This is a genomic window from Streptomyces sp. NBC_01390 (genome assembly GCF_045040105.1).
Taxonomy (GTDB): domain Bacteria; phylum Actinomycetota; class Actinomycetes; order Streptomycetales; family Streptomycetaceae; genus Streptomyces.
Genome location: NZ_CP109551.1, coordinates 2,926,216 through 3,156,901, shown reverse-complemented (window position 1 = coordinate 3,156,901; position 230,686 = coordinate 2,926,216). Strand labels below are relative to the sequence as shown.

Annotated in this window: 209 protein-coding genes, 1 pseudogene and 1 riboswitch (1 of these 211 cut by a window edge); of the genes and pseudogenes, 120 read left to right on the top strand and 90 right to left on the bottom strand. The window is 70.0% G+C overall.

Features of this window, described 5'->3' with window-relative positions:
• Window positions 1-2,207, bottom strand: partial view of an FdhF/YdeP family oxidoreductase gene (locus tag OG241_RS14080; protein WP_405815667.1) — the 5' portion only. 73 nt of this gene lie to the left of the window's left edge; the window shows 2,207 of its 2,280 coding nt (coding positions 1-2,207); its start codon is at window positions 2,205-2,207; its stop codon lies beyond the left edge, outside the window.
• 201 nt (window positions 2,208-2,408) lie between these two features.
• On the opposite strand from OG241_RS14080, the gene polA reads away from it, so the two are divergent.
• Window positions 2,409-5,135, top strand: coding sequence for a DNA polymerase I (gene polA, locus OG241_RS14075; protein WP_405815666.1), 2,727 nt, complete (start codon window positions 2,409-2,411; stop codon window positions 5,133-5,135).
• A gap of 399 nt (window positions 5,136-5,534) precedes the next feature.
• On the top strand, window positions 5,535-5,870 hold the full coding sequence (locus tag OG241_RS14070) for a hypothetical protein (RefSeq protein WP_405815665.1): 336 nt from the start codon (window positions 5,535-5,537) through the stop codon (window positions 5,868-5,870).
• Here the strand turns inward: OG241_RS14070 and OG241_RS14065 are convergent.
• On the bottom strand, window positions 5,828-6,745 hold the full coding sequence (locus OG241_RS14065) for a DUF4184 family protein (protein ID WP_405815664.1): 918 nt from the start codon (window positions 6,743-6,745) through the stop codon (window positions 5,828-5,830). The genes OG241_RS14070 and OG241_RS14065 overlap by 43 nt on opposite strands.
• A 430-nt stretch (window positions 6,746-7,175) precedes the next feature.
• Between OG241_RS14065 and OG241_RS14060 the strand changes: the two genes are divergently transcribed.
• From OG241_RS14060 to OG241_RS14050, 3 genes are all read left to right on the top strand, one after another.
• Window positions 7,176-8,942, top strand: coding sequence for a lytic transglycosylase domain-containing protein (locus OG241_RS14060; protein WP_405815663.1), 1,767 nt, complete (start codon window positions 7,176-7,178; stop codon window positions 8,940-8,942).
• A 173-nt stretch (window positions 8,943-9,115) separates the two neighbouring features.
• Window positions 9,116-9,250 (top strand): SPW_0924 family protein, encoded by a 135-nt coding sequence (locus OG241_RS14055; RefSeq protein ID WP_319093656.1) that lies wholly within the window; start codon window positions 9,116-9,118, stop codon window positions 9,248-9,250.
• 30 nt (window positions 9,251-9,280) lie between these two features.
• Window positions 9,281-10,273, top strand: coding sequence for a DUF3068 domain-containing protein (locus OG241_RS14050; RefSeq protein WP_405815662.1), 993 nt, complete (start codon window positions 9,281-9,283; stop codon window positions 10,271-10,273).
• Here OG241_RS14050 and hrpB read toward each other — a convergent pair.
• Both hrpB and OG241_RS14040 read right to left on the bottom strand, forming a co-directional pair.
• Window positions 10,263-12,788 (bottom strand): ATP-dependent helicase HrpB, encoded by a 2,526-nt coding sequence (hrpB, locus tag OG241_RS14045; protein ID WP_405815661.1) that lies wholly within the window; start codon window positions 12,786-12,788, stop codon window positions 10,263-10,265. The two genes, OG241_RS14050 and hrpB, sit on opposite strands and share 11 nt — an antisense overlap.
• Window positions 12,789-12,861: 73 nt before the next feature.
• Window positions 12,862-13,674, bottom strand: a complete 813-nt coding sequence (locus OG241_RS14040; protein WP_405826201.1) for a class I SAM-dependent methyltransferase — start codon at window positions 13,672-13,674, stop codon at window positions 12,862-12,864.
• A 383-nt stretch (window positions 13,675-14,057) separates the two neighbouring features.
• Here OG241_RS14040 and rpsA point away from each other — a divergent pair, with 383 nt between their 5' ends.
• The 5 genes from rpsA (at window position 14,058) to OG241_RS14015 (ending at window position 19,570) form a co-directional block, all read left to right on the top strand.
• Entirely contained in the window at window positions 14,058-15,563 is a 1,506-nt protein-coding gene (gene rpsA / locus OG241_RS14035) for a 30S ribosomal protein S1 (protein ID WP_006381002.1), read from the top strand.
• A gap of 291 nt (window positions 15,564-15,854) precedes the next feature.
• A complete protein-coding gene (locus OG241_RS14030) occupies window positions 15,855-17,381 on the top strand; it encodes a flavin monoamine oxidase family protein (RefSeq protein ID WP_405826199.1) in 1,527 nt (508 codons plus the stop codon).
• Window positions 17,382-17,495: 114 nt separating this feature from the next.
• Window positions 17,496-18,434 carry a PAC2 family protein gene (locus OG241_RS14025; protein WP_405815660.1) on the top strand — a complete coding sequence of 313 codons (939 nt, stop codon included), beginning with the start codon at window positions 17,496-17,498 and terminating at the stop codon, window positions 18,432-18,434.
• 87 nt (window positions 18,435-18,521) lie between these two features.
• Window positions 18,522-19,130, top strand: a complete 609-nt coding sequence (gene coaE / locus OG241_RS14020) for a dephospho-CoA kinase (RefSeq protein WP_405815658.1) — start codon at window positions 18,522-18,524, stop codon at window positions 19,128-19,130.
• Window positions 19,131-19,180: 50 nt separating this feature from the next.
• Window positions 19,181-19,570 (top strand): tetratricopeptide repeat protein, encoded by a 390-nt coding sequence (locus tag OG241_RS14015; protein WP_405815656.1) that lies wholly within the window; start codon window positions 19,181-19,183, stop codon window positions 19,568-19,570.
• Window positions 19,571-19,621: 51 nt separating this feature from the next.
• Here the strand turns inward: OG241_RS14015 and OG241_RS14010 are convergent, their stop codons facing one another.
• On the bottom strand, window positions 19,622-19,885 hold the full coding sequence (locus tag OG241_RS14010; RefSeq protein WP_405815655.1) for a DUF6343 family protein: 264 nt from the start codon (window positions 19,883-19,885) through the stop codon (window positions 19,622-19,624).
• Between the two features lie 104 nt (window positions 19,886-19,989).
• Here OG241_RS14010 and OG241_RS14005 point away from each other — a divergent pair, with 104 nt between their 5' ends.
• The 3 genes from OG241_RS14005 (at window position 19,990) to OG241_RS13995 (ending at window position 22,310) form a co-directional block, all read left to right on the top strand.
• Complete coding sequence (locus OG241_RS14005) at window positions 19,990-20,940, top strand: acyltransferase domain-containing protein (protein ID WP_405826197.1); 951 nt, start codon at window positions 19,990-19,992, stop codon at window positions 20,938-20,940.
• Window positions 20,941-21,014: 74 nt separating this feature from the next.
• Window positions 21,015-21,692 (top strand): class I SAM-dependent methyltransferase, encoded by a 678-nt coding sequence (locus OG241_RS14000; protein WP_405815654.1) that lies wholly within the window; start codon window positions 21,015-21,017, stop codon window positions 21,690-21,692.
• A 147-nt stretch (window positions 21,693-21,839) separates the two neighbouring features.
• A complete protein-coding gene (locus OG241_RS13995) occupies window positions 21,840-22,310 on the top strand; it encodes a DoxX family protein (protein WP_405815653.1) in 471 nt (156 codons plus the stop codon).
• Between the two features lie 134 nt (window positions 22,311-22,444).
• Here OG241_RS13995 and OG241_RS13990 read toward each other — a convergent pair whose 3' ends face one another.
• Window positions 22,445-22,969 (bottom strand): RNA-binding S4 domain-containing protein, encoded by a 525-nt coding sequence (locus OG241_RS13990; protein ID WP_405815652.1) that lies wholly within the window; start codon window positions 22,967-22,969, stop codon window positions 22,445-22,447.
• Between the two features lie 117 nt (window positions 22,970-23,086).
• Between OG241_RS13990 and OG241_RS13985 the strand changes: the two genes are divergently transcribed.
• Window positions 23,087-23,788, top strand: coding sequence for a uracil-DNA glycosylase (locus OG241_RS13985; RefSeq protein ID WP_405815651.1), 702 nt, complete (start codon window positions 23,087-23,089; stop codon window positions 23,786-23,788).
• Window positions 23,789-23,863: 75 nt separating this feature from the next.
• Complete coding sequence (gene pip / locus OG241_RS13980; protein ID WP_405815649.1) at window positions 23,864-24,835, top strand: prolyl aminopeptidase; 972 nt, start codon at window positions 23,864-23,866, stop codon at window positions 24,833-24,835.
• A 38-nt stretch (window positions 24,836-24,873) separates the two neighbouring features.
• Here the strand turns inward: pip and OG241_RS13975 are convergent, their stop codons facing one another.
• The gene (locus tag OG241_RS13975) at window positions 24,874-25,293 is read right to left on the bottom strand and encodes a (2Fe-2S) ferredoxin domain-containing protein (RefSeq protein WP_405815648.1); all 420 of its coding nucleotides are present in this window, start codon (window positions 25,291-25,293) and stop codon (window positions 24,874-24,876) included.
• Window positions 25,290-25,946, bottom strand: a complete 657-nt coding sequence (locus OG241_RS13970; protein ID WP_405815647.1) for a GntR family transcriptional regulator — start codon at window positions 25,944-25,946, stop codon at window positions 25,290-25,292. Before OG241_RS13970 ends, OG241_RS13975 begins: the two co-directional genes overlap by 4 nt.
• Before the next feature lie 172 nt (window positions 25,947-26,118).
• Here OG241_RS13970 and OG241_RS13965 point away from each other — a divergent pair, with 172 nt between their 5' ends.
• Together OG241_RS13965 and OG241_RS13960 are read left to right on the top strand one after the other, a co-directional pair.
• On the top strand, window positions 26,119-27,609 hold the full coding sequence (locus OG241_RS13965; protein WP_405815646.1) for an NCS1 family nucleobase:cation symporter-1: 1,491 nt from the start codon (window positions 26,119-26,121) through the stop codon (window positions 27,607-27,609).
• A 2-nt stretch (window positions 27,610-27,611) separates the two neighbouring features.
• Window positions 27,612-28,328 (top strand): aspartate/glutamate racemase family protein, encoded by a 717-nt coding sequence (locus tag OG241_RS13960; protein WP_405815645.1) that lies wholly within the window; start codon window positions 27,612-27,614, stop codon window positions 28,326-28,328.
• Between the two features lie 233 nt (window positions 28,329-28,561).
• On the opposite strand, the gene OG241_RS13955 is transcribed toward OG241_RS13960, so the two are convergent.
• From OG241_RS13955 to OG241_RS13940, 4 genes are all read right to left on the bottom strand, one after another.
• Complete coding sequence (locus OG241_RS13955; RefSeq protein ID WP_405815644.1) at window positions 28,562-29,053, bottom strand: GNAT family N-acetyltransferase; 492 nt, start codon at window positions 29,051-29,053, stop codon at window positions 28,562-28,564.
• 44 nt (window positions 29,054-29,097) lie between these two features.
• Complete coding sequence (locus tag OG241_RS13950) at window positions 29,098-29,496, bottom strand: RidA family protein (RefSeq protein ID WP_405815642.1); 399 nt, start codon at window positions 29,494-29,496, stop codon at window positions 29,098-29,100.
• Window positions 29,497-29,704: 208 nt separating this feature from the next.
• Window positions 29,705-30,664, bottom strand: coding sequence for a GNAT family N-acetyltransferase (locus OG241_RS13945; RefSeq protein ID WP_405815641.1), 960 nt, complete (start codon window positions 30,662-30,664; stop codon window positions 29,705-29,707).
• An 85-nt stretch (window positions 30,665-30,749) separates the two neighbouring features.
• The gene (locus OG241_RS13940) at window positions 30,750-31,451 is read right to left on the bottom strand and encodes a hypothetical protein (RefSeq protein WP_405815640.1); all 702 of its coding nucleotides are present in this window, start codon (window positions 31,449-31,451) and stop codon (window positions 30,750-30,752) included.
• Between the two features lie 424 nt (window positions 31,452-31,875).
• On the opposite strand from OG241_RS13940, the gene OG241_RS13935 reads away from it, so the two are divergent.
• From OG241_RS13935 to OG241_RS13920, 4 genes are all read left to right on the top strand, one after another.
• Entirely contained in the window at window positions 31,876-33,741 is a 1,866-nt protein-coding gene (locus OG241_RS13935; RefSeq protein WP_405815639.1) for an FUSC family protein, read from the top strand.
• Window positions 33,742-33,811: 70 nt separating this feature from the next.
• Complete coding sequence (locus OG241_RS13930) at window positions 33,812-35,176, top strand: amidohydrolase (protein WP_405815637.1); 1,365 nt, start codon at window positions 33,812-33,814, stop codon at window positions 35,174-35,176.
• 105 nt (window positions 35,177-35,281) lie between these two features.
• Window positions 35,282-35,923 carry a DUF899 domain-containing protein gene (locus OG241_RS13925; protein ID WP_405815636.1) on the top strand — a complete coding sequence of 214 codons (642 nt, stop codon included), beginning with the start codon at window positions 35,282-35,284 and terminating at the stop codon, window positions 35,921-35,923.
• Between the two features lie 165 nt (window positions 35,924-36,088).
• Window positions 36,089-36,262, top strand: a complete 174-nt coding sequence (locus OG241_RS13920) for a hypothetical protein (protein ID WP_405815635.1) — start codon at window positions 36,089-36,091, stop codon at window positions 36,260-36,262.
• A 46-nt stretch (window positions 36,263-36,308) separates the two neighbouring features.
• Here OG241_RS13920 and OG241_RS13915 read toward each other — a convergent pair whose 3' ends face one another.
• Both OG241_RS13915 and OG241_RS13910 read right to left on the bottom strand, forming a co-directional pair.
• Complete coding sequence (locus OG241_RS13915; RefSeq protein ID WP_405815634.1) at window positions 36,309-36,761, bottom strand: hypothetical protein; 453 nt, start codon at window positions 36,759-36,761, stop codon at window positions 36,309-36,311.
• Window positions 36,752-37,420, bottom strand: a complete 669-nt coding sequence (locus OG241_RS13910) for an ATP-binding protein (RefSeq protein WP_405815632.1) — start codon at window positions 37,418-37,420, stop codon at window positions 36,752-36,754. Before OG241_RS13910 ends, OG241_RS13915 begins: the two co-directional genes overlap by 10 nt.
• A gap of 232 nt (window positions 37,421-37,652) precedes the next feature.
• Here OG241_RS13910 and OG241_RS13905 point away from each other — a divergent pair, with 232 nt between their 5' ends.
• Together OG241_RS13905 and OG241_RS13900 are read left to right on the top strand one after the other, a co-directional pair.
• Window positions 37,653-38,513 carry a helix-turn-helix domain-containing protein gene (locus OG241_RS13905; protein WP_405815630.1) on the top strand — a complete coding sequence of 287 codons (861 nt, stop codon included), beginning with the start codon at window positions 37,653-37,655 and terminating at the stop codon, window positions 38,511-38,513.
• Between the two features lie 110 nt (window positions 38,514-38,623).
• Complete coding sequence (locus tag OG241_RS13900) at window positions 38,624-38,839, top strand: DUF397 domain-containing protein (protein WP_086025877.1); 216 nt, start codon at window positions 38,624-38,626, stop codon at window positions 38,837-38,839.
• A gap of 311 nt (window positions 38,840-39,150) precedes the next feature.
• On the opposite strand, the gene OG241_RS13895 is transcribed toward OG241_RS13900, so the two are convergent.
• The gene (locus OG241_RS13895) at window positions 39,151-40,626 is read right to left on the bottom strand and encodes a PLP-dependent aminotransferase family protein (protein WP_405815628.1); all 1,476 of its coding nucleotides are present in this window, start codon (window positions 40,624-40,626) and stop codon (window positions 39,151-39,153) included.
• Window positions 40,627-40,673: 47 nt separating this feature from the next.
• Between OG241_RS13895 and OG241_RS13890 the strand changes: the two genes are divergently transcribed.
• Window positions 40,674-41,180, top strand: a complete 507-nt coding sequence (locus OG241_RS13890; RefSeq protein ID WP_405815626.1) for a carboxymuconolactone decarboxylase family protein — start codon at window positions 40,674-40,676, stop codon at window positions 41,178-41,180.
• A 52-nt stretch (window positions 41,181-41,232) separates the two neighbouring features.
• On the opposite strand, the gene OG241_RS13885 is transcribed toward OG241_RS13890, so the two are convergent.
• The 3 genes from OG241_RS13885 to OG241_RS13875 form a co-directional block, all read right to left on the bottom strand.
• On the bottom strand, window positions 41,233-42,720 hold the full coding sequence (locus OG241_RS13885) for a glutamate synthase subunit beta (RefSeq protein WP_405826195.1): 1,488 nt from the start codon (window positions 42,718-42,720) through the stop codon (window positions 41,233-41,235).
• A gap of 120 nt (window positions 42,721-42,840) precedes the next feature.
• Window positions 42,841-43,320 carry a DUF1772 domain-containing protein gene (locus OG241_RS13880; RefSeq protein ID WP_405815624.1) on the bottom strand — a complete coding sequence of 160 codons (480 nt, stop codon included), beginning with the start codon at window positions 43,318-43,320 and terminating at the stop codon, window positions 42,841-42,843.
• A 148-nt stretch (window positions 43,321-43,468) separates the two neighbouring features.
• Entirely contained in the window at window positions 43,469-44,203 is a 735-nt protein-coding gene (locus OG241_RS13875) for a DUF2293 domain-containing protein (protein WP_405815622.1), read from the bottom strand.
• A gap of 89 nt (window positions 44,204-44,292) precedes the next feature.
• On the opposite strand from OG241_RS13875, the gene OG241_RS13870 reads away from it, so the two are divergent.
• The 3 genes from OG241_RS13870 (at window position 44,293) to OG241_RS13860 (ending at window position 46,609) form a co-directional block, all read left to right on the top strand.
• A complete protein-coding gene (locus OG241_RS13870; RefSeq protein WP_405815620.1) occupies window positions 44,293-44,934 on the top strand; it encodes a uridine kinase in 642 nt (213 codons plus the stop codon).
• A 158-nt stretch (window positions 44,935-45,092) separates the two neighbouring features.
• Window positions 45,093-45,521, top strand: coding sequence for a CBS domain-containing protein (locus tag OG241_RS13865; RefSeq protein WP_405815618.1), 429 nt, complete (start codon window positions 45,093-45,095; stop codon window positions 45,519-45,521).
• A gap of 293 nt (window positions 45,522-45,814) precedes the next feature.
• Window positions 45,815-46,609 carry a methyltransferase domain-containing protein gene (locus OG241_RS13860; protein WP_405815616.1) on the top strand — a complete coding sequence of 265 codons (795 nt, stop codon included), beginning with the start codon at window positions 45,815-45,817 and terminating at the stop codon, window positions 46,607-46,609.
• 40 nt (window positions 46,610-46,649) lie between these two features.
• On the opposite strand, the gene OG241_RS13855 is transcribed toward OG241_RS13860, so the two are convergent.
• Together OG241_RS13855 and OG241_RS13850 are read right to left on the bottom strand one after the other, a co-directional pair.
• Entirely contained in the window at window positions 46,650-47,561 is a 912-nt protein-coding gene (locus OG241_RS13855) for a carbohydrate kinase family protein (RefSeq protein WP_405815615.1), read from the bottom strand.
• A complete protein-coding gene (locus OG241_RS13850; RefSeq protein ID WP_405815613.1) occupies window positions 47,558-48,466 on the bottom strand; it encodes a pseudouridine-5'-phosphate glycosidase in 909 nt (302 codons plus the stop codon). Before OG241_RS13850 ends, OG241_RS13855 begins: the two co-directional genes overlap by 4 nt.
• A gap of 98 nt (window positions 48,467-48,564) precedes the next feature.
• On the opposite strand from OG241_RS13850, the gene OG241_RS13845 reads away from it, so the two are divergent.
• On the top strand, window positions 48,565-48,993 hold the full coding sequence (locus OG241_RS13845) for a VOC family protein (protein ID WP_405815612.1): 429 nt from the start codon (window positions 48,565-48,567) through the stop codon (window positions 48,991-48,993).
• Between the two features lie 43 nt (window positions 48,994-49,036).
• On the opposite strand, the gene OG241_RS13840 is transcribed toward OG241_RS13845, so the two are convergent.
• Together OG241_RS13840 and OG241_RS13835 are read right to left on the bottom strand one after the other, a co-directional pair.
• A complete protein-coding gene (locus OG241_RS13840) occupies window positions 49,037-50,329 on the bottom strand; it encodes an MFS transporter (protein WP_405815611.1) in 1,293 nt (430 codons plus the stop codon).
• A 163-nt stretch (window positions 50,330-50,492) separates the two neighbouring features.
• Window positions 50,493-51,068: a methylated-DNA--[protein]-cysteine S-methyltransferase gene (locus OG241_RS13835; protein WP_405815610.1), complete on the bottom strand. Its 576-nt coding sequence runs from the start codon at window positions 51,066-51,068 to the stop codon at window positions 50,493-50,495.
• 313 nt (window positions 51,069-51,381) lie between these two features.
• Here OG241_RS13835 and OG241_RS13830 point away from each other — a divergent pair, with 313 nt between their 5' ends.
• From OG241_RS13830 to OG241_RS13800, 7 genes are all read left to right on the top strand, one after another.
• On the top strand, window positions 51,382-52,248 hold the full coding sequence (locus OG241_RS13830) for an MHYT domain-containing protein (protein ID WP_405815609.1): 867 nt from the start codon (window positions 51,382-51,384) through the stop codon (window positions 52,246-52,248).
• Between the two features lie 39 nt (window positions 52,249-52,287).
• On the top strand, window positions 52,288-54,426 hold the full coding sequence (gene uvrB, locus OG241_RS13825; RefSeq protein ID WP_405815608.1) for an excinuclease ABC subunit UvrB: 2,139 nt from the start codon (window positions 52,288-52,290) through the stop codon (window positions 54,424-54,426).
• A gap of 226 nt (window positions 54,427-54,652) precedes the next feature.
• A complete protein-coding gene (locus OG241_RS13820; RefSeq protein WP_405826193.1) occupies window positions 54,653-55,219 on the top strand; it encodes a TerD family protein in 567 nt (188 codons plus the stop codon).
• Between the two features lie 51 nt (window positions 55,220-55,270).
• On the top strand, window positions 55,271-57,295 hold the full coding sequence (locus OG241_RS13815) for a TerD family protein (protein ID WP_405815607.1): 2,025 nt from the start codon (window positions 55,271-55,273) through the stop codon (window positions 57,293-57,295).
• A 285-nt stretch (window positions 57,296-57,580) separates the two neighbouring features.
• The gene (locus tag OG241_RS13810) at window positions 57,581-58,582 is read left to right on the top strand and encodes a TerC family protein (protein WP_405815606.1); all 1,002 of its coding nucleotides are present in this window, start codon (window positions 57,581-57,583) and stop codon (window positions 58,580-58,582) included.
• Window positions 58,583-58,708: 126 nt separating this feature from the next.
• Window positions 58,709-59,023 (top strand): hypothetical protein, encoded by a 315-nt coding sequence (locus OG241_RS13805; RefSeq protein WP_405815605.1) that lies wholly within the window; start codon window positions 58,709-58,711, stop codon window positions 59,021-59,023.
• 262 nt (window positions 59,024-59,285) lie between these two features.
• The gene (locus OG241_RS13800) at window positions 59,286-60,386 is read left to right on the top strand and encodes a calcium:proton antiporter (protein WP_405815604.1); all 1,101 of its coding nucleotides are present in this window, start codon (window positions 59,286-59,288) and stop codon (window positions 60,384-60,386) included.
• 12 nt (window positions 60,387-60,398) lie between these two features.
• Here the strand turns inward: OG241_RS13800 and OG241_RS13795 are convergent, their stop codons facing one another.
• Window positions 60,399-61,670 (bottom strand): MFS transporter, encoded by a 1,272-nt coding sequence (locus OG241_RS13795; protein WP_405815603.1) that lies wholly within the window; start codon window positions 61,668-61,670, stop codon window positions 60,399-60,401.
• Window positions 61,671-61,762: 92 nt separating this feature from the next.
• Window positions 61,763-62,809 (bottom strand): S66 peptidase family protein, encoded by a 1,047-nt coding sequence (locus tag OG241_RS13790; protein ID WP_405815602.1) that lies wholly within the window; start codon window positions 62,807-62,809, stop codon window positions 61,763-61,765.
• A 108-nt stretch (window positions 62,810-62,917) separates the two neighbouring features.
• On the opposite strand from OG241_RS13790, the gene aroQ reads away from it, so the two are divergent.
• Window positions 62,918-63,391, top strand: a complete 474-nt coding sequence (gene aroQ, locus OG241_RS13785) for a type II 3-dehydroquinate dehydratase (protein WP_405815600.1) — start codon at window positions 62,918-62,920, stop codon at window positions 63,389-63,391.
• Window position 63,392: 1 nt separating this feature from the next.
• Here aroQ and OG241_RS13780 read toward each other — a convergent pair whose 3' ends face one another.
• The 5 genes and pseudogenes from OG241_RS13780 to OG241_RS13760 form a co-directional block, all read right to left on the bottom strand.
• Window positions 63,393-64,121 carry an amino acid ABC transporter ATP-binding protein gene (locus OG241_RS13780; RefSeq protein WP_405826191.1) on the bottom strand — a complete coding sequence of 243 codons (729 nt, stop codon included), beginning with the start codon at window positions 64,119-64,121 and terminating at the stop codon, window positions 63,393-63,395.
• A gap of 41 nt (window positions 64,122-64,162) precedes the next feature.
• Entirely contained in the window at window positions 64,163-65,071 is a 909-nt protein-coding gene (locus OG241_RS13775) for an amino acid ABC transporter permease (protein ID WP_405815599.1), read from the bottom strand.
• Window positions 65,068-65,952 (bottom strand): ABC transporter substrate-binding protein, encoded by an 885-nt coding sequence (locus OG241_RS13770; protein WP_405815598.1) that lies wholly within the window; start codon window positions 65,950-65,952, stop codon window positions 65,068-65,070. Before OG241_RS13770 ends, OG241_RS13775 begins: the two co-directional genes overlap by 4 nt.
• Before the next feature lie 318 nt (window positions 65,953-66,270).
• Window positions 66,271-66,459, bottom strand: a pseudogene (locus tag OG241_RS13765) (MBL fold metallo-hydrolase); the annotation flags it as partial.
• Window positions 66,460-66,579: 120 nt separating this feature from the next.
• The gene (locus OG241_RS13760; RefSeq protein ID WP_405815597.1) at window positions 66,580-67,203 is read right to left on the bottom strand and encodes a TetR/AcrR family transcriptional regulator; all 624 of its coding nucleotides are present in this window, start codon (window positions 67,201-67,203) and stop codon (window positions 66,580-66,582) included.
• Between the two features lie 203 nt (window positions 67,204-67,406).
• On the opposite strand from OG241_RS13760, the gene OG241_RS13755 reads away from it, so the two are divergent.
• The 8 genes from OG241_RS13755 to OG241_RS13720 all read left to right on the top strand — a co-directional run bounded on the left by OG241_RS13755 (window position 67,407) and on the right by OG241_RS13720 (window position 76,053).
• A complete protein-coding gene (locus tag OG241_RS13755) occupies window positions 67,407-68,222 on the top strand; it encodes an oxidoreductase (RefSeq protein WP_405815596.1) in 816 nt (271 codons plus the stop codon).
• 108 nt (window positions 68,223-68,330) lie between these two features.
• On the top strand, window positions 68,331-69,272 hold the full coding sequence (locus OG241_RS13750) for an alpha/beta fold hydrolase (protein ID WP_405815595.1): 942 nt from the start codon (window positions 68,331-68,333) through the stop codon (window positions 69,270-69,272).
• Window positions 69,154-70,770 carry an FAD-dependent oxidoreductase gene (locus OG241_RS13745; protein WP_405826189.1) on the top strand — a complete coding sequence of 539 codons (1,617 nt, stop codon included), beginning with the start codon at window positions 69,154-69,156 and terminating at the stop codon, window positions 70,768-70,770. Before OG241_RS13750 ends, OG241_RS13745 begins: the two co-directional genes overlap by 119 nt.
• Window positions 70,767-72,239: an ATP-binding protein gene (locus OG241_RS13740; RefSeq protein ID WP_405815594.1), complete on the top strand. Its 1,473-nt coding sequence runs from the start codon at window positions 70,767-70,769 to the stop codon at window positions 72,237-72,239. The genes OG241_RS13745 and OG241_RS13740 overlap by 4 nt, the downstream gene beginning before the upstream one ends.
• The gene (locus tag OG241_RS13735; protein WP_405815593.1) at window positions 72,236-72,586 is read left to right on the top strand and encodes a UBP-type zinc finger domain-containing protein; all 351 of its coding nucleotides are present in this window, start codon (window positions 72,236-72,238) and stop codon (window positions 72,584-72,586) included. Before OG241_RS13740 ends, OG241_RS13735 begins: the two co-directional genes overlap by 4 nt.
• Before the next feature lie 524 nt (window positions 72,587-73,110).
• Window positions 73,111-73,272, top strand: a complete 162-nt coding sequence (locus OG241_RS13730; protein WP_405815592.1) for a hypothetical protein — start codon at window positions 73,111-73,113, stop codon at window positions 73,270-73,272.
• A gap of 34 nt (window positions 73,273-73,306) precedes the next feature.
• On the top strand, window positions 73,307-74,326 hold the full coding sequence (locus OG241_RS13725) for an NAD(P)/FAD-dependent oxidoreductase (protein WP_405826187.1): 1,020 nt from the start codon (window positions 73,307-73,309) through the stop codon (window positions 74,324-74,326).
• Between the two features lie 95 nt (window positions 74,327-74,421).
• Window positions 74,422-76,053: an MFS transporter gene (locus tag OG241_RS13720; protein WP_405815590.1), complete on the top strand. Its 1,632-nt coding sequence runs from the start codon at window positions 74,422-74,424 to the stop codon at window positions 76,051-76,053.
• Between the two features lie 419 nt (window positions 76,054-76,472).
• Here OG241_RS13720 and OG241_RS13715 read toward each other — a convergent pair whose 3' ends face one another.
• From OG241_RS13715 to OG241_RS13685, 7 genes are all read right to left on the bottom strand, one after another.
• Window positions 76,473-77,129 (bottom strand): glycosyltransferase family 2 protein, encoded by a 657-nt coding sequence (locus OG241_RS13715; protein WP_405815588.1) that lies wholly within the window; start codon window positions 77,127-77,129, stop codon window positions 76,473-76,475.
• Window positions 77,126-78,100, bottom strand: coding sequence for a glycosyltransferase (locus OG241_RS13710; RefSeq protein ID WP_405815587.1), 975 nt, complete (start codon window positions 78,098-78,100; stop codon window positions 77,126-77,128). The genes OG241_RS13715 and OG241_RS13710 overlap by 4 nt, the downstream gene beginning before the upstream one ends.
• A gap of 191 nt (window positions 78,101-78,291) precedes the next feature.
• The gene (locus OG241_RS13705; RefSeq protein WP_405815586.1) at window positions 78,292-79,215 is read right to left on the bottom strand and encodes a hypothetical protein; all 924 of its coding nucleotides are present in this window, start codon (window positions 79,213-79,215) and stop codon (window positions 78,292-78,294) included.
• 70 nt (window positions 79,216-79,285) lie between these two features.
• Entirely contained in the window at window positions 79,286-79,594 is a 309-nt protein-coding gene (locus tag OG241_RS13700; protein ID WP_405815584.1) for a hypothetical protein, read from the bottom strand.
• A gap of 131 nt (window positions 79,595-79,725) precedes the next feature.
• Window positions 79,726-79,917, bottom strand: a complete 192-nt coding sequence (locus OG241_RS13695) for a hypothetical protein (protein WP_405815582.1) — start codon at window positions 79,915-79,917, stop codon at window positions 79,726-79,728.
• Entirely contained in the window at window positions 79,917-80,276 is a 360-nt protein-coding gene (locus OG241_RS13690) for an ATP-binding protein (RefSeq protein WP_405815581.1), read from the bottom strand. Before OG241_RS13690 ends, OG241_RS13695 begins: the two co-directional genes overlap by 1 nt.
• A 211-nt stretch (window positions 80,277-80,487) precedes the next feature.
• A complete protein-coding gene (locus OG241_RS13685) occupies window positions 80,488-80,610 on the bottom strand; it encodes a hypothetical protein (protein ID WP_405815580.1) in 123 nt (40 codons plus the stop codon).
• Window positions 80,611-80,775: 165 nt separating this feature from the next.
• Between OG241_RS13685 and OG241_RS13680 the strand changes: the two genes are divergently transcribed.
• A complete protein-coding gene (locus tag OG241_RS13680) occupies window positions 80,776-81,753 on the top strand; it encodes a hypothetical protein (protein WP_405815579.1) in 978 nt (325 codons plus the stop codon).
• A complete protein-coding gene (locus OG241_RS13675) occupies window positions 81,753-82,277 on the top strand; it encodes a GNAT family N-acetyltransferase (RefSeq protein ID WP_405815578.1) in 525 nt (174 codons plus the stop codon). Before OG241_RS13680 ends, OG241_RS13675 begins: the two co-directional genes overlap by 1 nt.
• A 672-nt stretch (window positions 82,278-82,949) precedes the next feature.
• On the opposite strand, the gene OG241_RS13670 is transcribed toward OG241_RS13675, so the two are convergent.
• The 3 genes from OG241_RS13670 to OG241_RS13660 all read right to left on the bottom strand — a co-directional run bounded on the left by OG241_RS13670 (window position 82,950) and on the right by OG241_RS13660 (window position 84,817).
• A complete protein-coding gene (locus tag OG241_RS13670; protein WP_405815577.1) occupies window positions 82,950-83,099 on the bottom strand; it encodes a hypothetical protein in 150 nt (49 codons plus the stop codon).
• Window positions 83,100-83,447: 348 nt separating this feature from the next.
• Complete coding sequence (locus OG241_RS13665; RefSeq protein ID WP_405815576.1) at window positions 83,448-84,101, bottom strand: MBL fold metallo-hydrolase; 654 nt, start codon at window positions 84,099-84,101, stop codon at window positions 83,448-83,450.
• Between the two features lie 29 nt (window positions 84,102-84,130).
• Complete coding sequence (locus tag OG241_RS13660) at window positions 84,131-84,817, bottom strand: maleylpyruvate isomerase family mycothiol-dependent enzyme (protein WP_405815574.1); 687 nt, start codon at window positions 84,815-84,817, stop codon at window positions 84,131-84,133.
• A 223-nt stretch (window positions 84,818-85,040) separates the two neighbouring features.
• Here OG241_RS13660 and uvrA point away from each other — a divergent pair, with 223 nt between their 5' ends.
• The gene (uvrA, locus tag OG241_RS13655) at window positions 85,041-88,019 is read left to right on the top strand and encodes an excinuclease ABC subunit UvrA (protein WP_405815572.1); all 2,979 of its coding nucleotides are present in this window, start codon (window positions 85,041-85,043) and stop codon (window positions 88,017-88,019) included.
• A 94-nt stretch (window positions 88,020-88,113) separates the two neighbouring features.
• Here the strand turns inward: uvrA and OG241_RS13650 are convergent, their stop codons facing one another.
• From OG241_RS13650 to OG241_RS13640, 3 genes are all read right to left on the bottom strand, one after another.
• The gene (locus OG241_RS13650) at window positions 88,114-89,025 is read right to left on the bottom strand and encodes a carbohydrate kinase (protein WP_405815570.1); all 912 of its coding nucleotides are present in this window, start codon (window positions 89,023-89,025) and stop codon (window positions 88,114-88,116) included.
• Window positions 89,022-90,086, bottom strand: coding sequence for a LacI family DNA-binding transcriptional regulator (locus OG241_RS13645; RefSeq protein WP_405815568.1), 1,065 nt, complete (start codon window positions 90,084-90,086; stop codon window positions 89,022-89,024). Before OG241_RS13645 ends, OG241_RS13650 begins: the two co-directional genes overlap by 4 nt.
• Before the next feature lie 103 nt (window positions 90,087-90,189).
• Complete coding sequence (locus OG241_RS13640) at window positions 90,190-91,152, bottom strand: hypothetical protein (RefSeq protein WP_405815567.1); 963 nt, start codon at window positions 91,150-91,152, stop codon at window positions 90,190-90,192.
• Between the two features lie 303 nt (window positions 91,153-91,455).
• Here OG241_RS13640 and uvrC point away from each other — a divergent pair, with 303 nt between their 5' ends.
• The 12 genes from uvrC to pgi all read left to right on the top strand — a co-directional run bounded on the left by uvrC (window position 91,456) and on the right by pgi (window position 107,131).
• A complete protein-coding gene (gene uvrC, locus OG241_RS13635) occupies window positions 91,456-93,561 on the top strand; it encodes an excinuclease ABC subunit UvrC (protein ID WP_405815565.1) in 2,106 nt (701 codons plus the stop codon).
• Window positions 93,558-94,610, top strand: a complete 1,053-nt coding sequence (gene rapZ / locus OG241_RS13630) for an RNase adapter RapZ (RefSeq protein ID WP_405815564.1) — start codon at window positions 93,558-93,560, stop codon at window positions 94,608-94,610. Before uvrC ends, rapZ begins: the two co-directional genes overlap by 4 nt.
• On the top strand, window positions 94,607-95,680 hold the full coding sequence (gene yvcK / locus OG241_RS13625; protein ID WP_405815563.1) for a uridine diphosphate-N-acetylglucosamine-binding protein YvcK: 1,074 nt from the start codon (window positions 94,607-94,609) through the stop codon (window positions 95,678-95,680). The genes rapZ and yvcK overlap by 4 nt, the downstream gene beginning before the upstream one ends.
• On the top strand, window positions 95,671-96,654 hold the full coding sequence (gene whiA / locus OG241_RS13620; RefSeq protein WP_319093721.1) for a DNA-binding protein WhiA: 984 nt from the start codon (window positions 95,671-95,673) through the stop codon (window positions 96,652-96,654). The genes yvcK and whiA overlap by 10 nt, the downstream gene beginning before the upstream one ends.
• A gap of 167 nt (window positions 96,655-96,821) precedes the next feature.
• On the top strand, window positions 96,822-99,773 hold the full coding sequence (locus OG241_RS13615; RefSeq protein ID WP_405815561.1) for a M14 family zinc carboxypeptidase: 2,952 nt from the start codon (window positions 96,822-96,824) through the stop codon (window positions 99,771-99,773).
• Window positions 99,774-99,997: 224 nt separating this feature from the next.
• The gene (gene gap / locus OG241_RS13610; RefSeq protein WP_405815560.1) at window positions 99,998-101,002 is read left to right on the top strand and encodes a type I glyceraldehyde-3-phosphate dehydrogenase; all 1,005 of its coding nucleotides are present in this window, start codon (window positions 99,998-100,000) and stop codon (window positions 101,000-101,002) included.
• A gap of 132 nt (window positions 101,003-101,134) precedes the next feature.
• Entirely contained in the window at window positions 101,135-102,346 is a 1,212-nt protein-coding gene (locus OG241_RS13605) for a phosphoglycerate kinase (protein WP_405815558.1), read from the top strand.
• A gap of 8 nt (window positions 102,347-102,354) precedes the next feature.
• A complete protein-coding gene (gene tpiA / locus OG241_RS13600; RefSeq protein WP_405815557.1) occupies window positions 102,355-103,131 on the top strand; it encodes a triose-phosphate isomerase in 777 nt (258 codons plus the stop codon).
• A gap of 123 nt (window positions 103,132-103,254) precedes the next feature.
• Window positions 103,255-103,491 (top strand): preprotein translocase subunit SecG, encoded by a 237-nt coding sequence (gene secG / locus OG241_RS13595; protein ID WP_006373292.1) that lies wholly within the window; start codon window positions 103,255-103,257, stop codon window positions 103,489-103,491.
• Window positions 103,492-103,735: 244 nt separating this feature from the next.
• Entirely contained in the window at window positions 103,736-104,071 is a 336-nt protein-coding gene (locus OG241_RS13590) for an RNA polymerase-binding protein RbpA (protein WP_078077905.1), read from the top strand.
• Window positions 104,072-104,205: 134 nt separating this feature from the next.
• The gene (locus OG241_RS13585; RefSeq protein WP_405826186.1) at window positions 104,206-105,435 is read left to right on the top strand and encodes an MFS transporter; all 1,230 of its coding nucleotides are present in this window, start codon (window positions 104,206-104,208) and stop codon (window positions 105,433-105,435) included.
• 43 nt (window positions 105,436-105,478) lie between these two features.
• A complete protein-coding gene (gene pgi, locus OG241_RS13580; protein ID WP_405815556.1) occupies window positions 105,479-107,131 on the top strand; it encodes a glucose-6-phosphate isomerase in 1,653 nt (550 codons plus the stop codon).
• A gap of 290 nt (window positions 107,132-107,421) precedes the next feature.
• On the opposite strand, the gene pgl is transcribed toward pgi, so the two are convergent.
• Genes pgl through tkt form a run of 5 tightly spaced genes read right to left on the bottom strand, consistent with a single transcriptional unit; the run spans window position 107,422 to window position 114,040 of the window.
• Window positions 107,422-108,207, bottom strand: coding sequence for a 6-phosphogluconolactonase (gene pgl, locus OG241_RS13575; protein WP_405815555.1), 786 nt, complete (start codon window positions 108,205-108,207; stop codon window positions 107,422-107,424).
• A complete protein-coding gene (gene opcA, locus OG241_RS13570; protein ID WP_405815553.1) occupies window positions 108,204-109,274 on the bottom strand; it encodes a glucose-6-phosphate dehydrogenase assembly protein OpcA in 1,071 nt (356 codons plus the stop codon). The genes pgl and opcA overlap by 4 nt, the downstream gene beginning before the upstream one ends.
• Window positions 109,271-110,794, bottom strand: a complete 1,524-nt coding sequence (gene zwf / locus OG241_RS13565) for a glucose-6-phosphate dehydrogenase (RefSeq protein WP_405815552.1) — start codon at window positions 110,792-110,794, stop codon at window positions 109,271-109,273. Before zwf ends, opcA begins: the two co-directional genes overlap by 4 nt.
• A gap of 4 nt (window positions 110,795-110,798) precedes the next feature.
• A complete protein-coding gene (gene tal / locus OG241_RS13560; protein WP_405815551.1) occupies window positions 110,799-111,917 on the bottom strand; it encodes a transaldolase in 1,119 nt (372 codons plus the stop codon).
• Window positions 111,918-111,952: 35 nt separating this feature from the next.
• The gene (gene tkt / locus OG241_RS13555; protein WP_405815550.1) at window positions 111,953-114,040 is read right to left on the bottom strand and encodes a transketolase; all 2,088 of its coding nucleotides are present in this window, start codon (window positions 114,038-114,040) and stop codon (window positions 111,953-111,955) included.
• A gap of 394 nt (window positions 114,041-114,434) precedes the next feature.
• On the opposite strand from tkt, the gene OG241_RS13550 reads away from it, so the two are divergent.
• The 4 genes from OG241_RS13550 (at window position 114,435) to OG241_RS13535 (ending at window position 117,859) form a co-directional block, all read left to right on the top strand.
• Entirely contained in the window at window positions 114,435-115,358 is a 924-nt protein-coding gene (locus OG241_RS13550; protein WP_405815548.1) for a heme o synthase, read from the top strand.
• A 163-nt stretch (window positions 115,359-115,521) separates the two neighbouring features.
• Window positions 115,522-115,836 (top strand): hypothetical protein, encoded by a 315-nt coding sequence (locus OG241_RS13545; RefSeq protein WP_405815546.1) that lies wholly within the window; start codon window positions 115,522-115,524, stop codon window positions 115,834-115,836.
• Window positions 115,837-115,954: 118 nt separating this feature from the next.
• A complete protein-coding gene (locus tag OG241_RS13540) occupies window positions 115,955-117,061 on the top strand; it encodes an amidohydrolase family protein (protein WP_405815545.1) in 1,107 nt (368 codons plus the stop codon).
• 60 nt (window positions 117,062-117,121) lie between these two features.
• A complete protein-coding gene (locus tag OG241_RS13535) occupies window positions 117,122-117,859 on the top strand; it encodes a nucleotidyltransferase domain-containing protein (RefSeq protein WP_405815544.1) in 738 nt (245 codons plus the stop codon).
• A 15-nt stretch (window positions 117,860-117,874) separates the two neighbouring features.
• Here the strand turns inward: OG241_RS13535 and OG241_RS13530 are convergent, their stop codons facing one another.
• The 3 genes from OG241_RS13530 to OG241_RS13520 all read right to left on the bottom strand — a co-directional run bounded on the left by OG241_RS13530 (window position 117,875) and on the right by OG241_RS13520 (window position 120,751).
• Window positions 117,875-118,891: a COX15/CtaA family protein gene (locus tag OG241_RS13530; protein WP_405815543.1), complete on the bottom strand. Its 1,017-nt coding sequence runs from the start codon at window positions 118,889-118,891 to the stop codon at window positions 117,875-117,877.
• A 71-nt stretch (window positions 118,892-118,962) separates the two neighbouring features.
• Window positions 118,963-119,679: an ABC transporter permease gene (locus OG241_RS13525; RefSeq protein ID WP_405826184.1), complete on the bottom strand. Its 717-nt coding sequence runs from the start codon at window positions 119,677-119,679 to the stop codon at window positions 118,963-118,965.
• Window positions 119,680-119,827: 148 nt separating this feature from the next.
• Entirely contained in the window at window positions 119,828-120,751 is a 924-nt protein-coding gene (locus OG241_RS13520) for an ABC transporter ATP-binding protein (protein WP_405815542.1), read from the bottom strand.
• Window positions 120,752-120,978: 227 nt separating this feature from the next.
• Here OG241_RS13520 and OG241_RS13515 point away from each other — a divergent pair, with 227 nt between their 5' ends.
• The 8 genes from OG241_RS13515 to OG241_RS13480 are packed head-to-tail and all read left to right on the top strand — an operon-like array spanning window position 120,979 to window position 127,626.
• Window positions 120,979-121,782, top strand: a complete 804-nt coding sequence (locus OG241_RS13515) for a helix-turn-helix transcriptional regulator (RefSeq protein ID WP_405815541.1) — start codon at window positions 120,979-120,981, stop codon at window positions 121,780-121,782.
• The gene (sufB, locus tag OG241_RS13510) at window positions 121,779-123,203 is read left to right on the top strand and encodes a Fe-S cluster assembly protein SufB (RefSeq protein ID WP_405815540.1); all 1,425 of its coding nucleotides are present in this window, start codon (window positions 121,779-121,781) and stop codon (window positions 123,201-123,203) included. The genes OG241_RS13515 and sufB overlap by 4 nt, the downstream gene beginning before the upstream one ends.
• 58 nt (window positions 123,204-123,261) lie before the next feature.
• The gene (gene sufD / locus OG241_RS13505; protein WP_405815539.1) at window positions 123,262-124,449 is read left to right on the top strand and encodes a Fe-S cluster assembly protein SufD; all 1,188 of its coding nucleotides are present in this window, start codon (window positions 123,262-123,264) and stop codon (window positions 124,447-124,449) included.
• Entirely contained in the window at window positions 124,449-124,778 is a 330-nt protein-coding gene (locus OG241_RS13500; RefSeq protein ID WP_405815538.1) for a non-heme iron oxygenase ferredoxin subunit, read from the top strand. The genes sufD and OG241_RS13500 overlap by 1 nt, the downstream gene beginning before the upstream one ends.
• Window positions 124,779-124,785: 7 nt before the next feature.
• The gene (gene sufC, locus OG241_RS13495) at window positions 124,786-125,553 is read left to right on the top strand and encodes a Fe-S cluster assembly ATPase SufC (protein ID WP_405815537.1); all 768 of its coding nucleotides are present in this window, start codon (window positions 124,786-124,788) and stop codon (window positions 125,551-125,553) included.
• Window positions 125,550-126,806, top strand: coding sequence for a cysteine desulfurase (locus OG241_RS13490; protein ID WP_405815535.1), 1,257 nt, complete (start codon window positions 125,550-125,552; stop codon window positions 126,804-126,806). Before sufC ends, OG241_RS13490 begins: the two co-directional genes overlap by 4 nt.
• A gap of 20 nt (window positions 126,807-126,826) precedes the next feature.
• On the top strand, window positions 126,827-127,294 hold the full coding sequence (gene sufU, locus OG241_RS13485) for a Fe-S cluster assembly sulfur transfer protein SufU (RefSeq protein WP_405815534.1): 468 nt from the start codon (window positions 126,827-126,829) through the stop codon (window positions 127,292-127,294).
• The gene (locus tag OG241_RS13480; protein WP_006373967.1) at window positions 127,291-127,626 is read left to right on the top strand and encodes a metal-sulfur cluster assembly factor; all 336 of its coding nucleotides are present in this window, start codon (window positions 127,291-127,293) and stop codon (window positions 127,624-127,626) included. Before sufU ends, OG241_RS13480 begins: the two co-directional genes overlap by 4 nt.
• Window positions 127,627-127,728: 102 nt before the next feature.
• Here OG241_RS13480 and OG241_RS13475 read toward each other — a convergent pair whose 3' ends face one another.
• Complete coding sequence (locus tag OG241_RS13475; protein ID WP_405815533.1) at window positions 127,729-128,595, bottom strand: AbfB domain-containing protein; 867 nt, start codon at window positions 128,593-128,595, stop codon at window positions 127,729-127,731.
• Between the two features lie 225 nt (window positions 128,596-128,820).
• Between OG241_RS13475 and OG241_RS13470 the strand changes: the two genes are divergently transcribed.
• The 3 genes from OG241_RS13470 to dapD all read left to right on the top strand — a co-directional run bounded on the left by OG241_RS13470 (window position 128,821) and on the right by dapD (window position 130,963).
• A complete protein-coding gene (locus OG241_RS13470) occupies window positions 128,821-129,141 on the top strand; it encodes a DMT family transporter (protein WP_405815532.1) in 321 nt (106 codons plus the stop codon).
• Entirely contained in the window at window positions 129,141-129,680 is a 540-nt protein-coding gene (locus OG241_RS13465; RefSeq protein ID WP_405815531.1) for a TetR/AcrR family transcriptional regulator, read from the top strand. Before OG241_RS13470 ends, OG241_RS13465 begins: the two co-directional genes overlap by 1 nt.
• A 293-nt stretch (window positions 129,681-129,973) precedes the next feature.
• On the top strand, window positions 129,974-130,963 hold the full coding sequence (dapD, locus tag OG241_RS13460) for a 2,3,4,5-tetrahydropyridine-2,6-dicarboxylate N-succinyltransferase (RefSeq protein ID WP_405815530.1): 990 nt from the start codon (window positions 129,974-129,976) through the stop codon (window positions 130,961-130,963).
• 150 nt (window positions 130,964-131,113) lie between these two features.
• Here the strand turns inward: dapD and dapA are convergent, their stop codons facing one another.
• Window positions 131,114-132,022, bottom strand: a complete 909-nt coding sequence (gene dapA / locus OG241_RS13455) for a 4-hydroxy-tetrahydrodipicolinate synthase (RefSeq protein ID WP_405815529.1) — start codon at window positions 132,020-132,022, stop codon at window positions 131,114-131,116.
• 141 nt (window positions 132,023-132,163) lie between these two features.
• Here dapA and OG241_RS13450 point away from each other — a divergent pair, with 141 nt between their 5' ends.
• Together OG241_RS13450 and OG241_RS13445 are read left to right on the top strand one after the other, a co-directional pair.
• A complete protein-coding gene (locus OG241_RS13450) occupies window positions 132,164-132,871 on the top strand; it encodes an ArsR/SmtB family transcription factor (protein ID WP_405815528.1) in 708 nt (235 codons plus the stop codon).
• A gap of 5 nt (window positions 132,872-132,876) precedes the next feature.
• Window positions 132,877-133,623: an SRPBCC domain-containing protein gene (locus OG241_RS13445; protein WP_405815527.1), complete on the top strand. Its 747-nt coding sequence runs from the start codon at window positions 132,877-132,879 to the stop codon at window positions 133,621-133,623.
• 48 nt (window positions 133,624-133,671) lie between these two features.
• Here the strand turns inward: OG241_RS13445 and OG241_RS13440 are convergent, their stop codons facing one another.
• Complete coding sequence (locus OG241_RS13440) at window positions 133,672-135,501, bottom strand: endonuclease/exonuclease/phosphatase family protein (protein ID WP_405815526.1); 1,830 nt, start codon at window positions 135,499-135,501, stop codon at window positions 133,672-133,674.
• A 482-nt stretch (window positions 135,502-135,983) separates the two neighbouring features.
• Between OG241_RS13440 and OG241_RS13435 the strand changes: the two genes are divergently transcribed.
• The 5 genes from OG241_RS13435 to OG241_RS13415 all read left to right on the top strand — a co-directional run bounded on the left by OG241_RS13435 (window position 135,984) and on the right by OG241_RS13415 (window position 143,081).
• Window positions 135,984-137,456 (top strand): hypothetical protein, encoded by a 1,473-nt coding sequence (locus OG241_RS13435; RefSeq protein WP_405815525.1) that lies wholly within the window; start codon window positions 135,984-135,986, stop codon window positions 137,454-137,456.
• Between the two features lie 323 nt (window positions 137,457-137,779).
• A complete protein-coding gene (locus OG241_RS13430) occupies window positions 137,780-139,222 on the top strand; it encodes an alkaline phosphatase PhoX (protein ID WP_405815524.1) in 1,443 nt (480 codons plus the stop codon).
• A 471-nt stretch (window positions 139,223-139,693) separates the two neighbouring features.
• Entirely contained in the window at window positions 139,694-141,277 is a 1,584-nt protein-coding gene (locus OG241_RS13425; RefSeq protein WP_405815523.1) for a TROVE domain-containing protein, read from the top strand.
• Window positions 141,278-141,400: 123 nt separating this feature from the next.
• A complete protein-coding gene (locus OG241_RS13420) occupies window positions 141,401-142,048 on the top strand; it encodes a GntR family transcriptional regulator (RefSeq protein ID WP_405815522.1) in 648 nt (215 codons plus the stop codon).
• A 16-nt stretch (window positions 142,049-142,064) separates the two neighbouring features.
• Window positions 142,065-143,081 (top strand): 1-aminocyclopropane-1-carboxylate deaminase, encoded by a 1,017-nt coding sequence (locus OG241_RS13415; RefSeq protein WP_405815521.1) that lies wholly within the window; start codon window positions 142,065-142,067, stop codon window positions 143,079-143,081.
• Here OG241_RS13415 and OG241_RS13410 read toward each other — a convergent pair.
• Complete coding sequence (locus tag OG241_RS13410) at window positions 143,078-144,277, bottom strand: GDSL-type esterase/lipase family protein (RefSeq protein ID WP_405815520.1); 1,200 nt, start codon at window positions 144,275-144,277, stop codon at window positions 143,078-143,080. The two genes, OG241_RS13415 and OG241_RS13410, sit on opposite strands and share 4 nt — an antisense overlap.
• A 96-nt stretch (window positions 144,278-144,373) precedes the next feature.
• Window positions 144,374-144,952, bottom strand: coding sequence for a TetR/AcrR family transcriptional regulator (locus OG241_RS13405; RefSeq protein ID WP_405815518.1), 579 nt, complete (start codon window positions 144,950-144,952; stop codon window positions 144,374-144,376).
• Between the two features lie 105 nt (window positions 144,953-145,057).
• Between OG241_RS13405 and OG241_RS13400 the strand changes: the two genes are divergently transcribed.
• Window positions 145,058-145,549: an FBP domain-containing protein gene (locus OG241_RS13400; RefSeq protein WP_405815517.1), complete on the top strand. Its 492-nt coding sequence runs from the start codon at window positions 145,058-145,060 to the stop codon at window positions 145,547-145,549.
• 86 nt (window positions 145,550-145,635) lie between these two features.
• Here OG241_RS13400 and OG241_RS13395 read toward each other — a convergent pair whose 3' ends face one another.
• The 7 genes from OG241_RS13395 to OG241_RS13365 all read right to left on the bottom strand — a co-directional run bounded on the left by OG241_RS13395 (window position 145,636) and on the right by OG241_RS13365 (window position 153,392).
• Window positions 145,636-146,850 (bottom strand): TerD family protein, encoded by a 1,215-nt coding sequence (locus OG241_RS13395; protein ID WP_405826182.1) that lies wholly within the window; start codon window positions 146,848-146,850, stop codon window positions 145,636-145,638.
• A gap of 386 nt (window positions 146,851-147,236) precedes the next feature.
• Window positions 147,237-148,226 (bottom strand): zinc-dependent alcohol dehydrogenase family protein, encoded by a 990-nt coding sequence (locus tag OG241_RS13390; protein ID WP_405815516.1) that lies wholly within the window; start codon window positions 148,224-148,226, stop codon window positions 147,237-147,239.
• Window positions 148,223-149,077 (bottom strand): carbohydrate ABC transporter permease, encoded by an 855-nt coding sequence (locus OG241_RS13385; protein WP_405815515.1) that lies wholly within the window; start codon window positions 149,075-149,077, stop codon window positions 148,223-148,225. The genes OG241_RS13390 and OG241_RS13385 overlap by 4 nt, the downstream gene beginning before the upstream one ends.
• Window positions 149,074-150,018: a carbohydrate ABC transporter permease gene (locus tag OG241_RS13380; RefSeq protein WP_405815514.1), complete on the bottom strand. Its 945-nt coding sequence runs from the start codon at window positions 150,016-150,018 to the stop codon at window positions 149,074-149,076. Before OG241_RS13380 ends, OG241_RS13385 begins: the two co-directional genes overlap by 4 nt.
• Window positions 150,015-151,385, bottom strand: a complete 1,371-nt coding sequence (locus OG241_RS13375) for an ABC transporter substrate-binding protein (protein WP_405815513.1) — start codon at window positions 151,383-151,385, stop codon at window positions 150,015-150,017. The genes OG241_RS13380 and OG241_RS13375 overlap by 4 nt, the downstream gene beginning before the upstream one ends.
• 103 nt (window positions 151,386-151,488) lie before the next feature.
• Window positions 151,489-152,256 (bottom strand): DeoR/GlpR family DNA-binding transcription regulator, encoded by a 768-nt coding sequence (locus tag OG241_RS13370; protein ID WP_405815512.1) that lies wholly within the window; start codon window positions 152,254-152,256, stop codon window positions 151,489-151,491.
• Window positions 152,257-152,582: 326 nt separating this feature from the next.
• Window positions 152,583-153,392: an NAD-dependent epimerase/dehydratase family protein gene (locus tag OG241_RS13365; protein WP_405815510.1), complete on the bottom strand. Its 810-nt coding sequence runs from the start codon at window positions 153,390-153,392 to the stop codon at window positions 152,583-152,585.
• 226 nt (window positions 153,393-153,618) lie between these two features.
• Between OG241_RS13365 and OG241_RS13360 the strand changes: the two genes are divergently transcribed.
• Together OG241_RS13360 and OG241_RS13355 are read left to right on the top strand one after the other, a co-directional pair.
• Entirely contained in the window at window positions 153,619-154,638 is a 1,020-nt protein-coding gene (locus OG241_RS13360; RefSeq protein ID WP_405815509.1) for a 5-dehydro-4-deoxyglucarate dehydratase, read from the top strand.
• A complete protein-coding gene (locus OG241_RS13355; protein WP_405815508.1) occupies window positions 154,635-155,798 on the top strand; it encodes a hypothetical protein in 1,164 nt (387 codons plus the stop codon). Before OG241_RS13360 ends, OG241_RS13355 begins: the two co-directional genes overlap by 4 nt.
• On the opposite strand, the gene OG241_RS13350 is transcribed toward OG241_RS13355, so the two are convergent.
• Window positions 155,735-156,970 carry an MFS transporter gene (locus OG241_RS13350; protein ID WP_405815507.1) on the bottom strand — a complete coding sequence of 412 codons (1,236 nt, stop codon included), beginning with the start codon at window positions 156,968-156,970 and terminating at the stop codon, window positions 155,735-155,737. The genes OG241_RS13355 and OG241_RS13350 overlap by 64 nt on opposite strands.
• Window positions 156,971-157,140: 170 nt before the next feature.
• On the opposite strand from OG241_RS13350, the gene OG241_RS13345 reads away from it, so the two are divergent.
• The 20 genes from OG241_RS13345 (at window position 157,141) to OG241_RS13250 (ending at window position 180,142) form a co-directional block, all read left to right on the top strand.
• Complete coding sequence (locus OG241_RS13345; protein ID WP_405815506.1) at window positions 157,141-157,743, top strand: TIGR03086 family metal-binding protein; 603 nt, start codon at window positions 157,141-157,143, stop codon at window positions 157,741-157,743.
• 80 nt (window positions 157,744-157,823) lie between these two features.
• On the top strand, window positions 157,824-158,576 hold the full coding sequence (locus tag OG241_RS13340) for an MBL fold metallo-hydrolase (protein ID WP_405815504.1): 753 nt from the start codon (window positions 157,824-157,826) through the stop codon (window positions 158,574-158,576).
• Between the two features lie 201 nt (window positions 158,577-158,777).
• The gene (locus OG241_RS13335; RefSeq protein WP_405815503.1) at window positions 158,778-159,446 is read left to right on the top strand and encodes a GntR family transcriptional regulator; all 669 of its coding nucleotides are present in this window, start codon (window positions 158,778-158,780) and stop codon (window positions 159,444-159,446) included.
• Window positions 159,443-160,354, top strand: a complete 912-nt coding sequence (locus OG241_RS13330; RefSeq protein WP_405815502.1) for a dihydrodipicolinate synthase family protein — start codon at window positions 159,443-159,445, stop codon at window positions 160,352-160,354. The genes OG241_RS13335 and OG241_RS13330 overlap by 4 nt, the downstream gene beginning before the upstream one ends.
• Complete coding sequence (araD, locus tag OG241_RS13325) at window positions 160,351-162,090, top strand: L-arabinonate dehydratase (protein ID WP_405815501.1); 1,740 nt, start codon at window positions 160,351-160,353, stop codon at window positions 162,088-162,090. The genes OG241_RS13330 and araD overlap by 4 nt, the downstream gene beginning before the upstream one ends.
• Window positions 162,091-162,274: 184 nt before the next feature.
• On the top strand, window positions 162,275-163,210 hold the full coding sequence (locus OG241_RS13320) for a carbohydrate ABC transporter permease (protein ID WP_405815499.1): 936 nt from the start codon (window positions 162,275-162,277) through the stop codon (window positions 163,208-163,210).
• A complete protein-coding gene (locus OG241_RS13315; protein ID WP_405815498.1) occupies window positions 163,207-164,106 on the top strand; it encodes a carbohydrate ABC transporter permease in 900 nt (299 codons plus the stop codon). The genes OG241_RS13320 and OG241_RS13315 overlap by 4 nt, the downstream gene beginning before the upstream one ends.
• Complete coding sequence (locus tag OG241_RS13310) at window positions 164,103-165,401, top strand: polysaccharide lyase family 1 protein (protein WP_405815497.1); 1,299 nt, start codon at window positions 164,103-164,105, stop codon at window positions 165,399-165,401. The genes OG241_RS13315 and OG241_RS13310 overlap by 4 nt, the downstream gene beginning before the upstream one ends.
• Window positions 165,398-166,573 carry a Gfo/Idh/MocA family protein gene (locus OG241_RS13305; protein WP_405815496.1) on the top strand — a complete coding sequence of 392 codons (1,176 nt, stop codon included), beginning with the start codon at window positions 165,398-165,400 and terminating at the stop codon, window positions 166,571-166,573. The genes OG241_RS13310 and OG241_RS13305 overlap by 4 nt, the downstream gene beginning before the upstream one ends.
• Entirely contained in the window at window positions 166,573-167,424 is an 852-nt protein-coding gene (locus OG241_RS13300; RefSeq protein WP_405815494.1) for a PmoA family protein, read from the top strand. The genes OG241_RS13305 and OG241_RS13300 overlap by 1 nt, the downstream gene beginning before the upstream one ends.
• A complete protein-coding gene (locus OG241_RS13295; RefSeq protein WP_405815492.1) occupies window positions 167,421-168,953 on the top strand; it encodes a glycoside hydrolase 43 family protein in 1,533 nt (510 codons plus the stop codon). The genes OG241_RS13300 and OG241_RS13295 overlap by 4 nt, the downstream gene beginning before the upstream one ends.
• A 33-nt stretch (window positions 168,954-168,986) precedes the next feature.
• The gene (locus tag OG241_RS13290) at window positions 168,987-171,002 is read left to right on the top strand and encodes a pectinesterase family protein (protein WP_405815491.1); all 2,016 of its coding nucleotides are present in this window, start codon (window positions 168,987-168,989) and stop codon (window positions 171,000-171,002) included.
• A gap of 52 nt (window positions 171,003-171,054) precedes the next feature.
• Complete coding sequence (locus OG241_RS13285; RefSeq protein ID WP_405815490.1) at window positions 171,055-172,395, top strand: ABC transporter substrate-binding protein; 1,341 nt, start codon at window positions 171,055-171,057, stop codon at window positions 172,393-172,395.
• A gap of 102 nt (window positions 172,396-172,497) precedes the next feature.
• Window positions 172,498-173,298: a rhamnogalacturonan acetylesterase gene (locus OG241_RS13280; RefSeq protein ID WP_405815489.1), complete on the top strand. Its 801-nt coding sequence runs from the start codon at window positions 172,498-172,500 to the stop codon at window positions 173,296-173,298.
• Between the two features lie 65 nt (window positions 173,299-173,363).
• Window positions 173,364-174,683, top strand: coding sequence for a polysaccharide lyase family 1 protein (locus OG241_RS13275; RefSeq protein ID WP_405815488.1), 1,320 nt, complete (start codon window positions 173,364-173,366; stop codon window positions 174,681-174,683).
• Between the two features lie 2 nt (window positions 174,684-174,685).
• Complete coding sequence (locus OG241_RS13270; RefSeq protein WP_405815486.1) at window positions 174,686-175,807, top strand: pectinesterase family protein; 1,122 nt, start codon at window positions 174,686-174,688, stop codon at window positions 175,805-175,807.
• A 1-nt stretch (window position 175,808) separates the two neighbouring features.
• Complete coding sequence (locus OG241_RS13265) at window positions 175,809-176,852, top strand: pectinesterase family protein (RefSeq protein WP_405815485.1); 1,044 nt, start codon at window positions 175,809-175,811, stop codon at window positions 176,850-176,852.
• A complete protein-coding gene (locus tag OG241_RS13260) occupies window positions 176,839-178,020 on the top strand; it encodes a dienelactone hydrolase family protein (protein ID WP_405815484.1) in 1,182 nt (393 codons plus the stop codon). The genes OG241_RS13265 and OG241_RS13260 overlap by 14 nt, the downstream gene beginning before the upstream one ends.
• A 102-nt stretch (window positions 178,021-178,122) precedes the next feature.
• Entirely contained in the window at window positions 178,123-179,247 is a 1,125-nt protein-coding gene (locus OG241_RS13255) for a right-handed parallel beta-helix repeat-containing protein (protein WP_405815483.1), read from the top strand.
• 94 nt (window positions 179,248-179,341) lie between these two features.
• The gene (locus tag OG241_RS13250) at window positions 179,342-180,142 is read left to right on the top strand and encodes an HAD family acid phosphatase (RefSeq protein ID WP_405815481.1); all 801 of its coding nucleotides are present in this window, start codon (window positions 179,342-179,344) and stop codon (window positions 180,140-180,142) included.
• Window positions 180,143-180,145: 3 nt separating this feature from the next.
• On the opposite strand, the gene OG241_RS13245 is transcribed toward OG241_RS13250, so the two are convergent.
• Window positions 180,146-182,398 carry a family 43 glycosylhydrolase gene (locus OG241_RS13245; protein ID WP_405815479.1) on the bottom strand — a complete coding sequence of 751 codons (2,253 nt, stop codon included), beginning with the start codon at window positions 182,396-182,398 and terminating at the stop codon, window positions 180,146-180,148.
• Between the two features lie 244 nt (window positions 182,399-182,642).
• Between OG241_RS13245 and OG241_RS13240 the strand changes: the two genes are divergently transcribed.
• Window positions 182,643-183,797 (top strand): right-handed parallel beta-helix repeat-containing protein, encoded by a 1,155-nt coding sequence (locus OG241_RS13240; protein ID WP_405815478.1) that lies wholly within the window; start codon window positions 182,643-182,645, stop codon window positions 183,795-183,797.
• Window positions 183,798-183,878: 81 nt separating this feature from the next.
• Here the strand turns inward: OG241_RS13240 and OG241_RS13235 are convergent, their stop codons facing one another.
• From OG241_RS13235 to OG241_RS13225, 3 genes are all read right to left on the bottom strand, one after another.
• Entirely contained in the window at window positions 183,879-185,564 is a 1,686-nt protein-coding gene (locus OG241_RS13235) for a rhamnogalacturonan lyase B N-terminal domain-containing protein (RefSeq protein ID WP_405815477.1), read from the bottom strand.
• Window positions 185,565-185,745: 181 nt separating this feature from the next.
• On the bottom strand, window positions 185,746-186,615 hold the full coding sequence (locus OG241_RS13230) for a hypothetical protein (protein ID WP_405815476.1): 870 nt from the start codon (window positions 186,613-186,615) through the stop codon (window positions 185,746-185,748).
• Window positions 186,612-187,178: a SigE family RNA polymerase sigma factor gene (locus OG241_RS13225; protein WP_405815475.1), complete on the bottom strand. Its 567-nt coding sequence runs from the start codon at window positions 187,176-187,178 to the stop codon at window positions 186,612-186,614. Before OG241_RS13225 ends, OG241_RS13230 begins: the two co-directional genes overlap by 4 nt.
• Window positions 187,179-187,461: 283 nt before the next feature.
• Between OG241_RS13225 and OG241_RS13220 the strand changes: the two genes are divergently transcribed.
• Window positions 187,462-188,913, top strand: a complete 1,452-nt coding sequence (locus OG241_RS13220; RefSeq protein WP_405815474.1) for an NCS2 family permease — start codon at window positions 187,462-187,464, stop codon at window positions 188,911-188,913.
• A gap of 84 nt (window positions 188,914-188,997) precedes the next feature.
• Here the strand turns inward: OG241_RS13220 and OG241_RS13215 are convergent, their stop codons facing one another.
• The 3 genes from OG241_RS13215 to OG241_RS13205 all read right to left on the bottom strand — a co-directional run bounded on the left by OG241_RS13215 (window position 188,998) and on the right by OG241_RS13205 (window position 191,833).
• Window positions 188,998-190,452 (bottom strand): peptidoglycan D,D-transpeptidase FtsI family protein, encoded by a 1,455-nt coding sequence (locus tag OG241_RS13215; protein ID WP_405815473.1) that lies wholly within the window; start codon window positions 190,450-190,452, stop codon window positions 188,998-189,000.
• Window positions 190,453-190,564: 112 nt separating this feature from the next.
• Window positions 190,565-191,056, bottom strand: coding sequence for a GNAT family N-acetyltransferase (locus OG241_RS13210; RefSeq protein ID WP_405815472.1), 492 nt, complete (start codon window positions 191,054-191,056; stop codon window positions 190,565-190,567).
• Window positions 191,057-191,059: 3 nt separating this feature from the next.
• On the bottom strand, window positions 191,060-191,833 hold the full coding sequence (locus OG241_RS13205) for an IclR family transcriptional regulator (RefSeq protein ID WP_405815471.1): 774 nt from the start codon (window positions 191,831-191,833) through the stop codon (window positions 191,060-191,062).
• Between the two features lie 144 nt (window positions 191,834-191,977).
• On the opposite strand from OG241_RS13205, the gene OG241_RS13200 reads away from it, so the two are divergent.
• The 5 genes from OG241_RS13200 (at window position 191,978) to OG241_RS13180 (ending at window position 196,773) form a co-directional block, all read left to right on the top strand.
• On the top strand, window positions 191,978-193,507 hold the full coding sequence (locus tag OG241_RS13200; protein ID WP_405815470.1) for an aldehyde dehydrogenase (NADP(+)): 1,530 nt from the start codon (window positions 191,978-191,980) through the stop codon (window positions 193,505-193,507).
• Window positions 193,508-193,711: 204 nt separating this feature from the next.
• Window positions 193,712-194,320: a DUF1349 domain-containing protein gene (locus OG241_RS13195; protein ID WP_405815469.1), complete on the top strand. Its 609-nt coding sequence runs from the start codon at window positions 193,712-193,714 to the stop codon at window positions 194,318-194,320.
• Window positions 194,320-194,802, top strand: coding sequence for a GNAT family N-acetyltransferase (locus OG241_RS13190; protein ID WP_405815468.1), 483 nt, complete (start codon window positions 194,320-194,322; stop codon window positions 194,800-194,802). The genes OG241_RS13195 and OG241_RS13190 overlap by 1 nt, the downstream gene beginning before the upstream one ends.
• Before the next feature lie 64 nt (window positions 194,803-194,866).
• On the top strand, window positions 194,867-195,589 hold the full coding sequence (locus tag OG241_RS13185) for a DsbA family oxidoreductase (protein WP_405815467.1): 723 nt from the start codon (window positions 194,867-194,869) through the stop codon (window positions 195,587-195,589).
• A 71-nt stretch (window positions 195,590-195,660) separates the two neighbouring features.
• A complete protein-coding gene (locus OG241_RS13180; protein WP_405826180.1) occupies window positions 195,661-196,773 on the top strand; it encodes an aminotransferase class V-fold PLP-dependent enzyme in 1,113 nt (370 codons plus the stop codon).
• A gap of 68 nt (window positions 196,774-196,841) precedes the next feature.
• Here OG241_RS13180 and thpD read toward each other — a convergent pair whose 3' ends face one another.
• The 5 genes from thpD to OG241_RS13155 all read right to left on the bottom strand — a co-directional run bounded on the left by thpD (window position 196,842) and on the right by OG241_RS13155 (window position 201,499).
• The gene (gene thpD / locus OG241_RS13175; protein WP_405815466.1) at window positions 196,842-197,756 is read right to left on the bottom strand and encodes an ectoine hydroxylase; all 915 of its coding nucleotides are present in this window, start codon (window positions 197,754-197,756) and stop codon (window positions 196,842-196,844) included.
• Window positions 197,757-197,761: 5 nt separating this feature from the next.
• On the bottom strand, window positions 197,762-198,184 hold the full coding sequence (locus OG241_RS13170; protein ID WP_319093905.1) for an ectoine synthase: 423 nt from the start codon (window positions 198,182-198,184) through the stop codon (window positions 197,762-197,764).
• A gap of 77 nt (window positions 198,185-198,261) precedes the next feature.
• Entirely contained in the window at window positions 198,262-199,542 is a 1,281-nt protein-coding gene (gene ectB / locus OG241_RS13165) for a diaminobutyrate--2-oxoglutarate transaminase (RefSeq protein ID WP_405815465.1), read from the bottom strand.
• Between the two features lie 30 nt (window positions 199,543-199,572).
• On the bottom strand, window positions 199,573-200,115 hold the full coding sequence (gene ectA, locus OG241_RS13160) for a diaminobutyrate acetyltransferase (protein ID WP_405815464.1): 543 nt from the start codon (window positions 200,113-200,115) through the stop codon (window positions 199,573-199,575).
• A gap of 283 nt (window positions 200,116-200,398) precedes the next feature.
• Window positions 200,399-201,499: a pyridoxal-phosphate-dependent aminotransferase family protein gene (locus OG241_RS13155; protein WP_405815463.1), complete on the bottom strand. Its 1,101-nt coding sequence runs from the start codon at window positions 201,497-201,499 to the stop codon at window positions 200,399-200,401.
• A 211-nt stretch (window positions 201,500-201,710) separates the two neighbouring features.
• Here OG241_RS13155 and OG241_RS13150 point away from each other — a divergent pair, with 211 nt between their 5' ends.
• From OG241_RS13150 to OG241_RS13130, 5 genes are all read left to right on the top strand, one after another.
• On the top strand, window positions 201,711-202,556 hold the full coding sequence (locus tag OG241_RS13150) for a transporter substrate-binding domain-containing protein (protein WP_405815462.1): 846 nt from the start codon (window positions 201,711-201,713) through the stop codon (window positions 202,554-202,556).
• On the top strand, window positions 202,553-203,389 hold the full coding sequence (locus OG241_RS13145; RefSeq protein WP_405815461.1) for an amino acid ABC transporter permease: 837 nt from the start codon (window positions 202,553-202,555) through the stop codon (window positions 203,387-203,389). Before OG241_RS13150 ends, OG241_RS13145 begins: the two co-directional genes overlap by 4 nt.
• Complete coding sequence (locus OG241_RS13140; protein ID WP_405815459.1) at window positions 203,386-204,225, top strand: amino acid ABC transporter ATP-binding protein; 840 nt, start codon at window positions 203,386-203,388, stop codon at window positions 204,223-204,225. The genes OG241_RS13145 and OG241_RS13140 overlap by 4 nt, the downstream gene beginning before the upstream one ends.
• Window positions 204,226-204,235: 10 nt before the next feature.
• A complete protein-coding gene (locus OG241_RS13135; RefSeq protein WP_405815458.1) occupies window positions 204,236-205,327 on the top strand; it encodes an amidohydrolase family protein in 1,092 nt (363 codons plus the stop codon).
• Between the two features lie 175 nt (window positions 205,328-205,502).
• A complete protein-coding gene (locus OG241_RS13130; RefSeq protein WP_405815457.1) occupies window positions 205,503-206,411 on the top strand; it encodes an SCO1860 family LAETG-anchored protein in 909 nt (302 codons plus the stop codon).
• 228 nt (window positions 206,412-206,639) lie between these two features.
• Here the strand turns inward: OG241_RS13130 and cobC are convergent, their stop codons facing one another.
• From cobC to cobM, 5 genes are all read right to left on the bottom strand, one after another.
• Window positions 206,640-207,746 (bottom strand): Rv2231c family pyridoxal phosphate-dependent protein CobC, encoded by a 1,107-nt coding sequence (gene cobC / locus OG241_RS13125; protein ID WP_405815456.1) that lies wholly within the window; start codon window positions 207,744-207,746, stop codon window positions 206,640-206,642.
• Window positions 207,703-208,641 (bottom strand): sirohydrochlorin chelatase, encoded by a 939-nt coding sequence (locus OG241_RS13120; RefSeq protein WP_405815454.1) that lies wholly within the window; start codon window positions 208,639-208,641, stop codon window positions 207,703-207,705. Before OG241_RS13120 ends, cobC begins: the two co-directional genes overlap by 44 nt.
• Before the next feature lie 106 nt (window positions 208,642-208,747).
• A complete protein-coding gene (gene cobJ, locus OG241_RS13115; protein WP_405815453.1) occupies window positions 208,748-210,454 on the bottom strand; it encodes a precorrin-3B C(17)-methyltransferase in 1,707 nt (568 codons plus the stop codon).
• Window positions 210,451-211,773, bottom strand: coding sequence for a precorrin-6y C5,15-methyltransferase (decarboxylating) subunit CbiE (gene cbiE, locus OG241_RS13110; RefSeq protein ID WP_405815452.1), 1,323 nt, complete (start codon window positions 211,771-211,773; stop codon window positions 210,451-210,453). Before cbiE ends, cobJ begins: the two co-directional genes overlap by 4 nt.
• Entirely contained in the window at window positions 211,770-212,609 is an 840-nt protein-coding gene (gene cobM / locus OG241_RS13105; protein ID WP_405815451.1) for a precorrin-4 C(11)-methyltransferase, read from the bottom strand. Before cobM ends, cbiE begins: the two co-directional genes overlap by 4 nt.
• Window positions 212,610-212,707: 98 nt before the next feature.
• On the opposite strand from cobM, the gene OG241_RS13100 reads away from it, so the two are divergent.
• Window positions 212,708-213,457 (top strand): ZIP family metal transporter, encoded by a 750-nt coding sequence (locus tag OG241_RS13100; RefSeq protein ID WP_405815450.1) that lies wholly within the window; start codon window positions 212,708-212,710, stop codon window positions 213,455-213,457.
• Window positions 213,458-213,465: 8 nt separating this feature from the next.
• On the opposite strand, the gene cobI is transcribed toward OG241_RS13100, so the two are convergent.
• The 9 genes from cobI to OG241_RS13055 all read right to left on the bottom strand — a co-directional run bounded on the left by cobI (window position 213,466) and on the right by OG241_RS13055 (window position 226,332).
• Window positions 213,466-214,215, bottom strand: coding sequence for a precorrin-2 C(20)-methyltransferase (gene cobI / locus OG241_RS13095; protein WP_405815448.1), 750 nt, complete (start codon window positions 214,213-214,215; stop codon window positions 213,466-213,468).
• Window positions 214,200-215,660: a cobyrinate a,c-diamide synthase gene (locus tag OG241_RS13090; protein ID WP_405815447.1), complete on the bottom strand. Its 1,461-nt coding sequence runs from the start codon at window positions 215,658-215,660 to the stop codon at window positions 214,200-214,202. The genes cobI and OG241_RS13090 overlap by 16 nt, the downstream gene beginning before the upstream one ends.
• On the bottom strand, window positions 215,654-216,253 hold the full coding sequence (cobO, locus tag OG241_RS13085) for a cob(I)yrinic acid a,c-diamide adenosyltransferase (RefSeq protein ID WP_334592447.1): 600 nt from the start codon (window positions 216,251-216,253) through the stop codon (window positions 215,654-215,656). The genes OG241_RS13090 and cobO overlap by 7 nt, the downstream gene beginning before the upstream one ends.
• Complete coding sequence (locus OG241_RS13080; protein ID WP_405815446.1) at window positions 216,253-218,304, bottom strand: putative cobaltochelatase; 2,052 nt, start codon at window positions 218,302-218,304, stop codon at window positions 216,253-216,255. Before OG241_RS13080 ends, cobO begins: the two co-directional genes overlap by 1 nt.
• Complete coding sequence (gene cobN, locus OG241_RS13075; RefSeq protein ID WP_405815445.1) at window positions 218,301-221,957, bottom strand: cobaltochelatase subunit CobN; 3,657 nt, start codon at window positions 221,955-221,957, stop codon at window positions 218,301-218,303. The genes OG241_RS13080 and cobN overlap by 4 nt, the downstream gene beginning before the upstream one ends.
• The gene (locus OG241_RS13070; protein ID WP_405815444.1) at window positions 221,954-223,489 is read right to left on the bottom strand and encodes a cobyric acid synthase; all 1,536 of its coding nucleotides are present in this window, start codon (window positions 223,487-223,489) and stop codon (window positions 221,954-221,956) included. Before OG241_RS13070 ends, cobN begins: the two co-directional genes overlap by 4 nt.
• On the bottom strand, window positions 223,486-224,427 hold the full coding sequence (locus tag OG241_RS13065; RefSeq protein ID WP_405815442.1) for a cobalamin biosynthesis protein: 942 nt from the start codon (window positions 224,425-224,427) through the stop codon (window positions 223,486-223,488). The genes OG241_RS13070 and OG241_RS13065 overlap by 4 nt, the downstream gene beginning before the upstream one ends.
• A gap of 103 nt (window positions 224,428-224,530) precedes the next feature.
• Window positions 224,531-224,674, bottom strand: a riboswitch (cobalamin riboswitch).
• Window positions 224,675-224,820: 146 nt separating this feature from the next.
• Window positions 224,821-225,042: a hypothetical protein gene (locus tag OG241_RS13060; RefSeq protein WP_006375076.1), complete on the bottom strand. Its 222-nt coding sequence runs from the start codon at window positions 225,040-225,042 to the stop codon at window positions 224,821-224,823.
• Between the two features lie 18 nt (window positions 225,043-225,060).
• The gene (locus OG241_RS13055) at window positions 225,061-226,332 is read right to left on the bottom strand and encodes an anion permease (RefSeq protein WP_405815441.1); all 1,272 of its coding nucleotides are present in this window, start codon (window positions 226,330-226,332) and stop codon (window positions 225,061-225,063) included.
• 160 nt (window positions 226,333-226,492) lie between these two features.
• Here OG241_RS13055 and OG241_RS13050 point away from each other — a divergent pair, with 160 nt between their 5' ends.
• The 3 genes from OG241_RS13050 (at window position 226,493) to OG241_RS13040 (ending at window position 230,196) form a co-directional block, all read left to right on the top strand.
• Entirely contained in the window at window positions 226,493-227,197 is a 705-nt protein-coding gene (locus OG241_RS13050; RefSeq protein ID WP_405815440.1) for a class II aldolase/adducin family protein, read from the top strand.
• A 101-nt stretch (window positions 227,198-227,298) separates the two neighbouring features.
• Entirely contained in the window at window positions 227,299-228,426 is a 1,128-nt protein-coding gene (locus tag OG241_RS13045) for an alpha/beta hydrolase family protein (RefSeq protein ID WP_405815439.1), read from the top strand.
• Between the two features lie 357 nt (window positions 228,427-228,783).
• Complete coding sequence (locus OG241_RS13040) at window positions 228,784-230,196, top strand: hypothetical protein (protein ID WP_405815438.1); 1,413 nt, start codon at window positions 228,784-228,786, stop codon at window positions 230,194-230,196.
• Window positions 230,197-230,239: 43 nt separating this feature from the next.
• On the opposite strand, the gene OG241_RS13035 is transcribed toward OG241_RS13040, so the two are convergent.
• Complete coding sequence (locus tag OG241_RS13035; protein ID WP_405815437.1) at window positions 230,240-230,653, bottom strand: VOC family protein; 414 nt, start codon at window positions 230,651-230,653, stop codon at window positions 230,240-230,242.
• Between the last annotated feature and the right edge of the window lie 33 nt (window positions 230,654-230,686).

Below are 230,686 nucleotides of genomic sequence, written 5' to 3'. Positions count from 1 at the left end.
GCGTCCAGGGGGACCAGGACGTTGGTCTCCGGGTAGTAGGCCGCCGCGCAGCCCCGCGCTGTCGGGTAGAACACGATCCGGAACCCGGGCGCCCGCCTTTCGACGCCGTCCTTCCACTCGCTCACGAGATCGACGTACGACCCGTCCGCGACGCCCAGAGCCGTCGCGTCCTCGGGGTTGACCAGGACGACCCGGCGGCCGTTCTTGATGCCCCGGTAGCGGTCGTCCAGGCCGTAGATCGTGGTGTTGTACTGGTCGTGCGAGCGCAGGGTCTGCAGCAGCAGACGGCCCTCGGGAAGCCGGGGGAACTCTACGGGCGCGGCGGTGAAGTTGGCCTTGCCGGTGGCCGTCGGGAAGCGGCGTTCGTCGCGCGGGGCGTGCGGGAGCGCGAAGCCTGCCGGGTCGGCGACGCGCGCGTTGAAGTTCTCGAAGCCCGGGATCACGCGCGCTATGCGGTCACGGACCGTGGCGTAGTCCTTCTCGAACTCCTCCCAGGGCGTGCGGGACTCCTCGCCCAGCACCCGCCGGGCCAGCCGGGCGACGATGGCCGGCTCGGAGAGGAGCTGCGTGCTCGCCGGGTCCAGGCGGCCCCTGGAGGCGTGCACCATGCCCATGGAGTCCTCGACCGTCACGAACTGCTCGCCACTGCCCTGGAGGTCGCGCTCGGTGCGGCCGAGGGTCGGCAGGATCAGCGCACGCGCGCCCGTGACGACGTGCGAGCGGTTCAGCTTCGTCGACACGTGCACGGTGAGGCGGGCGCGGCGCATGGCCGCCTCGGTGACCTCCGTGTCGGGGGAGGCGGAGACGAAGTTGCCGCCCATGGCGAAGAAGACCTTCGCGTCGCCGTCGCGCAGGGCGCGGATGGCCCGTACGACGTCGTAGCCGTGTTCGCGGGGCGGGGCGAAGCCGAACTCCTTCTCGAGGGCGTCCAGGAAGGCGGGCGCGGGGCGTTCGAAGATGCCCATGGTGCGGTCGCCCTGCACGTTCGAGTGGCCGCGCACCGGGCACACGCCGGCGCCCGGGCGGCCGATGTTGCCGCGCAGGAGAAGGAAGTTGACCACTTCGCGGATGGTGGGCACGGAGTGCTTGTGCTGGGTCAGGCCCATCGCCCAGCACACGATGGTGCGTTCGGAGGCCAGCACCATGCCGAGGGCTTTCTCGATCTCCGCGCGCGTGAGGCCCGTCGCGGTGAGGGTCTCGTCCCAGTCGGCGGCGCGGGCCGCCTCGACGAACTCCTCGTAGCCGTGGGTGTGTTCACGGACGAAGTCCTCGTCGACCGCGCCCTCGGTGTCCAGGACGAGCTTGTTGAGGAGGCGGAAGAGTGCCTGGTCGCCGCCGATGCGGATCTGCAGGAACAGGTCGGTGAGGGCGGCGCCCTTGAGCATGCCCTGGGGGGTCTGCGGGTTCTTGAAGCGTTCCAGGCCCGCTTCGGGCAACGGGTTGACGCTGATGATCCGCGCGCCGTTCGCCTTCGCCTTCTCCAGGGCGGAGAGCATCCGGGGGTGGTTGGTGCCGGGGTTCTGGCCGGCGACGATGATCAGATCGGCCTTGTAGAGGTCCTCCAGGAGGACGCTTCCCTTGCCGATGCCGATGGTCTCGTTGAGCGCGGAACCCGATGACTCGTGGCACATGTTCGAGCAGTCGGGGAGGTTGTTCGTGCCCAGTTCGCGGGCGAACAGCTGGTAGAGGAAGGCCGCCTCGTTGCTGGTGCGGCCCGAGGTGTAGAAGAGGGCCTCGTCCGGTGAGGCGAGGGCCTTCAGCTCCTCGGCGACGATGTCGAAGGCGCGGTCCCAGGAGACCGGTTCGTAGCGGTCGGCGCCCTCGGGCAGGTACATGGGGTGGGTGAGGCGGCCCTGCTGGCCCAGCCAGTAGCCGCTGCGGCCGGCCAGGTCGGTCACGGTGTGGGCGGCGAAGAACTCCGGGGTGACGCGGCGCAGGGTGGCTTCCTCGGCGACGGCCTTCGCGCCGTTCTCGCAGAACTCCGCGGCGTGCCGGTGCTCGGGCTCGGGCCAGGCGCAGCCCGGGCAGTCGAAGCCGTCCTTCTGGTTGACGCGCAGGAGGGTGAGCGCGGTGCGGCGGACGCCCATCTGCTGCTGGGCGATGCGCAGGGTGTGGCCGATGGCGGGCAGTCCTGCCGCGGCGTGCTTGGGGTCGGTGACCTGCGGCGCGTCCTGGACCGGATCACTCTTGGGCGGCTTGCTGGCCATGGCTGAGCCCCTTCGCTTGCACGTGTGTCTCCGCACGTGGATCTCCGCTTGCGCGTGGTGGCCGTGGGCATTGGTTCGCCTGCGTAAGTGCCACCTGTTCGATCCTCGCACGGGCGTGCCGCAACGGCGTAGAGGGTCCTGGAGCGGCCGGGGCGGCCCGGGCGGCCCGCGTTGTCAGTGGCACGTGGCAGGATCGGGGTCGTGGCAGAAACAGCATCGAAGAAGACCGAGAAGACCTCCGGCCCGGGCCGCCCCCGGCTGATGCTCATGGACGGGCATTCGCTGGCGTACCGCGCGTTCTTCGCGCTGCCCGCGGAGAACTTCACGACCGCGTCGGGCCAGCCGACGAACGCGATCTACGGCTTCGCGTCGATGCTCGCCAACACGCTGCGCGACGAGTCGCCCACGCACTTCGCGGTGGCGTTCGACGTGTCCCGCAAGACCTGGCGCTCCGAGGAGTTCACGGAGTACAAGGCGAACCGGTCGAAGACGCCGGACGAGTTCAAGGGGCAGGTCGAGCTGATCGGCGAGCTGCTCGACGCGATGCACGCGGAGCGGTTCGCCGTCGACGGTTTCGAGGCTGACGACGTCATCGCCACGCTGACCACGCAGGCCGAGGCCGAGGGCTTCGAGGTGCTGATCGTCACCGGCGACCGGGACTCCTTCCAGCTGGTCACCGAGAACACGACGGTGCTGTATCCGACGAAGGGCGTATCCGAGCTGACCCGGTTCACCCCGGAGAAGGTCTTCGAGAAGTACGGGTTGACGCCGGCCCAGTATCCGGACTTCGCGGCGCTGCGCGGCGACCCGTCCGACAACCTGCCGGGCATTCCGGGGGTCGGTGAGAAGACGGCGGCGAAGTGGATCAACCAGTTCGGGTCGTTCGCGGAACTGGTCGAGCGGGTCGACGAGGTCAAGGGCAAGGTCGGGCAGAACCTGCGGGACCACCTGGATGCCGTCAAGCTCAACCGGCGGCTCACGGAGATGGTCCGGGACGTCGAACTCCCGAAGACGGTCACGGACTTGGAGCGTGCGGCGTACGACCGTACGGCGGTGGCCGTGGTCCTCGACACCCTGGAGATCCGGAACCCCTCGCTGCGCGAGCGGCTGCTGGCCGTCGACCCGGGCGCCGAGGAGGCCGAGGCCGGACCGGTGGCCGAGGCCGGCGTCGAGGTCGACGGGACGGTGCTCGGCGCGGGCGAGCTGGCCCCCTGGCTCACCGAGCACGGCACACAGGTGCTCGGCGTCGCCACGGTCGACACCTGGGCGCTGGGCAGTGGCTCGGTCGCCGAGGTCGCGCTCGCCGCGGCCGGGGGAGCGGCGGCCTGGTTCGACCCGGCGGAGCTCGACGAGGCGGACGAGAACGCGTTCGCGGCCTGGTTGGCCGACGCGGACCGGCCCAAGGTGTTCCACAGCGCCAAGGGCGCGATGCGGGTCTTCGCGGAGCACGGCTGGACCGTGGCCGGGGTGAGCATGGACACGGCGCTGGCCGCGTACCTGGTGAAGCCGGGCCGGCGTTCCTTCGACCTGGACGCGCTGTCCCTGGAGTACCTCGGCCGTGAACTGGCGCCCGCCGCGACGGCGGACGGCCAGCTGGCCTTCGGTACGGACGAGGGCGCGGAGGCCGATTCCCTGATGGTGCAGGCCCGCACGATCGTCGACCTGGGCGAGGCGTTCGGTGAGCGCGTCCAGGAGGTCGGCGCGGCGGATCTGCTGGGGGACATGGAGCTGCCGACGTCGGCGCTGCTGGCCCGCATGGAGCGACACGGCATCGCGGCGGACCGGGCCCACCTGGAAGCCATGGAGCAGATGTTCGCGGGCGCGGTGCAGCAGGCGGTGAAGGAGGCGCACGCGGCGGCCGGCCACGAGTTCAACCTCGGCTCGCCCAAGCAGCTCCAGGAGGTCCTCTTCGGCGAGCTGGGCCTGCCGAAGACGAAGAAGACCAAGACGGGCTACACGACGGACGCGGACGCCCTGGCATGGCTCGCGACGCAGACGGACAACGAACTGCCGGTCGTCATGCTCCGCCACCGCGAGCAGGCGAAGCTGCGTGTCACCGTCGAGGGCCTGATCAAGACGATCGCGGCGGACGGCCGTATCCACACGACGTTCAACCAGACGGTGGCGGCGACGGGCCGACTGTCCTCCACGGACCCCAACCTCCAGAACATCCCGGTCCGCACGGACGAGGGCCGGGCCATCCGTCGGGGGTTCGTGGTCGGCGAGGGCTTCGAGTCGCTGATGACGGCGGACTACAGCCAGATCGAACTGAGGGTCATGGCCCACCTCTCGGAGGACGAGGGCCTCCTGGAGGCGTTCACGTCCGGTGAGGACCTGCACACCACGGTCGCCTCCCAGGTGTTCGCGGTGGACCGCTCGGCGGTGGACGCGGAGATGCGCCGCAAGATCAAGGCGATGTCCTACGGTCTGGCGTACGGTCTGTCGGCCTTCGGCCTGTCCGGACAGCTGAACATCGACGCGGGCGAGGCACGCGGCCTGATGGACACGTACTTCGAGCGCTTCGGCGGCGTACGGGACTATCTGCGCCGGGCGGTCGACGAGGCACGGGCGACCGGCTACACGGAGACCCTGTTCGGCCGCCGCCGGTATCTCCCCGACCTGAACAGCGACAACCGCCAGCGCCGCGAGATGGCCGAGCGCATGGCCCTGAACGCCCCGATCCAGGGCACGGCGGCGGACATCGTCAAGATCGCCATGCTGAACGTGGGCCGGGCGCTGGAGGAGACCAAGCTCAAGTCCCGCATGCTGCTCCAGGTCCACGACGAAATCGTCCTGGAGATCGCCCCGGGCGAGCGCGAGGCAACGGAGGAGCTGGTCCGCCGCGAGATGGCGGGCGCGGTGACCCTCCGGGCACCCCTGGACGTTTCGGTGGGCTCGGGACTCGACTGGGAGTCGGCCGCGCACTAGCAGCTCCGCTGGGTTGGCGGTCACACGGGCGGTTCGTTGGCTGCGGGTGCGGGTGCGGGTGCGGGTGCGGGCTGCCGGCGGCCGGGGCGGTCTCGTCGCGCCCGCGCGATCCAGGCCCAAGGGCCCACGCCCCTGACAACAGGTCGGGTGCCGCATCCGGCACCCGACCTGGCCCGGTCCGCCTTGTCGTCAGCCGCGGGTCGGACCGAGCCTGCAGCCGGAAGCGGGCGGGTTGTTTCGGGTGCCCCGGCTCGGCGCCGGTGCGGGGCGGCGGCTTCGGTGGTCGTCCGGGGGCCAGGAACTCGTCCCGGACGACTCTCCCCGACGTCCCGCCGGGTCCGTCACCCGCGTGGCCCCCGCGAAGACGCCTCGCCACGGCCCGCCCGACAGGATGCGGGCATGGGTATACGCACGCTCATCCGCCGAACGGCCCTCATACGGGCCTCCCCGGTACCGGCAGTCGCGGCCGACGCGAGCACCGCCCGCATTCCCGGCAGCAGCCCGGTCACCGACCCCCTCGGACGCCGTGCGGACGCCCTCCGGCGCGCACTCGCGCCGCACCCCCGTACTCGCCGTACCCTCCGTGCCCACCTCGGGCCACGCTCCGGCCCGCCGGTGTCCGGCCGCGCCCGGACCTGGCGCCTCTGGGCCGGCTGGGGGCGAGGCTGGCTGCGCCGCCCGCTCCGCGGCGGTCAGCGGGAACCCGCACGGCCTCCGGCCCGCCCGCCGGCGTGATCCCGCGTCTCCTCCGCCGAGAGATCCGGGTCTTCCGTCCGGAGGCTACGGCCTTCGGCGGCACGAGCCCCCGTCCGCTCCCCGGGACGCCAGGCCCTGACACCCACCGCGTACAGGACCAACCCCGACAGCAGACCCGCCCCCACCCCGAAGCACAGCGTCGGGATCACCTCCCAGAGCTTCGCCTGCGCGCCCCAGTGCGCCCACCAGCGCAGCACCCGCTGTACTGCGCCCACCGCCGCGCAGCCGCCGATCACGGCGCAGGCCAGCCACCGGTCCCGTACCGACAGCACCGGTACGCCGGTCGGTTCGCCCGCGCCGGTCCGCCGTAGCGCGTAGTACACGAACCCCGCGATGACCACCGCGGCCAGCGCCGAACTGCCGTACTGCAGGTACCAGTACAGAGGTGAGCCCCGCAGGTCGCTGTCGAGGAAGGGGAACAGCCGCACCCCCCACCGGTCGTGGTGTGTGAACGCGTCCCAGACGACGTGGGTGAGGGCGCCGAAGGCGGCCGAGGCGTACCACCGGAGTGCCAGGGACGGTGTCACGCGCGCGCGGGGAGTGCCGCAGCGCAGCAGGGCCGCCGTCCGGCTCTGCCCGGCGTGTGGCAGCAGGGCCACCAGCGGTTCGCGCAGGAACAGCCACAGGGCGACCAACGCCCAGGCGACGACCACGTCGATCGTGAAGACGCCCGGGAAGGAGTGGGTGACCTCGCCGAACTCCATGGCCCGGGGAAGGACGCTCGCCGCGAAATAGGTCAGGTCGGGAGAGAAGGAGCCGGCGACCAGTACCGCCGGTATCAGTCGGCCGCGGCCGGTTCCGTCGGCGCGTACGGCGGGCAGTACGGCCGCCGCGTGGCTGAGAGTGAACGGCAAAGGGGCTCCCTGGAGCGGAGGTTGGCGAGGGCGAACCGTCCCGGTGATCACCGGCGTCCAGTATGCGGGACGCCTACAACCTGCGGCGGGGGTTACGAGTCAGTAGGGGAGATGCGGGAACAGCCGCATGCGGGCCACCCGGGTCCGCGGCACGCGAGAGAATCACAGTTGGCCAATCGGTGAATATCGGGCACGAACGGGTGTCCGTGCAACACAAGTTGTCGTAGGGTCGCCTGGGTCGGCCTGCTGGGGAGCATGGACGAACGCGGGCGCGCAATGCAGGCGTAACACACGAACAAGGCGTGGAATCGGGCGAAATGGCCGATTCGCAAGGCTGACCGAGATTGGTCGGGACTGGTCGAGATCGGCCGCGACCGGACGAAAACAGGCGGAACAGGGCGACTTGTCGCCCACGGGAGGGGTTCTCTGTATGGCGGCGTACATCGGCAGGAGGCTCCGCAAGGGGGCGGCGACGACCGCCGTGGCCGCACTCGCGGTCGCGGCTCTGTCCGCGTCCCAGGCGCCGGGGGCGACGGTCGACGACCAGGGCAGACAGACCGCCAGTGACTCCCAGCCCACGTCGGAGGCGACGGCCGACGACAGTGCGAGCGCGACCGGTAACTCGCCGCCGTACTACACGGACCTTCCACCGCTCCGCAGTCCGAACCCCAGTCCGAGCCCGGCGCAGTCGTCGGTCATAGGCACGCCGGTCTCGATCGGCGAGGCCGAGGCCGGCATACCCGCGACCGTCCTCGACGCCTACAAGAAGGCCGAGACGGCACTGGCCACGGCCAAGCCCGGCTGCAACCTTCCCTGGCAGCTGCTCGCGGCCATCGGCAAGGTCGAGTCCGGTCAGGCCCGCGGCGGCCGGGTGGACGCGAACGGCACCACGACCAGCCCGATCCTCGGCCCGCAGCTCGACGGCAACGGCTTCGCGCTCATCAAGGACACCGACAACGGCGCCTACGACGGCAACAGCAGCTACGACAGTGCCGTCGGGCCCATGCAGTTCATCCCGTCCACCTGGGCGTGGGCGGGCCGCGACGGCAACGGCGACGGCAGGAAAGACCCCAACAACGTCTACGACGCGGCGCTCGCCGCCGGCCACTACCTGTGCCGGTTCGGCTGGGACCTGTCGACGCAGGCCGACCTCAACCGGGCGATCCTCAGCTACAACAACTCGACGGAGTATCTGAACCTCGTCCTGTCGTGGCTGGAGTACTACCGCAAGGGCATCCACGAGGTTCCGGACGGCACGGGACCGCTGCCCGCGGGCAGCGGTGGCGGCAACTCCGGGGCGAGCCCCACTCCGTCGCCGGGCGGGACGACGCCGAGCCCCGGCCCCAGCACGCCGGGGACGAGCACCCCGCCCCCGGCGAAGCCGGGCAAGCCCACCGTGCCGACCCCGATCCCGGTGCCCACACCCACGCCCACCGACACGGTGGACCACCTGGAGGACGCCGGGACCGCCAAGCTCACCGCGATGGCGGGGGACGCGTTCACCAAGAGGATCAGCACCCGCGCGGAGACCTCCGCAGGCAAGGCGGTCGGCAAGGTCAGGATCCGCTTCACGATCATCGGCGACACGGACACCACCTTCACCGGCGGTGAGAGCGTGGCCACGGTCGTCACCGGCAGCAATGGAGTCGCCGTCGCGCCCGCGCTCAAGGCGGGCGAGAAGACGGGCGACTTCACGGTCCGCGCGATCGTCGTCGGCCGTACGGTCACCGGCGTCGACTACACGGCCTCCGTCACCGCCCGCGCCGCCGACACACTCGCCCGCACCGGCACCACCGCGCTCACCTGCGTGGCGGGCGGCGAGTTCGCCGACCAGGTCGAGGTCAAGGCGACGTACGACGGCGCCCTCGCGGACAACGTCGCGGCCACCGCGACCCTGGTCACCTCGGCCGACGACGCGACCGTGAACGACAAGGGCCCCTACTTCAAGGACGCGGACGGCAAGACGGTCCGCACCCTCACAGGGCTCAAAACGGACGCGAACGGCCTGCTCAAGCTGCCCAAGCTGTACGCCGACGACACCGCCGGCACCTTCCTGCTCCGCATCACCACCACCGGCGGCGCCACCCTGACCGTCCAACTGACGGTGACGGCGGCACCCACCCCGACGGAATCGGCGGGACCGACGGCTCCGACCGAGTCGGCCGACCCCTCGGCCTCCGCCTCCCCGAGCGCATAGGCCGCCAACTCCGCTCAACCGTCCCACGTTCATATGCAGGAAAGCGGCACCCCGTTCACGGCGAGGGGGGCCGCTTTCCTGCGTACGAGTTGTTCTCATCTCCGCCGACCGTTGCTACGGTGCCCCGACCTGACACCCCGTCAGGCAACCGTCGGCAGCCGGGGAGGCCCCCTATGCGAGCCCTGATCGCCGCAGCGACCGGCCTCGCCCTCGCGTTCGCGCTCGTCCTCACGATCACGGCCCTGGGCACGCCGACGGGCACGACGTCCCCGAAGCCGCTGCTCACGACCGTTCCGCCACATCCGTAGCCGCCGCACCTCTTTGGGAGGGAGGCCGAGATGCGCCGAAAGTCCGGCCTGATCCTGCTCGCCCTCGCCGTGTTCTTCGCGGCGCTGTCCCCTCTGATGCGCTGGTACGCCTTCCCGCGCCTCGCCAAGGTCCCGGCGAACCAGTACACGGACATGGTCCTGGAGGCGAAGGACGCGACCCTTCTCGACTACGACTCGTTCCAGGCCAAGAAGGTCTCCAAGGTCACCATCGTGCAGACCCTCAAGGGCAACGTCGAAGCCTCGGAGAAGATCGAGAAGACGGCGGGGCAGGACGTGGTCGTCTGGGACGGTCTCTCCTACGTCCAGGGACCCGACGGGAAAATGGTCTCGAAGATCCCCGAGCGCTACATCTTCGACGCACACACCCAGGAACCGGTGCACGCCACCGGGGAGATGGTCGACGGCGACCCGGTGAAACGGGAGGGCATCGAGTTCAAGTGGCCCTTCCTGACGGAGAAACGGGACTACGAGTACTTCGACGCGCAGGCCCGGGTGACCGCCCCCATCCACTACAAGGGCACGCAGAAGTTCCGCGGCGTCTCGGTCTACTACTTCGAGCAGACCATCCCGTGGACGAAGGTTCCCTTCCCCAAGGACCTGCCGATCAAGGGCGTCACCGCGGAGACGGTCGCCGCGACGGGTATGACCCGCTGGTACACCACGGTCCGCAAGTTCTGGGTGGAACCGGTCACCGGAGCGCCCGTCTACGGCGAGGAGATCCACCAGGAGGAACTGCGCGGAGGCGCTCTCCTGAGGGGGCGCGACAAGGTGACGGCCTTCTCCGGGCACGTGAAAATGCGCGAGGACTACATCGAGTCGACGGTCGCCCTCGTCAAGTCCCAGCGTGTACTGGTCCTGCTGCTGACGTCGTACCTCCCCTGGGGCTTCCTGGCCCTGGGCGTGCTCCTGCTGGCCCTCGCCCTCTACCTGGAGGCCCGCGGCCGCAGGCCCACCGACCCCGTCCCCACGGAGACCTCCGTCCCCGAGCCGGTCACCGCCTGAGCCGCGCGTTCGTGTGCCGGGTCGGCTCGGCGGTCGCCGGGTCCTCGGGCCACGGATGCTTCGGATACCGGCCGCGCAACTCGGCACGAACGCCCTTGTAGCCGTCCTGCCAGAAGGAGGCCAGGTCGGCGGTGACGGCGGCGGGCCGCCCGGCGGGCGACAGCAGCTGGACGACAATCGGCACACCGGCCACGGCGGGCGACTCCCGCAGGCCGAACATCTCCTGCAACTTCACGGCGAGCACGGGCCGTTCGGGATCGGAGTAGTCGATCCGGATCCTGGACCCACTCGGCACGGTCAGCCGCTCGGGCGCCAGCTCGTCCAGCCGCCCGGCCTCCCCGGAGGCCCACGGCAGAAGCCGGTTGAGTGCCTGCCCCGCCTCGATCCGCCCCAGGTCGGCCCGCCGCCGCGCCCGGCTCAGCTCGGGCTCCAGCCACTCGTCCACGCGTGCGTGGAGGGCGTCTTCGGAGACATCGGGCCATGGATCGCCCAGGCGCAGGTGAAGAAAGGCGAGCCGCTGCCGAAGGGTTCTGGCGTCCGCGGACCACCGCAGCAGCCCGAGCCCGTCCCGCCGCAGGCCCTCAAGAAGCGCGTCGCGTACGAGTACGGGGTCGGGGTCGCGCAGGGGGCGCACCGCCAGCTCCACCGCCCCGAGCCGCTCGACCCGCCGGGCGACGACGTCCCCGTCCGCCCAGTGGACCTCCTCGCCCGTGGCATGCAGGGCGCTGGCCGCCGACCGCGCGGTGTCCTCGTCGACGGTGGCGGCGAGCCGCACGCGCGCGTGCCCGGCCCCGACCGGCCGGTCCGCCACGGCGACCGCGATCCAGGGGGCGCCGCGCAGCGCCGAACCGTCACCGGCCTCGGCCCGGGTACCGGACACCATCAGATACGAACCGCCCTGAGCCCTGGCGACCCGCTCGGGAAAGGCGAGCGCGGCGACGAGCCCGACCGCACGGTCGTCCCCGGCAGCCGCGGCGGAGCCGTCGGCGGATTCAGGACGCTCGGCGGCCGGCGCCGCCGAGCGCAGCCTGCGGGCCTCCGTCCGCCAGCGGGCCGCGTACGCGTCGTTCCCGCGCCGGGCCGCCCGCCAGGCCGCCGCCAGATCGTCGCCGTACTCCCGGGGCGGCTCCTCGCTCAGCAGCGCGACCACCTCGGCGGCCCGGGCCGTGCCCACCGCCGGCGCCGCGTCCAGCAGGGCTCGGGCCAGCCGGGGGTGCAGGCCGAGGCGGGACATTCGCACACCCCGGTCCGTGGGCCGCCCCGCCGCGTCCACCGCGCCGATCGCCGTCAGCACCGCCCGGGCCGCCGCCATCGCACCGCCCGGCGGCGGATCCAGCAACGCCAGCCCGGAGGCCTCGGGATCGCCCCAGCAGGCCGCCTGGAGGGCGAACGCCGTCAGGTCGGCCACCTTGATCTCCGGAGACGGAAAGCGCGTCAGGCGCGCGTCCTCGGCCTCCGCCCAGCAGCGGTACACCGCGCCCGGCGCCTCACGCCCCGCCCGCCCGGCCCGTTGCCGCCCCGCCGCCTGCGAGGCCCGTACCGTCGTCAGCGCGCTCAGCCCGCGCGCGTGGTCCACCCTCGGCTCCCGCGCCAGCCCGGAGTCCACGACCACCCGCACCCCCGGAACCGTCAGCGACGACTCCGCCACGGACGTCGCCAGCACCACCCGGCGGCCCGCTCCGCCCGACAGCACGGCGTCCTGCACCGCGGCCGGTGCCCGCCCGTGCACCTGGAGCACCTCCACCGCGGGCCCGAGGTCCCGCAACTGGCCCGCCACGCGCGCGATCTCCCCCACACCGGGCAGGAAACACAGGACGTCCCCCGCCCGCTCGGCCAGTGCCCTCCGGACAACCGAAGCCACCTGCGTCAGCAACGCCGGGTCGACGCGCATACCGTGCGGCGGCCGTACAGGACGCGCCGGCGGCGCCCACACCACCTCCACCGGATACGACACACCTGCGGCCTCGACCACCGGCGCGCCCCCCAGCAGCCCCGCCCAGCCCTCGGCGTCGGTCGTCGCCGACGCCGCCACCAGCCGCAGTTCCGGGCGCAGCGCCGCCCGTACGTCGACCAGGAACGCCGCCGTCGTGTCGGCGTCCAGATGCCGTTCGTGACACTCGTCGAGCACGACGACATCGACGCCCGGCAACTCCTGGTCCCGCTGCAACCGTTGCAGCAGCACACCGGTCGTGACGACCTCCACGCGCGCGCGTGGCCCCACCACGCGCTCCCCGCGCACGGTGTACCCGACGCTTCCGCCGACCTGTTCGCCCAGCAGCCACGCCATCCGCCGGGCCGCCGCCCGCGCGGCGATCCGCCTCGGCTCCGCGACGACGACCCGCCGCACCGGGCCGCCGGACTCCAGCAGCCCCGCCAGGGCCAGCGGCACCAGCGTCGTCTTGCCGGTCCCGGGCGGCGCCACGAGGACGGCGGCGCCGTGCGCGTCGAGCGCGTCGGTCAGGTCGGGCAGGGCGCCGCGTACGGGCAGGACGTCCAGGGCGTCGTAACGGATCACGCCCCCAGTGTCGTACGTCCGCGCAAAGCGCCCTCCACGCGTGCGTGGAGGGCGCTTTGCGCGGACGGTCTTCTCAGTCGCGCTCGCAGACGAAGATCGCTGTCCCGGGAATGAGGTTGCCGCGCAGAGGGGACCAGCCGCCCCACTCGGAGGTGTTCCAGGCCGGCCACTCCGGCTCGACCAGGTCGACCAGGCGGAAACCGCCCGCGACGACGTCCCGGACGCGGTCGCCGAGCGTCCTGTGGTGCTCGACGTACACCGCGTTGCCGTCGTCGTCCTGCTCGACGTACGGGGTGCGGTCGAAGTACGAACCCGAGACGGACAGGCCCTCGGGGCCGGGCTCGTCGGGGAACGCCCAGCGGACCGGGTGCGTCACCGAGAAGACGAAACGACCACCCGGGCGCAGCACCCGGCGGACGTCGCGCAGCACCAGCACCGGATCGGCGACGAAGGGCATGGCCCCGTATGCCGAGCACACCAGGTCGAAGGAGCTGTCCGCGAAGGGCAGGGCGCCCGCGTCGGCCTCCACCAGAGGGACGCCGCCACCGATCCGCAGGGCGTGCTGGAGCTGGCGGTGGGAGAGGTCCAGGGCCACCGGGCGGGCGCCCTGGGCGGCCAGCCAGCGTGAGCACTGGGCCGCGCCGGCACCGATCTCCAGAATGTCCTTGCCCTTGAGGTCCTCGGCCGGGCCGAGGAGTTCGGCCTCCACCTCGTCGAGGCCCTCGGGGCACCAGACGAAACGGTCGTCGCCGAGGAAGGTGCCGTGCTCGTTCTGGTAGTCGTCCGCGTTCCGGTCCCACCAGCCCCGGTTGGCCCGGGAGCTCTCGGTGACTCCGGCGGACCGCCGGGTGGCCTCCGGCTCGGACGATTCGGGCTCTTGGATGATCGGCTCCCTCGTATTAGTGTGCGGTCTCTTCCGCCAGACCTGTCCCGGCGGCCGTCACCCTTGGGGCGTCATCACGCCCTCGTGGCCTCCTGGGACACGTCTTGTGCCGGGTATGCGGCGATCCGCCCCGGGTGTGCGCCTTCGCGCATTGACCCTGCCCGGCTGCCCCCGTATGCTACAAGTTGCGCTGCGGGCCTGCGCACCTCAGACCTAGCAGGTTGCGCTCGCATCTGTATGTATGTCCCCTCGGTTGTCGAGGCGCCACCGGATCTTCGGGTCCCGGTGTGGCGCTTCCTTGGCTGTCCGGCCTTCTGCAGAGCGAAACGGGCTCCCGGCGCAAGCAGTACCTACGACTCTCTGTCCGTACCGGAGCCCTTTCCCACATGACGAGCAGCACCGAGATCACCGCCACCACTCCGCAGGTTGCGGTCAACGACATCGGTGACGAGGAAGCATTCCTCGCCGCTATCGACGAGACGATCAAGTACTTCAACGATGGTGACATCGTCGACGGCGTCATCGTCAAGGTTGACCGGGACGAGGTTCTCCTCGACATCGGTTACAAGACCGAAGGTGTCATCCCGAGCCGTGAGCTCTCGATCAAGCACGACGTCGACCCGAACGAGGTCGTCAAGGTCGGCGACGAGATCGAAGCCCTTGTTCTCCAGAAGGAGGACAAGGAAGGCCGCCTGATCCTCTCGAAGAAGCGCGCCCAGTACGAGCGCGCCTGGGGCACCATCGAGAAGATCAAGGAAGAGGACGGCATCGTCACCGGTACCGTCATCGAGGTCGTCAAGGGTGGTCTCATCCTCGACATCGGCCTCCGTGGCTTCCTGCCGGCCTCCCTCGTCGAGATGCGTCGAGTCCGCGACCTCCAGCCCTACGTGGGCAAGGAGCTCGAGGCGAAGATCATCGAGCTGGACAAGAACCGCAACAACGTGGTCCTGTCCCGCCGTGCCTGGCTCGAGCAGACCCAGTCCGAGGTGCGCCAGACGTTCCTCACGACCCTGCAGAAGGGTCAGGTCCGCTCCGGCGTCGTCTCCTCGATCGTCAACTTCGGTGCCTTCGTGGACCTGGGTGGCGTCGACGGTCTCGTGCACGTCTCCGAGCTCTCCTGGAAGCACATCGACCACCCCTCCGAGGTTGTCGAGGTCGGCCAGGAAGTCACCGTCGAGGTCCTCGACGTCGACATGGACCGCGAGCGTGTCTCCCTGTCGCTGAAGGCGACGCAGGAAGACCCGTGGCAGCAGTTCGCCCGGACGCACCAGATCGGTCAGGTCGTCCCCGGTAAGGTCACGAAGCTCGTTCCGTTCGGTGCGTTCGTCCGCGTGGACGAGGGCATCGAGGGTCTGGTCCACATCTCCGAGCTGGCCGAGCGCCACGTGGAGATCCCGGAGCAGGTCGTCCAGGTCAACGACGAGATCTTCGTCAAGGTCATCGACATCGACCTCGAGCGTCGCCGGATCTCGCTGTCCCTGAAGCAGGCCAACGAGTCCTTCGGTTCGGACCCGGCCTCGGTCGAGTTCGACCCGACGCTGTACGGCATGGCCGCGTCGTACGACGACCAGGGCAACTACATCTACCCCGAGGGCTTCGACCCCGAGACCAACGACTGGCTCGAGGGCTTCGAATCCCAGCGCGAGGTGTGGGAGAACCAGTACGCCGAGGCGCAGCAGCGCTTCGAGCAGCACCAGGCTCAGGTCATCAAGTCCCGCGAGGCCGACGCCCAGGCGGAGGCCGAGGGCACCAGCACCACGGGTGCGGCTCCGGCCGCTTCCGGCGGTGGCGGCGGCTCGTACTCCTCGGAGTCGGACGACACGTCCGGTGCCCTGGCGTCGGACGAGGCCCTTGCGGCGCTCCGCGAGAAGCTGGCCGGTGGCCAGAGCTGATCGCTGCCGCTTGACTCAGCAGCTGACTGAGGGCCCGCACCTTTCGAGGTGCGGGCCTTCGGCCTTGTGGGCGCAGCTCCGCACGTCTGACGGAGTTGTCCGCACTGTCCTCGCCGAAACGTGCGGGATACACGAGTAACTGACGTTCCGAAACGGGCAGTTGCGAGGCTTCCCCGGTCATTCGTGATCGGAAAAAGGGGAGCCGAAGACATGACGCAGCCTCAGAACGGTCCTGGCGGCAGCCGCCGTGCGTTTCTGCGCAACGTGGGTCTCAGCGGTGGCGCCGGAGCGATGTTCGCCACCATGGGGGCCCTGGGCCTCGCGCCCAGCGCACAGGCCGCCCAGCGCGACCAGGCCTTCCAAGCACTCAGGCCGGGCGACTTCACGCTCAGCGGGCGCGCCGCCGCCAAGGTCGTCATCGTGGGCGGTGGCATCGCAGGGCTGGCCGCCGCATACGAACTCGGCAAGGCCGGCTACGACTGTACGGTCCTGGAGGCCAGGGACCGCACCGGCGGACGCAACTTCACCGTCCGGGGCGGTGACTCGACCACCGACCTCTACGGCCACCGGCAGACGGCCCGGTTCGCGGACGGCCACTACATGAACGCCGGACCCGCCCGCCTTGCGCAGTGGATGGTCACACTCGACTACTGCCGCGAACTGGGCGTCCCCGTCGAAGTGTTCACGAACGTCAACGCGGACGCCTACATCTACAACGAGTCGGCCGGCATGACCGCGCCGGTGCGCCACCGCACCGCCAAGGCCGATGTGTACGGCTACGTCTCGGAGTTGCTCGCCAAGGCCACCGACAAGGGCGCCCTCGACGAGGAGTTGACGGCCGCCGACCGGGAACGGCTCGTCGAGTTCCTCAAGGACTACGGCGAACTCGGCGACACCCTGAGGTACGAGGGCGGTGAGCGCCGCGGGTACACGGCCGTCCCGGGCGCCGCGGGCACCCCCGGTGTGCTGCTCGGCGATGTCCCGACCGCCTCCGAGGTGTTCGCCGGCGGTGTCGGGCGCTACTTCTCGTTCGAGTTCGGCTTCGACCAGGCCATGCTGATGTTCCAGCCGGTGGGCGGCATGGACCAGATACCCAAGGCGCTCACCAGGGCGATCGGCGCCCATCGCGTCCGTACCGGGGCGGTCGTCTCGAAAATCACCGATACCGGGAGTGGTGTTTCCGTCACCTACACCCAGGGCAGCCGTACCAGGGTGGTCAACGCCGACTACTGCATCGGCGCTCTGCCGCCGAACATCCTCGCGAAGGTCCCGCACAACCTCGGCTCCGGAGTGCAGTCCGCCCTGGAGACGATCACCCCGTCGTCCGCCGCCAAGATCGGCCTGGAGTACCGGTCCCGCTGGTGGGAGCTGGACCACCGGATCTACGGCGGCATCACCGAGACCGACCAGGACGTCGTCCACATCTGGCACCCGTCGTACGGGTTCCACGGGGAGCGAGGCATCGTCATCGGCTACTACAACTACAGCGCCAACGCCGACTCGTACGCGCGACTCGCCCCCAAGGAACGTGAGAAGCGGGCCGTGGCCGCGGGTGTGAAGATCTACGGCGACAAGTACCGCACCGAACTGGCGTCCTCCTTCTCGCACCACTGGCGTCAGACGCCTCATCTGGAGGCCGCGTGGCACAGCACCCCCGGCGGGCCCGACGACGTCCGTTACAAGTCCCTCAACGAGCCCACCGGGCGCGTGTACTTCGCCGGTGACTGGCTCAGTTACACCGACGCCTGGCAGCACGGCGCGTTCACGTCCGCCCGCAAGGCCGTGACCGCGCTCCACGCGCGCGTGCTGTCCTCCTGACGAACCGCGGGCGCGTCGCGGGTGGGCAAGTCGTACCTGTGAGCGGGGCCCGGGCGGGAATGCCCGCGCTCCGTGCCACGTTGTGCAGTACGAACACGAGGAGGAGCGGTCACAGTGCTTGATCCGCAGGGTTTGTACGCATGGGAGCCGAAAGGCCTGGCCGTCGTCGACATGGCGCTGGCGCAGGAGTCGGCCGGTCTTGTCATGCTCTACCACTTCGACGGGTACATCGACGCGGGTGAGACCGGCGATCAGATCGTTGACCGGCTGCTCGACACGCTGCCCAACCAAGTGGTGGCCCGCTTCGATCACGACCGGCTCGTGGACTACCGCGCGCGTCGCCCGCTGCTGACGTTCAAGCGCGACCGGTGGACCGACTACGAAGTCCCCACACTCGATGTGCGGCTCGTCCAGGACGCCACAGGGGCGCCCTTCCTGCTGCTGTCCGGACCCGAGCCGGACGTCGAGTGGGAGCGCTTCGCCGTGGCCGTCCAGCAGATCATCGAGCGTCTCGGTGTCCGCCTGGCGGTGAACTTCCACGGCATCCCCATGGGCGTCCCGCACACGCGCCCCGTGGGCCTCACCCCGCACGGCAACCGCACCGAACTGGTGCCGGGCCACCGCAGCCCCTTCGAGGAGGCACAGGTTCCCGGCAGCGCCGAGGCGCTCGTCGAGTACCGCCTCATGGAGGCCGGACACGACGTCCTGGGCGTCGCCGCGCACGTCCCGCACTACATCGCCCGCTCTCCGTACCCGGACGCCGCCCTGACCGTCCTGGAGGCCATCACGGCCGCCACCGGTCTGGTCCTGCCCGGCATCGCGCACGCGCTGCGCACGGACGCCCACCGGACCCAGACGGAGATCGACCGTCAGATCCAGGAGGGCGACGAGGACCTCGTCGCCCTCGTCCAGGGCCTTGAGCACCAGTACGACGCGGCTGCCGGCGCCGAGAGCCGGGGCAATATGCTCGCGGAGCCCGTCGACATCCCGTCCGCCGACGAGATCGGCCTGGAGTTCGAGCGGTTCCTCGCGGAGCGGGAGGGCGAGGGCTGAGCCGCCGACGGCCGATCTGCCAGGGGCCGAGCCCGCAGGGCTGCCCTGTCGCAGCGGCTGTCAGTGGCAGGACCTAAGCTGCCGGTCATGCTGACAGTGGGCCTGACCGGCGGCATCGGGGCCGGCAAGAGCGAGGTGTCACGGCTCCTCGTCGCGCGCGGCGCCGTCCTGATCGACGCGGACCGCATCGCGCGCGAGGTCGTCGCGCCGGGGACCGAGGGCCTCGCGGCGGTCGTCGAAGCCTTCGGCACGGAGGTCCTCGCCGAGGACGGCGGCCTTGACCGGCCCAAGCTGGGCTCGATCGTCTTCGCCGACCCGGAGAAGCTCGCCGTCCTCAACTCGATCGTGCACCCCTTGGTGGGCGTCCGCTCCCGTGCTCTCGAAGCCGCCGCGGCGGACGACGCCGTCGTGATCCACGACGTACCGCTGCTCGCGGAGAACGGCCTCAAGTCGCTGTACGACCTCGTGATCGTCGTCGACGCGAGCCCCGAGACCCAGCTCGACCGGCTGGTCCGGCTGCGCGGCATGACGGAACACGACGCACGCGCGCGCATGGCCGCCCAGGCCACCCGCGAGCAGCGCATGGAGATCGCGGACGTCGTCATCGACAACGACGTGCCGCTGCGAGAGCTGGAACAGCGTGTAACGGACGTATGGGCGGAACTCGTACGCAGAGCGCGGGCCGCGCGGGAATAGCGTTGCCGCGGACTGGCGTTGAACCGCCGTAGTGAGGGAAGGACTTTGCCGTGCCCGAGACCAGCGGATGGACCGGACGTACTCCGGAGACGCATGTCATCGACTTTCGCGCGGCCGAGCGCCTGCTCGAAGCCCGCGATCCCCGTGGCGCGGTGAAACTGCTCGACTCCGTGATCGCCGCGCACCCCGAGAACACGGCAGCCCGGCTGCTGCGCGCGCGTGCCTTCTTCGCCGCCGCCCAACTGCGCCCCGCGGAGCTTGAGTTCACGATCGTTCTGGAGCGCGAGCCGGACAACGCCTTCGCGCACTACGCGCTCGCCCGCACCTACGAGCGCCAGCGCCGTCCCGACCAGGCCAAGCGCCACTTCCGGCTCGCGGCGGCACTCGACCCGAACCCGCGCTATCTGGAAGCGGCGCGCTTCGACGACTCGCCGTCCTGAGCCGTCGGCGGTGGACGGTCGACTCCGATGAGTGCATCCGCGCGCGTGGGGTCAGGGGCCGTGTTCAGGCGGCCGGTACGGCGGGATGTCGGGGCCCGGCTGGTAGTGCGGGCCCTGTCGGATGTGCCGCAGGATCATGGTCATGTCGACCGTGACGACCAGCCACAGCACACCGAAGGCAGCCGCCCACCCGGGCCGCCCGGCGAGCGCGAACACGGCCGTTCCCGCGATCGCCCAGACCAGCCCCCACACGCTGAGCCACAGCCGCGCCCGCAGAGCACTGCGCGCTGTCATGGGCTCACTGCCTGTACGCATCGGGACCACTACCTCTCTTTGCAACGTACTCTTCGCGCCGGACGTTGACCAAGGGGCGTGGGCCGGACCGCCGGCTCACCGGGACGACGAGGGAGAACCACACCGTGCTGCCGGACGCCGACGACCTCCCCGAGATCCTGCTCGACCTGGCCGTGCCCCATGAGGACATCAACGAACTGGTGGCACTGCGGAGCCTGTTGAGCTGTGACTCCGCCGCTATGCGACTCCTGGAGGAGTGCGTCGAGGGGCTGGTCCGGAACATGGGCGAGATCGGCGGGGCGGCGCCCTGGCCCGACGACCGGATCGCGGAGCTGTTCACCGGGCGGGCGGAGGGCCGGGCGGACGGGGCGTCGGCCGCCTTGGGCCGGTACTTCGCCGTGTACGTGTACGTCGCGGCGCTTTCCCGCGTACGCGCCCATCACCATGCCCTGGGGGTCCCGCCCGAGGTGTCCCGCCGTACGCTCGCCGACGTCGGGCGGCACATGGCGCTGCACCGCAGAAGGCATGGCCAGGGCGGTGTCCAGGCCCCGTGGTGGCTCGCCCTGCATTTTCACGGGGAGCTGTTCCAGCTGGGGCGGCTGCAGTTCCAGCGGGCGCGCGTGCGAGAGCAGGCGGCGGGGCCGCTCACCGCCACCGGCCTGGCCTCGGACGCGGACGCCATGTGTCTCAGCGTGCACATCCCCGACTTCCACGGACCGCTGTCCCCCGCCGCCTGCGACCGGTCCCTGGCACTGGCTCTGGACTTCTTCGCGCGGCACATTCCGGGGGAGCGGTACACGGCCGGGGTCTGTCACTCCTGGCTGCTGGATCCGCAGCTGAAGCGGTATCTGGGCGCGGACTCCAACATCGTCCGCTTCCAGGAACGCTTCCGGATCGCGCCGGAGGCGGGAGAGCCGGCCGACACCCAACCGGTCCAGTTCGTCTTCGGGAACCCGGACCTCCCGGTCGCCGAACTGCCCCGGCGGACCACGGTGGAACGGGCTGTCGGGGACCATCTGCGGGCGGGCGGTCACTGGTACATCGGGCACGGATGGTTCCCGCTCCCGCCGGTTTGACTCGAACGGGTGAACAGGCGAAGGGCGGGAACGCCCGTGCCGCTGCGGGCCGTTGTGCGGGCATGCGACTCGAAATGCGTGAAGGACATGAAGGCACGGGACCCGGTGCGATCACCCCTGACGGCTGCGCGGTCGAGCTCTACTCGAGGCTGCCGATCAGGGACGAGCCGGACATCATCGCCGCGTCGGCGCCGGGAGGCGCGCACATCCTGGAGCTGGGCAGCGGCGTCGGCCGTATGACCCACCCGCTCCTGGAGCGCGGTTTCACGGTCACGGCGGTCGACGAGTCGGCCGAGATGCTGGAGCGCGTCAGGGGAGCGCGCACGATATGCAGCCCGATCGAGGATCTCGATCTGGGTGAGAAGTTCGACGTGGTGATGCTCGCGTCGTTCCTCGTGCACGCCGGGGACGCCGAGGTGCGGCGGGGGCTGCTGCGCACCTGTGCCCGGCATCTCGCGGAGGGCGGCCAGGTGCTGATCCAGCGGGAGGGCGCGGACTACCACACGAACCTGCCCCGTGAGCGGGTCGGCCCGAGCGGTTCCACGATCCGGGTGGTGTCGTCGGAGCCGGTCGGGGACGGTGTCAACTCGGTGCGCGCGGAGTACGAGTTCCCGGACGCGGTGTGGACCCAGACCTTCCTGGCCCGGCCGCTGACACCGGAGCAGTTCGAGGAGGCGCTGGGGGAGGCGGGGCTGCGAGTCGACCGGTATCTGACGGAGGACGGGGTCTGGGTGAGAGCGGTCAGTGGGTAGGGGAAGGGGGTAGGTCGAGCTTCCCGGCGGGCCGCACCAGGCTCTGGGGCCGGTCTGAGAAGTCCTGCCGGGTGGCGATGAGTTCTGGGTCGGCGGGTGGTCTATCTCTGTGACAGCAACGCGAACCGCTTCACACAGGAGACCTCCATGTCCGAGACCACCGCTCCCGTCACTCCCCTCGCCACCGACGCTTCCACCACGCAGGTCGCTTCCGCCGAGTCCGTGTCCGCCCGTGGGCGGCGTGCCTGGATCGCGCTGCGGGCGCTCCAGGTGGTGCTGGCACTCTTCTACGGGTTCGCGAGCGCGCTGCCCAAGCTGATCGCGCACCCGTCGGCCGTCGAGTCCTTCGACAAGATGGGCTGGGGCAACCCCGGGATGTACACCATCGGACTGCTCGAACTGGCGGGAGCCGTCGCGCTGTTGATCCCGGTGCTGCAGTCGGTGGCCGCGATGGCGCTGAGCGCGCTGATGGTCGGCGCGTTCGTCGTGCAGGTCGCTGTCTTCGACGGGCAGTACGCGGCGACGCCCCTGATCCTCATCGTGCCGCTCACCCTCATCGCCTGGGCCCGCCGAGGACACAACGCGGACCTGCTCCGCCTGGTGCGGCGACGGGCGTGAGATGCCGACGTACGGCTGGGGGTGGTGTTCGGCGGGTCGTGCGGACCCTGACGCCGCTGCCGCGTCCTCGGGGCCCTGGCCCTGCGGGGTCACGTCCGCGAGGGCATTGCGAGGACAGGAGAGTCGGCCGGCTCCTACGAGTCGTCGTCGGGGCCGGTGAGGCCTCGGAGGCGTTCCATCTCGCGGCGGTCACGCTTCGTCGGGCGGCCCGTGCCGCGGTCGCGGATGCCCGCCGGGGCGACCGCCTCGCGGGGTGGCGGCGGAGGGCTGTTGTCGACGTAGCACTCGACGGCTACCGGGGCTCCGACCCGCTTGCGGATCAGCCGCTTCACCACGACGATCCGCTCGTGACCGGCATGGCGGTAGCGGACCTCGTCGCCGACCCGCACGGCGTACGCGGGCTTCACGCGCTCGCCGTTGACGCGTACGTGGCCGCCTCGACAGGCGGTCGCGCCCATGGAACGGGTCTTCACGAGACGCACGGACCAGATCCAGCTGTCGATACGGACGCTCTCACCGCTCGCCGGACGGGCGGCGTCGGCAGCGGCCACCGCGGGGGAGACCGGTGCGGTGCCCGCCACGGTGCCGTCCCGGGTGCCGTCTTCGGTGTGCGCGCCGCCTTCGGTGTCCGGGTCCTCCGGAGCCCTGCCAGATGCCATGCCCTCGACTTTAGTACTCCGGTTCACCGCTCCGGGCCGGACGGACCGGACAGGTCTTCCGGTCCCTGGCGGCGGCCATGCTCCGCCGCTTCTGCCCGGCCGCTCTACCGTGGACCCATGGACACCGGTCTGTCGGGGCTCGACGAGCGGATCGCCGGGTGCCGGACCTGCCCCCGGCTGGTCGCCTGGCGGGAGGAGGTCGCCCGTACCAAGCGGGCCGGCTTCGCGGACTGGGACTACTGGGGGCGGCCGGTGCCCGGGTTCGGGCCGGCGGACGCCCGGCTGCTGATCGTGGGGCTGGCGCCCGCCGCCCACGGCGGGAACCGCACCGGTCGGATGTTCACCGGGGACCGCTCCGGGGACGTGCTGTACGCGGCGCTGCACGAGGTCGGGCTCGCCTCGCAGGCCGGCTCGGTGAGCGTCGACGACGGGCTCGAACTGTACGGCGTACGCATCACCTCGCCCGTGCACTGCGCCCCGCCCGAGAACAAGCCGACGCCCGGGGAGCGGGACGCGTGCCGGCCGTGGCTGGTGCACGAGCTGGAGCTGCTCCGGCCGACGCTGCGGGCCGTGGTGGTGCTCGGGGCGTTCGGCTGGCAGGCGGCCCTGCCCGCCCTCGACGCGGCCGGTTGGAGCGTGCCGCGTCCGCGCCCCGCCTTCGGGCACGGGGCGCGGGTCACGCTCGGCGGCGGGCTGCGCCTCTTCGGCTGCTTCCACGTCAGCCAGCGCAACACCTTCACCGGCCGCCTCACACCCGCGATGCTCCGGGATGTGCTGCGGGACGCGGCGAGCGCGGCCGGACTCCCGCACGAGCGGTGAGAGCGCCCGCGCCGGCCCGGGCACCCGCGCGAAATTCGTGCGACCGGACCGGCGTACGCGCGTTACGTTGCTCCGATGGGCCTGTATCCGGAGATCGAACCGTACGACCACGGCATGCTCGACGTCGGGGACGGCAACCACGTCTACTGGGAGGTCTGCGGCAACCCGCGGGGCAAACCGGCGGTGTTCCTGCACGGTGGGCCGGGGTCCGGGGCGAGAGCGTTCTCCCGGCGGTACTTCGATCCGGCCGCGTACCGGATCGTGCTGCTCGATCAGCGGGGCGCCGGGCGTTCGACGCCGCACGCGAGCGCGTACGACACCGATATGAGCGTCAACACGACGGACCACATTCTTGCCGATCTGGAGCTGCTGCGGCGGCACCTGGGGATCGAGCGGTGGCTGGTGTGGGGGGTGTCGTGGGGGTCGGTGCTCGGGCTGCGGTACGCGCAGACGCACCCTGAGGTCGTGTCCGAGCTGGTGCTCACCGCCGTCGCCACCGGCTCCGACGCCGAAGTGGCCCTGCTGACCAGGGGACTTGGGCAACTGTTCCCGGAGGGGTTCGAGAAGTTCCGCGCCGGGGTGCCCGAGGATGAGCGGGACGGGAACCTGGCCGCCGCGTACAACCGGCTGCTGGAGTCGCCCGACCCCGAGGTGCGAGAGCGTGCCGCGCGGGCGTGGACCGACTGGGAGACGGCCATGATCCCGGCGCCGCCCCGTTCCGTACCGCGCTACGAGGACCCGGTGTTCCGCATGGGCTTCGCCCGGACCGTCACCCACTACTGGGGTGCCGACCACTTCCTGGGCGAGGGCAACGAGGGCGCGCACGGCGTCGTACTGCGCGACGCACACCTGCTCAAGAACATCCCCGGCACCCTCGTCCAGGGCAGCCTCGACCCAGGAAACCTGCTGGGCACGGTGTGGCGGCTCCATCACGCCTGGCCCGGCAGTGAGTTGATCGTCGTCGACGAGGTGGGGCACAACGCGGGGGCGCCCGGCATGGTGGACGAGCTGGTGGCGGCCACGGACCGGTACGCCGCCCGCGGCTGAGCCGGCTGAGCTGGCTTGAGACGACTGGCCGCTGTCGGCTAGCGATTGCGGCGGGTGCGGTCCCGGGTGCGCTCGCCCGAGGACTGGATGACCTGGAGTTCCAGCGTGGGCGGGGGAGGGGCGATTCCAGGGCCGCCCGCCTCCGCCCAGCGGAGTATCTCGTCGGTGCAGTCGTCGCCCATCGACCAGCCGATCCACACGGCTTTCCCGCCACGCCCGCGTCCCTCGCCGGACGGCTGTACGACGATGACGTTCGCCTGGTCGCAGGGGCCGAGGCAGTCCGTCGTACGGACCGCGAGGCGTCCGGCGGAGGCGGTGGCCGCCGCACGCAGCCGCTCCAGCTGCCAGTCGTGGTCGTAGCCGGGGTACTTGCGCGGGTCGCCGCAGCAGCAGCCACGGCAGACGACCAGCGTGCAGGGGCGGGTGCGGGCGGCGCCGATCACCGTACGGGCGCTCACAGGTCGCCTTCCGTGCCGAAGAGGTGCCGCACCGTCGAGCGGTGGTTGGCCTGGACGTGGGTCAGGGCGTGGGCGCGGGCCCGCGCCGGGTCGCCGGACGCGATCGCGTCGTACAACTCGCGGTGTTCGGCGAGGAGATGGGGCCACTCCTCGTTGCGGCGGGTGAGCCAGCGCAGTCGGCCGTCGACCGGTTCCATGACCGAGATCAGCAGGCTGTTGCCGGCCGTGGCCAGGATGCGGTCGTGGAAGCGGGTGTTGACGTCGGTGATGGTCTCGGCGTCGTTCGCCGCCGTCGCCGCGGCGGCCCGGTCGAGGAGTTCCGCCAGTTCCGCCAGGTCGGCCGGGGTCGCGCGGGTCGCGGCGAGGCCGGACGCGTAGACCTCCAACGCCTCGCGCAGTTCGAAGAGTTCGGCCACGTCGGTCCGGGTGAGACGGCGTACGACTGTGCGCCGCGGGGTCTCGAAGAGGACGAATCCCTCGGCGACCAGGGCCCGGATCGCCTCGCGGACGGGGACCCGGGAGACCCCGAAACGCTCGGCCAGTTCGCGTTCGACGAGCCGGTCCCCGGGCCCGAGCCGGCCCGCGATGATCTCCTCCCGCAGGGCCGCCAGGACCCGCTCGCGCACCGCTCCGAGCGGTTCGATCTTCGTCATGGGCCCATCTTCGCCGACCCGGGGGTGATTTACAGAGCCGTAACGGAGCGGATATCGGACCGGACTCTTGACGGAGGGACCATGACGACAGTTTGGTATACCAAACTGTTCCGCCTCTTGCTCCTCCATCCCCCACCCCCGCCTGCTCCGTCCCCTCGCCCCTGGAGTCACCGTGTCCCTAGCCGACCGTGCCGAAGTCACCGGTACCCCGGCCTTCGTCCCCGATCCGCGGCTCACCAACGAGGACCTCGCGCCCGCGGACAAGCGCAACTGGAAGGTCTTCGACCTCTTCGCGATGTGGATGTCGGACGTCCACAACCTCGGCAACTACACGTTCGCCGCAGGCCTGTTGGTCCTCGGCATGAACGTCTGGCAGATCTTCACCTCCCTCCTCGTCGGCTTTGTGATCATTTACGTCGGCATGAACTGGATGGGGCGGATCGGCCAGCGGCACGGCGTTCCGTTCCCCGTCGTCAGCCGGATCAGCTTCGGCGTCTGGGGTGCCAACATCCCCGCGCTGATCAGGGCCGTCATCGCCATCATGTGGTACGGCATCCAGACCTACCTGGCCTCCGTCGCCGTCAACGTCATGCTCCTCGCGGCCTGGCCGGGGCTCGAATCCTGGACACACAGTTCGTTCCTCGGTCTCGACGCGCTCGGCTGGCTCTCCTTCGTCTCGCTGTGGCTGATCCAGGCGCTGATCATCAGCCAGGGCATGGAGTCCGTACGGAAGTTCCAGGACTTCTGCGGTCCGGCCATCTGGCTGGTCATGATCGCGCTCGCCGTCTGGGTCCTCTCCAAGGCGGGCTGGACCATCTCGCTCACCTCCACCCCGAACCCGGTCTCCGTCGGCGAGCAGTGGCGGCAGTGGTTCGGCGCGATCGGGCTGATCATCGCCACGTACGGCACGCTGATGCTCAACTTCTGCGACTTCTCCCGCTTCGCGCCCGACTACAAGACCGTCAAGCGCGGCAACTTCTGGGGACTGCCCTTCAACTCGACCGCCTTCGTGATCGTCTCGGTCATCGTCACGGCCGGCTCCATCGAGGTGTTCGGCGAGGCCATCACCGACCCCGCGGAGCTGGTCGCCAAGGTCGGCAACACCTGGGTGCTCGTCCTGGCGGCCCTGACCTTTGCCATCGCCACCATGGGCGTCAACATCGTCGCCAACTTCGTCTCACCCGCGTACGACCTGGCCAACGTCTGGCCGCAGAAGATCAGCTTCAAGATCGGCGGCATGATCAGCACGGTGGCCGCGCTGGTGGTGACGCCGTGGAACCTCTTCTCCAACCCCACGGTCGTCCAGTACTTCCTCGGCGGTCTCGGTGCCTTCCTCGGACCGCTGTTCGGCGTGATCATGCTCGACTACTTCTGGGTCAAGAAGGGCCGCATCGACGTCGACGAACTCTTCAACGGCGAGCCCGGATCGCGCTATTACTACCGCAAGGGCGTCAACCCCAAAGCCCTGTGGGCCTTCCTGCCCGCGGCCGGGGTCGCGGCGGTCCTCGCCCTGGTGAAGGACTTCCACGATGTGGCCCCGTACTCGTGGTTCATCGGCACCGCGCTGGCGGCGGGGCTGTACGCGCTCCTGTGCCGGGACGAGCGGGCCGAGTCGGTTGCCGCCGCCGAGGAGACGTCCGCTTCCGCTTCTGCGGCGGGCTGAGCGTGCGGATCGTCGTCACCAACTGCAATACGACGCAGACGATGACCGAGGAGATCGTACGAGGTGCCCGGGCCGCCGCAGGCCCGGGCACCACCGTGCACGGTCTCACCCCCACGTGGGGACCCGGGTCGGCGGAGGGCTGGCTCGACAGCTATCTGTCGGCCGCCGCCGTCATCGACACCCTGCGGACGTACGAGGGTCCGTGCGACGCCGTCGTCATGGCCGGGTTCGGTGAGCACGGGCGGGAGGGCGTACGGGAGTTGATGGACGTACCCGTCGTCGACATCACCGAGGCCGCCGCGCACCTCGCGTGTCTGCTCGGGCGGCGGTACGGGGTTGTCACCACCCTCGAACGCTCGTGCGGCCAGATCGAGGACAGCCTCGACACGGCCGGCGTCGGACGGAACTGCGCGGCCGTCGTCGGCACCGGCCTCGGCGTTCTCGAACTCGGCGACGACCGGCGCACCGAGGAGGCGTTCGTCGCGGCGGCCGAGCGGGCGGTGGCGGCGGGGGCCGAGGTACTGGTCCTGGGCTGCGCGGGGATGACCGGTCTGCAGCGGGCGGTGGGGGAGAAGCTGGGGCTGCCGGTGGTCGACGGGGTGGGTGCGGCGGTCAAGCTGGCGGAGTCACTGGTCGCCCTGGGGCTGACGACGAGCCGGGCGGGGAGCTATGCGAAGCCGTTGCCAAAGAGGCGGGGGTGGGGGCGACCGGCGGAGTGAGGGAGCGGCTCATGGGCGGGAGCTTCGGGGCGCCGATGGGGTGCTCTCGGGGCGGCTCGGGGGGTGATGTGCCCGGTCAGGGGACGGACGGCGGTGACCGCGGGCTTCGCGGGCACCGGGGGCTCCGTGGGCTTCGGATTGTGCCCACGACAGTTGCCGACCGGACAGCAGTAGGTGTCGTACGACCTCGACCTGGCCGGCAACGCACGGCAGTGAGCCCGGGCCCGCCGCCCCTATACGCGGTATGCGCGGTTCGGCTGCCAGACGTACCGCACGTCCGGCTCCCGCTCCTCGTTCTCGCTGCCGTCCGTGCGCTCGACGGCGACGAAGCCGTGGCGCTCGTAGAAGCGGTGGGCGGGCTTGTTGACCTGAAAGGTCCACAGGGTCAGTCCGTCCGGGCTGCGTTCCTTGGCGAGCGCGACGAAGAGGTCACCGATGCCGTGTCCACGCCAGCCGGGGAGCAGATACAGCTGGGACACCTCGTCACCGGCGAGCACCATCACGCCGACCGTCCCGCCCCCGGACGGCGCCTCCGCGACCCAGGTCTCGCGGTGCGGCACCACCACGTCCCGGAAGTAGTCGCGGACCTCGTCCTCGGACCGCGGCCAGGCGACGGTGGGCAGGGCGGCGGTCCTGGACCGCAACAGCACGTCGGCCGCGGCACCGGCGTCGTCGGCCGTCGCGCGGCGGAGGGTGATCTTCGGGGCGGGGGCTGAGGGGGTCACGGGGGCGGAGCCTGCCAGAGATGCCGTACCGAACGCACCTGGATTTACGGGACGGCGGCCGTCGCCGTGATCTCCACCAGCTGTCCTGTGTAACCGAGGCAGGCCACCCCGATCAGGGTCGACGAATGCGGTCCAGTGGACAGGCCGGACGCTTCGACGACCTCCCAGACGGCGCCCAGTACCCCCGGCTCGCCGCTCACGACGTACACATCGGTCGCCAGGACATGGGAGAAGTCGCTTCCCACCGCCCGGAGTTGCTCGCCCAGATTGGCGATCACCTGCTCCGCCTGCCGCACCGGATCGCCCACCCCGACGATCCGCCCCTCCGCGTCCAGCGGCACGGAGCCGGCGAGAAACGCGAGACGTGTGCCCGCCTCGACGACGGACGCATGGGAGTACGTGGGCGGCGGGAACAGACCGGGGACGGTGACGCGCTTGAGCATGGCGGGCTCCTGGAGAGGCGAGTGGCGGGACGGCGGACGGACGGAGCGGACGTGAGGGGCGCCCACAGGGCACCCTGCCGATCATGCGGAATGCCGGGCGTCTGGCGCACCCGGATTTTCGGCGAGGGCACGCTGTGGTGGTCGTACGGCGGGGCCGATTTCCGGTCCGTCCGTGTGGCGGGCAGGTCCGTGTAACTGCGGGGCGGTGTCAGTCGCGGCGCGCCTGGGACGACCGGTCGTACAGGCCTGTCAGTCGCCAGCCGTCGTCTCGTGCCACCTGCTCGAAGGCCTCGATCTTCCGCGCGAGACCCTCCGGGTCGCCGATGTCGCACCACCGGCCCGCGAGCGCCTCGGCCCACTCCTCCTCCCCTCTCACCAACGGCAGTCCGCGCACGGCGAGATGCAGTGCGAGGGTCGACCGTGCGTAGTAACGGACAGCGTTCAGCTCGTCGCGGGTACGGGCGTACTGCTCGGTCTCCCGCAGCCGCAGCCGCCCGTCGGTGGCACCGGCGACGAGCAGCGGGACCACCGCTCCGGGCGCGCACGCCTCCGGATCCGCCACCAGGAACGTCAACTCGCCCTCGGCCTCCCTGACTTCGTACCGGGGCAGGTACGACAGCCGGGCGAGCCCGAGCGCGCGCTTCCACGACGTCACCCACAGGCCCCGGTTGAGGTAGTAGCGAACGCTCCGCTGCCAGGTCCAGCACGTGTCGAGCCGGAAGCCGTGCAGGCCCTCGGCACGGCACGCCTCGTACACCGTGTCCAGCGTCGACGAGGCGAGGCCGCGTCGCCGGGCGACGGGATGGACGTACAGCGACGAGACGCGCAGCGAGCCCACGCCGCTCGGCCAGGTGTCCACGGCGACGGTCCCGAGCGGCCCCCTCGGCCGCCCGTCTTCCCTGTCCTCGGCGGGGTCCCGGATCCAGTACCTCCTGCAGTAGTCGTCGTTGTGTGCGTACTCCCGCCCGGCCGCCCCCAGCCGAAGGCGCAACCGCTTCTCGTGCGAGGCCGTGAGCGAGTCCGGGTCGGCGCACTCGCCGAGGGCGCCCTCGGCGAGAGAGGCCAGGTCCCACAGGCCGAACCGGTGTCCTTCGGCGGCCCCGACCGGGCGCAGGCCGGGGCACGCCGCCAGACGTTCGTGCACGCGCAGGGCGAGATCATCTTCCATGGCCGGAGCGTAGGGACGTGAGCAGGGCGCATGTCCGGCCCGGGAGGGGATCTCACCTGGGGATTCACCTTGGCGGTGGACCCGCTCATTGGTCGCGCGTTTGCCTCTCGCATTCCTGTTCAAGTGGCGGGTACGCCTCGGCGATGGCCGCGCAGATCCGTCGGCGGAGCAGTTCCGTGGCCTCGGCCCGGCCGGAGTCCCGCTCGCCTCCCGGCAGACCGTCCAGGAGCCCGTCGTAGTGGCTCATCCGGTGCCGTAGGTAGTCGACCTTCCAGGGGGCGAGAGAGGCGCGATGGACACGGCCCGTGTCCTGCCCGGAGTTGTCGTCGGTCAGCTCGATCCGGCAGCCGGCCGCCGCCTCCCGTCGTGCCCGGTGTTCCACCGCCCGCAGCGCGAGTTTGCCCGGATCCAGACGCGGTACCTCGATCGGCTCGGTCCTGATGCGCTCCAGAACCTCCAGCCGGCGGCGGCGTACCGCGTTGCGCACCGCCTCCGATCGCCGTGCCGAGAATGCCGCCACCCTGCGGAAGTCGTCGGTCCGCTCGGCCGCCTCGACCCGCTCGACGCGATACAGCCGGACCTGCGGCGCCGCCCTCAGCCGCGGATTGACGCTGAGGCGGTCCGGTGTCCCGAGCAGCCGGTGCACCATCCCGCCGGTCCACCCGCGAGCCCGCAGTCCCGCCAGGGAGACGTACCGCTGTCCGTCCTCCTCGTAGCCTTCACCGCTCTGTGAGCCTTGCTGATCCCGACTGTCCTCGTAGCCCCGATCGCTGGCATGGCAATCCATGACTACCTCCCCCGTAGCTCGGTCGTGACGCTCTGTGACGACACCTCCCATTGAAGCGCCCACCACTGACAATCACCCGAGCCGCCCTGGAGCCAGGAGCCGAACGGTTCGCTCGCAGACGGTCAGGACGAGACCGACCCCGTTGCCGGCCCTGCCCTCAACCGGAATCTCGGGGGCGGACTTCGGCCTTCCCGCCGCAGGCCAGGGGCGTACGAGGTCAGGCCGCCCATGCGTGTGCCGACGGACGGTTGCGTCGCCTCTCCGTCCTTGCGTTCATAAAGAACGCGGGTTTCCCGCAGACCGTCACCTCCCCGAAATACTTGCGTCCCATCTCCTCCACCGCCCCGAACTACGGTGGACATCACAGCCCGGCCGACGTCGCCCGAAGGCATCGCACCCCCAGCCCTCGCCCGACAGGAGCTCTGTGTCACGCCCCAGCAGCGCGCGCCCGCGTTTCGCCCTGCCGCCCTGGCTCGCCCACACCCTGCGCGCCCAGCGCGGACCCGTGCCCTGGAACGCGGTCCTCCGGGGTGCGCTGGCCGCCGGGCCGTTGCTGCTGGCCGGTGTGCTGACCGGCCGCACCTCCCTCGGTGTCGTCGCCGCGCTCGGTGCCATGCTCGCCGGGATCAACGACCGGCCGGGCAGCCGGCGTTCCTCCGTCAGGCGGCTCGGCGTGCCCGCGTCGGCAGGGGCCCTCGGGCTGGTCGTCGGGACCTACGCCGGACAGCAGTTCGGAGCTGCGCCGCTGACCCTTCTCCTCACCGGCCTGGGGCTCCTGGCGGGCGGCATCAGCGCCATCGGGCCCGTCGCCTCCGGCGCGGGTACGCAACTGCTGGTCGCCGCCGCCATCGGGGCCGGTATGCCGTTGCCCGAGCCGGGCTGGGAACGGGCGCTGTTCTTCCTGGCGGGCGCCGGCTGGCTGCTCGCCCTGCGGCTCGCGCTGCCCACCCCCGGCGGGGGCGCCGGTGACTTCCGGTTCGACGGGGAACGTACCGCCGTCGCCGCCGTGTACGACGCCGTCGCCCAGCTCCTCGACGCCGCCGGTACGGACGAGGCCGGCGCTCGGCGAGTCGCCCTCACCGCCGCGCTCGACCACGCCCAGGACGCCCTCGGCGGACCCCGGATCCGCCAGTACGCCAGTTCCGCGGACGAGCGACGGCTGCGCACCCAGTACGCCGCCGCGCTGCCCCTCGCCGAGGCCGCGACGGCCCTCGCCTGGAGCGGGGACGCCCTCCACGCGCGCGTGGCGGAAGGGCCCCGACGCCTCGCCGCCGCCGTACGGACCAACACGCACACCGGACCGCTGCCCGCTCCGGCCCGCTCCGCACCGGGACTGCGCGCCCTCGACGACGCCCTGCTGCACGCCGCCGACGCGTTCGACCGGGGTGGCGACACAGATGACCTGCACACCCGGCGCCGTGGGGTCACGGCCCTGCTCCGCACGGCTGTCGACTCCGGTGGGCGCGAGTACGGGCTGCGGGTGGCGCTCTGCTTCGGCGCCGGTGCGGCTGTCGCGCAGGCCACGCACCATGCCCATTGGTACTGGATTCCGGCCACCGCCGTCTTCCTCGTCAAGCCCGACCTCGGGCCGCTCGTCTCGCGTGTCCTGTGCCGGGCGGCCGGGACGGTCCTCGGGGCTGTCGTCTTCGCCGGGTTCGCCGCCGTACTGCCCCGGCCCGAGGGCCTCGTCGCGCTCGTCGCCGTGAGCGGCGCGCTGATCCCGGTCGCCACCCGGCACTTCGCCGCCCAGACCGCCGTCGTCACGGTGCTCGTGCTCGCCCTGGTGATGGTGGGCGGCGAGCCCCAGGCGTCGTGGAACCGGATCCTGGAGACCCTGGTCGCCTGCGCCCTCGTACTCGTCGTCGGGCACCTGCCCATGCCCGGGCAGCGAGGCGGGGGCGTACGGGCGCGGCTGACGCGGGCCGCCGAGGCCGCGCAGGACTACCTCCAGCATGTGATGAGCGGTTCGGACGACCGGCACGCGCGCTGGATGCTGCGTCGCGAGGCGTATCGCGCGCTTGCCGAGGCCCGTACGGCCATCGCGCACTCCGCCGCCGAACTGCCCGCGCTGGCACGGCACACCGAGGGTACGGGGGAGGTCGCCGCCACCCTCGAACGAATTGTCGACACAGCGACCGCCTGTGCCGTACACCTCGACGACACCGGACACCTCACCCGCCGGCACACCGAACACCTCACCGAACTCCTGGATGAACTCGCGGTGCGGCGCGAGCGCGCGGGGTTGCGCGTGCGGGTGTCGGAGGCCGGCGAGAGGCCGCTCGCCGGTTGACGCCGGCCGGGGCCCGCCCGTTCTCACCGTTGGCGCCGCCCACGGCACGACCGCGCCGTACGGTGGCGGCATGACGCCTTCTCCCGCTGCCCCCGCGGATCTCGTCATCACCGGTTGCACCGCTCTCCGCCACGCCGGCGCCGGCGACGCGATCGAGTTCACGGAGGACGCCTCGATCGTCGTACGCGGCGGGATCATCGAGGCGATCGGCGTGGGAGTCGAGCTCCCGGACGCGGCCGAACACATCCACGCGCGCGGGCAGGTGGCCATGCCGGGGCTCATCAACTGCCATACGCACGCCCCCATGGTGGCGCTGCGCGGGATCGCCGAGGACCTGCCCACCGAGGAGTGGTTCAACGGTGTCGTGTGGCCGATCGAGTCCAACCTCACCGCCATCGACGTGGAGTTGGGCGCCCGGCTCGCCTGCGCCGAGATGATCCGCGGCGGCGTCACCTGTTTCGCCGACCACTACTTCTCGATGGACACCGTGGCCGCTGTCGTCGAGGAGTGCGGGATCCGGGCGCATCTCGGGGAGGCGTACTTCTCCTCGCAGGGGCCGCAAGGGCGTGAGCGGTCACTGGAGTTCGCGCTGCGGCACCGGGGCGGCGCCGACGGCCGCATCACCACCGCCCTCGCCCCGCACGCCCCGTACACCGTCGACGACGCCGACCTCGCCGCCACCGCCGACCTCGCCCGCGCACACGGCCTGCCCGTGCACATCCACGCCGCCGAGAACCGCGACCAGACCGACGCCAGCCTCGCCCGGCACGGTCTCACCCCGATCGAGGTCCTGGCCCGCGCCGGCGTCCTGACCGGTGACCTCGACGTCCTCATCGCCCACGGCACCGGCGTCATCGAGCGCGACCTCCCCGTCCTGGAGCGCACGAACGGACGTACGGCCGTGGCGACCGCGCCCCGCGGGTACCTCAGGTTCGCCTGGCCCACCACCACGCCGGTGCGGGCCCTGCGCGAGATCGGGGTCCCCGTCGGACTTGCCACCGACGGCGCCGCCTCCAACAGCTCGCTCGACGTGTGGGACTCCATGGCGCTCACCTCGCTGATCCAGAAGTCGACCGAGGGCGACCCCCGCTGGCTGACCTCCCGGCAGGCACTGGACCATGCCACGCTGCAGAGCGCGCGAGCGGTGGGACTCGGCGAACGGATCGGGAGCCTGGCGCCGGGCCGGAAGGCCGACATCATCCTCGTGGACCTCACCGGGCCGCACACCCAGCCCGTGCACGACCTCGCCGCCACTCTCGTCCACAGCGCCCGCTCCTCGGACGTCCGTACGACGATCGTCGACGGCCGCGTCCTCATGCGCGACCGCCGACTGCTGACCCTCGACGTGCCGGGAATCGTCCGGGAGTTGGGGGAGCGGCTGCCCGCGCTCGTGGACCGGAGCCATGGCAGACGGATCCAGGAGTACGGCACCTGAACACGAGTACACCCGAAGTTCCTCCGCGCGTTGCGATGAGTTTCGCGTGCCCCATCGGTCCACCCCCTGGAAACAGACCGTTCCACGACGGGGCCTGGAGGGGCGATGACACTTCCGCGGATCGTTTCGCGCGACGAATGGCGGGCGGCACGCGAGGCGTTGCTGGTCAAGGAGGAGGTCGTCACGCGCGCGCGTGACGCGCTGAACGCCGAGCGGCGCGAACTGCCCGTGGTCGCGGTCGACGAGGAGTACGTGTTCGAGGGCGGCGACGGCAAGGCGACCCTGCTCGACCTCTTCGAGGGCCGCCGCCTGCTCGTCGTCCACCACTTCATGTTCGCCCCCGAGTGGGACGAGGGCTGCCCTGGTTGCTCCGAGTTCCTCGACCGCGTCGGTCACCTGGCGCACCTGTGGGCCCGGGACGCCTCGTTCGCGGTCGTGTCCCGGGCGCCGTACACGCGGATCCTGCCGTTCAAGGCGCGGATGGGCTGGACGGTGCCCTGGTATTCGTCGTACGGCAACGACTTCAACCGCGACTTCCTGGTGACGTCCGAGAACGCCGGGGAGGCCGTCGAGCGGTCAGGCGTGAGTTGCTTCCTGCGCGACCGCGACCAGGTCTTCCACACGTACTCGGCGTACGGGCGCGGCCTGGACGGCCTCGGCTCGCCCGCCGGCTTCCTGGACCTCATGCCCCTGGGACCGGCCGAGGACAGCGAGAGCGTGCGCCATCACGACGCGTACGACGACTGAAGCGGAAAGCGACAAAAGGGGGTGTAGGGATGTAACAGGATGAGTTCATCCCCACATCCGGCGGTGAACCGGTGTCAACTACGTCTCAGTACGGTCACCTGGCGAGGCCCTTTCCCCATGATGAGCGTTTAAGTCTATGAGATCGGCGCTACATGGAGGTGCAGGGTGAACGGGCGAAAGGTGCTCGAACGCTTTCCCGCCGGCGGGCCACGCGGTTCCTGGCCCGCGGAGGAGTTCGCGCGGGCGCGGCGGCTGGAGGGCCAGGCCGCGGAGGTCGTCATGGACCTCGCGACGGACACGTTCCTCGTGATCGTCCGTGCTGGGGGCGTGGGGGACTGAGATGGGCGCCGGGCCCCTCGCGAAGAGGAACGAAGCGGGAAGGGGCTCAGGCGCTGATCGGCCTCGACCAGGTGGGAATCGTCCCCGTCACCTGGCACAGGGCGAGGTAGAGCGGTATCGGCGGGGTGTACGGGAGGGTGTCGTGCGGGCGGTGCAGAAGGGGCGGGACGCGCGGGGCGTCGAGGACCACCGCTCCCGCGGTGTACTGCGCCGGGGCCGGCCACTCCAGGGCGTAGTCGGAGTCGGCGGGGACGAGCCACCACCAATGGCCACTGTCGGCGTACACGCAGCCCACGCGCGGTAGCCGGGGGAGTATCTGGGGTCCGAAGCGTGCGGGCACGGCCACCGCGTCGCAGCCCAGGGGAGCGGTCATGCCGGCCGGTATCGGAAGGCGTAGAGGGGTTCCCGGGTGGGTCGGACCGTGCAGACCGCGCTTCACGCGCATCAGCGTGTCCATGCTGACGACCCGGGCCCCCGTGGACGAACCCCTTACACCCATTCGGCCTCTGGCCCCGTCCCCGTGTTCGCGTGCTTCTGGAACCTGTGACGCCCGAGGTGGCCGCCCGACGCCTGTGTGTCGTCGGCGGGCTCCGGGCCGGGGTCCTCGACCGTGCCGGGGCGGGGTGACGGTGCGCCCCAGCCGAGATCGTTGCGGATCTCGGTGTCGTCGAGGGTGCCGGCGCCCGCGTCGGCGGCCCGGGCGAGTTCCGCCCAGACCAGCAGGCCGGGGCCGTGTTCCTGGGCGCCCCAAGCCCTGCACATGGCCTCTACGAGGAGGAGTCCCCTGCCCCCCTCGTCATCGGCGCGCTGCGGTGACTGATGGGGTATGCCGGGCGCGCAGCCCTCGTCGCGGACGGCTATGCGCACCAGGTCGGCGCCGTCGTGCAGCTCGCAGACTATGTGGCTGCTCGCGGTGTGCACGATGGCGTTGGTGACCAGCTCGGTGACGACCAGGGCCGCCGTGTCGCAGGTGTCCTCGCAGACCGACCAGCCCGTGAGCCGGGCGCGCGTCAGGCGCCGGGCCTGCGCCGGCGAGCCCGGATGGGCGGCCAGCTCGAAGCGGAACCGGCGCTCGGCCGCCGTACCGGGGCGCGGTGCGGCCCCGGGGCCGGAGCGGTCCGCGGCGGCGTCTGTTCCTAAGGGCGGGGACGGAATCACGCTTGCCACTATCTCCCCGCCATGAACACTTGGCAAGTGTCACTCTGAAAAATGCAGAGTGCGGTGTGACGAAGTGAAACGGCGTGGCACACTGCTCGCAACAGCACGCGGAGCGGCGCCAGTTGGGACTTTCGGCAGGTTTTCGAATAAACCTTCGAACGAATTCCCGGTGGCGCCGCCGGGCTGTCAGGAATCTTCACCGGCATGAGCCGGTGCTCGATGGAGGTGGAGCGTGAGCGAACCGCGGTCCGCGCCGACGGTCGGACAGGTCGTCCTCGGACGGCGCCTGCTGGACCTGCGGGAGCGTGCGGGCCTGCGGCGTGAGGAAGCCGCGCGCGTTCTCAGGGTCGCCCCCGCCACCGTCCGCCGTATGGAGATGGCGGAGGTCGCTCTCAAGATCCCGTACCTCCAGCTGCTCCTGAAGTCGTACGGCGTCTCGGACGACGAGGCCGACGCGTTCGTCCAGCTCGCCGAGGACGCCAATCAGCCCGGGTGGTGGCAGCGGTTCCACGACGTGCTGCCCGGCTGGTTCTCCATGCACGTCAGCCTGGAGGGCGCGGCGAGCCTCATCCGCCAGTACGAGCCGCACTTCGTCCCGGGACTGCTGCAGACCGAGGAGTACGCGCTCGGCGTCCTGCAGTCGGGCGCCATCGGCCAGACCAGACCCGAGGACATCGAACGCCATGTCGCGCTGCGCATGGAACGCCAGAGCCTGCTCACCCGTGAGGGTGCGCCCCGGCTGTGGGTCGTGATGGACGAGACCGTTCTGCGCCGCCCGGTGGGCGGGCCGGAGGTGATGCGTGCACAGATCGACACACTGCTCGAAGCCACGAACCTGCCCAACGTGACGCTCCAGGTCGCCCCCTTCCTGTCGGGGCCGCACCCGGGGACGTACGGGCCGTTCGTGCTCTTCCGTTTTGCCGTGCCGGAACTCCCGGACATGGTCTACAGCGAGTACCTGACCGGCGCCATCTATCTGGATTCGCGCACCGAGGTGGCCACCCACCTGGAGGTCATGGACCGCATGGCGGCTCAGTCCGCTACAGCACATCGCACGAAGGAGATCCTCCGGGATCTCCGTAAGGAGCTCTGAATCTCTGCATGGATCGCATGATGTCCAAGGCCCGGATACGCCACGAGCGAATCAATGAGCTGACCACTGAACGGGTCGCCGAGCGGGTGAGTGCCCCTATCTACAACGGTATGCCCGCCGGTGAGCTGGGCAGTGAGGGCTGGCACAAGCCGTGGAGCGGCGGTAACGGCGGCAACTGCCTGGAGGCGATGAAGCTCGCCGACGGCCGGATCGCCCTGCGGCAGTCCACCGATCCCGAAGGCCCCGCGCTCATCTACACCACGGCCGAGATGCTCGCCTTCATCGAGGGCGCGAAGGCCGGGGAGGCCGACTTTCTGCTCTCCTGAGGTCCGGTTCCGGCCGTTCGTGTGTCGGCGGTTCCGTTGTGTTCAGTCAATTCCCTAATTTTGGTGCTCAGTTGATCACGTGCCACGCCAGACACCGCGGACACTTACGGAGTTCGCCATGACCGGCACCCTTCAGGGTGGAGGCGAGGGCGTCAACTGATCATGACCCGCGCGACCGGCGACTTCTCCCCGGAGGAGTCGGCCGCCGCGACGGCGAAGCTCAAGGCCGCGGGTGTCACGGTCGACGGTGAGTGCCCGTCGGACCGGACGGAAACGCCGCCGCCCCAGGGCCATCCCCAGGGACCTCTCCCTCACTCCGGCGGGAGGGCCTCGCAGAGGGCCTCCAGGGCCGCCCCGTACGCATGCTCGGAGGGCGCCGCGTACCCCACGACCAACCCGTCGGCCGCGATCGAGCCCTGCTCTCTCTCCGGGACCTCCGGGAACTCCGGGTGCCGGAACTCCGCGAGCCCGTCGAGGGCGATTCCCCGCCATGCCGCCGCCTTCACCGCCGACCGCTCCGTACCGGGCGGCAACCGCAGCACCGCGTGCAGCCCGGCCGCGACACCGGTGACCTCGACATGCGGCGCGTTCGTGGCGAGGGCCGCGACGAGCCGGTCACGCCGGCGCCGGTAGCGCTGCCGCATGCGCCGCACATGACGGTCGTACGATCCGCAGTCGAGGAAGTCCGCGAGCGCCAGCTGATCGAGCGCGCTCGTCCAGGCCTCGCGTTCGCCCTTCAGCGCGAGTACGGGTTCCACGTACCGCTCCGGAAGCACCATCCAGCCCAGCCGCAGCGCGGGGGACAGGCTCTTGCTCACGGAGCCGAGGTGGATCACCCGCTCCGGGTCCAGGCCCTGGACGGCGCCGACCGGCCGGCGGTCGTAACGGAACTCCCCGTCGTAGTCGTCCTCCAGGATCAGCCCGCCACGCGCGCGTGCCCAGTCGATCACGGCCGCGCGGCGCTCCGGGTGCAGCGGGCCGCCGGTCGGGAACTGGTGCGCGGGTGTGAGCAGTACGGCCCGCTCCCGGCCGAGCAGACCGACCTGTGCGCCGTCCTCGTCGAGGGGCAGCGGCACGGTCCGTACCCCGGCCGCGGCCAACAGCTCCCGGTGGAAGCCGAGTCCGTACGCCTCCACGGCCAGCGGCCCGCGCAGTACGGCGTCCGTGCCCCCGCGGCCGCTCGTGCCGCCGAAGAGGAGCCGCAGGGCGTGTGCGAACCCCGCGCAGATGACGATGCGTCCGGGCTCCGTACGTACGCCACGCGCGCGTGCCAGGTACGTCGCGAGCGCCTCCCGCAGTTCGGCCCGGCCGGCCGGATCACCCGGCCCGAACACCTCGTTCGGCGCCTGCTGGACCGCCCGCCGGTAGGAGGCCAGCCAGGCGGAACGCGGGAACCCCGACGCGTCCGGCTTGCCCTGGCGCAGGTCGTGGCGGGGGCCACGCGCGCGTGGAGGTGCTTTTACGGGCACCCGGGTCGCCGAGCAGGCCGCCCTGACGGGTTCCGCCCGCTCGGCGACCCGGGTGCCCGAGCCCTGCCGGGCTGTCAGCCAGCCCTCGGCGACGAGTTCGGCGTACGCGTCGGCCACCGTGTTGCGGGCCACGCCGAGATCGGCGGCGAGGGAGCGATACGGCGGCAACAGGGTGCCGGGCGTGAGCCGGCCGCTGCGGACAGCGTCCCGCAGGGCACTGATCAGCGCGGCCCGCCGCCCGCCGGACCCCGGAGGCCCCAGCTCGAGATGCAGGTCGGCGCCGATGCGCTCGGCGGAATTGACCCATTTTTCTGCCATGAAAATGAACCCTACAGTCGGTCTTTGCGGCCCGTAGATTCATGGTCATGACGACGAACACGAACACCGTGAACCCCACGACCGCCCACTTCGACGACGCCGCCGAAACGCCCCGTCTGAACCTCGCGAAGACGGCCCCCAAGGTCTTCCGCGCCCTCGTCGGCTTCGACGCGGCGGCCCGCGAGGGCCTCGACCCGGCGCTCGTCGAGCTGATCCAGATCCGCGCCTCGCACCTCAACCACTGCGCGTACTGCCTCCACATGCACACCAACGACGCGCGCAAGGCGGGCGAGAGCGAGGACCGTCTGCACCTGGTCGCGGTGTGGCGCGAGGCCCGCCACTTCTACACCCCGAGGGAGCAGGCGGCGCTGGCCCTCACGGAGGCGGTCACCCTGGTGGCCGACGCCGGCGTCCCGGACGACGTCTACGCCGAGGCCGCGGCCCACTTCGACGACCGGGAACTGGCCCAGGTCCTGTCCCTGATCCTCACGATCAACACCTGGAACCGGGTGGCCCTGGCAACCCGCAAGGTGGCGGGCACGGACGAGCGCTGAGCCGCGTCCGGCACGGCCGTCGACGGTCCCCAGGGGCGGCCACCAGGGACGGTCACACGGTCATCGGCCGGTCGTACGGCCCTATGGGCGCGGGCAGTTGCGTACGGCCCATCAGCCGACGGTCCACGGCCGCCGCGACCGACCGCCCCTCCGCTATCGCCCACACGATCAGCGACTGCCCGCGGGCCGCGTCCCCCGCCGCGTACACGCCCGGCACGTTCGTCGCGAAGTCCGCGTCACGGGCGATCGTGCCGCGCGCGTCGAGGGCGAGCCCGAGCTCGTCGATCAGACCGTCCTCCCGGTCGGGCCCGGAGAAGCCGAGCGCGAGCAGCACGAGGTCGGCGGGAAGCGTCCGCACGGATCCGGGCAGCGGCCGGCGCTCCGCGTCCACCTCGACGAGGTGCAGCGCCCGTACATGACCGTCCGAGTCGCCCGAGAAGTGGAGCGTGGACGCCGCGAAGAGCCGGGCGTCGGCGTCGGCGGCGGGCGCCGACTCCAGGTCGCGGGCCTCCTCGTGCGCGGCCGACAGCCGGTAGATCTTCGGGTACGTCGGCCAGGGATCGGCGTCCTCGTCGCGCTCCGCGCCCGGCTGGGCGTAGATGTCCAACTGGGTGACGGAGGCCGCCCCTTCACGCACCGCGGTGCCCAGACAGTCGGCCCCGGTGTCACCGCCGCCGACGATGACGACATGTTTCCCGGCTGCGGACATCGGGGACACCGCCAGATCCCCCTGGCACACCCGGTTGGCCAGCGGCAGATACTCCATCGCCTGCTGAACGCCGGCCAACTCCCGCCCAGGGAGTGGCAGTTCACGCCACGCCGTCGCCCCCACGGCCAGCACCACGGCGTCGTGGCGCGACCGCAGTTCGGCGGCCTCGACATCCCGCCCGACGGCGGTCGACGTACGGAACTTGGTTCCCTCGGCGCGCATCTGCTCGATACGCCGCTCCAGATGGTGCTTCTCCATCTTGAAGCCGGGGATGCCGTACCGCATCAGCCCGCCGAGCCGGTCGTCCTTCTCGTACACGACGACGGTGTGTCCGGCCCGGGTCAGCTGCTGGGCCGCGGCGAGCCCGGTGGGCCCCGACCCGATCACCGCGACCGTACGCCCCGACAGCCGGTCCGGCGGCCTCGGTGGCGCGAAGCCGTCGGACAGCGCCCGGTCGGCGATGGCCACCTCGACGTTCTTGATGGTCACCGCGGGCTGGTTGATGGCCAGCACGCAGCCCGCCTCACAGGGCGCGGGGCACAACCGCCCGGTGAACTCGGGGAAGTTGTTCGTGGCGTGCAGCCGGTCGCTCGCCGCGCGCCAGTCCTCCCGCGAGACCAGGTCGTTCCACTCGGGAATGAGATTCCCCAGCGGACAGGCCTCGTGGCAGAACGGGACACCGCAGTCCATGCAGCGATCGGCCTGCCCGCTGATGATGGGGAGCAGCGCCCCGGGGACATACACCTCGTCCCAGTCCCGGACCCGCTCCTCGACGGGCCTGCGCGGCCAGTCCATGCGTGCTCTGGTGAGAAAACCCTTGGGATCGCCCATGACCGTGTCCTCGCCGTCTCCCCTGCGTACGCATGACGGGCCGTGCGTCATCGGGCGGCACTCTTCTCCGGCCACGATACGACTCCTCGACCCGGCACGCCGAGTGGGCCGGACAAGGCCCTAGGCGACGGCCAGGACGTACAGGACCGCGGTGGCCCCCGAGGCGACCGTGCGTATGTGGTTCCACAGGGTCCACTCGCCCACGTACACGGGCCAGTAGGCGGCGGCCTCCGTGGAGCCCGGCTCCAACTCCAGGAGGGCGTTGTTGCGTGGCACGTTCGCGCCCATGGTGAGCCCGAACGAGCCGAGCAGATAGCACGCGCTGCCCGCCAACAGCTCCACGGCGCCCTCGGCGGGCCACACCACGAGCGTGACCACGACGATCACCAGACACAGGGCCGCCGACCCGAGGAAAACGAGCATGAAGGGCGGACGCAACGCGGTGACGTTGATGGCCCGCATCGCCGCGACGCCCTGCGCGGGCGGGAGCGCGGCCAGCCCCCTCATCACGAACGTCGAGAAACCGCAGAAGACCCCGGCCACCAGCCCGGTACCGAGCACACCGAGCACCACGAGTACGAAAAACGCCCCATCGATCATGCCGACTCCCCGGTCGATCTCCTTCAGTCCCCACCAGTGAACCCCCTCCCACTGACAACGCCTCTCTCCGAACCCGCGGTGGCACGCGCGAGCGTCCAAGGGAGCCGGCGATCTGGGAGCGGCCAGGTCACGGAGGCCGACATGCCGCTCACTCCGACTCGGCCCAGGCGCCGTCCCTCGCTTCCGCGCCCGCACTCGTACCCGCTTCCGTCCCCCATTGCCGAAGCCGCGCCTCGACGGCCCCGGCTATCCGCCGCCGTGCCTCGTGCCGTGCGACCCCGCTCATCAGCAACGTGTCGTACGGCGTGTCCACATGTCGTACGGACGCCACGACCGCCGAGATCACCGCGCCCTCGGACAACGCCCGCCCCGCCGCACTCCGCCCCACCCGCCCGCTGCCACGCACCGAGGCGTGCCCGGCGACGGCCTCCGCCCGATCCGTCGGGCACCCGGGAAACAGCCGGCGGATCTCCCGCGCGAACGCCTCCGCGAACCGCAGATCCTCCGCGGCCCGCCGCCGCGCGTCCCGGACCCGACGCCGCCGCCGTGCCTCGGCGTCTGCCAGGCATCGCACCTCGGCGCGGGCGAGCCCTGCCTCCTCGACCAGAACGCCCTGCCGCTCGTACCGCCCCTTCCGACGGTTGAACCGCACGACCACCGCCCACAGCCTGCTCTCCTCCCGCGACCTGCGCGTCAACGCGGCATCGCCCCTGGGCAGGAACACCAGATGCCCGAGATCGGCACAGTCGAGACAGCGAGGCGCCCTCTCCTCCGGCACGAGCAGCGCCAAGGGCCCACGTCGGCACTCGGCACAGTGCCGTCGTTTGAGCGGCTGCACGACGAGAAGCGCGGCGCGGAGCGGGGGAGTCGCGGGGCTGTCCACGGGTACTTGACCCAACTGAGGCCAGGAATCCCCGGACGGACCCGGCCTCCTCGTAGCCGCCGGCCTCCGCGGCGCCGGCACCCGGCATCATGGGCGGTGTGCGACTGGAACCGATCACCTGGGACCGCCTCGGCGACCTCCTCGCCGAACGCGTGCTCGACCTGAAGCCGGACGACGGCAGCCCCTGGCCGCGCATCGCCTTCGACGGAGCCCCGGCCGCCCGCCCGGGAGACCTCGCCGAACGCGTGGCCGAGGCGCTGCGCATCCGTGGCCGGCCCTCGCTCGCCGTCGCCACCGCAGGATTCCTGCGCCCCGCCTCCCTCCGGCTGGAATACGGCCACGAGGACGTGGATGCCTACTACGACGGCTGGTTCGACACCGGCGCCCTCTGGCGCGAGGTCTTCGGCCCCCTCGAACCCGGCGGTGACGGCCGTGTCCTGCCCGACCTGCGCGACCCGCTCACCGACCGCTCCACCCGCAGCCCCTACGTCCAACTCCCGCCCAGGGGCCTCCTGTTGCTGCACGGCCCCTTCCTGCTGCGCCACTGGTTCCCGTTCGACCTGACCGTTCACGTCCTTCTCTCCCCGGCGGCCCTGCGTCGCCGTACCCCGGAGGCCGAGCACTGGACCCTGCCCGCCTTCGAGCGCTACGAGAGCGAGACGGACCTCGCGGTCACGGCCGACGTGCTGATCCGCGCGGACGATCCGCGCCACCCCGCGTGGAACGGCTGACCCGGCCGGCCCCGGAAGTCCGGTCCGGCGCCGTACGAGGAGTCCGAAAGCCGCGGACTTCCGGGTGCGCATCGTCAGGAGCGCGGCGAGAATATAGGGCGCCGGGACTAGCGGTGCCCTCCGTGCCGCGCCGGCCGTCCGGCACCGGGAGGTACTTCATGACCACCGCCGGAGACATCATGCATCGCGGCGCCCAGTGGATTCCCGCCCACCAGACCCTCGACCTGGCCGCCCAGATGATGCGCGAGCTCAATGTGGGTGCCCTGCCGATCAGTGACGAGAACGAACGCCTCTGCGGCATCCTCACCGATCGCGACATCGTCGTCGGCTGTGTGGCCATGGGCCACGACCCGGCCAGGGTCACCGCGGGCGAGATGGCCCAGGGGACCCCGCGCTGGATCGACGCGAGCGCCGATGTCAGCGAAGTGCTCGAAGAGATGAAGGGCCACCAGATCCGCCGGCTTCCGGTGATCGAGAACAAGCGTCTGGTCGGCATGATCAGCGAGGCCGATCTGGCCCAGCACCTCACGGACGACCAGATCGCGTCCTGGGCCGAGACCGTCTACGCCAGGACCACGATGCGCTGACCCCACCGGCCCGCCACCCAGCCTCGCCCGGCCGACCGCGCCGGGCAAGGGTGTGGCCTTCCGCGCGTTTCCTGCCATGGACATCTGGGCCTCCTCGCGTGAATCTCTCGCGCCGTGCTGTCCGCACCGTGCGCCTGGCTCGCCAGCCTGGCAGTCTTTCGCGAACGCCGGAGAGGGCTGTGGGAACGGAACATTCCGCTCCGTTTTCGTCGGTACGGCGTGATCGTCGGACATCTCGCCGTAAGGGAGCGTCGACCCGGCCGAACAAAGCGGATGACTGGGATGATCACGGCATGACGCGACCCGACGGGTATCTCCTCGACAACCGGCAGACCGAGGCAGGACAACGCTTCGACGCCTTCGCCGCCCTCTTCGACCCCACGACGTTCCGGCACCTCGAAGGGTTCGGCGTCGGAGCCGGCTGGCGCTGCTGGGAGGTCGGTGCCGGGGGCACCTCGGTGGTCACCTGGCTGGCCAAGAAGGTCGGCCCGACCGGAAAGGTCGTCGCGACCGACCTCGACACCTCCTGGGTGGCCCCGGCAGCCCGCCCGCCGATCGAGGTACGCGTCCACGACGTCGGCGTCGACGGTCCGCCCGGGGAGGGGTTCGACCTGGTGCACGCCCGGCTCGTCCTCGTCCATGTGCCTGACCGGGAACAGGCGTTGCGCACGATGATCAAGTCACTGCGTCCCGGCGGACGGCTCCTGATCGAGGACGCCGATCCCGCGCTGCAACCCCTGCTCTGCCCCGACGAACACGGCCCCGCGCAGCAGCTCGCCAACCGGCTGCGCCACAGCTTCCGCCAACTGCTCGCGGACAGCGGCGCCGACCTGGCGTACGGCCGGAAACTCCCGCGGCTGCTGCGCGAGGCGGGGCTGCGCAACGTCCAGGCCGACGCGTACTTCCCCGTCACCTCGCCCGCCTGCGCCACGCTGGAGTCCGCGACGATCCGTCAGATCCGGGAGCGGCTCGTCGCCGGGGGACACGCCACGGACCAGGACATCGACCGTCACCTGGCCAATGTCGCCGCGGGCGGGATGGACCTCGCGACCGCACCGATGATCTCGGCGTGGGGACGCAAGGGCTAGCCGACGGCGACCTGGGACGAGGGTGCTGCTCACCGTCCCCTCAACCGAGAACAGGTGGCCTTCCACCCACCCGCTCCACCGCCCGTGCGCCTGCCCGGCACCCCTCCGCCGCCGCGTCCTGGGCGTCGGCGCCCAGAAGCAGGGCGGTGAGGAACGCGCCGGTGAAGGCGTCGCCGGCGCCCGTCGTGTCCCGGGGCGTCGCGGGCACGGCCGGGACACGGGCGCACACACTCCCCGCCCGGGCGACCAGCGCGCCTTCGGCACCCTGCTTCACGACCACCAGCGGGACGTGGCGGCTCAGCTTGGCCGCCGCGTCCACCGGGTCGGGCAACCCGGTCAGCAGACAGGCCTCGTCACGGCTCGGCAGCAGGACGTCCACTCCCGACACCAGATCCAAGAAGCGGTCGACACCCAGTTCGGCGAGGAACCCGGCCGACGCCGGATCGAGGCTCACCGGCACGCCACGCGCGCGTGCCGACTCCAGCGCGACCCCCACCAACGCCCGACTCGGCGCCGAGAACAGCAGATAGCCCGACAGATGCAGCCGAGCGACCCCGTCGAGCAGTACGTCCGACCAGTCGTCGGGGTCCAGCCGCAGCGAGGCCCCGCTCTGGGTCAGGAACGTGCGCTCGGCCGCCGCGCCCGTGTCCACCAGGCAGATCACCGTCCCGGTCGGCGCCTCGGGATCGACGACGAGACGTGGCCGGACCCCGGAAGCGGTCAGCTCGCGCTCGTGCCACTCCGCCGCGTCCCTGCCCACCCGGCCGAGCAGGCGTACCTCCGCGCGGCCCCAATGAGCTGCCCAGCAGGCCACGTTGGCGCCCGCACCACCCGGCAGGGACCGGATCGCGGCGGTCGTGTCGGTCCCCGCGGCGAGCGGACCTCGGTGCCGGGCGACGACGTCCGTGATCACGTCCCCGACGACGAGCAGCGCTCCGCCCGGCTCGGTCATGCCCGGGCCCAGGCCGCCGCGATCCGCCCCGCGAGCCGGACGTTGCCGCGGACCGCTGCCAGGTTGGCGCTCAGCGACGCGCCGTCGGTGTGCCGCACCAGGTAGTCGAGCAGGAACGGTGTCACGGCCTGTCCGCTCACGCCCTGCTCCTCGCACGCGTGCAGCGCGTCGGCGAGCACGCGCGCGTGGAGCCCGGGATCCAGCTGCTGCTGCTCGGGTACCGGATTGGCGACGATGAACGCCGACTCGGGGGAATCGAGCCCGTCCTGGGCCACCATGACGTCCGCGACCTGCTCCGGCGTGTGCAGCGTCCAGTCCACCGGATGCCCGGAGTCGGAGAGATAGAAGCCCGGGAAGTGGTCGGTCCCGAATCCGGCCACGGCGACCCCGAGGGTCTCCAGGCGCTGCAGGGTGGCCGGCACATCCAGAATCGACTTCACGCCCGCACAGACGACCGTGATCCTGGTGCGCGCCAGCAGCCCCAGGTCGGCGGACTCGTCCTGAGTCACCGTCCACTCCCGGTGCACTCCGCCGAGCCCACCTGTGGCGAAGACCCGTACACCGGCGCGGGCGGCCAGCAACGCGGTCGCCGACACCGTGGTCGCCCCGCTCGCCCCGGTGGCCACCGCGAGCGGCAGATCGCGGTGCCCCAGCTTGCGGATCCCGTCCTCGTTCGCGACCCGCTCCAACTGCTCCTTGTCCAGTCCGACATGGGGGCGCCCGTCCAGGACGGCGATCGTGGCCGGTACGGCGCCCTCCTGTCGTACGACGTCCTCGAGTTCCAGCGCCACCTGCAGATTGCGGGGGCGCGGCAGCCCGTGCGCGATGATCGTGGACTCCAGGGCCACCACGGGTCGACGCGCGTCGACCGCTTCCCGCACTTCCTCGGACACCACCAGCATCACGCGCCTGCTTCCTGTCGTTCGGTCTTCCCTCATTTCTGGCGGGCGGCGCGCCTGGTCAAACCCTTGCGGCCTGTGGAAGAGGCCACCAGCCTGGGTATATGACGGACAACTCCACGCGTCTCGACCATGTCGTCCTCTGGGTACGCGATCCGCTCGCAGCGGCCGACTTCTACGAGAAGGCGGTCGGAATGGAGCCTCTGAGGACCACCGAATTCTCCGCCGGGACGGTGTCGTTCCCCTCCGTACGCCTCAACGAGGAGACCATCTTCGACCTCGCGCCCCTCTCTCTGGCGGAGCGCATGAACATGCTCCCCGGTGCCGCCGACAGCGCTGGCCACCCCGTCAACCACGTGTGTCTGTCCCTCCCCGGAGACTCCTTCGACGCCCTGCGAACCCGCCTGCGGGAACGGGACGTCCCCGTCTCGGCGTTCTCGTACGACTCCTACGGTGCCCGGGGGACCGCGAGGCGCAGTTTCTACTTCCGCGACCCCGACGGCAACGTCTTCGAGGCGCGGCACTACGCGTGACCCCCGCTACCCGTAACGACCGCCCGCCCTCCGGGCCGGTGGCTCAGCCGCGCCCCTTCGCACTCAGCCCCCGCCGCGGACCGCCGCGGGTGAACAACGCCAGCGCGCCCACGGGTATCAGCAGACACGCGGCGGCGAGATTCAGCCACCCGTAGCCCGCCGTGGCCATCACGAGCCCGGCGGTCGCCCCGCCGAGGCCCGCCGAGGCGTTCATGACGAGGTCGGACAGCCCCTGCGCCGCGGCGCGCACCGCGTCGGGCACGGAGTCCGTCAGCAGGGCGGACCCGGAGACCAGCCCGGCCGACCAGCCAAGCCCCAGGACGAAGAGCCCCACCGCGGTACGACCGTGACTGCCGTCGGCCGTGCCCGCGAGGAACGCCGCACAGGCCAGCAGCCCCACGGCGAGGCCGATGCCGGACAGCCGCCCGACCCCGTCGGACAACCGCCCCATGAGCGGCGAGAACGCATACATGCCCGCGATGTGGCCACTGATGACCAGCCCGATCAGGTCGATGCTCGCGCCGTGGTGCTCAAGTGCCACCGGGGTCATCGACATGACCGACACCATGGCCGTGTGGCACACGGCCACCGTCACGAGCGCGAGCCGGGCACGCGGCGAGGCCGCGACGGCGGCGAAGCCCGCCCGCAGCGACCGGCCCTCGGCCGACCGCTCCTCCACGGGGGCGAGCGCACGAGCCGTGAGCAGCGGATCCGGGCGGAGCAGGACAGCGACCGTCACCGCCGCGGCCAGAAAGATCCCGGCGGCCCAGAGAAAGGGGCCCGCCGTCGTGGGTATCCCGAGTCCGGACACACTGCGCCCCGCGGGCGCGGCGATGTTCGGCCCGAGGACCGCTCCTATGGTGGCCGCCCACACGACGTTCGAGATGGCCCTGGCCCGCCGGTCCGGCTCGACGAGATCGGCGGCCGCGAACCGCGCACCCAGATTCGCCGCCGACGCCGCACCGAACCCGGCCATGCCGCACAGCAGCAGCGGAAAGCTCCCGATGACTGCCGCGACCACGACGACGCCCGCCCCCAGGGCACCGACGAGATACCCCACGACCAGCCCGGGCCGCCGCCCCCGCGCGGTCATCAGCGCCGCCAGCGGCAGCGAGGCCACCGCCGTGCCCGCGACCATGGCGGTGGGCGCGAGCCCGGACAACCCCTCGGTACCGCTGATCCGCTGGGCCAGTACGGAAGCGAGCGCGACGCCGGTGGCCACCCCGAGCCCGCCGAGAATCTGGCTCGCGACCAGCACACCGGAGATCCGGCGCTGCAACGCGACCCGCTGCTCACCCGCGACGGGCACACCAGGACGCCCCTCGACGGCGGTCACCGCGGCCCGCCCGCGCGGACGAAGTATGTGGTCACTGGCGCGGTCCCCCCTGTTTCCGCACGCCGTCCCCTACGGAACCTCTTCCCGCACGGGACCGTCCCCTCGTACTGAACGTACTGAGGACCCCTACTGATGAAACCCTCGGGTCCCGCGGCTGAAACCCTCAGAACAAAGGCTCGGGCAGCACCCCTTCGAGTGCGAGCAGCTTCCGCTTGGTCTCCAGGCCGCCCCCGAACCCGCCGAGACCGCCGTCGCTCTCCACGACCCGGTGGCAGGGCACCACGAGCGGCAGCGGATTGGCGCCCATCGCCGCGCCGACCGCCTGGGCCGCGCCCGGCCGGCCAACGCGGGCGGCCAGGTCGCCGTACCCGACGACCGCGCCGTACGGCACGCCCGACGCGAGCTCGCGCAGCACCTGTCGGTTGAAGCCGGATATCAGGGACCAGTCGAGCGGCAGTTCGAAGTCGTGCCGCTCGCCCGCGAAGTACTCCGTGAACTGACGTATGGCCTCGGCCAGGAAGGGGGACCCGGGCGCTTCGACGGGTTCCACGCCGAGCCGGTCGGCGAGCCGCTCCACGGCGTTCTCACGCACCGACTCCGTGGCGTGGAACACCACGTTCACCAGACCCTCGTGCGTCGCGGCCAGCAGCAGCGGGCCGATGTCGGTGCCGACGACCGCCCACACGACCCGCTGCCGGATCTCCGGGTCCTGCCGCTCGTCCCGCCCGTGGCTGTCCATGCGCCCCACCGTACGACCCGCCACTGACAACGCCCGGCGTGCGGGTCCCGAGCGGGTGCGCATGATCCACGAGTGACAGGGGAGGGACAACGGGATGAGAGACCCGGCACAGACACAGATTGAAAGGAGTTGCCCGAGTCCGCACACCCCTGCCGCACAAGTGGGGCAAGGTCGTGTTTCTTTGCCGGAAAATCGTTCGACCCCTCAGGAGCCAGTCATACTCTCTGCCACAGCCCTGACCGCCGGCCGGTCCTGGGGCAGGGGAGCAAGTCCGGGAATTCCGGAACGCAAAAGGGCGGAAGGGCAGCCGCACATGCAGGGCACGGTCGACGGATTCAGCTACGGACTCGTCACTCCGCTGGTGGCCTACCTCATGGCCTGCCTGGGCGGCGCGCTGGGTCTGCGCTGCACCACGAGATCGATGCTGGTCGCCCAGTCGTGGCGACCGGGGTGGCTGGCGCTCGGGTCGGCCGCGATCGGCTCCGGCATATGGACCATGCACTTCGTCGCGATGATGGGGTTCACCGTCAAGGAGACCCCGATCAACTACGACATGGGGCTGACCTTCGCCAGTCTCGGGGTCGCCGTCCTCATGGTCGGCATCGGGATCTTCATCGTCGGCTACCGGGGCACGAGCGGAACGGCACTGTTCACCGGGGGGACCATCACCGGCCTCGGCATCGCCTCCATGCACTACCTGGGCATGGCCGGAATGCGCCTCAACGGGAAGCTGGAGTACAACACCCTCACCGTCTCCGCCTCGGTCGTGATAGCCGTAGTGGCCGCCACAGCCGCCCTGTGGGCGGCCGGGCAGGTCCGCGGTTTCCTGTGGAGCGTGGGCGCCAGCCTCGTCATGGGACTCGCCGTCAGCGGTATGCACTACACCGGCATGGCCGCCCTGCGGGTCCACCTCCATGCCGGGTCCGGGAGCCCGGAGGGAGCCTCGCCCGCGTCCCTGCTCGCCCCGCTGATGATCGGCCCGCTTGCCTTCCTCCTGCTGGCCGGCGTCGTCGTGATGTTCGACCCCCTGATGATCATGGACAAGTCCGGGCGACGCCCCGCCGACAAAAGGCCCGGCATCCCGGCCCACCCGGCCGTCCCGCACCCCGGCCGACGCCTCCCGCCGCGCGCCGGCCAGCGGCACGGGGAGCGCCGCTCCCGCACCCCCCAGAACCGGTGATCAGGACCCGTTGTCAGTGGGTGGCCGTACGGTGGATGCATGCGGCCAGTTTCCAAGATCGAACGCACGGTGGCGCCTTTCGAGGTCGTCAGCCCCTACCAGCCGAGCGGCGACCAGCCGACGGCCATCGCCGAGCTGGCTCGGCGCGTCGAAGCAGGTGAGAAGGACGTCGTGCTCCTCGGCGCGACCGGCACCGGCAAGTCCGCCACCACCGCGTGGATGATCGAGAAGCTTCAGCGCCCCACGCTCGTCATGGCGCCGAACAAGACCCTGGCCGCCCAGCTGGCGAACGAGTTCCGTGAACTCCTGCCGAACAATGCCGTCGAGTACTTCGTCTCGTACTACGACTACTACCAGCCCGAGGCGTACGTCCCTCAGTCGGACACCTACATCGAGAAGGACTCCTCGATCAACGAGGAGGTCGAACGGCTGCGCCACTCCGCGACCAACTCGCTGCTCACCCGGCGGGACGTCATCGTGGTCGCCTCCGTGTCCTGCATCTACGGCCTCGGTACTCCGCAGGAGTACGTGGACCGGATGGTCTCCCTCAAGGTCGGTGAGGAGATCGACCGGGACCAGTTGCTGCGCCGCTTCGTCGACATCCAGTACACGCGCAACGATCTGGCCTTCACCCGCGGCACGTTCCGGGTGCGCGGCGACACCATCGAGATCTTCCCGGTCTACGAGGAACTGGCAGTCCGCATCGAGATGTTCGGTGACGAGATCGAGGCCCTCTCCACCCTCCACCCGCTCACCGGCGAGATCATCAGCGAAGACGAGCACATGTACGTCTTCCCGGCCACCCACTACGTGGCAGGACCCGAGCGCATGGCGCGGGCCGTCAACGACATCGAGAAGGAACTCGGCGACCGCCTCGCCGAGCTGGAGAAGCAGAACAAGCTCCTCGAGGCCCAGCGCCTGAGGATGCGGACGACGTACGACCTCGAGATGCTTCGCCAGATCGGCTCCTGCTCCGGAGTCGAGAACTACTCGATGCACTTCGACGGCCGCCTTCCCGGCTCCCCGCCGAACACCCTCATCGACTACTTCCCGGACGACTTCCTCCTGGTCATCGACGAGTCGCACAGCACTGTCCCGCAGATCGGTGCCATGTACGAGGGCGACGCGTCCCGTAAGCGCACCCTCGTCGACCATGGCTTCCGGCTGCCGTCCGCGCTGGACAACCGCCCCCTGAAATGGGAGGAGTTCCAAAAGCGCATCGGCCAGACCGTCTACCTGTCGGCGACCCCCGGCAAGTACGAGCTGTCCCGTGGTGACGGCTTCGTCGAGCAGATCATCCGCCCCACCGGCCTCATCGACCCCGAGGTCGTCATCAAGCCCACCGAGGGCCAGATCGACGACCTGGTGCACGAGATCCGCACCCGCGCGGAGAAGGACGAGCGTGTTCTGGTCACCACGCTCACCAAGAAGATGGCCGAGGATCTCACCGACTACTTCCTGGAACTGGGCATCCAGGTCCGCTATCTGCACAGCGACGTCGACACCCTGCGCCGGGTCGAGCTGCTGCGTGAACTGCGCGCCGGCGAGTTCGACGTCCTGGTCGGCATCAACCTCCTCCGGGAGGGCCTCGACCTCCCCGAGGTGTCCCTGGTGTCGATCCTCGACGCCGACAAGGAGGGCTTCCTGCGCTCCGGCACCTCCCTGATCCAGACCATCGGCCGCGCGGCGCGCAATGTGTCCGGCCAGGTCCACATGTACGCGGACAAGATCACTCCGGCGATGGAGAAAGCCATCGAGGAGACCAACCGGCGCCGGGAGAGGCAGGTCGCGTACAACAAGGAGAAGGGCATCGACCCGCAGCCCCTCCGCAAGAAGATCAACGACATCGTCGCGCAGATCGCCCGCGAGGACGTCGACACGGAACAGCTCCTGGGTTCGGGTTACCGCAAGTCGAAGGACGGCAAGGCGGCCAAGGCCCCGGTGCCCGCGCTCGGCGGCAAGGCCGCCAAGGGAGCCCGGGCCGGCAAGGGCAAGGCAGGGGAGACGGTGCCGACCGACCGCCCCGCAGCCGAACTCGCCGACCAGATCGAGGAGATGACGGCACGGATGCGTGCCGCCGCGGCCGACCTGCAGTTCGAGATCGCCGCCCGGCTGCGCGACGAGGTGTCGGAGATGAAGAAGGAACTGCGGCAGATGAAGGAGGCCGGCCTGGCCTGACCGCCGCACGGGGCAGGCGGGGCGACCGCCGTCGGCGTCCGTGAGCTGCGTCGTACGCGCAGTGTTGCAACACCGACACAAAGTGCGTCCGAGGCTTAGGCACTGTCAGTGCCCCTGCGTAGGGTTCAGGTCATCCGCGGACCCCGCGGAAACAGGGGACGGCTCGAGAGGGGAACAGCGCGTGGTGGACGTATCCAAGGGTGGAACGCCCAGTGGCAGCGTCAATCTGACCAAGGGTCAGGCCATCAGCCTGCAGAAGAACGACGGGGGCACCCTGACCGCGGTGCGGATGGGCCTCGGCTGGCAGGCGGCACCCCGTCGGGGCCTGTTCGGGTCGCGTACGCGGGAGATCGACCTGGACGCCTCGGCCGTACTGTTCGCCGACAAGCAGCCCATGGACGTCGTGTTCTTCCGCCACCTCGTGAGCGACGACGGCTCTGTGCGGCACACCGGTGACAACCTCGTCGGCGGTGTCGGCCAGGGTGGTGACGACGAGGCGATCCTCGTAGACCTGCCGCGTGTGCCGGTCCACATCGACCAGATCGTCTTCACCGTGAACTCCTTCACGGGGCAGACCTTCCAGGAGGTGCAGAACGCGTTCTGCCGGCTGGTCGACGAGACCAACGGTGACGAACTCGCCCGCTACACGCTGGACGGCGGGGGCCAGTACACGGCTCAGATCATGGCGAAGGTGCACCGCGCGGGCTCGGGCTGGCAGATGACAGCCCTTGGCACGCCCGCCAACGGCCGCACCTTCCAGGACCTGATGCCGGCGATCCTGCCGCATCTGTAGCCGGGCCGGGCGGCCCACGGAACAAGAGAACGACACGGGGGGACGAAGGCGATGACGGCCGAGCTGGTCCGGGGGCAGAACCATCCGCTCTCCCAGGTCCGCCTCGAAGTGCGGATCTCGGCCGGCACGCCGATCGTGGCCGGGGCCACGATCGGCGACGAGCAGGGCAGGGTTCGCGGCGTCGAGTGGGTGGCCCATCCAGGAGCTCCCACGCTCCCCGGCCTGGAGGTCTCCAAGCAGGCGGCGGCCGACCACCGGCTCGCCGTGGACCTGGGTGCCATGCCGGAGTCCGTGCACCGGATCAGCGTGCTGCTGGCCCTGCCGTCGGGTGGGGGAGGGCCGGTCCGGTTCGGTGCCGTGGCCGCCCCCTTCGTCGCCGTGACCGGCCTCGACGGCACCGAGATCGCCAGCTACCGGATCACGGGCCTCGAGGCCGAGTCGGCGGTGGTCGCCCTGGAGCTCTACCGCAGGCACGACGCCTGGAAGGTGCGCGCCATCGGCCAGGGATACGCCGGCGGCCTCGTCGAACTCCTCACCGACCAGGGCCTCCCCGAGGCACGCCACCTCGCGGACGTCATCGACGAGGCGGTGTCCCGGGCCCACTCCCGCGCAGTGGCGCCCCCGCCACCCCGCACAGTGGACGGCGACCGCACTCGCCGGACAGCGTCGTCCCCCGAACCCGCGCAGGCCACGTCGCCGTACGGGGCTCAGGGGCCCCAGGACACCCCGATTCCCGGCGCCCCGGAGCAGGCCGGTTCCCCGGTTCAGGGGGACCAGGGCACTGCTCGGCCTTCGTCGCCGTACGAAGTCCAGGACCCGCAGAACACCCCGGCGCAGGCCGACACCGCTGCCGGAACTCCCATCGACTACAGCCATCCCGGCCGCCGTACGGCCGCTCCGCCGCCGGCACCGCCGACCGCACCCCCGGCCCGGTCCGGCGAGTCCGCGCGGCCGGTCGCGGGCGACGCGACCGGATGGTCCATGGACGAGCGGCTCTACAACCAGGTCTGGGGCATGTTCGAGGACCTGGCGCGAACCGTCGCCGCATACCGCAGCGCCGTGGACTTCGCCGACTCGCGTATGGAACAGGAGATCGACAAGGCGCTGGCAGATCCACGCAGCAGGGTCGGGGGCCGGGGCGACGCCGCCCGGGAAGCGGCCCGCGCCAAGCAGGCCCAGCTCGTCGACCAGGCCCGCGCCGCCCTCGACCGCGACCTCTCCCAGCTGGCCGCCGAGGCCGAGGTGGTCGAGCCCGCGCTGCCCCTGGCGTACGCGCGCTGGGACAACCCGGTCTGGCACGGCTACCGCGTACCGATGGAAATGCCCATGGCGCTGCGCGTGGGCGACCTGCGGCTGCCCGAGAGTGCCGGACTGAGTGTCCCGATGCTTGTTCGGCTGCCGTTGGAGCGCGGCCTGTGGATCGACAGCGGCTGTGAGTCCCTCGACGGATCGTTCCTCGAATCCGACGAGCTGCGGCGGCTGGCCATGGACACGGCGGTGGCGCACGCGGCCCGGCTGCTCGCGGTCCATCCGGCGGGCGAATTCGCCGTGCACGTCATCGATCCGGCGGGTTCGGGAGCCCCGGCCCTCGCGCCGCTGCTGCGGACCGGTGTGCTCGCGGGCCCGCCCGCCACCGGGGCCGCCGGTGTCGCGGACGTCCTGGGCCGGCTGACCCAGCGCGTCGACCTGGTGCAGATGGCGGTGCGCGGTGGCGCGGCCGACTCACTGCCGCCTGACCTCGACACCGCTCAGCAGCTGGTGATCGTCAACGACTTCCCGCACGGTTTCGACGACCGGGCGGTCACCCAGCTGCGGTATCTCGCGGACGAGGGCCCGGCCGTCGGCGTCCACCTGATGATGGTGGCCGACCGTGAGGACGCCGCCGCGTACGGGCCGTTGCTCGACCCGCTCTGGCGTTCGCTGATGCGACTGACTCCTGTACCCGACGACCACCTAGCCGACCCGTGGGTCGGCCATGCGTGGACGTACGAGCCGTCGGTCGTGCCGCAGGGCAGTCAGGTGCTCCAGCAGGTGCTCGGCCAGGTCGCGGCGGCCCGCCGTTCCTGGAACCACTGACGCCCGCAGTCGCTTTACCAAGTATCTGCAAAGTCGCCTGACCTGCAGGTTTTGATTTTCTTTTACTAATCTCTTTACCTTTCCTTGGTGATTGGGGTACTGTCTTCCCAACGGAGGGGAGTACTCCCTACCTGCTGCGGCGTACCCGTCAATACGGATCAATCCAGATCCCGGGGCGTCGGCCCGCAGGCGTCCGGGCGCGTGAAGGAGCCCGGCTGTCGCGGGTGGAAGAGACCTCCGGTAGCGACGACGCTGAAATTTGCCGTTACTACTGCCGGAGGCGCAGTGAATGTTTCCGTGACCCTTTGGGTCCTTACCATCGTGGGTCTCGCCGCTCTGATCGCGGTGGACTTCTTCATCGGGCGCAAGCCTCACGACGTGTCGATCAAGGAAGCCGGAATCTGGACGGTCGTCTGGATAGCCCTGGCCGGCCTCTTCGGCGTGGGACTGCTCGTCTTCAGTGGCGGCGAGCCCGCCGGCGAGTTCTTCGCGGGCTTCATCACCGAGAAGTCGTTGAGTGTCGACAACCTCTTCGTCTTCGTCCTGATCATGGCGAAGTTCGCGGTGCCCTCGCAGTACCAGCAGCGCGTGCTCCTCGTCGGTGTCCTCATCGCGCTTGTCCTGCGCGCGATATTCATCGCCGCCGGTGCAGCGATCCTCGCGAGCTTCGCGTGGGTGTTCTACATCTTCGGTGCCTTCCTCATCTGGACCGCCTGGAAGCTGATCCAGGAGGCCCGCGCCGACGACGAGGACGAGGAGTTCGAGGAGAACAAGCTGCTCAAGGCTGTCGAGAAGCGGTTCGGCGTGGCCGACCGCTACCACGGCACCAAGCTGTGGATCGAGCAGAACGGCAAGCGGGTCATGACGCCGATGCTGGTCGTGATGCTCGCGATCGGTACCACGGACGTCCTGTTCGCCCTCGACTCGATCCCGGCGATCTTCGGCCTGACCCAGGACCCCTACATCGTCTTCACCGCCAACGCGTTCGCCCTGATGGGCCTGCGCCAGCTGTACTTCCTCATCGGCGGACTGCTGAGGAAGCTGGTCCACCTCTCGTACGGCCTGTCGGTCATCCTCGGCTTCATCGGCGTCAAGCTGGTGCTGCACGCGCTGCACGAGTCCGGTGTCCACGTACCGGAGATCTCCATACCGGTCTCCCTCGGAGTGATCTGCGGGGTCCTGGTCATCACCACGATCACCAGCCTGATCGCGTCCAGGAAGCAGGAGGCGCTCAAGGCGGCGCAGAACGACAGCGAAGGCGCTCCGAAGGACAGCATCGAGGCCTGACCACGTCGGACGTAGGAACAACCACATCGGGAGCGGTGCGCGGCGAATTGCCGATCACCGTTCCCGGTGCTTCGTTGGATGGTGAGCGTCCCTTGTCCGGGGACGCCACGGCCGGGTGGAGGCATCGTGGAAACACCGACGAAGTTCGTTCAGATCATCGACATCGAGACCGACCGGATGGAGGAGATGCGGGCACTGGTCCAGGAGGCCGACGCGAGTCTCGGCGGCCGTGCCGGCGGACCCACGCACCGCCTCGTCCTGCAGGACAGGAACCAGCCCAACAGGTTCCTGGTGGTGATCGAGTTCGACTCCCACGACGAGGCCATGCGCAACAGCGACGACCCGGAGACGAGCAGGATGGCGGAGAAGATGGCCTCGCTGTGTACGAGGCCCCCGATCTTCACCGACTGCGACGTACAGGAGAAGACCGAGCTGAAGTAGCGGCGGCGGGACAACCGAGTGGGCCCAGCGGCGCGCGCCGGGCCCGTGCCGCCGTAGGGCTCCGGGCCCGGCGAACCGGTGCGGGAGGCCGGTGCGAGGGTCCGGGGTGCGGGAGTACGCGCCCCGTTCCGGGGCAGCGGATCGAAGCCCAGGCAGAACACGAAGGGAGCAGGGTGAAGGACCGTCTGTGGGGTGGTCGTCATGAGCGGGCGCGGATAGGTGTGCGGGTGTGTGGCGCATGTCCGTCTGCGACGGTCGCTGAATGATCGTCCAACTGCGGTCGCTCGCGACGCGGTGGACGGCCGTCGTGCCGATGGCCGCGGTCGTCCTGCTGGTGTTCACCTGGGGACGCGACCTCCCCGGCGTGGTCGTCGCACTGGTGACACTGGTCCTCGCGGGAGCCGTGCTGGCCGCCGTGCACCACGCGGAAGTGATCGCCCACCGGGTCGGTGAACCCTTCGGCTCCCTCGTGCTGGCCGTCGCCGTCACGATCATCGAGGTCGCCCTGATCGTCACGCTGATGGCGGACGGCGGGGACAAGAGTTCCACCCTGGCGAGGGACACCGTCTTCGCGGCCGTGATGATCACCTGCAACGGCATCGTCGGGCTGAGCCTCCTCACCGCCTCGATCCGCCACGGGACCGCGGTCTTCAACCCGGAGGGCACCGGCGCCGCCCTCGCCACGGTCGCGACGCTGGCCACGCTCAGCCTGGTACTGCCGACGTTCACCACGAGCAAGCCGGGTCCCGAGTTCTCCACCGCCCAGCTCACCTTCGCCGCGCTCGCCTCCCTGGTCCTCTACGGCCTGTTCGTGGCGACCCAGACCGTGCGGCACCGCGACTACTTCCTCCCCGTCTCTCGGCAGGGCGAGGTCATCACCGCGGACGGCCATGCCGAACTCCCGACCGCCCGCGAGGTCAAGGTCAGCCTGGGCCTGCTGGGCATGGCGCTCATCGGCGTGGTCGGTCTCGCGAAGGGCGTGTCGCCCACCATCGAGTCCGGGGTGGAGGCGGCCGGCCTGCCCCATGCCGTCGTCGGTGTGATCATCGCCCTGCTCGTGCTGCTTCCCGAGACCATCGCCGCGCTGCGCTCCGCGCGCCGTGACCGGGTGCAGACCAGCCTGAACCTCGCTCTTGGGTCCGCGATGGCCAGCATCGGCCTGACCATCCCCGCCGTGGCACTGGCGTCCGTCTGGCTCTCCGGGCCGCTGGTCCTCGGCCTCGGCGCCACCCACATGGTGTTGCTGGCCCTGACAGTGGTGGTGGGTTCGCTGACGGTGGTGCCGGGGCGGGCCACGCCGCTCCAGGGCGGCGTACATCTGGTGCTGTTCGCGGCCTACCTGGAGCTGGCCATCAACCCCTGATCGCCGTTCCCGTCACTCCGTGGCCGGTACGGCGGCGAGGCGGGGCACCGGCCTGGTCTCCGGCAGCAACGCGAAGCACCCCAGGCTGAACAGGGCGATCCCCGTCAGGTACAGCCCCACGCCCCACGGGACCCGGCCCCCGTCCTCGGCGAGCGCCGTCGCCACGATCGGCGTGAGCGCGCCGCCGAGGACCCCGCCGAGGTTGTAACCGACCGTGGCGCCCGTGCACCGTACGCGTGGCTCGTACAGCTCCGGCAGATACGCCGCGATCACCGCGAACATCGTGACGAACGCGATCAGCGCCACCAGGAACCCGAGGAACATCAGCAGCGGTTCGCCGGTCGACAGCAGCGCGACCATGGGGCACATCCACAGGGCGGCCGCGGCACACCCCGTGAGGCACAGCGGCCGGCGGCCGTAACGGTCCCCGAGGAGAGCCACCACGGGGGTCAGGGCGCCCTTGACCACCACCGCGGCCATGATGCAGGCCAGCATGACGGTACGGCTGACACCGAGGTGTTCCGTCCCGTAGGCGAGGGACCAGGTCGTCACCGCGTAGAACACCGCGTATCCGACCGCGAGCGCACCCGCCGTCAGCAGGACCAGCCGCCAGTGGTCGCGCACCACTTCGGCGAGCGGCACGCGGCTGTGGTTGTCGATCTCCAGGAAACTCGGGCTCTCGGGGAGCGAGGAACGCAGCCACAGCCCCGCCACGGCGAGCACCCCGGCCGCCCAGAACGGCACCCGCCACCCCCACGAGGCGAACTGCGCCTCCGTGAGGGACACGGACAGCGCCAGCATCACGCCGTTGGCGAGCAGGAAGCCCACCGCGGGGCCGACCTGCGGGAAGCTCGCCCACAGAGCGCGCCGTTCGGCCGGCGCGTGCTCCGCGGTCAGCAGGACCGCCCCGCCCCACTCCCCGCCGAGCCCGAGCCCCTGGAGGAAACGCAGCGCCAGGAGGAGCACGGGAGCCGCGGTGCCGATCGACCCGTACGTCGGTAGGCAGCCGACCGCGACCGTCGACGCCCCGGTCAGCAGCAGGGAGACGACGAGGACCGGCCGCCGCCCGTGCCGGTCCCCGATGTGGCCGAACAGCACCGACCCCAGCGGCCGGGCGAGGAACCCGACACCGAACGTCCCGAAGGCGGCCAGCGTCGCGGCCACCGGCGAGAACGTCGGGAAGAACAGGGGCCCCAGCACCAGTGCGGCCGCGGTGCCGTAGACGAAGAAGTCGTAGAACTCGATGGCCGTCCCCGCGAGCGAGGCGGCGGCCAGCCGCACCATGGAAGGCGCCCTTACCCTGCGTACGTCGTGCATACCGGGTCAACTACCCACGGTGACCGCGCGTTACGGGGGCGTGCGGGAGACGACCGGGATCAGTACGTCACGGTGATGCGCCGGTCAGGGCCGTCTACCCGTATCGACCCTCCATAGGGGAGGACGAGTTGCGGATCCGTGTGTCCGAAGTCCACGTCGAAGACGGTCATCAGACCGGGAGCGTAGGCGCTCAGCGCGCGCTGGACCGCCTCCCGCTGCTCGGCGGCGTAACGGGCGGCCTCATCCGGGCTGTTGGGCTGTTCGAAGGACCAGGTCTTGGCGCGCCCCATCAGCAGCGCGGAGAAGCGCTGGAGCAGTCCTCGCTCGCCCATGTTGCGCAGCGTCCGGAAGACCTCCTCGCTGCTCGGCATGTCCTCCGAGGTCTCCAGGAGCAGCACTCCACCGTCGTAGACCGTCAGATCGTGGGAGATCTCGCGGTCGGCCATCAGCAGCCAGCCCAGGATCTCCAGACAGCCGCCCCAACCGCGGCCCTCCACCACACGGTCGGCGTTCAGCCAGGTCCAGCCGGTGCCGGGCCGGGTCTCCGGTTCGCTGTCGAAGGTCGCGGGGTCGGCCCAGTCGCGGTTGACGTCGTTCCAGCGCTCGGCGGGCCGCAGTTCGTACTCTCCCGACGTGAACAGGGCGGCCCGCAGGGACTCGGCGGTCAGCGGTTCCATGGCCACGGGACGTCCCAGCGCCGTCATCACGGTGGCGCCGTGGTAGCCGACGATCCCGGTGTTGTACAGGAAGGCGAGCAGGTTCGTGTTGTCGCTCATCCCGAAGAACGGCTTCGGGTTCGCCCGGATCAACTCCCGGTCCAGGAACGGCAGGACGGTGATCTGGTCGTCGCCGCCGATCGTCGCGATGACCGCCTTGATGTCGGGATCGGCGAACGCCGCGTGGATGTCGTCGGCGCGCTCCTGGGGCGTCGAGCCCATCTTCCGGGTCGCCGGATACTCGACCGGTTCGAGCCCGAACTCCTTGCGCAGCCGCTCCAGCCCCAGTTCGTGGGGGCGCGGGAAGAGCCCGGGCAGTCCGGCTCCTGGCGAGATCACGGCTATGCGGTCGCCGGGTGAAGGCTTGGGGGGATAGACAGGGGTGGTCATGCCGGGACAGTACGGACCGCCCCACTGTCGGCGCACCGTGATAAACCGGGGGCTGAGCAGCGGTCCTCGACAGGCCGCCACCGCTGAACGGACCGGAGGAACCGAACCGTGCCCCGCACCCTCGCCAACGCCCCGATCATGATCCTCAACGGGCCCAACCTGAACCTCCTGGGCCAGCGCCAGCCGGAGATCTACGGCTCCGACACCCTCGCCGACGTCGAGGCCCTGTGCGCCAAGGCGGCGGCGGGGCACGGCGGCACGGTGGACTTCCGCCAGTCCAACCACGAGGGCGAGCTGGTCGACTGGATCCAGGAGGCACGCCTCAACCACGCGGGCATCGTCATCAACCCGGGCGCCTACTCGCACACGTCCGTCGCGATCCTGGACGCCCTCAACACCTGCGACGGCATGCCGGTGCTGGAGGTCCACATCTCCAACATCCACCAGCGCGAGACGTTCCGGCACCACTCGTACGTCTCGCTGCGCGCCGACGGCGTCATCGCGGGGTGCGGTGTGCAGGGGTACGTGTTCGGGGTGGAGCGGGTCGCCGCTCTGGTGAGTGCGGCTACCGCGGAGGCGTGACCTACAGCCGCCCGGCCTCCACGATCCGCCGCAGGAACTGCCGCGTGCGCTCCTGTTGCGGATCGCCGAACACCTGCTCGGCTGTGCCGCGTTCCAGGACCACGCCGCCCTCCAGGAAGCAGACCTGGTCCGCGACATCGCGGGCGAAGCCCATCTCGTGGGTGGCCAGCACCATCGTCATGCCGTCGCCCTTCAGATCCCGGACGACGGCGAGGACCTCGCCCACGAGCTCCGGGTCGAGGGCCGCGGTGACCTCGTCGAGGAGCAGCAGCCGGGGACGTACGGCAAGGGCGCGGACGATCGCCGCGCGCTGCTGCTGGCCGCCGCTCAGCCGGTCCGGGTACTCGCTCGCCTTCGCGCCCAGCCCGAGCCGCTCCAGCAGCTCACGGGCGTACTGCTCCGCCTCCGCGCGGTCCACGCCGTGTACGCGCCGCGGGGCGAGGGTGATGTTCTCCAGGACGGTCATGTGCGGGAAGAGGTTGTACGCCTGGAACACCACGCCGATCCGGCGGCGTACGGCGTCCTGGTCGGTCCGCGGGTCGGTGATCTCCTCGCCGTCCAGCCAGATCGCGCCGTCGTCGATGTCCTCCAGCAGGTTCGCGCACCGCAGGAGCGTCGACTTGCCCGAGCCGGACGCGCCGATCAGAGCGGTCACGGTGTGCGGGGCGACCTCCAGATCGACGTCCCGCAGGACGACCGTGTCACCGAAGGTCTTGCGCACGGCCTCCATGCGCAGCACGGGGGAGGAGGTGGAGCTGTCGGGGACGTCGCTCACAGTGTTCCTCCCTGCGCCCGTTGCCGGTCCATCCGGGCCGTCACCCAGTCCGTGAAGCGGGTCATCGGGATGGTCAGTGCGACGAAGACCAGTCCCGCGACGATGTACGGCGTGTAGTTGAGGCTGCGGCCCACGATGATGTCGGCCGCGCGTACGGCGTCGACCGCGCCGCCGATCGAGACGAGCCCGGTGTCCTTCTGCAGCGACACCAGGTCGTTGAGCAGTGGCGGCACCTGACGTCGGACGGCCTGGGGCAGCACGACGTACCGCAGCGCCTGCCGGTTGGTCAGCCCGAGGGAGCGCGCCGCCGCCCGCTGCGACGGGTGCACGGACTCGATGCCGGCCCTGAACACCTCGGCGACGTACGCCGAATACGTCAGCGTCAGCGCCGTACCGCCGAGGAGCACCGGGTCCACGGTGATGCCCTGGAGCCGCAGCGCCGGGACCCCCAGGACGACGATCATCAGGTTGATGATCAGCGGGAGTCCGCGGAAGAAGTCCGTGTACGCGGCGGCCAGCGCGCGCAGCGGGAAGAACACCGGGCCGCGCAGGGTGCGCGCGATGGCGATGAGCATGCCCAGGACAAGTACGGCGACTCCGCAGATCAGCAGCAGCCGTACGTTGAGCCACAGCCCTTCGAGGACCTTGGGGAACGCCTCGCGCGCGTACTGCGCGTTGAAGAACGTCTCCTTGGTGCGCGGCCAGCCCGGCGCGCTCACCACGACCAGGTAGATGACGATCCCGGTGACCAGGGTGGACAGCGCGGCGATCGACGTGGCGCGGCGCGCGCGGCTGCGCTTGTACCGCTCACGGTCGATCCGCCGCTGCGAGGGGACGTAACCGTCGCCCCGGTCCGGCAGGTCGGCAGGATCATCCTGCCCGGACTCCTCCTTCACTACTGTCACTTGAGCACCGGGGCGTCGACCGCGTCCGACAGCCACTGCTTCTCGATCGAGGCGAGCGTGCCGTCCTTGCGCAGGGCGTCCACCGCGGTCGTCACGCAGGAGGTGAGTGCGCTGCCCTTGTCGAGCACGAGTCCGAACTGCTCGGGCGTACCGCCCTGGTTCTCGAACTGCCCGACGATCTTCGCGTCGGTCACCTCGGCGGCGGTGATGTAGAAGGCGGTCGGCAGGTCCACGACGATGGCGTCGACCTGGCCGTTCTGCAGCGCGGACTTGGCCTGGTCGTTCTTGGCGTACGCGGCCGGCTCCTGGGTCGGCTTCACCACGTCGTCGATGTAGTTGAGGCTGGTGGTGCCGACCTGGGCGCCCAGCTTGAGGCCCTTGAGGTCCGCGATGCTGGTCGCCTTCGCGGCCTTGGAGTTCTTCAGCGCGATGACGGCCTGGCGGACGTCGTAGTAGCCGGACGAGAAGTCCACGGCCTTCTTGCGTTCGGCGCTGATCGACACCTGGTTGATGTCGAAGTCGAAGGTCTTCACCCCGGGCGCGAACGCCTTGTTGAAGGGCACGCTCTGCCACACGACGTTCGCCTTGTCGTAGCCGAGCTGCTGCGCGACCGCGTACGCGACCGCCGACTCGAAGCCCTCACCATTGGCCGGCTTGCCGTCCTTGAACCAGGGCTCGTACGCGGGCTCGTCGGTGGCGATCGTCAGTTTGTCCGAGGTCTGGGTGGCCAGCTTGCCCTTGGCACAGGTGGCTCCGGCCGTCCCGGTGGGTTTGGCGGCGCTCTTCTCATCCGGCTGCGGGGCGCAGCCGACAGCGGTGGCGAGCAGGGCGACAGTGGCGGCGGAAACCACGCGACGCAGCGTGTGAGGGGCAAGGTGCATGGCGGGAGAGTGGCAGCGCAGCATGCCATTTGTCCAGGTCACAGGCGGAATTGTCCGCATAGTGGGAACGGGTGTTACGTGTCTGTGAACGCCGGGGCCGCCGACCGAGGGCGGGGATCGACAGGTCGGCGGCCCGTACCGCTCAGGAGCCGTCATCCTGCGCGGGGCTGCTTTTCAGTGGACTACGCCAGGGCGCACGCCGGGAGCGCGTGTGCGCTCCCGGTATGTGTGTTCGTTTCGCACGGGGCGTGCGGCCGCCAACTGCGCGCCCCCTGGCTGGAGTTCACCACCCCGTGTGCGAGGTCGTCCCTCGCGGGCTCACCAGCCTCGCGCGTGCCATTGCGGCAGGTGGGGCCGCTCCGCACCCAGGGTGGTGTCGCTGCCGTACCCCGGGTAGACCCAGCTCTCGTCGGGGAGCGGACCGAAGATCTTCGTCTCCACGTCGTGGATGAGGCTGGCGAAGGCCTCCGGGTCCTTGCGCGTGTTGCCCACGCCACCGGGGAACACCACAGCACGCGCCAACACACGAGGTCACGGCGGCGCGTAAACCTACGGGCCGTGTCTCCGCGGCGTCGAAGTGGGCCGACAGCATCAGATGCCTGTGCAACGAGGCCGGCCGTGCCCTTCTCAGTGGTGGCGCGGGCGAGGCAGCAAGGCGAACGCGGTCTCCGCGATCGAGGTCAGGCGGGCGGGACTGTGGCCGTACGCGCCTACGACATCGCTCCCGCGGACGATGGTCAGCAGAAGGTACGCAAGGTCGTCGGGATCCGCGTCGGGGTCGATGTCGCCGTTGCGCTGCGCCGCTTGCACGCACTCGGCCACCGCCGTCCGGACTACGGAGAAGCAGTCGTTGGCCAGGCGTTTCACTTCGGCGTCGGTGGCGCCGATCTCCAGGGCCATCTTGGCGGCGAAGCAGGCCGCCCCCGCCCGGTCAGAGGCGGGGGGTACGTCGGCGGCGAGTGGCACCCCGTGGACGGCGCGGAGCAGGTATGTGTGCAGTCGTTCCAGGGCGCCCTCGTCCGGTCCGGCGAGCATCTTCCCCGGACCCTGCGCCAGCCGGGCGAAGTAGCCGGTCATCGCCTCCAGCAGCACGCCGTGCTTGCCGTCGAACGCGCCGTAGAGGCTGCCGCGGCCCAGGCCGGTGGCGGCGCTGATGTCGTCGACGCTCGTGCCGTTGTAGCCCGAGGCCCGGAACTGCCGCTCGGCGGCATGGAGGACGTGGTCGCGGTCGAAGCTTCGTGGTCTGGCCATCCAACGACGGTAAAGCCGACCCACCCTTCTTGACAACTCAGTACAGAACCGCCTAGGTTTCTGACACTCCAGTACGCAACCGTTCTGAGCTCACTGGGCAGGCTTGGTCCGGGCTTGCAGACCGGTGCGGACCGTGTCGACCTGGGCGCAGGCGACCCCGCACGGTGCCCGACGAAGCCATGCCCACAACCGAAGGAACCACCATGCAGACAGCTCCCCGAGTGGCCCTCGTGACGGGCGCTTCCTCCGGGATCGGGCGGGCGGCGGCGCTCGCCCTGGTGGGCGCCGGCTTCGCGGTGGTCGGCACGAGCCGCAACGCGGCGAACGCCGAGCCGCTCGCCGGGGTGACGTTCCTCGATCTCGACGTGGCCGGCGACAAGTCGGTCCGCTCCCTGGTCGGGGAGGTGATCGATCGGTTCGGCCGGATCGACGTCCTGGTCAACAATGCGGGCGTGGGCGCGGTCGGCGCCGGCGAGGAGAGCTCGATCGACCAGGCCAAGGAGGTCTTCGACATCAACGTCTTCGGCGTGATGCGGATGACCAACGCAGTGTTGCCCCACATGCGCGCCCAGGGCAGTGGCCGCGTGGTCAACGTCTCCTCGGTACTCGGTCTGATCCCAGCCCCCTTCATGGCCGTCTACGCCGCCACCAAGCATGCGGTCGAGGGCTACTCCGAGTCCGTCGACCACGAGCTTCGCGAGCACGGCGTCCGGGTGCTTCTGGTCGAGCCGGCCTACACAAGCACGAGTTTCGAGGCGAGCAGCATGGCACCCGACTCGCCCCTGCCGGTCTACGCCGCACAGCGGGAGGTCTCCCGAGACGTGCTGGCCACGGCCGTGCGCAACGCCGACGACCCGGACGTTGTCGCGAAGGTGATCGTCGCGGCCGCCACCGATTCCAGGCCCAAGCTCCGGTACACCGCCGGCTCGATGGCCAAACGCGTCAGCGTCCTGCGCCGGATCGTGCCCTCGCGCGCCTTCGACAGACAGATCCGCAAGCTCAACCGACTGGCCGGCTGACTCCGCAGTACACCCAGCGCCTGAGAAGTCGCACGTGTCCACAACCAGAGACACCGAAGCCAGCATGAGCATCTCTCGTCCGACAGCTCTCCGAGAAGGCTGACACACATGGAGTTCGAACGCGTCGCCTTCGATCTGCCACACGGCACCTTTCACGCGCTGCAGGGTGGTGATCCCGATGGCCGACCGACACTCGTCCTGCACGGCTTCCCGGACCATCCGCCGACCGCGAAGCCCTTCCTTGCCGAGCTCGGCCGCCGCGGCCGTCACGTCGTCGCACCCTGGCTTCGCGGTTACGCGCCGTCCCCGACCGCGGGGCCGTTCGACTTCGCATCCCTCACCAGCGACGTGCTCGCGCTGATCGACCGCTGGTCTCCCGGGCGAGCTGTGGAGTTGGTCGGCCACGACTGGGGCGCCCTGCTCACCTACGATGCCTGCGTCACCGCGCCGGAGCGGATCGAACGCGCGGTCACGCTCGCAGTCCCCCACCCACTCACGTTCCTGAGCCGGCCGCGCCTCGCTCAGCTGCGCCGGAGCTGGTACATGGGGCTCTTTCAACTGCCGGGAAGCGGCTGGATGGCCACCGCCCGCGATCTCGCCTTCATCGACCGCCTCTGGCGTCAGTGGTCGCCCGGCCTCTCGCTTGATCCAGCTCTGCAGGCGGAGCTGCATGAGCACCTGCGGGCGAGCATGCCCGCGCCTGTGAAGTACTACCGGGAGATGCTGCGACCCGGCATGCTCAGGGCGGCGCGCCGCCTGTCTCAGCCGATCGAGGTGCCCCTGCTGCAGCTTTACGGTGCCGACGACGGCTGCTTCCTCCCCCCGCAGGTCGACGACCGTCATCGGTTCGCCGCCCCGCACGCGATGGAGGTCGTCCCCGACGTCGGTATCAACCGTAAGTGTAATTTTGACCGTGGACGACGACCCGGGGGTGTCCCGGGCCGTCGCCCGCGACCTGCGGCGGCGCTACGGCGAGTCGTACCGGATCGTGCGCGCGGAGTCCGGCGAGTCCGCGCTGGAGGCGCTGCGGGAGCTGAAACTGCGCGGTGATCTGGTGGCGGTGATCCTGGCCGACTACCGCATGCCCCAGATGAACGGCATCGAGTTCCTCGAACAGGCCCTGGACGTCTATCCCGGCGCGCGCCGGGTGCTGCTCACCGCGTACGCCGACACCAACGCGGCGATCGACGCGATCAACGTCGTCGACCTCGACCACTACCTCCTCAAGCCCTGGGATCCGCCCGAGGAGAAGCTCTACCCGGTGCTCGACGATCTCCTGACGGCCTGGCGGTGCAGTGACTTCCGGCCCGTGCCGAGCACCAAGGTGGTCGGTCACCGGTGGTCGGCGCGCTCGTCGGACGTACGGGAGTTCCTGGCCCGCAACCAGGTGCCGTACCGCTGGTACTCCACCGAGGAGCCCGAGGGGCAGCGGCTGCTCGCGGCCGCGGGCCAGGACGGGCAGCGGCTGCCGGTCGTGATCACGGCGGACGGTACGGCGCTCGTCGAGCCGGAGGTGCCCGAACTGGCCGCGCACGTGGGGCTGGCGACCACGCCCACGGCCGACTTCTACGACCTGGTCGTCATCGGCGGCGGACCGGCCGGGCTCGGCGCCGCCGTGTACGGGGCCTCCGAGGGGCTGCGTACGGTGCTGGTGGAGCGGTCGGCCACCGGCGGGCAGGCCGGCCAGAGTTCACGCATCGAGAACTACCTGGGCTTCCCGGACGGGGTGTCCGGCGGCCAGCTCACCGACCGGGCGCGGCGCCAGGCCACCAAGTTCGGCGCCGAGATCCTCTCCGCGCGCGAGGTGACCGGCCTGGAGGTGAGCGGCTCGGCTCGGCTCGTGCGGTTCGCGGACGGGTCGCAGATCGCTGCGCACAGTGTGATCCTGGCGACCGGTGTGTCGTACCGGCAGCTGGAGGCGCCGGGCGCCACCGAGCTGGCGGGCTGCGGGGTGTTCTACGGGTCGGCGCTGACCGAGGCCGCCGCCTGCCAGGGCCACGACATCTACATCGTGGGCGGCGCCAACTCGGCCGGGCAGGCGGCGATGTACCTGTCCAGGGGCGCCAAGTCGGTCACGCTGCTGGTGCGCGGAGCGGATCTCACGGCGTCGATGTCGCACTATCTGATCCAGCAGATCGCCCAGTCGCCGAACATCTCGGTGCGGGCCCACACGGTCGTCGAGGCCGCGCACGGCGACGGCCACCTGGAGCAGCTGACCCTGCGCGACACGACGAGCGGGCAGACCGAACTGGTCGACGCGCAGTGGCTGTTCGTGTTCATCGGCGCGGCCCCGCTGACCGACTGGCTGGACGGCACGGTGCTGCGCGACGAGCGCGGGTTCATCCTCGCCGGGCCCGACATGACCGCCGACGGGCGGCCACCGGCCAACTGGGAGCTGGACCGGCCGCCGTACCACCTGGAGACCAACATCCCCGGCGTGTTCGTCGCCGGGGACGCTCGCGCGGAGTCCGCCAAGCGGGTCGCGTCCGCCGTCGGAGAGGGAGCCATGGCCGTGATGCTCGTACACCGGTATCTCGAGCAGTCGTGAGCGGCCGCCTGATGCCGTGCAGCCCGGCGGAGATCAGCTCGCTGTTCCTGTTCGAGAAGCTCAGTGCCGAGCAGATCGACAGGCTGTGCAGCGAGGGACGGGTCGAACTGTTCGACCCCGGGCCGGTGTTCACCGAAGGTGACCCGGCCACCTGCTTCTACGTGATGATCGAGGGCACGGTCGTCCTGTCGCGCCGGGTGGGCAGCGACGACATCGAGGTGAGCCGCACGTCCCAGCCAGGGGTGTATGCGGGGGCCGTGCGGGCGTACGTCGGGGACGGGAAACCGCAGCGGTACATGAACTCGGTGCGGGTGTCGGAGCCGACGCGGTTCTTCGTCCTGCCCGCCGAATCGTTCGCGAACTTCATGCACGAGTGGTTTCCGATGGCGGTCCATCTCCTGGAGGGGCTCTTCCTCGGCGCGCAGACCTTTCAGCGGGCCGTCGGGCAGCGCGAACGGCTGCTCGCGCTGGGCTCGTTGTCCGCGGGTCTCACCCATGAGCTCAACAACCCGGCCGCGGCCGCCGTACGGGCCACCTCGTCGCTCAGGGACCGGGCCGCGCACATGCGCCACAAGCTCAGCGCCATCGCCTCGGGCCCGTACCACGGCGACGCCCTGAAGGCCGTGCTCGATCTCCAGGAGCGTACGGCCGAGCGGGTCTCCAAGGCGCCGGCACTGAGCCCGCTCGAAGCGTCCGACCGGGAGGACGAACTCGCCGACTGGCTCGACGACCACGGTGTCCCAAACGGCTGGCAGATCGCGCCGACCTTCGTGCAAGGCGGTCTCGACGTCGAGTGGCTGGAGCAGATCGCGGCGGCCGTCGACGAGCAGGAAATCCTGCAGACTGTCATCGAGTGCCTCACCTACACGGTCGAGACCGAGCTGTTGATGTCCGAGATCGAGGACTCCACCACCCGTATCTCGCACCTCGTCGACGCCGCCAAGCAGTACTCGCAGCTGGACCGCGCGCCTTACCAGGTCGCCGATGTCCACGAACTCCTCGACAGCACGCTGCTGATGCTGTCGGGCAAGATCGGTCCCCAGGTCGAGGTCGTGAAGGAGTACGACCGTTCGGTGCCGAGGATTCCGGCCTACCCGGCCGAACTGAACCAGGTGTGGACCAACCTGATCGACAACGCCGTCTTCGCCATCAAGGGCGCGGGCGGCGAAGGGACGTTGACCGTACGGACCGCTGTGGTGCACGACCGGCTGCTGGTGGAGTTCCGCGACACGGGCCCGGGGGTGCCGGCCGAGATCCGCGGCCGGATCTTCGACCCGTTCTTCACCACCAAGCCGGTGGGCGAGGGGACGGGGCTGGGGCTCGACATCTCCTGGCGGATCGTCGTCAACAAGCACCACGGCGATCTCAAGGTCGAGTCCGTACCCGGCGACACCCGCTTCCAGGTCCTGCTCCCCCTCACCGCCACCGACCCCGACACCGTCCCCGACCCGGCCCAGGAGCCGTCATGACCAAGGACACCGGAATCGACCCCAGCGTCCCGCCCAGCGGGGCGGGATGCGTCGAGTGCGACGCCGTCGGCGGCTGGTGGTTCCATCTGCGGCGCTGCGCCCAGTGCGGGCACATCGGCTGTTGCGACGACTCACCTGCCAAGCACGCCACCGGCCACTTCCGGGACACCGGCCATCCGGTGATCCGCAGTTACGAGCCGGGTGAGACCTGGTTCTGGAACTTCGAGACGTCCGAGCTGTACGACTCCGGTCCGGCCCTGGCTCCCCCGGACGCCCACCCTGCCGACCAGCCCACGCCGGGACCTGCGGGGCGCGTGCCGGCGAACTGGGCGGACACGCTGCGCTGAGCCTGGCCGACCAGGGCTGTCAGCGGTGGAGGTCAGGATCCATCTGTGCCGCAGAACCTGTTCGGCACCCCACTCACCGGCCGCGACGACGAGCTGGCCCGTCTCGCATGATCGAGTTCTTCGCCGCCCGCATCCGGCTGGGGCAGCTCGATCAGAGCGTGGCACTGCGGCCTTCTGCTGTTCGCCCCGGCGAGGAATCCGCCGGCATCTACGGGCCCGTACCCATCGAGCGCCCTGATCGGTGCCTTGCCGCTGTTGGCCAACCCCGCGACCACCTGGAAGCCCAAACTCGACATTCCGGGCATCATCGTGGCGAGCGAGGATCGACCTGCCGCAGTTGACAACTCAGTACAGAACCGCCTAGGTTTCTGACAGTCCAGTACACAACGGTCCTGAGCTCACCGGACAGGCCCGCGTGCACGCCTGGCGCGATTGAGGGCGACCCATGCCTTTGAACTCCTCCGCGCCGCCCGGCCTTGCGACGCCTTCGAGGGCCGGCAAGGCACGGTCTGATCCTCGCGATCGTGGCGACGGCGAGTTTCATCGCCGTGCTGGATCTCTACATCGCGAACGTCCCACGCAAACCGGGGCCGGACTCTGCACAACAGCCCACGACGGTCGCCGACCGCTTCCTGGGCTTCCTGAACAGCTGCCCCCCTGCAACCACCCAGAACTCGAAGGATTGACCGAACCATGACTGACAAGGAAAAGCAGGAGGCCATGGCTGTGACCACTCCTCCGTACGCGAGCGACGCACTGGTCGAGGGGACCGTCGACGCGGTGGTGATCGGCGGGGGCGCTGCGGGGCTGAACGGTGCACTGATCCTCGCCCGCTCCGTCCGCTCGGTCGTCGTGATCGACAGCGGCGCCCCGCGCAACGCGCCCGCGGAGGCCGTGCACGGCCTCATCGCCCTGGACGGCACCCCGCCGTCCGAGATCCTTCGACGGGGTCGGGAACAGGTGCGCCAGTACGGCGGACGCGTCGTGTTCGGCGAGGTGGTCTCGGCCGAGTCCGCCGCCCCGTCGGCGGACGGGGACCTGCGGTTCACCGTCAGCCTGGCCGACGGCCGCCACATCACCGCCCGCCGCATCCTGGTGGCCACCGGCCTCACGGATGTGCTGCCACAGGTGCCCGGGCTCGCCGAACACTGGGGGCACAGTGTGGTGCACTGCCCGTACTGCCACGGCTGGGAGGTGCGCGACGAGCCCATCGGCATCCTCGCCACCGGCGCGGCCTCCATCGGCCACGCGTATCTGTTCCGTCAGCTGACCGAGGACCTGACCTACTTCACCCACGGCACCGACCTGGACGAGGACAGCCGCGCCCGCTTCGCCGCCCGCGGCATCCGCGTCATCGACACCCCGGTCACCGAGATCGTCAACGACGAGGACGGCGCCCTCGCCGGGGTGCGCCTGGCCGACGGCCAGGTCGTGGCCCGCCGCGTCGTCGCGGTCGCCGCGCCGATGCAGGCCCGCACCCAGGGACTGGAAGGTCTGAACCTGCCGATGCACGACCTGCCGAACATGGGTCGCGGTTTCGCCTCCGGTGTGGCCGGCACCACCGAGGTGCCGGGTGTGTGGGTGGCCGGCAACGTCACCGATCTGGTCGCCCAGGTCGGGGCCTCCGCAGCGGCCGGCGCGCTGGCCGGCGCCGACATCAACAAGACGCTGGCCCTCGCGGACACCGACGCGGCCCTCCAGGGGATCGCCGAGGCAAGCCCCAAAGCGGCCACACGATGATCTTGAAGCCCTGAGATCTCAGCCCGTCGCCCGCTCGCCTCACGAGCAATCAAGTGATTCCGCTCGTCCGCCCCGTCCCCCCTCAGGAGCTACTGATGTCCTTCCTTGCGAACACCCCCGTGGAGAAAATGGCCGGGCCTTACGCGCGGCGCTGGTGGGCGCTGCTCGTGCTGTGCCTGAGCCTGCTGATCACGGTGATGGCGAACACGTCGCTGATCGTCGCCGCCCCCGACATGACCACCGACCTGGGCCTGAGCAGCAGTGATCTGCAGTGGGTCGTCGACAGCTACACCGTTCCGTACGCGGCGCTGATGCTGGTGCTGGGCGCGATCGGCGACAAGTACAGCCGGCGCGGCGCGCTGGTGCTGGGTCTGCTGATCTTCGCCGGCGGTTCGGTGATGGGGAGCATGGTCGACGAGACCTCGCTGGTCATCGTGGCCCGCGCGATCATGGGTGTCGGTGCCGCGGTCGTGATGCCGGCCACGCTGTCCCTGGTGGTCGCGACCTTCCCCCGGAGCGAGCGGGCCAAGGCCATCACCGCCTGGGCCGCGACCTCCGGGGTGGCGGTAGCCGTCGGCCCGCTGGTCTCCGGCTGGCTGCTCGAGGACCACGCCTGGGGCTCGACCTTCCTGATCAACGTGCCGATCGCCCTCCTCGCCGTGTTCGGCGCGCTCGCCCTGGTACCGCCGTCCAAGGCGGAGGGCATGGGCCGGATCGACTACGTCGGTGGTCTGCTGTCGATCGTCACCGTCGGCTCCCTGATCTACGCCGCCATCGAGGGCCCGCACTCCGGCTGGGGCGTCGGCCCCGTCACCGCCGCCGTGGTCGCCGGTGTCGGTCTGGTCGCCTTCGTCGCCTGGGAGCTGCGGCACCTGCACCCGATGCTGAACGTCCGGATGTTCGCGCTGCGGCCCTTCAGCGGCTCGATGCTCGCGGTGATGTTCTTCTTCTTCGGCATGTTCGCGGTGATCTACTACGCGACGCAGTTCCTGCAGTTCGTCCTCGGCTACGGCGCCCTGGACACGGGTGTACGGCTGCTGCCGCTGGGCGGCGCGGTGTTCCTCGGGTCCGCGCTGACCGGGATGCTCACCCCGAAGCTGGGGGTGAAGGTGATGGTCGTGACCGGCCTGGCCGTCGGCACGGCGGGCATGTTCCTGCTCACCCAGATCGACAAGGGGTCGACGTACGGGGACTTCCTGGTGCCGCTGATGATGCTGGGCCTCGCGCTCGGACTGGCCATCTCCCCGGCGACCGACACGATCATGGGCTCCTTCCCTGAGTCCGAGCTGGGCGTCGGTGGCGGTGTCAACGACACCGCGCTGGAGCTGGGCGGGGCGCTGGGCATCGCGGTGCTGGGCTCGCTGCTGGGCACGGCCTACCGGGACGAGCTGACCGACCTGGTGGGTAACCGGCTCCCGGCGGAGGCGATGGAGACCGCCAAGGACTCGGTCGGCGCCGGCCTGGCCGTCGCCCAGCGGGTCGCGCAGGATCCCTCCGCCGGGCCTCAGCAGGCCCAGGCCGCCGTGGACGCCGTCCACCAGGCGTTCGCTCACGGCGTCGCCCAGACCAGCCTCATCGGCGGGATCATCATGGCCGCCGAAACCCTGATCGTCCTCGCGGTCCTGCCGGGCCGGCGCGGCTTCGCGAAGCAGAGCGCCGAGCCGGGGGCCGCGACGGCGGCGAGCGAGGCGGCGACTGTGCAGGAGCACACCGGGTCCACCCGCTAGATCGCCGGCGGGGCGTCCACCGGATCGCCGGGGACGCGCCCGCCGGGTCGCCGGGCACCGCCCCCGCCGGATCGCCCGCCAGGCGCGTCGGGCAGGAGCCCCGCGGCGCGAGACGCGCAGGGTGCGAGCGTGGTCCACGGTCCACGGCCACGCGGATCCTCTGCCGGAACACCTCACCGTCCTCGGCCTCCGGGCCGCCCCGGGGTCTCCTCTGGGGCGGCCCGGAGGCCAAGGGCCGTGAAGTGACAGCGGCGGTCTCCCCGCATGAGCGCGGCCTCCAGCTGCGTGCGGGTTTCGGGCCCGTAGTACGGCTGGGAGCCGAAGGGATGGATTGCGGAGAAGGGAGAGGTTCCGCTGCCTGCCAGGTGAACCCGCCCGGCAGACCGCAGCCCATGCAACAGTCACCCTGACCATGGCGGTCACCGCTGCCGGCGTCGGTGCGGTGCTCTGGAGGCCACCGTCCGTGGGGCACGACCCTCCCGAGCGCGGAACGGCTCTGAATGCGCGATCGCCCCCGCTTCGGTTTCGAAACTGGGTACGTCTCCTCGTGGACGTGCGCGAAGCGTGCGCCGGCCTCCAGGAGCCGCAGGTAGAAGCCGTGGTCGTCGTTCACGGCACCGGTGGAGTCGCGGTGGAAGACGAACCCGCCGACCTGGACGGCGTTCGGTGCGCACCAGGGAGTTCACCGGGATGTGGGAGTTGGTGCGGAGGTACTCGGGGTCGAACTCGGGGCCGCCGCCCCAGTCGTGGTGACGGGGCACGATCTGACCGTCCGGACCGATCACACGCGGCAGCGGGTAGACGACGTCGGCGCCGGTCTTCAGCGCCTCCATAGTCAGCCGCTCCAGGTGGTGGGGGAGTAGTTGGTCGTCGGAGTCGAGGAACGCCACCCACTCGGTCGTGACGTGCGCCAGACCCCGGTTACGGGTCGCCGCGGATCCAGTGCGGTCGACGTCGTTCTCGACGACGACGGCGATCGGCTGAACAGTCTGGGCGCACACCGAGGCCAGGGCGCGTCGCAGCTTCGAGGCACGCGGGGGATGAGTCGGGATCACCACGGACACGCCGGGCCTCATGCGGTGAGCACCTTCTCCCACACGGTGTAGTTCTTTTCGATCGTGTAGTCGACGGCCTTCTCCCGGGCGGCCTTGCCCATTTCGAGGCGCATGGCTTCGTCTTCGACGAGGGCCCGCAGATACTGCCCCCACTCGTGGTCCCGCTTCACGAGGAAACCGGTGACGCCGTGATCGATGAAACCCCGGTACGGCAGCAGGTCCGAAGCAACGATCGGGATTCCGAGAGCGGCGGCTTCCAAGGCTTTGATCCAGGATTTCGACTGGTTGAAAACGTGGGGGCGCAGGGGTGCGATAGCAATGTGGAAGTCGAGGGTACGGAAGAACGTCTCCACGTCCGGGAGCCATGGCGTGAACCTGCACTGGTCCTGCGGGAGCCGCATCCATGATGTGTAGTCGGTGCCGACCGCATGGAACTCCACGCGCGGGTTCCGTTCCAGGAACCGGCGTAGATGCGGGCCGACTTCCCCGAAGTCCATGCCGTGCGTCGCGGATCCGCCCCACCCGATGGTGAGGATCCCGTCCTGCCGCTGTGGCGGTGTGTGGTCCGGAACGTAGTTGGGGCACACGTGGACGTTCGGGTTGTAGGCCCGTATCTGCTCGGCCAGGGGCTCCGTGGACACGGTCACGCAGTCCGCGACGGCCAGGTTCTCCCGCATGCGGTCCCGGACGGCCGGCTGACCGAAGAACTGGAAGGCTTGGGTGCTGGAGGCGTCGACGTTGAACAGGTCGTCGTCCAGCTCGTACACGAGCTTGTGGCGCCCGTTCCGGGCCAGTTGCTGCCACCGCTTGGTGGGTTCCGGATTCGCAATGCGCTGCCCGACCACGACATCCCAAGTGTTGTAGGCGTTCGGCATCACAAGATGGCGGTGCGTGTCGTATCCCTGAGCCTTGAGGGTGTTCAGAGGGAGGGTGACTCGGTAATAGCCGCATCCGCCACCGTCGGCTGCCCACCCGAAAATTCGGTTACCCACCTTGGTTCTTCTCTCTGTGCTGGTGTGCGCTCCTTTTGAGGATAGGTGTGCGCACTGACAGAGTTGAAGGAGACTTGTTCCACTGCGCCTTGCTGTAAAGGGTTTTGGAATGGGAGAGGCCCCACCGGGAGGTGAGTCAACCTCGGTGGGGCCTCTCAGGGCTCACCAGCACAGGAGGAACCCAAATTCGATTATGCCTGCGGCGTGCCGTTCACGGAGGCCGCTTGTTTCTTCGGCCGCTTGGTCTTCGGCTTCCCGCCATTCGGTGTAGCTTTCGCCTTCGGCTCGGGCAGCTGGGCTGCTCGTTTCCCCATGCGGGAGCTGGTATCGAGGACCTCGTTGATGATCTGCTGTCTGACCTCCTGAGCATGATCCGCGTCGAGACCGGAGGTAAGCCGCTCTGCGGTCAGATAGAAGCTGTTCAAGACCGGTTGGTCGAAGTATCGGTTCAACTGTCCGATCGACTCTTTGTACATCGCCAAGTAGGTCTTGGTAAGGTAACCCGTGAGGAGGGTGCTGAATGCGGCCAGGGCCCCGATGAACCAGCGAACTTCTTCCACCGGCACGTAGGCGCCTCCGACGGCTGCGCATACGATGAGGATCAAGCCGACGCTCATCGCTACCCGGGATGACTTGAACGACTTGTCGGCTTGCTCGGTGACGATCCGGTGGTAAGTGCCGATCTGGCCCTGGTTGAGTTCCATAAGCGTGGCCAGCTCGGTGGTTTTCTTCAACTTCTCTAGGGCTTCATGCCGTAGCTCCTGCTGGGTCTTCAACTGTTCCGCGATGCGCGCGTTTTGGTTCTTCATGTAGGTACGCCGCGTGATCAGCCAGGGCACGGCGGTGACGATCAGGAAGATGCACGTGCACCCGAGAATTCCCACGACCGCTGACAAGGCAGCGTCGCTTGTGCCGCCCTCGTTTTCCTTGCCGCCGGTCGAGATGAGCATGACGCCCACCCCGCCAAGGGCAAGTACGCATGAGCCGATCGCGTAGAGGATTGGTTTGCGATCGTGCTTGTCGCGCAGGGGGGTGTTGGTCTGAACGCCGACGAAAGGCCCGCTGTAGCTGGCGCCCCTAAAGTCGACGTAGTCTCCGTCATATTCGCTGTTCACACACCCCACCCCCTGGTCAGGAGCGACAGCATAGTGGGAGGCTTCCGGGGGTGAACCTCGTTCGCCTGAATCAGTCCCGAGCGCAGGCTCCCTTCAGATTGCGGGCTCGATTTGTGACGACATCCCCGATCGCCTTCGCCGCCGCCGTCTGCTGACCGTCCAAGGCGGTCACGAGCCGGTCCAGGTCGCCGCCGAGCCCTTCTGCGAAGTACCCGACCGTGCCGGGGCCTTCCTTCCCGACCTTGTGGAACGTCTTCGCCCCGTCTCGGTAGTCGTCCACCCAGGAGACGGGCGTACCGCCGTCCGCGAGAAGCTGCAACGGCACCTCCAGACGGCCCAAGGCCGCGTCCACTGTGGCGCAGGCTTCTTCCTTACTCACCCGCGCCACCGCCTCCGTTGTAGCCACGGGGGAGGAAACGGTGGCGCGGGGCTCCTGTACCGGCCGGTCAGCTGGGACCTCCGAGCAGCTGACGGCGAACAGGAGGATCGGGAGCACAAGAAGGCCGGCCTTCACGACAGGGCCTGCTTCTCGCGCGGAACCTTGATCGTGAGGCGGTCGCTGTTGTCGCTGGTCCACTCCGCGCCACCTCCGGACACGGGGCGCAGGATGTACACCCCGGAGCGGACGTCGGTGATGATGCCGGTGCGCCCCGCGTCCTCGTCGTACACCTCGTCGCCGATCCACGCCTTACCGTCCGTCATCACTCGGCCTCGCTCTTCAACTCGCCCCACACCTGTTTCCCCCACCGGTACAAGTCCGTCCCCCACCGTTCTGTCAACGCGTCGATCAGCAGTAACCCCCGCCCGCTGGTGGGCAGCGAGTCACCGTTCGACTTCTTGAACTCCGGCATGGTGCGGGACTTGTCGACGACACCGATCCGCACATGCGTGTCGCTGGGACGGGTCACGACGATCCGGATCAGGCGGCTGTTGGAATGCTGCACCGAGTTCGCGACCAGTTCACTGACGATCAGCACGCCCTCGTCGGCGAGGCGCTCCAGATGCCAGGCGGCCAGAGCGGTCCGTACGAGCCTCCGGGCGACCCCTGCGCTCTCCTCCACGCACGGGAGGGTCTCGGAGTATCCAGGATGCCCAGTAGGGCGTGACGTGGCGGACACAGTCATCAGAACCTCAAGGGGGTTGGTGCGACGCCCGTGTACGGCGGCCTTGGTCCAGTCAACGACCTTGCCCTTGCGGGGAGGAGGAAAAGTCCGCCGGGTGTGCATCGCAGGCAACCAGAAATTTCTCGGCAGTCCGCCCCGCCGTCGCTGTTCAGGTCGCTACCGTGGAGAACGTGGAGGAGAACAGCAGCCTCACGAGCGCCATGAAGGAAGCAGGCTTCACGCAGGCGAGTTGGCCGACGCCGTGAACTCTCGGCTGCGTGCCGACGGACACGACGGCACCGTCACCGACCGCACCGTCCGGTACTGGCTCACCGGAAAGACAAGGTGGCCCCACCCTCGGCAGCGGGAAGCGTTAGAGGGAGTATTCGGCGTACCCGCTGAAGACTTGGGCTTCCACCCACCCAGGGGAAGAACCATCACCACCCCGGAGCAAGACGTGAGGTGTAGGAACTTCCTCACCGGCACCGCCGCCGCCGTGGTCGTCGATATCCGCCCCCGCAGAGTCGGCACCTCCGACGTGATCCGATTCCGGTCAGGGCTCGACACCCTGATGGCCCTGGACGACAGTCGGGGAGGCCACGAAAGCCTCGAACGCGCTGCTCTCGCCGGAGCTTCGGAAGCCCTCGACAAGCTGAAGCAAGCCGCCTCCCAGCGGCTCCGGCTCCGGCTGTTCTCCATCGCCGCTGACTACACCGCCACCGCCGCCTGGTCCGCGCTCGACGCCCGCAAGCTCGACAAGACGAACGAGCACCTGAACCGGGCCCTGTACCTGGCCGGGATGGCGAAAGACCCGATCGCTGAACTCCGGGTGTGGAACTCGTTCGCGATGCTCGCCCACCAACGCAGCCAGCACACCCAAGCCGTCGACGCCGGGTATGCAGCGCAGGCCACTGCGATCACCCGCCGCGATCCGTTCTTCGCGTCCCTCGCCCACGCCCGCACCGCGATCGGGCACGCGAACTCTGGTGACCGGCAGGCCGCGATCCGCTCTCTCGGCTACGCCCAGGAAGCCCTGGGCAAGGCATCCCCGGAAGAACCCCGACCATCGTGGATGGCCTTCTACGGGCCGGCCGAACTCACCGCGATGACCGCGATCGTGCGTGACGGGATCGGAGACTCCGCGCAAGCCGAAGCCGCCTCCCACAAGGCCCTCTCCAGCATCCCGAAGCAGTTCCGCCGCAACCGTGCCCTCGCCACCACACGGCTCGCTCTGGCGCAGCTACATCAGCGGGACATCGACACGGCCTGCGCTACCGCGTCTACCGCGTTCGACTTGATGGCAGGGGACCCGATCCCCGGCCGGATGCGGGTTCTCCTCGGCGACTACTACCGCGACTTGATCACCCTTGCGCCGGACGCCGAGGCCGCACGAGAGTGGGGAGACCGTTATCGAGCTGAATGGAGCCGAGCCTGATGGCCGACGTGGACGTCCGACGCTTCACGCACAAAGACCTCCCGAGCATCCGGCAGGCACTGATCGACGTGCACGCCGACGCCTACGCCGACGCGATGGACGACGAGTTCAACCAGCGGTTCCCCTGGTTCGTTGACCACTGGGGCGGCAACCCGGACTTCGACTGCGTCATCGCCTACGACGGAGACGACGCGGTCGGCTTCGCCTACGGGGCACCCGCCAACCCGTACCGGGAGTGGTGGCGCGAACACCTGAAGCCCGCCCCGGAGAAGGACCGCACATTCTCCTACTCAGAACTGGCCATCCGCACCAAGTGGCGCAAGACCGGCCTCGCCGAGCAACTCTCCCGCGCCCTCCTGAACGCCCGGGACGAAGACCTTGCCGTCCTCCTGGTCGACACGCAGCACCCCCGCGTACAGGAGCTGTACGAGTCGTGGGGCTTCCGGAAAGTCGGGGATCGGCAACCGTTCCCCGACTCTCCCGTCTACGCCGTCATGCTGACCGAACTCCCCCTGCCCGACTAGCCGACACAGTTCACCGGTTGCCCGTACCTCTCCTCGATCGCCTGCTTCGCATCCCTACACGCCGACTGCCAGCCCGTCGGCGTGTAGTACGACCACCTGGGCTTCTGCTTGCAGTCACCGCCGTGCCACGAACACACGCACTGCCGCGCCTTCGACTTTCGACCCGTGCAGATGCGGGTTGAACCGCAGCCTCAAGAGGTAAGACACGCCGTCTCCTCCGCCCCGCGCACGTGTACAGCGGCACACCGTCGATGTTGCCGCTCAGACTCAGCTGCTTCGGGAACCGGCCACACCGCCAGCACTTCCAGCCCTCCGGCGCCGGGAAGCACGACTTGCCCGACAGCTTGCCCTGGAAAGCGATGTGCGGCTCCTTCACCAGCGCATACACATCGTTCAGTAGCTTCGGCATGATCGTCGCGCTGCCCTCGCCCTGCATCCACAGCCACACCTCCGGTTCGTTCCACTCCGCCAGTACCACGAGTCCGAGATCACGTACGAGGGCCTGTTCAAACGAGCTGCGTCGAATGTTCAGGGCGGGCAGGAACATCACGTCCGTACGGACGAGGCTGCCGAGGTTCTGCCACCCGGCGCAGAACACCGACCCGAAGTGGGCGGCGCAGTCCTGAAGCCGGAACCACAACCGGTTCGTGTCCGAATCCTTCGCCACGAACATCACAGGTCCCAGCGGAAGAACCGGCTGGACGACTTCTGCCGGGCCCGGGGTGTGTGCCCCGGGCTGATGTCCAGCCACTGGTCACGGCACTCGTCACACACAGGGATCTTGTTCCGCAGCAGATCTGTCCGGCCGTCCGACAGCGGCACCTCACGCACGATGTCCGTCGCCGGGTACGTGCAGAACGAGCATGTCTTCGCCGCCGCGAGGACGATGCTCCGGTGGTGGGTGCGGCGGCGGTACGTCTTCGCATCCGTCCGGTGACGCCACGTGTGCGGAGCCCGCTATTGATCTGCTTGTCGCGCTACGCGGTTCAGTTGGCTGTTGAGACGGACGGCGTCGTTCAGGTCGAGCGCCCCCCCCGGTCGATCCACGCCCGGTAGCGGCGCAATCTCGTCGTAGGGAAGGTCGTACCGAACAGGAACGGGTGCGGTGCGGGTAGCAGGGGTTGTACAGGCAAAGGGACCACTCCTCTCGTGAGGGTGGTCCCAGACCGACTACCAGCCGCGTGCGCGCCACTCGGGGATGTGAGGACGTTCCGCCCCGAGGCTGGAGTCGTTGCCGTGTCCTGGGTAAAACCACGTCTCGTCCGGCAGGGGACCGAAGACCTTCTCTTCGAGCCCGTCCATCAAGGACGTGAAGTCCGCAGGATTTATTGTCCGCCCAGGACCACCAGGGAAGAGGCAGTCCCCGGTGAACACGTGCGGATGTCCGTGCGGGTCGTCGTAGACGAGCGCGATCGAGCCGGGCGTGTGCCCGACCAGATGGCGCGCGGTGAGCTCCACGCGCCCGACCTGGATCGTGTCGCCGTCGGCGACCGGCACGTCGGTCGGCACGGGGATGCCCTCGGCGTCGTCCCGGCCCGCGTAGGTACGGGCGCCGGTGGCCTCCACGACCTCCGCGAGCGCCTGCCAGTGGTCCCCGTGCCGGTGCGTGGTGACGACGGACGCGATGCCGTCGTCACCGATCAGTGTGATCAACGTATGGGCGTCGTTCGCGGCGTCGATCAGCAACTGCTCGTCCGTGGCCCGGCAGCGCAGCAGATAGGCGTTGTTGTTCATCGGGCCCACCGCGACCTTGGTGATCATCAGGTCCTGCAACTCGTGCACATCGGCAGGGCCGCCGACCTTCACCGCTCCGCTGTACGTCATGGCACGCAGCCTATAGCGACGCCGGTGGCCTAGAGCGGGGGCAGTGCGGGCAGCGCTCCGCCCGAGACGTCGAGTCCGGCTCCGTCACGTCGGCCGCAGAGCCACCCCAGCAGCTCGGGCGCCGGCCCCGTGACCGTGACCTCGGGCTCGGCGGCCTCTCTACCCGTGCTCCACGCGCGCGTGGAGTCCGTGATCACCGTGGGCGGCACCTCTGGGTGGCCGGTGAACCGGTTGGCCAGGAACGCGATCTCGCGCTCCGTGAACTCCGCGGGGAGGTCTTCGAGCTCGTATCCGATCCCCAGGTCCACATGGTGCAGCTCCACCTCGGCCCAGCGGCGGAACGGCACCTCGGAGGCGGCGTCGGTGACCCCGTTGCGCAGTTCCACCGTGCGTGACCAGTCCGTGGATGCGGCCCACAGCTCCTGGAGACGGGCGGCGCTGTCGCGTACGTCCGAGAGCTGGATGTCGAGGGGGCGCGGGGCGTCCCGGTCGATGTCGGCGTCCCGGGCCTCGGCGGACGCGTACATCGGGCGCCCCTCCATGACGTTCACGAGGGCGTCCGCGTTACGGGAGAGGTGGGCGAGGACGTGGCCGCGGGTCCAGCCCGGCAATCGTGACGGCTCGGCCACCGAATCGTTGTTCAATTTCGCGACTGCGGTGAGCAGCCGTTCCGTCGCTTCACGTAGAGATGCCAGGTCGCGCACATGATCAGCCATGGTGTCGACCATAGCCCCGCCACCCGTTCGGGTGAAGGTGGTGGCCTGCGCCCGTAAATCGAATGTGCGTGCTATATGGTCGAGTGCGGCGTCGGGCATGCTGGATGGCCGGGGATTGTTACCTCCCAAGGAATCCGACCGGCGTTGTCAGTGGCTCCCCCTAGTCTGAGAAAGCACGGGGGCCCCGCCCCTGTCACTTCTCTCAAGAAAGGTGCGGACCGGCGTGGCCGACCGTCTCATCGTCCGTGGCGCGCGCGAGCACAATCTCAAGAATGTCTCGCTCGACCTCCCGCGCGACTCGCTCATCGTCTTCACGGGCCTGTCGGGGTCGGGCAAGTCCTCCCTGGCCTTCGACACGATCTTCGCCGAGGGCCAGCGCCGCTACGTCGAGTCGCTCTCGTCGTACGCACGCCAGTTCCTCGGCCAGATGGACAAGCCGGACGTCGACTTCATCGAGGGCCTCTCACCGGCCGTCTCGATCGACCAGAAGTCGACCTCCCGCAACCCGCGCTCCACGGTCGGCACCATCACCGAGGTGTACGACTATCTCCGCCTGCTCTTCGCGCGCATCGGCAAGCCGCACTGCCCCGAGTGCCGTCGCCCCATCGCGCGTCAGTCGCCGCAGGCCATCGTCGACAAGGTCCTGGAGCTGCCGGAGGGTAGCCGCTTCCAGGTGCTGTCGCCGCTGGTGCGCGAGCGCAAGGGCGAGTTCGTCGATCTCTTCGCGGATCTCCAGACCAAGGGCTACTCCCGCGCGCGGGTGGACGGCGAGACGATCCAGCTGTCCGACCCGCCCGCGCTGAAGAAGCAGGAGAAGCACACCATCGAGGTGGTCATCGACCGCCTCACCGTCAAGGACACCGCCAAGCGCCGACTCACCGACTCCGTGGAGACCGCCCTCGGTCTCGCCGGCGGCATGGTCGTGCTCGACTTCGTCGACCTCCCCGAGGACGACCCCGAGCGCGAGCGACTCTTCTCGGAGCACCTGTACTGCCCGTACGACGATCTGTCCTTCGAGGAACTGGAGCCCCGCTCCTTCTCCTTCAACTCGCCCTTCGGTGCCTGCCCCGACTGCTCGGGCATCGGCACGCGCATGGAGGTCGACCCGGAGCTGATCGTCCCGGACGAGGACAAGTCCCTCGACGAGGGCGCCATCCACCCCTGGTCGCACGGCCACACCAAGGACTACTTCAGCCGCCTGATCACCGCCCTCGCGGACGCGCTGGGATTCCGCACGGACATCCCCTTCGCGGGCCTTCCGCAGCGTGCCAGGAAGGCGCTTCTGCACGGGCACAAGACCCAGATCGAGGTCCGCTACCGCAACCGGTACGGCCGGGAGCGCGTGTACACCACGCCCTTCGAGGGCGCCGTCCCGTTCGTGAAGCGGCGGCACAGCGAGTCGGAGAGCGACGCCAGCCGGGAGCGCTTCGAGGGCTATATGCGCGAGGTGCCCTGCCCCACCTGTGAGGGCACCCGCCTCAAGCCGATCGTCCTCGCGGTCACGGTCATGGACAGGTCCATCGCCGAGGTCGCCGCGATGTCGATCAGCGACTGCGCGGACTTCCTGGCCGAGCTGAAGCTCGACCCCCGTGACAAGAAGATCGCCGAGCGGGTGCTCAAGGAGGTCAACGAGCGGCTGAAGTTCCTGGTCGACGTAGGCCTCGACTACCTCTCGCTGAACCGCGCGGCCGGCACGCTCTCCGGCGGCGAGGCCCAGCGCATTCGCCTCGCCACCCAGATCGGTTCCGGCCTCGTCGGCGTCCTGTACGTCCTCGACGAGCCCTCCATCGGGCTGCACCAGCGTGACAACCACCGGCTGATCGAGACCCTGGTCCGGCTGCGGGACATGGGCAACACGCTCATCGTCGTCGAGCACGACGAGGACACGATCAAGATCGCCGACTGGATCGTCGACATCGGCCCCGGCGCGGGCGAGCACGGCGGCAAGGTCGTCCACAGCGGCTCCCTGAAGGAACTGCTCGCCAACGACGAGTCGATGACCGGGCAGTACCTGTCCGGCAAGAAGGCCATCCCGCTGCCCGACATCCGGCGCCCGCTGGACCCCTCCCGCCGGCTCACCGTGCACGGAGCCCGCGAGAACAACCTGCGGGACATCGACGTGTCGTTCCCCCTGGGCGTCCTCACGGCCGTCACCGGGGTGTCCGGCTCAGGCAAGTCGACGCTGGTCAACGACATCCTGTACACCCACCTCGCCCGCGAACTGAACGGCGCCCGCAGTGTGCCGGGCCGCCACACGCGCGTGGACGGCGACGACCTCGTCGACAAGGTCGTCCACGTCGACCAGTCGCCCATCGGCCGCACCCCGCGGTCGAACCCGGCGACGTACACCGGTGTCTTCGACCACGTCCGCAGGCTCTTCGCCGAGACCGCCGAGGCGAAGGTGCGGGGTTATCTGCCCGGCCGCTTCTCCTTCAACGTCAAGGGCGGCCGCTGCGAGAACTGCGCGGGCGACGGCACGATCAAGATCGAGATGAACTTCCTCCCGGACGTGTACGTCCCGTGCGAGGTCTGCCACGGCGCCCGCTACAACCGGGAGACCCTGGAGGTCCACTACAAGGGCAAGTCCATCGCCGACATCCTCAACATGCCGATCGAGGAGGCCCGGCACTTCTTCGAGGCCGTCCCGGCGATCGCCCGCCACCTCAACACGCTGCACGACGTCGGCCTCGGCTACGTCAGGCTCGGCCAGTCCGCGACGACCCTGTCCGGCGGCGAGGCCCAGCGGGTGAAGCTGGCCAGCGAACTCCAGAAGCGCTCCACCGGCCGCACGGTGTACGTCCTGGACGAGCCGACCACCGGTCTGCACTTCGAGGACATCAGCAAGCTCCTCAAGGTCCTCTCAGGCCTGGTCGACAAGGGCAACACGGTCATCGTCATCGAGCACAACCTCGATGTCATCAAGACCGCCGACTGGGTCGTCGACATGGGCCCCGAGGGTGGCGCCGGCGGCGGTCTCGTCGTCGCCGAGGGCACGCCCGAGGAAATCGCCGGGGTCCCCGCCAGCCACACCGGCAAGTTCCTGCGAGAGGTCCTGGGCGCCGAGCGGGTCAGCGACGCCACCGCCGTGAAGGCCCCGCGCAAGACGGCCGCCAAGAAGGCGGTGGCGGCCAAGAAGACGGCCGGGACCGCTGCGAAGGCCGCTCCGGCGAAGAAGACGACAGCCAGGGCCCGCAAGGCCTGAGCCGGTCACGAGGCCGGCCGCCACGGCGAACACGGCGGCTCGCGGGAACTCCCCGCGGGCCGCCGCTCGTTTGCCCCGGTCGGCTGAACTGCCCCTACAGGTCGCCCAGTTCGGCCGCGTACGGCGGTTCCGCTCCCGCGCGCGAGCAGGTGATCGCCGCCGCGCGCGCCGCGAGACGGAGCAACTCGGTCCAGCCGTCGGAGCCGAGGCCGGCCAGTCCCGCCGGGGACAGCGCGTCCCGCGCCGACAAGCCGTGCAGCAGCGCCGCGTTCACGGTGTCGCCGGCGCCGATCGTGTCGACGACGTCGACCTCCTCACCCGGCACGGAGTGCTCCGCGCCGTCACGGGTGAAGACGGTCAGCCCGTCGCCGCCCCGCGTGACCACGACGGCCCAGGGGCCGGCGGTCAGCCATTCGCGCGGGGTTCCGCCGAGCCACTTCGCGTCCTCCTCCGAGAGCTTGAGCAGCGACACCGACGGCAGCCAACTCGTGAAACGGGCCCGGTACGCGTCCGCGTCGGGGATCAGCACCGCCCTGATGTTCGGGTCGAGCGCGGTGAACACGCCCTGTGCGGCGGTGCTCCGCAGCAGTTCCTCGTACGCGCTCGCCCCGGGCTCCAGGACCAGGGAGCAGGTGCCGAACGACACCGCCCGAACGGCGTCGGGGAGCCCCGCCGGTGTCGTGAACAGCCGGTCCGCGGTGCCCTCGACATGGAAGGAGTAGGCGGCGGAGCCGTCCACACCGACCGAGGCGACGGCAAGCGTCGTAGGCTCACTGCCGCGCTGTACGGACGACACGTCGACGCCCGCCGCGCGCAGCCCGTCGAGCAGGGCCTCACCGAAGGCGTCGAACGAGACGCGTGAGCAGAACGCGGTGGGGGAGCCGAGACGGCCGAGGGCCACCGCCGTGTTGTACGGCCCGCCGCCCAGTGCCGGTCGCAGATCCGCGAGGGGGCCCGCCGCACGCGGTACCAGGTCGATCAGAGCCTCACCGGCGACGACGATCACGAGCTGGGTCCTCTCTCGGCCTGGCGGGGGTTCTCGCGGCGCTCCGGGCCGGCACACCCGCACGACTCACGATGGACGAACGTGCACGGGAGCCGCACGGTCCGGGTCGGGCGGTCGGGGTCGGCCAGACGGTCCAGAAGCAGACGTACGGCCTCGGTGCCTATGCTCCTGCCGGGCTGCGCGATCGCGGTGAGCCCCGGGGTGAAGAGGTCGGCCCAGGCGAAGTCGTCGAAGCAGCACAGCGCCAGGTCGCCGGGCACGGTGAGGCCCCGTTCGCGCAGGGCGCGCAGGGCTCCGATGGTCATGGCGTTGTTGGCGGTGACGAGGGCGGTCGGGGGCGCGGCGAGGGAGAGAAGGGCGGTGGTGGCCCGCTCGGCGCCCTGCGACTCGGAGTCGCCATGGGCCACCAGACGCTCGTCGTGGGGCAGCCCGGCGGACGCGAGGCCGATGCGATAGCCGGTGATGCGCTCCGCCGTCGTGCTGAGTCCCGGGCGGCCCGCGACCAGGCCGATGCGCCGATGACCGAGCGCGGTGAGGTGGGCCATGAGCCGGGCCATGGGTTCGGCGCTCTCGGCACACACCTGGTCGAAGCGAGGGGCGCTGTCCGAGGAGGTGTCGAGCACCCGGTCCAGAAACACCGTCGGAACGTCGTGCCGGGTCAGATAGGCGACCAGGGCGCCGGGATCCGCCGAGGGGGCGACGATCATGCCGTCCACGCGTCGTTCGTGCAGCAGCTGGACGACCTTGCGCTCGTGCTCCGGGTCGTCGTGCGGATCGGCGAGGAGAAGGCTGTAGCCGTGTTCCAGGGCGCCCGACTCGACGCCCTGGAGGATCTCCGTGAAGTACGGGTTGCTGATCGCAGACACCGCGAGGCCGATGGACCGCGTCCGCGCGGTGACCAGGGAACGGGCCAGCGTGTTCGGCGTGTAGCCCAGGACCTCGATGGCGTCGAGGACGGCCTGCCGGGTCGCCGGGCGTACGACACGGGTCTCGTTCAGTACGTGCGAGACGGTCGCCACGGACACGCCCGCATGCCGCGCGACGTCGGTCATCGTCGCCATGGGATCCCCGCCTTCCCGTCCTGATCGGGCTTCGATGGCGGCAACGTATCGCATGCACAGAGGGACGTAAACGCTTGCGTAAGCGTTTACGTAATCGCTTACGTCACTCCCAGTCCCAGCCGATACCCAGGATGCCCGGGCGCAGCCTCGGCTCGACGAGGTGGACCGAGCGGTGACGGGCGCTGACCGGCAGGTCCTGGCGGCCGCTGCGGGGTGCCGCGGCCGAATGCTGGGCGAACCGGTGACACCGCACCGGCAGTGACCCGTCGTCGAAGCGGACCTGGAGCGCGTACTGGCCGCCCGCGACACCGAAGCCGCGGACGTACTCCCGGGACACCTCCGCGGTGCCGTCCTCGACGGCGTACCGGAAGAGGAAGGTGTCGCCTGCCCGCAGCTGGGTGTCGAAAAGGAGTTCGGCGACGAGTACCCCGGTGTCGTGGTGCCGTCGTATCCGCCCCGTGCGGCAGTTCTCCAGAGCGTGCACCGACATACGGTCCGGCGCGCAGCCGGGGTCGCCGTGGTGCACGGCGACGAAACGGTCGGTGCCGTCCCGGTGGGCGCGCACGATGTGCTGGGCCTCACGGGTCAAGAACTCACGACGGGTGCCGATCCGGACCCGTTCGTGCAGGCCGAGGGTGTGCAGTCCGCCGTCGAGCGGCGCCCCCAGCTCGGTCAGCAGCTGTTCCAGGACGCCGGAGGCCTCCACCAGGGAGCGGTACGAACGCGCGGCGGGACGCTGCGTGCCGACGCGTTCGTCGTCCCGGGCCAGGAGCCGGATCAACGACTCCTCCGGCAGTTGGAGGATCTCCTCCAGGGCTCTCACGGCCCGCAGCGACTCGGGGCGCTGCGGGCGGCGGGCGCCCTGCTGCCAGTAACTCAGGCTGGTGACACCGACCTTGACCCCGTACCGCCACAGATGGTGCTGGACGCGCTGCAGCGGCAGACCGCGCGCCGTGATCGCGGCCCGCAGGGCCATGTGGAAGGGGCCGTTCCGCAGGGCCGTGTCCAGTTCCGCGGTGGCGTCCATCGCGATGACGTCGTCCGCGTGGGGTGAGCCTTGGCGCATACGGGGGCCCTTCTGTGAATGATCACGGCGGCTGGTCGGGCCGCGCGCGTGGGTCGAATGAGGCCGCTCGGCGGGCGCACGAGGCGTCCCGCCCCCGTGCCCTGGTGTCCTCACGTACGTACGCGGCCGTTCACCGCCCCGAGTTCCCCCGCATTGAAGCGTGTTGACCAAGGCGCGACAACACCTGAGGCGCAACATGCGCGACCGCCGAGGCTCTCCCTCCCGCCGACCGCTTCCCGAGGCCCTGCGGTGGCCGTCCACAGGATCACCGCGCTGTCACACCCCGCCAGTAGGGTGTGAGACATGGCCGACCCCTCCAGCTACCGCCCCAAGCCGGGACAGATCCCGGACTCTCCCGGGGTGTACAGATTCCGCGACGAGCACCGCCGGGTGATCTACGTCGGGAAGGCGAAGAGCCTGCGCCAGCGCCTGGCCAACTACTTCCAGGATCTGGCCGGTCTCCACCCGCGCACCCGCACGATGGTCACCACAGCCGCCTCCGTGGAGTGGACGGTGGTGTCCACGGAGGTGGAGGCGCTCCAGCTGGAGTACTCCTGGATCAAGGAGTACGACCCCCGTTTCAACGTCAAGTACCGCGACGACAAGAGCTACCCGTATCTCGCGGTGACGATGAACGAGGAGTACCCGCGCGTGCAGGTGATGCGCGGTCAGAAGCGCAAGGGCGTGCGCTACTTCGGGCCGTACGGACACGCGTGGGCGATCCGCGACACCGTGGACCTGCTCCTGCGCGTCTTCCCGGTGCGCACCTGCTCGGCCGGAGTCTTCAAGAACGCCGCCCGCACCGGCCGCCCCTGCCTCCTCGGCTACATCGGCAAATGCTCGGCGCCCTGCGTCGGGCGGGTCACGGCCGAGGAGCACCGCGAACTGGCCGACGAGTTCAGCGACTTCATGGCCGGCCGCACGGGGACGTACATCCGCAGGCTCGAACAGCGGATGACGGAAGCGGCCGAGGACATGGAGTACGAGCGGGCGGCCCGGCTGCGCGACGACATCGAGGCCCTCAGGAAGGCCATGGAGAAGAGCGCGGTCGTGCTGGCCGACGCGACCGACGCCGACCTGATCGCGGTGGCCGAGGACGAGCTGGAAGCGGCTGTGCAGATCTTCCACGTCCGCGGTGGGCGGGTGCGCGGCCAGCGGGGCTGGGTGACCGACAAGGTCGAGGAGATCACCACCGGGGCGCTGGTCGAGCACGCCCTCCAGCAGCTCTACGGGGAGGAGAAGGGCGACTCCGTACCCAAGGAGGTCCTCGTCCCCGCGCTGCCGGACCCCGTGGAACCCGTCCAGGAGTGGCTGGCGGAGCGGCGTGGATCCGGCGTCTCGCTGCGCATCCCGCAGCGCGGCGACAAGAAGGCCCTCATGGAGACCGTGCAGCGCAACGCCCAACAATCGCTCATGCTGCACAAGACCAAGCGCGCCTCCGACCTGACGACCCGCTCGCGCGCCCTGGAGGAGATCGCCGAGGCCCTCGACCTGGACAGCGCCCCGCTGCGGATCGAGTGCTACGACATCTCCCACCTCCAGGGCGACGACGTGGTGGCCTCGATGGTCGTCTTCGAGGACGGCCTGCAGCGCAAGAGCGAGTACCGCCGCTTCCAGATCAAGGGCTTCGAGGGGCAGGACGACGTCCGGTCCATGCACGAGGTGATCGGCCGCCGCTTCAAGCGCTACATCGCCGAGAAGGAGAAGACCGGGGAGTGGGCCGACGGCACCGACGGCCAGGAATCCGGCCGGGGAACCGGCCGGGAACCCGGCGATGACCTGAAGGACGACGAGGGGCGGCCCAAGCGGTTCGCCTATCCGCCGCAGCTCGTCGTCGTCGACGGCGGACAGCCGCAGGTGGCCGCCGCCCAGCGGGCACTGGACGAACTGGGCATCGACGACATCGCCGTCTGCGGCCTCGCCAAGCGCCTGGAGGAGGTCTGGGTACCCGGCGAGGACGACCCGGTGATCCTCCCCCGTACGAGTGAGGGCCTGTACCTGCTCCAGCGCGTCCGTGACGAGGCCCACCGCTTCGCGATCACCTATCAGCGCGTCAAACGGGCCAAGCGCTTCCGGGCGAGCCCACTGGATGATGTGCCCGGACTCGGCGAAGCTCGGAAGCAGGCACTGATCAAGCATTTCGGCTCGGTGAAGAAGCTGCGGTCCGCCACAATCGACCAGATCCGCGAGGTTCCCGGCATAGGCCAGAAGACGGCCGAGACGATCGCCGTGGCCCTCGCACAGACGGCCCCGGCCGCGCCCGCCGTGAACACGGCGACCGGAGAGATCATGGATGACACGGCGGACACGCCGGACACGCAGGACGGGGCATCCGGGACGAGGGCGGATGCCCCGGGGGAGCCCGTAGCCGCGGGCGCCCCGGACGAGCGACGGGGGCAGGAGAAATGACCGAGCACGAGACACCGAAGGCCGAGCGCACAGTGGACGGCCAGACAGGTCACAAGGAAGCGGGCGATGATCGCTCGCGGCACGCCGAGGGCCCGGCACCGGGCGAGACGGCGGGCCAGGCACCACCGGGCCAGGAAGACGGAGAGCAAGTGGGTACGGGCATCGAGACAGCCGGGACCGCCGAGGCGGCCATCCCAGAGCTGGTGATCATCTCCGGTATGTCCGGAGCCGGCCGTTCGACGGCCGCCAAGTGTCTGGAGGACCTCGGCTGGTTCGTCGTCGACAACCTGCCGCCCGCGCTGATCCCCACCATGGTGGAGCTCGGCGCCCGCTCCCAGGGCAACGTCGCCAGGATCGCGGTCGTCGTCGACGTACGAGGCAGGCGTTTCTTCGACAACCTCCGTGAGTCGCTCGCCGATCTGGCGGCGAAGGGCGTCACCCGGCGGATCGTCTTCCTGGAGTCCTCGGACGACGCCCTGGTGCGCCGTTTCGAGTCGGTCCGCCGGCCGCACCCCCTCCAGGGCGACGGCCGCATTGTCGACGGCATCGACGCCGAGCGCGAACTGCTGCGCGAGCTGCGCGGCGACGCCGACCTGGTGATCGACACCTCCAGCCTCAACGTGCACGAACTGCGCGCCAAGATGGACGCCCAGTTCGCCGGCGACGAGGAGCCCGAGCTGCGGGCCACGGTGATGTCCTTCGGCTTCAAGTACGGCCTCCCGGTCGACGCCGACCTGGTCGTGGACATGCGGTTCCTGCCCAACCCGCACTGGGTCCCGGAGCTGCGCCCGTACACCGGCCTCAACGAGGAGGTGTCGGCGTACGTCTTCAACCAGCCCGGCGCCAAGGAGTTCCTCGACCGGTACGCGGAGCTGCTGCAGCTCATCGCCGCCGGATACCGCCGCGAGGGCAAGCGCTATGTGACGATCGCGGTGGGCTGCACCGGCGGCAAGCACCGTTCCGTCGCCACTTCCGAGAAGCTTGCCGCCCGCCTTGCCTCGCAGGGCGTGGAGACCGTGATCGTGCACCGGGACATGGGACGGGAATGACGGGACGTACACCGCGGCTGGGCAGGCTGCGCCGGGTGACGGTGACCTCCGAGGGCCGCGCGGGCCGGCCCGTCGAGGCCCGCGGCGCCAGGCCGCGTCGCCGGGGCGCCCAGCCCAAGGTCGTCGCCCTGGGCGGCGGCATGGGCCTGTCCGCCTCCCTCGCCGCACTGCGCCGGATCACCGGCGACCTGACCGCTGTCGTCACCGTGGCCGACGACGGCGGCTCCAGCGGCCGTCTGCGCGACGAGCTGGGCGTCCTGCCGCCGGGCGACCTGCGCAAGGCCCTTGCCGCCCTGTGCGGCGACGACGACTGGGGCCAGACCTGGGCCCGCGTCATCCAGCACCGCTTCCAGTCCAAGGGCGACCTGCACGAACACGCGGTCGGCAACCTGCTGATCGTCGCCCTGTGGGAGCAGCTCGGCGACCACGTCCAGGCCCTCGACCTGGTCGGCAGGCTGCTGGGCGCGCACGGCCGGGTCCTGCCGATGTCCGCCGTACCGCTGGAACTGCAGGCCCTGGTGAAGGGCCACGACCCGGATCGGCCCGACGATGTCGACACCGTACGGGGACAGGCGAACGTCGCGTTGACGCCGGGCGAGGTGCAGACCGTGCACCTGGTGCCGCACGACCCGCCCGCCGTCCCGGAAGCCGTCGCCGCCGTTCTGGACGCCGACTGGGTGGTTCTCGGGCCCGGATCCTGGTTCTCCTCCGTGATTCCGCACCTTCTGGTGCCCGAGCTGCTGGAGGCGCTCACCGAGACGAAGGCCCGCCGGGTACTCTCGCTGAACCTCGCGCCGCAACCTGGAGAAACCGAAGGCTTCTCACCGCAGCGTCATTTGGAGGTTTTGGGACGACACGCCCCTAAACTCGCCCTGGACGTGGTGCTGGCCGACGAGGCCGCCGTGCCCGACCGCGACTTGCTGACCGATGCCGCCAAGCGGTTCGGAGCCGCGGTCGAGCTGGCGCCGGTGGCCCGGACCGACGGATCTCCTCGGCACGATACGGAGCTGTTGGCCGCCGCGTACGACCGTATTTTTCGGATGCATGGAAGGATCGGCCCATGGCGATGACGGCAGCGGTGAAGGACGAGATCTCCCGGCTCCCCGTCACCCGTACCTGCTGCAGGAAGGCGGAGGTCTCCGCCATTCTGCGGTTCGCCGGCGGCCTCCACCTGGTGAGCGGGCGCATCGTGATCGAGGCGGAGCTGGACACCGCGATGGCGGCCCGTCGGCTCAAGCGGGACATCCTGGAGATTTTCGGCCACAGTTCCGAACTGATCGTGATGGCGCCCGGCGGACTGCGCCGCGGCTCCCGTTACGTGGTCCGGGTGGTCGCGGGCGGTGACCAGCTGGCCCGCCAGACAGGGCTCGTGGACGGCCGTGGGCGCCCGATCAGAGGCCTGCCCCCGCAGGTGGTCTCCGGGGCCACGTGTGACGCGGAGGCGGCCTGGAGAGGCGCCTTCCTGGCCCACGGCTCGCTCACCGAGCCGGGACGTTCCTCGTCCCTTGAGGTGACCTGCCCCGGCCCCGAGGCCGCGCTCGCCCTCGTCGGCGCCGCCCGACGGCTCTCGATCGCCGCCAAGGCCCGCGAGGTGCGGGGCGTCGACCGGGTCGTCGTCCGCGACGGGGACGCGATCGGCGCCCTCCTCACCCGGCTCGGCGCACACGAGTCCGTGCTGGCCTGGGAGGAGCGGCGGATGCGCCGGGAGGTCCGCGCCACCGCGAACCGCCTGGCCAACTTCGACGACGCCAACCTGCGACGCTCCGCGCGCGCGGCAGTCGCCGCCGGTGCCCGGGTCCAGCGCGCGCTGGAGATCCTCGCCGAAGAGGTCCCCGAGCACCTCGCGGCGGCCGGACAGCTGCGCATGGAGCACAAGCAGGCCTCCCTGGAGGAGCTCGGCGCCCTCGCCGACCCGCCGCTGACCAAGGACGCCGTCGCGGGCCGGATCCGCCGACTGCTCGCCATGGCCGACAAGCGGGCCCAGGACCTGGGCATTCCGGGGACGGAGTCCAACCTCACCGAAGAGATGGCCGACGCGGGCTGACGGAGCCTCACACGCGGCTGACCCACCCTCACCACGCCGGTACCGGTGCCCACTTGGGTGCCGGTATCGGCGTTTGTCAGTTGTTGGTGCCCCCTTGACTGGATCATGAAGTGTCATGAGCCTGGCATCTGGCCCGCCACTGCGGCGGACCATCGCTAGGGGGGTACATGAGACGCAGAGCGAGAACGATCCTCGCCGCCGGCGCACTCCTGCTGGGCGGCGCGGGGCTCGCGCCCGTCGCCGTGGCCGCGGAGGGTGCCGGCACATCCGGCGCCGACGAGGTCAAGGTTTTCCGGGCCGAGGTCACGAAGGCGCAGATACCCCTGCTCCTCGCGGCCGGCCAGGACGGTCACGAACTCGGGGAGCAGGCACCGGACAAGGGCACGGCCACGGTCGAGGTCTACCTGACCGACAAACAGGCCGACCAGCTGGAGGACAAGGGCGTCGATCTCAAGGAGCACACGCTCACGGCAAAGGCACGCGCGCGCGTGGCCGCCGCCGGAGACGGTGTCTTCCGGCCGTACAGCGGCGCGGGAAACCTCAAGGAGGAGATCCTCCGCACCGCGCAGCAGAACCCGGCCCTGACCAAGGTCGTGTCCATCGGCAAGACCCTTCGGGGGCAGGACATCCTCGCGCTCAAACTGACCAAGGGCGCGAAGAAGACCAAGGACGGCGCCAAGCCGTCCGTCCTGTACATCTCGAACCAGCACGCGCGTGAATGGATCACGCCGGAGATGACCCGGCGGCTGATGCACTACTACTTGGACAACTACTCCAAGGACAAGCGCGTCAAGAAGATCGTCGACTCGACCGAACTGTGGTTCGTCCTGTCGGCGAACCCCGACGGCTACGACTTCACCCACAAGGCCGACGGCGACCGCCAGTGGCGCAAGAACCTGCGGGACGTCAACGGCGACGGCGCCATCACCATCGGCGACGGCGTCGACCTCAACCGCAACTTCGCCTACAAGTGGGGCTACGACAACGAGGGATCGTCCCCGTTCCCCACCAGTGAGACCTACCGCGGTGCCGGCTCGGGCTCCGAGCCCGAGACCAAGGCCCTGGACGCCTTCGAGAAGCGCATCGGCTTCACGTACGGCATCAACTACCACTCCGCCGCCGAACTCCTCCTCTACGGAGTCGGCTGGCAGGTGGCCTCGCCGAGCCCCGACGACGTCCTCTACAAGTCGCTCGCCGGTACACCGGAGAACTCCGCGATCCCCGGCTACCACCCCCAGCTCTCCTCCGAGCTGTACACCACCAACGGCGAGGCGGACGGCCACGCGGCCAACGTCAACGGCACAGCGATGTTCACCCCGGAGATGTCGACCTGCCAGACCGCGTCGAACCTCTACCCGGACGACGCCTGGAACGCGGCCGACTGTGCCTCGGTCTTCACCTTCCCGGACGACGAGAAGCTGATCCAGCAGGAGTTCGCCAAGAACGTCCCGTTCGCCCTGTCGGTGGCCGAGTCTGCGGCCAGGCCCGACCAGCCGAAGTCCTCGGTCGGCATCGCCGCCCCGGACTTCACCCCGGCACCCTTCACCACCTCGTACTCGCGCGGCGCCGACCAGGAGGTCTCGGTCGTCGTACGCAAGTCCGTACGCCACAAGGAACTCAAGTACCGCGTCAACGGCGGCCGTACGCACAGCGTGACGCTCAAGGCGTGGAAGGGCGGCGAGACCTTCGGCGGTGCCGACAACCTGTACTTCGACGAGTACCGCGCCAAGGTCACCGACGGCGACCCGGGCGACAAGGTCGAGGTCTGGTTCACCGGCGAGACCAAGGCCAAAAAGCCCACCAGGAGCACACGCTTCACCTACACGGTCGCCGAGCGGCCGCGTGCCGACACACTGGTCGTCGCCGAGGAGGGCGCGACCGCCACACAGGCGCAGACCTACGTCGACGCGCTGAAGGCCAACGGCAGGAAGCCGCTCGTCTGGGACGTCGCCGCCCTGGGCGCGCCCGACGCGCTCGGCGTCCTCGACCACTTCAAGACGGTCGTCCACTACACGGGCGCCGTACGACCGGGCAACGCCACCCAGCTGCAACTGCGCGCCTACCTCAACGAAGGCGGCAAGCTGGTCGAGGCCGGCGAGAGCGCCGGCGGCTCCGTCGACCTCGGCGGAGGCACCCTGTCGAACGACTTCAGCCAGTACTACCTGGGCGCCTACTCCCGTACGACCCTGCCCTCGGTCACCGCCTTCAACGGCTCCGGAAAGCTCGCCGGCGCAGGCGGCGCCCTCGGAGACGCGCCGGGCAACCCGCTGAACGCGGCCGGGTCCTTCAGTGTCACCTCGGACAACCTGTCCGCGACGACCTTCCCGCAGTTCGCCAGCGCGGGCGCGGGCGGCTACCCCGGGACCCCCAACCCGTACGGACCGTACGCGGGCTCCTCCATGGCGGCCGTCACCCACAGCGACTACGCCTGGAACCGCCTCGCCCGCACCATCGACCTCACCGGGGTGAGCGCGGCAGCCGCGCCCACCTTCCGTACCCAGCTCCTGTGGGACACGGAGGAGGGCTACGACCACGCCGTACTCGAAGCCCACACGGCCGGGGCCGACGACTGGACCACGCTCCCGGAGAAGGGCGGCGCGACCAGCACCACCGTGCCCGCCGAGTGCGAGGCCGGGTTCTTCATCCAGGGCCACCCGGCGCTCACCCGCTATCTGACCCTCGGCTCCGGCGGCTGCACGCCCACCGGGACCAGCGGCTCCTGGAACAGCTTCACCGGGGCCTCCGCGGGCTGGCAGGAGGTCAACTTCGACCTGTCCGCCTACGCCGGCAAGAAGGTGGAGATCTCGCTCAGCTACATCACCGACCCCGGCTCCGGCGGACGCGGCGTCCTCGCCGACAACGCCACCGTCGTGATCGGCGGCACGCCGGGAGCGGTCGAGGGCTTCGAGACGTCCCTGGGCGCCTGGAGCGTTCTCGGGCCGCCCGCCGGCAGCCCCGCGGTCATCAAGGACTGGGGCCTGGCGGGCGAGCTGTTCAAGACGTACGGAGCGGTCACCACCGGCGACACCGTGCTGCTGGGCTTCGGCCTGGAGCACGTCACCACGGCGGCCGACCGGAAGGTGCTTCTCGGCAAGGCGCTCTCCGCGCTGAAGAACTGATCAGCCCCCGTTTCATCGGGTGATCGCACCGATTTCGATCGGGTAATCACGGTGCAAAACCTGGGCGGTCCGTACCCCTACTGACGGGTACGGGCCGCCCTGCCGTGTATGGGGCATCTCGATGTCACCACCGGCGCCGCAGAGAGGTAGGGTCGTAGGCGGTCGGGGACATCCCATACAACTCGCCGGCACGTAAGCCGGCGTACCAACGAGGAGATCGGTTCGTGACGATCCGCGTAGGCATCAACGGCTTTGGCCGCATCGGTCGTAACTACTTCCGCGCGCTGCTGGAGCAGGGTGCTGACATCGAGATCGTGGCTGTCAACGACCTGGGTGACACCGCGACCACCGCTCACCTGCTCAAGTACGACACCATCCTGGGCCGTCTCAAGGCCGAGGTGTCGCACACCGCCGACACGATCACGGTCGACGGTCACATCATCAAGGTGCTCTCCGAGCGCGACCCGGCCGACATCCCCTGGGGTGAGCTGGGCGTCGACATCGTCATCGAGTCGACCGGCATCTTCACCAAGAAGGCCGACGCCGCGAAGCACATCGCCGGTGGGGCCAAGAAGGTCCTCATCTCGGCTCCGGCCTCGGACGAGGACATCACGATCGTCCTCGGCGTCAACGAGGACAAGTACGACGCGGCGAACCACCACATCATCTCCAACGCCTCGTGCACCACGAACTGTGTGGCGCCGATGGCCAAGGTTCTCCTGGAGAACTTCGGCGTCGTCTCGGGCCTGATGACCACGGTTCACGCCTACACCAGCGACCAGCGTCTGCAGGACTTCCCGCACAAGGACCTGCGCCGCGCCCGCGCCGCCGCCGAGAACATCATCCCGGCGAGCACCGGTGCGGCCAAGGCCCTCGGCGTGGTCATCCCGGAGCTGGCGGGCAAGCTCAACGGCATGGCGATGCGAGTGCCGGTCCCGACGGGATCCGTCACCGACCTGGTCGTCGAGACGGAGCGCGTGGTGACCAAGGAAGAGGTCAACGCCGCGTTCCAGAAGGCCGCCCAGGGCCAGCTGAAGGGCTACCTGGACTACACCGAGGACGCGATCGTCTCCTCGGACATCGTCGGCTGGCCGGCCTCCTGCACCTTCGACTCCTCGCTGACCATGGTGCAGGGCAACAGCGTGAAGATCATCGGCTGGTACGACAACGAGTGGGGCTACTCCAACCGCCTCGTCGACCTGACGGTCTTCGTCGGCAACCAGCTCTGAGTACCGGAGCAGGCACTTCGATGTGAGCACAGGGCTCGGGCAACGCGACGCGGCGTTGCCCGAGCCCTGTGGCGCGTGTTGATCGATCCAGCCCCTCCCGTACCAAAGAGCCCTCCCTAGGAGCCCCCTTTCATGAAGACGATCGACGAACTCCTCGCCGAAGGAGTCGACGGCAAGCGGGTCTTCGTCCGCGCCGACCTCAACGTGCCGCTGGCCGACGGAGTCATCACCGACGACGGCCGCATCCGGGCCGTCCTGCCCACCGTCAAGGCCCTCGCGGACGCGGGCGCCAAGGTCCTCGTCGCCTCCCATCTGGGCCGCCCCAAGGGCGCCCCGGACCCTGTCTTCTCCCTGCGGCCCGCCGCGGAGCGCCTCGGCGAGCTCCTGGACGCCCCTGTGGCCTTCGCCCAGGACACCGTCGGCCCCGCCGCCCACGACGCCGTGAACGGCCTCAAGGCCGGCCAGGTCGCGGTGCTCGAGAACCTGCGCTTCAACGCCGGTGAGACGTCCAAGGACGACGCCGAGCGCGGCGAGTTCGCCGATCAGCTCGCCGCCCTCGCCGACGTCTACGTGGGCGACGGCTTCGGCGCCGTGCACCGCGGACACGCCTCGGTCCTCGACCTGCCGGCCCGTCTGCCGCACTACGCCGGCTACCTCATCGCCACCGAGGTCGGCGTCCTCAAGAAGCTCACCGAGGACGTCAAGCGGCCCTACGTCGTCGTCCTCGGCGGCGCCAAGGTCTCCGACAAGCTCGCCGTCATCGACCAGCTCCTCGGAAAGGCCGACCGCATCCTCATCGGCGGCGGCATGCTGTTCACCTTCCTCAAGGCCAAGGGGTACGAGATCGGTGCCTCCCTCGTCCAGGAGGACCAGCTCCCGGTCGTCAACGAGTACATCGAGCGTGCGGAGAAGAACGGCGTCGAGCTGGTCCTCCCCGTCGACGTGCTGGCCGGCGCGTCGTTCCCGGACCTGAAGACCAAGGCTCCGGCGAACCCGGTCACCGTCGCCGCGGACGCGATCCCCGCCGACCGGATGGGCCTGGACATCGGTCCGGAGTCCAGCACGCTGTACGCCTCGAAGCTCGCCGACGCCGGCACCGTCTTCTGGAACGGTCCCATGGGCGTCTTCGAACACCCCGACTACGCCGAGGGCACCAAGGCGGTCGCCCAGGCCCTCCTCGACTCCCCGGCCTTCACGGTCGTCGGCGGCGGAGACTCCGCCGCCGCCGTGCGCATCCTGGGCTTCGACGAGAACGCATTCGGCCACATCTCGACCGGCGGCGGCGCCTCCCTCGAATACCTTGAGGGCAAGACGCTTCCCGGTCTCGCCGCACTGGAAGGCTGACCCCGCACATGACCACTCGCACGCCCCTGATGGCGGGCAACTGGAAGATGAACCTCAACCACCTCGAGGCCATCGCCCACGTCCAGAAGCTCGCCTTCGCCCTCGCGGACAAGGACTACGAGGCCTGTGAGGTCGCGGTCCTGCCGCCCTTCACCGACCTGCGTTCGGTCCAGACCCTGGTCGACGGCGACAAGCTGAAGATCAAATACGGCGCCCAGGACATCTCCGCGCAGGACACCGGCGCCTACACGGGTGAGATCTCCGGCCCGATGCTGGCCAAGCTCAAGTGCACCTACGTGGCGATCGGCCACTCGGAGCGCCGCCAGTACCACAACGAGACCGACGAGCTCGTCAACGCCAAAGTGAAGGCCGCCTACAAGCACGGCCTCACCCCGATCCTGTGCGTCGGCGAGGAGCTGGAGGTCCGCGAGGCGGGCAACCACGTCTCCCACACGCTCGCGCAGGTCGAGGGCGGTCTCAAGGACATCACGGCCGAGCAGGCCGAGACAGTCGTCATCGCGTACGAGCCCGTCTGGGCCATCGGCACCGGCAAGGTCTGCGGCTCCGACGACGCCCAGGAGGTCTGCGGGGCGATCCGCGCGAAGCTCGCCGAGCTCTACTCCCAGGACGTCGCCGACGCCGTACGCATTCAGTACGGCGGCTCGGTGAAGTCCGGGAACGTCGCCGAGATCATGGCGAAGCCCGACATCGACGGCGCGCTGGTCGGCGGTGCCTCGCTGGACGCCGACGAGTTCGTCAAGATCGTTCGGTTCCGCGACCAGTGAGTATGCGCTAGAGACGATCCGTCGTACTCTTGCGGGGCCGAAACTAGTATTTGGTGCGCCGAGCGTTCCGAATGAGGGTTTCGGCCCCGTCGTCCATCAGAATCCGAGGAAGTTGGTCCAGCCGTGGTTTTGGGGTTCTCGATCGCCCTGATCGTCTTCAGCCTGCTGCTGATGCTGCTGGTGCTGATGCACAAGGGGAAGGGCGGCGGCCTCTCCGACATGTTCGGTGGCGGCATGCAGTCGTCCGTCGGCGGCTCCTCGGTCGCCGAGCGCAACCTCGACCGCATCACCGTGGTGATCGGCCTGTTGTGGTTCGCGTCCATTGTCGTACTCGGCATCCTGATGAAGGTGAACAACTGATCAGCGGCTGACACCGGTCGTCAAATACCGGTACGACAGCACATTACGCACGCACATTCCGCACGTAAGGCCCCATGTTCGGTACGCCCTGCCAAGGGCGGCCTATCATGGGGCTTGCGTCTTGGTGCAGGGCCTGTAACTCCAAGCACTGGACGCGCGTTGGGCCTTACGTAGACTGAGGCGCTCGCAACGGAGCGAAAACGCCGACTCGCTTCGCGGCACCATTACGCAGGGAGTTACGACCGTGGCAAGTGGCAACGCGATCCGAGGAAGCCGGGTCGGGGCGGGGCCGATGGGCGAGGCCGAGCGTGGCGAGTCCGCGCCGCGTCTGCGCATCTCCTTCTGGTGCTCCAACGGACACGAAACGGTGCCCAGCTTCGCCAGCGACGCGCAGGTCCCCGACACCTGGGACTGTCCGCGCTGCGGCTTTCCCGCCGGACAGGACCGGGACAATCCGCCGGACCCGCCGCGCACCGAGCCGTACAAGACGCACCTGGCGTACGTACGGGAACGGCGCAGCGACGCGGACGGCGAGGCGATCCTCGCCGAAGCCCTCGCCAAACTGCGGGGCGAGATCTAGTAGTTGACGGCCGGCCAGGCACCGAAAGGTGCCTGGCCGGAGCCGTTTGACGGGGCGTCGGCCACCGGCGCCCGGACCGATTGTCAGTGGTGCCCTCTACGGTTTGTGAATCGGCGAACCGCGAGGGGGAAATGGTGACGACGGTCGAGTTGGCGGGAGCGCGTGTGCCCGCGTGGCGCGGGGGGTTCGGGCGGTTGTTCAGCGCCGCCGTACTCTCCAGTTTCGGCGACGCGCTGCGCACGGCGGCACTGCCCCTGCTTGCCACGACACTCACCGACAACCCCCTGCTCATCGCCTCCGTGACGGCCTGTGGCTATCTGCCCTGGCTCGTCTTCGGACTGCTCGGCGGGGCCGTCGCGGACCGGGTCGACCAGCGGCGCGCCATGTGGACGGTCGATGCGCTACGAGGGCTGCTGGTCGCCTGTTTCGCCGTGGCCGTCGGCCTCGGGCACGCCTCGATCGGCCTGCTCGTCGCGCTCGCCTTCGCGCTGACCACCCTTCAGACCATCTTCGACAACGCCTCGACAGCCCTGTTGCCGACCTTGGTCGACAAGGAGGCGCTCGGCGGCGCGAACGCCCGCCTGATGACCGGGCAGCGCGTCGCGGGCGGTCTGCTGGCCGCTCCGGTGGTGCCTGTACTGATCGTGCTGGGTGCGGCCGTTCCGTTCGCGGCCGATGCCGTCACCTTCCTGGTCGGGGCGGCCCTGGTCGCCTCGCTGCGCCCCGACGTGCCCGCGCGGACGCCGAGACCGGCGGGAAGCACCCTGCGCGCGGAGATCGCGGCGGGCCTGCGCGCCCTGTGGCACGACGTGCCACTGCGTGGCCTGTGCGCGGCCACGGCACTGTGCAACGTCGGCATGGGCGCCCTCATCGCGACGATGGTGCTGCTGGTGACTCGCTGGCTGGACGCGGGCAACGGAGGCTACGCGGCGGCGATGACCGCGTACACGGTTGGCAGCCTCGCCGGCGGTTTGCTGAACGGCCGGCTCGTCGATCGGCTCGGGCGGATACGGGCAGTGCTGCTCGCCGGAACTGTGCAGATCGGCGCGCTGGTCGTCATGGGTTCGGTGCGCAGCCTGGTCGTGCTGGTGGCAGCCCTGGCGGTGTTCGGGCTCATGGGGATGGTGTGGAACGTCAATACGACGACGCTGATGCAGAGCCGCAGCCCCGCCGCGATGCTGGGCCGGATCAGCTCGGCCTTCCGGACGCTGGCGGTCGCTGGAGCACCATTTGGTGCGCTGCTGGGCGGAGCCGTCGCGACGGCGTGGGGACTGAACACGCCGGCACTGCTCGCTGCCGCTTTCTTCGTGCTGTCGGTCGCCGCACTGATACCGGCGCTGACGTCGGACGTATCTGTAGGTTGAGACCGGTAGCGGGGCCCAAGCATGAAAGAGGCGGAAGTCCGAGATGAACGCAGACAGCCGGAACAGGCTCAACCAGACGCCCGAGTGGACGGCTTTGGCCAAGCACCGTGAGGAGCTGGCGGACGCCCATCTGCGGGACCTGTTCGCGACCGATCCCGATCGCGGCGCCGGTTACACGCTCCAGGTCGGTGACCTGCACATCGACTACTCCAAGCACCTGATCACGGACGAGACGCTGGGGCTGCTGCGCGAACTGGCCGCCGCCACTGGTGTGTTCGGGTTGCGGGATGCCATGTTCCGGGGTGAGCGGATCAACATCACCGAGGACCGTGCGGTGCTGCACACGGCGCTGCGGGCGCCGCGTGGCGCGGTGGTGGAGGTCGATGGGGAGAACGTCGTGCCGGCCGTGCACGCGGTGCTGGACCGGATGGCCGGGTTCGCGGAGCGGGTGCGGTCGGGTGAGTGGACCGGTCACACGGGGCGGCGTATCCGGAATGTCGTCAACATCGGTATCGGGGGCTCGGATCTGGGCCCGGCGATGGCCTACGAGGCGTTGCGGGCGTTCACGGCACGGGAGTTGACGTTCCGGTTCGTGTCGAACGTCGACGGCGCGGATCTGCACGAGGCGGTGCGGGACCTGGATCCCGCCGAGACCCTCTTCATCGTCGCGTCGAAGACGTTCACGACGATCGAGACGATCACCAACGCGACGTCGGCCCGCTCGTGGCTGCTGGCGGGCCTCGGCGGTGACGAGAAGGCGGTCGCGCGGCATTTCGTGGCGCTGTCGACGAACTCCGGGAAGGTCGCCGACTTCGGGATCGACACGGCGAACATGTTCGAGTTCTGGGACTGGGTCGGTGGCCGGTACTCGTACGACTCGGCGATCGGGCTGTCGCTGATGATCGCGATCGGGCCGGAGCGGTTCCGGGAGATGCTGGACGGGTTCGCGCTGGTCGACGAGCACTTCCGGACGGCTCCGGCGGAGAGCAACGCGCCTTTGCTGCTGGGCCTGTTGGGGGTCTGGTACGGCAACTTCTTCGGCGCGCAGTCGCATGCGGTGCTGCCGTACTCGCACTATCTGTCGAAGTTCACGGCGTATCTGCAGCAACTGGACATGGAGTCCAACGGTAAGTCGGTCGACCGGGACGGGCTGCCGGTGGAGTGGGAGACCGGGCCCGTGGTGTGGGGCACACCGGGGACGAACGGGCAGCATGCCTACTACCAGTTGATCCACCAGGGGACGAAGGTGATCCCGGCGGACTTCATCGGGTTCGCCGAGCCGGTGGGCGAAACGAGCGGCGAACTCAAGGGCCAGCACGACCTGTTGATGGCCAACTTCTTCGCGCAGACGCAGGCGCTGGCGTTCGGGAAGACGCCGGAGGAGGTGCGGGCGGAGGGGGTGCCGGAGGAACTGGTCGCCCACAAGACGTTCCAGGGCAACCACCCGACGACGACTGTCCTCGCGCGCGAGCTGACTCCGTCCGTGCTCGGCCAGCTGATCGCGCTCTACGAGCACAAGGTGTTCGTCCAGGGTGCCGTCTGGAACATCGACTCGTTCGACCAGTGGGGGGTTGAGCTGGGGAAGGTGCTGGCGAAGCGGGTTGAGCCGGCGTTGACGGAGGGGGTGGAGGTGGTGGGGTTGGATGCGTCCACCACGGCGTTGGTTGCCAAGTATCGGGAGCTGCGGGGGAGGTAGGGGTTTTTCTCGCCCCCGCCGCCCCTACCCGTCCCATCCCGTTCCTGGGGGCTGCGCCCCCAGACCCCCTTGTCGGCCCTGAAGGGGCCTCGTCCTCAAACGCCGGACGGGCTGGAGGCGCGGACCGGGGTTGTAGTAGTACCGGACGGGCTGGGGGTGGGGCCGGGGTTGTGGAAGTACCGGACGGCTTGAGGGTGCGGACCGGCGCTGGGAAGGCGCCGGACGGGCTGAATGGTGCCGGCCGGGCTGGAAAGTTCAGCCCGGCCGGTAATCAGAGGTGTTCGCGTCGGTCAGGCAGATGCCGGGGGGTACAGCGTCCTCGGGAGTTGGGATGCTGCTGCGGCGTCCAGTAGCCACAGGGTGCGTTGTCTGCCGTAGGCGCCCGCTGCGGGGGCCTGGATCTCGCCTGCGCCCGACAGGGCTATGGCCGCCGCCCCGGCCTTGTCCTCGCCCGCCGCCAGCAGCCATACCTCGCGGGCCGCGCGGATCGCCGGGAGGGTGAGGGTGACCCGGGTCGGTGGGGGCTTCGGTGCGCCGTGGACGCCCACCACCGTGCGGTCCGTCTCCCGGACCGCGGGCAGCTCCGGGAACAGGGACGCCACGTGGGTGTCCGGGCCCACGCCCAGCATCAGGACGTCGAAGGTCGGGACCTGGCCGTGGGATTCAGGGGTCGCCGCCTTGGCCAGGTCCGCCGCGTACGCCTCCGCCGCGGCGTCCACGTCGGAGCCGTACGGGCCGTCCGACGCCGGCATGGCGTGGACACGGCTCGGGTCCAGTGGCACCGCGTCCAGCAGCGCCGCCTTCGCCTGGGTGACGTTGCGGTCGGGGTCGCCCTCGGGCAGGAAGCGCTCGTCGCCCCACCACAGGTCGAGCCGGGCCCAGTCGATGGCGTCCCGGGCGGACGAGGCGGCCAGGGCGGCCAGCAGGCCGTTGCCGTTGCGGCCGCCCGTGAGTACCACCGACGCCGAGCCCCGCGAGGCCTGCGCGTCCACGATCTTCGTGATCAGGCGGGCCGCCGCGGCCTCGGCCATCAGCTCCTTGTCGCGGTGGACGACGAGCTGCGGTGCCGTACTCATTTCGCGGTCGCCTTCTTCACCGGCGGCATCAGGGCCGGTGTCGCCCTGTCCGAGGACTCCGCCGGGGTCTCCCTCTTCGCCGGTTCCAGTGCGAGCGCGGACGCCGGTGCCGGTGCCGGTGAGGGTGTCTCGGGTGCTGTCGAAGCGGTCAGGCGCTCCACTCCGTACCGCAGTGCCGACGCGTAGGTGTCGTCCGGGTCCAGGCGGCGCAGTTCCTCCGCCATCAGCTCGGCCGTCTCACGGCGCTTGAGCGCGACCGCGCGGTCGGGCTGGCCCTGGATGGAGAGGGTCGCCAGGGTGCCGTCGGCGCGGTCGAGGGTGATGGGGCCCGTGCTCGTCCGCATGCGGACCGCCGTCAGGCCGGGGCCCGAGGAGAGCGAGCGCTTCACGGGGACGTCCAGGCGGTCCGCCAGCCACATCGCCAGCAGCTCGCAGCTCGGGTTGAACTCCTCGCCCTCGACCTCGACCGCGTCCACCTCGCAGGTGACCTGGTCCAGGGCGGCAGCCAGCATCGAGCGCCACGGGGTGATCCGGGTCCAGGACAGGTCCGTGTCGCCCGGCGTGTACGCGTCCGCGCGTGCCGCGAGTTCCCGTACCGGCTGCTCGGCCGCGTACGTGTCCGTGACCCTGCGCTGCGCCAGGGCGCCCAGCGGGTCCTTCGCCGGGTCCAGCGGGGCGTTCACCGGCCACCAGACGACCACCGGGGCGTCCGGCAGGAGGAGGGGAAGGACCACCGAGTCCGCGTGGTCGACCACCTCGCCGTACAGACGCAGGACGATCGTCTCGCCGGAGCCCGCGTCCGCGCCGACCCTGACCTCGGCGTCGAGGCGGGACGTCGTTCGGTCGCGGGGGGAGCGGGAGACGCGCTTGACGACGACCAGGGTGCGTGAGGGGTGCTCGCGCGAGGCGTCGTTCGCCGCCTTCAGGGCGTCGTACGCGTTCTCCTCGTCGGTCACGATGACGAGGGTCAGCACCATGCCGACGGCCGGGGTGCCGATGGCCCTGCGGCCCTTCACCAGCGCCTTGTTGACCTTGCTGGCCGTGGTGTCCGTGAGGTCTATTTTCATGGGCGCCGCCAGCTCCGTCCGTCTCGCTCGAGCATTTCGTCCGCCTCGACGGGGCCCCACGTGCCCGAGGGGTACTGCGCGGGCTTGCCGTGCTTGTCCCAGTGCTGCTCGATCGGGTCGAGGATCCGCCAGGACAGCTCGACCTCCTCGGTGCGCGGGAAGAGGTTGGAGTCGCCCAGGAGGACGTCCAGGATCAGGCGTTCGTACGCCTCGGGGCTCGACTCCGTGAAGGACTCGCCGTACGCGAAGTCCATGGACACGTCCCGGATCTCCATCGAGGTGCCGGGCACCTTGGAGCCGAAGCGGACCGTGATGCCCTCGTCGGGCTGGACGCGGATGACGATCGCGTTCTGGCCCAGTTCCTCCGTCGCCGTGTGGTCGAAGGGGGAGTGGGGTGCCCGCTGGAAGACCACCGCGATCTCGGTGACGCGGCGGCCCAGACGCTTGCCGGTGCGGAGGTAGAAGGGGACGCCCGCCCAGCGGCGGTTGTCGACCTCGACCTTGATCGCGGCGTAGGTGTCGGTCTTCGACTTGGGGTCGATGCCGTCTTCCTGGAGGTAGCCGATGGCCTTCTCGCCACCCTGCCAGCCGGCCGCGTACTGTCCGCGGACCGTGTCCTTGCCGAGGTCCTGCGGCAGCTTGACCGCGCCGAGCACCTTGGTCTTCTCGGCGGCCAGGGCGTCCGCGTCGAAGGAGGCCGGCTCCTCCATGGCCGTCAGGGCCATCAGCTGGAGAAGGTGGTTCTGGATGACGTCGCGGGCCGCGCCGATGCCGTCGTAGTAGCCGGCCCGGCCGCCGATGCCGATGTCCTCGGCCATCGTGATCTGCACGTGGTCCACGAAGGACCGGTTCCAGATCGGCTCGAACATCTGGTTGGCGAAGCGGAGCGCCAGAATGTTCTGGACGGTCTCCTTGCCCAGGTAGTGGTCGATCCGGAAGACCTGGTCCGGGGCGAACACCTCCTCGACGGTCGCGTTGAGCTCCTCGGCCGACTTGAGGTCGTGACCGAAGGGCTTCTCGATGACCGCACGCCGCCAGGAACCGTTGTCCTGGTCCGCCAGCTTGTGCTTCTTCAGCTGCTTGATGACCACCGGGAAGGCGGACGGCGGCACGGAGAGGTAGAAGGCGAAGTTGCCGCCCGTCCCCTGCGCCTTGTCCAGCTCCTCGATCGTCGAGCGCAGCCGCTCGAAGGACTCGTCGTCGTCGAAGGTGCCCTGGACGAAGCGCATCCCCTGGATGAGCTGCTGCCAGACCTCCTCACGGAACGGCGTACGGGCGTGCTCCTTGACGGCGTCGTGGACCTCCGCCGCGAAGTCCTCGTTCGCCCATTCACGCCGGGCGAAACCGACGAGGGAGAAGCCCGGTGGCAGCAACCCGCGGTTGGCGAGGTCGTACACGGCAGGCATCAGCTTCTTGCGTGACAGGTCGCCGGTTACCCCGAAGATGACCAGGCCCGACGGCCCCGCGATACGCGGGAGCCGTCGGTCTGCGGGGTCACGCAGCGGGTTGCTGCTTGACAAGGTTTCAGCCCTCCGAGGGGGCGAGGCGCTTCAGTTCCGCCTCTGTCGACTTGAGCAGGTCGGTCCAGGACGCCTCGAACTTCTCGACGCCCTCGTCCTCGAGCAGCTGGACCACTTCGTCGTACGAGATCCCGAGCTTCTCGACGGCGTCGAGTTCGGCGCGAGCCTGCTCGTACGTACCGGCGATGGTGTTGCCGGTGATCTGTCCGTGGTCCTCGGTGGCGAACATGGTCGCCTCCGGCATGGTGTTCACGGTGTTCGGCGCGACCAGGTCGTCGACGTACAGGGTGTCCTTGTACGCGGGGTCCTTGACGCCGGTCGAGGCCCACAGCGGGCGCTGCTTGTTGGCCCGCGCCTTGTCGAGGGCCGTCCAGCGGTCGGACGAGAAGATCTCCTCGTACGCCTGGTAGGCGAGCCGCGCGTTGGCCAGACCGGCCTTGCCGCGGGCGGCCTTGGCCTCGTCGGTGCCCAGCGCGTCGATCCGCTTGTCGATCTCGGTGTCCACGCGGGACACGAAGAAGGACGCCACGGAGTGGATCTTGGAGAGGTCCAGGCCGCGGTCCTTGGCCTTCTCCAGACCCGCCAGGTAGGCGTCCATGACCTTGCGGTAGCGCTCCAGCGAGAAGATCAGCGTGACGTTGACGCTGATACCGAGGCCGATGACCTCGGTGATCGCCGGAAGACCCGCCTCGGTGGCCGGGATCTTGATCAGGGTGTTCGGACGGTCCACCAGCCAGGCGAGCTGCTTGGCCTCGGCGACGGTCGCGAGGGTGTTGTGGGCGAGACGGGGGTCGACCTCGATCGACACCCGGCCGTCCTGGCCCTCCGTCGAGTCGAAGACCGGACGCAGGATGTCGGCGGCGTCACGGACGTCCGCCGTCGTGATCATGCGGATGGCCTCTTCGACGGTGACCTTGCGGGCGGCGAGCTCGGTGAGCTGCGGCTCGTAACCGTCAGTGCTGCTGATCGCCTTCTGGAAGATCGACGGGTTGGTCGTGACGCCCACGACGTGCTGCTGGTCGATCAGCTCGGCGAGGTTGCCGGACGTGATCCGCTGGCGCGACAGGTCGTCCAGCCAGATCGCGACGCCTTCTTCAGAGAGGCGCTTGAGTGCGTCTGTCATGGAAATTGCATCTCCTACGAGTCGTTATGTCAGCGTCAGCGCTGGGCTGCGGCGATCGATTCCCTGGCGACAGCGGCCACGTTCTCGGCAGTGAAGCCGAACTCCTGGAAGAGGACCTTGCCGTCGGCCGACGCGCCGAAGTGCTCCAGGGAAACGATGCGGCCCGCGTCCCCGACGTACTTGTGCCAGGTGAGACCGATACCGGCCTCGACCGCGACGCGCGCCTTGACGGACGGGAGCAGAACGCTCTCCCGGTACCCCTGGTCCTGCTCCTCGAACCACTCCACGCACGGCATGGACACGACTCGCGTCGGTACCCCGTCGGCCTGGAGCTGTTCCCGCGCTTCGACGGCCACGTGGACCTCGGAGCCGGTGGCGATCAGGATGACCTCGGGCGTGCCGCCCTCGGCCTCGAACAGGACGTAACCGCCCTTCGTCGCATCCTCGTTGGCCTCGTACGTCGGCACGCCCTGGCGGGTCAGCGCGAGGCCGTGCGGGGCGCCCTTGCCGAAGACCTTCGTCCAGCGCTTGAGGATCTCGCGCCAGGCGATGGCCGTCTCGTTGGCGTCCGCCGGGCGCACGACGTTCAGGCCGGGGATGGCGCGCAGCGAGGCGATGTGCTCGACCGGCTGGTGCGTCGGGCCGTCCTCGCCGAGGCCGATGGAGTCGTGCGTCCACACATAGGTGACCGGCACGTGCATCAGCGCGGACAGGCGTACCGCGTTGCGCATGTAGTCGGAGAAGACGAGGAAAGTACCGCCGTAGACACGGGTGTTGCCGTGCAGGGCGATGCCGTTCATCTCGGCGGCCATCGAGTGCTCGCGGATACCGAAGTGGATCGTGCGGCCGTAAGGGTCCGCCTCCGGCAGCGGGTTGTCCGCCGGGAGGAAGGAGGACGTCTTGTCGATCGTCGTGTTGTTCGAGCCGGCCAGGTCGGCCGAGCCGCCCCACAGCTCCGGGATGACAGCGCCCAGTGCCTGGAGGACCTTGCCGGACGCGGCACGCGTGGCGACACCCTTGCCCGCCTCGAAGACCGGGAGCTTCTCCTCCCAGCCCTTGGGGAGTTCACCCGCGGCGATGCGGTCGAACTCGGCGGCGCGCTCGGCGTTGTTGTTGCGCCACTCCTGGAACGACTTCTCCCACTCCGCCTTGGCCTGACGGCCGCGCTCCAGCGCCTCGCGGGTGTGGTTCAGGACGGCGTCCGAGACCTCGAAGGACTGCTCCGGGTCGAAGCCGAGGACACGCTTGGTGGCCGCCACCTCGTCGTCGCCGAGCGCCGAGCCGTGCGCCGCCTCGGTGTTCTGGGCGTTCGGGGCGGGCCAGGCGATGATCGAGCGCATCGCGATGAACGACGGCTTGTCCGTCACCTTCTTGGCGGCCTGCACGGCGTTGTAGATGGCGTGCGGGTCGAGGTCGCCGTCCGGCTTCGGGGCGATCCGCTGGACGTGCCAGCCGTACGCCTCGTACCGCTTGGCGACGTCCTCGGAGACGGCCGTCTCGGTGTCGCCCTCGATCGAGATGTGGTTGTCGTCCCACAGCAGGACCAGGTTGCCGAGCTTCTGGTGGCCGGCCAGCGAGGACGCCTCCGCGGAGATGCCCTCCTGGAGGCAGCCGTCACCGGCGATGGCGAAGATGAAGTGGTCGAACGGGGACTCCCCTACGGGCGCCTCCGGGTCGAACAGACCGCGCTCGTAGCGGGCGGCCATGGCCATCCCCACGGCGTTGGCGACACCCTGGCCGAGCGGACCGGTCGTCGTCTCGACGCCCGTCGTGTGCCCGTACTCGGGGTGGCCGGGGGTCTTGGAACCCCAGGTCCGGAACGCCTTCAGGTCATCCAGCTCCAGGCCGAAACCGGCCAGGTAGAGCTGGGTGTAGAGGGTCAGGGACGAGTGACCGGCGGACAGTACGAAACGGTCGCGCCCGACCCAGTCGGCGTCCGCCGGGTCGTGCCGCATCACCTTCTGGAAGAGGGTGTACGCGGCGGGGGCCAGGCTCATCGCCGTACCGGGATGGCCGTTGCCGACCTTCTGTACGGCATCGGCGGCCAGGACACGGGCGGTGTCGACGGCCCGCTGGTCCAACTCGGTCCACTCGAGGTCTGTGGTGGTCGGCTTGGTGCTCACCCTGGGTCAGGGCTCCTCTCCACATGTCTAATGCCGGCGTCCTCGGTGTCCACCGGCTGCCGGGGGCTGACACCCTCGGCCTTTGTCGAGCCTACCCTCGTAAGAACGTGCAGTATTTCGAGTCATTCCAGACTGCCGGGACTGCTTCGCATCCGCCTCCCGACCGCTGCCGGACTGCAATACGAAGCGGGCCGTCCCCGTGCTCAACCGAGCCGGGTCGCGCCCATCACAAAGCGCCCCCAACACGACCCCACCCCCGCGAAGGGCGGGGTCTGGGCAACGTCTAGAGTGGCGTGGTAAGCGCGAGCCTTTACCGGGACTTCACAGCCGGGGGCTTGTTGGAATGTCTCTGTCAGGGGTGTGCGTGACGGCCGTTGAATCCCGTCCAGCGGGGATGACCGGGACGAGCCAGAGCCAGAACCAGAGTCACCGGCCCTTCGGGGCCCGGGTCATGGCGTTCGTTGCTCTCACAAAGCCGCGGATCATCGAGCTGCTGCTCATCACCACCGTTCCGGTGATGTTCCTCGCGGAGCAGGGCGTACCGGACCTCGGACTGGTCCTTCTCACCTGCCTCGGCGGCTACATCTCCGCGGGCGGCGCCAACGCGCTCAACATGTACATCGACCGCGACATCGACGCGCTCATGGACCGCACCTCGCAGCGCCCGCTGGTCACCGGCATGGTCAGCCCGCGCGAGTGTCTGGCCTTCGGCATCACCCTCGCCGTCGCCTCGACCCTCCTCTTCGGCCTCACGGTCAACTGGCTGTCCGCCTGGCTGTCGCTGGGCGCGCTCCTCTTTTATGTGGTCGTTTACACGATGATCCTCAAGCGGCGTACGTCGCAGAACATCGTGTGGGGCGGCATCGCGGGCTGTATGCCGGTCCTCATCGGCTGGTCCTCCGTCACGAACTCGCTCTCCTGGGCGCCGGTCATCCTCTTCCTGGTCATGTTCTTCTGGACCCCGCCGCACTACTGGCCGCTGTCCATGAAGGTGCGTGACGACTACGCGCGCGTGGGCGTGCCGATGCTCCCTGTCGTCGCCTCCAACAAGACGGTCGCCCGGCAGATCGTGGCGTACAGCTGGGCGATGGTCGCGGTCTCGCTGATGCTCACCGTGCTCGGCTACACCGGCTGGTTCTACACGACGGTCGCGCTGGTGGCGGGCGGCTGGTGGCTGTGGGAGGCGCATGCCCTGCAGGGGCGTGCGCGGGCTGAGGTGGCCGGCGGCAAGCTCAAGGAGATGCGGCTGTTCCACTGGTCGATCACCTATGTTTCGCTGCTGTTCGTTGCTGTGGCTGTGGATCCCTTCCTGAGGTAGTCGGCCGCGGGTCCGCCGCGGCTGGTCGCGCCCACGCGGCGGAGCCGCAGATAGACACCGCCCCGCGCCCCTGAAGGGGCGCGCCAGTCGGCCGGCGGTACGTGGGCAAGGCCACTTCCCCTTGCCGTCGCCAGTTGATCTACCCGTCGGTAGCATCCTGGGCATGGCAGATACGCAGGAACGCAGGGTGGCCAGGCTCGCCAAGCAGATCAACGGTTTCGCCGAGAAGCACGGTGGGGCCGAGGGGCAGGTGGCCTACATCGGGGAGCGCGGTGCTCGCATCGTGCTCGTCGGCGAGGACGGCGGCTGGGGCGACCTCGTGGCCCCCACCTACGCGATCGCCCAGCAGGCCGTCGAGAAGGCCGGCATCACCGTCCACGAGGACTTCGACGGTGAGTTCGCGGCCAAGGTGACGACCGGACCGTACGAGTGGACGCGTATGGCGGGAATCCAGGTGGGTGGCCCGGGCAAGCAGTGAGTGCGGGGAGTGGCCGGTCGGCGTCGGTCGTTCCCACGGGGTGTGCGCGAGCAACACCTGATGGTCGGTTCACCCGTTAGGACCTTGGGTACACACGGTCCAGACACGGGGAGCCCGGATGATCGACACGCCGTCCCTCGTGGACCAGTACTGCCACGGCGTACTGAGAACAGAGCTGGGTCTCGGCACCTTCGAGGCCCAGCTCGCGCGTACCGAGGGGCCGCCCGCCGCCGGGACCACCCTCTTCGACACCCAGACCGGGTTCGCCGTACGCCGTTGGTGCCCCCCGCTGCTCGGCCTGGAACCGCATGCTCCCCCCGCCCGTTATCTCGCCCGGCGCCGTGAACTCGGCGTACTGGAATCGGGCCGACGGCTGCTGCGGGGGAGCGGAATCACGACATATCTTGTCGACGCCGGGCTGCCGGGCGACCTCACCGGGCCCGCCGAGATGGCCTCCGCGGGGGCCGCCGACGCCCATGAGATCGTCCGGCTCGAACTCCTGGCCGAGCAGGTGGCCGACACCTCGGGCACCGTCGAGTCCTTCCTCGCCAACCTCGCCGAGTCGGTGCACGGCGCGGCGACGAGCGCTGTGGCCTTCACCTCCGTCGCGGGCGTACGGCACGGACTGGCGCTGGCCCCCGATCCGCCGGGGCCGGGTGAGGTACGGGGCGCGGCGGGCCGCTGGCTGGCCGGACGCAGGGTCGGCGGCCCGCTCAGCGACCCCGTGCTGCTGCGCCACCTGCTGTGGATCGCGGTCGCCTCGGGCCTGCCGCTCCAGCTCCACGCGGGGTTCGGTGAACCCGGCTTACGCATCGACCGCACCGATCCGGTCCTGCTCACGGACTTCGTCCGGGCGACGGCCGGGCTCGGCACCGACCTGGTGCTGCTGCACGGGTACCCCTACCACCGGCACGCGGCCCACCTCGCCGGTGTCTTCCCGCATGTGTACGCCGACCTGGGCGCGGCCCTCGTCCGTACCGGCGCCCGGGCCGCCGCCATCCTCGCCGAGATCCTCGAACTCGCCCCCTTCGGCAAGATCCTCTTCTCCAGCGGCGCCCAGGCCCTGCCGGAACTCCATGTGGTGGGCGCGCGTCTCTTCCGTGAGGCCCTCGGCCGGGTGCTCGGCGGCTGGGTCGCCGAGGGGGCGTGGTCGCTGGCGGACGCGCAACGGGTGGCCGGAATGATCGCGGCGGGCAACGCGCGGCGCGTGTACGGGCTGGGGTGAGCTGTGAAGACTGAAGGCATGACGACACACGCGACTCGCTCGGATGCCCAATCGGATGCCATGACCGACGCCCTGCTCGACCGTTTCCTCGGTGAGCTGCGAGCGCTCGCCCCGGTCGCTGTCTGGGCCCATGGATCGCTCGCCGGCGGCGACTACCAGGAGGGCCGCAGCGACCTCGACCTGATCGCCGTCCTGGAGGGGCCGATCGGGCCGGGCACCGCCTGGAGGGTGGGAAAGCTGCACGCCCGTCTGCGCGCGGACCCGCTCGCTCCGCTGCTGCACTGCACCTACCTGTCCGACACGACGACGGCCGACCCCGAGCGACGGCACCTCACCTGGGCGCACAGCCAGTTGTTCCGGCGGACCGTCACCCCGGTGACCCGGCGCGAACTGCACGCCTTCGGACGGGTGCTGTACGGGAAGGCGCCCGGGGAACTGCTTCCGGCGGTACCGGACCGGCAGCTGACCGACTTCGTCGTACGCGACCAGCGCGACTTCTGGCGGCCCACCGTGGACAAGGCCCGCCTCTGGACTCAGGACGTCTGGGTCGATCTGGGGCTGGTCACCTTCGCCCGGGCGACCATGACCCTGAGGGACGGCAGCCTGGTCTCGAAACGGGAGGCGCTGGACCTGTTGCCGGGGCTGGGAGCACCCGAGGAGGTCGTCGCGGACATCGCGCGACGGCGGTACCGGCAGAAGGGCGGGCCGGTCGCGGACGGGTGGCGCGAGCGACGTGCCGGGCTGACGCGGGACTACCTGGGCGGCGCGATCGACCGCCTGGTGGCCTCGTACAGCTGATGCCCTGAAGAACGATTACGCGCGCGTGCCGACCGTCGCCTCGGTCGCGGGGCCGGGTACGCCGGCCAGGGCGTCGGACCCGGTGCGCTCGCGCAGGGAGAACAGGACACGCAGAACGGCGATCCACACCAGCGCGGAGCCGAGCATGTGGAGGCCGACCAGGACCTCGGGAAGGTTCGTGAAGTACTGGACGTACCCGATGATCCCCTGGGAGAGCAGGACCAGGAACAGGTCACGCGTACGGTCCAGCGGGCCCTTGGGGGCGTCGACCGCCTTGAGGACGAACCACAGGGCGAAGGTCAGGGTCACCACGATCCAGGCGAGCACCGCGTGCAGCTTGCTGACGTTCTCCCAGTTCAGCGGCATGCGTTCGATCTCGCTGGAGTCGCCGGCGTGCGGGCCGGACCCGGTCACCACCGTGCCGACGGCGATCAGCAGCACCGTGGCGACCACCAGGAACCACACCAACTGCCGCACCGCCGTGCCGACCAGCGGGCGGGGTGCCTCGTCGCCCTCCCGCGTGCGCTGCCACATCACCGCGGCGACCGCGATCAGGGCGGAGGACAGCAGGAAGTGGGCCGCGACCGTGTAGGGGTTGAGGCCGACCAGGACGACGACGCCGCCCAGGACCGCGTTGCTCATGACGACCCAGAACTGCGCCCAGCCGAGCCGGGTGAGGCTGCGCCGGTACGGCTTCTCCGAGCGGGCGGCGATGATCGCCCAGCCGACCGCCGCGCACAGCACGTAGGTCAGCATGCGGTTGGTGAACTCGATGACGCCGTGCACGCCCATCGCGCTCGTCGTCGTGAGCGAGTCGTCGGTGCACTTGGGCCAGGTCGGGCAGCCGAGGCCCGATCCGGTCAGTCGTACGGCACCGCCGGTGACCACGATGACCACCGACATGACGAGCGCGGCGAGCGCCGCGCGCTGAACCGTCCGGGGGGTCGGGGTCCAGCGGGCGGCGATGAAGGCGAGCGGGTTCCGCAGGGCGGACAGGGCCTCGGCGGGGGTCATCTTTGGCACGCGTCCCATCGTAGGCGGCTGCTTGTGCACGCTTTCACGAGGGGTCCCCCGGCCCCCGGCCGGTCCCGACTCGTTACGGCTCATTCCCAGCGGAAGAACCGGCCGGCCGCCGCCAGCCCCACGACCGCCCAGACCGCGAGGATCCCCAGGTCCCCCCACGGCATGCCGGCACCGTGCTGCAGAACGTCCCGCAGCCCGTCCGACAGGGCCGAGATCGGGAGCAGGGCCAGCACGTCCTGGACGCCGGACGGGAACTTGTCCAGCGGGACGATCACCCCGCCGCCCACCAGGAGCAGCAGGAAGACGAGGTTCGCGGCGGCCAGGGTGGCCTCCGCCTTCAGGGTGCCCGCCATCAGCAGGCCGAGGCCCGAGAAGGCGGCGGTGCCGAGGAGGAGCAGCAGCAGTACGGCGAAGGGGTTGCCGTGCGGGGACCAGCCGAGCGCGAAGGCGATCACCGTCACCAGGGCGACCTGGAGCACCTCGGTGACCAGCACGGACGCTGTTTTCGCCGTCATCAGGCCCCAGCGGGGGAGCGGCGAGGAGGCGAGCCGCTTCAGGACGCCGTAGCGGCGCTCGAAGCCCGTCGCGATGGCCTGGCCGGTGAAGGCCGTGGACATGACCGCGAGGGCGAGGATGCCCGGGGCGAGGAAGTCGACCGCCTTGCCGGTGCCCGTGTCGACGATGTCCACCGAGCCGAACAGCAGCAGGAGGAGGGTGGGAATGACCACGGTCAGCAGCAGCTGTTCGCCGTTGCGCAGCAGCATCCTCGTCTCCAGGGCCGCCTGGGCTCCGATCATGCGGGGGAGCGGGGCGGCACCGGGCTGCGGGGTGTAGGTCCCCTTGGTGGCGGTCGTCACGAACGCAGCTCCTTGCCGGTCAGCTCCAGGCTGTGTCTTCCCGGGGGACAACCCCCGGACCCCCGGCAGATTCTTGTGTGGGCCGGAATCATGAACGCAGCTCCTTGCCGGTCAGCTCCAGAAAGACGTCTTCCAGGGTGTGCCGTTCCACCGAGATCCGGTCCGGCATCACCCCGTGCTGGGCGCACCAGGACGTCACCGTCGCCAGGAGCTGTGGGTTGACCTTGCCGCCGACGCGATATGCGCCCGGGGTCAGCTCGACGGCCGTGCAGTCCGCCGGGAGGGCCTTCAGCAGGGAGCCGACGTCCAGACCCGGCCGGCCCATGAAGCGCAGGGTGTTCTCGGCGCCGCCGCGGCACAGCTCGTCCGGGCTGCCCTGGGCGATGACCTTGCCGGCGTCGATGATCGCGACGTCGTCGGCGAGCTGCTCGGCCTCGTCCATGTGATGGGTGGTGAGGATGACGGAGACCCCGTCGGTGCGCAGGTCGCGGACCAGGTCCCAGGTGGCGCGGCGGGCCTGGGGGTCGAGGCCGGCGGTCGGCTCGTCCAGGAACACCAGTTCCGGTCGGCCGACGACCGCCATCGCGAGCGCCAGGCGCTGCTGCTGGCCCCCGGAGAGGCGGCGGTAGGTCGTCCGGCCGCAGCTGCCGAGGCCGAGGCGTTCTATGAGCGCGTCCACGTCCAGGGGGTGTGCGTGCAGCTTGGCCACGTGGCGGAGCATCTCGTCGGCGCGGGCGCCCGAGTAGACGCCGCCGGACTGGAGCATCACGCCGAGCCGTGGACGCAGGGCGGCGGATTCGCGTACCGGGTCGAGGCCCAGGACTCGTACGGTCCCGGAGTCCGGTCTGCGGTATCCCTCGCAGGTCTCGACGGTGGTCGTCTTGCCCGCGCCGTTCGGGCCGAGTACGGCGGTGATGCCTGCCCGGGCCACCAGGTCGAGGCCGTTCACGGCGGTTTTGGTGCCGTACCGCTTCACCAGGGCCTGGACCTGGACCACGGGCTCGCTTCGCATGGGTCCAGAGTCTAGGTACGGGAGGAGTCGTCCCGGTGCGCGGGGGCCGGGTCCAGGCTCGGTGTGCGACGGCTCCAGCCCTGCTCCTGTGCTGCTCAGGGCTGTCCGCTGATCGATCAAAGATCGTTTCCGCAGGTCAGGTTAGGTGAACCTAAGTGATGCAGGGCACCGTCGAGGAGGCGGGACGCGGCTTGCCGCGCTCTGAGGAATTACGCAACAATGGTGTTGTGAAAAACGTCGGCGAGGTTCGGGAGGCCCCCATGGGTGCCCCCCAGGAGGATGTCGCGACCGGTGAGCGCTCGACGCGCAACCGGGTCGCGCGGTCCATCCTGGACCACGGTCCGTCGACCGTCGCCGAGCTCGCCGGGCGCCTCGGCCTGACCCATGCGGCCGTACGGCGTCACCTTGACGCGCTGGTCGCCGACGACGTCGTACAACCGCGTGAGCAGCGGGTCTACGGGGCACGCACCCGTGGTCGGCCCGCCAAGGCCTTCGCGCTCACCGACTGCGGACGCGACGCCTTCGACCAGTCCTACGACAAGCTCGCCATGGACGCGCTGAGCTGGATCGCGGCGCGCGAGGGCGGCGACGAGGCGGTGCTCGCCTTCGCGCGGGCCCGGTTCGCCGAGCAGGCCGCGAACTACCGCGCGGCGGTCGAGGCCGCCGACCCCGAAAAGCGCGCCGAAGCCCTGGCCAAGGGCCTGAGCGCGGACGGGTACGCTGCTACGGCGCGCAGCGCACCGGTCGGCGAGCAGCTCTGCCAGCACCACTGCCCGGTGGTCCATGTCGCGGAGAAGTTCCCGCAGCTCTGCGAGGCGGAGACCGAGATCTTCTCCCAGCTGCTCGGAACGCATGTCCAGCGGCTCGCGACCATCGCCCACGGCGACGGTGTGTGCACGACATTCATCCCGAAGGCCTCGCACGCCTCGGCTCCGCCCGCTCCACCTGCTCCGCCCGCTCCACAGTTGTCCACCACGTTGTCCACCGCCCATAAAGCATCTGCAAGTACCGCCGGGAGGAACCCAGCATGACGCTCCCCATCGAGGAGACTGCCCACCCCGAGCTCGAGGGTCTGGGCACATACGAATACGGCTGGGCCGACTCCGACGTGGCCGGTGCCTCTGCCAAGCGCGGCATCAACGAGGACGTCGTCCGCGACATCTCCTCGAAGAAGTCCGAGCCCGAGTGGATGACCAAGCTCCGCCTCAAGGGCCTGCGCCTCTTCGAGAAGAAGCCCATGCCGAACTGGGGCTCCGACCTGTCGGGCATCGACTTCGACAACATCAAGTACTTCGTGCGCTCCACGGAGAAGCAGGCGGAGTCCTGGGAGGACCTGCCCGAGGACATCAAGAACACGTACGACAGGCTCGGCATCCCCGAGGCGGAGAAGCAGCGCCTGGTCGCCGGTGTCGCCGCGCAGTACGAGTCGGAGGTCGTCTACCACCAGATCCGTGAGGACCTGGAGGAGCAGGGCGTCATCTTCCTCGACACCGACACCGCGCTGAAGCAGTACCCGGAGCTCTTCAAGGAGTACTTCGGGACCGTCATCCCGGTCGGCGACAACAAGTTCGCGTCGCTGAACTCCGCGGTGTGGTCCGGCGGCTCGTTCATCTACGTGCCGAAGGGCGTGCAGGTCGAGATCCCGCTCCAGGCCTACTTCCGTATCAACACGGAGAACATGGGCCAGTTCGAGCGGACCCTGATCATCGTCGACGAGGGTGCCTACGTGCACTACGTCGAGGGCTGTACGGCGCCGATCTACAAGTCGGACTCCCTGCACAGCGCGGTCGTCGAGATCATCGTCAAGAAGAACGCGCGCTGCCGCTACACGACCATCCAGAACTGGTCGAACAACGTCTACAACCTGGTCACCAAGCGCGCCGTGGCGTACGAGGGCGCGACCATGGAGTGGATCGACGGCAACATCGGCTCCAAGGTCACCATGAAGTACCCGGCCGTGTACCTGATGGGCGAGCACGCCAAGGGCGAGACCCTGTCGATCGCCTTCGCAGGCGAGGGCCAGCACCAGGACGCCGGCTCCAAGATGGTCCACATGGCGCCGAACACCTCCTCGAACATCGTGTCGAAGTCGGTGGCGCGCGGTGGCGGCCGTACGTCCTACCGCGGTCTCGTCGAGATCGGCGAGGGCGCCCACGGCTCCAAGTCCAACGTGCTGTGCGACGCGCTGCTGGTGGACACCATCTCCCGCTCCGACACGTACCCGTACGTCGACGTCCGCGAGGACGACGTGTCCATGGGCCACGAGGCGACCGTCTCCAAGGTCTCCGACGACCAGCTCTTCTACCTGATGAGCCGCGGTCTGACCGAGTTCGAGGCGATGGCGATGATCGTGCGCGGCTTCGTCGAGCCGATCGCCAAGGAGCTGCCCATGGAGTACGCGCTGGAACTCAACCGGCTGATCGAGCTCCAGATGGAAGGCTCGGTCGGCTAAGCGCCGGTCGCCGTCCCCAGCAAGCCACTTACGCAGGAAAGAGAGCAGACCGACAGCCATGGCTGAGGCTCAGAATATTCCGGTGGGCTCCACCACCGCCGGCTCGATCGCGGTGGCCGCTGCCGCCGAGTCGACCGTCGCGACGCGCATGAGCGCGCCGCCGTCCTTCGACGTGGCGGACTTCCCCGTCCCCCACGGCCGCGAGGAGGAGTGGCGGTTCACCCCGCTGGAGCGCCTGCGCGGGCTGCACGACGGCACCGCCGTCGCCACCGGCACCGGTGTCAAGGTGGACGTCCAGGCACCCGAGGGCGTCACCGTCGAGGCCGTCGGCCGCGACGACGCGCGCCTCGGGCGGGCCGGCACCCCCGTGGACCGCGTCGCCGCCCAGGCGTACAGCGCCTTCGACGTGGCCGGTGTGATCACCGTCCCCAAGGAGACGGTCCTCGCCGAGCCGATCCGCGTCGCCGTGCACGGCGAGGGCGGAGTGGCCTACGGCCACCAGGTCATCGAGCTGGGCGCCTTCGCCGAAGCCGTCGTCGTCCTCGACCACACCGGTGACGCCGTGCTCGCCGCCAACGTCGAGTACGTCCTCGGCGACGGCGCCAAGCTCACCGTCGTCTCCGTCCAGGACTGGGACGACCAGGCCGTGCACGTCGCCCAGCACAACGCGCTGATCGGCCGCGACGCCACCTTCAAGTCCTTCGTCGTCACCTTCGGCGGCGACCTGGTACGCCTCCACCCGCGCGTCTCCTACGCCGGCCCCGGTGCCGAGGCCGAGCTGTTCGGCCTGTACTTCACGGACGCCGGCCAGCACCAGGAGCACCGCCTCCTCGTCGACCACAACACCCCGCACTGCAAGTCGAACGTCGTCTACAAGGGCGCGCTCCAGGGCGAGGGCGCCCACGCGGTGTGGATCGGCGACGTGCTCATCGAGGCCAAGGCCGAGGGCACCGACACCTACGAGATGAACCGCAACCTGGTTCTCACCGACGGCGCCCGGGTGGACTCCGTACCGAACCTCGAGATCGAGACCGGTGAGATCGTCGGCGCCGGGCACGCGAGTGCCACCGGCCGGTTCGACGACGAGCAGCTGTTCTACCTGATGGCCCGCGGTATCCCGGCCGACGAGGCCCGTCGGCTGGTCGTCCGCGGCTTCTTCGCCGAGCTGGTCCAGCAGATCGGCGTCGAGGACATCCAGGACCGCCTTCTCGCGAAGATCGACGAGGAGCTGGAGGCATCCGTCTGATGACTGCCTCCCCGACGTTCGTACGCGCCTGCGGGCTGAGCGAGCTGGACGAGGACACCCCCAAGCGGGTGGAACTCGACGGCACGCCGGTCTCGGTCGTCCGTACCGAGGGTGAGGTGTTCGCGATCCACGACATCTGCTCGCACGCGAACGTCTCGCTCTCCGAGGGCGAGGTGGAGGACTGTCAGATCGAGTGCTGGCTGCACGGCTCCAGCTTCGACCTCCGCACCGGCAAGCCGTCCGGCCTTCCCGCGACGCGCCCCGTCCCCGTATACCCCGTAAAGATCGAAGGGGACGATGTGCTCGTCTCCCTCAACCAGGAGTCCTGAGGAACCCATGGCAACGCTTGAAATCCACGACCTGCACGTCACCGTCGAGGCCGACAACGCCACGAAGGAGATCCTCAAGGGCGTCGACCTCACCGTGAAGCAGGGCGAGACCCACGCCATCATGGGCCCCAACGGCTCCGGCAAGTCGACCCTCGCCTACTCGCTCGCGGGTCACCCGAAGTACACGATCACCGGCGGCACCGTGCTGCTCGACGGCGAGGACGTCCTGGAGATGTCCGTCGACGAGCGCGCCCGCGCGGGCCTGTTCCTGGCGATGCAGTACCCGGTCGAGATCCCCGGTGTCTCCGTCTCCAACTTCCTTCGTACGTCCGCCACCGCCGTCCGCGGTGAGGCGCCGAAGCTGCGCCTTTGGGTGAAGGAGGTCAAGGAGGCCATGCAGCGCCTCAACATGGACCCCTCCTTCGCCGAGCGCAACGTCAACGAGGGCTTCTCCGGCGGTGAGAAGAAGCGCCACGAGATCCTCCAGCTGGAGCTGCTCAAGCCGAAGGTCGCGATCCTCGACGAGACGGACTCCGGTCTGGACGTCGACGCGCTGCGCATCGTCTCCGAGGGCGTCAACCGCGTCCGCGAGTCGGGCGAGGTCGGCACCCTGCTGATCACGCACTACACGCGCATCCTGCGCTACATCAAGCCCGACTTCGTCCACGTCTTCTCCGACGGCCGGATCGCCGAGTCCGGCGGCGCCGAACTCGCCGACAAGCTGGAGAACGAGGGCTACGAGGCTTACACCACGAAGGGTGGCGTATCCGCGTGACACAGCTGCCGGGCCTCCTCGACACCGAGGCGATCCGTAAGGACTTCCCGATCCTCGACCGGGTGCTCCACGACGACAAGAAGCTCGTCTACCTGGACAACGCGGCGACCTCACAGACGCCCCGCCAGGTCATCGACACCCTGTCCGAGTACTACGAGCAGCACAACGCCAACGTGCACCGTGGCATCCATGTGCTCGCCGAGGAGGCCACGGCGCTGTACGAGGGCGCGCGCGACAAGGTCGCCGCGTTCATCAACGCGCCCAGCCGCGACGAGGTGATCTTCACCAAGAACGCCTCCGAGTCGCTGAACCTCGTGGCCAACATGCTGGGCTGGGCCGACGAGCCCTACCGGGTCGACCACGAGACCGAGATCGTCATCACGGAGATGGAGCACCACTCCAACATCGTGCCGTGGCAGCTGCTCGCGCAGCGCACGGGCGCGAAGCTGAAGTGGTTCGGCCTGACCGACGACGGCCGGCTCGACCTCTCGAACATAGACGAGGTCATCACCGAGAAGACGAAGATCGTCTCCTTCGTGCTGGTCTCCAACATCCTGGGCACGGTCAACCCGGTCGAGAAGATCGTGCGCCGGGCGCAGGAGGTCGGGGCCCTGGTCCTGATCGACGCCTCGCAGGCCGCCCCGCACATGCCGCTGGACGTACAGGCCCTCCAGGCCGACTTCGTGGCCTTCACCGGTCACAAGATGTGCGGCCCGACGGGCATCGGGGTGCTGTGGGGCCGCCAGGAGCTGCTGGAGGACCTCCCGCCGTTCCTCGGTGGCGGCGAGATGATCGAGACCGTGTCGATGCACTCGTCGACGTACGCTCCCGCCCCGCACAAGTTCGAGGCGGGCACTCCGCCGATCGCCCAGGCGGTCGGTCTCGGTGCGGCGATCGACTACCTCTCCGCGATCGGCATGGACAAGGTCCTCGCCCATGAGCACGCGCTCACCGAGTACGCGATGAAGCGGCTCGGCGACGTCCCCGACCTGCGGTTCATCGGCCCGAGCACGGCCGAGGACCGGGGCGCGGCGATCTCCTTCACGCTCGGCGACATCCACCCGCACGACGTGGGCCAGGTCCTCGACGAGCAGGGCATCGCGGTCCGCGTCGGCCACCACTGCGCCCGCCCGGTCTGCCTGCGCTACGGAATTCCTGCGACCACGCGAGCGTCGTTCTATCTGTACTCCACGCCGGCCGAGATCGATGCTCTGGTCGACGGGCTGGAGCACGTACGGAACTTCTTCGGCTGAGGAGATTGGCGAGCGATCGCATGAAGCTTGATTCGATGTACCAGGAAGTCATCCTGGACCACTACAAGCACCCGCACGGGCGTGGTCTGCGGGACGGCGACGCCGAGGTGCACCACGTCAACCCGACGTGCGGCGACGAGATCACCCTGCGCGTGAAGTACGACGGTACGACGATCAGCGATGTCTCGTACGAGGGCCAGGGCTGTTCGATCAGCCAGGCATCGGCCTCCGTGCTGAACGAGCTCCTGGTCGGCAAGGACGTGTCCGAGGCGCAGAAGATCCAGGAGACCTTCCTGGAGCTGATGCAGTCCAAGGGCAGGATCGAACCGGACGACGCGATGGAGGAGGTGCTGGAGGACGCTGTCGCGTTCGCCGGTGTCTCCAAGTACCCGGCCCGGGTGAAGTGCGCGCTGCTGAGCTGGATGGCGTGGAAGGACGCGACGGCCCAGGCTCTGGGCTCGGACGCCGCCGAAAGGAAGACGGCATGAGCGAGACAACCATTGAGATGAAGCCGGCCTCGGAGGACGAGGTCCGCGAGGCGCTGTACGACGTCGTCGACCCCGAACTGGGCATCGACGTCGTCAACCTCGGCCTGATCTACGGCATCCACATCGACGACGCCAACATCGCGACGATCGACATGACCCTGACGTCGGCGGCCTGTCCGCTTACGGACGTCATCGAGGACCAGGCCAAGTCCGCCACGGACGGCATCGTCAACGAGCTGCGCATCAACTGGGTGTGGATGCCGCCGTGGGGCCCGGACAAGATCACGGACGACGGGCGCGACCAGCTGCGGGCGCTCGGGTTCAACGTCTGAGACATCGTCTGAGCAACGTCTGAGACAACACCGTATGCGAAAGCGGCGGCACCCCTCTCGGGTGCCGCCGCTTTCGCATGTGACTCAGGTTTCGCATGTGCCTCAGGCCAGCGGGGCCACCACGCGGAAGTAGAAGTCCTGCCGGTTGGTCGTGTTGTAGCCGTACGGGTCCAGGCGCAGCTGGAAGTTCTTGTGGCGCAGCGCGTAGTTGGGGTAGTTCACCGACTGGAGCACGGCCGCGCCCGTGTACCCGGAGTAGCCGCCGCAGAAGGTGGCGTCCTGCTTGAACAGCGAGGAGCCGTCGTTGCGGTCGGCGTGCAGGACGAAGTCGCGGTGGCGCAGGTACTTGCCGTCGTGCGTCTTGAACGAGTAGCAGGAGTTGTTGGACAACCCCTTGACCACGCTGAAGGTGGAGTCCTGGCGGGACTCCGAACCGCCGACCTGATCGAGCTTCACCAGGCCGTCTGACACGTGCCAGTAGCGGTCGGGATAGTTGACCGCCTCGACGGAACGCAGGAGGGAGCGGTCCGGGCTCGAGGGAGCGGCCGAGGACTTGCTGGGGGACGGGGACGCGGCGGGCGGCTTGGGGGCTTCCGACACGGGAGCGGAGGCGGAACCCTTGACGTCCGGGGCGGGAGCGGGGGTCGTGGCGGCCGACGTGGTCGGCTGCGCCGACGACAGGCCGCTCTTTCCGCCCGGGGGCTCCGTGCCGGCCGCGGACGGAGAGGCGAAGGTGAGGAGACCGGGGTACGTCGAACCGGGCGACGCCGCAGGGGCCTTCGCCACGGGCACCGTTTCCTCGGGCTCCCGGTCCGTGATGACGATCGCGGTCACACAGGCGGCCACGACCGACAGGGCCAGGGTGCCCGCCATCCAGAGCCGCCGCGTCCCGGGCACGCGCGTGGTGTCCGGGGCCCAGCCGTTCTCCCAGGGTTGATTTGGGATGAGCCGGGGCTTTTCTTCTGTCATGCGCTGTTCCTCCGGCGTCGCCTGTGGCGAACGTGTGAATGAGTGGTTGAAACAGTAATGGACGCGAGGCTAGGGGACGTCCAGTGCCGTGAGAAGGGTTGTTTCCTCAATGAGACCGAGGGGTGGGGGAGTTGATGGCGTGGTGCGGAGTGCGGGTGGATTTGCGCGGGTGCTGCGTGCAGGCGTTGTGTACGACTGTACGTATCGATGTGTACACTCGTACACATGGGATATGTGTTGCTGGTCGGAGCCATCGCCGCGGAGGTGGGTGCCACGACCGCCATGAAGTACAGCGACGGTTTCAGCAGGTTGTGGCCGTCCGTGCTGACCGGACTGGGGTATGCCGTCGCGTTCGTGCTGCTCGCCCAGACGCTGAAGACCGTGTCCGTCGGTACGGCGTACGCCATCTGGTCGGGCATCGGGACGGCAGCGGTCGCGACGATCGGTGCGGTGTTCCTCGGGGAGGGCATGAGTGTGGCGAAGGTCGCAGGACTCGTGCTCATCATCGGCGGGGTCATCGTGCTCAACATGGGCGGTGCGCACTGATGGGGCGGCGGTACGACCCCGAGCGGCGCCAGCGGATCATCGACGCGGCGATCCGGGTGGTGGGGGAGAAGGGGATCGCCGGGCTGAGTCATCGGTCGGTGGCGGCCGAGGCGGATGTGCCGCTGGGGTCCACGACGTATCACTTCAACACCCTCGACGAACTTCTCGTGGCCGCGCTGCGACAGGCGAACGAGGGGTTCGCGAAGGTGGTGGCCGCGCGGGGTGGGCTGCGGGACGACCGGGTCGATCTGGCGGGGGAACTCGCCGGACTGCTGGGGGAGTGGTTGTCGGGGGACCGGGCGGGGGTCGAGCTGGAGTGCGAGTTGTATTTGGCGGCGCTTCGGCGGCCGGCGTTGCGGCCTGTCGCGGCGGAGTGGGGGGAGGGGGTTGCGGAGATGTTGGCCGAGCGGACGGATGCGGTGACGGCTCGGGCGTTGGTGGCGGTGCTGGACGGGATGTGTCTGCAGGTGCTGCTTACGGGGGGTGTTTATGAGGAGGGGTTTGCTCGGGAGGTGTTCGGGAGGGTGTTGCGGGGGTAGGGGGGTTTGTTTCCCACCCACCCGCCCGTCTCGGTTTGATTGCTGGGTGCCCTCGAACTGCCTTTTCCCGCCCGCCCGCCCGACTCGGTTCGTTTGCTGGGTGCCGTTGAAACTGCTTCCCCGCCCACCCGCCCGTCTCGGCCCGATTGCAAGGGGGCCTTGAACTGCTTCCCTGCCGCCCGGCTCGCCTCGATTACCGGGCTTCCTTGAACTGCTCGGGTTTCGTTGCCCGGTCCTTGAGATGTGCTTCTAGTGGTTCGCCCGGGTGGGGCGGCTCACGTTAGGTTTTCTCCATGACCGACACGACTGCTTCCCGCACCACCGGCGCCGTGGCCGCCGGGCTTGCCACGCTTGCCGCCGACGGCACCGTTCTCGACACCTGGTTCCCCGCCCCCGAGCTGTCCGCCGAGCCCGGCCCCGCCGGTACCGAGCGGCTGTCCGTCGAGCAGGCCGTCGAGGCGCTCGGCGAAGGGGCGGCGAAAGCGGTCGGGCCGGACGCGCGCAGGGGCGTCGAGGTGGTCGCGGTCCGTACGGTCATCGCCTCCCTCGACGACAAGCCCCTCGACACGCACGACGTCTATCTCCGCCTCCACCTGCTCTCGCACCGGCTCGTGCAGCCCCACGGGCAGAGCCTGGACGGCATTTTCGCCCACCTCGCCAACGTCGCCTGGACCTCGCTCGGCCCGGTCGCCGTGGACGACGTCGAGAAGGTGCGGCTCAACGCGCGCGCCGAGGGCCTGTACCTCCAGGTCACGTCCGTCGACAAGTTCCCCCGCATGACCGACTACGTGGCCCCCAAGGGCGTCCGCATCGCCGACGCCGACCGGGTGCGCCTCGGTGCGCACCTCGCCGAGGGCACGACCGTCATGCACGAGGGCTTCGTCAACTTCAACGCCGGCACGCTCGGTACGTCGATGGTCGAAGGCCGTATCTCCGCCGGTGTCGTGGTCGGCGACGGTTCCGACATCGGCGGCGGTGCCTCGACGATGGGCACGCTGTCCGGTGGCGGCCAGGTCCGTATCACCATCGGCGAGCGTTGCCTGGTCGGCGCCGAGGCCGGCGTCGGGATCGCCCTCGGTGACGAGTGCGTGGTCGAGGCCGGGCTGTACGTCACCGCCGGCACCCTCGTCACCATGCCCGACGGGCAGATCGTCAAGGCCCGCGAACTCTCCGGCGCCTCCAACATCCTCTACCGCCGCAACTCCGTCACGGGCAAGGTCGAGGCCCGCCCGAACAACGCTGTCTGGGGCGGTCTGAACGACGTCCTGCACAGCCACAACTGACGGACCCCCGTACCCCTACCCGTACTCGTAGATCCGATGGAGGACGTGCTGGAGCACTTCCTGCTGTCGGCCTTCAGGGGCCGGGGCCAGGGCCCGTACCGCCGCCTTCGTGTGCGCGGTACGGGTCCCTTTCCGTTCGGTCGCCGCGCCCTACGGCATGTCCCGTACGTCCTCGTACGCCGCCAGCAAGGCGTCCGTCGCCTCTCGGCCTGCCGACCTCAGCGGGGCCCGTACCGGACCCGAGGGCAGGCCCAGCCCGCTGAGCAGGGCCTTGGCCGTTACCGCGCCGGGCAGGCCGGACGCCATCATCAACTCGATTAGCGGCAGCGCCTGTTGCTGGAGGCGGGCGGCCTCGGTGGTCCGGCCCGCGTCGAACGCGTCGATGATCGACCGGAAGTGACGGGGGATCACATTCGCCACGGTGCTGACGTATCCGGCGCCCCCCAGCGCGTACAGCGCCAGTACGTACTCGTCGCAGCCCGTGTGGATCGCCAAGTCGGTCCGGGACAGCACCTTCTGAGTGCCCATCAGGTCGTACGCGCAGTCCTTGACGGCGACGATCCTCGGGTGGGCGGCGAGGCGGATCATCGTCGCGGGGTCGATGCGGACACCGGTGCGGCCCGGGATGTCGTACAGCATCAGGGGCAGGGCGGTGGCGTCCGCCAGGTCCTGGAAGTGGGCCTCGATGGCGTCCTGCGGGGGCCTGCTGTAGTAGGGAGCGACCGCCAACAGGCCGTCCGCGCCCGCCTTTTCGGCCGCCCGTGCCAGTTCCACGGAGTGCAGGGTGTCCGCGGTGCCGACGCCGGCGACGACTGACGCCCGCCCTTCGACCGCCTCCCGGACCGCCCGTACCAGAGCGGACTTCTCCGCGTCCGTCGTGGTCGGGGACTCGCCCGTCGTACCGGAGAGGACGAGGCCGTCGCAGCCCCCGGCCACCAGTCGGTCGGCGAGCCGCTGCGCACCGTCGAGGTCCAGGGCCCCCTCTGCGGTGAAGGGGGTGACCATCGCGCACAGGGCGCGGCCGAAGGGGGGAGGGGGCGGCGTGGGTGGTGTCGTCATGGCAGTAGTCTCGGCGAGGCATTCGTGAAGCTCTACTTAATTCTTGTACCGGGTGTGTGTAAGTAACGCTTCATCATTACGATCCTCGCCGAAGAATTTTCTCCCCTGGACAAAAAAAGTTTTCGGTGGCACGGTGGAGCCATGCTGGACGTCACCGTGATCGAGGACCCGGCGGCCGCCGCCGTCTCGCTGGACCCCATACGGGGCCGGCTGCTCGCCGAGCTGGCCGCCGGGCCCGCGTCGGCCGCCATGCTGGCCGGCAAGGTGGGACTGCCCCGGCAGAAGGTGAACTACCACCTCAAGGCGTTGGAGCGGCACGGGCTGGTCGAGCTGGCCGGGGAGCGCCGCAAGGGCAATGTCAACGAACGGCTGATGCGGGCGACCGCCGCGTCGTACGTCATCTCGCCGCTCGCCCTGGCCGCCGTACAGCCCGATCCCGACCGGTTCCGGGACCAGCTCTCCGCGCGCTGGCTGCTGGCGGTCGGGGCGCGGCTGGTGCGGGACGTAGGCACACTGGTCACCGGGGCCGCCCGGGCCCGTAAGCGGCTCGCCACCTATGCGCTCGACGGTGAGGTGCGGTTCGCCTCCGCCGGCGACCGGGCCGCGTTCATCGACGAGTTGACGGCCGGTGTCAGCGCGCTGGTGCGCAAGTACGACTCGCCCGGCGTCGAGGGCGGGCGCGACCACCGGATCGTCGTGGCGGTGCATCCGACGGTCAAACCTCCGGTCGGCGAGGCTGGTGAGGCCGGTGAGCCGACTTCCGGTACGGCGGACAGCGTTGACGTCGCCGGCACCGTGGATATCGACAAGATCGTAGAGATCACAGGCACTGCGGAGAATCAGGAGTGAGCGCCATGTCCGAAGAAGTTTCCAGGGAATTCGAGATCGCTCGTGAGTTCGAGGTCGACGCCAGTCCGGAGGAGGTGTGGGAGGCGTTCACCACGGGGACCGGAGGATATCTGTGGCCGATGGAGCCGCCGGAGCCGCGGGTCGGCGGCAGGGGGCCCTTCGGGTCCAAGGTCATCGCCTGGGACCCGCCGCACCGCTACACCAATCGCGTCGAGAACGTCGACGGCATCTCCGAGCAGACCCTCAACCAGCTCGACTACACGGTCGAGCCGCGTGACGACGGCCGCCGGGCCTGGGTGCGGTACGTGCACAGTGGCATCTTCGTGGACGACTGGGACAACCAGTACGACGGCGCCGCCCGGCACACCGACTTCTATCTGCACACCCTGCGCGAGTACCTGACCCACTTCGCGCCCCGGCCTGCCGCGTTCGCCACCTTCGACGGGCCCGAGGCGTCCAAGGCAGCCGACGCCCTCGCCGCCGTCGGGCGGGCGCTCGGGGTCGGGGAGGACGTGCCGGTCGGTTCGCGGGTGACTGTCCAGGGGCCCGACGAGTTCGAGGCCGTGGTCGACTTCCGCAACGCCTACTTCATCGGGCTGCGCACCGACCGGGGGCTCACTCGCTTCTTCGGGCGCAACCACTGGGGCTACCCGGTCGGCATCTCCCTGCACGACTTCACGCCGGGCGCCGACATCAAGGAGTGCGAGACAGCCTGGCAGGGCTGGCTGAACGGTGTGTTCAACCAGCCCTGATCCAGCCCTGATCCAGCCTCTCCAGAGGGAGTTCCGGGAGTTCCGGAGTTACGGCTGGAAGCGCAGCACCTGCGGGTCGTGGTCGCTGATCTGGTCGTTGAACTCCGAGTTGATGTGCACGGAGTCGTAGTCGAAGTCACAGCCGCGGCTGATCGACGGGCTGACCAGGATCTGGTCCAGGACCTGGCTGTTGCCCTGGTAGTCGTAGGTGTAACGCTCGCTCTTCGGCAGCGACTTGATCGCCGACCACAGCGCGCCGTCGTCCTCGAGCAGCTTCGCGGTGTCGGAGAACTCGAAGTCGTTGATGTCGCCGAGCGTGATCACGTCCGCGTTCTTCTGGACCTTGAGGATGTCCTTGACGAACGTGTTCACCGCGGTCGCCTGGAGGTGACGCTGGGTCTCCGAGCTGCGCGCCGGCGGCTGGAACTGCGAGGTGAGACCCTGGTCGCCGCCCTTCGAAGCGAAGTGGTTGGCGATCAGGATGACGGTCTTGCCGCGGAAGACGAACTCGCCCGCGAGCGGCTTGCGGCTGTTCGTCCAGGCCACGTTCGTCGGGTCTATTCGGCCCGGCGAGAGGGTCAGGGCCGCCTTGCCGTGGTCCTTGGTGACACCGACGGCGGTCGTGGCGTCGCCGCCCGGCCGGTCGGTGAAGGAGACCCGCGCCGGGTTGAACAGGAACACCTGACGGATGTTGCCGCCGGGCTCGCCGCCGTCCGCGAGGTTGACCGGGTCGATGGAGCGCGACTCGTACGCCGGGCCGCCCGCCGCCACGATCGCGTCGATCAGCTTCTTGACCGTCTGGTCGGCGGCGACCGTACCGTCGCTCGTCGCACCGTTGTTGTCCTGGATCTCCTCCAGGGACAGGATGTCGGGCGACTGCAGGTTGTTCACGATCGCGGCGGCGTGCGCGGCGAAGGTGCTGTCCGACGGGTCGAGGTTCTCGACGTTGTACGTCGCCACCGCGAGCTCGTTACGCGACTGCTTGCGGGTCGTCTCGCGCTTCAGGCCGCCCTGCTTGAGGGTGCCGAGCTCGCCCGCGACGAGCGTGTAGCCACCGAACTGGTTGTAGTCCAGCGGGCCGGTCGTGGCGCCCTTGAGGCTGTCGCCGACGTTCGCGGTCGGGAAGTCGGCGACCGCGCCCAGGGACTGGATCTGGAGCCGGCCGGTGTTCTGCGAGGTGTACGCGCCGTACACCGTGCCGCCCCGCCAGTTGGGGTTCTCCCACGGCTTCACCGTGACCCACAGCTCGGTGTACGGGTCGGTGGCGGTGACCACGCGGGCGTCCTTGACCTGGACGTTCATGCCCTCGAGGGACTCGTAGTAGTCCAGGGCGTACTTCTTGGGCTGCAGCGTCAGCGCGTTCACCGAACCGCTCGCGGCGGTGTCGCCGGCCGGGCTGTAGGCGGCCGGTACGGACCGGGCGTCGACGACGACCGGGGCCGGGACCGCGTTGCCGCTGGAGACGACGGTGACCGTCGGCTTGACGATCTCCGTCACCGTCTGGTTGCCGGACGAGGCGCCGCCCGGCACGTACTCCGAGACCGTGCCGGTCACGGTGACCGAGTCGCCGACCGCGACGGTCGGCTTGGAGCTGGTGAAGACGAAGACGCCCTCACTGGTGGCCGGGTCGGCGTCCGGGGCCGTGTCCTGGATCCAGAACCCGCGCGACGAACCATAGGTACGGACACCGGTGACGATTCCCGCCACGTCCGTGACCTTCTGGCCCGCGAGCGGCGACAGGCGCGTGGTGCCCTGGATGTCATGAATACGCACCGTGTCGGCGTGAGCGGTCGACGGCAGCACCACCAGGGTGGCGAGCGTGGAACAGACGGCGGCGACAGTGAGCGCGCCGAGGCGCGCGGAAGACTTGCTCGGCAACGGGATCCCTCCGGGGACAAACATGGGTGCCGGGACGAAGGTGCTAAGGGTGGTGCCGTGGGGGGAACGCGAGCTGCAGGGCGGCTGGCGACGCGCGTAGACATCGGGTGAACTCCCGGTGCGAAAAGCTTCGCACCGAAGGCTCGGTACCGGGCGTTCGGCAGTGAACGCCCGGCTTGGGAGAACAGTGAACACGATAGAACCTGGCGGAAGACAAGGCGATGCGGTGGACCGGCTTCCCCTCGACTTCTACGCGCGTCAATCTCCTGCCTGGTCACGCCACTTGTCAAGGTTTCAGCCATGTGCCAGCTCTGACAGGTTCATGAACCGGGCGGCATGGTGCCAAATCCGTCTAGGCTGAGCGGCTGAGTCGTACGGCCCTCAACACAACGTCGTACGGTCGTCAGACGCCGTCGTCGGACTCCGGGCACATCCGGATGCCGGTCGTACGGCCATTCGGGCGCCTGAGGAGAAAACAGCCGATGTCAGACAGCTCCCCCCTGCCGCCGGTGCGACTGCACTCCGAAGCGGAACTGGCGCGGGACGCGCTCGCCGCCCCGCTGGTGTCCCGCGCCGCCCGGCTCGCCCGCTGGGCCGGACCGGACACCAGGGTCGGGGCCGGCGGCGAACTGGTCCAGGAGCAACTGGCCGCGGCGGCACGGGCTCTGGGCCTGATCGAGGGTGAAGCCGAGGGCGAAGCTACGGCTGGGGCGGGCGTCGAGGACGCGCTCGCGGACGCCGGTGAGGCGTGGCGGGTCGCCGTGGACGCCGGGCTCGTGGAGGTCGTCGACGAGGAAGAGGGCACCGTCACCGTCGGCGAGGATCTGGCGCTGCTCACCTCCGGGTCGCCGCACGAGGTGCTCGCGGTGTGGCTCGGGGCGCTGGAGACGGTCCTGGCCGACGCGAGCGTGCCCGACCTCGACGATCTCGTCGGCGGCATGGACGAGAGCGCGGAGGTCGACTTCTCCCAGCTGGACTGGGACCCCGAGGCGGAGGCCGACTTCCTCGACGGTGTGCTCGCCAACCTGTACCTGCTGAGCGTCAGCGAGGCCGGGCCTGCCGACGGGCCGGTGCCGTTGCCGGCGCTGGCCGCGTCGATGGTCGTACCGAGCGACATGGGGGAGCCGACCAACGACGTCCTGGAGCAGGTCTCGGACATGATGATGCGCCTCGACGACCAGTTCAGGCTGCTCGAACCCATCGGGCTCGTCGCCTACCAGCCCGTCGACGAGGCGCTCATGGCGGACATCGACGACTCCGCCGAGGGTACGCCGACGGGCGACGACACCGACGTGTCCCGCTACGGCATGGTGCGGCTGACCCCGCTCGGCCTGTACGGCGTACGCGCCCGGCTGCTGGAGGCCGGCTTCGAGGCGCCCGCCGTCGGCGACCTCGCCGACAAGGGCGCGGACGCGCTGCTCGACGGCACGGCGGCCTTCCCCGAGACGGCCGCGCGGGCCGAGACCGAACAGTGGCTGACGCGCCGCGAACCTCTCGCCGCGGCACGGGAGTTGCTCTCGGCGGCGCGGGGCGGCGACGCCGGTGCGCCGCTGCGGCGGCTGCGCTGCCAGCAGGCGCTGTCCCTCGTCGGCGCCGGGGCCGAACCCGCGCTGCGCGAGGTCCTCGACGACGCCGAACTGGGCGGCCTCGCCCGGGTCTGGCTCAGCGAGCAGGGCGCGCCGGACGTGCCGGCGCCGTCCGAGGCGATGGTCTTCTGGCTGACCATCGACACGGTGGCCGCGCAGCTCGCGGCCGAGGGCAACTCGGCGGAGCTGATCGGGCTGGTCGAGGGACTCGCCCAGCAGCACGGTGGCTTCTTCGAGACGGCCTGGCGGGTGGACCATCCGGCTACGCCGGACGTGCTGGAGGCGATGGGGAGGTTGCATCCGGACAAGCGGGTTGCCAAGGAGGCGCGGAAGGCGGCGTTCAAGGCGCGGTCGCAGCAAGGGGGTTGAGCGGGGCGGAAGGTGTGGGGGGTGGTGCGGGCCGACGCCGACTGCGGGTGCGTCGTGGCTTGTCGCGCAGTTCCCCGCGCCCCTTCGGCAGTGCCCCTTCGGGGCAGCTGCCTACCGGGGGTGGTGTGGGCCGGTCTCCGGCTGCGGGTGCGTTGTGGCTGGTCGCGCAGTTCCCCGCGCCCCTCGGCAGTGCCCCTTCGGGGCAGCTGCCTCTGGGGGGCCTTATGGAAGCGGGGGCTGTGAAGTCGCCCTCCGTTCAGGCCCTGTTCAGACTGGGGCGGGACGGTGGCGGTCACGGGACGTCCACCGTTACAGGAGACATCATGTCGCTCACCCGCAGGGACTTCGGCAGACAGTCCGCGATCACCTCGGCCGGGGTCGCGCTGGCCGGCAGTGTCGGCGCCCTCGCCACCGCGCCGGGGGCCCTCGCGGCCACGGAGAGCACGGCCGGGGAATCGGCGGACAGGCATCACGGAGTCGGCTACGGGCCGCTCCTGCCCGACCCCAAGGGTCTGCTGGCGCTGCCCGCCGGATTCTCCTATCGCGTGATCACGTACAGCGGGAAGACCACGCTGGAGTCCGGTGAGATCACCCCCTCCAACCATGACGGCACGGCCGCCTTCGCGGGCCCGCGCGGTACCACGCTCCTCGTCAACAACCACGAGCTGAAGGGCCCGCGCGCCGACTGGAAGTACCCGGTGCCGCTCACCGAGGGCCTCGTCTACGACCCCGCCGCGTCCGGCGGCTGCACGGTCGTCGAGGTGCGTCCTGGCGGCCATGTCGCCGAGTGGGTGGGCATCGCCGGCACCTCCACCAACTGCGCGGGCGGCAGCACCCCTTGGGGCACCTGGCTCACCTGCGAGGAGAACTCCGACCGCGCCGGCGTCAACGGCATGACCAAGGACCACGGGTACGTCTTCGAGGTCGACCCCTCCGACAAGCGCGCCAACCGGAACCCCAAGCCCCTGAAGTTCTTCGGGCGTTACAACCACGAGGCCGTCGTCATCGACCCCAAGCGTGGCGACGCCTACCTCACCGAGGACGCCGCGTCCCCCAACGGCCTTCTCTACCGCTGGACTCCGCCCCAGCAGTGCCACCACGGCCACGGCAACTTCCGCACCCTCTCCGACACCGCGGGCACCCTCCAGGCGCCCAAGTGCTTCGACTCCGCCGGCAAGTTCGTCGACGACCTCTCGCGCGCAACGAAGATCGGCACGGTGTACGGCGTCGACTGGGTCGACGTACCCGACCGCGACGCCAAGACCGTCGACGTGCGCAAGCAGTTCGGCGCCGGGGAGATCACCCGGGCCCGCAAGCTCGAAGGCATGTGGTGGGGCGACGGCGGCACCTACATCGTCTCCTCGTACGCCCGCGCCGAGAGTCCCGTCCAGCACGACGGCCAGGTCTGGTTCTACGACCCCAAGCGCCGCACGCTCACCCTCAAGGTCCTGCTGGGTGTGAACCCCGACCCGTCGGCCGACGGCGCCTTCGACGGCCCCGACAACATCACCGTCTCCCCGTACGGCGGCCTGGTCATCGCCGAGGACGGCGAGGGCGTCCAGCACCTGTTCGGCGCGACGGACAGCGGACGTACGTACCCGATCGCCCGCAACGAACTCAACGCCGGTACCGAAGAAGCGCCCGAATACAGCGAGTTCACCGGCGTGACCTTTTCGCCGGACGGGAAGACGCTGTACGCCAACATCCAGACGCCGGGGATCATGCTGGCGATCACGGGGCCCTGGAAGCGGCAGAAGCGCGGATAATTAATTGGGTCGCTCGGCCCGCGGTAAGCCTCCTAGAGTGATGAACGTCCAGGTGCGAAGGCAGGACCTACTTCCACTCATAATGGGGCGGCCGCGGGTTCGAGTCCCGTCACCGGTACAACGCGCCGGTGTAGCTCAGGGGTTAGAGCACCTACGTCGGTTCCGCCGGCTTCGATCTCTGGACACCCAGAAATTCAGGCACCTCCCGGTGCGCGATTCGATCTCGGGGAGGCGCGGCAAATGGTGGGTGCCCGGTGCGAAGGCAGCGGATACTTCGGGAACTGGTGGGGATAGCTCCTCATGCGGATTCAAATCCCGTCATCGACCTCAGGTCGGTGTGGCGGAACGGAAGACGCGCCAGTTTATAAGCGACCGTCGCCGATCTCGACCTCGGGCACCCTCCTTTTGCCGCGCCTCCCTCCAAAAAATCCGTTCCACGCACGAAGTGCTGGCGAATGGGGGGAATTCATCATGGCGCGATTCAACACCAAGGCCGCCAAGGCGCGGCCCACCTCGCGGGTCACCTCGACGGGGCGGGTGCTCCGTACCCACCAGGGTGGCCGCGGGCGTGAGCGGGACGAGCGCTCGGAACTGTTCCTGCTGTCGATCGCCAACTTCGTGGCGCAGAAGACCTTCTACGAGAGTGGCGAGGACCGCGACGACCGGTTCACCGCGCTCGTCCGCCGGCTCGCTGTCACCGACCCGGCGTGGACGGCCGGCCTGCTCGGCTGGCTGCGCGGCGAGGGCAACCTGCGTACGGCCGCCATCGTGGGCGCCGCCGAGTACGTGAAGGCGCGGCTCGACGCGAACGCCACCGACGGTCCTACCAACCGTCAGGTCATCGACTCCGTACTGCGGCGCCCAGACGAGCCCGGCGAACTGCTCGCCTACTGGACCTCCCGGTACGGCCGCAATATTCCCAAGCCCGTCAAGCGCGGCATCGCCGATGCCGTACGGCGGCTCTACAGCGGCAAGTCGCTGCTGAAGTACGACACCGCGTCCAAGGGCTACCGCTTCGGCGACATCCTCAATCTGGTGCACGCGGCGCCGGACCCGGACAAGCCGTGGCAGGGCGAGCTGTTCCAGTACGCGCTGGACCGGCGCCACAACCCGGACACGGCCATCGTCCCCAAGTCGCTGCCCGTGCTCACCGCACACCGTGACCTGATGGCGCTGCGGCCGGCCAAGCGGCGCAAGGTCGTGACCGGCGCGGGCGGCGCGGGGCGGCTCGCGGACGCGGGCATGACCTGGGAGGCGCTGGCAGGCTGGCTGCAGGGCCCGATGGACAAGGCGGCCTGGGAGGCGGTCATCCCGTCCATGGGGGCGATGGCGCTGGTGCGCAACCTGCGAAACTTCGACGGGGCGGGAGTGAGCGACGAGGTCGCGGCGTGGGTCGCCGCCAGGATCAGCGACCAGGCCGAGGTCGCGCGCTCGCGGCAGTTCCCCTTCCGGTACCTCGCCGCGTACCGGCACGCGCCCTCGCTGCGCTGGTCGTATCCGCTGGAGCAGGCGCTCGGACACTCGCTGGCCAATGTGCCGGCTCTGGACGGGCGGACGCTCGTCCTCGTCGACCGCTCGGGCTCGATGTTCTTCTCCCGGCTGTCCGACCGTTCGGAGCTCACCCGGGCCGACGCGGCGGCGATCTTCGGCTCGGCGCTCGCGCTGCGGGCGGCGGGCGCGGATCTGGTCGAGTTCGGTACGTCGAGCAAGCGCGTGTCGTTCCGCGAGGGCGAGTCGGTGCTGAGAATCCTGGACCGCTTCGGCGACCTGGGCGGCACCGACACGACCGAGGCGGTCCGGCGCCACTACCGCGGGCACGACCGGGTGGTGATCGTCACGGACGAGCAGTACGGCCACAGTGTGCACGGCGACCCGACCGAGCAGGTACCGGCCGACGTACCGGTCTACACCTGGAACCTCGCCGGGTACCGGGCGGGCCACGGCCCGTCCGGGTCGGGCAACCGGCACACTTTCGGGGGGCTCTCCGACGCGGCCTTCCGGATGATTCCGCTGCTGGAAGGCGCGCGCGACGCGGACTGGCCGTGGGTCGTCTGAGGCGAGGCGACGCAAAGCGGGACGAGCGGTGTGTGGCCCGTACTTCGGTGCGGGCCACATCGCTGTGTGCGCTACCGAGCGCACCCTTGTGTGCCGACCGGTCTGACATCTAACATTTCAGTTGTGGATGCGATACGACCCGTCCCCCGGACCCTGCTCAGGGATCGCGCGTACGAAGCGATCCGGGACGCCATCGTCGCCGGGGAGATCGAACCCGGTGCGGTGGTGCGCGACGCCGAGCTCGCCGAGCGGCTCGGGCTGTCCCGGGCGCCGGTGCGTGAGGCGTTCGCACGGCTCGTCGACGAAGGGCTGCTGGAGAGCAAGCCGCAGAGCTACACGAAGGTGACGCCGGTCGTGGCCGCCGACGTGCGGGACGCGGCGGCCGTGGTCGGGGCCATGCACGAGCTGGCCACGCGGGCCGCCGTGCCCCGGCTGTTCGCCGCGGACGTCGAGGCGATGCGCGCGGCCAACGTGCGGTTCGCGGAGGCGGTCCGCGCAGGTGATGTGGAGTCCGCTCTGCGCGCCGACGATCAGTTGCACGACGTCCTCGTCCGAGTCAGCGGCAATCGCGCCGCCGCCGCCACCGCCGCCCGCTACACACCGCTCATCCGCCGTCTGGAGCGACGACGCTTCAGTGAGGGCGGCAACTGCCGTTCGGCCGGCCTGCACGACCGGCTCCTCAACGCCTGTGAGGCCGGAGACGTGGACGAGGCGGTCCGTGTCACCGCGGAGATCTGGCGCGGGCTCGCCGAGCTCGCCGACACCGACTGATCCCGGGAGGAACTCCATGTCCCTTGCGTCGTACGAGCGTTACCCCCTTCTCTTCGGGCCCTCGCCCGTGCACCCGCTGGAGCGGCTCACCGCGCATCTCGGCGGCGCCGCCCTCTGGGCCAAGCGTGAGGACTGCAACTCCGGTGTCGCGTACGGCGGCAACAAGACGCGCAAGCTGGAGTACCTGGTCGCCGACGCGCTCGCCCAGGGTTGCGACACGCTTGTCTCGATCGGCGGAGTGCAGTCCAACCACACCCGTCAGGTCGCCGCCTGTGCCGCCCGCGCCGGGCTCAAGTGCGTTCTCGTGCAGGAGAGTTGGGTGGAGTGGCCCGACTCCGTCTACGACAAGGTCGGCAACATCCTGATCAGCCGGCTCGCCGGGGCCGATGTGCGGTTGGTGCGCGCCGGGTTCGGTATCGGGTTCAAGGAGAGCTGGGAGCAGGCACTCCGTGAGGTGGAGGAAGGGGGCGGCAAGCCGTACGCGATTCCGGCGGGCGCCTCCGACCATCCCCTGGGCGGACTCGGGTTCGCCGGTTGGGCCTACGAAGTCGCCGAACAGGAAAGGGAGTTGGGGGTCTTCTTCGACACCGTGGTGGTGTGCTCGGTTACCGGCTCGACCCAGGCCGGAATGGTCGCCGGGTTCGCGGCGCTGGAGGAGGCGGGCGGCCGGTCCCGGCGTGTGCTCGGCGTCGACGCGTCGGCGGCGCCCTCCCGGACGAAGGAGCAGATCGCGCGGATCGCCCACAACACCGGTCAACTCATCGGTGTCAAGCGGGAGTTGACCGAGGCGGACGTCGAGCTGGACGGGCGCTATCACGCGGGTACGTACGGGATCCCCGACGACACGACCCTGGACGCGATGCGGCTCGCCGCCCGTACCGAGGGGATGGTCACCGATCCCGTGTACGAGGGCAAGTCGATGGCCGGGATGGTCGATCTCGTGGCGCGGGGGGAGATCGGGCGGGACTCCACCGTGCTGTACGCGCACCTGGGTGGTCAGCCCGCGCTGAACGCGTACAGCGCCCTGTTCTAGTCCCGTTCCGAGTTTCCGAGGAGTGGATCTGGTCCGGTGAAGGCGAGTTCGGCGAAGCGCTCCCCGATACGGCGGTGGGTGGCCGCGTCCGGGTGGAGCTGGTCGGGCAGCGGGAGTTCGGCGAAGTCGGCCTCCCCGTACAGGACGCGGCCGTCGAGATGGCGGAGGTTCGGGTCGTCCGCCGACCGCTGCTCGACGATGCGGGCCAGCTCCTCACGAATGACGTTGAGGGTCAGTTTGCCGGGGTCGCGCTCGGCGGGGTCGCCCATGGGCTGGAAGCGCACTTGACCGGCGCCCATCGTGCTGAAGTCCAGGGCGGTGGGGCCGGGGGTGTCCTCGTGCATGGGGCAGTGGAGGGGTGAGACGAGCAGGAGCGGTGCGGTCGGGTGGCCCTCGCGGATGGTGTCGAGGAAGCCGTGGACCGCGGGACCGAAGGCACGCAGACGCATCAGATCGGTGTTGACCAGATTGATGCCGATCTTGACGCTGATCAGGTCGGCGGGGGTGTCGCGCATCGCGCGGGCGGTGAACGGGTCGAGCAGCGCACTGCCCGCCAGGCCCAGGTTGATCAGCTCCACACCGCCGAGGGACGCGGCGAGCGCGGGCCAGATGGCCGTGGGGCTTGCGGCGTCGGAGCCGTGACTGATCGAGCTGCCGTGGTGCAGCCACACCGCGCGAGTTCCGTCGTGTGCGGCCATGGGTTCGGCCGGGGCGTTGGTGCGCAGGGCGACCAGTTCGGTGGTCTCGTTGTGGGGCAGCCAGATCTCGATGTTCTTCAGGCGGTCCGGCAGGCCGGTGAAGCGGAGGGTGCCGGGCGGGCCGGGTTCGTGTGTCGTGGTCCCGGCGGTCAGGTCGACGGTCAGGGTGTTGCCCGCGCCGGTCACAGAGGACTGGGCGGCCAGCCGGCCGTCGACGAGGAGGTCGTACACACCGTCGGGGCGAGGCGGGGCGCCCGCGTAGACCCGCTTGGTGGGCAGCGCGTCCAGTTCGACGGAGGTCGCCCGGGTGCGGAAGACCAGTCGTACGCCGGAGGGCTGGGCTTCCGCCGCGGCGAGTTGGGGGTCCGTGCACTGGGCGCGGGCCCGGGCGGGCAGCCGGTGGGGGAGTACGCCGTGGGAGGTGTGCTCCAGGTCGAGGGCGCCGCGTATCAGGTCGGCGGTGATGGGTGTGGTCGTCCAGCTGTGCTGGGTGTGCATGTCTGTCTGCCTGTCCTCTTCTTGGCGGCTCGCGGCTCGCGGCTCGCGGCTGTCCGTTGTCCGCTGTCCTCGCTGTTCTCGGCCTCGGCCTGTCGGTCAAAGGGGGGACGCGGTCGGCCAGTTGCGCAGCAGGGCGTCGAGGGCGTCCAGGACCCTGGTCCAGGTCTCCTCCGAGTCCGGGGCGCTGTGGCTGAAGCCGCCCGCCAACTCCAGGCTGGAGTAACCGTGGAAGACGCTGCCCAGGAGGCGGACCGCGTGGGTCTGGTCGGGCTCGGTGAGGTCGTAGCCGCGCAGGATCGCCCGCGTCAGCTGAGCGTGGCGGACGCCCCCACTGGCGGCGGCCGTCTCGGGATCGAGCCTCATCCGGGCGGCGGCGGCGCGACCGGGGTGGTCCCTGCCGTAGTCCCGGTAGACGTTCGCGAAGGCGGTCAGGGCGTCCTTGCCGGCCCGTCCGGCCACGGCGTCGGCGGCGAGGTCGGCGAGTTCGTCGAGGGCGAGCAGGGCGATCCTGGTCCTGAGGTCGTGGGTGTTCCTGATGTGCGAGTACAGACTCGCGACCTTGACGTCGAACCGCCGGGCCAGCTCCGAGGCGGTCACCTGGTCGAAGCCGACCTCGTCGGCGAGTTCCGCTCCGGCTCTGGTCAGGCGTTCCGCGGTGAGTCCTGCGCGTGCCATGACTCTCCTCACGTTTCCCGTTCAACCGATCCTGTTCAACCGAAGCTGTTTGGCTAAGGAGAATATAGGTTTGCCTAAAGAGTTTAGGCAAATTAGCCTGTCGTTATGGAGCCGCTGACCGAGCAAGAGATCCGTGCCGCGTTCGTGAACTGCACGAAGGGTGAGGCGCAGCGTCTGGCCGTGCCGCGTGACCTGGCCGACCGTCCCTGGGAGGACCTGGACTTCCTGGGGTGGCGAGATCCGCAGGCGCCTGACCGGGCCTACCTCGTCGCCGAGGTGGACGGCGGGCCGGCGGGCCTTGCCCTGCGCAGTTCCGCGCCCGCCTTCGGGCAGACGCGGCGCAGCATGTGCTCGATGTGCCTGACCTCGCACACCGGAGGCGTGTCCCTGATGGTCGCGCGGAAGGCGGGGAAAGCAGGGAAGCAGGGCAACTCGGTGGGGGCGTACATATGCGGCGACCTCAGCTGCTCGCTGTATGTGCGGGGCAGGAAGGACGCGGGCGCCGGGGCGCGACTGCACGAGACGATCACTCTGGAGGAGAAGATCCGGCGGACCGTGGGGAACGTCGCCGCGTTCGTCGTCAAGGTGACGGGTTGACGAAGTGACGGCGACGGTGGCGGCGACGGCGTGATGTCTGTCCCACGGTCCGCTTCGGCGGGTGGTGCGGTGGTGCGGCTGTGTGGTTACAGCGACTGTGCGGCCGGCTTCACCATGCCCCTGACCGTGCGGGACTTCACGAAGTCGCCGATCGCCGTCATCTCCCACTCGCCGGAGAACTGCTTGATCATCTTGGCCATCATCACGCCCGTCTGCGGTTCGGCGCTGGTCAGGTCGAAGCGGACCAGTTCCTCGCCCGTCGCCGCGTCCAGGAGACGGCAGTACGCCTTCGCCACCTCGGTGAACTTCTGACCGGAGAACGAGTTCACCGTGAAGACCAGGCCGGTGACCTCCTGGGGCAGTCGGCCCAGGTCGACCACGATCACCTCGTCGTCGCCCCCGCCCTCGCCCGTGAGGTTGTCGCCGGAGTGCTTGATCGCGCCGTTCACGATGGAGAGCTTGCCGAAGTAGCAGCTGTCGATGTGGTTGCGCTGCGGGCCGTACGCGATGACCGACGCGTCCAGGTCGATGTCCTTGCCCCGGAACGCGGGCTCCCAGCCGAGGCCCATCTTGACCTGGGAGAGGAGGGGCCGGCCGCCCTTGACCAGGGAGACGGTCTGGTTCTTCTGGAGGCTTACGCGGCCCTTGTCGAGGTTGATCTTTCCGGCGCCGAGGGGCGGGGTGGGGGGTGCCGGGGGTGCGGCGGCGGGCGGGGGCGGGCTGACCGACGTGACGGGGGCGGGGGGTGCCATCGGGGGTGTCGGGGGCTGGACCGGGGCTGCCTGTGCGGCGGCCGGTGCCGGTGCCGGTTCCTCCACGCTCACGCCGAAGTCCGTGGCGATGCCTGCCAGGCCGTTCGCATACCCCTGGCCGACGGCGCGGGCCTTCCAGGCGCCGTTGCGGAGGTAGATCTCGACGATCACCAGGGCGGTTTCCGTGCCGAGCTGCGGGGGTGTGAACGAGGCGAGGACGGTGTTGTCGGCCGCGTTGCGGATGGTGGCCGTCGGTTCGATGCCCTGGAAGGTCTGGCCCGCGGCGTCAGGGCTCGCCGTGACGACGATCTTCTCGATGCCCGGGGGGACGGCGGTGGTGTCGACGGTGATCGAGTCGGGGCTGGTGCCGCCGCCGGAGCGGTATGTCACGCCGGGGCCGGTCGGCTGGTTGTAGAAGATGAAGTCGTCGTCGGAGCGCACCTTGCCGTCGGCGGTGAGCAGCAGGCTCGATACGTCGAGCCGCACCGGGGCAGCGACGTCCACCGTCACTCGGGCGACGGGAAGAGGGATGTTCGAGCCGGGTGTCATAGCTGTCATGACCGGTGAACGAGCGGACCCGCTTTACCGTTCCCTTACCCTGCGGTCATTTGGTGCGGGTGGGTGAGGGTCGGGTTTTCTCGCCCCCGCCGCCCCTACCCGTCCCATCCCGTTCCTGGGGGCTGCCGCCCCCAGACCCCCGCTTCGGCCCTGAAGGGGCCTCGTCCTCAAACGCCGGACGGGCTGATAATGCGGCCGGCGCTGGAAGGGTGCGGGTCTGCGCTGGGTCCGCTCTGGAGGGGCCTTGTCGTCGAACGCCGGGTGGGGTGGGATGGCTGGGGTCGCGCTGGACAGATGCCGCAAACGGGTGGGTGGGTGGGAAACAAGGCCCGAGCTGGACAGATGCGGTGAACGGGTGGGCGGGTGGGAGACCCCCCCTACGGCACCACCACGATCTTTCGGCCCACCCCCGACGCGAACTGTTCCAACGCCTGCGGGTAACTCCCCAGCGGCAGACGGTCGCTGATGAACACCTCCGGGTTCAGGACACCCGCCGCGAACAGCTCCGCCGCGCGTTCGAAGCTGTGGAGGACCGCCATCGAACCGGTGATGGTGATCTCCTGGTTGTAGATGCGGTACGGGTCGATCGTGACCCGGGTCGCGTAGTCCGCGACGCCGAACTGGAGGAACGTGCCCGCCTTCGCGACCCGGTCCAGGCCGTCCTGGATTGCCGCCGCGTTGCCCGTGGCGTCCACGACGACGTCCCAGCCCTGTGGACGGTCCAGCTCGTCCGCGCTCGTCGCCGATCCGGATACGCCGAGCAACTGGGCCGTGGACAGGCGTTGCGCGTTGACGTCGACCACGTCGACACTCGCCGCGCCCGTCCGCTTGGCCAGCTCCAGCATCATCAGGCCCATCGTTCCCGAGCCGTAGATCAGGACGTGGGCGCCCAGGCGTGAGCGCAGGACGTCGTAGCCCCGTACCGCGCACGACAGGGGCTCCACCAGTGCCGCGTCCTGGGTGCGGATGTGCTCCGGCAGACGTACGCAGTTGGCGACGGGGGCGACCGCGTACTGGGCCGCGCCGCCCGCTGTCGTCACGCCGATCGCCGCCCAGCGTTCGCAGAGGTTGTTGTGGCCCGTGCGGCAGTAGCGGCACTCGTGGCAGTAGAGGGAGGGGTCCACGGCCACGCGGTCGCCCACGGTCAGTTCCGTGACTGCCCCGCCCACGCCCACCACCTCGCCCGCGAACTCGTGCCCCGGCACGATCGGCAGCGTGGGGGCGAACTCGCCCTGGAGGATGTGCAGGTCGGTGCCGCACAGGCCGCAGGCCGCGACCTCGACGACGACCTCGCGGGGGCCCGGTGTCGGGTCCGGGACCTCGGTGACGACTGCCTTGCCAGCGGACTCGATGACGGCTGCCTTCACTTCACGGCTCCCAGTGACAGGCCCTGGACCAGTTTGTCCTGGGCGGCGAATCCCGCGGCGAGCACCGGCAGGGAGATGACGAGCGACGCGGCGCACACCTTCGCCAGGAACAGGCCCTGGCTGGTGATGAAGCCGGTCAGGAAGACGGGGGCCGTTTCCGCCACCACTCCGGTCAGGACGCGGGCGAACAGCAGCTCGTTCCAGCTGAAGATGAAGCAGATCAGGGCCGTGGCGGCGATGCCAGGGAGGGCTATCGGGGCTACTACCCGGGTCAGGACCGTGGGTAGGCGTGCTCCGTCTACCCTTGCCGCCTCGATGATCGCCACCGGGACCTCGGAGAGGAACGACTGCATCATCCACACGGCGATCGGCAGGTTCATGGACGTGTAGAGGATGACCAGCAGCCAGATGTTGTCCAGCATGTCCGTGTTCTTCGCGAACAGGTAGATCGGGAGCAGGCCCGCCACCACCGGCAGCATCTTCGTCGACAGGAAGAAGAAGAGGACGTCCGTCCATTTCCGCACCGGGCGGATGGAGAGTGCGTAGGCCGCGGGGAGCGCGAGGAGCAGGACGCACAGTGTCGAAGTCAGTGACGCCACCGTCGAGTTGATCAGGGACGGCCAGGGGCTCGCGCCGCCTCCCGTGCCGAAGAACTCGCGGTAGCCGTCGAGGGTCAGCGCGGCGCCGAAAGACGGGGGGTTGGTCGCCGCGTCCTCCTCCGAGTGGAAGGACGTCAGGGCCATCCACGCGATCGGGAGGAAGAAGAGGATGCCCGCCAGCCAGGCCAGCAGGCCCAGGCCCGCTCCTCGGGTGCGGCGGGGGCGTTCACGTACGGTCGTTGTGGCGCTCATGCTCGGGACGCCTCCTCGCGGAACAGGGACGAGACCACGCGCAGCGCGAAGGTCGCGATGATGATCGAGCCGATGACCACCAGGACGCCGGCCGCGGAGGCGAGGCCGTTCTCGTGGGCCTGGTAGAAGCTCTGGTAGACGGTGTAAGGGAGGTTCGCCGTGCCCAGGCCGCCTGAGGTGATGGTGAATACCGCGTCGAAGTTCTGGACGATGTAGATCGAGCCCAGCAGCGCGCCGAGTTCGAGGTAGCGGCGCAGATGGGGGAGGGTCAGGTGGCGGAAGATCTGCCAGTCGTTGGCGCCGTCCACCTTCGCCGCCTCGATCTGCTGCTGGTCGCGGCTCTGCAGTCCCGCCAGCAGGATCAGCATCATGAACGGCGTCCACTGCCAGACCAGTGATGCCTCCACCGCGAGCAGCGGGGTGTTGGAGATCCAGTCCGGCTGCGGGCCCCCTACGTAGTGCAACAGGCCGTTGAGCAGGCCGTATTCGGGGTTGTAGAGCACATGCTTCCAGAGCAGGGCCGCCGCCACCGGGACCACCAGGAACGGGGCGATGAGGAGCGTACGGACGATGCCCCGGCCGCGGAACCTTCGGTCCAGCAGGAGCGCCAGGGCCAGGCCCAGGACCAGGCTGGCCAGGACCACGGCGGCGGTGAGCAGGACCGTCGTCCATACCGATTGGCGCAGGTCGGCGTCGGTCAGGACCTCCGTGTAGTTGGCGAAGCCGGTGAAGCGGCGGGCCTTCGGGTAGAGCGCGTTCCAGTCGAAGAACGAGATCACCAGCGTGGCCACGAACGGGAGTTGGGTCACGGCGATCATGAAGATCAGGGCGGGGAGCAGTGGGGCCCGGGTGGCCCAGGCGCGCAGCCGGTCGCCCGAGGGGCGCTGCTGGGCGCGTACGGATGGTGCGGTGGCTGTCGGGGCTGCGGTGGTCGCGGTCATCGTCCCTCGTACTCCTCGGAGATCTCCTCTGCCAGCTTCTGGGACTTCCTCAGGGCCGACTCGACGGACTGGCGTCCCGCGATGGCCGCGCTGATCTCCTGCGACACCCTGGTGCCGAGATCGGTGAACTCCGGAATGCCGACGAACTGGATGCCGGGTGCCGGACGCGGCTGGACTCCGGGGTCCTCGGGGCGTGCGCCCTCGATGGCCTCCTTCGTCGTCTCCTGGAAGGCGGCGGCCTCCTGGCGGTAGGCGGGGTTCGCGTACGTCGACGCGCGTTTGCCCGCCGGGACGTTGGACCAGCCGATCTTGTCGCCGACCAGCTGCTCGTACTGCTTGCTGGACGCCCAGGACACGAACTTCCAGGCGTCGTCGGGGTTTCGGGAGGCCTTCTGGATGCCCCAGGCCCAGGTGTAGAGCCAGCCCGAGGACTCCGTCTTCTCGACGGGGGCGGGGACGTAGCCGATCTTCCCCTTGACCGGGGAGTTCGCCGACTCCAGGGAGCCGGCCGCGGACGTGGCGTCGTACCACATGGAGACCTTGCTCTGGGTCATGTTGTTGAGGCACTCGGCGAAGCCGGACTGGGGGGCGCCGGACTCGCCGTGGTCGCGTACGAGGTCGACGTAGAAGGTCACCGCCCGCTTCCACTCGGGGGAGTCGAGCCTCGCCTTCCAGTCCTTGTCGAACCAGGTGCCGCCGAAGGTGTTCACGACCGTGGTGAGGGGTGCCATGACCTCGCCCCAGCCCGGCAGTCCGCGCAGACAGATGCCCTTCATGCCCGGCTCGGCTCCGTCGGCCTTCGCCGCCAGATCGGCGACCTGGGTCCAGGTGGGGTGCGGCGGCATGGTGAGGCCCTTCGCCTCGAACACGTCCTTGCGGTACATCAGGAAGGACGACTCGCCGTAGAACGGCTGGCCGTACAGCTTGTGGTCGTCGCCGGTGAGGGACTGGCGCATCGGTGTGAGGACGTCCTGTTCGTCGTACGCGCTGTCCTTCGCGACGTACGTGTTCATCTCGTGCAGCCAGCCGTTGCGGGCGTAGATCGGTATCTCGTAGTTGGAGAGGGTCGCCACGTCGTACTGGCCCGCCTGGTTGGCGAAGTCCTGGCTGATCTTGTCGCGGACGTCGTTCTCGGGCAGCACGGTGAAGTTGACCTTGATGCCGGTCTCCTTGGTGAAGTGGGCCGCGGTGAGTTTCTGCAACTCGACCATCTGCGGGTTGTTCACCATCAGGACGTTGACGGCGTCGCCGCCGGAACCGGACCCGCCCGCTCCGGCCCAGCAGCCGGAGAGCAGCGGGGTGAGCAGCGTCCCTGCGGCGGCCAGGGCGAGCGTGGCTCGCGGCCTCCGTCGGCTCGGGGTTCGCATGGATCGCTCCTGGAGGTATGGGGGCATAAAGGGCACGCCTGGGGGTGGGGTGCCCTCGAAGGGGGGAGGGGAGGGGAGGGAGTCCGGGTGGGGAGTCGGGGGTTCAGACGCGGAGGATCTGCGGGCCTCGTAGGGCGTAGCGGTGTGCTTCCGTCGTGGGCAGCAGGGTGCTCGTGACGATCGTGTCCAGGTCGCCGATGTCGGCGAACCGGCAGAAGCTGACCGCCCCGAACTTGGTGTGCACGCCCGCGAACACCGTGCGCCGCGAGGCCCGGATCGCCTGTGCCTTGACCTCGCTGACGGCGGGGTCGGGTGTGGTCAGGCCGTGTTCTCGGGAGATGCCGTTGGCGCCGATGTAGGCAAGGTCCAGGACGAAGCCGGCCAGCATCTTCGTCGTCCAGTGGTCGACCGTCGCGAGGGTGCCGGGGCGGACCCGCCCGCCGAGCAGCAGGACCGAGGTGTTCTCGGCCTCCGCGAGCGCGCCCGCGACGGGCAGGGACGCGGTGACCACGGTCAGCGGCCGGTCCCTGGGCAGTGCCTCGGCGATGAGCTGGGGGGTGAACCCCTCGTCGACGAAGACCGTTTCGGCGTCCCCGAGCAGTTCGGCCGCCGCGGCGGCGATCCGGCGTTTCTCGGGCACGTGGCTGGTGGCGCGGAAGGCGAGCGTCGTCTCGAAACCGGCGCTCTCCACGGGGTAGGCGCCGCCGTGGGTGCGGCGGACGAGGCCGTGCTCCTCCAAGGCGCGCAGATCGCGCCGTACGGTCTCCTTGGCCACGCCGAGTTCGGTGGCGAGCGTGGTCACGTCGACGGAGCCGGTGGTGCGGGCGGTGTGCACGATGTGCCGCTGGCGGTCTGCCGCAGTGTTGGTCATGTTGTCACCCGCCTGCCTGCCGCGTTGCCCGTTCGGGCCTGTGGGGGAAGTTCTACAGCGGAGGCGGGGCGGTGACCAGGTCTGTTACGGGGGTGATAGTGACCGCGTGTGCCCGTTCGGGCCTGTCCGGGTTCGAGTGGGGACCAGGAGCCCGGTGGGTGCTGTTGGCTGCCGACCGCGGGTGCGATGTGGCTGGTCGCGCAGTTCCCCGCGCCCCTGGAAGGGCGCTGCCGCGCCCGTTCCAGAGGCGCGGCAGCGGATGTTCGAGTGCCCGAATGAGGCAACGGGCGGCCCGTTCGGTGCCCGGCTGTGGTTGCGGTCGGGCTTCAGTGCGGCCAGATCGGCGGGGTCGTCACGAAGTGGCCGCCCAGGTTGGCGTGGCCCGCGTTCTCCGGGTCCAGGTCGCCCTGTTCGGCGATGAGTTTCTCGGCGTACGGCTCGGAGTCGTCCTGCGGGGTGTAGCCGAGCGCCCGTGCGGTGTCCAGGTCCCACCACAGGCGGGTGTTGGCGGAGGAGCCGTAGACGACTGTGTGGCCGACCTCCTCGGCGGTCAGGGCCGCGTGGAAGAGGCGGGCGCCGTCGGCGGGGCTCATCCACAGTGACAGCATGCGCACGCTGGTCGGCTCGGGGAAGCAGGAGCCGATGCGGACGGAGGCGGTCTCCAGGCCGTGCTTGTCCCAGTAGAACTGGGCCAGGTCCTCGCCGAAGGCCTTGGAGAGGCCGTAGAAGGTGTCCGGGCGGTGCGGGGTGTCGACCGGGATCAGCGGATCGGCGCCCTGCGGGCGGGGGGTGAAGCCCACCGCGTGGTTCGAGGAGGCGAAGACGATGCGCTGGACGCCCTCTTCGCGCGCGGCCTCGTACAGGTTGTAGGTGCCCTCGATGTTCGCCTTGAGGATCTTGTCGAAAGAGGCTTCCAGGGAGATGCCCGCGAGATGGATGATCGCGTCGACGCCCCGCACGGCCTCGCGCAGCGCCGCGCTGTCCGTGAGGTCCGCGGTGATCGCGTCCGGTTCGCCCGCGATGGGGAGCAGGTCGAAGAGGCGCAGTTCGTAACCGTAGGACGGGAGCAGGTCCCGCATCAGCGTGCCGAGTCCGCCGGCGGCGCCGGTGAGCAGGACGGTGCGGGGAGCGGGCATCCTCGGGTCTCCTTCGGGCGGCCGTATGCGTGTACGACATTCACATCCGTGGACACGCTATGGAGCCGTGGCGGCTGCCGTCAAGTGTGGCGCAGAGCTGCGCTTTCTGCCTCCAAGTGGGTGTCGATCAGCTTGACCGGCCCCCTGGTGGGCCCTTAGCGTGAAAGTGTTCAGAAATATAGACATGAATCATAAGCGTGCACGAATGCCTGTCCAGGGAGAGCCCGTGACGCCAGCCCCCCTCGCCGCCCGACTCACCGTCCCGAGCGGTCCGCTGTTCTTCCCCGTCACCGCGTACGGCCCCGACGGCTCGCTCGACCTCGACGTGTACCGCACGCATGTGCGGCAAGGGGTGGAGGCGGGTGCCGCGGCCGTCTTCGCATGCTGCGGGACCGGGGAGTTCCACGCGCTGACGCCGGAGGAGTTCCAGGACTGTGTACGGGCGGCGGTCGAGGCGACGGCCGGGCGCGTGCCCGTGGTCGCGGGCGCCGGATACGGCACCGCGCTCGCCGTGCGTTACGCGCGTCTCGCACAGGACGCCGGGGCCGACGGGCTGCTCGCCATGCCGCCGTATCTGGTCGTGGCCGGGCAGGAGGGGCTGCTGCGCCACTACCGGGAGCTGGCCGCCGCCACCGCGCTGCCGGTCATCGTCTACCAGCGCGACAACGCCGTGTTCACGCCCGGGACCGTTGTCGCTCTGGCGCGCACCGAGGGGATCATCGGGCTGAAGGACGGGCTCGGCGACATGGACCTGATGCAGCGGATCGTGAGCGCGGTCCGCACGGAGGTGCCCGGCGACTTCCTGTACTTCAACGGGCTGCCGACCGCGGAACTGACCGGGCTCGCCTACAAGGGCATCGGCGTCACCCTCTACTCGTCGGCCGTCTTCTGCTTCGCGCCCGAGATCGCGCTCGCCTTCCACAAGGCGTTCACCACCGGCGACGACGTGACCGTGAACCGGCTCGTGGACGGCTTCTACCGGCCGTTCGTCGAACTGCGGGCGCAGGGACGCGGATACGCCGTCTCGCTCGTCAAGGCCGGCGTACGGCAGGCCGGACTCGACGTCGGGGAGGTCCGGCCGCCGCTGCACGAGCCGTCCGAGGATCATGTGAAGCAGCTCGTGCGGCTCGTGGAGCGCGGTTACGCACTGCTCGACGCCGAGTCCGGTGCCGGCAGCGGTGCGGGGGCCGGCGGCGTCCGTCACGGTGGTGCCGGTGTTGATTCCGAGTTCGAGGAGAGCGTGTGAAGGCGTCCGCATTCGTCTATCCCTGGGACGTCAACGGCGACCCCGAGGCCGCCCGGCGGATCGCCGCGCTCGGTGTGGAACAGGTGACCCTGGCCTCCGCGTACCACTCCACGCGCGCGTTGACCCCCCGCCACCCCCGCCACCGCATCGTCACCGCCGAGCACGCGGCCGTGCTGTACCCGGCCGACGAGCGCTGGGCGGGCCGCGAGCTGCGGCCGTACGCTGCCGGAGCATGGGCCCCCGGGGACGCGTACGGCGAGGCCGCCGACGCCCTCGCCGAGGCGGGCCTCGACGTGCACACCTGGGTCGTCCTCGCGCACAACTCCCGTCTGGGCGCCGACCGTCCGGACACCTCCGTGGTCAACGCCTACGGGGACCGCTACCCATGGGCGCCCTGTATCGCGCAGCCCGCCACGCGCGCGTACCTCGTCGATCTCGCCGCCGAGGCCGCCGTACGGCCCGGAGCGCGCGGTACGGAACTGGAGTCCCTCGGCTGGTACGGACTCGCCCATCTGCACGCCCACGACAAGACCGGTGCCATCGGGCTCGGCGACGCCGGCCAGTATCTGATGGCGCTCTGCTTCTGCCCTTCCTGCCGGGCCGGGTACGGCGGCCAGGGCCTCGATCCCGACGAGCTTGCGGCGGCCGTACGCGCCGCGCTGGAGCCGTTCTGGCGGGGCGAGCCGGATCACGGGGGGTGGGCCGGGGTCGAGAAGGCCCTCGGTGACGAGCAGGCCGCCCGCACGCGCGCGTGGCGCGAGGAAACGGCCCGCACGCTCCAGGAGGCGGCCGTCGCGGCGGTCCGGGCGGCGGCCCCGGCCGGCTTCCAGGTGCTGCTGCACGCCGACCCCGTGTCCTACCACGTCGGCGCCAACGCGGGCGTGGACCCCGCGCACATCCTGTCCGTCGCGGACGGTGTGGTGGTGCCGTGCACGGGCGGGGCGGGACTGCTGACACCGTTCGCGGAGGTGGACGGGCAGGGTGCTGTCCTGGCCGCCAATCTGGTCGTGGTCTCCGGGATGGGCGGCAGCCCGGCCACGCTCGCGGCGGACGCGGAGCGCGCAGCCGATCTCGGGGCCACCGAACTGCGGCTCTATCACGCCGGGTTGGCGTCGGACGGCGATCTGGAGGCGGTACGGGACGCGCTCGCCCGGCGCTGAAACAGCGGGATCGCGGTCAGCAGCAGCGCGAGGGCGTACAACGGGAGAAGCACCCGGTGGTCGACGAGTTCGACCAGTGCGGCGCCCACGGCCAGACCGATCGCCGTGGGCGCGAACATCAGGGTGTTGGCGGTCGCCGCCGTACGGCCGAGCAGTTCCCCGGGTGTCTCCCGCTGTACGGCGGTGAGGCCCGCGATCAGCACGCACGGCAGGCCCATCCCGGCCGCCACGCCGGAGCCGAGGACCGCGAGGTCGGCCGGGACCGCCCGCAGAGCCGTGGCCGCGCCGGTCAGGACGATCCCGTACGCAGCGAACCGGCGCTCCCCGAGGCGGCGCAGCAGTGGGCCCGAGGCCAGGCCGACCGCCACCGAGCCGGCGCCCTGGAGGACGTACAGCGGGCCGGCGTACGTGGGGGAGTGGCCGAGCCCCTCGACGACGGCGTAGAGGGTGGCGGCGCTCAGGCCCGACAGGAGCATCGTCGTGCCGCCCGCCAGGACGAGCGGGCGCAGCCGGTCGTGCCGCCACAGGAAGAGGGCGCCCTCGGCGGTCCGGGCGCGCAGGCCGGTCGCCGGGGGCGGCGGAGCGCTCTCGCGGACGCGCAGCCAGGCATACAGGAAGGTGGCGAGGACGAACGTGACGGCGTCCAGGAGGGCCACGCTCGGACCGCCGTAGGCCGCGTAGAGGCCCGCGCCGGCCGACGGGGCGACCAGTTTCATGCCCTCGTTCGCCGTCATGCGCAGGCCGTTGAAGTCGCCCAGCAGCGAGGCGTCGACAGCCGTGGCGACCAGGGCCGACTCGGCCGCGTCCTGGACGACGCCCACCGCTCCGTACACGAACAGGACGGCGAAGAGGATCCACACGCGGTCTGCGGAGTCGACCGTGAACAGGGCTGTCAGGAGGGCCGCCAGGGTTATGTTCGTGCAGATCAGGAGCGGTTTTCGTCGGGTGCGGTCGGCGAGCGTGCCCAGCAGCGGGCCCGCCAGGCTCGGCGCCCACATCGCGAACAGGCAGAGCGCGGCCAGGCCGTCCGAGCCGGTGAGGTCCTTGACCCAGATCCCGGAGGCCAGCCACAGGGCCGAGGTGCCGAAGCCGGAGACCACGACCCCGGCGAGATACAGCCCGGCGGCGCGGTCCCGCAGCACGCGCACCACGGACCAGTTTCGAGTCGTCATGCCTGGTCATCGTGGAGCTAAGGGGTGGGCGGAGGCATCGGGAAGGTGCCATAGGAACGAGGGTGTGCCGGGCCGGGCGATGAGTTTCGCGTACGGCGGCGGTCTACACCCTGCCGTGCCGACCGGGCGTGTGTACCAGCCCGGCCACCCGACAACTTACGGAGAAACCGATGACCGACCGGACGACCACCCTCGACCTCGGACCGCAGACCCGGATCGTGGCCCGGCTCGCGGAGCGGGTGAGCGACCAGCAGCTCGTGGCCGGGACGCCGTGCCCGGCGTACGCCGTACACAATCTGCTGGGTCATGTCGCCGGACTGGCCGTCGCCTTCCGTGACGCCGCGCGCAAGGAGCTCGGCGCTACGACTGCCGCCAACCCGGCCGATGTCGTGCCCGACATCCCCGACTTCACGGACGGCTGGCGCGAGAGCCTGACGAAGGCGCTCGACGAACTCGCCGACGCCTGGCGCGACCCGGCCGCCTGGACCGGCGAGACCCGCGCCGGTGGCGTGACGCTGCCGGGCGCGGTCGCCGCGGCCGTCGCGGCCGACGAACTCGTCGTCCACGGCTGGGACCTGGCCCGTGCCACCGGACAGGAGTACGAGCCCGATCCGGCCGCCGTGGAAGCGGCCCACGGCTTCCTGGCCGCCGCCGTGGAGCAGAGCGGCGGGGTCGGCATCTTCGGTCCCGTCGTCCCCGTGCCGGACGACGCTCCGCTGCTGGACCGGGTGATCGGGCTCAGCGGACGGGATCCGAGGTGGACCGCCGAGTGACCGGGCTCGGGCGGTAGCCCCCGCCCGCACGGCACGCCAAACCCCGTACAGCCGCCCGCACCGCCCCGTACGCTCCGGGCATGCCCCTGAGCCTCACCGTCCTCGGCACCGCCTCTCCGCATCCGGCGCCGGGACGTCCCTGCTCCGGCTATCTGGTGCGCGGCGGTGGTGCCGAGGTGTGGATGGACGCCGGGCCCGGCACCTTCGCGGAATTGCAGAGGCACACCGATCCCGCACGGCTCACCGCGATCTGGATCTCCCATCTGCACGCCGACCACAACGCCGATCTGCTCGCCGCCGTGTACGGGTTCGCGTACGGCGGGATGACCCCGCCCTCGCCGATCCCCGTCTACGCGCCCCGAGAGTGCGCGCGCCGGATCGCGGGGTTCTTCGGACAGCCCAACCTCGGCTTCCTGAGCGGAATCCTCGACTTCAGGCCGCTGCACGACGGCCACACGGTCCGGCACTGGAACCTGCGCCTCACCACCCGAGCCGTCTCCCACGGCATGGAGGCGTACGGGCTGCGCGCCGAGTCGCAGGGGAAGGCTCTCGCGTACTCCGGGGACACCGGGCCCTGCGAGGCGCTCGCCGAACTCGCCCGAGGCGCCGACCTGTTCCTGTGCGAGGCCGACATCGACCGGCACGATGATGGCGATGGCGAACAGGTTCATCTGACGCCGGAGGACGCGGGCGCCTACGCGAAGGGGGCCGCCTCGCTGCTCATCACGCACGTCGGGCCCACGCTCACCCCCCAGGCGGCCACCGACCGCGCCGCCGCCGTCTTCGGCGGGCCCACCGACACGGCGTTCGAAGGCACCACGAAGCTCATCTGACCTCACCGGGCCTCATCCGGCTCTCGCGCCTCGCGGGAGCGACATCTCAACTTCCTTTGTCAGAAGCGTTGACGAAACACGGCGCCCCTCCTACCTTCAAGCCGTCGTACTTCGTACGTCATATATGAGACGCGATATGTGAGATCCGATACGCGAGATCTGATCCGGTGGATCAGGTCCGTCAAGCTCCGAGAGGCACGCATGACCTCTGTGCCCACGCCGATCCCGTCCCGCACGCAGTTCGTGCTGGAGGGGATCAAACACCGCATCCTCACCGGACAGTTGACGCCGGGGCAGGCCCTGGTCGAGACCGAGCTCGCCGCACAGTTCGGGGTGTCGAAGACCCCGGTGCGCGAGGCGCTCAAGACACTGGCCGGCACCGGGCTCGTCGTGATGAACCAGTACAAGGGCGTCACGGTGCGCATGGTGGACGCGGACATGGCGCGCGAGGTCTACGACGTACGGCTGCTCCTCGAGCCGGAGGCCCTCAAGCGGTCCGTCCGCAGAGGAGCCTCGCTCGACGCCGCTCGGGATGCGCTGAACAGGGCCGACGAGGCCACCGACACGGCCGAACGGTCCCTGGCCAACCGGGAGTTCCACCGCTCCCTGTACGTCCGGTGCGGCAATCCGCTGCTCGGCCGGATGCTCGACGAGGTGCGCGACCAGGCGGCCCTGGTCTCCGCCGTCGCCTGGGCCGCCAACCCCTCGTGGGAGCGGGAGGCGGACGAGCACCGGGAGATCCTGCGGCTCGCCCTCGCCGGTGACTCCGACGGTGCGGCGCGTGCCCTGCACGCCCATATCGAGTCGTTCGTGCAACGGGCTTACCCGGCAGGGGAGTCCGAGGTCCAGGGAGAGGGCGGTCAGGAATGAGCGGCGTGGCGTTCGAGGCACAACGGGCGGCCCTGGCCGACGTGGTGGCGATCCCGGTGACCCCGTTCGCCGAGGACGGCACCGTCGACCAGAGCGCTCACCGGGCCCTGCTGCGCCGACTGGTCGACGGCGGCGTCACCACCCTCACGCCGAACGGCAACACGGGCGAGTTCTACACCCTGACCCCCGAAGAGCGGCGCCTGGTCACCGAGTTGACCGTCGACGAGGTCGGCGACCGGACCGTGATCCTCGTCGGCGTCGGCCACGACGTCCCGACGGCGGTGGCCGCAGCCCGGCACGCCCAGGACAACGGGGCCGCGATGGTGATGGTCCACCAGCCCATCCACCCGTACGTCTCCGAGGGCGGCTGGGTCGACTACCACCGGGCCATCGCCGAGGCCGTACCGGAGCTGGGCGTCGTTCCGTACATCCGCAACGCCTCGCTCAGCGGGCTCCGGCTCGCCGAACTCGCCGATGTCTGCCCCAATGTCATCGGCGTGAAGTACGCCGTCCCGGACGCCGCCCGCTTCGCCGCCTTCGCCCGTGACGCCGGGCTCGAACGCTTCGTGTGGGTGGCCGGGCTCGCCGAGCCCTATGCGCCCTCCTACTTCTCGGCGGGCGCCACCGGCTTCACCTCCGGGCTGGTGAACGTCGCCCCGGCCGTTTCGCTGAACATGATCGAAGCGCTTCGATCGGGGGACTACCCGGGTGCCATGAAGGTCTGGGAGCAGATCCGCCGCTTCGAGGAGCTGCGCGGCGCCAACGCCTCCGCGAACAACGTGACCGTCGTCAAGGAGGCCCTCGCCTCCCTCGGCCTGTGCCGCCGCGACGTCCGCCCGCCGAGCCGTGCACTGCCCGAGGACGAACGCGCCGAGGTCGCCGAGATAGCCGCCGGGTGGTCCATATGAAGCCCGACCAGGTGCGCAAGGCGCCCGAGGAGCTGCGAAGCCATCAGTGGTACGGGACTGACGGGCTGCGTTCCTTCAGCCACCGGGCCCGTACCCGCCAGCTCGGCTATCTCCCCGAGGAGCATCTCGGCAAGCCCGTCATCGCGATTCTCAACACCTGGTCGGACATCAACCCCTGTCATGTGCACCTCCGTGACCGGGCGCAGGCCGTGAAGCGGGGCGTGTGGCAGGCGGGCGGATTCCCGCTGGAGTTCCCGGTCTCCACGCTCAGCGAGACCTTCCAGAAGCCGACCCCCATGCTCTACCGCAACCTCCTCGCCATGGAGACGGAGGAGCTGCTGCGCTCGTACCCGGTCGACGGGGCCGTCCTGATGGGCGGCTGCGACAAGTCGACGCCCGCCCTGCTGATGGGTGCCGCGTCCGTCGACCTGCCGGCCGTCTTCGTGCCCGCCGGGCCCATGCTGCCGGGGCACTGGCGCAACGAGGTCCTCGGCTCCGGCACCGACATGTGGAAGTACTGGGACGACAAGCGTGCCGGACTCATCGGTGACTGCGAGATGACGGAGCTGGAGAGCGGGCTCGCCCGTTCCCCCGGTCACTGCATGACCATGGGTACGGCGTCCACGCTCACCGCCGCCGCCGAGGCGCTCGGGGTGACCGTGCCGGGGGCGTCCAGCATCCCCGCCGTCGACTCCGGGCACGACCGGATGGCCGCCGCGTCTGGCCTGAGGATCGTCGAACTGGTCCACCAGGACCGCAAGTTGAGCGACATCCTCACCGCCGACGCCTTCACCGACGCGGTCACGACCGTCCTCGGCCTCGGCGGCTCCACCAACGCCGTGATCCATCTGATCGCCATGGCGGGCCGGGCCGGTGTCCGGCTCACCCTCGACGACTTCGACCGCATCGCGCGGACCGTGCCCGTACTCGCCAACGTACGGCCCGGCGGACAGACGTACCTCATGGAGGACTTCCACTTCGCCGGTGGCCTGCCCGGATTCCTCTCCCGGATCACCGACCTGCTCCATCTGGACCGGCCGACGGTGTCGTACGACAGCATGCGCGAGCAGCTCGACGGCGCGCAGGTGCACAACGACGAGGTCATCCGGCCGCGCGACAAGCCGGTCGCGAACGAGGGCGGGGTCGCCGTCCTGCGTGGCAACCTCTGTCCGGACGGCGCCGTCATCAAGCACATCTCCGCTGAGCCGCACCTGCTCAAGCACACCGGACGCGCGGTCGTCTTCGACGACTACCGCACCATGCAACGCACCATCAACGACCCGGAGTTGGGCATCAGCGCCGACACCGTCCTGGTGCTGCGCGGCTCCGGCCCCAAGGGCGGCCCGGGCATGCCCGAGTACGGGATGCTGCCCATCCCCGACCACCTGCTCAAGCAGGGCGTACGGGACATGGTGCGGATCTCCGACGCCCGGATGAGCGGCACCAGTTACGGCACGTGCGTGCTGCACGTGGCCCCCGAGTCGCATGTCGGCGGGCCGCTCGCGCTCGTCCGCACCGGCGACACCATCACCCTCGACGTCGAGGGAAGGTCACTCCAACTCAACGTGGACGACGACGAGTTGGCGCGCAGGCGGGCGGAGTGGACGCCGCCGGCCGAACGGTACGAGCGCGGTTACGGCGCGCTCTACAACGAGCAGATCACCCAGGCCGACACCGGCTGCGACTTCGAGTTCCTGGCCAGGCCGGGCAAGTCCCCAGATCCTTACGCAGGTTGAGTCAGCCCACCCAGGGGCGCGGGGAACCGCGCGACAAGCCACCACCCACCCGCCGCACTACAGCAAGAGGCACCCCGTACCGCGAAAGGGGCCGACCTCCGCACATCGAGAAAGCGCTTCCCGTACGACGCACGCACGACGCACGTTCAACGCACGCACGACGTACCGAGAACGGAGACCAGTCATGGCCCAAGCCGCAGTCGTGGCGAAACCGCCCACGCCACCCCGGCGGCGGCGTGCCTCCGCGACGCCGCGAAGGCTCCCCTACCTGCTGATCGCACCGGCCGCCCTGCTCATGCTGGGCTTCATCGCCTACCCGGTCCTCAGCGTCTTCTACTACAGCCTGCAGAACTTCAACCCCACCAAGCCCTGGCGCAACGGCTTCGCGGGATTCGACAACTTCACGCACGCCTTCACCGACGACCCCCAGTTCTGGGACACCCTGGTCTTCAGCGGCAAGTGGGTCGTCGTCGAGGTCGGCCTGCAGCTGATGTTCGGGCTGGCACTCGCGCTCATCGTCAACCAGACCTTCGTGGGGCGGTCGATCGGCCGCGCGCTGGTCTTCTCGCCCTGGGCCGTCTCGGGCGTCCTCACCTCCGCGATCTGGGTACTGCTCTACAACTCCCAGACGGGCATCACCCGTTACCTCGCGGACGCCGGCATCGGGACGTACGGGACGAGCTGGCTGTCGGACACCGCCACCGTGTTCCCGGCGGCGATCGTCGCCGACCTCTGGCGAGGCGTGCCCTTCTTCGCGATCCTCATCCTGGCCGACCTCCAGTCCGTCTCCAAGGACCTGTACGAGGCCGCCGAGGTCGACGGCGCCAGCCGGTTCAAGCAGTTCTGGCACATCACGCTGCCGCACCTCAAGGACGCCATCGTCCTGTCCACGCTGCTGCGCGCGGTCTGGGAGTTCAACAACGTCGACCTCCTCTACACCCTCACGGGCGGCGGGCCGGCCGGCGAGACCACGACACTCCCGCTCTACATCGCCAACACCAGCGTCGACGCGCACAACTTCGGCTACGCCTCCGCCCTCACCACGGTCGCGTTCGTGATCCTGCTCTTCTTCTCGATCGTCTACCTGCGGCTCAGCAAGTTCGGAGGGGAGAGCAAGTGATCACCAAGGAAGCCACCGCGATCGTGCCCACGCCCGTGGACGACGTCCCCGAGCCGCCGCGCCCGCAGAAGAAGCAGCGCCGCGCCTGGGACGAGGCCCCGCGCTGGCAGATCTACCTCCCGCTGGGGATCTACCTCGTCTTCACCCTCATCCCCTTCTACTGGATCCTCCTCTTCGCGCTGCGTCCGGCCGGTTCGACCTCCCTGGTCCCCTGGCCGATGACCAACGACCACTTCGAGAAGGTGTGGACCGAGCGAAGCTTCGGCACGTACTTCGAGAACAGCATCCTCGTCGGCCTCGCCACGTTGGTGATGACGACGCTCGTCGCCCTGGCCGGCGGCTACGCCCTCGCCCGCTTCGACTTCAAGGTCAAGCGCGCCTTCATGCTGGCCCTGCTCTGCTCCCAGTTCGTGCCGGGCGCCCTGCTGCTGGTGCCGCTGTTCCAGATCTTCGCCCAGCTGCAGATGATCAACTCGCTGGGCGCGGTCATCATCGCCGAGACGGTCTTCCAGCTCCCGCTGTCGATGATCCTCATCAGCGGCTTCATCAAGAACGTGCCGTACACCCTGGAGGAGGCCGCCTGGGTCGACGGCTGCAACCGCTTCACCGCGTTCCGGATCGTCGTACTGCCCCTGCTGCGGCCCGGGTTGATCGCCGTCGGCTCCTTCGCCTTCGTGCACTCCTGGAACCACTTCCTGTTCGCCCTGATGTTCCTCAGCGACCAGGGCAAGCAGACCATCCCGGTCGGCCTCAACACCCTGATGAGCGCGGACAGCGTCGACCTGGGCGCCCTCGCGGCGGGCGGCATCATCGCCGCCGTACCCGTGGTGATCGTCTTCGCCTTCATCCAGAAGTGGCTGATCACCGGCTTCAGTGCGGGGGCGGTGAAGGGATGAGACGCCTTCTGCAAGTGGCCGCCGCCATAGGGCTGTTGGGCGCCGCGCTGAGCACCCCGGCCGGCGCCGACGCCCGCGACCTCAGCCGCGACACCCTGCCCGCGAACGACGGCTGGGCCGCCGCCGACGGTGGCACCACCGGCGGGGCGGCGGCGGACGACGCCCATGTGTTCACCGTACGGAGCCGCGGTGAACTGGTCCGCGCCCTCGACGGCGGCAGCGCCACCCCGAAGATCATCCGTGTCACGGGGACGATCGACGCCAACACCGCTGACGGCGGCGGGCACTTGGGGTGCGGGGACTACGCGGACGGCACCGGGTACACCGTGCGCGACTATCTCGCCGCGTACGACCCCCGCACCTGGGGTTCCGCAAGGCCCAGCGGGACGCAGGAGGAGGCCCGGCAGGTCGCGGCGGCCCGGCAGGCCGAGCGGGTCGTGCTGCCCGTCGGGTCCAACACGACCATCGTCGGGCTCGGTTCGGGCGTCGTGCTCAAGGGGGCGAGCCTCCAGATCAGGAACGCGGACAACGTGATCGTCCGCAACCTCGAACTGCGCGACGCCTACGACTGCTTCCCCGTCTGGCAGCCCAACTCCGGTGGCCTGGGCGACTGGAAGACGGCCTACGACACCCTCTGGCTGAACGGCGCCACCCATGTCTGGGTCGACCACGTCACCGCCTCCGACAAGGGCCACCCGGACGCCGACGAGCCCACCTACTTCGCCCGCAACTACCTGCGCCACGACGGCCTGTTGGACATCACCAACGGCTCCGACCTGGTCACCGTCTCCTGGAGCCGGTTCGCCGACCACGACAAGGCGATGCTCATCGGCAGCGGCGACACGGCCACCGGCGACCGAGGGAAACTCCGGGTCACCCTGCACCACAACGAGTTCCGCTCGCTGACCCAGCGCGCCCCGCGGGTCCGCTTCGGACAGGTGCACGTCTACAACAACCGCTATCTGATCGACCACGGCGACGACTACCGCTACTCCCTGGGAGTCTCCACGGAGTCCGCCGTGTACGCCGAGAACAACGCCTTCACCGCCCCCGGGCACGTCGAGGCCGCCGACCTGGTCAAGAGCTGGAACGGCACCGCCCTGCACCAGACGGGCACCCTCTTCAACGGCTTCCCCGTCGATCTTCTGACCATCTACAACGCCTACAACTCGGGCAGCGAGCGCGACCTCACAGCCGACGTCGGCTGGACGCCTACCCTGCACACAAAGATCGACAGCGCCGACACGGCCGACCGAGAGGTGGCACGCGGCGCGGGCGCAGGGAGGCACACATGAACACGACACCGACGGCCACTCGTCAGGTCACCCCGGTTCCGGTAGTGCTCGCGGGAGCACGCGGCCACGGGCACTGGCATCTCGCGAACATCCGCCGGCTCCAGGACAAGGGACTCGTCCGGCTGGCAGGCGTCTGCGAACTCACCCCGATGACCGACGAGGAGCTCGACGGCCTCGGCACGCCCGAACAGTCCGCCGACTTCGGCGCGCTCCTCGACTCCACCGGCGCCGCCATCGCCGTGATCTGCACACCGATCCCCACCCACACCGACCTCGCGCTCATCGCCGCCGCCAAGGGCGTGCACCTGCTCCTCGAGAAGCCGCCGGCGCCGTCGTACGCCGAGTTCCGGCGGATGGCCGACGGGGTCGCGGCGGCCGGGGTCGCCTGCCAGATCGGCTTCCAGTCGCTCGGCTCGCACGCCCTGCCCGCGATCCGGGAACTGATCGCCGAGGGCGCCATCGGTACGGTGACCGGCGTAGGCGGGGCGGGCGCGTGGGCGCGCGACGAGGCGTACTACCGGCGCGCGCCCTGGGCCGGCAAGCGCAGGCTGAACGGTGTGGACGTCATCGACGGCGCCCTCACCAACCCGCTCGCGCACGCCGTCGCCACCGGCCTCGCCCTCGGCGGCAGCACCCGCGCCGAGGACGTCACCGGCATCGAGACCGAGCTGCTGCGCGCCAACGACATCGAGTCCGACGACACCTCCTGCGTCCGCGTCACCACCGCGAACGGCGTCCCGGTCACCGTCGCCGCCACCCTGTGCGCCGAGCACCCGGACGACCCGTACGTCCTCGTGCACGGCACCAGCGGCCGGATCACCTTCTGGTACAAGCAGGACCGCGTGCTCCTCCAGCGCTCCGGACACGGCCCGGAGGAGTACGAGTACGACCGCACCGACCTGCTGGAGAACCTCGTCGACCACCTCACCGAGGGCGCCGAACTGCTGGTCGTGCCCGACGAGACGGGCGCCTTCATGCGGGTCGTCGAGGCGATCCGGCAGGCTCCCGACCCGGCCCAACTCCCTTCGGATGCCTGGGAGTTCGCACCCGGCGAGACTCCGCGCCGAGTGGTACCCGGCATCGACGGTCTGGTCGCCGCAGCGGCCGACACCCTCTCCCTCTACTCCGAGCTGGGCGCCCCCTGGGCGCTCCCCAAAGAGGTGAGCACCTGATGAACCAGATGCCCAACGAGTCGCTGGTCCTGCGGGTCGCGGGCCGCCCGGTCGGCCGCTACACCGGCCGGCCGGAGCTGCCGCTCCGCCACGCGCCCCGCCCGTATCTGCACCCCGTCACCACCCTGGCCGGCACCGCTGTCACCGAGCTCAGCCCCGCCGACCACACCCACCACCTCGGCGTCGGTGTCGCCATACCCGACGTCGAGGGGAACAACTTCTGGGGCGGGCGCACCTACGTACGGGACCAGGGACCGACCGAGCTGGACAACCACGGCGCCCAGCGGCACACCGCCTACCAGCTCCGCGACCCCGACGGCTTCGTCGAGGAACTCCGCTGGATGGTCGGCGCCGGTGAACTGCTGCGCGAACGCCGTACGGTCGCCGCCACCGAACTCACCGCCTCCGCCTGGGCGTTGGACTTCACCTTCTCCCTCACCAACATCACCTCCGCGCCCCTCTCCATCGGCAGCCCGGCCACCAACGGCCGCCCCGGCGCGGCCTACGGCGGCTTCTTCTGGCGGGCCCGCAAGGAGGCCGCCGCCCCCGACGTCTTCACGGCCGTCACCGAGGGCGAGTCGGCGGTCCACGGCACTCGCGCCGACTGGCTCGCCCTGGCCGGCACCAACTGGACGCTCGTCTTCGCCGGAGCCACCGAACAGACGCGCCGCGACCCGTGGTTCGTCCGGGCCGAGGAGTACCCGGGGGTCGGCTCGTCGCTCGCGTCCGACGAACGGCTGCCGATCGGGCCGGGCGAGACCGCCGTACGCCGGATCGTCACCGTCGTCGCCGACGGGCGCCTCGACCGGGGCGAGGCCGCGGCTCTCGTACGGAAGGCGGTGAGCCCGTGATCACCGGTGCCGATCTCGGCGACGGGACTTACCGCAACCCGGTCCTGAACGCGGACTGGTCCGACCCGGACGTCCTCCGCGTCGACGACGACTTCTACCTCACCGCGTCCAGCTTCGGCCGGGCACCCGGCCTGCCCCTTCTCCACTCCCGGGACCTCGTCAACTGGACCCTCGTCGGCCATGCCCTCGAACGACTGCAGCCGGCCGCCGAGTTCACGGTTCCGCGCCACGACTGCGGGGTCTGGGCACCTTCGTTGAGGTATCACGACGACCGCTTCTGGATCTTCTGGGGCGACCCCGACCACGGCATCTACCAGGTCAACGCCCCGGCCGTACGCGGCCCTTGGACCAGCCCGCACCTGGTCAAGGAGGGCAAGGGGTTGATCGACGCGTGCCCGCTGTGGGACGAGGAGACCGGCGAGGCGTATCTCGTGCACGCCTGGGCCAGGTCCCGGTCGGGCGTGAAGAACAGGCTCACCGGCCACCGAATGCACCCCGAGGGCACGGGACTTCTGGACGAGGGCAAGGTGATCGTCGACGGCGACCGCATCCCCGGCTGGTTCACCCTGGAGGGCCCGAAGCTCTACAAGCACGACGGCTGGTTCTGGATCCTGGCGCCCGCCGGGGGAGTGGAGACCGGCTGGCAGGGCGCCCTGCGCTCCCGTGACTTCTTCGGGCCGTACGAGGAGCGGATCGTCCTGGAGCAGGGGGACACCGACGTCAACGGGCCCCACCAGGGTGGCTGGGCGCGCACCTCGGCAGGCGAGGACTGGTTCCTGCACTTCCAGCAGCGCGGCCCGTACGGCCGTGTCGTGCACCTTCAGCCGATGAGCTGGGACGCCGACGGCTGGCCCGTCATGGGTGACGCCGGCGCCCCCGTCGCCGTACACCGCAAGCCCGATCTGCCGGTGCAGCCGCCCGCCGCGCCCGCCACCGACGACGACTTCCCCGGCGGACGGTACGGCCGCCAGTGGCAGTGGACGGCCAACCCGCAGGACGGCTGGGCCACCCAGCACTCGGGGGACGGGCTGCGGCTGAGCTGCGTACGCAGCGCCGACGCCCATGACCTGCGGAAACTCCCGAACATCCTTACCCAGCGGCTGCCCGGCATCGTATGCGATGCCGAGGTGGAGCTGCGGCTCGACAGCGAGGAGCCGGGGGCGCGGGCCGGGCTGGCCCTGCTGGGCGACTCCTTCGGCTGGATCGGCCTGGAGCGGGCCGACGACGGGACTGTCCGGCTCGTCCACCGGTTCGCGGAGTCCGTCGCCGAGCGCGAGCGGGACGCCGGTCGGCCGCGGACGGTTCCCGAGGGCAGGGTCCGGCTGCGGATCGCGATCGGGGCGGGGGCCCGCTGCCGGTTCGCGTACGACCTCGGCGCCGGGGACGGCTGGGAACCGTCCGGGCCGGTGTTCGCAGCCACCCCCTGGCGCTGGGTCGGTGCCCTGCTCGGGCTCTTCGCGCTCGCACCCGTGGGCGGGGGACACGCCGGCGCGGCCACGTTCACGCAGTTCAGAGTCAGTTCCTTGTAACGCACCTTATTCGTATGCCTGTTGGGAGCCGCAATGACGCACTTCCCTAGCAAGCGCTTACCGGGTGCCAGTAGACCTGTCGGCAGGACTCTGGCAGCGGTCGTCGCTCTGGTGGCCGCTCTGGGCCTCGGGGCGGCCGGTGAGACCTCGGCCGCCACCTCCACGACGGGGGGCACCGGGACAGGGGGCACCACGACGCCGGCCCCCCGCTGGACCGACCGGCCGCACGGTTTCGCCTCCCTCGCCGGTGGCACCACCGGCGGCGCGGGCGGCAGGGTCGTCACGGTCACCGACCAGGCCTCGCTGGTGAAGTACGCGGCGGCCGAGGAGCCGTACATCATCCGGGTCGCGGGCTCGGTCGCCGTGGCGCCCTTCGGATCCGATGTCGTCGTCACCTCGAACAAGACGATCATCGGCGTCGGCGACACCGGCGAGATCGTCCACGGCGAGCTGCACCTGAACCCCGGCACCCGCAACGTGATCATCCGCAATCTGACGATCCGTGACTCGTACGTCGAGGGCGACTGGGACGGCAAGACGACCGACTTCGACGCCATCCAGATGGACACCGTCGACCATGTCTGGATCGACCACAACCGCTTCGCGCACATGGGCGACGGGCTGCTCGACATCCGCAAGGACAGCCAGTACATCACCGTCTCCGACAACCAGTTCGCCAACCACAACAAGGCGTTCGGGATCGGCTGGACACCCAACGTGCTCACCCAGATCACCATCGACCACAACTGGTTCACGGGCACGAAGCAGCGCAACCCGTCCGCCGACAACTGCGCCTACGCGCACCTCTACAACAACTACGTGTCGGCCCAGGTCGCCGACGGCGATCCCGTCTGGACGTACGGCAACTGGTCGCGCGGCAGGACGAAGATGGTCATCGAGAACAGCTACTACGACGGAGTCCAGCACCCCTACCAGGCGGACGCCACCGCCGAGTTGGTGCAGCGCGGGTCGATCCTGAAGAACGTCAGCGGCCGGCAGGACGCCTGGGGTACGGCCTTCGAGCCGCGTGACTTCTACGCCTACCGGCTGGACCCGGCCGCCGCCGTACCGGCGCTGGTCAAGCGCTTCTCCGGGCCGCAGGCGCGGATCGGCGCCGGGGTGACGCTCAACGTCCCCGCCGACTATCCGACCGTCCAGGCCGCCGTGGACGCCGTGCCCGTCGGCAACGCCGGTCCGGTGACCGTCGCCGTCGCGCCGGGCACCTACCGCGAGAAGGTGTTCGTCCCGGCCGGCAAGTCGAACATCCTGCTCCAGGGGACCGGACGGAAGCGCTCCGACACCGTCATCGTGTACAACACGCCTGCCGAGTACGGCGGTTCGACGGGCAGCGCGACGGTCCGGATCGCCGCGAACGACGTCACCGCCCGCAACCTCACCTTCAGCAACGACTTCGACGAGGCCGCGGTCGAGCTGAAGGGCGAGCAGGCGCTCGCGATGAAGACGACCGGCGACCGCATCGTCTTCGAGAACACCGCCTTCCTCGGCAACCAGGACACGCTGATGACCGACAGCCCCAAGCTGGACGTGATCAGCCGGGTCTACGTGCGCGACTCGTACATCGAGGGCGACGTCGACTTCATCTACGGGCGGGCGACGACCGTCGTCGAACGGTCGGTGATCCGCGCGCTGAGCCGCGGCTCCGCCACCAACAACGGCTACATCACCGCCGCTTCGACCTGGACGGGCAATCCGTACGGTTTCCTGATCACCCGCTCGAAGGTGGTGAGCGACGCCCCCGCCGACTCCTTCCGCCTCGGCCGGCCCTGGCACCCGGGCGGCGAGCCGAACGCCGTGGCCCAGGTCCTCTTCCGGGACACCGAGCTGCCCGCCGCGGTCAAGGCCTCGCCGTGGACCGACATGAGCGGCTTCTCCTGGAGGGACGCCCGCTTCACCGAGTACGGGACCTACGGAGCCGGCGCCCGAGTGACCGCCGACCGGCCGCAGTTGAGCGAGGCCGACGCCGCCTCGTACACCGTCGCCGAGTATCTGCGCGGTACGGACGGCTGGGCTCCGTACGCCCGCCGCTGACCCCCCACAACTTCATAGTCTCCGATTGATCCAGAAGAGAGAGTGCCGACCAATGAAGATCAGCATCCGCAGAAGCAGGCGCGCGGCCATCGCCGTGGCCCTGGGTTCCGTGCTCGCCCTGACCGCCACCGCCTGCGGTGACGACGGCAGCGGAGCGGCCGGGGACAAGGGCAACGAGGGCTCGGGCAAGGGCGAGGTCACCTTCTGGGACAACAACGGTGGTGTCCGCACCGACATCTGGAAGGAGATCATCGCGGACTTCGAGAAGGCGAACCCGGACATCAAGGTCAAGTACGTCGGCATCCCCGCCGCGAGTGCTCAGTCCAAGTACGACACCGCCATCCAGGGCGGTGGCCTGCCCGACGTCGGCGGGGTGGGCACAGCGATGCTCGCCGGGGTCGCGGTCCAGGGCGCACTGGAGCCGCTGGACAGCCGACTCAAGGAGAGTGCCCTGAACGGCAAGTTGAGCCAGAATCTGGTGGAAAGCAGCCGGGCGGCGGGCGGCGGTGAGAGCCTGTTCCAGATCCCGACCTCGTCCAACAACGGCACTCTGTGGTACCGCACCGACCTGTTCGAGAAGGCGGGTCTGGACGCCCCGACCACCTGGACGAAGTTCTACGAAGCCGCCGACAAGCTCACGAACAAGGGCAAGAACGAGTTCGGTTTCACCATCCGCGGCGGAGAGGGCTCCATCGCGCCGGCCCTGGACGCGGCGTACAGCCAGGCAGGCATCAGCTCGTTCTGGAACGGCGACAAGACCACCGTCAACGACCCGAAGATGGTGGCGGCCCTGGAGAAGTACGTCGCCCTGTACAAGAAGGACACTCCGTCGGCCGACGTCAACAACGACTTCGCCAAGATGGTCGCCCAGTGGGACAGCGGTGACATCGGGATGCTGAGTCACAATCTCGGCTCCTATCAGGATCACCTGAAGGCACTGGGCGCCGACAAGTTCCGGGGCATCCCCAGCCCGACCCAGGACGACGGCAGCCGGGTGCAGATCTCCAACCCGGTAGACGGGCTGAGCGTCTTCAAGTCCAGCAAGAACAAGACGGCCGCCTGGAAGTTCGTCGAGTTCGCCGTCTCGCACGAGGAGAACTCCAAGTACAACAAGTCCGCAGGGCAGATACCGGCGAACACCGAGGCCGCGAAGGACGAGTGGATCCAGAAGGCCGAGCCGACGAAGCTGGCGGCGGAGGCGCTGAACGGGGCCGACACCAAGATCGTACAGCTGCCGTACTACCTGCCTGACTGGAACACCCTTTCCAAGGCGGACAACGAGCCCAATTACCAGAAGGTGCTGCTCGGGAAGATGAGTGCGAAGGAGTTTTTGGACACGTTGGCTGACCAGCTGAACGCTGCGCAGGCTGAGTGGAATGAGCAGTCCAGCTAGGTCGTGTTTTGGCTGCGGGTTCGCCGTGGCTGGTCGCGCAGTTCCCCGCGCCCCTAAATACGGGGCGCGGGGCCCTCTTCCCCTTCTGAAAGGCACAACGTCGTGTCTCTTAGCCGTAGACAAGTGGCCGTGGCCGCTTTAGCTGCTGTTCCTCTCGGTGTCGTCGCAGCGGAAAGCGCCTCGGCGTATTCCGGTCGCCGTTGCCGCACTCTCTACATCGCCGGTGATTCCACCGCCGCCCAGAAATACGCTGACGCCGCGCCCGAGACCGGGTGGGGAATGGCGCTTCCCTTCTTTCTGCAGAAAGACCTGGTTGTCGCCAATCACGCGGTGAACGGGCGCAGTTCGAAGAGTTTCGTCGACGAGGGGCGTCTTGACGCCATTCTCGGTGTCATCGCCCCCGGTGACTTCCTGGTCATCCAGTTCGGGCACAACGACGAGAAGAGCGCCGACCCCGTCCGGTACACCGAGCCCTGGACGACGTACCAGGACTGTCTGAGGCTGTACATCGACGGTGCGCGGGCCCGTGGTGCCCGGCCGGTGCTCGCCACGTCCGTCGAGCGGAGAAAGTTCGACGCGAGCGGCAACGCGGTGCCGACCCACGGCGACTACCCGGCGGCGATGCGTGCGCTCGCCGGGGAGGAGAGCGTGGCGCTGCTCGACATCCAGGCCCTGTCGATCGCGCTCTGGCAGGAGCTGGGCGTCGAGGAGACGAAGAAGTACTTCAACTGGACGGCGACCGAGCAGGACAACACGCACTTCAGTCCGCCGGGTGCCATCGCCGTGGCCCGGCTGGTCGCCGCCGAACTGGTGCGGCGCCGGGTGCTGGCGCGCCGGGACGTGCGCCGCCTCGACGACGTGATCCCGGAGTCCTGGATCACCTGGCCGCCGGCCGCCGTCTAGCACCTGCCTCAAGACCTCAAGACCTCAAGACCTCCTGCCCCGTTCACCGGAAAGAGAGCCGTACCATGAACGTTCGCACATGTCATGATCATGTCACCATGAAGGTCGCCGTCCTGCTCGGCTGCACGGCCCTTGTCCTCACCGTCACCGGCCCCGCCGCCCAGGCCGCCGCTCCGGCCCCCGACCTCGGCCGCCAGACGCTCGCCGCCGGTGACGGCTGGGGGTCCGACGCGGGCGGCACGACCGGCGGTTCGGCCGCCGACGCCGACCACGTGTACACCGTCACCACCTGGGCGGAGTTCAAGGCCGCGTTGGAGAACGGTGGCAGCGCACCCAAGATCATCAAGGTCAAGGGCATGATCGACGCCGTGTCCGAGGGTTGCGACGCCTTCACCACCGGGGGGTACGACCTCCAGCAGTACCTCAAGGACTACGACCCGGCCGTCTACGGCAACGACAAGGTCGCCATGGGTCCGCAGGAGGACGCGCGGGTCGCCTCAATGGCCAACCAGGACTCGGCGATCAAGGCCGCCATCCCCAGCAACACCACCATCGTCGGCGTCGGCAGGAACTCCGGCATCCTCGGCGGCAGCCTCCAGATCAAGGCCGTCTCGAACGTCATCGTGCGCAACCTCACCATCGAGGCCCCCCTGGACTGCTTCCCGAAGTGGGACCCGACCGACGACAACAACACCGGCAACTGGAACTCCGAGTACGACGCCGTGGTCGTCTTCGGCACCGACCACGTGTGGATCGACCACAACACCCTCACCGACGGCCGCTACCCCGACAGCGAGCGGCCGAGCTACTTCGGCAAGGTCTTCCAGCAGCACGACGGGCTCACCGACATCGTGCGCGGCGCCAACTACGTCACCGTGTCCTGGAACTCCTTCAAGGACCACGACAAGAACATGCTGATCGGCAACAGCGACAGCACCGCCACGACCGACGGCGGCAAGCTCAAGGTCACCATGCACCACAACAAGTTCGACGGGATCCTGCAGCGCTCCCCGCGCGTGCGCTTCGGACAGGTCGACGTCTACAACAACAGCTACGTGGTGGGCGAGGCACAGAGCGCCGACTACTACCTCTTCGGCGTCGGCAAGGCCTCGCAGCTGTACGCGAGCGACAACGCCATCTCGCTGCCGGCCGGAGCCACGGTGGGCAAGGTGCTGAAGAAGTGGAGCGAGTCCCCGCTCACCGCCGTCAACAACTACGTCAACGGCCGTGCGACCGACCTGATCGCCGTCCACAACGCCGAGATCCCCGCCGAGACGCTCCAGTCGGGCGCGGGCTGGACACCCACCCTCCGCACCAAGGTCGACTCGCCGCGCGCGGTGCCGTCCGTCGTCAACCGCGGTGCCGGCGCGGGCAAGGTCTGCTGATCATGGCGAGCCCTGAACTCCCGTTGAGCAGACGGTCGTTCGTCGCCGCGAGCACCGGGGCCGCACTGGCCCTGGGGCTCGCGGCCCCCGCCCGCGCGGCCGGCCGGACCCGGTTCGGCCGCTACGGCTCCCCGTCGCGCCGCCTGACCGAGCGGACGCTGTACGTCGACGCGGCAGGCACCGGCGACTTCACCGGCGTCCAGGCCGCGGTGTCGGAAGTGAGCGGCAGCGGATTCACTCTGGTCCTCGCACCGGGGGTCTACCGCGAGACCGTCGCCGTCACGGCCGCCCGTACGGAACTGACGCTGATCGGCGCCGCCGAGAACCCGCGTGACGTCGTCATCGTGTACGACAACGCCGCCGGCACCCCGAAGCCCGGGGGCGGCACCTACGGCACCACCGGCTCCGCCACCACCCTGGTCCAGGCCGCCGACTTCACGGCCCGCTGGATCACCTTCGCCAACGACTGGCTGCGCGCCGACCACCCGGAGATCGCGGGGACCCAGGCCGTCGCCATCAAGGTGCAGGGCGACCGTGCGGCGTTCCACCACTGCCGGTTCCTCGGCCACCAGGACACCCTGTACGCCGACTCGATGAGCCGTGAGGCGTACGCCCGGCAGTACTTCGCGGACTGCTACGCCGAAGGGGACGTCGACTTCGTCTTCGGCCGGGCCACCGCCGTGTACGAGCGCTGCCACTTCCGCACGCTCGACCGCACCGACCTCACGGGCACCCCCTACGGCTTCGTCTTCGCGCCCTCCACCGTGGGCACCAACCCCCGCGGCCACCTGGTGACCGACAGCCGCGTCACCAGTGAAGCCCCGGACGCCGCCTACAAGTTGGCCCGGCCCTGGGTGCCCAGCTCCGACACCACCGCCCGCCCGATGCTCACCGTCCGGGACACCCGCCTCGGTCCCGGCATCGACGCGGTCGCGCCCTACACCAACATGTCGGACAGCTACCCGTGGCAGGGCCAGCGGTTCGCCGAGTACCGGAACACGGGCCCGGGCGCCAGGATCGTCGTCGCCGAGAACCGTCCCCAACTGGACGCCGTCGAAGCCGAGTCGGCGACCCGTGAGGCCTACCTCGGCGACTGGACGCCGTGGCGCGGGCGGTGGTGCTGAGATGCGCCGGCGCACCCTGCTCACCGGGCTCACGGCAGGCCTTGTCGCCGCCGGTACGGCTCCCGCCTTCGCGTCGGCCGCGCACCGCGTCCTGCATGTCCGTCCCGGCGGCTCCGTCCAGGCCGCCGTGGACGCGGTGGTCGCCACGGGCGGGGCGGGCCGGACGATCGTCGTCCACCCGGGGACGTACCGCGAGGTCGTCAACATCCCCGCCCAGGCGGCCGAGTTGACGATCCGTGGCGCCACCCGCGATCCGCGCGACACCGTCATCGTGTACGACAACGCCAACGGCACCCGGAAACCCGACGGTTCGGGCACCTACGGCACCGCCGGCTCCGCCACCTTCACCTCGGCGGCGCCCGGCCTGACCGTCCGCGACCTGACCCTCGCCAACGACTGGCTGCGCGCCGACCACCCGGAGATCACCGGCACCCAGGCCGTCGCCGCGTATGTAACCGGGGACCGGTCGCAGTTCACCCGGGTCCGGCTCCTCGCCCACCAGGACACCCTGTTCGCGGACACGACGGCACTGACCGCCTTCGACCGGCACTACTACCGCGACTGCTACATCGAGGGCGACGTCGACTTCGTCTTCGGGCGGGCACGGGCCGTCTTCGAGCGCTGCCACTTCCACACCCTTGACCGGGACGTCGCCTTCAGACCCGAGGGCATGGTCTTCGCTCCCGCCACGGCCCGCGCCAACCCCTACGGCTTCCTCGCCGTGCGCGGCCTGGTGACCTCGGGCGCGGAGGACGGCGCGTACAAGATCGCCCGGCCCTGGGTGCCGTCGTACGAGACAACGGCCTGGCCCTCACTGGTCGTCCGGGACACCTGGCTCGGCCCGGGCATCGACGCCGTGACCCCGTACACCAACATGCGCGACGCCTATCCCTGGCAGACCATGCGCTTTCGGGAGTACGCCAACTCCGGTCCGGGCGCGGTGATCACGGCGCCGGAGAACCGGCCGCAGCTCACGGCGGCGGAGGCCGGCGAGCACACGCGGCGCACGTATCTCGGGGACTGGTGCCCGTATGACCGGCCGTGACCCGGCGGTGGGGCGGCGGACGTTCGTCGTGGGAGCGGGGGCGGCGCTGATGGGCGGCGCCGCCGCCCAACCCGCGCAGGCTGCACCGGGATTGGAGTCGGCGGTCGTCGAGGGCCCGCTGCCCGGCTTCTATCCGGCGCTCAAGGACGAGCTGGACTTTCCGCTCGCCTGGGGCCGATCCGGCGTCCGCGACTTCCGGGCCTGGCGCCGCATCGCCCGCGCCAAGGTGGAGGAGACGCTGCTCGTCGAACCGGACGGCGACGGAACCCCGTACGGCCCCGAGTTCAGCGACCGCACCGAAACGCCGACCTACACAAGGGAGTTGGTGACGCTCGCCCTCACCCGCTACGAGCCCGTGCGCGGCGCCTTGCTCACCCCGCACGGCCCCGGCCCCTTCCCCGCCGTACTGCTGCTCCACGACCACGGGGCGAAGTTCGACATCGGGAAGGAGAAGCTGGTCAGGCCCTGGTACGACGACACCCGGCTCGCCTCCGCGCAGGCCTGGGCGGACCGGTACTTCAGCGGACGCTTCGTCGGCGACGAGCTTGCCCGGCGCGGCTACGTCGTGCTGGCGCTCGACGCGCTCGGCTGGGCCGACCGGGGTCCCCTCGCCTACGACCAGCAGCAGGCCCTCGCGAGCAACCTGTACAACCTCGGCTCGTCCCTCGCCGGACTCATGGCCCGCGAGGACGTACGCGCCGCCCGTTTCCTCGCTGGGCTCGACCGCGTGGACCGGCGGCGGGTCGCGGCCGTCGGGTTCTCCATGGGCGCCTTCCGTGCCTGGCAGACCGCCGCGCTCAGTGACGACATCGCCGCCGCGGCCAGCGTCTGCTGGATGACGGGGCTGCGGGAAATGATGGTCCCCGGCAACAACACCCTGCGCGGCCAGTCCAGTTACTACATGCTCCACCCCGGGCTCGCCCGGCACCTCGACTTCCCCGACGTGGCGAGCATCGCCGCACCCAGGCCGATGCTGTTCTTCCACGGCGCCCAGGATCCGCTGTTCCCGGCGGAGGGCGTACGCGTGGCCCACGAGAAGCTGCGCGCCGTCTGGCGCTCACGCCGCGCCGGGGAGCGGCTGCACACCAGGATCTGGCCCGACCTCGGCCACGTGTTCACCGCACCCATGCAGGACGACGTCTTCTCATGGCTGGACGCCGTCCTGTAACCCCCACCGCCCGCCCACAACCGCTTTCCTCCACCCCCCCCACGCGCACCCCAACCGCATCACCGACTCCCTTCCCCGTTACGACGAAAGGACCCGCACGTCATGCGTCGTATCACCCGCGTCAAAAGCTCCCTGACCGCTCTCGCCGTCACCACCGCCGGTGTCGGCCTCGCGGTGCTCCCCACCCCCGCCCAGGCCGCGACGGTGGTCGTCAGCAACTCGACCGACCTGTCCAACGCCATCAAGAACGCCACCGCTGGCACCGTCATCCAGGTCCGAGCCGGCACCTACTACCCGACGGCCACCCTCCAGTCCACGGCCAACGGCAGCTCCTCCGCGCCGATCACGCTCACCGCGTACGGCTCGGAGACCGTGAAGATCGACGGCTCGTCCCTCCCCGCCGGCGACTGGATCTTCAAGCTGACCGCGGACTACTGGAACGTCTCCAACATCACCTTCCAGAACTCCCCGGACAGCGCGGTCGTCTGCCAGTCCTGCACCGGGACGGTCTGGAACAACATCAAGACCATCAACGGCAAGGACTCCGGCTTCACGCTCACCGGCGACGGCACGGTCAACAACACCGTCAAGAACATCGACAGTTACGGCAACTACGACGCCGCCAACCATGGCGAGAACGCCGACGGCATCGCCGTGAAGTTCGGCTCCGGCACCGGCAACCTGATCACCGGGGCCCGCCTCTACAACAACTCGGACGACGGGATCGACTTCTGGTCCTTCTCCTCGCCCGTCACCGTCGAGCACACCTGGTCCATGGGCAACGGCGTCAACCGCTGGTCCGACTCGGCCTTCGCGGGCGACGGCAACGGCTACAAGCTGGGCGGCGACGGCGAGGTCGTCGCCCACGTCATCAACAACTCCGCCGCCTGGGGCAACGCCGGGACCGGCTTCACCGAGAACTCCAACACCGGCGCGATCGTCATCAACCGCACCACCGCCTACGCCAACAGCAAGGTGGGCTACTACTTCGCCACCAGCTCCGCGAAGCTCGGCAAGAACCTCGCGGTGAGCAACGGCGGCGGCTCGGTGAGCAAGGGCTCGAAGGTCTCCTCGTCCGGCAACAACTGGGACAGCGGCATCAGCACCCCTGCCTTCAAGTCGACGGACGCCTCCACGACGTACAACGCCCGCAGCTCCAGCGGCACCCTGCCCGCGACCACGTTCCTGACGACGGGCAGCACCACCATCGGCGCGACGATGAACTGATCGCACCGTTCAACACCCCGGCCCGGGGCGCTTGACCCGTTTTTTACCCGACGGGTCTCGCGCCCACCGGGGTGACGCGCGTAGAACCTCTGTCATGCATAAGACATTGCGTATCGCTGCCGCCACCACCGCCTGTGCGGTCGTCGGCGTCGCCGTGTACGGCGCCGGTGCGGCCACGGCCCACCAGTCCACGGCCAACTCCACGCACGAGCCCTACAACATCGGGCTCCTGGTCAAGGACATCGACACCTACTACGGCACCACGGCCGACGCCAACGGCGTCTACCAGGCGTCTCCCGACAGCCAGTACGCCAAGGACCTCGCGGCCGTCGACAAGGCCATGAAGAAGCAGATCGACCAGGCCGCCCGCAAGACGCACCACCATGGCGGCCACAAGCCCGCCGTCGTCTTCGACATCGACGACACGCTGCTGCTCAGCCTCGACTACGAGAAGCGCTACAACTACACGTACAACCCCACCACTTGGGCCGACTACGTGAACAAGGCCGACCGCCCGGGGGTGTTCGGCAGCGCCGAGCTGGTGCAGTACGCCGAGAAGAAGGGCGTCGAGGTCTTCTACAACTCGGGCCTGAGCGAGGCGCAGCGCTCCGCCGCCGTCGAGAACCTGAAGAAGATCGGCGCCGATGTGAACCTCGACGCCGACCACGTGTTCCTCAAGGACAAGGCCAACCCGCCGTCCTACCTGAGCGCCTGCGCCACCCCCGGCACCTGGACCTGCACGACCGTGCAGTACAAGGGCGGCACCCGCGAGCACATCGAGCAGGACCTCGGGTACGACATCGTCGCCAACCTCGGCGACCAGTACTCGGACCTCGACGGCGGCTACGCCGACAAGACGTTCAAGCTGCCGAACCCGACGTACTTCGTCAGCTGAGGCTCACTTCCGTACCGGCCTGATCCCCTCCAGGGTCGGTACCACCGGCCGGATCGAACCGTCGGCCGCGAACTCCATGCGGTCGATGGTCGTCTCCCGGTGCATACCGTCCCCGCCCGCCTTCCCCGGCCCGTTCAGGGCGAACCGGTGATAGACGATGTACCAGTCGTCGGTGCCGGGGACGTTCACCACGGAGTGGTGGCCGGTGGCGAGGATGCCGTACTCGGGACGCTTGGACAGGATCGTCCCCTGCTTGGTCCACGGGCCGAGCGGGGACGGTCCTGTCGCATAGGCGACGTGGTAGTTCTCGCTGCGCGTGTCGTCCTCGGACCACATGAAGTAGTACGTGCCGTTCCGCTTGATCACGAAGGAACCCTCGCGGAAGTTGTCCGGGGTGATGTCCTGCACCTTCGAGGCGTCGTACGAGACCATGTCGTCGTTCAGCGGCACCACATAGCCGTGGCCGTTGCCCCAGTAGAGGTACGACGTCCCGTCGTCGTCCGCGAAGACCGCCGGGTCGATCATCTGGCCCTGGAACGAACCGCCCTTCGCCACCAGCGGCTTGCCCAACGCGTCCTTGAAGGGGCCCGCGGGGGAGTCCGCCACCGCCACACCGATCTGCTGCTCGGCGCAGAAGTAGAAGTAGTACTTGCCGTCCCGCTCGGCGATGGCAGGCGCCCAGGCGTACTTGTCGGCCCACGACACGTCCGCGCCGAGGTCGAGGATGACGCCGTGGTCCTTCCAGTGGACCAGGTCCTTCGACGAGTACGCCTTGAACCGTGTCCCGCCCCAGCCGTTGAAGCCGTCGGTCGTCGGGTAGATCCAGTACTCGCCGTTCAGATAGTGCACGTCCGGGTCGGCGTTGAGGCCTGGCAGCACGGGACTTCCGGTCGGCACAGCCTCGACGGTCCAGACACGGGTCGTGCCGTCCGCCGCCCTCACGGTGTACGTCTGCGGCCCCCGGAAGTCGCGCCGGGTGCCGGACCCCGGGGTCACCGTGGCGCCCGCACCCACCGCCAACTCCGGTGCGAGACGCGTGAGATCGGTGCCCGGTCGCATCGGCAGCACGACCTTCGACGAGGCTTCGGTGACGATCGAGTAGCCCTTCTGGCCCTTCGCCGTCACGTCCACGACCGAGGTGGGCGTCGACGGATACGCGGCCAGCAGCCGGTCGTACTCCTTCTGGGTCACCGGAAGTACCGTGCCGTGCCGGGGACTTGCGGGCAGCTGGTAGTTCGTGGACGGGGTCCACCGGCCCGAGTCGAGGTCCGTGGTCTCGAAGGGGACGTAGCCGCGACCGCCGTACTCGTCGACGAACAGGTACCACTTCTCCTCGGTGTTCGACTTGAACACCGTCGGGCCCTCACCGCGGTCCATCGCACCGCTGCCGATGCAGTCCGCGACCAGGTCGTACTTCGTCGAGGTCAGACTCGTCGACTTCTCGCCGGTGATGAACTTGGCGCAGGGAGAGCTGGAGGTGGGGTCCCGCTCGTCCTTCGTGTAGCGGTAGTAAGTCCCCTTGTGCTCCACGACAGTCGAGTCGATCACCGAGTAACCCGGGTCGTCCCAGACCTTCGCCTCGCTGAAGCTGCGGAAGTCCTTCGTCGTGGCGTACATCATCTTGTTGTACGTCGAGCCGGTGTGCCCGGGGTCGTCGTCGGCGTACAGCTTCGACGCCCAGAAGACGACGTACGAGCCGAGCTTCCTGTCGTAGTAGGCCTCCGGCGCCCAGGTGTTGCCGGCCGCCTCGGGGGACACCTTCGCCAGTCGCTGGTCGGTCCAGTGGACCAGGTCGGTCGACTCCCAGACCATGATCGACTTGCTGCCGTGCCGCTGGACGTCGTCCCAACTGCCGCTGCTGTTGCGGTACATGCGCAGGTCGGTCGCGATCATGTAGAACCTGTCACCCTTGGGGGAGCGGATCACGAACGGGTCGCGCAGCCCCTTCTCCCCGGTGGTGGAGGTCAGGACCGGCTTGCCCGCGTTCAACTCCCGCCAGTGCAGCGGGTCGTCGCCACGGCTGAGGGCGTACCGGATCTGTTCACCGTCGGCCGTGCCCTCGCCGGTGAAGTAGGCGAAGAGGTAACCGGCGTACTTCTGCGTCGACTTGGGCTCGGGTCGCGGCTCGGGGTTCTGCTGTGTCACGGGTGGGGCTCCTGAGGCGGCGGGGCTGGGCGGGGCGGCGAGCAGGGCAAGGAGCAGGGCCGCCAGGGAGATGAGGGGGAGCAGGAAGGCGCGGGCGAGGTGGGGGCGCATGACACATCCTGTGGGAGTCTGATGGTTTCTGTTGAGTGATCGTCCTCGGAGTCTCGCCAGCGGGGGGACAGTGCGTCAATCGGTGCGGACGAGGCCGGCGGGACCGAAAGTTTCGACGGCTCATCTGCGGACCGCGGCAACCCTTTTCAGCCGGGCGGCAACAAGGCAGCGGAGCCGGGCCGCGGCCCCACCTCATCGGGGCCGCGGCCCGGCTCGTCCCCGTCCGGCGAGGAAAGGAACGTCCGTGCGCATCGGTACCGGCCGGCACCGCAGAACTGGCACCCTGTCCATCGCCGCCGCCGTGGCGCTCTCTTCGGGCGCGGGCGGCGTCTACCTGGGCCTCTCGCCCGAGGGCGCCGGCGCCGCGGGCGCCACGGTCACCGTGTCCAGTACAGCCGGGCTGGAGTCCGCGGTGCGCAACGCGGTGGCCGGCAGTGTCATCCAGGTGCGCGCCGGCACGTACTACCCGACGGCCACCCTCAAGTCGACGGCCAACGGCACGAGTTCGGCGCGGATCACCCTCCAGGCGTACGGCGGGGAGAAGGTGCGGATCGACGGTTCCAGGCTGCCCGCCGGTTCCTGGCTGGCCGGGATCTACGGCGACTACTGGACGGTCCGGAACCTCACCTTCCAGAACTCCCCGGCCCAGGGCTTCGTCGCCACCTCGTCGGTCGGCGGGATCTTCACGAACCTCGTCACCGCGCGCAACGGCGACTCCGGCTTCACCCTGCGCGGCGACGGCACCACCGGCAACCTCGTGCGGGACCTGGACAGTTACCTCAACTACGACCCTGCGGGCCACGGCCGGAACGCCGACGGCCTCGCCATCAAGTTCGGCTCCGGCACCGGCAACCGGATCAGCGGAGCGCGCCTCTACGACAACGCGGACGACGGGATCGACCTCTGGCAGTTCTCCACCCCCGTCACCGTCGAGCACAGCTGGGCCTTCGGCAACGGCAGGAACCGCTGGAAGGACCCCGCGTTCGAGGGCAACGGCAACGGTTTCAAGCTGGGCGGCGGAGGCGCCTCGGCCGCGCACGTCCTCAACGACAACGCGGCCTGGGACAACGACCTGCACGGGTTCACGGAGAACTCCAACACTGCCGCGATCGTGCTCCGTCGCAACACCGCCTACGCCAACGCCCGGTCCGGGTTCTACTTCGCCACCGGCAGGGCCAGGCTCGCGAGGAACCTCGCGGTGAACAACGAGGGCGGCCCGGCCGAGCTGGGCCCGTCGACCGTCTCGGCCGCCGACAACTGGGACAGCGGTGTCCCGACACCGGCACTGAGGTCGAAGGACGCGACCACCGCGTACGGCCCCCGTCGGCCGGACGGCTCGCTGCCGGCGACCACGTTCCTGACGGTGGCCACGACGGCCGTCGGGGCCACCATGGACTGACGTACGCCACGCGTGCAAAGAGAAAATGAGCCCCCTGCCGGTCGTCACCGGCAGGGGGCTCTCTGACTGGCCGAGGGGGGCTCAGGCCAGCAGATCCATGCAGTCGAACGAGGTGCCCGGGCTGAGGAACGCCGTGCCGCTCGAACCACTGACGATGTTGATCTTCAGTACGTTGTACTGCCCCGGGTCCGTCTTCCACGCACTGGAAGGGACGCTGTACGTCAACGTACGGTTGTTCCCCCGGTACGAACCCGTGGTGAGGGAGCGCGTCGAGGGCTGCGTGGACGCCTGGGGGACGGCCGACACCCAGTCGTTGACCGTGACGCGCGGGCGCCCGCCCGCGAAGGCGTCCGTGATGCCGATACGCAGGGTGTGCGCGGCGGCGGCCTGGGCCGCGGTCAGCTTGAAGTACACGAGGACGCCGTCGTTGACGCCGCTCCACATGTAGGCCGGGAAGTCCGCCGACGCCGCCTGGGAGCCGCCGATGGTGACGTTCCCCGTCCACTTCGCCGCGCGGGCGTCCGCCGGGTGCGCGTACGTCATCAGCTTGGCGTTCTTGAACTCGCCGGGTGTGCCGTCCCAGTCCCCGAGCCGCCAGATCGTCTTCGCGGCGGACGGGTCCCCGGTCACGGTGATGCTGTTCAGCGCGGTCGCGCCGCCCGCCTTCACCGTCACCGAAGCGGTGTGCACGGCCAGTTCACCCTTGTACACGGTCAGCGTGTACGTCCCCGGCAGCATCCCCTTGCAGGAGAAGGCGCCGGTGCCGGCGGCGGCCTGCGCCCAGTACTGGGCGTCCGGGTTCGCGAAGCCCACGGTGTACGGGTGCTGCGCGTCCATCCCCTTGATGCCGACGCCGGCCACCTTGCCGCGCCCGGCCGCGCCCACCCAGCCGGTGATGCCGAGCCCGTCCACCCAGGAGGTGTCGAGGCGGGCGGCGGCGAGGGAGGCCGAGGGGGCGCCGCCGTCCGTGAAGGCGAGGACGTACGGGCCCTGCAGGCCGAAACGTTCCGGCTCGGTCTGGGCCTCGTTGTAGTGCAGGATCTCGTACAGCCCCGCGCCCTTGTCGTTCGAGTGGCGCAGCAGCGAGCGGTAGAAGGGGCCGCCGGACGCCTTCTCGTGGTTGGAGCGCACGAGCCACAGGCCGACGGAACCGGTGGTGAAGCCGATGTGGTCGTAGTCGATGACCCGCTTGCCCGAGTAGTGCTTGGAGTGCGTGGTGCCGTCCGCCCGCTTCCAGACGTCCCCGGCCTCGATGATCTTGTCGGAGGCCTCGATCCAGGAGTCCGACCCCTCGTTCGGGAACATCCCCGGCTTGAGGCGAACGAGGAAACGGGTCGCGGTGAAGGAGGCGTCCGCCTTGTTCGTCCACAGGTAGACGTTGTTCTGGCCGCTGCGGGCCGCGTACCACTGGGTGATCGCCCCGTGGACGACCTTCACCAGGATCGTCGAGCCGGACTGCCTGACGCTCACCGTGGACGCGCCGAGCCCCGACTCGACGTGCGAGTGTTTCCCGCCGTACCCCTCGTACTCCTTGCCCCGGTAGACCAGGGACGTGAGGTCGCCGGTCGACTTGGAGATCTTGAAGACGAGCGAGGCGCCCGTGTTGATCACGAAGTTCTTTCCGTCGTCGGTGTGGCCGAAAGTAGCCGCCGACGCGGACGACAGCAGGCTGCTGCCGGTCGCCACCGCGGCGCCCGTCCCGGCCACGCCCACGGCCGAAGCGGCCAGCAGCCTGCGGCGACTGAGGTTCTTCCTGTGCGTGCTCAAGACTGCCGGCTCCGTCGTGCTTGAAGATTCACTTGCTCGTACGCGATGTCAGATGGCCAGAACTCGCTGGTGGTTCCCTGCGGAACACGGTCGATTCTGAACGCTTCTGTGCCTTGGTCGCCGCCGGGGCGGAAAGGGTTGCCGCGTCCGGCGAAAATTCTTCGGGAGCCGCCGCCCGGCTTCAGGAATCGCCCTCGGCGGACGTGCCGGGGTCGTCCTGGCCCGCGAAGTCGCCCTTCACGGCGAGCTGTTCGCCCGCTGCCTCGCCCGTCACCGTGTACGTGTCGTCCTTCGCGTCCCGGCCGCCGCGCGTGTGGTTGTACTGGCCCGCGAAGACCCACTCGCCCGGCCCGACCTTGTGGCCGTCCTTGAGCACCCACGTGTAGACCAGGAGACCGTCGCGCTCGGCGACCGTCAGATCGAAGTCGTCCTCCGGCGCCGACCGCCAGGCACCCGTGGAGGCGACCTGGCCGGTCTGGGCGATCCTCAACTCGACCGTGAGAGCGGTGAGCTGCTTGGAGTTCTTGATGGTGACGTCGCTCTGCGCCCAGAAGTCGTTGCTGTTCGTACCGACCGAGCCGTCCGACCACAGTGGCCCGTCCTCGGTGCCCTTCGCGTCCGGCGTGGCCACGGTGTTCGAGGCCTTCGGTGTTGGGGTGGGCGTCGGTGCCGAACTCGGCCTGTCGTCGTGGGCGTTGCCGCTGGACGGCTCCGGGGCCGGCTGGATCGGTGCCCGGCTGGTCGCGTCCGGGGACGGGGTCGGCAACGGTGAGACCGAGACGGTCGGGTCGGCCGGTGTCTCGTCGCTCGTCACCACGGACGCCAGCGCGTACCCGCCCATCGCGAGGATCCCGGAGACGGCGGCGGTCGCGCCCGCGACCCGGGCCCAGGCCAGCAGCGGGGGACGCGTCGCCCGGCGCCGGGAGCGCTTCCCCTCGGGACCGGCGGCCATGCCTCGCTCGACCCGCGCGAGGATGCGCGCGCGGTCGGGCTCGTACGCCTCGGCCGCTTCGCGCAGCCCGGCGCGCAGCTCGTCGTGCGGCGTCCTCATCGGTTCGTCCTTCCCGCTCCGCCAGTGGTGCGTACTGGGGTACGCACCGGAAGCGGGGCCTCGTCGGTGCCAAGGAGCCGCTGCAGTTCGGCCATTCCCTTGGACGTCTGGCTTTTAACCGTACCGACAGTAACTCCCAGGGCGAGCGCGGTGTCCTTCTCCGAGAGGTCGAAAGCGTGCCGGAGCACCACACATGCCCGCTTACGGAACGGCAGACTGCGCAGGGCCGTCTGCACATCTATGACGCCGGGTATGTCGGGATTCTCCGTCTTCTCTTCCCGCTGTGACCAGAACAGGGTGATGCGCCGACGCTCCCGGACCGCGCTGCGGATACGGGTCTTGGCCAGGTTGGCGACCACTCCGCGTGCGTACGCCACCGGATGATCGGCGGCCCGCACCCGGTCCCAGCGGTGCCACAGCGCGAGCAGCGCGTCCGCGGCCAGGTCGTCGGCGGCGTCCGCCTCGCCCGTCAGCAGGTGGGCCAGACGCGCGAGTTCGGCGTAGTGCCGCTCGAAGAAGGCGTGGAACTCCACGGAGGCTGCGTCGTCGACGACAGTGCCCACGGGCGACTTCTCCCCTTAGTTCGCTGAGTTTCCCAGGCCGGTGGCGGCCGCCGGGCGGGCCCGGGCGCTCGCGTATACGGCCGCTGTGGTGTGCCGGTGAAGAGGCGGTGATCATTTGGCGCGAGAGCCGAGAGAGTATCAGGCGTGCGTAAGGACCTTCGAGTGCCGTACAACGGGTCGATCCTGATTCCGTAACACGGAGAAAACCTGAGAACGGTTCAACCCAGGGACAATCCAGCCTGCATCCGCACACAGATCAATCAGGCAACGAGGAGTATCTGTCATGTCCGAACCACAGAAGGTGGCTGAACGGCCGAAGGGCGCGCCTCCCACGGCGAGCAGCGTCGACGGCTACTTCAAGATCTCCGAGCGGGGATCCACCTTCGCCCGTGAAGTACGCGGCGGCTTCGCCACGTTCTTCACGATGGCCTACATCCTTGTCCTGAATCCCATCATCCTGGGCAGCGCCAAGGACAAGTTCGGTCACCAGCTCGACAGCGTTCAACTCGTCACCGCCACCGCCCTGGTGGCCGCGGTGATGACGATCATCATGGGCGTCGGCGGCAACCTCCCGCTCGCCCTCGCCGCGGGCCTCGGCCTCAACGCGGTGGTCGCCTTCCAGATCGCCCCGCTGATGAGCTGGGACGACGCGATGGGCCTGGTCGTCCTGGAGGGCCTGCTGATCTGCGTCCTTGTGGTGACCGGCCTCAGAGAAGCGATCATGCACGCCATTCCGGCGCCGCTCAAGGCGGCGATCGGCGTGGGTATAGGCCTGTTCATCGCCTTTATCGGCTTTGTCGACGCCGGCTTCGTCAGCCGTATCCCGGACGCCGCGAACACCACGGTCCCGGTGCAGCTCGGCGGGACGGGCACCCTCAGCGGCTGGCCGATCGTCGTCTTCTGTCTCGGCGTCCTGCTGACCATCGGCCTGCTCGCACGCAAGGTGCGCGGCGCGATCCTGATCAGCATCGTCACGATGACGCTGCTCGCGCTCGTCATCAACTCGGTGGCCGACGTCAAGAGCTGGGGCCTGACCACGCCGGCCTGGCCCGACAAGATCGCGGACACCCCCGACTTCGGACTGATCGGCCACTTCAGCCTGTTCGGCGCGTTCGGCGAGACCACGGTGATCACCGTCGTCCTGCTGATCTTCACGCTGATCCTGTCGGACTTCTTCGACACCATGGGCACGGTCGTCGGCATCAGCGCCGAGGCCGGCCTTCTGGACGAGGAGGGCAAGGTCCCGAACCTCGGCCGCGTGCTGCTCATCGACGGCGCGGCGGCGGTGGCGGGCGGCGCGAGCTCCTCGTCCTCGGCCACCTCGTTCATCGAGTCGGCCGCGGGCGTCGGCGAGGGCGCGCGCACCGGCTTCGCCAACCTGGTCACCGGCGGACTGTTCGCCTGCGCGCTCTTCCTGACGCCGATCCTGACCATCGTCCCGATGCAGGCCGCCGCCCCCGCCCTGGTCGCGGTGGGCTTCCTGATGATGACCCAGGTCAAGCACATCGACTGGGACAAGTACGAGATCGCCATCCCCGCGTTCCTGACGATCGCCGTGATGCCGTTCACGTACTCGATCACCAACGGCATCGGCGCCGGCTTCCTGGCCTACGTCCTCATCAAGGCGGTCCTCGGCAAGGCCAAGGAGGTCCACTGGCTCCTGTGGGGCACGAGCGCCCTGTTCCTGATCTACTTCGCGATCGACCCGATCGAACAGCTCTTCGGCACGAAGTAGTAGCCGAGCCAGGTAACCCCGCGTCCTTGATCAGGGGCGCGGGGAACTGCGCGAAAAACCACGACGCAGCCGCACCGGAAGAACTCACCCAGCCAGCGCAGCGACCATCATCGCTCTGGCCACCGGCGCGGCCAACCCGTTCCCGCTCACCTCGGACCGGGCCGCCCCCGACTGCTCGACCAGCACCGTCACGGCGACCTCCTTCCCGTTGGACTGCGACTTCGCATACGACGTGAACCAGGCATACGGTGTCTGGCTGTTGTTCTCCCCGTGCTGCGCCGTCCCCGTCTTGCCGCCCACCGTCGCACCGGATATCCGCGCGTTGGTGCCGGTCCCGTCGGAGACGACCGTCTGCATGGCGGACTGCAACTGCTCGGCCGTCCGTGAGCTGACGATCTCCTTCGTCGAGGCCTCGCTGTCGTAGTCCTCCAGCACGTCCCCGTCCGAGTTCGTGACCTGGGACACCATGTGCGGCGAGACCAGCTTGCCGCCGTCGGCTATCGCGGCGGACACCATGGCCATCTGCAACGGCGTCGCCGTGACGTCGAACTGCCCGATGCCCGTCAGCGCGGTCTGGGACCTCTCCATGTCCGACGGGTACACGCTCGGATACGCGCGCACAGGCACGTCCTGCTTCTCGTCGTTGAAGCCGAACTTCTCCGCCATCGCCCTGACCTTGTCCTGCCCGAGGTCGACGGCCATCTTCGCGAAGACGTTGTTGCAGGAGTACTGCAGCGCGACCCGGATCGTGGCGTTCGCACAGGGCGCGTTCGGGTTCTCGTTCGACAGCTCACGGGTCGTGTCCGGCAGCGTGTACGGGTCCGGGCTGGTCGTACGGTCGTCCACCGACCCGTACAGCCCGTCCTCCAGAGCCGCCGCCGCGACCACCAGCTTGAACGTCGAACCCGGTGGCAGCGGCTGCCGTATCGCCCGGTTGACCAGCGGTTTGTCGGGGTCCTTGGTGAGCTTGGTCCAGGTGTCGCCGTCGTTCGCCCCGGTGATCGTCGAGGGGTCGTACGACGGGGTCGAGACCATGGCGAGGATCTTGCCGGTCTTGGGGTCGATCGCGACCGCCGCGCCCTTCTTGTCACCGAGCGCCGCGTACGCCGCCTTCTGGACGTCCGGGTCGATCGTCGTGATCACGTTCCCCGGGGCGGCGTGCGCCCTGGTGACCGTGTCCATGACGGTCGTGAGCCGGCTGTCCGAGCCGTCGAGCACGTCCTTGTAGATGCCCTCCAGCTGCGTCGGCGTGAACAGCGGCGTGCTGTATCCGGTCACGGCCGCGTAGAGGCTGCCGTCCGTGTACGTCCGCCGGTACTTGAGATCCCCGCCGCTCGTCTCCTTCGAGCCGGTGACCGACTCGCCGGCCACGATGATGTTCCCGAGCGGGTTCGCGTACAACGCGATCGAGTTCCGTCGGTTCAGGCTGTCGTCCGCGAGCGCCTTCGCGTCGTAGAACTGCACCCATGTCGCCCTGACCAGCAGAGAGAGCACGAGCAGCAGTGTGAAGACGGAGGCCCGCCTGATCGTCTTGTTCATCCCGTCCGAAGACGAGCGGCACCGGACGGAACGTTCCCCTCCGCCTGATTTCTCATGGCGTTTTCAGGAAACGCGGGAGCTTGTAAGGGACACATGTGCCGTCGTACGACGGTCAGGCGTCCAGCGTCAGCACGACCTCGTCGATCTCCGCGTCCCGCGCCTGGGCGAACCCCCGGTCGTGCCCGGTCACGCGGAAACCGCACTTCTCCAGGACCCGCAGCGAGCCCGCGTTGTCGGCGGCGGCGCGCGCGTGCAGCGGGCGCTCCGGCTCCTCGGCGATGAGCGCGAGAAGCGCGGCCGTCGCGATACCGCGCCCCCAGTAGGCACGGTCGATCCAGTACGTCACCTCGCGCTCGCCCGGCTCGCCGTACACCGCCACGTTGCCCACCACGTCACCGTCGACGAGCACGGTGCGCGGCAGAATGTCCGTCGCCGCGCGGATCCGCTTCCAGTGGTCCTCGAAGGCGTCCCGGTCGGCCGGGTCCCGCGCCGTGAACGCGGCCATCCACAGCGACTCCGGGTCGTTCGTCTGCCGGAAGAAGACCGGCAGATCGCTGTCGTGGATCTCGCGGAGCACGACGTTCGTCGAAGCCGAGTACCTCATCGTTCAGAGCCTCCGGGTGGCCAGTGTCAGCCGGTCGCGTGCGTCGAAAAGGGCGTCCTTGACCATCTGTTCGTGGGCCGGGGTGAGCCTGGCGACCGGCACCGAGCAGCTGATCGCGTCCCGCGCGGGGGTGCGGTACGGGACGGCCACGCCGAAGCAGCGCAGCCCCAGCGTGTTCTCCTCGCGGTCCACCGCGAAGCCCTGCTCGCGCACCAGGTGCAGCTCCTCGATGAGCTTCTCCCGGTCGGTGATCGTGTGCTCGGTCAGCGCGGGCAGTGTCTCCGGGAGCAGCTTGCGGACCTGCTCGTCGGTGTGGGTGGCCAGCAGCGCCTTGCCGAGGGAGGTCGAGTGGGCCGGCAGCCGGCGGCCGACCCGGGTGAAGGGGCGCAGATAGTGCTGCGACTGCCGGGTGGCGAGGTAGACGACGTTCGTGCCGTCGAGCCGGGCCAGGTGAATGGTCTCCGTCGTGTCGTCGGAGAGCCGGTCGAGGGTGGGACGGGCCACCGCGACCACCTCGTCACCGTCGATGTACGAGGTGCCGACCAACAGGGCCCGGACGCCGATGCCGTACCGCGTGCCCGTGGCGTCCGTCTCGACCCAGCCGAGGTCGACAAGAGTGCGCAGAAGCATGTAGAGACTGGACTTGGGATATCCGACGGCCTCCTGGACCGACGCCAGCGAGTGCATGCCGGGCCGCCCGGCGAAGTATTCCAGCAGTTCAACGGTCCGTACCGCGGACTTGACCTGCGCCCCGCCGCCTGTCTCGGCTGCCGACATCGCCCTTGACCCCTTCGTTCAACGGGAAATAGTCTCCAACAGCATATTCATCATCAGAGACGCTGTTCAGCATATCGAACGCACCTGGTGAATGACGCAAAATCTGAGCACCACAAATGGCAACACAATCTGGAGGGACCCCCGGTGGCAGCAGCACCAGTCTGGAGTGTCGACCCCCGTACCGGGAAGCAGCGGGAGCAGGTCGCGGTCGAGGCCACCGCGCAGGAGGTGGACGCCGCCGTCCGCGCGGCGCACGCCGCCCGCCCGGCCCTCGTCGACCGCACCGTCCGCGCGGCCTTTCTGCGCAGCGCCGCCGAGCAGCTCGAAGCGGCCAAGGAGCAGCTCGTCGAGGCCGCCGACGCGGAGACCGCGCTCGGCCCGGTCCGGCTGACCGGTGAACTCGCCCGCACCTGCTACCAGTTGCGGGCCTTCGCGGACATCGTCGACGAGGGCGCCTTCCTCGACGTCGTCATCAACCACCCCGACGACACCGCGACCCCGCCGATCCCGGACCTGCGTCGCTACAAGATCCCGCTGGGTGTCGTGGCCGTCTACTCGGCCTCCAACTTCCCCTTCGCCTTCTCCGTCCCCGGCGGCGACACCGCGAGCGCGCTCGCGGCCGGCTGCCCGGTGGTCGTCAAGTCGCACCCGGACCACCCGGGCCTGTCCGAGCTGGTCGCGGCCGTCCTGCGCCGGGCCGCGGCCTCGCACGGCATCCCCGAGGGCGTCGTCGGCCTGGTCCACGGCTTCGAGGCGGGCGTCGAGCTGGTCAAGCACCCGCTGGTCGCGGCGGCCGGCTTCACCGGATCCGTACGAGGCGGCCGTGCCCTCTTCGACGCGGCGGCGGCCCGTCCGGTCCCGATCCCGTTCCACGGCGAGCTGGGCTCCCTGAACCCGGTGGTGATCACGGAGGCGGCGGCGAACGAGCGCGCCGAGGCGATCGGTACGGGGCTCGCGGGCTCCATGACCATGGGCGTCGGCCAGTTCTGCGTCAAGCCCGGCCTGGTGCTGGCGCCGGCCGGCGCGGCGGGCGACCGCCTGCTGAAGTCCCTGACCGACGCGGTCAGCGACACCAACGCCGGTGTCCTCCTGGATCACCGGATGCGTGACAACTTCGTCGCCGGGGTCGCCGAGCGCGCCGAGCTGCCCGAGGTCGAGACCCCGGTGACGCCGGGCGCGGGCGGCGACCACACGGTCAGCGCCGGGTTCCTCACGGTGGCGGCCGACAAGCTGGCGGCGGAGGGGGCGTACGACCTGCTCCTGGAGGAGTGCTTCGGGCCGGTCACCGTCGTGGCCCGCTACACGGACGAGGCCGAGGCGAACGCCGTTCTCTCCCGGCTGCCGGGAAACCTGACGGCGACGGTCCACGTCTCGGCCGAGGAGGCCGCGGGGGAGGGGCGCGGGGCGGAGATCCTGGCCGAACTGACGCCGCTGGCGGGGCGTGTGCTGGTGAACGCGTGGCCGACCGGGGTCGCTGTGGCCGCGGCCCAGCATCACGGGGGGCCGTACCCGGCCACGACGTCGACGTCGACTTCGGTCGGCGGTACGGCGATCGAGCGGTGGCTGCGGCCGGTGGCGTACCAGAACACGCCTCCCGCGCTGCTGCCGGTCGAGCTGCGGGACGAGAACGAGTTGGGGCTGCCTCGCCGGTTCAACGGTCAGCTGGAGCGATAGCGCTCCGCTGGTAGCGCCGTTGGGGGTGCGGTGGGATGTGCGGCTGCCGGTGCGTTGTGGCTTGTCGCGCAGTTCCCCGCGCCCCCAACGGCGCTGACGCTCCGCTGGTGCGTTGTGGTTTGTCGCGCCCCGCGGCGGAGCCGCATGACGACACAGCCCCGCGCCCCTGTCGGGGCGCTGTAGTGGGCCTGCGATAATCCGGTAATGGATCTGGAGCTTTCCCCACTGCCTTTTCCCCTCCGTACTTATGGGCCCGATGGGCACTGGTCCTTCGAGGACGGGGTGCTCACCGGGTGGGCCGGGCCCCGGCAGGACCGGTTCGTGCCGCCGACCGGGGAGGCGCTGGATCCCGCCGCCGACGCACCGCGGCTTCTCGGCGCACCCCATGGCGAGTTCCAGCTGATCGCCCGGGTCACCGTCGGGTTCGGGGCGGCCTTCGACGCCGGCGTGCTCTATGTCCATGCCGGCGAACGGGCCTGGGCCAAGCTCTGCCTGGAGTACTCCCCGGACGTGCCCACCGTCTGCACGGTCGTCACCCGGGGACACTCCGACGACGCCAACTCCTTCACCGTGGACGGCAGTTCGGTCTGGCTCCGGATCAGCCGCACCGGCCGGGCCTTCGCCTTCCACGCCTCGCGCGACGGCAGGAAGTGGACCTTCGTCCGGCTGTTCACCCTGGGCGACGAGAAAGAGGCGGACGCGGCCCTGGTCGGCTTCATGACCCAGTCACCGATGGGCGAGGGATGCGTCGTGACGTACGACCACATCGAGTTCCGCCCGGAGTGGCCCAAGGACCTGCGGGACGGCAGCTGATGCGGGTGATCCGGGCCGCGCTGCCCGCCGAGGCCGCCGCCGTCACGGAGCTGCACCTGCGCGCGCGGGCCACCTACTACCCGGACGGTCTCCCCGACGCCGACCGTGACTGGGTCGGCGCCTGGCTGTCCAGCATCGAGCGCCCCGACGCGCATGTCCTGTGCGTCGTCGAGCAGAACCGGATCATCGGCGTCGCCTCCTTCCGCAGGGACGAGGGCGCCCCGGAGGACACGGTCAAGCTCTTCCAGTTCCACGTCGACCCCGACCGCTGGCGAGCCCGTATCGGCACCGACCTGCACGCCGCCTGCGTCGAGCGCTGGCAGGCCGACGGAAAGCGGGCCGCCACCCTCGACGTGCACATCGACAACCAGCGTGCTCAGGCCTTCTACCGCCGTCTGGGATGGGTCCCGGACCCGGAGCACCCGCCCGCCGAGGACGATCACCATCTCTTTCTGCGGTACGAACTCCGCGGCACGGAATGAAACCAGCCGTTTGAACGTTCACATAATCCCTTACCCGTTCGTTCGAGCTGGAGAGACCGAAGACATGCGCGTCGAGATCTGGACCGACATCGCCTGCCCCTGGTGCTACGTCGGCGCAACCCGCTTCGACAAGGCGCTGGCCGCCTTCCCGCACCGTGACGGCGTCGAGGTGGTGCACCGGTCCTTCGAGTTGGACCCGGGGCGCGCCAAGGGCGACATCCAGCCCGTTCTCACGATGCTCACCAAGAAGTACGGCATGAGCGAGGCACAGGCGCAGGCCGGTGAGGAGAACCTGGGGTCGCTGGCGGCCGCCGAGGGCCTCGCGTACCGCACCCGGGACCGCGACCACGGCAGCACCTTCGACATGCACCGGCTGCTCCACCTCGCGAAGGACAAGGGACTCCAGGAGGAGCTGCTCGGGCTCTTCTACCGGGCGAACTTCGCCGAGGAGCGGTCCGTCTTCGGTGACGACGAGCGCCTCGTGGAGCTGGCCGTCGCCGCGGGCCTCGACGCAGACGATGCCCGAGGCGTACTCGCCGACCCGGACGCCTACGCCGACGCTGTGCGTGCCGACGAACGCGAGGCCGCCGAACTGGGCGCCAACGGTGTGCCGTTCTTCGTCCTCGACCGGAAGTACGGCGTCTCCGGCGCCCAGCCTGCCGAGGTCTTCGCCCAGGCGCTCACCCAGGCGTGGGGCGAACGGCCCGCTCCCCTCAAGATCGTCCAGGCGGACGGCGACGGAGCCGAGGTCTGTGGACCCGACGGGTGTGCCGTACCCCAGCAGTGACGCCGGCCGGAAAACCGCAGCTCAGGACCTACGTATAAGCAGTCCTTCGTGGTGCCGTGCAGAAATCGGCAATGGACGAGGAGATCTTCGGGCCGCACAGTGGACCCATGGAGACCTCCGCGAAAGCCTCGACATCCGAGAACCTCCGCGACCTCGTCCGTGCCGAGTTCGCACCCAAGAACACCTACCTGAACACCGCGAGCACCGGCCTCCTCCCGGCCCGCGCCGTGGCCGCCATGCGCGACGCCGTGCAGTCCGTGGCCGACGGGCAGCCGCAGGACATGTTCGCCGACGTGGAAGCCTCGCGCTCCGCCTTCGCGCGGCTCGTCGGGGTGTCCGACCGCAGGGTCGCGGCCGGGGCCTCCGTCGCCGTCTACAGCGGGCTGATCGCCGCCTCGCTGCCCGCCGGCGCCGAAGTCCTCACCGCCGAGGACGACTTCACCTCCGTCCTCAACCCGTTCCACGTACGAGGGGACCTGAAGGTACGGACCGTGCCGCTGGAGCGGATCCCCGAGTCCGTCCGGCCCGGCACCGCCCTTGTCGCCGTCAGCGCCGCCCAGTCCGCCGACGGCCGGATCGTCGACCTGCCCGCGCTGCGCGAGGCCGCCCGCGAGCACGGGGCCCGTACGTACGTCGACGCCTCCCAGGCCACCGGCTGGCTGCCCGTCGACGCGGACGCCTACGACTACGTCGCCTCCGTCGCCTTCAAATGGCTCGTCTGCCCGCGCGGCGTGGCCTTCCTCGTCGTACCCGAGGACCTGGGCGGGCTGACACCCGTGTTCGCGGGCTGGGTCGCGGGGGAGGAGCCCTGGGACAGCTGTTACGGCCCGGTGCGTGAACTCGCCCACTCCGCACGGCGGTTCGACGAGAGCCCGAGCCTGTTCTCCTACGCCGGCGCCCGTCACTCCCTCGCCCTGATCGAGGAGTTGGGCGTGGACACCGTACGCGCGCACGACCTCGCGCTCGCCGACCGGTTCCGCGCCGGGCTCGACCGGCTGGGGCACCAGCCCGTGCCCGCGCCGGGCTCCGCCATCGTGTCCGTCCCGCGACTCGGGCACCGGCAGGCCGAGTTGAGCCGGGCCGGGGTCGAGGTCTCCGACCGGGCCGGAAACCTGCGCGCGGCCTTCCACCTCTACAACACGACCTCGGACGTCGACCGACTCCTGGACGTCCTGTCCGCCTGAAGCCCACGAGACCGCCCGCCGACACGGAACTCCGCGTCGGCGGGCGGCGATGGACCCCGGGCGGCGTGTCACCTCACCGGAGTGAAGTCCCTGGCCCCGATGAACTCCGGCCTGCGTACCGGCGCCGCGAACGGCTCCACCGCGCTGTTCTCCACGCTGTTGAACACGATGAACACGTTGCTGCGCGGGTACGGCGTGATGTTGTCCCCGGAGCCGTGCATGCAGTTGCAGTCGAACCAGGTCGCCGAACCCGCCCTGCCCGTGAACAACTTGATGCCGTGCTCGTCGGCGAGGGAGGTCAGCGCCTCGTCTGACGGGGTGCCCGCGTCCTGCATCTGCAGCGACTTCTTGTAGTTGTCCTCGGGCGTCGCCCCGGCGCAGCCCAGGAACGTACGGTGCGAGCCCGGCATGATCATCAGGCCGCCGTTGGTGTCGAGGTTCTCGGTCAGCGCGATCGAGACGGACACCGTCCGCATGTTCGGCAGGCCGTCCTCCGCGTGCCAGGTCTCGAAGTCGGAGTGCCAGTAGAAGCCACCCGCCCCGAACCCCGGCTTGACGTTGATCCGCGACTGGTGGACGTACACGTCGGAGCCGAGCAGCTGCCTGGCCCGCCCGACGACCCGCTCGTCCCGTACGAGCTGGGCGAACACCTCGCTCATCCGGTGCACCTCGAAGACCGACCGGATCTCCTTCGACTTCGGCTCGATGATCGACCGCTCGTCGGCCCGGACGGCCGGATCGGCGATCAGCCGCTCCAACTCGGCTCGGTAGAGCGGTACTTCGTCGTCATCGAGGAGTTGGCCGAGCGCCCGGAAGCCATCCCGCTCGTACGCCATGAGGTCGGCCGGGGTGAACGGTCCGGGAGTGTCCGGTGCGCCCCAGAGGACCGGGTCCTGACGCGGGACGGACACCTCGGCGGCGCCACGGGTGGGGTACAGGTCGGTGAGAGTCGACGTGGATGTGGACATGGTCGTGGGTGACATGGGTGTCAGACCTCCTCGGGGTCGAAGTCGGGCTCGGGTTCCGTCAGCAGGGGATAGACGCCGTTCTCGTCGTGGTCCTCGCGGCCGGTCACGGGCGGGTTGAAGACGCACAGGCAGCGGAAGTCCTCCTTGATCCGCATCGTGTGCCGCTCGTGGCCGTCGAGGAGGTACATGGTGCCGGGGGTGATCGTGTAGGTCCGCCCGGTCTCGTCGTCGGTCAGCAGGGCCTCGCCCTCGACGCACACGACCGCCTCGACATGGTTCGCGTACCACATCGACGTCTTCGTGCCCGCGTAGAGGACGGTCTCGTGGAGCGAGAAGCCGACCCGCTCCTTGGCGAGGACGATGCGTTTGCTCTCCCAGGTACCGGACTCCGCCTTCACATGCCGGTCGGTGCCTTCGATGTCCTTGAACGAACGGACGATCACAGCGCTCAACAACCCCTTTCGCAAATGGTTCAGTCAGAACTTCGGACAGAAGCTCAGGCAGATGTTCCGTCAGGTGTTCAGATGGTCACGACGGTCTCGCGCACCGCGCGGGCGACGATCCGCAGGCCCTCGTCGAGTTCCTCGGGCGTGATGGTGAGCGCCGGCAGCAGCTTCACGACCTCGCTCTCCGGGCCGGACGTCTCGATGAGCAGCCCGAGTTCGAAGGCCCGCCGGGCGACCCGCGCCGCACGCGCCTTCTCGTGGAACTCCATGCCCCACACCAGACCCCGGCCCCGGTACTCCTTGACGTCGGCGAGGTTCTCCTCGGTGATGGAGATCAGCGCCTCCTCGACCTGCTCACCGCGGGCGAGCGTCTGCTTCTCCATGGCGGAGCCGTCGGACCAGTACGTCTCCAGCGCGGCGGCGGCGGTCACGAACGCCGGGTTGTTGCCGCGGAAGGTGCCGTTGTGCTCGCCCGGCTCCCAGATGTCCAGCTCGGGCTTGAACAGGCAGAGGGACATGGGGAGTCCGTAGCCGCTGATGGACTTGGAGACGGTGACGATGTCGGGCACGATGCCCGCCTCCTCGAAGGAGAAGAAGGCGCCGGTCCGCCCGCAGCCCATCTGGATGTCGTCGACGATCAGCAGCATGTCCTGCCGTGCGCACAGGTCGGCCAGCGCCTGCAGCCACTCGGGGCGCGCCACATTGATGCCGCCCTCGCCCTGCACGCTCTCCACGATCACGGCGGCCGGCTTGTTGAGGCCGGAGCCCTGGTCGTCCAACAGCCGCTCGAACCACAGGAAGTCGGGGACGGTCCCCTCGAAGTAGTTGTCGAAGGGCATCGGGGTGCCGTGCACCAGCGGAATGCCCGCACCGGCCCGCTTGAAGGCGTTGCCGGTCACGGCGAGCGACCCGAGGGACATCCCGTGGAAGGCGTTGGTGAAGGAGACGATGGACTCCCGTCCCTTCACCTTCCGCGCCAGCTTCAGCGCCGCTTCGACGGCGTTGGTACCCGTCGGACCCGGAAACATGACCTTGTACGGCAGTTCGCGGGGCCGCAGCACCAGATCCTGGAAGGACTGCAGGAACGCGCGCTTGGCGGCGGTCGACATGTCGAGCCCGTGGGTGACGCCGTCCCGTTCCAGATAGTCGATCAACGCCCGTTTGAGTACGGGGTTGTTGTGGCCGTAGTTGAGTGATCCGGCGCCGGCGAAGAAGTCGAGGTAGGCGTGGCCGTCCTCGTCGTACATACGGCTGCCCTGCGCACGGTCGAACACGGCGGGCCAGCTGCGGCAGTAGCTGCGGACCTCGGACTCGACGGTCTCGAAGACGCTCAGGTCGGGCTGGGTGATGGTCACGGCGGTGAACTCCTTGCGGTGGGGGGTGAGTCAGCCGGCGAAGTCTGGGAACTCGGGGAGCTCCGAAGGCCAGGAGAGGGGACCGATGCGGTACAGGACCTCGGGATCGTGCAGGTCGCTCGGGAACAGGCCCGCGTCGAACAGCACCTCGCGCTCGACGGTGGCGCCGTGGCGTTCCGCGAACGAGGTGAACAGCCGCTCGGAGGCGGTGTTGCCCGGCGTGATGGTGGTTTCGAGGGTGGTGAGCCCCCGCTCGGCGCCGACCCGCCGGGCCAGCCCGTCGAGCAGCGCGGTGGCGAGCCCGCGCCCCTGGTGGTCGGCGTCGACGGCCACCTGCCAGATGAGCAGGGTGCCCGGCCGGTCCGGCCGGATGTACCCGGTGACGAAGCCGACCGGGGTCCCGTCGGTGTCCCGGGCGACGGCCGAGGTGGCGGCGAAGTCCCGGCACCACAGCAGATAGCTGTACGACGAGTTGAGGTCGAGAACCTTCGAGTCCCTGGCGATCCGCCACAGCGCGGCCCCGTCGGCAATCACCGGGAGGTCTATTTGCAGGTCTGTCCGTACGGCACTCATGCAAATTGAACTTACCGAGAGAAAATCAAAAATGCATCGCCGGTCGGGGTTACGTGCGGGCGCGGAATATGTTAACGCGCGGGCATGGGAAAGCCCGCTTTGTCCAGTAAATAGTCAGACAAAGCGGGCGCATTGTTGAGTGCGTCACACTCATGTAATTCACTTGATTCGTTCGCGAAATCTTTGCGTTTAGGTCAGTGAAAAGCGGGCAGAAGAATACGGGAAGCTATCCTCGATTTCCTTCTGCTTGATTACTCTATTTCAACTCCATTCCATTGCGCATTCACGAGAAATTCGCGACGGCGCGTCGGCATCCGTCGATGTCCACCGTCAGCCCCCGGTCCGCCAGCGCCGCGCCCAGCGCGACCAGACTCACGAGGACCGCCTCCAGCGTCGCGTCCGGCCCGTAGTGGTTGACCCGGATCATCTCCTTGGCCAGCGCGCCCCCGCCCGCCGCGAGCGGCAGCGCCGGATCGACGGCCAGCGCGTCGGCGACCAGCTCCGACGCGACGACTCCGGAGGGCGTCCGCAGGGTTGTGGCGACCGGCGCCGCGTCCCCGGCCTCGTACACATACGGCTCAAGGTCGCCGCCCAGAGCGAGAACCCCCGCGCGGGTGGCCGCCGCCGCGGTGGCGTGCCGGGCGATCACCGTGTCGAGCCCCACCGTCTCGATCCGCTCGACACACGCCTCCAGCGCGAGCATCTCCAGCTGGGCGGGAGCATGCAGGAGGGTGCGCCGACCGCCGTCGATCCACCGCTCCTTCCAGTCCAGCAGGGAGAGGTATGACCGTCGCGGCGCTCCCGGGTTCGCCGCCATCCGCGCCCAGGCCCGCTCGCTCACCGACACCGCCGACACCCCGGCCGGCCCGCCCATCGCCTTCTGTGCCCCGATCACGCACAGGTCGACGCCCCACGCGTCGGGCAGCACCGGCTCGGCGCCCACCGACGCGACGGCGTCGAGATAGAAGAGGGCGCCGTGTTCCCGTACCGCCTCGCCGATCTCTGCGACCGGGTTGGTGTTGCCGGTCGCCGCCTCCGCGTGCACCAGCGAGACGAAGTCGATCTCCGGGTGCTCGGCGAACGCCTCCCGGATCCGCTCGGCCGTGACCGCCGCGTGGAAGGGCACCGACAGGTCGACGACCGTGGCGCCGCAGTCGCGCAGCCAGTCGCCGAACGTCTGCCCGTAGGGGCCCGTGACGATGTTGAGGGCGGTCGTTCCGGGGCCGGCCGTCCCCCTGATGGCGCCTTCGAGAGGCAGCAGCGCCTCGCCCTGCATGATCACGACGTCCTGCTCGGTGGAGAGCAGCCGCGCCACGCGGCCCTCGATCGACGCGAAGCGCGCGGTGGTCAGTGGCGCCAGGTCCAGGAAGGGGTGCGTGGTCAAGGAGGTGCTCTCTTCGGATCGCGGGGCAGATGAGTCGGGTCGAGACTAACCGGAGATCCCCGGCGGCCCTCCTGATCCTCGGGCCGGTGGGATACGAGGTCACACCGCCTCAAAACCACAGGTCATACGGCGCCGCAACCATGGGAATGATTTGAGATAGTCAAACGTCTCCTTATAATCAGAACTCACAGTCCCCCCACAGGAGGTCCCCGTGAACACGGTCCTCGGACGACGGTCCCGCATCCTGGCCGCCACCACCGCGACGGCCGGGCTCCTGCTCGTGGCCGGCTGCTCCTCGGACGACGACGGTGGCGGCGCCTCGAAGACAGCCGCGGGCGGGGTCCAACTCGTCAAGGGCGGCCAACTCACCGTCTGTACGCACCTGCCCTATCCGCCCTTCCAGTCGGTGATCGACGGCAAGGAGCAGGGCTTCGACGTGTCGCTCATCGACCTCGTCGCGAAGAACCTCGGTGTGAAGCAGGAGCTCCTCGACACGCCCTTCGAGAACTTCAAGACGGGTGCCTTCCTCAACGCGGAACAGTGCGACCTCGGCGCGGCCGGCATGACCATCACGGAGGAGCGCAAGAAGAACGTCGACTTCTCCGACCCGTACTTCGACGCGACGCAGGCCGTCCTCGTCGACAAGAAGAGCGGCATCACCTCCTTCGCCGGCCTCAAGGACAAGAAGGTCGGCGCCCAGGCGCAGACGACCGGCGAGGACTACGCCAAGGGCAAGAACCTCGACCCGGTCTCCTTCGAGTCCTCCGACGCCGTCCTCAACGGCCTGCGCACCGGCCAGGTCGACGCCGTGATCATCGACTACCCGGTGGTCCAGGGCTGGCTCAAGGACAAGGCCAACGCCGACGCCTTCAAGGTGGTGGACAACCTCAACACCGGTGAGCAGTACGGCTTCACGGTGAAGAAGGGCAACACCAAGCTGCTCGCCGCCATCAACAAGGTGATCACCGACGCCAAGGCCGACGGCACGTACAAGAAGCTGTACGAGCAGTGGATCGGCCCGTACGACGAGTCCGCGGCCGCTCCGTCCGCGTCATGACCGACGCCGCCACGAAGCAGGTGCAGCCCCGTAAGCAGGGGCTGAGCCGTACCCAGAAGCGGGCGCTGTCCCGTGGCGCCCAGTACGCGCTGTTCGTCGCGGCCGTCGTCGCCCTCGCGGTGTCGGCCGACTGGGCCCGTCTGAAGAACCAGTTCGCGCAGGTGGACCTGGCCAAGCAGATGTTCCCGGAGATCATCACGCTGGCCCTCAAGAACACCGTCCTCTACACCCTCTCGGGCTTTGTCTTCGGTCTGGTGCTGGGGATGGTGATCGCCCTGATGCGGCTGTCACCGGTGGGCCCCTACCGCTGGGTCGCGGGCATCTACATCGAGATCTTCCGTGGTCTGCCCGCCCTGCTGATCTTCATCTTCGTGGGCGTGGCGGTCCCTCTCGCCTTCCCCGGCACGGAGATCCCCGGCGGGACGTACGGCAAGGTGGCGCTGGCGCTCGGCCTGGTGTCGGCCGCGTACATGGCGGAGACGATCCGCGCGGGCATCCAGGCGGTGCCCAAGGGGCAGATGGAGGCGGCCCGTTCGCTGGGCTTCTCGCATGCGCGGGCGATGGTCTCGATCATCGTCCCGCAGGCGTTCCGTATCGTGATCCCGCCGCTCACCAACGAGTTGGTGCTCCTTTTCAAGGACTCCTCGCTGGTGCTGTTCCTCGGCGTCACCCTGGAGGAACGCGAACTGGCCAAGTACGGCCGCGACCTGGCCAGCCAGACCGCCAACTCCACGCCCATCCTGGTGGCGGGCCTGTGCTATCTGCTGGTGACGGTGCCGCTGGGCTTCGTCGTGCGACGGCTGGAGACGAAGACGGGGGAGGCGACGCGATGAGCGACGACAGCAACGACGTGAGCGTCAAGGACACGAGCGTGCCGGAGATCCAGGTCCGGGACCTGTACAAGTCGTTCGGCGACAACGAGGTGCTGCGCGGTATCGACCTGGAGATCCGACAGGGCGAGGTCGTGTGCGTGATCGGCCCGTCCGGCTCCGGCAAGTCGACCCTGCTGCGCTGTGTGAACCTGCTGGAGGAGCCGACGAAGGGCCAGGTGTTCGTCGGCGGTACGGAGGTCACGCACCCGGACGTCGACATCGATGAGGTCCGCCGCCGTATCGGCATGGTCTTCCAGCAGTTCAACCTCTTCCCGCATCTGACGGTGACGGAGAACCTGACGCTTCCGCAGCGCCGGGTCCTGAAGCGGGACAAGGCTCAGGCCGCGCGGGTGGCGGCCGAGAACCTGGAGCGGGTGGGCCTCGCGGAGAAGGCCGACGCCTACCCGTCGTCCCTCTCCGGCGGCCAGCAGCAACGGGTCGCCATCGCCAGGGCGTTGGCGATGGGCCCGGAGGTCATGCTCTTCGACGAGCCGACGTCGGCGCTCGACCCCGAGCTGGTCGGGGACGTCCTGGCGGTGATGCGCAGGCTGGCGAACGAGGGCATGACGATGATGGTCGTCACGCACGAGATGACGTTCGCCCGCGAGGTCGCCGACCGGGTCGTCTTCATGGACGGCGGAGTGATCGTCGAGGACGGCACCCCGGCGCAGGTCATCAGCAACCCCTCCCACGAACGCACCCGCCACTTCCTCTCCCGTCTGCTGGACCCGGCGATGGCGGACGTGGAGGAGGAGACGGCGGAGGCGGAGGGGCAGAAGCCGGAGCTGCCGAACTAAGGTGCCGTCCATGAGCGATCAGGCGATGCTGCAGGTGAAGGGGCGGGTGCTGGTCGGCCCGGAGGAGACCCGCGACGAGCTGTGGGTGGTCGGCGGCAGGATCACGTACGACCGCCCGCCCGGCGCCCGTGACATCCGTACGGTGGAGGGCTGGGCGCTGCCAGGTCTGGTCGACGCGCACTGTCATGTGGGCCTCGGTCCGGAGGGCGCGGTACCGCGGGACACGGCGGAGAAGCAGGCGCTGACCGACCGGGACGCCGGAACCCTCCTCATCCGGGACGCGGGGTCACCGTCGGACACCCGCTGGACCGACGCCCGCGAGGACCTCCCGAAGATCATCAGGGCGGGCCGGCACATCGCCCGCACCCGCCGCTACATCCGGGGCTTCGCACACGAGATCGAGCCGGACGACCTGGTGGCGTACGTCGGCCAGGAGGCCGGGCGCGGCGACGGCTGGGTCAAGCTGGTGGGGGACTGGCTGGACCGCGGCACCGGGGACCTCTCCGCCTGCTGGCCGCGCGAGGAGGTCGAGGCGGCGATCGCGGAGGCCCACCGGCTGGGCGCGCGGGTCACGGCCCACTGCTTCGCGGAGGACTCCCTGCGGGACCTGGTCGAGGCGGGCATCGACTGCGTCGAGCACGCGACGGGCCTGACCGAGGACACGATCCCCCTGTTCGCCGCACGCGGGGTGGCGATCGTCCCGACCCTGGTCAACATCGCGACGTTCCCGAACCTGGCGGCAGCGGGCGACGCCAAGTTCCCGACCTGGTCGGCCCATATGCGCCGCCTGCACGAACGCCGCTACGACACGGTGCGTGCCGCCTACGACGCGGGGATCCCGGTGTACGTCGGCACGGACGCGGGAGGCACGTTGCCGCACGGGCTGGTCGCGGCGGAGGTGGCCGAGCTGACCAGGGCCGGTATCCCGGCGCTCGCGGCACTGTCGGCGACGACGTGGGGCGCGCGGGAGTGGCTGGGGCGGCCCGGGCTGGCGGAGGGGGAGGTGGCCGACCTGGTGGTGTACGAGAGCGATCCGCGGACGGACGTACGGGTGTTGGGGGCGCCGTCGCGGGTGGTGCTGAACGGGCGGGTCGTCGGCTGACCGGAGTGATGCGGGGGACCCGGGTGAATGTGGAGAACATGCGTGCCGTGAGATTCGAAGATCTGCGCGAAAAACTCACGTAGGAGTGAAGTCCCGTCAGATTGCTGACCGTTCACTCGCGGTACGTAATTCTTACCGGGTCCCAAGCGTGTCTCTTCCGAGGGGTCCCCGAACCGTGAACGCCAAGAACTTCCGCCTGCCCGCACGCCGTCTGGCCACCGTCGCGGCGGCCACGGCCCTGGCGGCCGCCGGTCCCGCCTCCCTGGCCCAGGCCACGGAGGACCAGGGCAGCGCGAGCGCGGTTGTCCTCCGCACGGGGCTGAACGTGTCCCTCCTCAACAAGAGCGTGAACGTCCCCCTCGCAGTCTCCCTGAACGAGGTCCAGGCGCCCAGGAGCGCCGAACAGGCAGCGTTGACAGCCTCGTTGGACGGCGTGGACGGCGGAAAGCCGTTCACCGTGCTCGGTGCGGAGGTCGCGGAGTCCAGGGCGACGGTGGCGGACGGAAAGGCGGAGGCCTCGACGAACCTCGCCCACGCCAAGCTGCACGTGCCCGGTCTTCCCCTGCTGTCGTTGATCGAGGTGGAGCAGGTCACGTCGAAGGCGACCTGCGTGGCGGGGGAGAAGCCGGTCGCCTCCGCGAACCTCCTGGGTTCGGTGACGGCCCTCGGAAAGAAGGTGACGCTGACGCCGAGCGGCCCGGTCGAGGTGAAGGTGCCTGGAGTCGGCGAGGTACGGCTGGACCTGTCCCGGACGGAGACGACGACCCGTACGGCGGCGGCGACCGCGCTCGAACTCAAGGTGTCCGTCAACCCGTTGGACCTCAACGTGGCGGAGGTCGAGGGCACGGTGACCTTGGCGAAGGCGACGTGCGAGGCCCCGGCGGTACAGGCGGCTAAGCCGGCGGACCCGGCTAAGCCGGCGGACCCCGTGTCGGAGGTGAAGCCCCAGGGCGCCCCGGCGGAGGCGGGCCTGGCGGAGACGGGCGGCAGCTCGACGACACCGTACCTCGCGGGCGGCGCGGTGGCGCTGCTCGCGGCGGGCGGGGGAGTGGTCGCGCTGGCGCGGCGGCGCGGCAAGAACTGAGCCGACGCCGGAGAGTTTTCCTCGCCCCCGCCGCCCTTACCCGTCCCATCCCTGGGGGCTGCGCCCCAGACCCCGCTGTCGGCCCTGAAGGGGCCTCGTCCTCAAACGCCGGACGGGCTGGTATGTCAGCCCCTTGGGGGTCCCCCCTCTGGGGGAGTTTGAGGAGCGGGGGTTCGGGGGCGGAGCCCCCGAGGATGGGACGGGTAAGGGCGGCGGGGGCGAGAGAACTCACCGCCCAGCCAACATCACCGCCCCGTCGAACGCCTGCAGAAACCCGTTCACCGTCACCCGATCCCGCACAGCCACCCGCAACCACTCCTCCCCCAACCCAGGAAACGTGTCCCCCCGCCGCACCGCATACCCCAGCCCCCGCAACCGTTCCCGCACCACACCCGCCCGCTCCACCCGCACCAGCACGAACGGCCCCTCCGCCGGCCCCACCACCCGCACCCCGTCGGACCCGAACTCCGCCAGCCCGGCGACAAGATGAGCCCGGTCCGCCGCGACCCGCCGCGCCGCCCCCGCCGCCTCCGCCAGCGCCCGCCCCGAAACGCACGCCTCCGCCGCGGCCAACGCCGGCGTGGACACCGGCCACAACGGCTGCGCCCGCTCCAGCCCCACCACCGTCTCCGGCGCAGCCAGCACGTAGCCGATGCGCAGCCCCGCCAGCCCCCACGTCTTCGTCAGGCTCCGCAGCACCACGAGCCCGGGCACGTCCGTCCGCCCGGCCAGCGACTCCCGCTCACCCGGCACCGCGTCCATGAACGCCTCGTCGACCACCAACGTCCGCCCAGGACGGGCGAGTTGGAGAAGAGAAGCCACCGGATGCAGCACCGACGTCGGGTTCGTCGGATTGCCGATCACCACCAGGTCGGCATCCTCGGGCACGAGCGCCGGGTCCAGCCGGAACCCGTCCTCGGCCCGCAACAGCACCCGGTCCACACGGTGCCCGGCATCCCGCAGTGCCGCCTCCGGCTCCGTGAACTGCGGATGCACGACCACCGGCCGGCGCACCTTCAGGGCGCGCGCCAGCAGCACGAACGCCTCCGCCGCCCCGGCGGTGAGCAGCACCCGCTCCACCGGCACCCCGTGCCGAGCCGCAACCGCCGACCGCGCCGCCCGCCCGTCGGGATACGCGGCGAGCCCGCCGAGCGACTCGGCGATGTGCTCACGCAGCCAGGCCGGCGGGGTGTCCGCCCGGACGTTCACGGCGAGGTCGACCAACTTGGCGCCGTCGTCACGCACTTCGGCGTCGCCGTGGTGCCTGAGGTCGTGGCCGTCGGTGTCGTGGTCAGTGCGCATGGGAGTGCGAGTGCCCGTGTGAGTGTTGTCCATGATGGTGACCATCGTGGTCGCTGTCGTCGTCCGGATGGAAGTGCGGCTGCTGAGGCATTCCCACCTTGTCCTCGAAGCCGGGCAGCGCGATCCGGTACACGCACGAGTCGCAGTTCATCCGCAGATCCCCTCGCACCGCCTCCCGGTACCGCTCCATCACCAGGTCGAGCAACTCCGGCTCCGGGCCGATGACCTCGGCGGACCGCACCTTGATCTCCGGGTGCGCGGCGGCCCAGCCCTCCGTCTGGTGCCGTACCCGGTCCGGCAGGATCCCGGTGAACAGGAAGTAGGGCAGGACGACGATCCGCCGCGCCCCCAGCTTCACGCACCGGTCGAGCCCCGACGGCACGTCCGGCGCCGCCAGCGACACGAAGGCCGTCTCGACACCGGCGTACCCGCGCCCCTCCCACAGCAGCCGCGCCGCCTTGAGCACCTCGGCGTTGGCGTCCGGGTCGGTGGAGCCGCGCCCGACCAGCAGCACGGTCACGTCGGCCCGGTCGGCGGGGGTACGCGTCCCACCGCCCAGCGCCTCGTCCAGCCGCCGTTCCAGCACGGTCAGCAGCGCCGGGTGCGGGCCCAGCGGACGCCCGTACGTGTAGGAGATCCCCGGGTGCCGCTCCTTCTCGCGGGCCAGCGCGGCCGGGATGTCCCCCTTGGCGTGCCCGGCGGAGACCAGCATCAGCGGTACGGCGGCGAACCGTCGTACCCCCCGCTCCACCAGCTCGGTCACGGCGTCGCCCAGCGGCGGCGGCGACAGCTCGATGAAGCCGCCCGCGACGGGCAGTTCGGGGTTGCGGCGCCCCAACTCCCGTACGAAGTCACGGAACGCCTCGGCCCCGGCCTCGTCCCGGGTGCCGTGGCCGGCGATGAGCAGGGCGGGCGGCGGGGTGGTCACGATGTCTCCTCGGACGGTGAGGTGGGTGAAGTGGATGAGGTGGGTGAAGTGAAGCGGAACGTACGGCTGTTGAGAAGGAAGAAGCAGTGAAGCACCGGACGAGGGTTCATCGCGGCGCCTCCTGCCAGCGGTATCCGCGAGGCGTGACCATACGGCCCGCGATGTTCCGGGTCGCGGTGTTGCCGACGGTCACGACCGTCATCATGTCGACGGTCGCCGGATCGAGGCCGGCCAGTGTCGTCACACGGCTGGACTCGTCGGGCCGCGACGCGTTCCGTACGACACCCACGGGCGTCGTCGGCTCCCGGTGCGCGCCGAGGACGGCGAGCGCCTTGGGCAGCTGCCAGTCACGGCCCCGGCTGCGCGGGTTGTAGAACGTCACGACGATGTCCGCCTCGGCCGCGGCCAGTACCCGCCGCTCGATGACGTGCCAGGGCGTGTGCAGGTCGGAGAGGCTGATGGACACGTGGTCGTGGCCGAGCGGCGCCCCGAGGATCGCACCGGCGGCGAGGGCGGCCGTGACACCCGGCACCCCGACCACGTCGATGTCGTCCGACGCCTCGGCGAGCGCGGGCGACGCCATCGCGTACACGCCCGCGTCCCCGCTGCCGATCAGCGCGACCGCCTGCCCCTTCCGGGCCTCGGCCACAGCCGTCCGCGCCCGCTCCTCCTCGGCGCCGAGCCCCGACTCCAGGATCCGGGTGCCGGGCCGCAGCAGATCACGGATCTGGTCGACGTACTGATCGAGCCCGACCAGCACCGACGCCCGCCGCAACTCCGCCTCGGCGCGCGGCGTCAGCAGGTCCCGCGCCCCGGGCCCGAGCCCCACGACCGCGAGCCGCCCGCGCCCCGGCCGCCGTACGACGGCACAGGTCGCCATGGCGGGCGCCCCGTCCGCCCGCTCCGACTTCCGCTTGGGTACGAGGAGTTCACCCCCACCGACCAGCGCGGCGGCCTCCGCCACGGACGGCGTACCGACGGCGGCGAGCGGCGCGGCGGAGGGATTGGGCACCTCGACGACGGCCAACTCGTCGGCGGAGTAGGTCACCACGGGCACCCCGAGCCGCTCGGCGGCCCCGATGATCCCGGGCTCGTCCGCCTTCGCGTCGACGGTGGCCAGCGCGGCGACCGAGGCCACAGAGAGCCCCGCGTCCGCCAACGCGCTCCGGACCAGGCCGAGTACCTCGTCGACCGGGGCCCCCTTGGAGGCACCCACACCGACGACGAGGGACGGAGGCCGCAGCACGACCTCGGCCCCGGCGGGCGGGACGGCCCTGTCCGTCACCCGAATCACCGGCCCACCCTCACGCGCCGCACCCCCGGCATTGGCCGGCAGCGCGGGCAACGGCCAGATCGACTCCAGCTCCAGCGCGACGGGTTCACCGTCGAGCAGGGCCCGCGAGACCCCCGCGACATCCCCCTCCACGGGCATCCCGAGCGTGTCGAGGCCCGGCACCCCCACGGAGTCCGTCGCGGTGGTCACCACCGGCTCCGCACCCAGCAACTTCCCGACCGCGAGGGCGAGTTCGTTGGCCCCGCCGCCGTGCCCGCCGACCAGCGACACGGCGAACCGTCCGCCCTCGTCGACGCACACCACACCGGGGTCGGACGCCTTGTCGGCCAGCAGCGGCGCGACCAGCCGTACGACCGCACCCGTGGCCAGGAAGCACACGAGCTGCGAGCACTCCCCGAACGCGCGCCGGACGGCATCGGCGACCGGCCCCTCGTACACACGCGTACGGTCGGGCCAGGCGGCGGCGAGCCGATCACGCGCCGCCGCGCCCGCCGCCGTCGCGGAAATCAGGCCGATCACAGGGTGACTCCTTCACTACCAGTACGTCTGTCTGTATGCGCTTCTGTATGTGATGCGGGGCGTGTGCCCCACAGGAGGAAAACGGGGTTGGTCGCCGCGAGCCGGGACACCTCGCCCGGCAGTGGTGCGAGCCGGGACGACTGCAACAACACCCCGTCGCAGTCGAGTCCGGCGTCGACGAGGGCCGCACGCACGGCCGGTACCCGGTCGAGGGCGGCCATCGCGACCACCACCGTCCGCCGGGCCCGCCGCGCACAGGCGGCGACGATCGCGGGCAGCTCGCGCCCACCCCCACCGATGAACACGGCGTCGGGATCGTCGAGTTCGGACAGCGTGGGCAGGTCGTCGGGTGCGCTGCCTTCCACCACCCGCACCTCGACACCGTGCGCGGCGGCGTTGGCCCGCACCCGCTCCGCACCGTCCGGTGTCTTCTCGACGGCGACGACGGCCGCCCCGAGCCGCGCGCACTCCACGGCCACGGACCCGGAGCCCGCGCCGATGTCCCAGACCAGGTCACCGAGGCGCGGCCCGAGCCGGGCCAGCGCCAGGGCGCGTACCTCGAACTTGGTGATCATCGAGTCGCGATGGGCGAACTCCCGCTCGTCCAGGGCCCATCGGGCGGGCCCGACGGACTCCCCGGCGACCGTGACAGGGACGGTGGCGAGAGCCCGGGCCTCGTCCAGACAGAGCACCACACTCACCGCGTCACCCCAGTCCCGTCGCGCGGCCTCGGCAGGCGTGACCCGCTCGACGCGTTCGAGCTCCGGATCACCCAGCGCCGAGGCGACGACCAGAACGCGCGCCCCCGGACCACCGCCCAGACCATCGCCCGGGCCGCCGACCAGTGCCGCGCCCAGCTCGGCGGGCCCGGCGCCCGGCCCGGTCAGCACCGCCACCTTCGGCCGCGCCCGGCACACGTTCACCGCCGTACGCAGCGCACGCCCGTGCGCGCTGACGACCACGGCGTCGTCCCAGGTCAGCCCCAGCCGGGCGAACGCCGTCGCGACGGAGGACACCCCCGGCCGGACATCGAGCCGCCCGGCCCCGAACCGCTCGGCCAGCGCCCGCACGATCCCGAAGAACCCGGGATCACCGGAGGCGAGCACGACAACGGGCCGTTCCTTCCCGACGTACTCCTCGACGGTGTCGAGCGCGGGAGCCAGCGCCCCGAGGACAACCCGCTCGGCGCCCTGGGACACCGTCGCCGCCACCGCGGCCAGATGCCGCCGGCCGCCCACGACCAACGCGGCCCCGGCGACGGCGGCCGTGGCGTCCGGCGGAAGCGGCGCCCCCGTCCCCGTACCGATGACGGTGATCACGTACTCGCCCCTCGCTCGCGCAACGCCCGGCGGGCCGCCGGGTCGGCCTTGCGGAAGCCGTGGAAGTGGCCGGGGTGGTAGAGGTGCGAGCGGGTACCGCTGGCGTCGAGGGCCGGGCCGACCAGGAACAAGGTGTGCTTCCACAACTTGTGCTCCTTGACCGTCTCCTCCAGCGTCTCGATCGTGCACCGCACGACCAGCTCCTCGGGCCAGGTCGCCTGATAGGCGATGACGACGGGTGTGGTGGTCGGATAACCACCCTCCAGCAGCTCCCGTACGAGCTGTCCACTACGGGCGGCGGACAGGAAGATCGCCATGGTCGTCCCGTGCCGGGCGAACTCCCGCACCTCTTCCCCCGGCGGCATCGGCGTCTTGCCGCCGCCCAGCCGGGTCAGGATCACGGACTGCGCGACCTCGGGGATCGTCAGCTCGCGCTGGGCGAGGGCGGCGACCGCCGAGAAGGAGGAGACCCCGGGGACGATCTCGGTCTCGATGCCGATCTCGGCACATCGGTCGACCTGCTCCTGGGTGCCGCCCCAGAGCGCGGGATCGCCGGAGTGGATACGGGCCACGCGCAGGCCCTCGCGCACGGCACGCTCGTACACGGCGACGACGTCCTCCAGCGACATGGCCGCCGAGTCGAGGATCTCCGCCTCTTCGCGCGCATGTTCGAGAACCGCTTCCTGTACGAGGCTGGCCGCCCAGATCACGATGTCCGCCTCGGCGATGGCGCGGGCCGCGCGGAACGTCAGCAGATCGGCGGCGCCGGGGCCGGCACCGACGAACGTCACCTTGCCGGTGGGAGCGCCAGTGGAAACGTCGGCCGTGGGAGCCATGGGGCGAGATCCTCTCGTAAGGAATGTCGAAAACGTCAGTGAGTATGCGGATAGCTGTGGAGGTGCGCGAAGGCGGGTCGATCGGATAGCAAGAGCACATGGCGGTCTTCGTCGCGCTCGGCGCGTTCCTGATGACGCTGGCCGGCGGCTGGACGGCCCTGCGGGTGACCGACCGCCGCCATCTCGTCCTGGGCCTGGCCGGCGGCCTGATGCTGGGCGTGGTCGGCCTCGACCTGCTGCCGGAGGCGCTGCACGCGGCCGGCGAGGAGGTGTTCGGCGTACCGGCCGCCCTGCTGCTGTTCGTCACCGGCTTTCTGCTGGCCCATCTGGTGGAACGTCTGCTCGCCGTACGACAGGCCGCGCACGGCGCCGCCACGGGGATCGGGGAGCACGGGACGAACGACGGCCGGGCGCCCCAGGTCGGCCTGACGGCCGCCGCGGCGATGGTCGGCCACAGCGCGATGGACGGCGTCGCGATCGGCGCGGCCTTCCAGGTGGGCGGCGGGATGGGCCTCGCCGTCGCGCTCGCCGTGATCGCCCACGACTTCGCCGACGGCTTCAACACGTACACGATCACGAGCCTGTACGGAAACGCCCGCCGCAAGGCCGTGGCCATGCTGTTCGCCGACGCGGCGGCACCGGTCGTGGGCGCGACCTCCACCCTCTTCTTCACGATCCCCGAACGGGCGCTGGGCGGCTATCTCGGCCTCTTCGGCGGCGTACTGCTCTACCTCGCGGCCGCCGAGATCCTCCCCGAGGCCCACCACGACCATCCCACCCACTCGACGGTGCTGTGCACGATCGCGGGCGTGGCGTTCATCTGGCTGGTGGTGGGCCTGTCGGGCTGAGCGGTGGCTCACAACTTGCCGCCCCTGCCGCCGTGGCGTGGCGCGGGCGCGATGAGGGTGGAGAGGTAGGGCAGCGGCGCACCGTCGAGCTCGTCGGCGGGCCGGATGGACTCGTCCTCCAGCCCCAGGGCCGACCCCCACACGGCGTCGCCGATACGCCCGCTCTCCCGCAACGCCTCGGCGACCTCCCGCGCCTGCCGCCCGAACTTGTACGCCACGACGGTGCCCGGCCCGCTGAGCGCCTCCTTGAGCACAGCGGCCCCGGCCGTCACGGGTACGAGTGTCAGCGGCTCGGTCCCCTCGGTGAGCACGGCCCCCGAGCGCGCCGCCAGATCCTGCATCGCGGTGATACCGGGCACGGTCTCCACGGCGACGGACGGCATCAACTCCCCGATCGTGTGGGCGAGATAGGTGAACGTCGAGTACACGTTGGGATCACCGATGGTCGCGAAGGCGACGACGGAGTGCGCGCCGAGCAACTCGGCGACCCGAGCACCGGCGGCATCCCAGGCGGCCTCGCGCCGAGCGTGGTCGGACCGCTCGTTGAGCGCGAAGACGACCCGGACGATCTTCTCGGCGGGCGCGTAGTGCAGCACGGTCGCCTCGGCACGCCCCCGCTCAAGGGTGTCCATCACGGGTACGACGATCACATCGGCGGCGCGCAACGCGTTGACGCCCTTGACGGTCACGAGTTCGGGATCACCGGGCCCGACCCCCACACCGACAAGCCTGCTGATGCTGCTCATGACGTCAGGCACCTCTCCACGAACCGACGGGCGACACCGGGCGCCGACGCCCAGTGCGTGTGCAGATAGCTCGCGTGCACACCACGCTGTACAAACCCTTCGACCCGCCGCGCCGCCCCCCGCACACCCCAGGCGGGAGCCACCCCGGCGCCCGGCTCGACGACGGTCCGATGAAACTCGTGCCCACGCATCCGGGCACCGGCGACCGCGAGCGAACTGTCACTCACGGCAACGGCGTCCCGGTATCCGAGGGTGAGCCGCTCACTCATGTGTGCGGTGGCGTCGAGCACCCCGCACATGGGCAGCCCGTCCAACTCCCGGCACAGATACAGCAGCCCGGCACACTCGGCGGCAACGGGCGCACCGCTCTCGGCGAGGGCGGCGACGGACTTGCGCAGCGACTCATTGGCGGACAACTCACCCCCGAACACCTCAGGAAACCCACCCCCGACGACCAACCCCCGCGTCCCGTCAGGCAGTTCCTCATCCCGAAGCGGATCGAACACGACGACCTCGGCCCCGGCGGCCCGCAACAACTCGACATGCTCGGCATAGGAAAAGGTGAACGCGGCCCCGCCGGCCAGAGCGACGACAGGTGCCCCCAACAGCCCGTCCGGCGTTTGAGGACGAGGCCCCTTCAGGGCCGAAAGCGGGGGTCTGGGGGCGGCAGCCCCCAGGGATGGGACGGGTAGGGGCGGCGGGGGCGAGGAAACCAAGACCTCACCCGCATCCCACTCCGCACACGACAACCCCCCCGCCTCCCGAGCCACCCCCATCAACGCCTCAAGATCACACCCCGCAACAACCTGCGCCCCCATCGCCGCCACAGCCCGCGCAGCAACCCCCCGCCGCTCCGCAACAGGCACCAACCCCAGATGCCGAGAAGGCACCTCCACCTGCGGAACCCGCCGAAGCACCCCCAACACAGGCACCCCCACCGACTCCAACGCCTCCCGCAGCATCTCCTCATGCCGGTCCGAGGCAACCTTGTTGAGAATCACGCCCCCGACCCGCACATCGGGATCCCACGACACGAACCCGTGCACGAGAGCCGCGACGGACCGGGCCTGCGAAGACGCGTCCACCACCAGCACCACCGGCGCCCGCAGCAACTTGGCCACCTGAGCGGTGGACGCGAGTTCCCCCTCGCCCGCTGCCCCGTCGTACAGCCCCATCACACCCTCGACCACGGCGATGTCACACCCGCGCGCCCCGTGCAGGAACAGCGGCCCGACCAACTCGGGCCCGCACATGTACGCGTCGAGATTCCGCCCCACCCGCCCGGTGGCGAGCGAGTGGTACCCGGGGTCGATGTAGTCCGGCCCGACCTTGTGCGGAGACACGGCGAGCCCCCGCGAGGCGAACGCGGCCATCAGCCCCGTGGCGACAGTGGTCTTGCCGCTGCCCGAGGAGGGCGCGGCGATGACCAGCCGGGGCACGGACGAGGCAGTCACCACTCGATCCCCCGCTGCCCCTTCTGCCCGGTGTCCATCGGATGCTTGACCTTCGACATGTCGGTCACCAGATCCGCGAACTCCACCAGCTTCTCCGGTGCGTTCCGCCCGGTGATCACCACATGCTGGGTCCCCGGCCGGTCCCGCAGCACCGAGACCACCTCGTCGACATCGACCCACCCCCAGTGCATGGGATAGGCGAACTCGTCCAGCACGTACAGCTTGTACGTCTCGGCGGCGAGGTCCCGCTTGACCTGCTCCCAGCCCTCGCGGGCCTTCTCCTCGTTGTCGAGCTGCGCGTCACGCTGCACCCACGACCAGCCCTCGCCCATCTTGTGCCAGTCGACGGAGCCGCCCTCCCCGCTGGCCCCCAGCACCCGAAGCGCGTTCTCTTCCCCCACCTTCCACTTCGCCGACTTGACGAACTGGAACACCCCGATGGGCCACCCCTGATTCCAGGCGCGCAACGCCAGCCCGAAAGCGGCCGTCGACTTGCCCTTCCCGACCCCGGTATGGACGACGACAAGCGGCCGGTTACGCCGCTGCCTGGTCGTCAGACCGTCCTCCGGTACGACACTCGGCTGTCCCTGAGGCATTACGCGGCCCTCCTGCTGCTGTGCCCGTTGCTGTGCCTGTCGCCCTGCACGTCCCTGACCAGCCCGGCGATCGAATCGGCCCGCAATTCGTCCAGCGTCACAGCGGTACCCCCCAAATCGCCGGCGAGCTGAGCGGCCAACCCGAGCCGCACGACCCCCGACTCACAGTCGACGACGACCGAGGCGATCCCCTCGGCCGCGAACAACCGGGCCGCCCGTGCCCCGTGGGCGACCGGCTCGGGGCCGCCGGTGGCCCGCCCGTCCGTCACGACCACGACGAGGGCCCGCCGCGCCGGATCCCGGAGCCGCTCGACCCGCAGCACGTCATGCGCCTTGAGGAGCCCGGCCCCCAGCGGCGTCCGCCCACCGGTGGGCAACGACTCCAGCCGGGCCGCGGCCGCGTCGACCGAGGAGGTCGGCGGCAACGCGACCTCGGCACCCGTGCCCCGAAACGTCACGAGCCCCACCTTGTCCCGCCGCTGATAGGCATCGAGCAACAGCGACAGCACAGCGCCCTTGACGGCACTCATCCGCTGCCGAGCGGCCATCGACCCCGAGGCATCCACGATGAACAGCACGAGATTCCCCTCGCGCCCCTCCCGGGTGGCCTGCCGCAGATCGTCCCGCCGCACGACCAGCCCGCGCCCGACCCGCCCCCGCGCCCGCTGATGAGGCGCCGCCGCCTGCACAGTGGCCGCCAAGTGCAGCTTGGTGAGCGCTCCTTGAGGCCGCCGGGACCCGGTCGTACGCCCCCGCTCGGTACGCGCCCGTGACCGACGCCCGGCAGCACCCTCGCCCACCCCGGGCACACTCAGCACCTTGGTACGAAAGGGCTCACCGGCCCCTACGGGCTGTCGCTCACCGGAACCGGCCCCCGAGGGCTGCGGCTCCCCGCCCTCCCCGGCCTCGGGCGGCGCGCCGGCGCCGTCTCCCTGCGGACCATCGCCAGGCCCGTCGGACTCCGGCGCCTGTCCACCGCCGCCACCGGGCCCGTCCGGCCCAGGATCAGGGTCAGGGTCCTCGTCGTCACCCGAACCCTGTCCGCCGAACTCCTCCAACGTCTCGTCGAGCTTGTTCTCGTCAAGTCCGGGCGCGTCAAAGGGATTCCGGCGCCGCCGGTGGGGCAGAGCGAGCAGCGCGGCCTGCCGGACATCCTCCGCGAGCACGTCGGTACGCCCGGCCCAGGCGGCCAGCGTGACCGCCGTCCGCGCCATCACGATGTCGGCGCGCATCCCGTCCACCTCGAAGGCGGCACAGGTCGCCGCGATCTGCCGCAACGCCCCGTCGCCCAACCGCACGGACGGCAACAGCTCCCGCGCGGCGACGATCCGGGCTCGTACGGCGGACTCCTCGTCGGCCCACCGAGCGGCGAACCCGGCGGGATCGTCGTCGTAGGCCAGCCGCCGCCGTACGACCTCCACCCGCTGGTCGGGCTCCCGCGAGGCCGCGACCTCGACGGTCAGCCCGAACCGGTCGAGAAGCTGCGGCCGAAGCTCACCCTCCTCGGGGTTCATGGTCCCGACGAGCAGGAACTTCGCCGCGTGCCGTACGGAGACACCCTCGCGTTCGACGTAGGAGGCGCCCATCGCGGCGGCGTCCAGGAGCAGGTCGACGAGGTGGTCGTGCAGCAGGTTGACCTCGTCGACGTACAGGATCCCGCGATGCGCGTCGGCGAGCAGTCCGGGCTCGAAGGACTTCACGCCCTCCGAGAGCGCCCGCTCGATGTCGAGCGCCCCGACGAGCCGGTCCTCGGAGGCGCCGACGGGCAGCTCGACCATCCTGGCGGCCCGGGACTCGTAGGCCCCGCCCTCGTGCGGCCCGTCGGGACAGGCCGGATCGGGCGCCCCCGGATCGCACGAGAACCGGCACCCGGCGACGACGTCGACCCCGGGCAGCAGCACCGAAAGAGCGCGCACGGCAGTGGACTTGGCGGTGCCCTTCTCGCCGCGCACCAGCACACCACCCACCGCCGGCGAGACGGCGTTCAGCAACAGCGCGAGCCGCAGGTCGTCCTGGCCGACGACGGCCGTGAACGGAAAGGGAGTACTCACTTGTCGTCGCCCTCCAGGTCGCCTTCGAGCTCCAGATAGGTCGCGCGCAGCCGCTCGATCGTGTCGGCGTCGGGCTCGGCCCACAACCCGCGGTCGGCAGCCTCCAGCAACCGTTCAGTGATCCCGCGCAGCGCCCACGGGTTGGACGTCCTCATGAAGTCCCGGTTCTCCGGGTCGAAGACGTACTCGGCGCTCAACTTCTCGTACATCCAGTCGTCGACGACACCGGCCGTGGCGTCGTACCCGAACAGGTAGTCCACGGTCGCGGCCATCTCGAACGCGCCCTTGTAGCCGTGCCGACGCATGGCGGCCATCCACCTGGGATTCACCACTCGCGCCCGGAACACCCGGTGGGTCTCCTCGCCCAGCGTCCGGGTCTTCACCTGGTCGGGAGTCGCGGAGTCCCCGACGTACGCCTCGGGGCTCGCCCCCGTCAGATGCCGGACCATCGCGACCATGCCGCCGTGGTACTGGAAGTAGTCGTCGGCGTCGACAAGATCGTGTTCCCGCGTGTCCACGTTCTTCGCGGCCACCGCGATCCGCCGGAACGCCGTCTCCATGTCCCCCCGGGCGGCCCTGCCGTCCAGCCCGCGCCCGTACGCGTAACCGCCCCACACCGCGTACACCTCGGCGAGGTCGGCGTCGGACCGCCAGTTCCGCGCGTCGATCAACGGCAGCAGCCCAGCCCCGTAGGCCCCCGGCTTGGACCCGAAGATACGGGCCGTCGCCCGCCGCCGGTCGCCGTGTTCGGCCGCGTCGGCGTCCACGTGGGCCCGTACGAAGTTGGACTCGGCCGGCTCGTCCAGTTCCGCGACCGCCCGCACCGCGTCGTCGATCAGCCCGACCACGTGCGGGAACGCGTCCCGGAAGAACCCGGAGATACGGACCGTGACGTCGATGCGGGGCCGCCCCAGCTCGGCCACCGGCACCACCTCGAACCCGGTCACCCGCCTCGACGCGTCGTCCCACACCGGACGGCAGCCCAACAGCGCCAGGATCTCGGCGATGTCGTCACCCTGCGTCCGCATGGCCGACGTACCCCACACCGTCAGGCCGACGGACGTCGGATACTCGCCGTTGTCGGCCAGATACCGCTGCACGAGCGAGTCGGCGAGCGCCTGCCCGACCTCCCAACTCAGCCTGGACGGAATGGCCTTGGGGTCGACCGAGTAGAAGTTGCGGCCGGTCGGCAGGACGTTCACCAGTCCACGCGTGGGCGAACCCGAGGGCCCCGCCGGGACATAGCCGCCGTCAAGTGCCTTGAGAATGTGGGTGATCTCGTCCGTCGTACGGGCCAGCCGGGGCACCACCTCACGGCAGGCGAACTCCAACACCGCGACGGCGTCAGGGAGTTCGAGCCCCAGTACGTCCCGTACGAGCGCGGGAACTGTCACCGCGTCCCACGCCCGCTCCTCCATGCCCTCCGCGAGCCGTCGGCACAGCTGCTCCAGCAGATCGATCGCGTCGGCGGCCGAACGCGCCGGCCCCTCGACGAGATCCGTCAGCTCGACCGGCAGCTTCACCGGAGCCCCCGGCTCGGCCAGCAACTCCTTCTCCACCAGCCCGAAGTGCTCGGCGAGACAAGCCCGTAGACCCGGCAGCGCGTTTGCTGTGCCACCCCACACCTGCGAGGCACGCAGCACCGCCAGGACGAGGTTCACGCGCGGCTCGGCCTCCGGACCACCGCCGAGAATGTGCAGCCCGTCGCGGATCTGCACGTCCTTGATCTCGCACAGATAGCCGTCGATGTGCATGACGAACGAGTCGAAAGCGTCGTCGTCCGGCTGGTCGTCCACATGCAGGTCGTGGTGCAGCTCGGCCGCCTTGACGAGCGTCCAGATCTGCGCGCGTACCGCCGGAGCCTTCGTCGGGTCCAGGTCGGAGACGAGCGCGTACTCGTCGAGGAGCTGCTCCAGCTTCGCCAGGTCGCCGTAGGTGTCCGCGCGCGCCATCGGCGGCACGAGATGGTCGACGACCGTGGCGTGACCGCGCCGCTTGGCCTGCGTGCCCTCGCCGGGGTCGTTGACGATGAAGGGGTAGACGAGGGGGAGTTCACCGAGCACGGCGTCCGGCCCGCACCCCTTGCTCAGGCCAAGTCCCTTGCCGGGCAGCCATTCCATGGTGCCGTGCTTGCCCATGTGGACGATCGCGTCGGCGCCGAAGGAATTCTCCAGCCACCTGTAGGTCGCCATGTAGTGGTGCGAGGGCGGCATGTCGGGGTCGTGGTAGATCGCGATCGGGTTCTCGCCGAAGCCGCGCGGCGGCTGGATCATCACGACGACGTTCCCGAACTGGAGGGAGGCCAGCACGATGTCGTCCCCGTCGACGTACAGGCTGCCCGGAGGCTCGCCCCACGCCTCCAGCATCCCGGCCTTCAGTTCACCGTCGAGCTTGTCGAACCATGCCTGGTAGTCGGCCAGCGGCACCCGCGCGGGCGCGGCGGCCAGCTGGTCCTCCGTCAGCCACTCCACGTCGTGCCCGCCGGCCGCGATGAGCCGGTGGATCAACTCGTCGCCGTTGTCCGGGTATTCGGTGAGCGAGTACCCGGCGGCGCGCAGCGCGTCCAGCACCCGTACCGCCGAGGCGGGCGTGTCGAGGCCCACCGCGTTGCCGACGCGGGAGTGCTTGGTCGGGTAGGCGGTGAAGACGAGGGCGAGCTTCTTGTCTTCGTTCGGCTTGTACTTCAACCGGGCGTGCCGTACGGCGATTCCGGCGACGCGCGCGGCCCGCTCGGGGTCGGCGACGTACACGGGGACGCCGCCGGGGCCGTCCTCCTTGAAGGAGAACGGCACGGTGATCAGCCGGCCGTCGAACTCGGGGATCGCGACCTGCATCGCCGCGTCCATGGGGGAGAGGGCGGCGTCCGAGGCGTCCCACGTGCTCCTGGACGACGTAAGGCAAAGTCCTTGCAGCACAGGCACGTCGAGGTCGGCGAGCGCCCCGATGTCCCAGGCCTCCTCGTCACCCCCGGCCGACGCGTCCGAGGCATGCGTACCGCCGGCGGCGAGCACGGTGGCGACCAGGGCGTCCGCGCCGGCGAGCAGCTCGTACAGTCCCGCGTCGGCTCCGCGCAGTGAACCGCAGTACACGGGAAGGGCGTTGGCCCCCCGTGCCTCGATCGCCTCGCACAGCGTGTCGACGAACCCGGTGTTGCCGCTGAGCTCGTGGGCCCGGTAGAAGAGCACCCCGATGGTCGGACGGCCGCTCTCGCGGGCGTACGAGCCGTGCACCCCGTACTCGGGCATCTTCTGCGGCTCGACGAACCCCTCGCCGGTCAGCAGCACGGTGTCGGACAGGAACCGTGCCAGCTCCACGAGGTTGGCGGGGCCGCCCTCGACGAGATAGCGCAGCGCCTCCGCGACCACCCCGGCGGGCACCGACGACTCGGCCATCAACTCGGCGTCGGGCACGGCCTCCCCGCCGAGCAGCACGGTGGGCACACCGGACGACTTCAGGTAGGCGAGCCCGTCCTCCCAGGCGCGCTTGCCGCCCAGCAGCCGTACGACGGCGATGTCCGCGCCCTCGACGAGCGCGGGCAGCTCCTCCGCGACATCCACCCGGGTCGGATTGCCGATCCGGTACGAGACACCGGAGGCGGCCCGGGCCGCCAGCAGGTCCGTGTCGGCGGTCGACAACAACAACACTGTGCTCATGCGGGTGCTCCCGGTGGAATGAAGGGCAGTCCTTGCGGCGCGCCCGACTCGATGAGCCGCCAGAGCGCGTCGGTGTCCGCGTGCTGTTCGACGAGATCGCCGAGCAGGTCGAGCTGTTCCTCGCGCAGCGCGGCGAAGGAGGTGTCGGCGGCCGGCACGAAACGGCGGCCCGCGGCGGCGGCCACCTCCCGCAGGAACGCCCGCCGGAACCCGTCGGACTCGAGCGAGCCGTGCCAGTGCGTACCCCAGACGCCGCCGACCCGGCACCCGTCCAGGAAGGGCTCGCCTCCCGCGACCTCGGCGACGCCGTGATGGATCTCGTATCCCTCGACGTGTTCGCCGAGGGCGGTGCCGACGGGCCGGGTGAGGGTCTTCTCCCGGGCGAACCGCACCCGGACGGGAAGGACCCCGAGCCCGTCGACATGGCCCTGTCGGCTCTCGACCTCGTCCTCGATGTGCTCGCCGAGGATCTGGAAGCCACCGCAGATGCCGAGCACGGGCCGCCCCTCGGCGGCGCGGCGGTTGATGGCGTCGGCGAGGCCGCGCTCCCGCAGCCACGCCAGCGCCTTCACCGTCCCGCGCGTGCCCGGAACGACGACGAGGTCGGCGTCGGCCAGTTCCTCCGGCCGGTCCACGAACCGCACCACGACGCCCGGTTCGGCGGCGAGCGCGTCGACGTCGGTGAAGTTGGACATCAGCGGGACCGCGCACACGGCCACCCGGAGCAAGTCCTCCCCGACGGGCGGCGAGACGTTCGACTCCCGCACGGTCCCCCGCAGCGAGACCCGAAGCCCATCCTCCTCGTCGATGCCGAGCCCGTGCCGGAAGGGCAGCACACCGTAGGTCGGCCGGCCGGTGAGCCCCTGGAGCATGTCGAGCCCCGGTTCCAGCAGGGACACGTCCCCCCGGAACTTGTTCACGAGGAACCCGGCGACGAGCGCCTGGTCCTCGGGAGACAGCAGGGCGACGGTCCCGAAGAAGGAGGCGAAGACGCCGCCCCGGTCGATGTCGCCGACGACGAGGACAGGGAGCCGGGCATTCCTGGCGATCCCCATGTTCACGATGTCGGTCCGTCTGAGGTTGATCTCAGCCGGGCTCCCGGCCCCCTCACAGATCACCGCGTCATACGTGCCCCGCAGTTCGGCGAGGCACTCCAGCACGGTCCCGAGAAGTCGCTGCTGTCGTCCCCCGTGATATCCACGGGCGCTCATTTCCCCCACCGGCTTCCCCATGAGCACGACCTGACTGCTCTGGTCGCCCCCCGGCTTCAGCAGCACGGGATTCATGAGGGCGGTGGGTTCCACCCGGCACGCCTGCGCCTGCATGGCCTGCGCCCGCCCGATCTCGGCACCCTCGCGCGTGACGAAGGAGTTGAGGGACATGTTCTGCGCCTTGAACGGCGCGACCCTGACCCCCTGCCGCACCAGCCACCGGCAGATCCCGGCGGTGACGACACTCTTGCCGGCGTCGGAGGTGGTCCCCGCGACGAGCAGCCCCCCACCGAGGCCCCCGCCACTCATGGGGTGCGTCATGCGGTGCGCCCCTTCACCAGGGCCCGCGCGGCGACACTGACGCCGAGCGCGAGCACACCGACGCGACGGGACAGCCGTACCGCCCGTTCGATGTCGTGAACCTCCACAGCACGCCCCTCCTGGTTCAGCACCGGCCGATGCTCGACCCGTCCGCCGTAGGACAGGGTCCCGCCGAGCCGCACGCCCAGGGCGCCCGCGAAAGAAGCCTCCACGGGCCCGGCGTTGGGACTCGGATGCTTACCGGCGTCGTCCCGCCAGGCCTGTACGGCCCCGCGAGGATCCCCACCGGTGAGCGTGGCCAGGACGGCGGTGAGCCGCGCCCCCGGCCACCCCGCCACATCGTCCAGCCGGGCGGCGGCCCACCCGTACCGCCGGTACCGGTCCGACCTGTGACCCACCATCGCGTCAAGGGTGTTGACGGCCCGGAACCCGACCAGCCCGGGCACCCCGCCCAAGGCGCCCCACACCAGCGCGCCCACCACGGCGTCGGAGGTGTTCTCGGCGACGGACTCGACGACCGCCCGGGCGATCCCGGCGGAGTCGAGAGCCTGCGGATCCCGCCCGCACAGATGGGGCAGCCGCTCCCGCGCGCCCTCGACGTCCCCGGTCTCCAGCGACCGGCCGATGGCCCGCGCCTCCCGGCCCAGGGAGGTACCGCCGACGACGGCCCAGGTGGCGGCGGCGGTGAGAGCGACAGAAGCGGTACGGGACGGACGTGCGAGGCAACCGGCCGCCGCGGCAAGGGAGACGGCGCCTCCCACACACACGGCGGTGTGCAGCGCGCCCCACCCGCGATGGTCCCGCCACAGGACCTGTTCGACGGCGCCGGCGGCCCGCCCGAACGCGGCGACCGGATGCCCGCGGCGAGGGTCGCCCAGGATCAGATCAGCGAGGAGTCCGGCGGTGGCGCCGTACGCGAAGACGCGATCGGCACGCATCGGCTCAGCCGGCCAGGGGATCGGGCAGCGATCCGGTGCTGTACCTCGAACGCGAACGGCAGCCGAGCATGGCGATATGTCCTCACTCAGGGTGTCCACGCCCTGGTTCGACGAGACCGGCGGCAAGAGTTCCTGGCTCCCGGGGTTACCTACCCCGGTGACAGTGGCGGGACCGCGCCGGATTCACACCGGCTTCCTCTTCTGCTGCCGTACATGGCTCCGGCAGTCCACCACGGGCCCGGAACACCCGTCAACTTGCCGTTGACCTGGAAAGGAGGACTGTGCTGAGCCCCACACCACGACCGGATCGGGGCGACGAAAAACGCCCGCCGCGCCCCTGACCACCAGCGAGGCGGCCACGGTCACGGCGGGCGAGGAGGATGTACGCGGCCCTCAGGCCACGATCAGATAGATGCCGTACGCCACCACCGCCGCACAGGCGGCGAAGCACGCGTACGCGCCGGTGACCGCCAGCCCCGCCGACTCGCCCTGCGCGACCGCCCGTTCGCGGTGGGAGAGCCCGATGATGCCCAGGGTGAACACGCCCACCATGGCCACGGTGATGACGAGACTGACGCCGAAGACGGAGCCGAGGGCCGCCCAGTCGATCTTCATGTTGCTTCCTTACCGGACTCAGAGGGCCGTGGCCGACGGCTGGACCGCGACCTCGGCGGGGGCCGTGGCCGGGGCCGGGATGGTGGCCGTCAGGTCGTCGGCGACAGTGCCTGCCGGAGGCGGGGTCACGGCGGCGACGGCCGTCGTGACGACGCCGGCGGGCTCGGCGTTCGCCGCGGTCCCGCCCTCGACGTGGTTGACGTTGGTGTGGTCGATGACCTCGCGGCGCGACACGACCCAGATCGCCGTGCTCGACGCGATGAGGAAGAGGGCCACCAGAGCCGTGCCCCAGCTGCCGAAACCGGTGACGTACTCCGCCAGCGCGCCCACGAGAGCCGCGGCGGGCAGGGTCAGTCCCCAGGCCACGAACATCCGGGTCGCCGTCGACCAGCGGACCACGCCGCCCTTGCGGCCGAGGCCCGCGCCCATCACCGAACCGGACACCGAGTGCGTGGTGGAGAGGGAGAAACCGAGGTGGGAGGAGGCCAGGATGACCGTCGCCGCACTGGTCTGGGCGGCGAAGCCCTGCTGCGGCTGAAGGTCGGTCAGACCCTTGCCCATCGTACGGATGATGCGCCAGCCGCCCAGGTAGGTGCCGAGCGCGATGGCCATGCCCGCGGAGAGGATGACCCATACCGGGGGATCGGAGTCGGGAGCGACGGCGCCGCCGGCGACCAGGGCGAGGGTGATGATGCCCATCGTCTTCTGCGCGTCGTTCGTGCCGTGGGCCAGCGACACCAGGCCCGCGGAGGCGATCTGGCCGACCCGGAAGCCCTTCTCGGCCGCCTTGCCCTCGGCCCGCTTGGCCCCGAGCGTGTACGACAGCCGCGTTGCCAGCATGGCCGCGATGCCCGCCACCAGCGGGGCGGCGATCGCCGGGATCAGCACCTTCGTCACCAGCACGTCGCCGTGGACGGCGCCCGTGCCCGCCGAGGCGATGGTCGCGCCGATCAGGCCGCCCATGAGGGCGTGCGAGGAACTGGACGGAAGCCCGACCAGCCAGGTCAGCAGGTTCCAGAGGATCGCGCCGACCAGCGCCGCGAAGATCACCTCGGGACGGATACCGCTCTCGTCGACGAGGCCCTTGGAGATCGTGTTGGCGACCTCGACGGAAAGGAAGGCGCCCACGAGGTTGAGCACGGCCGACATGGCGACCGCGACCTTGGGCTTGAGCGCACCGGTCGAGATGGTGGTCGCCATAGCGTTGGCGGTGTCGTGGAAACCGTTCGTGAAATCGAACGCAAGCGCGGTGACGACCACGATCGCGAGGATCAGCGAGAAGCTTTCCATTTACCCAGATTTCTTCCGTACGGTATTGGCTGTTGGACCGTAGGCAACCTGAATGAACGGAAGATGAACTGGCGGGGGATGCCGGATGACCGGAAACGGAGCACCGTTCCGTCGGGGCCGTCGGACGCCCGGCGCCGCCCGTGCCTGGCAGGATCGGCACATGGTTGAGGGGCGACGGGACGGACGTGACGTGCGGGACGAGGCGCGGGGGCCCGCCGGGCCGGACGAGTTGGCGCGGGCCTGGGCGGGGCTCGTCGCGACGGCCCGTCGCACGGTGGCCGACGGTCTGGTGGTCGGCACCTCGGGCAACGTCTCCGTGCGCGTCGGGGACACCGTCCTGGTCACCCCGTCCGGCGTTCCGTACGACCGGCTCACCCCCGAGGGCGTCGTCGGCGTCGACCTGACCGGCCGCCAGATCCTCGGCACCCTGACCCCGACGAGCGAACTGCCCATGCATCTCGCCGTCTACCGCGCCACCGACGCCCGCGCGGTCGTCCACACGCACGCCGTCCACGCGACCGCCGTCTCGACACTCGTACGAGAGCTGCCGCTGATCCACTACATGGCCGGCGACCTCGGCGGCCCCGTCCGAGTAGCCCCGTACGCGACCTACGGCACGCAGGAGCTGGCGGAGAACATGCTCGCGGCCCTGGTCGACCGGGCCGCCTGCCTCCTCCAGAACCACGGCACGATCGTCCACGGCGCCACCCTCGACCAGGCGTACGACCGCACAGCCCAGCTGGAGTGGATGTGCCGCGTCTGGCTGACGGCGTCGTCCGTACCCGGACTGTCCCCGACGCTCCTCTCGGAGGACCAGGTGGGAGAGGCGGCGGAGCGGCTCAAGGGGTACGGGCAGCGGGGGTAGGAAGGGCCACGGGTAACGGGTGCGGTGTACGGGGGAGAGAGGCCGCATCCGGCAGCCTCCTCCCGCTGGCCGTCGGAGCGCTCCGCAAGGACACTGGGTCCGTGCGCCCAGTCACCGCGGCGGCCGCGGCCGTCACCGCAGCCCTGGCAGCAGGCGCGGCCAGTGTCGCCGCCGGCCGTTACGCCAGCGACGCCGCCCTCAAGGCGCCGCCGGGCAGGCCACTGCCCACCGAACCCCGGCTCACCGTGCACTCCACCGCCGCCGGCCGGGTCGTACTCACCCGTGCCCTGGCCTCCCAGCGCCCCGGCACCTACGGCCTCGCCGGTGACGGCTCCCACGCCGTCGTCGGTCCCGTCCTGAACCACGCGACCCACTCCGCCGACACCGTCGTACGCCGCCTCGAACGGGTCAGCCACGGCACCCTGGAACCCCGCGACAAGGTCTGGCTCACCCCGAACGTCCACGTCGGCGACCCCGGCACCGCTCTCGGGCTCGACCACCTCGACATCGAGATCCCCGGCGAACTCGGCGCCCTGCCCGCGTGGTTCGTGCCCGGCGCCCGCAACACCTGGGTGATCACCGTGCACGGCCTCGGCACCACCCGCGAGCACCCCCTGAACGTGCTGCCCTTCCTGCACCGCCAGCGCTTCCCCGTCCTCGACATCGCCTACCGGGGCGATCCCGGCGCGCCCCGGCCCTCGGACGGCCTCGGCCACCTCGGCGAGACCGAGTGGCGCGACCTCGACGCGGCCATCCGGCACGCCCTGCGCCACGGCGCCGAGCACGTCGTCCTCTACGGCTGGTCCACCGGCGCCACCATGGCCCTGCGGGCCGCCGCCCACTCCTCGCTGCGCGACCGGGTCTCCGGGCTGGTCCTGGACTCTCCGGTGCTCAACTGGGAGACCACCCTGCGCGCCCTCGCCACGGCACGCCGCACGCCCGGCGCGCTGCTCCCGCTGGCGGTACGGGCCGCCCAGGGCCGCACCGGGCTGCACGGCGACCGCATCGACGAGGCCGCCGACCCCGCCCGCCTCACCGTCCCGGCACTGATCTTCCACGGCCCCACCGACACGATCGCCCCCTGGACCCCCTCCCGCCGCCTGGCCGCCCGCCGCCCCGACCTGCTCACCCTGCACCAGGTCCCCGACGCCCCACACGGCGCGATGTGGAACGCGAACCCACAAACCTACGAGGAAACCCTCCGCCGCTTCCTGACCCCCCTCATGTAGCCGCCGCGCGGGTGGCCCGCTTCCGCCGGTTGCCCGCTCCCGGCGGTGCCCGCCGACCTCGCAGCTTCCCAGTGGTCCAGTCCGTCCCGCCCGTCCCCGGTGACTCCTGCCGTTCACCCTCCTCTCAGTGGTCCCTTCCGCCCCGGCAGTCACGTCCGCCACTTGCCCCGGGAAACGCCTGGTCCGCAACCGCTCAACCTCGGGCGGCGCCCCTCCGCACCCCCTTCCGTTTAAGGCTGGACCACTGGCTTGAACAGCCCCCTGGACCCCCGCCCGCACCCCCTCCCTTGACCCGCCCTGGAGCCCCTCCTGGCATTCCGTTTGGGTTTTCGGACCGTCAACCGGAAGACTGCACCCGTGACGTCCCGTATCCCGCGCGACTCCAGGCTTCGACTCGTCCGCCCGCGACCCCTGGCCGCCGCCCCACGAGCGATGAACCAGCGGCGCTCGCGCCGACCCGCCCCCCGTCCGCCCGAGGGCACACCTGCCCCGGCGGAACTGGCCAGAATGGCCCGCTCCGGTCTCGCCGGTGCGGCCCGCGTCGCCCGTTGGGCCGACCCCGCCCTGCGGCCCGGCCACGACGACGGGTCCTCCGACGGCAGGGGCACCCTGTCCGCCGCCACCGCCGAACGGGCGGCCGCCGAACTGGGGCTGACCCCGGATCAGGTCCGCCACGACTGGGACACCGCCCGGCTCGCCGGCCTCGTCGAGGTGCACGGCGACGTCGCACGCCCCGGCTGGCGACTGCGCGCCTGGAACCGCGACGACAGCGCCGTACTGCGCGGCTGGGTCGCCCTCTTCGACGCCTGGTCGATCGCCCACCCCGAGGCCGCGGACCACGAGCCCGCCGCCGTCGCCGAGGTCGTCTCCGCGATGCCCCAGGTGCTCTCCTTCCTCCAGCTGTCCGCGGGACCCGTCCCCATGGAGCAGCTCCTGGACCTCCTGGAGCAGCGGGTCACGGAACTGCGCACCGAACGCTGCGAGGTCCCGTACGGCCCCCGGCCCGAGCCGCTGACGCAGCAGCCCGAGGCCGTCGCCGTCGTCGACACCCCGCTCGCCCCCCTCCTCGACTGGGCCCTGCACGCCCTGGCCTCCGTCGGCGCCCTCACCTACGGCGACGGCCACGCCACGCTCACCCCGCTCGGCAGCTGGGCGGTGTGGGTCAAGCTGGAGCAGATCTGCGTCGCCGCCCAGAGCCCGGCCGGCAACATCGAGCAGAACGCCGAGGACATGCTCCGCGGCTGCTCCCAGCTGCGCCCCAACGCGGCCCGCGCCGAGTACCGGGCCTGGCTCGCCGCCCGCCCCGTCGGCAGCGCCGTCGCCGAACTGCTCGACGCCGCCCGCGGTGAGGACGCCCTGCTGCGCGGTCTCGCCTTCGAGGCGCTCCGCGTGGTCGGCGGCCCCGCCGAGCCCGACGTACGGGCCGTGACGGAGAAGACCCCGCTGCGGCCGTACGCCCTGCTGTGGCTCGCCGAGCACGACGGGATCGACCCGGAGGACGCCCACGAGGTGCTCACCCGCGAGGAGGCCACCTGGATGTGGGTCGACACCGCCGCGGCCGTCGCCGACCACGGCGAGGCACCGCTGCTCGTGCGCCATCTGGAGTCCGCGGTGCAGCCCACCATCCCCGCGCTCCTCGACGAGGTCCGCGCGGTGGGCCACCCCCGCACCGTCCAGGTCCTGGTCGCCCTCGCGGCGGCCCACCCCGACCCGGCGCTCGCCAAGGCCGTACGCCGAGCCGCCTTCCAGGTGCACACCGGAGGCAACTGACCGCAGGAAACCAGGGGCGGACGGGAGAAGCGGGAGAAGAAGGTCAGGCCTGTATTTCCGGCGCGTACGTGCCGAAGCTCCAGATGTTGCCCTCGACGTCGCGTGCCATGTAGTCGCGCGAGCCGTAGTCCTGGTCCGTCGGGGGCATCAGGATCTCGGCGCCGTGCTCCACGGCCTGCTGATGGTGTGCGTCGACGTCGTTCACGACGACGTACACCCCGCACGGGCCCGCGTCCTTCATCGCCGTGTCGAAGACACCGCCCCGGCCCTTCGAGCCGAGCATCACCGCGCCGTTGCCCTGCACCAGCTCGGCGTGCAGCACCAAGCCGTCCTCCCCCTCGTACACCGACGCCTCGGTGAAGCCGAAAGCCTCCGTGAGCTGCCGGATCGCCGCTTTCGCGTCCGCGTACACCAGTGTCGGGTAGACGCTGGGACGCCCGCCGCCCGTGCCTGCCATGCCCATCACTCCCTCGGGTACCGCTGCCGGAAA

Bases quoted from the DNA above. Each gene is read 5' to 3' on its own strand.
- OG241_RS14070 (WP_405815665.1), top strand. From the start codon at position 5,535: ATGGGTATACGCACGCTCATCCGCCGAACGGCCCTCATACGGGCCTCC.
- OG241_RS14060 (WP_405815663.1), top strand. From the start codon at position 7,176: ATGGCGGCGTACATCGGCAGGAGGCTCCGCAAGGGGGCGGCGACGACC.
- OG241_RS14055 (WP_319093656.1), top strand. From the start codon at position 9,116: ATGCGAGCCCTGATCGCCGCAGCGACCGGCCTCGCCCTCGCGTTCGCG.
- OG241_RS14050 (WP_405815662.1), top strand. From the start codon at position 9,281: ATGCGCCGAAAGTCCGGCCTGATCCTGCTCGCCCTCGCCGTGTTCTTC.
- rpsA (WP_006381002.1), top strand. From the start codon at position 14,058: ATGACGAGCAGCACCGAGATCACCGCCACCACTCCGCAGGTTGCGGTC.
- OG241_RS14030 (WP_405826199.1), top strand. From the start codon at position 15,855: ATGTTCGCCACCATGGGGGCCCTGGGCCTCGCGCCCAGCGCACAGGCC.
- coaE (WP_405815658.1), top strand. From the start codon at position 18,522: ATGCTGACAGTGGGCCTGACCGGCGGCATCGGGGCCGGCAAGAGCGAG.
- OG241_RS14010 (WP_405815655.1), bottom strand. From the start codon at position 19,885: ATGCGTACAGGCAGTGAGCCCATGACAGCGCGCAGTGCTCTGCGGGCG.
- OG241_RS14000 (WP_405815654.1), top strand. From the start codon at position 21,015: ATGCGTGAAGGACATGAAGGCACGGGACCCGGTGCGATCACCCCTGAC.
- OG241_RS13995 (WP_405815653.1), top strand. From the start codon at position 21,840: ATGTCCGAGACCACCGCTCCCGTCACTCCCCTCGCCACCGACGCTTCC.
- OG241_RS13990 (WP_405815652.1), bottom strand. From the start codon at position 22,969: ATGGCATCTGGCAGGGCTCCGGAGGACCCGGACACCGAAGGCGGCGCG.
- OG241_RS13985 (WP_405815651.1), top strand. From the start codon at position 23,087: ATGGACACCGGTCTGTCGGGGCTCGACGAGCGGATCGCCGGGTGCCGG.
- pip (WP_405815649.1), top strand. From the start codon at position 23,864: ATGGGCCTGTATCCGGAGATCGAACCGTACGACCACGGCATGCTCGAC.
- OG241_RS13970 (WP_405815647.1), bottom strand. From the start codon at position 25,946: ATGACGAAGATCGAACCGCTCGGAGCGGTGCGCGAGCGGGTCCTGGCG.
- OG241_RS13950 (WP_405815642.1), bottom strand. From the start codon at position 29,496: ATGCTCAAGCGCGTCACCGTCCCCGGTCTGTTCCCGCCGCCCACGTAC.
- OG241_RS13945 (WP_405815641.1), bottom strand. From the start codon at position 30,664: ATGGAAGATGATCTCGCCCTGCGCGTGCACGAACGTCTGGCGGCGTGC.
- OG241_RS13940 (WP_405815640.1), bottom strand. From the start codon at position 31,451: ATGGATTGCCATGCCAGCGATCGGGGCTACGAGGACAGTCGGGATCAG.
- OG241_RS13930 (WP_405815637.1), top strand. From the start codon at position 33,812: ATGACGCCTTCTCCCGCTGCCCCCGCGGATCTCGTCATCACCGGTTGC.
- OG241_RS13925 (WP_405815636.1), top strand. From the start codon at position 35,282: ATGACACTTCCGCGGATCGTTTCGCGCGACGAATGGCGGGCGGCACGC.
- OG241_RS13915 (WP_405815634.1), bottom strand. From the start codon at position 36,761: ATGGGTGTAAGGGGTTCGTCCACGGGGGCCCGGGTCGTCAGCATGGAC.
- OG241_RS13900 (WP_086025877.1), top strand. From the start codon at position 38,624: ATGCCCGCCGGTGAGCTGGGCAGTGAGGGCTGGCACAAGCCGTGGAGC.
- OG241_RS13895 (WP_405815628.1), bottom strand. From the start codon at position 40,626: ATGGCAGAAAAATGGGTCAATTCCGCCGAGCGCATCGGCGCCGACCTG.
- OG241_RS13890 (WP_405815626.1), top strand. From the start codon at position 40,674: ATGACGACGAACACGAACACCGTGAACCCCACGACCGCCCACTTCGAC.
- OG241_RS13885 (WP_405826195.1), bottom strand. From the start codon at position 42,720: ATGGGCGATCCCAAGGGTTTTCTCACCAGAGCACGCATGGACTGGCCG.
- OG241_RS13880 (WP_405815624.1), bottom strand. From the start codon at position 43,320: ATGATCGATGGGGCGTTTTTCGTACTCGTGGTGCTCGGTGTGCTCGGT.
- OG241_RS13870 (WP_405815620.1), top strand. From the start codon at position 44,293: ATGGGCGGTGTGCGACTGGAACCGATCACCTGGGACCGCCTCGGCGAC.
- OG241_RS13865 (WP_405815618.1), top strand. From the start codon at position 45,093: ATGACCACCGCCGGAGACATCATGCATCGCGGCGCCCAGTGGATTCCC.
- OG241_RS13860 (WP_405815616.1), top strand. From the start codon at position 45,815: ATGACGCGACCCGACGGGTATCTCCTCGACAACCGGCAGACCGAGGCA.
- OG241_RS13855 (WP_405815615.1), bottom strand. From the start codon at position 47,561: ATGACCGAGCCGGGCGGAGCGCTGCTCGTCGTCGGGGACGTGATCACG.
- OG241_RS13845 (WP_405815612.1), top strand. From the start codon at position 48,565: ATGACGGACAACTCCACGCGTCTCGACCATGTCGTCCTCTGGGTACGC.
- OG241_RS13835 (WP_405815610.1), bottom strand. From the start codon at position 51,068: ATGGACAGCCACGGGCGGGACGAGCGGCAGGACCCGGAGATCCGGCAG.
- OG241_RS13830 (WP_405815609.1), top strand. From the start codon at position 51,382: ATGCAGGGCACGGTCGACGGATTCAGCTACGGACTCGTCACTCCGCTG.
- uvrB (WP_405815608.1), top strand. From the start codon at position 52,288: ATGCGGCCAGTTTCCAAGATCGAACGCACGGTGGCGCCTTTCGAGGTC.
- OG241_RS13815 (WP_405815607.1), top strand. From the start codon at position 55,271: ATGACGGCCGAGCTGGTCCGGGGGCAGAACCATCCGCTCTCCCAGGTC.
- OG241_RS13800 (WP_405815604.1), top strand. From the start codon at position 59,286: ATGATCGTCCAACTGCGGTCGCTCGCGACGCGGTGGACGGCCGTCGTG.
- OG241_RS13795 (WP_405815603.1), bottom strand. From the start codon at position 61,670: ATGGTGCGGCTGGCCGCCGCCTCGCTCGCGGGGACGGCCATCGAGTTC.
- OG241_RS13790 (WP_405815602.1), bottom strand. From the start codon at position 62,809: ATGACCACCCCTGTCTATCCCCCCAAGCCTTCACCCGGCGACCGCATA.
- OG241_RS13780 (WP_405826191.1), bottom strand. From the start codon at position 64,121: ATGGAGGCCGTGCGCAAGACCTTCGGTGACACGGTCGTCCTGCGGGAC.
- OG241_RS13770 (WP_405815598.1), bottom strand. From the start codon at position 65,952: ATGCACCTTGCCCCTCACACGCTGCGTCGCGTGGTTTCCGCCGCCACT.
- OG241_RS13760 (WP_405815597.1), bottom strand. From the start codon at position 67,203: ATGGCCAGACCACGAAGCTTCGACCGCGACCACGTCCTCCATGCCGCC.
- OG241_RS13755 (WP_405815596.1), top strand. From the start codon at position 67,407: ATGCAGACAGCTCCCCGAGTGGCCCTCGTGACGGGCGCTTCCTCCGGG.
- OG241_RS13750 (WP_405815595.1), top strand. From the start codon at position 68,331: ATGGAGTTCGAACGCGTCGCCTTCGATCTGCCACACGGCACCTTTCAC.
- OG241_RS13735 (WP_405815593.1), top strand. From the start codon at position 72,236: ATGACCAAGGACACCGGAATCGACCCCAGCGTCCCGCCCAGCGGGGCG.
- OG241_RS13725 (WP_405826187.1), top strand. From the start codon at position 73,307: ATGGCTGTGACCACTCCTCCGTACGCGAGCGACGCACTGGTCGAGGGG.
- OG241_RS13720 (WP_405815590.1), top strand. From the start codon at position 74,422: ATGTCCTTCCTTGCGAACACCCCCGTGGAGAAAATGGCCGGGCCTTAC.
- OG241_RS13715 (WP_405815588.1), bottom strand. From the start codon at position 77,129: ATGAGGCCCGGCGTGTCCGTGGTGATCCCGACTCATCCCCCGCGTGCC.
- OG241_RS13695 (WP_405815582.1), bottom strand. From the start codon at position 79,917: ATGACGGACGGTAAGGCGTGGATCGGCGACGAGGTGTACGACGAGGAC.
- OG241_RS13675 (WP_405815578.1), top strand. From the start codon at position 81,753: ATGGCCGACGTGGACGTCCGACGCTTCACGCACAAAGACCTCCCGAGC.
- OG241_RS13665 (WP_405815576.1), bottom strand. From the start codon at position 84,101: ATGACGTACAGCGGAGCGGTGAAGGTCGGCGGCCCTGCCGATGTGCAC.
- OG241_RS13660 (WP_405815574.1), bottom strand. From the start codon at position 84,817: ATGGCTGATCATGTGCGCGACCTGGCATCTCTACGTGAAGCGACGGAA.
- OG241_RS13645 (WP_405815568.1), bottom strand. From the start codon at position 90,086: ATGGCGACGATGACCGACGTCGCGCGGCATGCGGGCGTGTCCGTGGCG.
- OG241_RS13640 (WP_405815567.1), bottom strand. From the start codon at position 91,152: ATGCGCCAAGGCTCACCCCACGCGGACGACGTCATCGCGATGGACGCC.
- uvrC (WP_405815565.1), top strand. From the start codon at position 91,456: ATGGCCGACCCCTCCAGCTACCGCCCCAAGCCGGGACAGATCCCGGAC.
- rapZ (WP_405815564.1), top strand. From the start codon at position 93,558: ATGACCGAGCACGAGACACCGAAGGCCGAGCGCACAGTGGACGGCCAG.
- yvcK (WP_405815563.1), top strand. From the start codon at position 94,607: ATGACGGGACGTACACCGCGGCTGGGCAGGCTGCGCCGGGTGACGGTG.
- whiA (WP_319093721.1), top strand. From the start codon at position 95,671: ATGGCGATGACGGCAGCGGTGAAGGACGAGATCTCCCGGCTCCCCGTC.
- OG241_RS13615 (WP_405815561.1), top strand. From the start codon at position 96,822: ATGAGACGCAGAGCGAGAACGATCCTCGCCGCCGGCGCACTCCTGCTG.
- OG241_RS13605 (WP_405815558.1), top strand. From the start codon at position 101,135: ATGAAGACGATCGACGAACTCCTCGCCGAAGGAGTCGACGGCAAGCGG.
- tpiA (WP_405815557.1), top strand. From the start codon at position 102,355: ATGACCACTCGCACGCCCCTGATGGCGGGCAACTGGAAGATGAACCTC.
- pgi (WP_405815556.1), top strand. From the start codon at position 105,479: ATGAACGCAGACAGCCGGAACAGGCTCAACCAGACGCCCGAGTGGACG.
- pgl (WP_405815555.1), bottom strand. From the start codon at position 108,207: ATGAGTACGGCACCGCAGCTCGTCGTCCACCGCGACAAGGAGCTGATG.
- opcA (WP_405815553.1), bottom strand. From the start codon at position 109,274: ATGAAAATAGACCTCACGGACACCACGGCCAGCAAGGTCAACAAGGCG.
- tal (WP_405815551.1), bottom strand. From the start codon at position 111,917: ATGACAGACGCACTCAAGCGCCTCTCTGAAGAAGGCGTCGCGATCTGG.
- OG241_RS13550 (WP_405815548.1), top strand. From the start codon at position 114,435: ATGACCGGGACGAGCCAGAGCCAGAACCAGAGTCACCGGCCCTTCGGG.
- OG241_RS13545 (WP_405815546.1), top strand. From the start codon at position 115,522: ATGGCAGATACGCAGGAACGCAGGGTGGCCAGGCTCGCCAAGCAGATC.
- OG241_RS13540 (WP_405815545.1), top strand. From the start codon at position 115,955: ATGATCGACACGCCGTCCCTCGTGGACCAGTACTGCCACGGCGTACTG.
- OG241_RS13535 (WP_405815544.1), top strand. From the start codon at position 117,122: ATGACCGACGCCCTGCTCGACCGTTTCCTCGGTGAGCTGCGAGCGCTC.
- OG241_RS13530 (WP_405815543.1), bottom strand. From the start codon at position 118,891: ATGGGACGCGTGCCAAAGATGACCCCCGCCGAGGCCCTGTCCGCCCTG.
- OG241_RS13525 (WP_405826184.1), bottom strand. From the start codon at position 119,679: ATGATCGGAGCCCAGGCGGCCCTGGAGACGAGGATGCTGCTGCGCAAC.
- OG241_RS13520 (WP_405815542.1), bottom strand. From the start codon at position 120,751: ATGCGAAGCGAGCCCGTGGTCCAGGTCCAGGCCCTGGTGAAGCGGTAC.
- sufB (WP_405815540.1), top strand. From the start codon at position 121,779: ATGACGCTCCCCATCGAGGAGACTGCCCACCCCGAGCTCGAGGGTCTG.
- sufD (WP_405815539.1), top strand. From the start codon at position 123,262: ATGGCTGAGGCTCAGAATATTCCGGTGGGCTCCACCACCGCCGGCTCG.
- OG241_RS13500 (WP_405815538.1), top strand. From the start codon at position 124,449: ATGACTGCCTCCCCGACGTTCGTACGCGCCTGCGGGCTGAGCGAGCTG.
- sufC (WP_405815537.1), top strand. From the start codon at position 124,786: ATGGCAACGCTTGAAATCCACGACCTGCACGTCACCGTCGAGGCCGAC.
- sufU (WP_405815534.1), top strand. From the start codon at position 126,827: ATGAAGCTTGATTCGATGTACCAGGAAGTCATCCTGGACCACTACAAG.
- OG241_RS13480 (WP_006373967.1), top strand. From the start codon at position 127,291: ATGAGCGAGACAACCATTGAGATGAAGCCGGCCTCGGAGGACGAGGTC.
- OG241_RS13475 (WP_405815533.1), bottom strand. From the start codon at position 128,595: ATGACAGAAGAAAAGCCCCGGCTCATCCCAAATCAACCCTGGGAGAAC.
- OG241_RS13470 (WP_405815532.1), top strand. From the start codon at position 128,821: ATGGGATATGTGTTGCTGGTCGGAGCCATCGCCGCGGAGGTGGGTGCC.
- OG241_RS13465 (WP_405815531.1), top strand. From the start codon at position 129,141: ATGGGGCGGCGGTACGACCCCGAGCGGCGCCAGCGGATCATCGACGCG.
- dapD (WP_405815530.1), top strand. From the start codon at position 129,974: ATGACCGACACGACTGCTTCCCGCACCACCGGCGCCGTGGCCGCCGGG.
- dapA (WP_405815529.1), bottom strand. From the start codon at position 132,022: ATGACGACACCACCCACGCCGCCCCCTCCCCCCTTCGGCCGCGCCCTG.
- OG241_RS13450 (WP_405815528.1), top strand. From the start codon at position 132,164: ATGCTGGACGTCACCGTGATCGAGGACCCGGCGGCCGCCGCCGTCTCG.
- OG241_RS13445 (WP_405815527.1), top strand. From the start codon at position 132,877: ATGTCCGAAGAAGTTTCCAGGGAATTCGAGATCGCTCGTGAGTTCGAG.
- OG241_RS13435 (WP_405815525.1), top strand. From the start codon at position 135,984: ATGTCAGACAGCTCCCCCCTGCCGCCGGTGCGACTGCACTCCGAAGCG.
- OG241_RS13430 (WP_405815524.1), top strand. From the start codon at position 137,780: ATGTCGCTCACCCGCAGGGACTTCGGCAGACAGTCCGCGATCACCTCG.
- OG241_RS13425 (WP_405815523.1), top strand. From the start codon at position 139,694: ATGGCGCGATTCAACACCAAGGCCGCCAAGGCGCGGCCCACCTCGCGG.
- OG241_RS13415 (WP_405815521.1), top strand. From the start codon at position 142,065: ATGTCCCTTGCGTCGTACGAGCGTTACCCCCTTCTCTTCGGGCCCTCG.
- OG241_RS13410 (WP_405815520.1), bottom strand. From the start codon at position 144,277: ATGCACACCCAGCACAGCTGGACGACCACACCCATCACCGCCGACCTG.
- OG241_RS13405 (WP_405815518.1), bottom strand. From the start codon at position 144,952: ATGGCACGCGCAGGACTCACCGCGGAACGCCTGACCAGAGCCGGAGCG.
- OG241_RS13400 (WP_405815517.1), top strand. From the start codon at position 145,058: ATGGAGCCGCTGACCGAGCAAGAGATCCGTGCCGCGTTCGTGAACTGC.
- OG241_RS13395 (WP_405826182.1), bottom strand. From the start codon at position 146,850: ATGACACCCGGCTCGAACATCCCTCTTCCCGTCGCCCGAGTGACGGTG.
- OG241_RS13385 (WP_405815515.1), bottom strand. From the start codon at position 149,077: ATGAGCGCCACAACGACCGTACGTGAACGCCCCCGCCGCACCCGAGGA.
- OG241_RS13380 (WP_405815514.1), bottom strand. From the start codon at position 150,018: ATGACCGCGACCACCGCAGCCCCGACAGCCACCGCACCATCCGTACGC.
- OG241_RS13375 (WP_405815513.1), bottom strand. From the start codon at position 151,385: ATGCGAACCCCGAGCCGACGGAGGCCGCGAGCCACGCTCGCCCTGGCC.
- OG241_RS13370 (WP_405815512.1), bottom strand. From the start codon at position 152,256: ATGACCAACACTGCGGCAGACCGCCAGCGGCACATCGTGCACACCGCC.
- OG241_RS13365 (WP_405815510.1), bottom strand. From the start codon at position 153,392: ATGCCCGCTCCCCGCACCGTCCTGCTCACCGGCGCCGCCGGCGGACTC.
- OG241_RS13350 (WP_405815507.1), bottom strand. From the start codon at position 156,970: ATGACGACTCGAAACTGGTCCGTGGTGCGCGTGCTGCGGGACCGCGCC.
- OG241_RS13345 (WP_405815506.1), top strand. From the start codon at position 157,141: ATGACCGACCGGACGACCACCCTCGACCTCGGACCGCAGACCCGGATC.
- OG241_RS13340 (WP_405815504.1), top strand. From the start codon at position 157,824: ATGCCCCTGAGCCTCACCGTCCTCGGCACCGCCTCTCCGCATCCGGCG.
- OG241_RS13335 (WP_405815503.1), top strand. From the start codon at position 158,778: ATGACCTCTGTGCCCACGCCGATCCCGTCCCGCACGCAGTTCGTGCTG.
- OG241_RS13330 (WP_405815502.1), top strand. From the start codon at position 159,443: ATGAGCGGCGTGGCGTTCGAGGCACAACGGGCGGCCCTGGCCGACGTG.
- araD (WP_405815501.1), top strand. From the start codon at position 160,351: ATGAAGCCCGACCAGGTGCGCAAGGCGCCCGAGGAGCTGCGAAGCCAT.
- OG241_RS13320 (WP_405815499.1), top strand. From the start codon at position 162,275: ATGGCCCAAGCCGCAGTCGTGGCGAAACCGCCCACGCCACCCCGGCGG.
- OG241_RS13310 (WP_405815497.1), top strand. From the start codon at position 164,103: ATGAGACGCCTTCTGCAAGTGGCCGCCGCCATAGGGCTGTTGGGCGCC.
- OG241_RS13305 (WP_405815496.1), top strand. From the start codon at position 165,398: ATGAACACGACACCGACGGCCACTCGTCAGGTCACCCCGGTTCCGGTA.
- OG241_RS13300 (WP_405815494.1), top strand. From the start codon at position 166,573: ATGAACCAGATGCCCAACGAGTCGCTGGTCCTGCGGGTCGCGGGCCGC.
- OG241_RS13290 (WP_405815491.1), top strand. From the start codon at position 168,987: ATGACGCACTTCCCTAGCAAGCGCTTACCGGGTGCCAGTAGACCTGTC.
- OG241_RS13285 (WP_405815490.1), top strand. From the start codon at position 171,055: ATGAAGATCAGCATCCGCAGAAGCAGGCGCGCGGCCATCGCCGTGGCC.
- OG241_RS13275 (WP_405815488.1), top strand. From the start codon at position 173,364: ATGAACGTTCGCACATGTCATGATCATGTCACCATGAAGGTCGCCGTC.
- OG241_RS13270 (WP_405815486.1), top strand. From the start codon at position 174,686: ATGGCGAGCCCTGAACTCCCGTTGAGCAGACGGTCGTTCGTCGCCGCG.
- OG241_RS13265 (WP_405815485.1), top strand. From the start codon at position 175,809: ATGCGCCGGCGCACCCTGCTCACCGGGCTCACGGCAGGCCTTGTCGCC.
- OG241_RS13260 (WP_405815484.1), top strand. From the start codon at position 176,839: ATGACCGGCCGTGACCCGGCGGTGGGGCGGCGGACGTTCGTCGTGGGA.
- OG241_RS13255 (WP_405815483.1), top strand. From the start codon at position 178,123: ATGCGTCGTATCACCCGCGTCAAAAGCTCCCTGACCGCTCTCGCCGTC.
- OG241_RS13250 (WP_405815481.1), top strand. From the start codon at position 179,342: ATGCATAAGACATTGCGTATCGCTGCCGCCACCACCGCCTGTGCGGTC.
- OG241_RS13245 (WP_405815479.1), bottom strand. From the start codon at position 182,398: ATGCGCCCCCACCTCGCCCGCGCCTTCCTGCTCCCCCTCATCTCCCTG.
- OG241_RS13230 (WP_405815476.1), bottom strand. From the start codon at position 186,615: ATGAGGACGCCGCACGACGAGCTGCGCGCCGGGCTGCGCGAAGCGGCC.
- OG241_RS13220 (WP_405815474.1), top strand. From the start codon at position 187,462: ATGTCCGAACCACAGAAGGTGGCTGAACGGCCGAAGGGCGCGCCTCCC.
- OG241_RS13215 (WP_405815473.1), bottom strand. From the start codon at position 190,452: ATGAACAAGACGATCAGGCGGGCCTCCGTCTTCACACTGCTGCTCGTG.
- OG241_RS13210 (WP_405815472.1), bottom strand. From the start codon at position 191,056: ATGAGGTACTCGGCTTCGACGAACGTCGTGCTCCGCGAGATCCACGAC.
- OG241_RS13205 (WP_405815471.1), bottom strand. From the start codon at position 191,833: ATGTCGGCAGCCGAGACAGGCGGCGGGGCGCAGGTCAAGTCCGCGGTA.
- OG241_RS13195 (WP_405815469.1), top strand. From the start codon at position 193,712: ATGGATCTGGAGCTTTCCCCACTGCCTTTTCCCCTCCGTACTTATGGG.
- OG241_RS13190 (WP_405815468.1), top strand. From the start codon at position 194,320: ATGCGGGTGATCCGGGCCGCGCTGCCCGCCGAGGCCGCCGCCGTCACG.
- OG241_RS13185 (WP_405815467.1), top strand. From the start codon at position 194,867: ATGCGCGTCGAGATCTGGACCGACATCGCCTGCCCCTGGTGCTACGTC.
- OG241_RS13180 (WP_405826180.1), top strand. From the start codon at position 195,661: ATGGACGAGGAGATCTTCGGGCCGCACAGTGGACCCATGGAGACCTCC.
- thpD (WP_405815466.1), bottom strand. From the start codon at position 197,756: ATGTCACCCACGACCATGTCCACATCCACGTCGACTCTCACCGACCTG.
- ectA (WP_405815464.1), bottom strand. From the start codon at position 200,115: ATGAGTGCCGTACGGACAGACCTGCAAATAGACCTCCCGGTGATTGCC.
- OG241_RS13145 (WP_405815461.1), top strand. From the start codon at position 202,553: ATGACCGACGCCGCCACGAAGCAGGTGCAGCCCCGTAAGCAGGGGCTG.
- OG241_RS13140 (WP_405815459.1), top strand. From the start codon at position 203,386: ATGAGCGACGACAGCAACGACGTGAGCGTCAAGGACACGAGCGTGCCG.
- OG241_RS13135 (WP_405815458.1), top strand. From the start codon at position 204,236: ATGAGCGATCAGGCGATGCTGCAGGTGAAGGGGCGGGTGCTGGTCGGC.
- cobC (WP_405815456.1), bottom strand. From the start codon at position 207,746: ATGGACAACACTCACACGGGCACTCGCACTCCCATGCGCACTGACCAC.
- cobM (WP_405815451.1), bottom strand. From the start codon at position 212,609: ATGGCTCCCACGGCCGACGTTTCCACTGGCGCTCCCACCGGCAAGGTG.
- OG241_RS13100 (WP_405815450.1), top strand. From the start codon at position 212,708: ATGGCGGTCTTCGTCGCGCTCGGCGCGTTCCTGATGACGCTGGCCGGC.
- cobO (WP_334592447.1), bottom strand. From the start codon at position 216,253: ATGCCTCAGGGACAGCCGAGTGTCGTACCGGAGGACGGTCTGACGACC.
- cobN (WP_405815445.1), bottom strand. From the start codon at position 221,957: ATGAGCACAGTGTTGTTGTTGTCGACCGCCGACACGGACCTGCTGGCG.
- OG241_RS13070 (WP_405815444.1), bottom strand. From the start codon at position 223,489: ATGACGCACCCCATGAGTGGCGGGGGCCTCGGTGGGGGGCTGCTCGTC.
- OG241_RS13065 (WP_405815442.1), bottom strand. From the start codon at position 224,427: ATGCGTGCCGATCGCGTCTTCGCGTACGGCGCCACCGCCGGACTCCTC.
- OG241_RS13060 (WP_006375076.1), bottom strand. From the start codon at position 225,042: ATGAAGATCGACTGGGCGGCCCTCGGCTCCGTCTTCGGCGTCAGTCTC.
- OG241_RS13055 (WP_405815441.1), bottom strand. From the start codon at position 226,332: ATGGAAAGCTTCTCGCTGATCCTCGCGATCGTGGTCGTCACCGCGCTT.
- OG241_RS13050 (WP_405815440.1), top strand. From the start codon at position 226,493: ATGGTTGAGGGGCGACGGGACGGACGTGACGTGCGGGACGAGGCGCGG.
- OG241_RS13035 (WP_405815437.1), bottom strand. From the start codon at position 230,653: ATGGCAGGCACGGGCGGCGGGCGTCCCAGCGTCTACCCGACACTGGTG.